Source organism: Microbulbifer maximicatervae (SeqCode), assembly GCF_052467815.1.
On sequence record NZ_CP174326.1, the window covers coordinates 2,667,917 to 2,898,602 of the forward strand.

The following is a 230,686-nucleotide window of genomic DNA, read 5'->3' on the forward strand; positions in this document are numbered from 1 at the left end:
GTTTATGAAATTTCCTCTGGATTAAAAATAAGACGAATTTTACTAATTCGGCCTACATTAAAATGAAAGGTTTGAACTATTAATGTACTTCTACAATTTTTAGTGAATTTATATATGTAACATATTGAATTCGGATTGCGAAACTCTTCTACCATTTCATACGATACATTAACTGGAGGCGAAGCTTTCAAAGATTCTATATATTCTTTGGCCGACTTACATTTAAACAATGGCCCGTCAAAATCCAGATTTTCATCTAGTATTAGATCTAATGAATCAAAGTCCTTCGTTTCAAAGAATATGTCCATATACTTTCGGGCAAGCTCTATTTCTTTCATATCGATTTCATATAACGTTTTACTTGGCCGTCACAGAAATGGAGTCGTTTATGCTATCTTAGAAGGCCGTTTCTTGACACTTTTAAGGGTAGAGCTTAAGGCGTCACAGCCATTGACACAATATGGAAATCACAATAATTAAACAGTTAAACCTATACTCCATAATCCAGCCTCACCGCTCACAGATCGCCTTCGGCGACTCCGTACTATCACTGAGTCTCCCGCTGTGTACGCATGGCGTTCCTTTGTGGAAGAGGGGAGGGATTATGAGCACCTGTGCCAGTGGATTGAGACTGGGATGAAAAAAGCTCGCTGTTATCTTTGCGCTGGATATCGCTGCCTAAACGAATCTATTCTATTGCCCGCCAAGCCAACACATAAGACCACTGTACTGGCCGCTTTTGGCAGGGCCGCTTCAAGTCTCAGGCCCTATTGGATGAAAGAGCTTTGGCAGCTAGCATGGCCTATATTGATCTCAATCCTATTCGTGCCGATACTGCAAAAAACCCGGAAGACCCCGATCACACGTTTATTCAGCAGCGTGTTCGCGCTACGATCTCAGGTGAGCAGCCCAAGGAGCTAATACAGTTTGTGGGCGGCGAGCGCCTTAATATGCCGAACGGGTTGCTCTTTCAGATGAATCACTATTTGGCGCTAGTAGATTGGAGTGGTCGGCATTTAGGTCCTTAAAAGCGCGTTGCCATTTCTCAAAAGATGCCCTCTATTCTTGAGCGGCTGGACATCTCAGCCAAACACTGGCTCTATCTCAATTAGCCGCTATCAAAGCCTGATGGGATCAGCAGAGGCTGTACAGTAAGCCTGTATTCAGCTCAATAAATGATGGGTATATGGCATAGGTGACTGCCAACGTTTCCTGTTGGTAACACATCACTAATTTACTCACGGCCTTTCGATGCTATTCCTTCCGATTTGGCCAAAATCGCGTGATTTTCAAACCGAAAGTATATTTTTTCAACACTTCACTTTGTCCGAACCATGCCCGGAGAAATGGCCGTTAAGGTGGAAAGCCTGTACCATTTCGGGTGTCATCTTTCAATCTGTGGGTGTCCTATTTTTCAACCTTCTGATTGGTGTTTCAATGATTACGGCTGACGTTAAGTAGTGTTTTTGGTTTCTAATAGGAGTATTTGTCTGCCTTGGTTCCGAAAGCTAATCGTATAGCCGTAAATTCTGGCTATAGTATCCAGTTTCGGGGAGTACTAATCTTTTGTCCAACCATCGACAATCATTAATAATCTCCCCGGCCTCGATTGATTTGTAAAGAGCATGTTATGTCCAGAAAAATATTATCCTTAAAGGTAAAGAGAAATACGGAGCCTAAGAAGGTTGATAAAAAGCAAGAGGATACTTCTGATCCAAAGAAACGGTTCTTAAATGGAGTAGCTATTAATCCATCTGAGCCTATTCGCCTTGAGTCAGGTTCTCAGGAACTTACGGTTAGGGCGATGGATTTGATCACACCAATTGGTAAGGGGCAGCGTGGCTTGATTGTGGCTCCACCGGGCTGTGGCAAAACCACTATCCTGAAACATATCTGCCAAGCAATGGGGGAGGCTTACCCCGAAATAAAGTTGTACGCTTTACTTATTGATGAAAGGCCAGAGGAGGTTACTGACTTTAAGCGAAGTGTACCGGCCGAAGTTTATGCGTCCTCTTCTGATCATAGCTATGAAGATCATGTGAGAGTAGCTAATGAACTCCTTGATCGGGCCTGCAAGGAAGCCGGTGAAGGTCAGGATGTAATGATCGTGGTTGACTCGTTGACAAGGCTTTCACGGGTACACAATGCGCAGCAGAGTGGTAGGGGACGTACGATGTCTGGCGGGATAGATGCCAGGGCTATGGAGGTACCCAGAAAGCTGTTTGGTGCTGCGAGGAAGATTGAAGGTGGTGGTTCACTTACGATTCTGGCAACGATACTTGTGGATACCGGAAGCCGAATGGACCAGGTGATATTTGAGGAGTTTAAGGGAACGGGAAATATGGAACTAGTATTGTCAAAGGAAGTTGCGAGACAGCGAATTTTCCCTGCCTTGGATATTGCTAAAAGCAGTACTCGCCGTGAGGAAATCCTGTTTAACTCGAAAGATATTGCAACGATAAGAGCTTTACGAAGAACGCTTACCAGTCTAAAGCCTGTAGATGGCACTAAAAAGCTTATTGAACTCCTTGAAAAGTACCCGACTAATGCGGAGTTACTTGACCATTAATTTTTAGTTAAGTTTAAGGGTAGTATTTAGCCGCTTAGCATTTTTGGAGTTAGTCACTTAGCGACCGAGTCCTTACTAGGACAGCCGTTATTTAGTCGAGGGCTTTATGCTTCGATTCTCTGGTGTGTTTTTACAGGATATTGCTCAATGAGGAGCTTAGTGGAAATGTGGCCTTAATATGCCGAAAGGGTTGCCCTTTCAGCTGGACCACTATTTGGCGTTAGTAGACTGGAGTGGTCGGCATTTAGCACCCCAAAAGCGCGGAGCCATTTCTCTAAAGACGCCCCTTATCCTTGAGCGGCTGGGCATCTCGGCAAAACACTGGCTCTATCTCGGTTGGCACTTTGAAAGCCGCTTTAAAGGTTTGGTGGGATCAGCGGAGATTGTAAAGCAAGCTTACATCCAATTCGATAAACGCTGGGTACACGAAATAGGGATTGCCGGCGTTCCCTCTCAGCCGCACCCTGCTAATCTACTTCTACCCCAAATACTCTATAACACGATTACCACTCTTTTATCCAAAATAGCATTTCCAAAAATCTGCATATCAATTCCCAGAACTTAATCTATCTTACCTATAAATCAAAGGGTAAGAACTCCTAGAAAGGGAGCTTGCTACAGAATCTTCCAGCCTTTTGGGGGCCTAATGTGTATGTGCACTAATTTGTGCAATAGGATAATAAACAACACCCGCAGCAACCTGTAAGGTTACTAAACCGGGTGCTTTCATCCAAATTTATGCATCTTCTGATGATTCACGTATGCGCTCTTTTCGTTCCAACTCTTCTTGCATCACCGCTTTGATTTCTTCCAGCACGGCGTCGACATCGGCGCTGTCATCGTCATCATCAAACTTGCCGCTGAGCGTTGAGCTAGTCGTTAAGTTACCCTCTTCAAACAGTGCCCACATTTCCTTGGCGTATTGAGTCTGTAATAAAGAGGGGGCAAATCTGCCATAGTAACGACGCATATTGTCGACGTCGCGAGTGAACATTTCTTGTGCACTGTTATTGGCAGCGGCATTAACAGCTTGGGGTAAATCGATAATCACAGGGCCGGAATCATCCACTAGGACGTTAAATTCGGACAAATCACCATGTACAATTCCCTCGTGAAGCATGAGCATGATGTAATGAATCATTAATGCATGATCTTGAATTGCTTGCTCTTCTGACATTGTCACATCGCCAAGCCGTGGTGCGACATTGCCTGCTTCGTCAGTGATTAACTCCATCAATAATACACCGTCAACACAACCAAAAGTCTTGGGAACACGTACATGAGCGCGTGCTAAACGGGACAAAGCATCAATTTCGGCATTCTGCCAAATCTCTTCCTGCTGTTGGCGGCCATAATTTGATCGTTTTTGCATGGCACGTGCTTGACGACCACTGCGAACTTTACGCCCTTCTTGGTATTGTGCAGCCTTTTTAAAACTGCGCTTAGTTGCATCTTTATAGACTTTGGCGCAACGAATTTCGTCACGACAACGGACAATAAATATATCGGCTTCTTTGCCGCTCATTAGGCGGCTGATAACTTCATCGATTAAGCCATCATCGATGAGAGGCTGTAGACGTTTGGGAGTTTTCACTAGATACCAGCTTCGAGTGTTCGGCAATTAATCATATATGCTATTGACATATTTCCATGTGTATTTGAGGCAAGAAATCTAATCCTGCTTATGGATAAAGAGCGATTATGGGGCCCTATAATGCCCGCGTAAAGGATGGGAGCAATAAGAATCGCACTTGACATGTTATGAACAATGCGGTGAAAGCCCCCAGTAGGAAGATCACCGTTTAATGACCTCTAACTACCAGCGAGTGACAATTGCAATACTATAAGGTTTTGTGGGGAGGAAGTCGCGAACAAAACTATGAGTTGGCGAACAGAAACATCCTATATGGCTTAGTCAGGAGGCCAAGGGTGCCGAAGCCACGTGATCTAATGGGTAGGGTTAATGATGTAGCTGATTTGTGAAATTTTATACTCTTACCTTGGGAAATCTGTGTAATTTGTTTCAGTTATTCTGTCGGCGTGGCTACTGGCTGTTAAGTAGGTCCAACCGGTTAGCATTCATGACCCGCATGATGGGTGGTGTGGTGGCCGGTAGTTAGAAACTACCGGCCACCCGATTTATATTTCTTCTTGTTGAGGAACAAAAGCCTCTTTACTGCCAACGAGAACCACAATAAGAAGTATTATATCGATGACAATGCTAGAGATTGAGCCAGGTATTTGAGCCATCAAGAACCCACTATTTGACTGCGAGCTAATTACTGCTTGAATAATGGCCCAAATAACAGACGCAGCGATAGCTATATAGAAAAGTTTTATCGCGAAATCTTTAGTCATCATTAGAAATATTCCAGATATAAGATACAGACCTGCTACGACCATAGATACTATACCAAAAACAATTGACCAAGATTCATACCACTCTGGGACCTTAAACTGTTCTTGCATAGACTCCATCATTTGAGAAAACTCGATTCGTTTGGGTTCACCTTCCTCTTCAATTTCTAGTGTCAATTGGGGCATATCCTTTCCATCAGGAGTCTTCCCTTTACTGAATTCAGCCATCATTTCTTTCTGCATTTCGAGGATCGAGGGCATGGCTATTTCCTGAGCGCCACCAAGAACCCCAAATATCCCGAAGATAATTGCCAACACTCCAATTATTGTCGCCCATGTAGGTCTTTTCATTTACTACTCCATAGTTCAGTAAAAATATAACGCCATTTGTAATGGGCAGCTTTGTGGCAAAGCCACGTTTAAAGCTGTCCAGCCCTAAGGGCGATCGTTGACAGACTTGGTACGCCCAGCATGGGCGTAAACTAATGGGGCGAATGTCCCCTGTAGGAGGATCACCATTTAATGGGTTCCATTAAATGCTAACTACTAGCGAATGGCAACTGCAACACCGTGAGGTCTTGTGGGGAGGAAGTCGCTAGCAAAACTAGGAGCTGACGAACAGAAACATCCTGTAAGGCTTAGCTTTGAGGCGAGGTGCCCAAGGACACCGAAGCCATGTGATCTGACGGGTAGAGTAAATGGTGCAGTTGTGTAGTGAAAGTTCATGTTCTTATCTGGGGAGATCGGTTTAGCTTCCTGCTGTGAGGCTGTCAGCGTGGCCGCTGACTCATAAGTAGGCCCAGCCCGCTAGCCACCATCGCGGGGGTAAAAAAAGTGGTGGAACACAGCAGCGCTCTGCTCAGTAATGAGTAGGGTGATTAAACAGAATTCAGCAGACGGCATAGTAGCCAAATGCCAAGATTAATACCTTGGACAGGGTGAAGGCCTGAGCCTAAATCCACGAGTTGAAAGACAGGGCTAGCCTACTGATATGTTTCCAGTCGGTTAAAGTTGATGTAGCGCACTGCCATGACACTCAACTCAAATGAAGATCTGCTCGACACTATCGTTGGGTTGAGATTTATTACGGATAGGAGCCGCCCATTGCGGACCCGCGCGATGGGTGGTGTGGGGTCCTGTAATTAGAAACTACCGACTACCCGATTTAAGCATTAGTTTTTAGGGCCTCTTTGGTTGTGTCCACAGCTTGCTGTAGATCCTTGGAGTAACTTTTTAGTTTCTTTAAATCACCTTTGATAAGAGCTTCTTTAACTTCCGTTACCAAGTTTTTTGTGTTTTCAGTAGTATCCACAATTATGCCTGAAATCCTTGAGGCATCATTTAATCCCCATTCTTTGGCTTTATCTCCAACCAGGGGAAGACCTTCAATAATAGGGCATGCAACCTCTAAAGTATTATGTATTTTACTCAGGTTTTTAAAGCTGTACGCTTGAATAACAGATGTCAATTCTGTGACCTGTAAAGAAACATCTTGTACGGCATCAATCAGAGGCTTATTTTCATTGATTTCAGCAAGTGCTTTTCGTGCTCCTTGGAAATGGGTATACACGAAAAATAAAAAGCACCCGATAGTCAATATCGCTCCAACAACAAATAACTCAGACGGTAAAGTTAGTCCAGGTATGTTAGCCAATACCATAGATAAAATGCCAGCAAACCCAAAGGCTAATGCGACCCCCCCAGTCTTATATAGTTTATCCATTCCCTTAGAAAGACTATCTGATATGCGAACTACATCCTGCGTTGCTATTTGGTTCATATAGACATACCTATTGTTTGGTGGAGAGATTGATGCATAACGCACCTCTGTCAAAACCATAGGGAAGTGAAGGTTTTGGCGTCGAGTGCCTTTACTTGATACGCCCAGCATGGACGTGAACTAATGGGGTGAAAGTCCCCTGTAGGAGGATCACCATTTAATGGATTCCATTAAATGCTAACTACTAGCGAATGGCAACTGCAATACCGCGAGGTCTTGTGGGGAGGAAGTCGCTAGCAAAACTACTAGCTGACGGACAGAAACATCCTATAAGGCTTAGCCTGAAAGTGAGGCGGCCAAGGACACCGAAGCCGGGTGATCTAACGGGTAAAGTAAATGATGCAGTTGTGTAGTGAAAGTTCACCTTCTTATCTGGGGGGACCTGTTTAGCTTGCTGCTATGAAGCTGTTAACGTGGCCGCTGACTCATAAGTAGGCCCAACCCACTAGCCTCCATCGAGGGGTAGACAAGAGTGGTGGAACACAGCGGTGCCTGGGCCAGTAATGGCCAAGGTGATTGAACAGAAGTCAGCCGACGGCATAGTAGCCTAATGCTAAGATTAATACCTTGGACAGGGTGAAGGCCTGAACCAAAAATCCGCGAGTTAAAAGATAGGGTTAGCCTACTGATATGCTTCCAGTCGGATAAGTTGAGGTAGCGCACTGCTATGACACTCAGCTCAAATGACGAGCTGCTCGACGCTATTGTTGGGTAGAGATTCATACGGATAGGGAACCGCCCATTGCGACCCGCACGATGGGTGGTGTTGGGGCCGGTAGCTAAAAACTACCGGCTACCCGATTTATGAGCCTCACTGCTCGTAGACCTGAATAGTAATCGCACGTCTGTCGCCACGTACTCTGAATATTGTCAAAAGACCATATTGTTTGAAGTACATGATTTTTTCCCATTCCGGAAAGTTACTACTGCCCGGAAGGCTAGATTTAGGCTGAAGCTTCCAGGAGCCACCCTCCTCAACGATCCTCATGAATGAAGCATGATCATGCTCTGACATCTCTATATAGAAAATTTCGTTATAGTCATCGAAATACTTTGCAATATCAGAAGCCTTCTCCCGCTCGACAACTATGAAATCCTCTTTAGGCTTGAAGCCGATAGCTTCATTGACTATTAGCGAAATATCATATTGCTTCGTACAGCTGACAACTAACAATAGAAAAAAAACAAATGTGGTCCGAGTCTTCATCGTTCATAACGTCCGCATTTACGGCTGGTTTGGAGCACAGCAGAAAACCAGTTCGACAAAATGTGCTAGCTAGGACTTGACAGCATGATAAAAGACTCCCAGCCCCTCGGGATCATAAAACTCCCAGCTAGCATTTTCATACCTAACGAATACATCATTAGTCTGTAGAGTATCCCACCAACTATTCAATGCTTCGAAAAAGATCGATGTAGTAAAATCACTGCAAAGATCGTTTGGAAAATACGATATTTCAACAGCTATTTTTTCACCTTCAGGCCAATCGAGAAACAGATGAACCTGGCTTACAAAGCTAACTCTAGATTTCAGCTGTCCATGAATACAACCTTCTTCACGTTGTGTGATGTAAGACACTACACTTTCCGAAGACATTTCAACTACTTCACCGTCTTGATCTAGGAGCTCGCCATCGCTGAATTCCTCGAGAAATAGTTCAATGAACTTTCCGACACAAGCCAAAGTGGTTGGAGTAAACGTAATATTCCTAGTACTACCATCACTGTCGGTTAAATATTCAAGTACTTCAGCTTCATTCATATGAGAGCCTAACACCTTTAGCAACGGCCGAAATGTAGCGGCAAAGCCGCGTAATGTAGGTCCAGCCACGCAGTGGAGATGTTGCCTAAATTTATTAGGTGACGCCTTACTGTCACTATCTATCCTTAATTGCACATTGGGTAAAGGGAGATAAGCTATTACACTCAATTTCGACTTTATGAACTGGCCCACTGTCTACAAGTGCATATGTCTTGTCCTGCGCGATAATAACCCATGAGTCGTTGCTAAGGGCGCAAACAGACCAGGGAAAGAAGCTGTGTGCCATAATGACTGACATAAAATTAAATTTCTCAATAGGCGCTAAGTGAAACGCACCAAGCTTGTCAGTTTTACCATCGGAGCTCCTACCTTCACATTGCTCGACTCCAATCCCGGCTACAACGCGTACGGGCAGGTTTTTCTTAGGTGATCCTGATTCACTAATAACACCTGATATTTCAGGAGTAAGATTACTGTAATGCGGGATTGGGACACACCCAGTCAAACCAAGAAGCATTAGTAATGTTAAAACTCGCACTCTAGTCACCTAACTTTTATTTAACTAAGTTGGTCATAGAACAATTCTTTGTCTTTCCAAGGATCCTGGTAGGCATCTAGAATATGCTCAATAACTGGAGTAGCTCTAAAGTCAGGGATACTCTGTGCCTCTCTTAACCGTTTTTCTAAATGAGCTTTGTACCTCTTTAGCCTAAGGTGATACATGCAAACCTGCGCCAGCTCCCAGGTACACTCTTTGAAAATATCGAAATCCTCGATAAATGTCTCTTCAAAATCCTCTTTGACAGTATCTTTGAGTTTATAGAGCTCCAGTATCTGTTCACAGAAAGGGACTAAATCTGGATTTCCCAAAGATTCTGGTGCAGCAAAAACGAATTCAGACTTTCTGAAGATTTCTCTTAGCTTTGACCTAATACCTGAATCCATATTCACAGTTAACGCCTTTAGCACCGGCAGCCTGCGCGAAGCGCGTTGTTAGGCAGTCCAGCCACGAAGTGGCGAGGGTGCCTAAATTTGGTACGCCCAGCATGGGCGTGAACTAATGGGGTAAACGAGGCCGTTTCTGGACACCGATCAAAGGTAGAGCTTAAGGCGTCACAACTATTGACACAATACTGAAAGCACAATAAAAATACTGGATATTAAAACAGTTAACCCCATGTCCGATGACCCAGTCTCGCCGCTCTCAGATCTCACTTGATGCGACTCCGTACTATCGCTGTGTCTCCCGCTGTGTACGCCGGGCGTTCCTTTGTGGAAGAGATGATCAATTGGGGAGGGATTATGAGCACCGGCGCCAGTGGGTTGAGGCTGGGATGCAAAAGCTAGCTGCTATCTTTGCGCTGGATATCGCTGCCTATGCGGTAATGAGTAATCACTACCATGTGGTACTCTATATCGATGCTAAAACGGCCAGAACTTGGTCTGATACTGAGGTCATTTTCCGCTGGCAGGAATTATTTAAAGCTTCTAATTTGGCTCAGCACTTCATTCAGGGCACTGCACTGGATTGCAGTGAAAAGAACAAGCTTAAGGAGCTGATCGAGCTGTGGCGAGAGCGATTAATGGATATCAGTTGGTTTATGCGCTGCATAAACGAATCTATTGTTCGCCAAGCCAATGCAGAAGATCGCTGTACTAGCCGCTTCTGGGAGGGCGGTTTCAAGTCTCAGGGGCTATTGGATGAAAGAGCCTTGGCTGCCTGCATGGCCTATGTTGATCTCAATCCTATCCGTGCCGATATTGCAAAAAAACCGGAGGACTCGGATCACACGTCCATTCAACAGCGTGTTCGCGCTGTGATCTCAGGTGAGCAGCCTAAAGAGCTGCTACCGTTTGTGGGCGGCGAGCGCCTTAATATGCCGAAAGGGTTGCCCTTTCAATTGGATCACTATTTGGCGTTAGTAAACTGGAGTGGCCGGCATTTAGGCCCCAAAAAGCGCGGTGCCATTTCTCAAAAGACGGCCCCTATCCTTGAGTGGCTGGGCATCTCGGCAAAACACTGGCTCTATCTTAATCGGAACTTTGAAAGCCGCTTTAAAGGATTGGTGGGATCAGCAGAGGTTGTACGGCAAGCCTGTATTCAGCTCAATAAACGCTGGGCATAGGGTATAGGCGACTGCCAACGTTTCCTATCTGCAATGCCCCACTAACTCCCTCCCAACCTTTCGATGCTATTCCTTTCGGGTTGGCTAAAATCACGAATCTTTAAACCTCAAGCATAATTTATAAAATTTCATCTTGCCCTACACCAGGCCAGGAGAAATGGCAGTCAAGGTGGAAGGCCTGTACTATTTCCGGTGTTATCTTTCAATCTGTAGGTGTCCTAGTGTTTAACACTACATTGCAGCGGCACGTTCCAGCTGGCGCCAACCCCCTTATCATATGGAATGCTTGATCATTTAGCTTATTCTTCTCTTTTTGTCACTAACTCACTTGTAAATAATTACTGCATTTATCATAAGTGAAATTAAAGTATAAAGCTTATTGAAAATGATATCGTAGTAGTCCATTCAATCATGGTATGTTCCCGTAGGTTTTAATTATCTCGTGAATAACTCCTCAATACCTGCACAGCTTTGCCGCATCCGATGACGTAGGCGCGAAATTAATTGATTTGTTATGGTCTAATCCATGCTATAAAACGAGAAATTAAACTTGGGGAGTTGTGATCTATCTCTGATTTTTTTTTAAATTCAGCGGGAGTAATTGTCACACCATGAACCAGTTGCTCTTGATTGTTTAGATGGAGAAATAGGCGACCAATAACAGTCCGATGATTCCCTGAGGAAATGTAATATTTATCATCAATTTGATAGAAAGACCAGTGTGTCTTTTCATTATCATCAAAATAGTAACTAGGATTTTTCTCTAATGCTTTAACATTTACAATAGCTCTCTTGAGTCCCTGTAATGCAACCTCTCTATTGTTCATGAAATCACCATCGGAAGTTCCTGGAATTGGCTTCAATTGACCCCACGTCTTGCCGCAGTAATCAGGGTGAGTTGTTCCAACAACTTTAGATAAATCTACACTTCCCCTTTTGGGCTCTCCTACATTGATTTTGCCTCTCTCCAGAAACAACAGAACATCGTTTGAAAATGGTATGTTTTCAAGACTTATCTCTTCAATAAAGGTATTCCATGCCACTTATACAATCTCCGTTTAGTACATAACATATTTAGCATCCACGTCGTAGGCGTCTGGTGCCTAAACTTGGTACGCCCAGCATGGGCGTGAACTAATAGGGTAAAAGTCCCCTGTAGGAAGATCACCATTAAATGCTAACTACTAACGAATGGCAACTGTAACACTGTAAGGTCTTGTGGTGAGGGGGCCGCTAGTAAAGTACGTGCTGAGGAACAGAACATCCTTGAAGCTGAGGTGGCCAAGAACTCCGAAGCCATGTGATCTATCGGATAGAGTAAATGATTCGGGGGTATAGTGAAAGTTCACGTTCTTATCTGGGGAAATCTGTTTAGCTTGCTGCTGTAAAGCTGACAGCGGGACTCATAAGTGAGCTCCACTGCGGAGAAAGAAAAAATAGATAGTAGAGCACAGCATTGTCTAGGTCACTAATGGCCAAGATGATTAAAGAGAAATTAGTCGATGGAATAGTGGTCTAATGCCATGACTATTGTCTTTTATATGATGTAGAGTTACACGAGACTATCGTTGGGTATAAACTCAATTTCTTAGGCGATGAATGGTACGGTAGCCGGTAGCAAGGAACTACCGACTACTCGATTTATGCTGAAGCCTTGGCCTCGAAAGAAACACCGTTGAAATTATTAGCTTGAATCAGGTCTTTTAGGTATGAATTACAGAATATTGTTGAAAAATTATCTTCTTTAATTTTGAAAGCTAGAATTTGCTCAGGCAAATCTTTTTTAAATACAGGGCGCGATACACTCCCATAACGATTAAAAGATGATTGGCCATGATCTAGAGCATCTAATGATTGTGTAACATTCCATAACCAAAAAGTTTTATTGTTATATGTTATGGTTAATAGCTGTCCAAACTTTTCCAGTTCTTCGCCTATTATAACTTTCACATTATTCGATATTACTAATGATCCAGATTGAATGAATGAAAAATCTTTTATCTCGCATTCATCCTCTAACGATACTTCAAGAGAATGAGGCCACTCTAACTCTTTCCCTTTAGATAGTAGAGAACCATGGGTTTCTATGGATCTAACTTCATCTTTTGGAGTGAACGTACAATTGTTGTCATCAGATAGTTCAATTGTATAAATTGTCATAAATGGCCGTTTCGGGACACCCATAAAGGGTAGAGCTTAAGGTGTCTCAGTCATTGACACAATACGGAAATCACAATAAAAATAATGGATACTAAAATAGTTAAACCAATTCCCCATGACCCAGCCTCGCCGCTCATAGATCTCTCTTGATACGACTCTGTACTATCACTGCGTCTCCCACTGTGTACACAGAGTATTCCTTTGTGGAAGAGGGGAGGGATTATGAGCACCGGCGCCAGTGGGTTGAGGCTGGGATGCAAAAGCTAGCTGCTATCTTTGCGCTGGATATCGCTGCTTATGCGGTAATGAGTAATCACTACCATGTGGTGCTCTATATCAATGCTAAAACGGCCAGAACTTGGTCTGATACTGAGGTCATTTTCCGCTGGCAGAAGCTATTTAAAGCTTCTAATTTGGCTCAGCGCTTCATTCAGGGCGCCGCACTGGATTGCAGTGAAAAGAACAATCTTAAAGATCTAATCGAGCTATGGCGAGAGCGATTAATGGATATCAGTTGGTTTATGCGCTGCCTAAACGAATCTATTGCTCGCCAAGCCAATGCAGAAGACCGCTGTACAGGCAGCTTCTGGGAGGGCCGTTTCTAATCTCAGGCGCTATTGGATGAAAGAGCCTTGGCTGCCTGTATGGCCTATGTCGATCTCAATCCTATCCGTGCCGATATTGGAAAAACCCCGGAGGACTCCGATTACACGTCCATTCAGCAGCGTGTTCGTGCTGTGATATCAGGTGAGCAGCCTAAAGAGCTGCTACCGTTTGTGGGCGGCGAGCGCCTTAATATGTTGAAAGGGTTCCCTTTCGGCTGGATGACTATTTGGCACTAGTAGACTGGAGTGGCCGACATTTAGACCCCAAAAAGCGCGGTGCCATTTTTCAAAACGCGCCCCCTATCCTTGAGCGGCTGGGCATCTCAGCAAAACACTGGCTCTATCTCAACCGGAACTTTGAAAGCCGCTTTAAAGGCCTGGTGGGATCAGCAGAGGCTGTACGGCAAGTCTGTATTCAGCTCAATAAACGCTGGGTACATGGCATAGGCGACTGCCAACGTTTTCTTTCGGCAAGCCCTTCCTAATTCCCACCCTGCCTTTCGATACTATTCCTTCCGATTTGGCCAAAATCACGCAATTTTCATACCTAAAGCATAATTTTTTAGTATTTAACTTTGCCCTATACCAGACCAGGAGAAATGCCCGTCAAGGTGGAAGGCCTGTACTTTTTCCTGTGTCATATTTCAATCTGTGGGTGTCTTAGTGTTTTTAGTGTTTCTTATACCGTGAGGTGTTGTGGGGAGGAAGCTGCTAGCAAAACTATGAGCTTACGAACAGAAATATCCTATAAGGTTTAGCATGAAGGTGAGGTAGCCAGGGACACTGAAGCCAAGTAATCTGTGGTGTGGTAGCCGGCAGTTAGAAACTACCGGCTACCCGATTTATGACATGCTAATTCAAATCCTGTTAATTCTTAGGTCTTCAGTTAGCTGACAATAATTGACATAAATTCTTTGTACAGAGTCTACCCTAAGCGCCGATTTATAACATCGAGTGAGCGCTAGTAGAGTTGGAGCTTATTGTTTGGTGAATTTACCACTACCCGCCGCAGTACCCGATGCAATATTTGGCCCACCACCAACGAAACTTCCTACTCCTCCGAATTCTAAAATAGTGCCTACTAAGGTGGTCTGAAATAGAAAATGCATATCCCCTTTAGTGATAAGTTGAGCAGGAGATAAACTGGATACGCCCCCACCATAACTAACACCACCTGCACCAATGATTAATCCACCTCCATTACCTTCGAATCTAAGTACTTCACCAGATTCAAATGTGAGAGTCATAACCACGTGTGTATACCCAATTCCACTTACTATAATTGCCAAATCTCCAGAGAAGGCATACTCTGCTGACGCAATCGAGAATTCTTTTTGCACATCTTCCGGTAGATTTTCAAGGTTTGTACGTAGATTTTTTCTTTGCTCTCTTGCTAGTTCAATAAAATTGGTTTCGGTAGTCATTTTAAGCCTCCAAGCTTATAAGTTAATATATGAAATTCAACTAAAATTACTGCCATCCGAACATAGATATTTATCGGTGAAATAAATATCACAGGATATTATAGTCATAACATTTATATGGTGATCATTTTTGCCGCTATTATTATGACTGATCTCGCAGAATTGATTTCTACGCCAAAGCGAAACCTTTTATTTGAAATCATAGGATTAAAGCATTCTGACACGTTCGTGCAGGCTGCAAGAATTATCACTTTGGCCACTATCCCGATTTTAACGTTAGCCCGCAATCCATTGATTTAACAATTTTTTGGTGTGTCTTCTTGCTCCCCTATTTAACAGTCAATATGATCATGAATCCCTAAGCTGGCACTCACCAAATTTCATAAGTCGGTAATAGTTTAGGGAGTTGTTGAGGTATCGGGGTAGGGTGGGGTACAGGTTCTAAGAGTGGATTAGTGTGGGTTGCTTAAGAGGTGTTTCTCATAATGGACGCTCTGGATCAGATTGGTCTCTTTACGCCTAAGTGTTCCCATCTCTTTACTTTCTAGGTCAGTGGCAAAATTTAGAAAGGTTGTATCCTGAGGGATAAGAACAACGGGCTGCGCTTTGATCCTTTCAAGAGTTGCCGATTTATGGCCACTCATAATAGAGTCAAAGTTGACTTTACCATTTTCGATAAAGCCATAAGCCGCAAACGTTTCTGCCCAAGTTTTGTTTGCGCAGGGAATACTGTTCTTTGGATCGGAACTTAAACTACTAAGAATATTGGACAAGTGTTTATTCAAGCGTGTATCACCCATATCTTGATTTTTTTCTTTGTCCATGACCCAGTCCCGCATAATAATCTGATCAAGTCTGAAACTCTTACCAGATTAAACTGTAACTTATTGATTTTCTTGGTGAAACTGGAAAAACTTGTGTATAAAACTCAGCGCCAAAACGGAGGTCCCAGCCGCGTAGCAACGCCATGATTTGTTTGGTACGCTCAGCATGGGCGTGAACTAATGGGGTGAAAGTCCCTTGTAGGAAGATCACCGTTTAATGGACTTCATTGAATGCTAACTACTAGCGAATGGCAACTACAATACCGCGAGGTCTTGTGGAGAGGAAGCCGCTACCAAAACTACGAGCTGACGAACATATCCTATAAGGCTTAGCCTGGAGGTGAGGTGGAAAAGGATACCGAGGCCATGTGATCTAACGGGTAGAGTAAATGGGGCCGTTTCTGGATACCCATCAAAAATAGAGCTTAAGGCGTTACAGTTATTGACACAATATGGAAAGCACACAAAAACATTGGATATTAAAATAATAAAACCCATGCCCCATGATCTAGCCCTGCAGCTTACAGATCTCTCTTGATACGACTGTACCCGAAGCATTCCTTTGTGGAAGAGGGGAGGGATTATACGCACCGGCGCCAGTGGATTGAGCCTGGATTGCAGTGAAAAGAACAAGCTTAAGGAGCTTATCGAGCTATGGCGAGAGCGATTAATGGATATCAGTTGGTTTATGCGCTGCCTAAACAAATCTATTGCTCGCCAAGCCTATGCAGAAGACCAGTTGTACTGGCCGCTTCTGGGAGGGCCGTTTTAAATCTCAGGCGCTGTTGGATGAAAGAGCTTTGGCTGCCTGCATGGCCTATGTCGATCTCAATCCTATCCGTGCCGATATTGCAAAAACCCCGGAGGACTCCGATCAGACGTCCATTCAGCAGCGTGTTCGTGCTGTGATCTCAGGTGAGCAGCCTAAAGAGCTACTACCGTTTGTCGGCGGCGAGCGCCTTAATATGCCGAAAGGGTTGCCCTTTCAATTGGATCACTATTTGCCGTTAGTAGACTGGAGTGGCCGGCATTTAGACCCCAAAAAGCGCAGTGCCATTTCTCAAAACACGCCCCCTATCCTTGAGCGGCTGGGCATCTCAGCAAAACACTGGCTCTATCTTAATCGGAACTTTGAAAGCCGCTTTAAAGGCCTGGTGGGAACGGCAGAGGCTGTACGGCAAGCCTGTATTCAGCTCAATAAACGTTGGGTACATGGCATAAGCGATTGCCAACGTTTCCTATCTGCAACGCCCCACTAATTTCCTCCCAACCTTTCGATACTATTCCTTCCGGTTTGGCCAAAATCACGCAATTTTCAAACCTAAAGCATAGTTTTTTAGCATTTCACCTCATCCTACATCAGATCAGGAGAAATGGTCGTTAAGGTGGAAGGCTCGCACTATTTCCGGTGGCATTTCTCAATCTGTGGGTGTCCTAGTGTTGCCCACGAGCGCCTTAACTTGCTATAAGGTTTTTAGAATTTTGCACAGTTAAAACCTTGAAGCATTTTATATGTATCTGGATTTAATTTTGTGCTTCTGACGCCTTTTTTGCGCACGAATGTAGGGTATTCCATGTCTACGCGATTTACTGGGCTACCAAAAACTACTCGTACATCACCACCTGTAGGTGAGGCAATCTTATCAGCAAACTCGGTTGATTCGTCTAACTTAATACCATCCACTATCTTAGTGACTTTATAGTGCAGCACAACATTGAGGTTTTTATTTATGACGTAGACTGAATCACCAATCTCTACTGAAGAAAATTCGTTCCAGCCATGTTGGGACGGGGAAAGATCAAAAATTGCTCCTTCACCCAAATCTTTGTAGATTACTTTGTGTTGCCTGTCGGCAATATTGGAAACTAAAAAACTATTCATTACTGATTCTCAGATACGTATAACGTTGCCACCAAGGGCAGCTCCGAAGGGGTTAAGCGATCTTGCCTGGCCTGGTTATAGCTGGCGCGTCCAGAACCGTCTACTAGCACTTTGCCAACCACAGCTTGGCTGGCTGCTGCCCAATACTTAAGAGGAAATAATACCGCACTTTCCCCAACCAATCCCTATCTCACTGGTATCCCGCGAAATTACAGCGGGCTGCCCATTCCTCCAGTACCTGAGCGAACACTCTAGGAGCGAAACTACCTAAATATCAACTAGCAAAAATGGCTCAATACAGGGTGCTATTTAGTGGCACTAAACCTTCAGTTAGTATGAAAAATCACTAAAACCGACCGTCACAATTACTCTCAGCTAACCGGCAGCCAGTGCGAAGTACGCTTTTGGCTGTCCGACAGAGGCCGCTTGGCCGGGGTGTAGTTGAGCGTTTTGGTACGCTCTGTATGGGCGTGAACTAATGGGGTGAAAGTCCCCTATAGGGATATCAACATTTAATGGATTCCATTAAATGTTAACTACTAGCGAATGACAACTACAACACCACGAAGTCTTGTGGGAGGAAGCCGCTAGTAAAACTGCGAGCTGACAAACAGAAACATCCTATAAGGCTTAGCCTGGAGGCGAGGTGGCCAAGCATGCCGTAGCTATGTGGCTAATGGGCCGAGCTAATGATGTAGTCGTGTATTGAAAGATCACGTTCTTATCTGGAGAGATCTGCTTAGCTTGCTGCTGTATGCGTGACCTTGAAATCATATAGGGCCCAACCCGCTAGCCTCGATTCAGGAGGCCTACTTCATAGCCTATGTAGGTCTCAAGCCGATCGGTGCCATTTCTCAAAATGCGCCCCGTATCCTTAAGCGGCTGGGAATCTCAACAAAACACTGGCTCTATCTTAATCGGGACTGTGAAAGCCGCTTTAAAGGCCTGGTGGGATCAGCAGAGGCTGTACGGCAAGTCTGTATTCAGCTCAATAAACGCTGGGTACATGGCATAGGCGATTGCCAACGTTTCCTTTCTGCAACGCCCCACTAATTCCCTCTCAACCTTTCGATACTATTTCTTCCGACTTGGCCAAAATCACGCAATTTTCAAACCTCAAGCATAATTTTCTACATTTCTCCTTGCTCTTCACCAGACCAAGAGAAATGGCCGTTAAAGTGGAAGGTCCGTACTACTTCCGGTGTCGTCTTTCAATCTGTGAGTGTCCTGGTGTTGCTTATGAACTCTTCCAAAAGATGGGGTTGATTTCGTTACGTGGTTGTTGGGTGAAAATTCATAACAGGTAAGGAACCACTCATTGTGGAGCCGCACGATGAGTGGTGTGAGGCCGGTAGTTAGAAACTACCGACTACCCGATGTATGGTTACACATCTGGGTTATCCGATATTTTTTCGAGGATAATGCTATATAATGCGAGGTCATTTGAGATTTCGACTGCATCATCACTTTCAGGGTCTAGGATACTCTTTCTTTTTTTCATATTTTCCATTGTTTGTTTTACAGAGTAGCGTATAAGCCTTAATTCTTGTATTCCAAACATTACATAGCTCCTCGATTTCGATATTCTTTAATATGGATGGCATTTTTCTCTGCCCAATTTAGCAATATTTTTTTCCATTCATCTAATTTAATGGGCTTTAATGAACGGATCGTATAGTGTCCTTTAAATACACCATTTGTTAAATCTTTTGAGACTGTAAACCCTGGAGGCAACTCAGTTTTGGGTGGGATGACCCACCAATCAGGACTGAAGTCCATTTTTGGCTTGTCGAAAAGGCTGACACCGCCAGATGTGTGATCAACTACCCCAGTTTCAGGGTTGATTTTTATATCGTATGTTTGATCCGCTGTTCTTGGGGGCATTGTGCGAATATAGTCAAATTTTGATTTAGTTGGTGTTCCTGCCCGATATAGTTCAACAGGAGTCTTTAGATAGAATTCTATAGGTGTATGCACTATTTTCTCCTTAGGTTAGTTAGTATTTTCCATAACGCTTTAATGACGTGCCCCATTGATTAATTTGGTACGCTTAGTATGGGCGTGAACTAATGGGGTGAAAGTCCCCTGTAGGAGGATCACCATTTAATGGGTTCCATTAAATGCTAACTACTAGCGAATGGCAACTGCAACACCGTGAGGTTTTGTGGGGAGGAAGCCGCTAGCAAAACTACGAGCTGACGGACAGAAACATCATATAAGGCTTAGCCTGGAGGCGAGGTGGCCAAGTGCGCCCAAACCGGGTGATCTAACGGGTAGAGTCAATGATGCAGTTGTGTAGTGAAAGTTTACGTTCTTATCTGGGGAGATCTGTTTAGCTTGCTGCTGTGAAGCTGTCAGCGTGGCCGCTGACTCATAAGTAGGCCCAACCCACTAGCCACCATCGTGGGGTAAACAAAAATGGTGGGAAACAGCAGCGCCTCGGTCAGTAATGGTCAAGGTGACTAAACAGAAGTCAGCCGACGGCATAGTAGCCAAATGCCAAGATTAATACCTTGGACAGGGTGAAGGCCTGAACCCAAACTCCACGAGTTAAAAGACAGGGCTAGCTTACCGATATGTTGCCATTCGGATAAGTTGAGGTAGCGCACTGCCATGATACTCAACTCAAATGAAGGGCTGCTCGATGCTATCGTTGGGTAGAGATTCATTACGGATAGGGAACCGCCCATTGCGGACCCGCACGATGGGTGGTGTGGGGGCCGGTAGTTAGAAACTACCGGCTACCCGATTTAGGCTTTTTCGGCAATGTGCTGTAGCCTGTTTAGCTCTGCTGTAGAAACTTGAGAAAGAACCCCCTTGGCCTCTAGAATTTGAATTACTCTGACCTCAATACGTGAGCTTAACTCGCTATCATCCTCAGAAATATCAGCCTCTATGCCTTCTAACATTTTATCAAATAATGGCTGAAACATTGATTCTGCGACCATCTCTATTTCTTTAGCTTGATATTCTTTCTTAAGTTCTTCGTAGTTGTCATCAGGAACTATCATTGCCGAATGAAGTAAAAGCTGAGGAGGTATAAATATTGTTTGAAGAGAATTCTTCAATGTAACTCCACCCTCATCAATATCCACAATCTTATAGAGATTGCTGCCTGCACTGCTGCCCGCGCCAGTGTAAACAATATAGGCATTTCTACCGGCCACAGTTTCAAGCTTCTCTTTAAGTTTTTTGTACTCGCTTTTCTTTTGCAAGAAATCTTTTAGATAGAAAGTTATTGCAACACTTACAACTGTTGTCACAACGGCGAAGAGTATTTTTGCGTAATCGAATTCCAATTTTTACTCCATATTTTGTTTAGCCTAACGCCTCAATAATGGGCCGGAACGCAGCGGCAAAGCCGCAGAGTGGAGGTCCAGCCCGTAGGGGCGCCATTGATTGATTTGCTATATGTTGCCACTGTGCTGCCTAAACTTGTGATTACAAGACCAGCATGACTCACTTGGCCAATGCCATTGTTTTATGCTGCTGCCTCTGATTATCTGTGGCTTTTTACATTTTGGGCAGTTGAAGCGAAAAACATATGTGACGACGAACAACCAGTATGCCATTGCTATCCACCAATGCCAGCCAAAAGGAGGGAAGCCTTTAGGCTCATTGGAGATAAAACTAGATGAGTCAACCACTCGATAGAGTAGGATCAATACCGAGCCAACTATTAATAGGGAAATCAGCTTCTTCTTATAGTGGTTCATGGTTCGATGACACATAACATCCACCTCAGTTGACCTTGGTGTGGTGCGACTTTTGGGTTAATTTATGCAGCAAACCCAAAAGGCACGTAGCATCAAGGGTCAACTGCAGATGCTTGTTATATGGATAGCTCATTTTTAGCATAGATTTTGCCGTAACGACCAATTAGCCCCTTGGGGCCTAACATTGTAAGTTTAACAATTGGTGATTTACTCCAATTGTTTTCATTAAGTGCTTTTTGATGTTGCGCTTCTGTAAGAACGCCAATTCGTTCAGGTTTGTACTGTTCACCCAACTCGATCAAAAGAAACTGATTCCACGGTTTTTTTAAGCGTACATTCCTGCCTTTTCGGTTTTCAGAGGTGATTACCTTTACTTGTGTTTGGGTTTCTCCTTCGAGCAAATCGAATCCTGGATTAGAGCTGTGTTCCACCATTTGAGGGTTTTGCCCAATACTTTCAAGGAACCTCAATGCAATAAATTCACCGATGCGCCCGATTATATTGTCATTGCCTCCAATTCGATCTGGGTATTTCCTACCCAAAGCCAAGACATTTTTTCTTGCCTTTAAGTACTCTTCAATTCCTTCTTGAATCTCGATATCAGACATCACTCATCCATATATCGCCGCAAACAGCGGCAGATTTGGAGCGGCGAAGCCGCAGAAACGCTGTCCAGCCCACGTAGTGGGCGGTGCTGCTTTGCTTTGGTACGCCCAGCATGGGCGTGAACTAATGGGGTGAAAGTCCCCTGTAGGAAGATCACCGTTTAATGGCCTCCATTAAATGCTAACTACTAGCGAATGGCAACTGCAATACCGCGAGGTCTTGTGGAGAGGAAGTCGCTAGCAAAACTACGAGCTAACGGACAGAAACATCATATAAGGCTTAGCCTGGAGGCGAGGTGGCCAAGCACACCGAAGCCATGTGATCTAACGGGTAGAGTAAATGATGCAGTTGTGTAGTGAAAGTTCACGTACTTATCTGGGGAGATCTGTTTAGCTTGCTGCTGTGAAGCTGTCAGCGTGGCCGCTGACTCATAAATAGGCCCAGCCCGCTAGCCATCATCGCGGGGATGGAAAAAGTGGTGGTACATATCCGCGCCTCGGCCAGTAATGGTCAAGGTGATTAAACAGAAGTCAGCAGGCGGCATAGTAGCCAAATGCCGGGATTAATACCTTGGACAGGGTGAAGGCCTGAACCTAAATCCACGAGTTAAAAGACAGAGCTAGCCTACCGATATGTTGCCAGTCGTATAAGTTGAGGTAGCGCACTGCCATGATCCCAAATTCAAATGAAGAGCTGCTCGACGCTATCGTTGGGTAGAGATTCATTACGGATAGGGAACCGTCCATTGCGGACCCGCATGATGGGTGGTGTGGTAGCCGGCAGTTAGAAACTACCGGCTACCCGATTTACATATACCGTCAATTATGACAAGTTCAAATCATAGTCCCGCTTTGCTGCAAATTTAATCGAATTTAGAATTCCCTCGATATCCTGGAGTTTCTCATCGAAGACTAACTCCTGGTCTTCATCGGTTGTCATTTCTGACATTTTTTCAAGGCGTTCCTCGTAGTGCTTAAGCGCTTCCCAAAGAATATTATATTCGCTGATAATTGGGTTTATCCCTCTATCCGACATTCTCAATCTCCTTTCCGTCTAATTTAACAACCTTAGATCGATCAAGCCCGAACTCCTCGAGAAGCCCTAAATATTTTTTGAGTGGCATGGTTGTTTCTGGTGCAATCATATAATGGCCTTCATGCCCGGGGCGCTTGTCTTCAACTAACTTAAGTTCATTAGGAATTCTAACACCTTTTTTAATCTTCCAGATTTTTTTACCTGGTTTTCTCATCATTTTTGTTAAGTGGTCAAATGCAGAAAAACCGTTTCCATTTGCAATAACTACTTCAACTCCATCACGTTTGGTTATCATTACATCAATTCTAGCTCGAGCTTCATCGAATTTAGGCCATTCTGCATTTCCCATCCTATAGAGATTAGTAGTGAATTCTCCAACATCCATGATGTATAAATCTTCTTTCGGTACCATTCTACTTTTCCTTAGTCTTGGTTAAATTGCATGTAAAGCTCGGTCTGTGTTTTATACACATCTTTTAAGCTTACTCAATGCCCCTGCACCGCAGCACTAGCTAAATGTAGCCCTAAAAGTTGAATAGATTATATCCAATAGTACCGTTCAGGCCTGAAGATCATAAAAACCTATAACAAATAGTGGATTCGCTCTGATCTAGCACGCTTACAGGACAAATAAGGCCCTCTATCTCACCCTGTTTTACATCAGAATTGACTCTGAATTGATTGAGGTAATATCTCCTCTACTAGTTCAGAGCATAACCAGAGGGCCGATATGAACAAAAATACTTGCGTATAAAACTGGTCCGCAGAGCCTTGTTAGATTTATCTGGGCGTGTGGTAGAGCATTACAGCCAGCTTGACCACTCTATTTCTGTCATCATCTAAATGAAACTCATAGTTAATCCATGTTTCATCTCTTTCATTAGAATATTTGATGAAATTTTCATGCTTTGATGCAGCTTCTTTAGCAGTATAAACAGCGCTACTAAAATCCTTGTTTGGTACAAACATGATTACTGCAGCCTTCGAATCTCTCCACGTGAGGTAGCCTAGGAGCTGACTTATGGTTGCGAGAAAACTCTTCTCCCCCTTCCAGAACTTGCACTCACCAATAAATACATTCGACCCATCATGTCTCAGCAATATATCCGTTTTTCCCGTTTTATTAAAGGTCTCTCCAGTAGCTGATCCTTCAAAATTTGGCTCTAACATCATTAAGAAATGATCCCTAAGATGCTCTTCTTCCTTATCAGCGTATAAGCTTGGTAAACGCTCAAATTCTTTTCCGACATCGTGGATTAACTTCAAAATTTCATCATATGTTGACTGATCAAGGCAAGGCTCTGGAGTGAATCCGACATCCTTCACTTTAGGCTTGCTTAGAATAGCTCTTTTACGTTTCTGGGGTACTGGGACAGAAAACGTTTCCGGTGGTGCATCTGCCTTTTTGATTGGAACACCTAGTGAAGCCAATACTCCAGAACTTTTCTGTATTCTCTGCTTTCGATAATTGAAGGCACTGCGAATATGCTGCTCCAAGCCGACATTGGCCCTTTCTACCTCAGCTCTAACATTCTGGTACTGTTGCATTATGCGACGGATATTCGAATCCTTCTCTCGAACAATGCCCTCAGCATCATCTCTGAAATTTATGATCTCAAAACAGAATTCATCACGATTAACCTCTATATCCATGCTCCATAGTATTCTACTACTAGGCATGAGGTAGAGTAACTGAATGTTGCCGCTAATAGGAATATGGAATTTAATCACATCCTTCTTGTAAGATTTTCCTGAATAAACGTGAAAGCCAGATGGGAAATACTCAGCAGGTATCATCTGCTCGCTTGAATATGCATAGATATCGTCGACGTGAATTTCTAGATTTTCAACTGTAGCCTCGGATACTTTATGGGCTATATAATCGTCTTCATTGACGTTTAGGATGTAGTCATCATTTTCGGATTCAATTGAACGAGCTACATTAGCCTTCGCGGCTTCAAGAAAGTCCCGTAGTTCTCTTTCCCCAAAAACTCTACTTCTTCTCATCTTTCCTTAGCCCCCCGTGAAGCTACCGCCGCGCTCAGTTGCTGACAAAAATGGTGCTTGTTTTACCAGTCGGTTGCAGCGCCTTGTTCAATTCTGGCTCTCCGGTGTAAACCACCCACCTCTTTGCGCAACCAAAACCAGGTGATTTACTGTTATAGGATGAGCCTTGATACTTTTTACTTTATCTTTGTTCATTGCGCTCCAGATAAAACCAGCGCACTCTGGATAGAAAAAATATGAGAAATCTGCTTCTTTCCAATCGATCTCAAACTCTTTATCTATGTCTTCTAACAATTCCCAGAGATCGTCGCCAGTAATACCAAGATCTTTCTCTAACTTAGCATCATCGTATATCCTTTCCGGCTTTATACCGCCGTGATAGGAAATTAATTCGATTATCTTGTTACGCACGATTTCTTTCGAGAAATTGAACGCCACCATCACTTGCGGAGGCACGAATGTGCCGGTGTTGGGTGTATGGCTTTGTTCTGTGCCCACCCATCCTCTAAATAGTGCTCAAGTACAAATATTCTCTTTTTGGATATCGCCATAGGTAAAGCCATAAATCCTTCTGGGTCTTCAGGCCACACAAGAGCGGCGAGCTTATCCGGAATAGATGGAAGTTCTCTCGCTGAAGCGGCACTTGCCTGAATGAACATAGCAGCCCCGTTAACCACCTCCATTAAAGCGATCCCGTTCTTTGCTGCGTATTCAATTGCACCTGATTGAAACGTACTAGTCGTAATGAGAATAGCTTTATGAGATCCAGTTGAATTCTTCTTGTCCTTTAAAATCTGAATAAGATCTCGGCCAACTGGATTCTTGTATTTTTTACACTCGACGATAACATCGATTTTAGCCCCTCCAAAGATTTCGAAGGAGATCGCCACATCAATCTCATAATCTCCATCATACCCAGATTTAATCTGCCTTTGGGTCGCATTGAATGAAGAAAGCTCACCTTTACAAGATTCAAACCATTCTTTAACCAACAACTCAAATTCTTCTGGTGATAAGTCTTCGGGATTGGGAAAAATCACTTTACTCGAACTCTCCTAAGCACAAAGTAAGATGTCGGTTGCATTGCTTTGTTAACCTGGATCTCGGAGATTGTATACTATTGTGATCCCTCAGTGCCCACCCTGCATACCACCGAAATGAGCATCCCCACAATAAATAGCTTTGGATATTGAAGCAGAGCTTCATCTTCCGCTCTATCAATATAAAGATGTAGTAGACCGTTTCTGGAGACCCATTAAAGGTAGAGCTTAAGGCGTCACAACTATTGACACAATACGGAAATCACAATAAAAGTACTGGATATTAAAACAGTTAAATCCATACCCGATGACCCAGCCTCGCCGCTCACAGATCTCACTTGATGCGACTCCGTACTATCACTGCGTCTCCCGCTGTGTACGCCGGGCGTTCCTTTGTGGAAGAGATGCTCTATTGGGGAGGGATTATGAACACCGGCGCCAGTGGATTGAGATTGGGATGAAAAAGCTAGCTGCTATCTTTGCGCTGGATATCGCTGCTTATGCGGTAATGAGTAATCACTACCATGTGGTGCTCTATATCGATGCTAAAACGGCCAGAACTTGGTCTGATACTGAAGTCATTCTCCGCTGGCAGGAACTATTTAAAGCTCCTAATTTGGCTCAGCGCTTTATTCAGGGTGCCTCTCTAGATTGCAGTGAAAAGAGCAAGCTTAAAGAGCTGATTGAGCTGTGGCGAGAGCGATTAATGGATATTAGTTGGTTTATGCGCTACCTAAACGAATCTATTGCTCGCCAAGCCAATGCAGAATATCGCTGTACAGGCCGCTTCTGGGAGGGCCGTTTCAAATCTCAGGCGCTATTGGATGAAAGAGCTTTGGCTGCCTGCATGGCCTATGTCGATCTCAACCCTATCCGTGCCGATATTGCAAAAACCCCGGAGGACTCCGATCACACGTCCATTCAGCAGCGTGTTCGCGCTGTGATCTCAGGTGAGCAACCGAAGGAGCTACTACCGTTTGTGGGCGGCGAGCACCTTAATATGCCGAAAGGGTTGCCCTTTCAATTGGATCACTATTTGGCGTTAGTAGACTGGAGTGGCCGGCATTTAGACCCCAAAAAGCGCGGTGCCATTTCTCAAAACGCGCCCCCTATCCTTGAGCGGCTGGGAATCTCAACAAAACACTGGCTTTATCTTAATCGGAACTTTGAAAGCCGCTTTAAAGGCCTGGTGGGATCAGCAGAGGCTGTACGGCAAGTCTGTATTCAGCTCAATAAACGCTGGGTACATGGCATAGGCGATTGCCAACGTTTCCTTTCTGCAACGCCCCACTAATTCCCTCTCAACCTTTCGATACTATTCCTTCTGGTTTTTGGCCAAAATCACAAAATTTTAAAGCTCAAACATAATTTTTCTGTATTTAACCTCTTCCAGCTCCAGGAAGGAGAAATGGCCGTTAAAGTGGAAGGCCCGTACTACTTCCGGTGTCATCTTTCAATCTGTGGGTGTCCTAGTGTTGCTGGGATCGTTGGGTAGTGATTCATTGTGAATAGAAAGCCGCCCATCACGGACTCACTTAATGGATTGTGTTGGGGCCGGTAGCTAGAAGCTACCGGCTACCTGATTTAACAGTTGCTACCTTGAATTGATTCCCAGCAACTACTATTTGACCACTTATTTTCTGCTTGCTCAAAAGAGTCCATGTGATCATTGCTAGATATTTGTTTTACCCGTATATATCCACGTGTTCCTGCTTGTGTCCAAAAATGACCTTCTAATAACTTATTTATCTCTGTTTCTACTAGGTCTAACTCTGCGGCTCCTTGTCTTGAGCCATGCTCCCCAGTTCTTGAGCGCTTTTCAGAAAATAGGTAAGCAAGAAGCTTTGTACCCTTATTGTCATCTAGCATCAGAGTTTCCACATACGATTCTGTTTTTTGTATGTTTGTGAAAGCTCTTACAGATATAGTAAACCAGTGCTGACGAATAACGAGAACAAACCTTTTTGGTGGATTTACTTGGCCCTGATCATTTCTCCAATCAGATTCAAACTCACCCAACCATGTTCCGTTTAGGTTTGGCCGATATAAAAGCTTTCTTATATAGTTCCATTTCCAGGCCCACTTAAAATATGAAAACCAAAATAGTCCAGCGACCGTAATCCCTAAGTTGATATATTTAAGACTTTCAAGAGAGAGAACCTCAAACCCATTGATCAAAAAAGGAATGATCCAAACGATAGCGCCAATTATAATTGATCCGGTCGCAAATATTTTTACTTCTGTTTGATTCATGTAACGATCAACTCCACAACTCCTTTTTTTGCAATAGAAACCTCGCCCTTTTGGCTAACAACGATGATTGAATTTACATTCCCATAAAGTGAGCCGTATTGAGCTGTTCGATATCTCGCACCCACATCAAATATCGTTCCATTAAAACCTTTAGGTATTAGGGGGCTAAAATACTGTGATATTTTTAAGAGCCCAGAGTCTCCACTGACAACATGAAACCCATCATGTCTTTTATCTTTAATGTTAGAAATAGAAAACAGAAAATTGACAACAGTCTGAGCATCTAAATCTTCTATATGGAAGCCATCTTCACTTAGAAGAGGTGAAATTGGTAGCGTTCCTATATCTTTGTTTATTAATATAATACCTAGGCCCGTGAAGCCAGTAGGCACTCCTTTTCTCGCGATCTCGCAAATAGCCTTTAAAAATATTTCGTGCTTCATCAATTCACTCTAATTTATGCGCGATCCAAGACTGTTAATGCCTTGCGAAGGGGCGAAGTGTGTAGTACTTTATCCCGCTTGCGCAACTTGGTACGCCCAGTATGGGCGTGAAAGTCCCCTGTAGGAAGATCACCATTTAATGGGTTTCATTAAATGCTAACTACTAGCGAATGGCAACTGCAACACCGCGAGGTCTTGTGGAGAGGAATCCGCCAGCAAAGACGAACAGAAACATCATATAAGGCTTAGCCTGGAGGAGAGGTGGCCAAGTATACCGAAGCTATGTGGCTAATGAGCCGAGCTAATGATGTAGTCGTGTATTGAAAGTTCATGTCCTTATCTGGAGAGATCTGTTTAGCTTGCTGCTGCCTGCATGACCGGTAAGTCAAAATAAGGCCCAGACCGCTACCCCCGATTAAGGAAGCCCACTTTTTAGCCTATGTAGATCTCAAGCCGATCGCTGCCATTTCTCAAAACACGCCCCCTATCCTTGAGCGGCTGGGCATCTCAGCAAAACACTGGCTCTATCTCAATCGGAACTTTGAAAGCCGCTTTATAGGGCTGGAGGGATCAGCAGAGGTTGTACGGCAAGCTTGTATTCAGCTCAATAAACGCTGGGTACATGGCATAGGCGATTGCCAACGTTTCCTTTCTGTAACGCCCCACTAATTCCCTCCCAACTTTTCAATACTATTCCTTCCGGTCTGGCCTAAATCAGGCAATTTTCAAACCTAAGGCATAATTTTTCAGTATTTCGCTTTGCCCTATACCTGATCAGGAGAAATGGCCGTCAAGGTGGAAGGCCTGTACTTTTTCCTGTGTCATCTTTCAATCTGTGGGTGTCCTAGTGTTGCCAATTCAAATGAAGAGCTGCTCGATACTATCGTTGAGTAGAGATTCATTACGGATAGGGAACCGCCCATTGCGGACCCACATGATGGATGGTGTGGGGGCCGGTAGCTAGATACTACCGGCTACTCGATTTGGAGCTAGAATACAGATTTACTGAGGATTACATTTGAATCATAGCCGACCTTATCGGGCTCGAGTTCATTGTAGATTGCTGTTGCCAAGTTTGTAATTTCACGTGTTAGGATATCTAAAGCTTCAGCTTTTTCATCTGTATTAAATATTTTCCGACTACCATCTGGAACATTTAGAGTGTCTCGATAGGATTTAAAAGAATTAAGTAAAGATAAATGCGCTCGCATTTTTTCAACTAGGGACAACCTCATATATTGAGGGACATTCAAGTCCGCATTCATATGAAATGCGATGGCAGCCAAATCATAACTGCTAAGTTTTTTAGCCGTCCTTTTTTTATAGTCAGGCATATCAGCAATCATGTTTTTCATGAGTCGTATTACGCACTTCAAATTTCCAGAAAACTGTGTATCTCGATCATTTATCATTTTAATATGCGTAAATGGATAATTTAGAAGCAATTCATGATCCGCCTTATGGTATATCTTAATACCGCGGTCATGTTCTTGGCCCGAACGTTGATATTTTGTACTGTCAAACCATATGGCAGGAACTATATCCACTTTCCTTTTTAAGCTGCCGCCCTTTAAGGCAATTGACTTGTTTCCTGTACTATCTACTTCGACTTTAGGGAAATTAGATGGTAGAATTTTTTCAGATTTAATTCTTACATCTCTGGCAATATTAATTAAGTCTCTTGAATCCGTTGCTGGTAAATAGCCGTTAGGATTTACTCGAGGAAGCTCGATATTAACTGGGTTTGTCACGATTATGAGTATATCCACATCGGAGTGTCCTTTAATATGGACATCTAAGGCTACCGAACCCTGAAGTCGTTTAGTAACCGACTCACCATTATTTAATAGGCTTTTGATTAGGCTGTCAGCTACACGGTTTCCTTCATCGATTGAAATCTGAGTGGATTGTTGTTCAACAGGAGCCATTGCACCTATTGTATATTTAACGCCAGCTACTTCGTTTAAATTTTCAAACGACTCCGATTTTCTTACATCTAGTCCACGTAATATTGCCCTATTGGCGGAAGTTGAGTCCATTGCTTCATAAATAGCCCGTTCTCGCGTTCCTTGACGGCGTTCCTTTAGTGATTTTAATCGTTTATCAAAATCAATCATTACTGAGTCCTTTTCAATTTCATTACGCCAAATGTTCTTCTTCCTGCACTATTGAAATATGAAGCCTTTCCAACTGTTAAATCTTTATCAAATTCAATTTCACAATAACCTTTATGTGAACTAAGCTCATGAGACTGTTCAAGTTCGGGTTCATTTCTATAGCTATAGCTGAGAAGCCAGCCTCCTGTTGGTCCAAATCGCCTCGATAATGTTGCAGTGTAACTTTCGCTTTGACTATTTTTAGTTCTTAGGTGTATTAAAATATCTTTCCAGCTCTGTTCAATGCCAATAGAACCTTTCCAGTCATATTTTGTAGTACCATCTTCATTCAATGTTTGACCAGTCAAATCCCATGTGCCATTTATATTTGGCACTTCAAAAAAAGGAATTTTCCATACCCACTTATTAAAAAGCCAATGTAATACAAAATATACAATGCCCGTAGTAATTGTTGCTTTAGCGAAAGCATCAACTCCACTTAGATTACTAGCGAGTGCTAAAAGTTGAGAGATTCCACCTGCCAAAGCAATAGAGATAAAGCCGAGCCACCTTCCAATAGCTGACCTATCATGTCCAAAAACTGCATAATCGTGCATAAAACCTCCTTATATTACTGAAGCCCTAACGCCTCAAGAAGGTGCGCCGATTTCCGGTGTTTCATTTGTTTGACTTGTTAGAAAATTTTCTGCGATGGATTCGATTGTATCTAGCTCGGTAGCTTTGATTACGTAGCCCAAGTTGTTAGGCATTGAAGTAAAACTCATTGGCTTATTTTGTGTAGGCACAGGTGTTAGAACTATTTCTCCACTTGCAGTGTGTTGAGGTCCAGCAAACAAAATACCTAATAGCTTAATACGTGATCCCACTACAAGGTTTCCATTTCGATCTGTGTAATTGCCGAAATTAGCCAAATATACGGGGCTACCACTTGAGCCAGGAAAGCAAGCCATATCAACAACAAACTGCTTTTTACCTAAATAATCGTCTTCTGGAATGGTTGCAATTATTCCTCGCCTTGCGATAGAGCCATTATTTGCAGAGTCCCAAATACCATTTGGATAGCCAATCATCGTTACTTCTTCAAGCGGAAGAAGTTCAGCGAACGTCGCATCGGTAGCTGAAACCTCCTTATTTAAGTGTACTAATGCGGGCTTTAGTTTCTTTTGTTGAAAGTACTGGTAAATTGGTGCGGCCAATATTGCACAAAGATCAACTTCAACATCAGGGTGATAAATTACATTATTGTTTATTGGATAAGTAATTACTTCGAAATTTCCGGTAGTTTCCCCACTACTATTCGCTACACTGATTGGCAGCGATACTGATACGGCTCCATCAATGACATGCTTATTCGTGACGATTGCAGGAACATGCAACCCCCCCTTTTTTTCAGCAAACCTATACGCAAAGCCTGAACCTGTTGCAATACTACCGTCATTAAGTGTCGCTTCAATACGGACAACGGACTTCATCAATTTATCTAGTGGATGCATGGTTTATTCCTGCTCGCAGTTATATAGTGTTCATTCCTGTCTCTATTGTCATGATTGTTATCTCAGAATCAATTTCTACGAAAAAGCTGAAATTTATATTTCAAATCATAGGCTTAAAGCATTCTAATACGTTTGTGGAGGCCACAAAAATGATTACTTTGCTACTATCCCATTTTTAAAGCAAGTCTATAATCCATTGATTTAACGATCTTTTTTGGTGTATCTTCGGGCTCATAGATATAACTGTCAATATGATCGTAAATCCCCAGGTAAGCGTCCACCAACTTAGCTGGCCCAGTAATAGTTTGGGGGAAAGTGGTTAAGATATCGGGGTAGGGGGGATGCAAGGTCAGAGAGTTGCTGACTATAGGCCGATCAAGCAGGTATTTCTCATCTTGGATATTCTAGGGCAGCTTATTTAAAAATAAGGGGTACCGTACCAGGTGACTTCTATCTTCAATGATAATTAAAAATAACACCCGAAATAGAATGTCGACCTAAATCTCACAGCAATACGTAAAAAACTACATGACGTTTAGGTTTTCGAGAGATTTCTTCTGTTGATATATGGAAGACATTTCAAGTAGCAGTATTAATGATTGTTGTTTTCTTAATGCTAATGTGACACACAGCAAAGAGTGCTAATTTAAGCTGCGATTTTTATGCTCATCTGAATTTCTTCAAAAAGGTGAGTAACAAAAAATATAGGCACAAAAATAATCTTATTAGATTTTATTAGGATTGTTTTAGTGTCAAAGCCACGTAAAATCGATAGATATTTATTGATATTTTGACGGCGGTTAAGAAGCCATCTAAAGGCAACAATCAAAGCAGCTCGGTTCGAAGAGCCTATAGAATAATGAACCCAAGAATCTTCTAAAAACCAACCCCTCAAAGGAGAACGGTAGCGTGAAGTAAGAATAAGTAAAAGGCGCTGACCCAAGGTGCTGGAACACCTGGGGCCAGCTAACCAAATTGATACGATACCTATCAAGATGGCTATATGCATAGTACGCTAGAAACCCGCTCGTCTTCAATAAAGTGGAGCACGATCAGCGGCTTGGAGAGATTCCCCAGGCCCTGGGGGCGTTGCGTCTGCCTTTTCTTTTTCTATGCCTACCGTTCTCGCGCACCACCTCGCAGTTACTCAAAATATTTCTATCCAAACTTTCCCTTTGTGGAAGGTCTATCCATGGTTTGAGTATCAGTAGGAAACAAATATGTTGATCTTAAAGCGCCGCACAGGCGAGAACTTACGGATTGGATCAAATGTCTCAATCACAGTATTAGAAGTTAAGGGCAATCAGGTAAAGGTAGGAATAATTGCTCCCAAATCCCTGCCCGTACACCGCGAGGAGATTTATAGGCGGATCAAAAGGGAAGGAAATCTGGTCAGTGGGAATCGTTGAGAAGTTGATCGAGATTGTGGCGGGGTGGTATTGCTATGAAAGCGCTAACTGTTGATAGTTAGCGCTTTCAGTCGAGCCTTTCGCTGCGGATAGAGCCACAGGTTAAGCTCGGAAGTGATCTGTATTAGTGATGTTTATGCTTAAATTCAGCAGCAAATTTGTCTGCTAATTTAAAGTAGTGATTCAGATCCTTGCGGGTTTTTTCTGGGCGGTTGTTTTCGGAGTTAATGTGGATGTTCTCCACAACAACGGCGATGTCTTTTGCCAGCTGCTTCCTTTCACCCTTCAGGTTCTCAGCGAAATACTCAACACTTTTTTCGAGTCTGTAGGTGATGACATGAATCTCGTGAAGTTCAGCAGGGTTAAGCTTTTTCTTGCCCTTAATTTCTTCTGTTGTTTCAACAAAAATCTTTCTCGCATCCTTCAAGGAAGTAACTTTCGCTACTTTAAAGTGCTGGATGGGCTTTTCGCCTGATGCGGGGCTAGCTTGAGCAGTGGTAGCAAAAGTAACAGCAAAAAGTAATGCAATTAAAGTTCTCATTTTTCCTCTCTAACGCCCAAACTTTAAGGGTTGGTAAGGCATTGATCGGGCGAGGTGAATGCCTAACATCTCTCAGTGGTCATTTTGACCGCTTTGATCGCTATCGTAAATGAGGATAACTATCATTAACATTTATGATACAGGAATTTTTAGGTGCTCAAAACACTTCTCGAAAAAATTGCGATCAAGTTGATCGAAATTTGCAAGGATTAAGAAAATGGAATCTGAGAGAGGCGCGTTCGGGAGGGGTAAACGGAGGCCTTTAGCCTGGAAGAGGCGACCCCCGTGTTAAGAAAAGTAATCAGCTAACCCACTACTTGCTGTAACAACGCCGCTGGTTTTTACAGAAGAGCTGATTTATCCGGAATTATTGAGACCGGCTTCACAAATTAATTGGTACTGACGCTATTGGATCTCTCCCAGAACATTGACCATTGCCGAAGTTAATTGGCTAAGGTCTTCTTTCGAAATCACATAGGGCGGCATGGCGTAGACCAGCTTGCCGAAGGGGCGCAGCCAAACTCCACGTTCGATTAAAGCCTCCTGCACCTTGGCCGTATTTACCGGCTCGCGCATTTCCACCACGCCAATCGCCCCAAGGGCTCGAACATCGGTGACACCCGGTGCGGATTTTAATGGGGCCAGCTGTTCAGCCAGCTGCTGTTCGATTGCGGTTACTCGTTCCTGCCAGGGGCTGTTGAGTAGCAGTTGAATACTGGCGTTAGCGACGGAACAAGCCAGGGGGTTACCCATAAAAGTGGGGCCGTGCATAAACACACCGGCTTCTCCGCTGCAAATACCTTCGGCTACTTTATCGGTACAGAGGGCGGCGGCGAGGGTCATGGTGCCGCCGGTGAGGGCTTTGCCCAGTGTGAGGATATCGGGGGTGATATCAGCGTGTTCACAGGCAAACATTTTGCCGCTGCGGCCAAAGCCGGTGGCGATTTCATCGGCGATAAGCAGTACATTGTTCTCGTCGCAGAGTTCGCGCACCCGGCGCAAATAATCGGCAGAATAAAAACGCATGCCGCCGGCACCCTGGACAATGGGCTCTAAAATAATCGCAGAGAGTTGATCCCGGTTCTCTTCCACTTGCTGGTGCAGTTCGGCGATATCGCTGTCACTACAGGTGCTGCCAAAGGGGGTTTGTGGTGAGGGGGCAAACTGGTGCTGGTTCAGATGCTCAGCAAACAAATGATGCATTCCGGTGACTGGATCACAGGTGGCCATGGCCCCGAAAGTATCACCGTGGTAACCGTTGCGCAGGGCCAGCAGGCGGTTCTTTTCGGGCTTGCCATGGGAGTGCCAGTATTGCACGGCCATCTTGATCGCCACTTCCACGGATACTGAGCCGGAGTCCGCAAGAAATACCCGATTGAGGCCGGCTGGAGTGATTTTTACCAGTTTCTTGCACAGCTCGATCGCCGGTTCGTGAGTCAATCCCCCGAACATGACATGGGACATTTTGTCCATCTGATCGCGCATGGCCTGGTTTAGCTCGGGCACATTGTAGCCGTGCAGGGCGCTCCACCAGGAGGACATACCGTCGATCAGGCCGCGCCCGTCTTCCAGGTAAATACGTACCCCTTCGGCCCGCGTCACCGGGTATACCGGAGGCGGGTCGATCAGGGAGGAGTAGGGGTGCCAAATATGTTTGCGATCGAAATCCAGGTCCATAAAAACTACATCTTTATTCTTAAGAGCCGACAATCATTCGTTAGGCCAGTTCGCGCAGTACTTTGAGCGGGGGCTGGCTGATCGAGCTGTAACAGGCTAGGGTACCGGCGGTGCCAACCAGTACTGCACCGGTGAGTGGTCCGGTTAGCCAAAGGACTGGGTGCAATATCACCGGCAGTTCAAAGACCCAATAAGACAGCACGGCCAAGGTGGCTTCCGCACCGATAGCCGCGAGCAAGCCGGCGGCAAATCCCAGTAGGCCAAATTCCAGTATCAGGCTTCTCAGCAACAAGCGCCTGCGGCCTCCCAGTGTGCGGATAATTGCCGCTTCCTGCAATCGCTCGGCGATACTGGCGCGCACCCCGGCAATTAATACCAGGACCCCGGCAACCAGCATCAGGGCCATTACCGATTCGATGGCAAAGGACACCTGGCTAATGGTGTCGCGGATACGCTGGATGATCTTATCCAGCTCTATCACGCTGACGCTGGGGAAGGCGCGAACCAGGTCGTTGACCAGTAACTTGTCCTCCGGTGGGAGGTAAAAACTGGTGATATAGGTAGCCGGGAAATCATCGATAGTGCCCGGCGCAAATATCATATAGAAGTTGGGGCGCATGCTGTTCCAGTCCAGCGAGCGGAAGCTGGCTACCGGGGCTTCTACTTCCAGTCCGCCGATGGAAAAGCGCAACTGATCTCCCAGTGACAGTTCCAGCTGGGCTGCCAGCTCCACTTCTACGGAAACACCTTCGCTGGCCTTGTCCCACCACTCGCCCTCCAAGATACGGTTATCCGGCGCCAGGGTGTCGGTGTAGCTCAGGTTCAATTCCCGGCGAACGCCACCGGGACGATCTTTCTTCTCTTTAATCGAGACGCCGTTAATCGCCACTAAACGGCCACGCACCATGGGGTAAAACTCGGTGCTGCTTACCTCGCCCTCTGCCAGCATGTTTTCCATGGTTGGAACATCGTGGGGGGCGATATTCAGGAGAAAGTGGTTGGGGGCTTTTTCCGGTAATTGCATCCGCCATTCGTCCACCAGGGCGGTGCGGGCAAAGACCATGGCCAGCATGGCCAATAATCCGGTGCCAAAAGCGGCAATCAATAGAGTGTTGAACGCGGCGCGGCGTTGCAGGCTGCCCAGGGCTATTCGCCAGGCGCCACCCAGGGAAGCCAGCTTGCCGCGCACCAGGAGTCGGTTAACCAGGGCGCTGCCCGCCACCAATAGGAGCATGCCGACAAATAGGGCGAGCGTCATGAGCAGGCTGCCGGACAGCCACCAGATCAGGAGCAGCATGGCGCTGGGGCCGAGAATCAGCCCGAGCCATTCGCGTCTGTCCGGATTACTCCAGTCGTGCCTCAGGGTTTGCATCGGGTCTGTGCGGGCGAGGCGGAAAAGCGGTGGCAGGGCGAAGCCCAGGGCGCAGGCGAGGCCGGTAGCGAGTCCAATCAGCAGTGGGCTCCAGCTAGTAGCCGGGGGCTGAACCGGGAAGAACCCTTCCATCAGGTTGACCGCCTGGCTCTGGATAAAGGTGCCCAACGCCAGCCCAATAGCGGTGGCTATCAGGGTGAGGGCGGCCAGCTGCCCCAGGTAGATACCGAGGATTTTGTTGCGCCCGGCGCCGAGACTTTTCATTACGGCTACGTAGGCGCCGTGGCGCAGTCCGTAGCGCCTTGCTGCCAGGCCAACGGCGACACTGGCGAGCAGTACAGCAAGGCTGGCGGCGAGAAACAGGAAGGACTCGGCTCTATCCAGGGCTGAGGCAACACGGGGCTGGCCTTCGCGCAGGTCCAGTATCCGCTGATGTTCAGTCAGTTGAGGTTTGAGCCAGTCAAAGTAATCCTTTAGGACTTGGTCATCACCGGCAAACAGGTAGCGGTAGCGCACTCGGCTGCCGGGCTGGATCACACCTGCGGCGGGCAGGTCGGCGGTATTGGCTAGCAGTCGCGCGCCCATATCAAACAGGCTGGTGCCCCGGTCGGGTTCCCGCTCCAGTATGGCTGTCACTTTCAATTGGGTGTCGCCGAGGGCGATAGGATCGCCGAGCTGGATTCCCATCAAAGGTAAAAGACGGGACTCCACCCAGGCTTCTCCTGGGGGAGGTCCTTGTGGTGCCACTTCACTAGGGCCGCTCTGGGACTTGCTGATTTCCAGTTGCCCCACCAATGGATAGCCTTTGTCGACGGCTTTGACCGAGACAAACTGGAACTGGTCGTTGGCGGAGATCATGGAGGAAAACTGGACTATCTGGGCCTGTTCCAATCCCTTTTTGTCGGCTTCCTCCAGCCATGCGCTATCCACAGGCTTACTGCTGCGCAGCACCCGCTCTGCGGCCAGGAAAGTGAGGGATTGCTGCTCCATGGCACGGGTAAGGCGGTCGGTAAAATGGGCGATCGCAGTGACACAGGTAACAGCCAAAACCAGGGCCGAGGCAATTAGCGCTAACTCGCCACCGCGCCAGTCCCTGAACAGCAGTCTGAGTGGCAGCATCAGGCGGACACCTCCGACAGGTTGTCCCCGTCGATAAGCGGAGCGTAGGTATCTACGGCGCCTGCCGACATATGCAGGTGGGAGGCACAGCGCTCTGCCAGTCGCTGTTCGTGAGTCACCAGCACCAGGGTGGTGTCAGATTCTTCGTTGAGCTTAAACAGCAGGTCGATAATTTTGGCGCCGTTACCGGCGTCGAGGCTGCCGGTGGGTTCGTCGGCAAAGAGGATGGCATCTGTGCTGCTAAAGCTGGCAAAGGCCCGGGCAATGGCCACCCGTTGTTGCTCACCGCCGGATAGCTGGCGCGGGTAATGGCGCAGTCGCTGTTCCAGGCCCACCCGGGCGAGGAACTCTTCCGCGCGCTTGGCGGCGCCCCGCTCACCGCGCAATTCGCTCGGCAGCATTACATTTTCCAGGGCGGTAAGGCCGGGCAGCAGTTGGAACGTCTGGAATACAAAGCCCACGCAGCGGGCGCGCACCGCGGCGCGCTGCTCTTCGTCCATGGCGGTGATCTCGTCGCCAGCCAGCCAGATTTTGCCCTCGGTAGGTTTGTCCAATCCCGCCAGCAGGCCGAGCAGGGTGGACTTGCCGGAACCTGAGGCCCCTGTCACAGCAAGGCTCTCGCCACGGGCGACTTTCAGGGAGATATTGTTTAATAGGGTCAGTGGCCCTTCGCTGGTGGAGACCCTGTGATAGAGGTTTTCTGCCGTGAGAATGGCGGACATACTGTATTCCCTTTGCGGATACGCGAGATTTTTGGAGAGTATGACATGACAACAGCCTTTTTTCGGCAGTTACTGACTCGGTTCGGCTTGGTGCTGATGCTGTCGGTCCCCAATCTGGCACTGAGTGCCAACAAGCCCGGCACTCTGCTCGTATTAGGGGATAGCATAAGTGCGGCCTACGGTATCGATGAGGAGCTGGGCTGGGTCAACCTGTTGCAAGAGCGCTTGCAGGAGAAGGGGCGCCCGGTGAAGGTGGTCAATGCCAGCATCAGTGGGGAGACCTCCGCAGGTGGCCTGACCCGGCTGCCGCGCCTGATGGAAGAGCACAATCCCCAGTGGCTGATTGTCGAGTTGGGCGGTAACGACGGTTTGCGCGGCTACCCACCCCAGAGCTTGCAGCGCAATTTGCAGCAGATGGTCAAGCTGGCTAAAGACTCCGGGGCAGAAGTGCTGCTGCTGGGGATGCGTATCCCACCGAACTACGGTCGCGCTTATACCGAGGCTTTTGCCGCTGTATTCCCCAAAGTGGCCAAGGCTGAAGAGGTCGCCCTGGTGCCTTTCCTGTTGGAAACCGTGGCCCTGGAGCAGGGCGCTATGCAATCCGACGGTATCCACCCCACCGCCAAGGCGCAGCCGGCCCTGCTGGATCATGTCTGGCCCTGCGTGAAGTCCCTGTTGGGGGAGAAGGCGGCTGGTGAGTCGTGTACTCCGTGATCGAAATGCGTACAATCGCGCCCCCAGGAACAGGAAAGCCTGGCTCTGGTCCCAAAGTTTAAGGTTTTGTGCCGGTACTCTGGGCCCGGTCACTGGTCGCGAATGAGTTAGAGAGACACCATGCCCGAATTGGAAAACCGCCGCGAGCGGCTCGAGTTTAATAAGCTGCAAAAGCGCCTGCGCCGCCATGTGGGCCGCGCCATCGCCGACTTCAACATGATTGAAGAGGGCGACAAGATTATGGTCTGTTTGTCCGGCGGTAAGGATTCCTACGCCATGCTGGACGTGCTGCTGAATTTGCAGAGGACAGCGCCGGTTAACTTTGAACTGGTGGCGGTCAATATGGACCAGAAGCAGCCGGGTTTCCCCGAGCATATCCTGCCGGAATACCTGCAATCCCTGGGTGTTCCCCACCATATTGTCGAGAAGGATACCTACTCGGTCGTGAAGGAAGTGGTGCCTGAGGGCAAGACCACTTGCGGGCTCTGCTCCCGTCTGCGCCGTGGCACTTTGTATGGTTTTGCTGAAGAAATTGGCGCCACCAAGGTGGCACTGGGCCATCACAAAGACGATATCGTCGAAACTCTGTTCCTGAATATGTTTTACGGTGGTCGCCTCAAGGCGATGCCCCCCAAACTGCGCGCCGATGATGGCCGCAATATCGTGATCCGTCCGCTCGCCTATTGCTGCGAAGAGGACATCGCCCAGTACGCCGAGTACAAGCAGTTCCCGATTATTCCCTGCAACCTGTGCGGCAGCCAGGAGAACCTTCAGCGCCAGGCGATCAAGCAGATGGTGCGGGAGTGGGATAAGAAATTCCCAGGCCGCAGCGAGAATATTTTCGCCGCGATTACCCGGGTGTCCCCGTCACAATTGGCGGACAGGGACCTCTACGATTTTGAGAGTCTGGAACTGGATCGCTCTACGCCGTCGGCTGTCGAGCGTCCTGACCATTCAATCCAGCGCCAGGTGAATTCTTGGGAGCCTGAGGATGCTCAGGAAGTGGAGCCCCAGTATATCGAGGCGCTGAATCTGTAGGATCTGCACCGCTGACCAGTTGCGCGTAACTGCATTCAAAGTCCCGGGGGCTGGCACTGGGTCCATGGTGAAAATGCTGATGCCAGAGGCGCGCCATATTGGCCACGTCTGAGGTTTCCTCCTCCTGGATCTTGTGGACTTCGGCCGACCGGTAAATCAGCCAGGCAATGGCTGTGGCATAGCGCAGGTTGGTGGTCAGTTCGCTGTGGGGGTGATCGAGAAAATCCCGCTGGCTCGCCAGCCCTCGCACCTTTGAGGCGAGGCTTGGGTGATCGATCAGGTATTGATCCCAGATTTCCCGGTGGGTGTGGGGCTGGATTTGGTAAATACCCAGCCCGTGGCGCCGTCCCTGTTTGAGATGGAAGCCCAATTGCGACTCCTGGGCGGCGGTTCCCAGAAGGAGATTCTCCATGCCCTGGCTCCAGGCTCTCAAGTGCTTGAGGGTTGGACGGATAACCTGGAGTCGGAGCTCGTCCAGACAAATGCCCATAGTGTTGTCTTTTTTTCTGTAGTTGTATCCAACATATATGTAGTTTGCTGATTGAGTCGGCGCCACCTTATGGGTAGATTTACGCGCAATAAACATAACAATTTTTATGTGGTGCTCCTTCCATAGCTCAATGCGCTGAAAAATTGAGCAGGAAAACGCAGGCTATTCCCGCGCCAAGTACCACCCCACTTTGATCAGAAGGAATCCCTTATGGCCGCCGAGTGGCTGATCGCCCTTACTTTTGTCGCCTATTTGGCGTTGATTGTTGTTATCGGTATTTACGCCTACATGCGTACGAAAAATGCCAGCGACTATTTCCTCGGTGGCCGCTCCCTGCCGCCGGCTGTGGCGGCCCTGTCTGCCGGGGCCTCGGATATGAGTGGCTGGCTGCTACTGGGACTGCCTGGCGCGGCCTATGCAGCGGGGCTCTCTGCCGGTTGGATCGCAATTGGCCTTTTCTCCGGCATCGTTCTGAGCTGGGTGACAATGGGCCGGCGCCTGCGCATCTACACCTATGAGCTGGACGACTCCCTAACGGTGCCAGCTTATCTGGATCGTCGGTTTAAGATGGGGCACCCCTATCTGCGCACCGTCTGCGCGATATTCATTCTGTTATTTTTCCTTTTCTATGTGGCTTCGGGCCTGATTGCCGGCGGCAAATTGTTTGAAACGGTGTTTGGCTGGGATTATCGCTGGGCGGTGATTATCGGTGCGGTTGCGGTTATTTCTTACACCCTGTTTGGCGGGTTTTTGGCGGTGTCCTGGACCGATGTGTTCCAGGGACTGCTGATGAGTGCGGCGCTGATTGCGGTGCCTCTCGTTGTTATTTCTGACCAGGGCGGTTTTTCCGCCAGCTGGAGTCGCCTGCAAACAGAGGTGCCACAGCTGACCCATTGGATGACAGATAACACCGGGCAAACATTAAGTCTGGTGGCGATACTCAGCTCTCTTGCCTGGGGATTGGGCTACTTCGGTCAGCCGCATATTTTGGCGCGATTTATGGCGGTGCGCAGTCCAAACGATATACCTGCTGCGGCGACAGTGGCAGCGGTTTGGTCCCTGGCCGGCTTCTTGGGCGCAATGGCGGTAGGTTTGTTTGCACACCTGGAAATCCAGCAGAGCCTGCCAGATGGCGAAACTGTATTTATGGAAATGGTGCAGGTGCTGTTCCATCCGCTAGTTGCCGGTGTTCTTTTGGCGGCGATTCTATCTGCCATTATGAGTACGGCAGATTCCCAGCTGTTGGTGTCCTCGGCTGCACTGGCGGAAGATATTTACCACGTTTGGTTTGGGCGTGAGACCACCCCGGAAGCCATGGTGAAAGTGGGGCGCTGGGCGGTGGTTGCTTTATCACTGGTCGCTGTGTGGATTGCGATGGACCCGGATTCCAAGGTTCTGGATGTAGTGAGTTACGCCTGGGCTGGCCTTGGCGCTGCCTTTGGCCCGGCGTTGTTGATCAGTCTCTACTGGTCCCGTATGACCGGTAGTGGCGCTATTGCCGGTGTTATCGTTGGCGGCCTCACCGTTGTGGTGTGGGAGCAACTCTCCGGTGGCATTTTTGATGTTTATGAGCTGTTGCCGGGTTTTGTTTTCTCTTCAGCTGCTATCGTGTTAGTGAGCGCGCTGACGAAGTGCCCGGAAGCCGTTGCCTCACAGCACCGCAAGTTGCTTGGTTGAGGGGGCAGGGCAGGACTTGAGCCCGAGCGACTCGCTCGGGCCGAGACAGACCAGCCGCGCTAGGGACGCATCTCTGGCAAAGGTGCGACTGTTGTGAAGTGAAATGGATTTCCATCCGCAGCAATTATTCAAATAGCGGTTGGAGATGCTGAGTGATCAAAGTTCATCTCGGTGATATCACTCGATTGCACGTCGATGTAATCGTCAATGCTGCCAACAGCCGTCTCTTGGGAGGCGGTGGTGTCGATGGGGCCATACACCGCGCAGCGGGGCCCAATCTACTGGAGGCCTGCCGCAGTCTGGGCGGTTGTCCTGTTGGTGAAGTGCGCGCCACTGGCGCTTATTCCATTCCCGTAAAACGTATCTACCACACAGTTGGGCCGGTTTGGCGCGGCGGCAGTTTGGGTGAGCCCGAGCTGCTCTCCAGCTGTTATCGACACTGCCTGGCATTGGCTCGGCGCGAAAACATGCGCTCGATTGCTTTTCCTGCGATCAGTTGCGGTATCTACGATTATCCCCCGGAGCTGGCCGTAGAGGTGGCTGTAGAGCAGGTACAGCAATTCCAGGAGAAGGAGGGGGCGCCGCAGCAGGTTGTATTCTGCTGTTTCGATAAATCGATGGCGGATCTCTATTTATCCCAGTTAGATGCTTACGTTAGGCGCTAAAAGCCACGCTTTGTAGGCCTCGTGGTATTTTCGGCCATTGATTGATATCCATGGGTTGGGGATTATTATTGCTCTGACAATAACAATATAAGAATGAGGAGATTGTCATGCGCAGTGCCCAGCAGTGGTTTTCCGAGTATGGTGAGAGTCATCAGAATCCGATCAACAAATCCATTCATTGGATTGCTGTTCCCGTAATTTATGCAACTGTGGCCGGACTTTTGTGGGCAGTTCCGCAGCCGGAATTTATGGCGACAATTCCCTGGCTGAACTGGGCTGTCGTGGTGACAATCCCGATTCTTCTGTTTTATTTCGCGATGTCGTTTCCTATTGCCCTGGGAATGACGGGGTTAACTGTTCTGTGTTTGTGGGCTTGGTCGGTATTGGAGCGGCTGGGGGTGCCTATCTGGCAGACGGCACTAGCCTTATTCGTGATCATGTGGGTGTTCCAATTTATCGGCCACCATATCGAAGGCAAGAAACCCTCTTTCTTTAAGGACTTACAATTCCTGTTGATTGGCCCTGCCTGGGTGATCGGGTTTATTTACCGGAAACTGGGCATTCAATACTGATTGCCGGTTTATGCAGATGAGTGGCTGCGGCCACTCATCGATCAATCCCGCTACCGGTTGTAGTGGACCGGTACTTCCAGTGTCTCTTTAACTTCTTCCATCACCACATAGCTGGTGCACTCCTGCACCTCCGGCAACGTTAAAAGCGTTTCGCCGTAGAACTTGCGGTAGGCGCTCATATCCGCCACCCGGGCCTTGATCAGGTAATCAAAATTCCCCGATACCAGGTAACACTCCTGCACTTCCGGCAGGGCGGCTACGGCGTTGCGAAATTCCTCAAAAGCGTCCTGTGCGGAGCGGTTCAGCCTGATCTGCACGAAAACCACCAGGGCAGCATCGAGGTATTCCGGATTAATCAAGGCGGTATAACCCTGAATAACATTGTCATTTTCCAGGCGCTTGACCCGTTCGACGCAGGGGGTCGCGGTCAATCCCACCTGTCGGGCCAGCTCGGCATAGCTGGTTCTCCCATTCTTTTGTAGAACACGCAATATGTTCCGGTCGATGGTACTTAGCTCTCCCGCACGTTTGCGCATAACTGCTGACTCCGAATTGGTCGACATGGTCAAAAAATAGACTTGGCGACAGGGTTATTAGTGGATTCCACTAGTTTTATCAAAAATCTACTAAATATCCACTTCTTATCTGTTCTTATACTGGGGAAAACATAGAAATTAGGTACTCCTATTTGATTAAGGCAGTACCGAGCGCACAGAGCGAGGAGAAGGAAAATGTTGATTGGCGTCCCTAAAGAGATTAAGAACCACGAGTATCGTATTGGCCTGACGCCGTCGAGTGTTCGCGAACTGGTTGGCCACGGCCACCAAGTGATCGTACAGAAGGATGGTGGTGCCGCTATTGGTTTCCCCGACGAGATGTACGTTCAAGCCGGCGCCAAGATTATCGATACTCCGGAAGAGATTTTTGCCACTGCCGATATGATCGTCAAGGTAAAAGAGCCCCAGCCCCACGAGTGCGAAATGCTGCGTCCTGGGCAGGTTCTGTACACCTATCTGCACCTGGCTCCAGACCCCAAACAAACTGAGCTGCTGGTGAAATCCGGCGCTACCTGCATCGCTTATGAAACTGTAACCGATCGCTTCGGAGGCCTGCCTCTGCTGGCGCCCATGTCTGAAGTTGCCGGTCGTATGTCTGTACAGTGCGGTGCCCACCACCTGGAAAAAGCCCAGGGTGGTCTCGGCGTACTGCTCGGCGGTGTTCCCGGTGTAGCTCCCGCTAAAGTCCTGATTATCGGTGGCGGTGTTGTTGGTACTAACGCAGCGAAGATGGCCCTGGGTATGGGTGCTGACGTTACTATCCTCGACCGCTCCCTGCCGCGTCTGCGTCAGCTGGATGATATTTTCGGTGGCGCGGTTCGCACTGAATACTCCACTAACGATGCTATTGAAAAGCACGCACTGGAAGCTGACCTGGTTGTTGGTGCGGTTCTGATTCCTGGCGCAGCAGCCCCCAAACTGCTGACCCGCGACATTATCAGCCGCATGAAGAAAGGCGCAGTTGTAGCTGACGTTGCTATTGACCAGGGCGGTTGTTTTGAGACCTCCAAGGCGACTACTCACCAAGAGCCTACTTACGTAGTTGATGGTGTGGTTCACTACTGTGTTGCCAACATGCCCGGCGGTGTAGCTCGCACCTCTACTATGGCCCTGAACAATGCCACCCTGCCTTACGCGGTAGCCCTGGCAAACAAAGGCGCCAAGCAGGCACTGTTGGACGATTCCAACTTGCTGGAAGGCCTGAATGTTCACGCTGGCATGGTGACCTACCAAGCCGTAGCCGATGTATTGGGTTACGAGTTTGTAGATCCCAAATTGGCTCTGCAAAAACAAGCAGTAGCGGAAGACGCTGTAGCTTAATTGTCCCGGTGGCCGCCTGCGGGCGGCCGCATTGTAAATAAGCGGTAACGCGCTTGTTGTTGGGAAGTTTCCCCCGGAGCGCTCTTTGCGTTCCTCTCTGTGAGACCTGGTGGCATAGCCACTAATTGATAGCCGCGTATTTACGCGGCTTTTTTATGCGCGTTATTTATGCTTTGGAGAAAGCTGGACTTGTTGTTTAGGGAAAAACTGGGGAAGGGGAGGAGGAAAAGAAAAAAGGATGCTGAGGGACTTCCTTGTCGCCTCACGGGGGAGAGGGGTTTAGGGCTAGGGTTAAATAACCCAGATTTCTACCCGGCGATTTTTTATCTTTGAACTGGAGCTGTTGGAGGCTACCGGCAGATAGGCACCAAAGCCCTGAACCGGTGCTGTATTAATCTGGTGATCCCTGAGTGCGGAGCGAACGGTAACTGCGCGTAGTTTTGATAAAACGATTGAACGCCCCTCACTGACTTTCTCATCGCCAAACCCGATCAATAGCAGTCGTTTGTGGCTGTTCTCAGGCTTTTGCATAAAGCGGACAAGGCGCTGTATATCCTGTTTTGCCTTGTTATCTAAAGAGGCACTGCCTTCAGAGAAACGGAAGTTAATACTCAGGCGCTCGGCATTTTCCGTTAATTTCAGGTATTCGCTGGGCCCATCCCGGTTGGCTTCAGGTTTTACACCGATCGGCGTCTGCGCGACAAACCCAGTGGCCTTTACCTGCTCCTGCCCCTGCTCACTCTGTACAAAGTGCAGGAACTCTTCGGTGACGGGTTTTAAACCGTAAGCAGCGGTATAGAGAAAAAGGCGGCGGGAAAGGGGGTAGTCTTCAGTTGCAATTGTCAGATGTTCTGGAGCTTGTGGTTGGGTGTTCTGATCGGATACTGACACTGCCTTGGCCCGTCGAATAGATGCCAAGCCCACAAATCCAATACTGTTGGGGTTTGCCGAAACACGGTCCGACAATTGATCATTCGACTCGAAGCGTTTTGCATTGGCAATAAGGGAGTGCTTTTTTCCAAGTACCAAGCTTTTAAACGTATCCCAGGTACCGGACTGATTATCTCTCGCCAGAACTTTGATGCGACCTTTCTGCCCGCCCACTTTAGACCAGTCGGTAATTTTTCCGGAAAATATTGCTGCTATTTGTTGCAGGGTTAATTGGCTGATGGGGTTTTGAGGGTGAATAATAATTGCCAGGCCATCGATGGCAATAACATGTTCTGCACTTTGGCCGCGCATATCTCCAAAGCGACTCAGGGCTGCGTGCTCAGTATCTTTTATTGGTCGCGAAGCCATGGCGATATTGGCCTGGGAACGTTCAAGGCCTTTAAATCCGGTGCTTGAACCGTGTGCCGCAATATCGACATATATTTTTTTGCCACCGAGATCCCCTTGCACTCGAACCTCATTTTCTTTCCCTAAAGGGATAATCTCCAGATTACTGCCACCACGGGCTTCGAGGTAATCGCTCACCAGGTTGGGCGCCAGCTTTGCGCCGACAGTATTAGAGCCGTGTAATGTAAAAAGCAGGCCCGATGTATCGGGAGGGAAGCGGGTTTGGGCTGTGGAAGTTGCAGCAGCCAAGGCCACCCCAAGAAGAAGGAGGGAAAGGGTTTGCTTTAGCCGGCTTAAGAATACGCTCATAGTAATTCGACCGTAAGGTGGTAAAACGAGGGCGCAAAATATGACTTAATTGTGACAAATTGATGAAATATTGATTGCTAAATTACGCAATTGTCTCATCGTGAGAGGTAGGTAACTTTAGCGGGGTTTATTTGAACAATTGAAGTATGGGTGGTTAAGCTTTCGTAAAAGCTTGCTCTATGTTTTAAAACACAATAGATCAAACAGGTGTTTAGAGGCCCCGTGAAAGTGAGTTAGAGCCTCAAAAATTTGAGTAATTTAAAAAGCGGGAAATAACCGGCTAATTAGTACTGGTAGTGCAGTTTCTACCCGCAAAATACGTGGACCCAGGTGAACGGATTGAAAGCCTGCTTCCTGGAGCTTCTCGACTTCATAACTGATAAAGCCGCCTTCAGGGCCAATGGCTAAAGTGGTCGGTTGCTTTATGTCCACAGGGCAAGCCGTTCCCCCTACTGGATGGGCCACCAGTTTACGAGAGTCACTGGAAAGGGAAGGGAGCTCGTCTTCGACAAACGGTTTAAAGCGTTTACGCAACAGAATTTCCGGCATTTGCGTATCGACAGCCTGCTCGAGTCCGAGCAGGCATTGCTCAAAGAGTTTGTCTTCCTGCAACCAAGGGGTTTGCCAGTAAGACTTTTCGACCCGGTAACTATTGATCAGAACCAGTTTTTTGACCCCGAGAGCAGTCAGGTGCTGGATAACCCGCTTGAGCATTTTGGGGCGAGGCAGGGCCAAAATAAGTGTGAGAGGTAATGGCTGGGGCGGATCGATTGCGAATGCCACTTCAAGCTCAACGCACTTCTCGTCGAGCGTAACAATCTCGCCACTACCTATTTGCCCGTCGAGCAGTCCGACACGAAGTTGTTGTCCCGGTGCTGCTCTGTGAACCTTGGTGATATGCTCCAGCTGGCGTCCACTCAGGCGGACGCGATTGGGACTAATAAAGTCGTGCTTTTGTAAAACAATCAGGTTCAAAGTCGGGCGCCTTGGTACTTCAATTTATAACGGTGTCGGTGCTATGGGCTGGATTAGCTGATTTGAGCTGAAGCAATCGCGCCTTTGCCAATACCTTCGTAGGCTCTTACGGTAATCGCTTTCCCCGGTTCTTTTGCCGCCAGGGTGTTGGCGATATATTGGGCCAACTGCTCCACCGTGGTATCACAGTCAAGAATTTCACAAACCTTGGCAGGGATGGAAAGGGTGAAGTTTCCCTGTTGTGCGCTGTAAGCAAAGTTATGCATTTCCTCACCGCGATCATCGACAGTGGTTGAAACCAGATCCTCGCGAGTGCCGAGGTAGATATCTTCCCAGCGCTCAGCCCAGTACTTTTCCAGCTCTGCATTGCGTTGGCCACCCGTCATGACCTGAATTCGTGAACGGTGTCCATGGGCGATACGCTGGCAGTTGCCAAGGTGTTTCTTCAGGCCATGGCTGTAGTGGTAGAAAGCATCTTCAATCACTTCACAGTGGAAGCTGAGTTTGAGCTTCTCCACGCTATCGGGGAAGTGGCTGGCCAGTTGCTGGACACACCAGACGGCGACGCTCTCAGGAGTAATTACCTCGGCGTCCACTAAGGCGAAAGCTTGTTCTGGACCTGACACTTTAATAGAGGCCCCGCTTTCCAGTAGCCAGGTCAGGTTAACCTGGTCTCCATTGTGCTCCAGGGTCAGTTGGGGTGAGCGGGTAGGTACCAGGAGGCGGTGGTCGACTTGATCATCCAGCCAATGCCTCAGGGTCTTTTTCACTATGCCAAAGTCGCAAACCATCCCCTGTTCATCCAAGGCGCCATCAAGGGCTGCGTTTGCCAGCCAGGTCTCGCCTACGATGCCTCGTTTTGAGTCGAGGTAGCTGAAGTCAACGTTGGTTAAATTATCGACAAACAAGTGCATGAGTAACTCTTTGCAGGGGGTGAGATAGTAGTCGTTTATTATAACCTGTTAATAGGGCTGGATCTTATTCGTTTATGCCTCTATAATCGCGCCCTCTTCGGATGCACTGGCACCGAAGATCGTTGTGGCGGCCCTCCCGGTCCCCTCGCAATGAGCAGCTGTGAACTCCGCCAGGCCCGGAAGGGAGCAACGGTAGCAGTGGTATCATGTGCCGAGGGTGTTGCTGGTTGGGCTGCCTCCAATCTCTCCCTTCTTTGTTTCAAAAATCATCCCCTGAAAAATCCCCGTTGAGAGTGTTTTGCTCGACCGTGTCCTGGGTTTTTACTCTTTTCCTCACCAAATTTTTTCCCGCAAAGACGATATAAAAGGGGATTTTGTGTCGATCTGGCTCGATCTTCGGCCTTGCCGTCGCTGATTGTGTGGGGCTTATGCTATAAACGGCGTCAACTATAAGCAGATCTAAAAATGATTCTTGAGGAGAAAATGAAAAAAGTTGCTCTCTCGATAGCGGTTGCCGTTGCACTGTCTGCCTGTGACAGTGGGCAGCAAGCGGTAAAACCGGTTGGTGTGGCTCAGGCGACTGCGGAAAGTCCAGCTGAGAATTCCCAGCTGACAGCCAAAGATGCGCAAGCTTTCCTAAATGATGCCCAGGCTCGCTTGGAAAAAATGGGGCAAGAGGCAAGTCATGCGGCTTGGCTTGCTTCTACCTATATCAATATTGATTCCCAATATGTAGAGGCTTTGGCTTCAGAGCGATACACCACCCTGGCAGTGGAGCTGGCTTCAGAGGCCGCCAAATTTAACGACCTGGACCTGGACCCGGATACCCGTCGTCAGTTGACCATGTTGAAGCAGGGTTTGGTTTTCCCCGCGCCGAAAGATCCGGCATTAACTTCTGAGCTGGCGCAAATTGGCTCAAAAATGCAGGGCATGTACGGTGCCGGTAAATACTGCCGCGAAGATGCCGGTGAAGAAAAGTGCTACACCCTGACCGAGATGGGGCAGGTGATGGCGACCAATCGCGATCCTGAATTGCTCAAGGATCTGTGGGTTGGTTGGCGTAAAGTTTCTCCTCCCATGAAGCCTCTGTATGAGCGCCAGGTGGAGATCGGTAATGCGGGTACCAAAGAGCTGGGTTATGACAACCTGAGTGTTTTCTGGCGCTCCAAATATGATATGGCCCCGGATGCCTTTGCTGAGGATATGGATACCCAGTGGGGTAAAGTGAAGCCGTTGTACGAAGCTTTGCACTGCCATGTTCGCGCCAAGTTGAATGAGCATTATGGCGATGACGTAGTGCCGGCTCAGGGTAAGATTCCTGCACACTTGCTGGGTAATATGTGGGCCCAGGAGTGGGGTAACGTCTACGACATCGTCAAAGACGACGACATGCAGGCCCCCTATGATCTGACTCAGCTGGTGGTTGATTCCGGCATGAGTGAAAAAGACATGGTTAAAGTCGGGGAGAAGTTCTTCACCTCCCTGGGCTTTAAGCCTCTACCGGAAACTTTCTGGGAGCGCTCCCAGTTCACCCAGCCACGCGATCGCGATGTAGTTTGTCATGCCAGTGCCTGGAATATGGATGGGCAGGACGATCTCCGCATCAAGATGTGTATCAATAAAACGGGCGAAGACCTGGTTACCATCCACCACGAGTTGGGCCACAACTTCTACCAGCGCATCTATAAGGATCAGCCTTTCCTTTATAAAGAGGGTGCTAATGACGGTTTCCACGAAGCTGTTGGCGACACCATTGCGCTTTCCATCACACCGAAGTACCTGAAGGAAATCGGTTTGATGAATGAGGTGCCGGATGAGAGTAAAGATATCGGTTACCTGATGCAGCAGGCGCTGGATAAGATTGCCTTCCTGCCATTTGGTCTGCTCGTTGATAAGTGGCGCTGGCAGGTATTCAACGGTGAGGTGAAGCCGGAAGACTACAACAAAGCCTGGTGGAAACTGCGTGAAGATTACCAGGGCATTGCCGCTCCGGTAGAGCGCTCCGAAGAGAACTTCGATCCGGGTGCCAAGTACCATATCCCCGGTAATACACCTTACGCTCGCTACTTCCTGGCGCGTATCCAGCAGTTCCAATTCCACCGCGCGCTGTGTGAAGCCGCTGGTGAAACCGGACCGCTGCACCGCTGCTCCATCTACCAGAATGATGAGGCTGGTAAGAAGCTGCGCGCTATGTTGGCAATGGGTGCAAGCAAGCCCTGGCCGGATGCTATGGAAGCGCTCACTGGTCAGCGCGACCTGGATGCTTCAGCCATTATCGATTACTTCCAGCCGCTGATGGCGTACCTGGAAGAGCAGAACCAAGGGCGTCAGTGCGGTTGGTAATCTGAGCTTTTAATTTGTCGGTATTAGAAAAAGGGGCTTAGCCCCTTTTTCTGTTTTATGCTCACGTGAATTATGAACACTTGAATATTATTAGTTGTGAGGCTCAGTTATTAGTGGACTGGGGGTTGCTCTTCCTCTGAATCCAGGAAGCTGGCAGCAGCATTTAAAAATGCTTCCAGTGGGGGGTGCAGAGACCCGGTGCCGACTTGGTAGCGGTTCATGCTTTTGTGGGCCAGGCCGGAGTTGATAGTTGGTGTCGTACCGGTTCTAATGATTTTTAGCAGGTCAAAACCAAATGGTGCGCCTCTACCCTCAATGCCTGGAGTAACGACAAAGTCGCTCTCAGAGTGACACACATCATACATTTTCAGTATGTTGTCGATGTTGTCTTGGTATGTTCCTGAGAATGTTTTGTGGATGCCGCCAAAACCCATAGTCTCTGTGATGGCGCTGTCTCCCATGTCCCGGTTGACATCTGCGGGAGTGATTCCTGGCATTAATAGTCCGTGGCCAACCCCGGCCAAACCGGTAAACCAGGCCTTGTCCAACCCTGAAACTTGAATACCAAATTCCGTCCCATTGCGAGCCATGGTTGTAATAATACTGCTGTGAGGAATACCGCTGCCGGCATCGGAAATAACCTTGCAGGTGGCCATGATTGGATTTAACGGAAATGTCTCATCCTTGTAGATTTGGTTGGTAATCCTTTCAATATCTTTTCGCTTTTTACTGGCCCGAATAACTCCTGGCATTAAAATTCTGGAGAAAATCAGTGTGGCGGCATTAGTCATTACATGGCAGTCGTCTCCCATAAGGAGACTCCGGCCAATTATAGGTACAAAATCAATCCCGCCTTCATCTTGGATTGCTTGATTTAGTACGGGGGCAATTTCGTCCTCTATCCAACGAAGGTAATCGATGGCCTCTTTGTCATACACGCCAAAGCGAATAGAGCTACCGCGGTAATCGGCGCGATCATCACTAAGGTTGGAATAAGCCCGATTGCCGGATAGCTTATCTTCGACAATATACACAGACATTGAATGGGTAATAATGCCAGCCATGGGCCCGACCGCATTGTGGTTATGGCAAGGCTCAAGATCAACCCGGCCTTCCTCCATAACCCGCTCCGCTTCAACTTTATTTTTAGCCAGGCCTTCATAAATCAGACCGGCAATGATTGCGCCTTTTAACGGTCCAGATGCCCGCTGCCAGGTTATTGGGGGACCGGCATGCAGGACTAAATTTTTTCGCATTCCAGGGATGTTGTCACTGGCTTTGCCTATCCCAATCAAAATCGGCACAGCCTGCTTCATGCGCTTAATGGATTCGTCATTCGCTTGCTGATTGAGAGCTTGGAACTCAGGGGTTGCCAGTTTATAGAGGATTTCTTCGGTGCTGGGCCTGAATTCAATGTCTGTTCTCATCCCTACTCCCCTGAATTTAATAACTCAGCATATTGTTCAGTAACGATGTTCATATTGCGTAGCATCAGATCAGTGGTGCCGGTGATTACCTGTATCTGGCGTTTTTCAGATATTTTCATGTCTCCCTCAAACCCTCGGCTGGCGTAACTCAGGTGGTCTTTTGCTTTGCGTAGATTGTCATTGATCTCTGGCGTATTGAGGGGGCTCTCCAATAGTTGGTTCAGTCGGTTGGAGTATTCGGAGAGATCTTCTTGCAATCCGGTTTCGGCATCATCCAAGGATACTTCCCAAAGTTTAGCAGCGTAGTTCTTGGCGATTCTCTGGGAGAGCATACGCTGGCGGCCGGCGATATTAATGAGTTCGGCGCTGTTGTGATTGGCGACTTGTTGGAGTTGGACCACATAGGTGTGGGCAGCAGAAAGAAGGGAGTTGCTGCGCTGAAATAATTCGCTGGCGCTTTGTTTATTGACCGGTTGTAAGGCGACAGACTCAAACGCTTTCCATTCTCTTTCAACTTTAACAAGTTGATCCCTGATCTTTTCTGCGCCATGAAAATTATTTAGTTTCTCGTGATTCTTTTTAAATTCGTGAATTGATCGGGCAAATACCTTTTCGTGGCGTTCTGCATCCGGTTGAATGCCGCGCAAGATGTAAGTCTGGGTGATGCGTTGGGATAGCATTCTTTGTCGACCAGCCGTATTGATGGCATCTCCCATAGAGAAGGCTGCGACATCCAGGCTTAAAATTAACAAGATAAATACTGCTGACAACTTCATGATTTTACTCTTGTAGTTTGACTTACTTCACAATTTAAGTGGGTTTGATGTTTGCAATGCATGCGTGATCCCTCTCAGTTAATGAGAGGTCGCAGAGGTATTACGGGGTTATTCAGAGATCCTTGAGTAATAGTGGTGTGAGCTTATGGGGCCTGCTTTCTGAATAAGGCGATTTTGAACAATATTGATAAGTTAAACAAATAAGCTCCAGATTCCATTAAATGAGCAAAAATAAATAATTTAAATGCGTTGTTAAGATATATGATTTTGCAAACTCATCTGGTTTTAGGATTTGACGTTCCTTATATCAAATTTAAGGATGGAGATATCTAACCCTTTTTTTCGGTGTTAGCGCATTGGTGGTATTTGGGTAAGGGGGTGGGGAGAGCTTTCTGAGGGGCGGATTGTTGTGAGGTTGGAAGTTTAGATGAGGGCTTGATAATAGCCCAAAATAAAAAAGGCCCTACCAGAGATAGAGCCTTCTTTCATCAGGTCTAAGGTGACTTAGAACTGGTAATTCAGAGCCAAGCTGAACAGGTAAGCTTCGGTCTTGGTGGTGCCACCATCGAAGTAGGTGATCAGGGTATCGCTAATGTTGTTAGCTTCCTGAATAACCTCGTCGTCACCCCAGATATAGGCGAAAGATCCGTCAACAGTGAGCTTTTCGCTCAGTGAGTAGGTACCGCCAACAGTCAGCCACTGGCGATCAGTGTCAGGAATAGACAGGGTACGCCAGGTAATCGGGAGATCTTCGTCTACCAGCTCAGAGAGCTCTTCAGTTTCTTCGCGGTTTAAGCCGTCACGGGCTGCGCCTTGGTCGTAGGCGTAACCAAAGCGGAAGGTCCATTCATCATTGCGGTAGTATTCACCGCCGATACTGAAGCGAGAACCGCTCTGGAAGTTTTCTTCTTTCAGCAGAAGCGGGTTGTAGTCTTCACCTGCGGAGGGGATAAAGGCTTCGAGGCGCTCGAAGCGGTCCCAGTTGGTCCACATGTAGCCTACTGCCACACCCCAGTTATTGTTGAAGCGGTGGTAGAAGCCCAGCTCCAAGGTGTCAGGCAGGTTCAGGGTCAGGTTACCGGAAGTATCGTCAAATGAATCCAGCGGGCTCGGAGCGATGTCGGAGCTTACTTCACCCTTGATTTTGGGGTCGTACTTAGCGTGGTAAGAAATACCTGCGCGAGTGTTGTCGCTGATGCGCCACAGGCCGCCGATGGTCCAGCTCAGGTCCCAGGCATCGCCTTTAACGTCAAGTACGGTGGCACCGGCAGGATTAAATCCTAAAACGGGTTCTACAACGTCACCGATCAGGAAATCGTCGGGGAAGGTAGTGTTCAGTTCTGCGTCGACGTAGAAAATATTTGCTGCCAGGCCAATGCTGAATTGATTGTTAAAGTCATAAGCAACAGATGGCTGGATGTTTACAGTCAGCAGAGAGGTTTTGTTGGCGATCGTAGTTGCAGGGAAGTTATCCGGGAAATCAGTTTCCAGGCCAAAATCGGTGTACATAGCCAGACCCCAGGACCACTCATCATTGATGGGGGCTGCCAGATAGCCATTGGGGATTACTGCGCTGGTGGCGTAGTCATCGGCGCTAGCTGGAGTTTCGAATCCCAGGTAGCCAGTTTCCGCACTGCCGACATAATAAGTAACGTCACCATCTACATCGATCTCGGGGTCAACGTAAGTGGCACCAAGAGAAATGGTGTAGGTATTAAACAGTGCTGAACCGGCTGGGTTACGTGCCAGAATCGCAGCGTTGTCGCCGATAGTGTTTTCGGCAGCAAATGCGCGGCCAAGGCCTGTAGCACTGGTTTCCTGCAAGTAGAAACCTGCAGCCATAGCGCCTTGGGAAACGGAGCTGATAGCTGCGGCCAGAACTGCGTGTCGCAGATATTTTTTATTCATGAGAACCCATCTCTAAGTCTGCTGATTACTGAAAGCCATAAACAGGTTGGAATAAACTCTGCCATGGCAGGAAGGCCTTTAGACTTATATAAGTACCTTCCACTTCCGTAGCAAATCCCTTACTAAAAAGTCTAGCAATACGTCATTGCCCTAGTGAGGGAGAGGAGTGACTTTATAAAGACAATGGGGACAAAAAGCTATCCAAGTCGACGGATTTTTTTTCATCAGTCGAAAATGTGGCCATTTATTGGCTGGCAGCGACTTTTTCGCCGTTGATGGATAAATTTGTCAGGTTGATTTGATACCTTTTGCCATTTTCTTCTCTTTGGATAAGTTTCACCAAAGCGTAGTTCCATTGCGGTGCGATCCAGACAGTTGTCTCTCTTCCTGAGTTTTTATCTCTCACTCGAGCGACTTTAATTGTTTCCACCGGACCCAGAGGTGTTTTTAGGATTTCAGTGCCAACTTGACTGAATTTGTATTCGCGAATTTTTTTGCCATCGGCAACCTGGTATTGAAGGTCTTTTTTTCCAGCGGCGACATCGAGTGCCAATTGGATTTGATAGCTCACCTTGTCAAGAATATTGGGTGGGGCGTCTTTGAGATCCCGCTCTGGATTATGGACGTTAAAGATCATACCTTTTGACGGTTCGAAATTAAGCACTGTGGCGCGATTTCGACCAAGGCCTTTGCGGTGATATTCGTAATGTTGGGGGGTGATATGGCCATCCTGGCTGGTAAAGCGAGAGTACTCTTTAATGCTGGCAAAAAGGGCGCTGCTATCGAAGTCCAGGCGCCAGTTACCGTCCTGTCCGGACAATTCCCGAGTGGCGGTAATGCTGATCCCATTAAATCGGGCGGCGTAGGTGGCTTTGAAAGGTTCCAGCTCAGCAGCAATTGCCTGGCCGGTAATTAAAAAAAGAAACAGAGAGGTAGCAAAAAGGCGCACTGTGATATCCCACAAAAAACTGAACCCTTTTGAATACTAGCTGGCGAGGCGCGCAAAGTACATTGAAGGACTTTTACCCCGCCAGCTATCAAGGGATGGTTTTATGCGGAAACCTGAACCCCGTGGTGAGGGAGTAATTCACCATCCAGCCGAACTCGATCATCCGCCATTTGCAGGCGCTGTTGAGCAAACCAGGTAACCGCCATAGGGTAAATGATGTGCTCTTGAACCTGCACCCGTTTTGCCAGCAGCTCTGGAGTGTCTCCCTCCTTAATAGGAACAATGGCTTGGACGATAGGTGGCCCGCCATCGAGTTCCTCGGTGACAAAATGCACGGTTACGCCGTGTTCTTTGTCCCCGGCTTCCAGTGCCCGCTTATGGGTATGCAGTCCCTGATACCTCGGCAGTAAGGAAGGGTGAATGTTGATCAGGCGGCCGTTGTAGTGGCGCACAAAGTCGGGCGTCAAAATACGCATAAACCCAGCCAGTACAACCAAATCTGGTTTGTACTTGTCGATCTCTTCGATCAAGGCGTGATCGAAGGTTTCTCTGCTGGAGTAATCCCGGTGATTCACCACAGAGGTGGGAACGCCTGCCTGTTCTGCGCGAGTCAGCCCATAGGCATCTGCCTTATTGCTGACAACTGCAGTCACGGAAAAAGGTGCGTCCTCTAGTGCGGCGGCATCCAGTAGAGCCTGCAGGTTGCTGCCGCTACCGGAGATTAATACGGCAACTCTACAAGACATTACAGCCCCGCCAGTTCTACTGCTTCCGCCCCGTCTTTGGCATCTTCGATAGTGCCAACGACAAAGGCGTCTTCGCCCATTTGCTTGAGAGCTGACAGTGCCGACTCGGATTGCTCAGCAGGCACACAAATAACCATGCCAACACCGCAGTTAAACGTGCGGTACATTTCGCGGCTATCGATATTGCCTGCATCACGCAGCCAATTAAATACAGGAGGCATTTCCCAACTGGTGACATCAATACGTGCGCTGCAGCCTTCGGGCAGAACGCGGGGCAAGTTTTCCAGTAAGCCGCCGCCAGTGATATGGCTTAGCGCATTCACCTGGAAGGTCTTCATTAATTGCAGCAGGTTCTTAACGTAAATACGGGTCGGGGCCATCAACGCTTTGGCCAGGGTTTCACCGCCGATGTCCTGTTGGAGATCGGCACCGCTGACTTCGAGAACCTTGCGGATCAGGGAGTAGCCATTGGAGTGGGGGCCACTGGAGGCCAAGCCGATCAATACGTCGCCAGCTTTAACTTTGCTGCCGTCGATGATTTCAGATTTTTCTACGACACCGGTGCAGAAGCCTGCCAGGTCATAATCGTCGCCTTCGTACATGCCGGGCATTTCGGCGGTCTCGCCGCCGACCAGTGCGCAGCCTGACAGCTCACAGCCTTTGCCAATGCCGGTAACTACTTCTGCAGCAATATCGACATTGAGTTTGCCGGTTGCGTAATAGTCGAGGAAGAAGAGGGGTTCAGCTCCTGCTACGATCAGGTCATTCACACACATGGCGACAAGATCGATACCAATGCTGTCGTGAATGCCCAAGTCCATAGCCAGGCGTAACTTGGTACCCACACCGTCGGTGCCGGAAACCAAAACTGGCTCTTTATAGCCGCTTGGAAGTTCACACAGGGCGCCGAATCCGCCCAGTCCGCCCATTACCTCGGGGCGGGATGTGCGTTTGGCGACATTTTTGATGCGCTCTACCAGTGCATTACCTGCGTCGATATCGACACCGGCATCTTTATAAGAAAGGGATGTTTGCGTAGATTGCGGCTTGGAATCGCTCATGATTCTTCCTGCGGTGGGTATTCGAAGGGCGCGTATTCTATCTGGGTCTTGCCTCGGGAGCCACGCCCAGACGGCATCTCGAAGGGGGATTTCGGCATTTTCTCACCATTTGAACTGTGAAATCACTCCGATAGTGAGAACTCGGGGCTGAGAGAAACGTCTGACGCTGATACAATAGCCGCAATTTTTAGTCCGCCCTAAAATCTGGCGTCTTGCACATCGATAATAATTTCTGCAAGCTCAGGGGCGGAAAATAAGAGGTTTGGAGAGAAGTCCTATGCACAAGCTGCTCCGGCAGGGATTGGTGTTGCAGTTGCTGGCTCTGATCATCAGTGTTCTAGCCCTACCGGTCCAAGCTCGAGTCATCTCGGATTTGTACGAAGTTGTCGAGGCTGTGTCGAGTCGCGGAGCCACGGATCGTGCAGCAGCCGGAAGTCGCGGCCTGGAACGGGTGTTCGTACGTGTTACGGGAGATGCCGCTGTCGGTAGTAACCCAAATGTGCAGCCGATATTAAAGAATGCACAGCAGTTTGTTCAGGGGTATCGCTATACCCGTGAGGACAATCAGCTCTACTTGCACCTTTCCTTTGACCCCCAAGCGATCTCCCGGCAAGTTAATCAAATGAACTTGCCCATGTGGCCAAATAATCGCCCCGGTACTTTGGTGTGGCTTGCAGTAGATACCCTGCAAGAGGGCCGCAGTGCTCTGAGTGAAGAGGCGACCCCGGAGCTCTTTTCTGTACTCGAGGCAATGGCTATCGAGCGCGGTGTCCCCCTGGATTTCCCGGTAATGGACCTGAATGATCAGCGCAATATGCCCTTAGGAGCTCTCTGGGCCCAAGATGAGCAGGCAGCCGAACAGGCGGGTTTTCGCTATAGCCCCGATGCCACTTTGATGGGCCGAGTGCTTCAAGCTTCGGGCCATCGCTGGCAGGCGGATTGGCTGCTAATTCACGGTGGTCGCAGCTATGCCTTCGATACTGCCGGAGGTTCGCTGGAAGAGGTCGCTCTGCGCGGCGTTAACCAACTGGCCAATATTCTCGCGCAGCGCTATGCAGTGTCCCCGAATGGGCAGGACAATCAGTTGGGTGCGGTGATTGTTGAATTGTCTGGTATCGACAGTTTTGCTGATTATGCCAAGGCATCTGGTTATCTACAGGGGTTGGCACAGGTCAGCAGTGCTAACTTGCTCTCTGTTGAGGGAGACCGAATGCGTTTGGCACTGGTCACTTCGGCAGGGTTGAACAATTTGCGTGATACCCTGGCTCTAAACCATAAATTGCGAGCACAAGCGGACGGAGACGCCATTAACCTGAATGGATACCGTTCACCCTTGGGCAGCGCTGAGAATCCGTTGCGCTATCACTGGGATTGAGATGAGTATTCCGCAACAATTGCCGCTGGGGGTATCCCTGCGGGATGACGCCAAATTTGACAACTTCTATCTGTCGGATTCAGATCCAAATCGACAGGTAGTTGCCCTGCTGCAGTCTTTTGCCAGTGGCGAGAACCCCGAGTCTGTAATTTACATTTGGGGTGAGGCGGGTAGTGGTATTAGCCACTTGCTTCAGTCTGCTTGTCAGTGCGCAGAGGCCAATGGTCGCTCTTTCCATTATCTCCCTCTCGCAGACCTGCTGACCATGGACCCGGCTGTTATTCTTGACGGACTCGAGCGCCTGGACCTTGTCTGTATAGATGACGTTCATTTGTTGGAGGGGCAGCCCGAGTGGCAGACCGCTATTTTCCATCTCTATAACCGAATTAAGGATGGCGGCAGGCAGTTATTAATGGGGGCTCGCAAGTCACCCCGCGGTATGGATATTGCCCTGGCTGATTTGCAGTCACGCCTGCACTGGTCCCTGGTATTCCAGCTCAAAACCCTGAATGACAGCGATAAAGTTGCCGCCCTGCGCCGTCGCAGCCGTCTGCGCGGTTTTGACCTGCCGGAAGATGTGGCCCAGTACATATTGCACCGCGCCCCGAGGGATACTCGAGCACTCTTTCTGTGTCTGGAGGAGTTGGACCGGGCTTCTCTTATGGCTAAGCGTAAAATCACCATTCCTTTTGTTAAGCAGGTTTTGGATATCTGACCCCAGAATCGGGCCCTGGCCGACCTGCTTTAGCCTCCTGGGCTCATTTGGGCTCCTCTGCCTTGTGTTTTGGCGACACTTGACGCTTTTTCCGTCTATTATGGTTGGTGTTTGCTCACTCCACCTTCCCCTGTCTACTCCTGCGCCATCTCCTTCACCTGTGTATTTCCGTGTGAAATCTGCTCTGCTCACGATACCAATTTGAGGCAGCGAGTGGGTTTATGGTGAGTCTTGCCCCTGTTTGCTCCCAAATGTCTCTGGTTGAGGGCAGCGTTATGCCAAACATTCATAAAATCCTGTATGTCAGCCATGCTGCTGAGGATGAAAGCAGTGGACTCATGCAGGCTTTTGCAGTGGCGCGCAATCATCAGGCGGAGATAAAGGTTTTACTGGTCTGTCCGAAGGTGCCGGAAGGGTTTGAGGAGTTTAGTCGGCTCTGTGTGAGGACAATGCTTGATAGGGTCAGGAGTGAAATTGAGTCGGCCCGCGTACATATGGAGTTATCAGCGGAAAGGACTAATTTGGAGATTGAGTCAGATTGTGGTGCCCGACCTGCCGAGAGGGTGATTCGCCGGGTATTGGCTGAGGGCTATGACCTGGTGATCAAGAATGTTGAGGGTCGCAGCCAGCTTAAGGGCTTCAAGGCAATGGATATGGATCTGCTGCGAAAGTGTCCCTGCCCGGTATGGATGTGCCGCCCAATCAAGGAACATCGCAACAAGATACAGGTGGCTGTTGCTCTCGACCCTGAATGCGAGGATGGCAGCAGTTATGACTTGGCGATCCGGTTGCTGCGCTGGTCGCGAGTACTCGCTGACAGTTGCAGTGGGGTGTTGAACGTTATTTCCTGTTGGGACTTCGATATCGATGAATACTTGCGGCGCCATTTTCCCTTGAGCGCTTCTGAGGAAGAGTTGGATGAGGCCACTGAATCAGCGCGAGCCCAACACCGCTCAAAGCTCGATGTATTGATACGCGCATCCGGAATTGAGGGGGAAATACGTATTCACCATGTGGTTGCCCATCCAGATAACTTTATTCCATTGCTGATTGATGAAGAAGGTCTCGACCTGCTGGTTATGGGCACTGTTGGACGGGCGGGTATTCCCGGTTTCATTATGGGGAATACTGCGGAGAATATATTGCAGAAGGTCAGTTGCTCCCTGCTGGCTCTGAAGCCCAGCGACTTTGTATCGCCGATAAAATAGTTGTGAATTATGGGTCTAATTCAGCTTGGCCCCTGCGCTGATCGCTCTATCGGAATTCTCTGCTGCGGGAGTTGAGGTGATCCTGATACCGGGACAAAATTACAGCTAAGAATTCGGGAGAAATATAATGATTAAGACTATTGCCAAATGGTTTGGCAGCTTATTTTTTGTGGGGGTTTTGGCAGTTTCTGCTTTTGCTATTAATGCAGTTTATTTCAAACCTTGGTCTATAGATGTATTTTTTGAACGTGTCTTTATAAAAATCGGCAGTAGCAGTCCGGAAATCCTTTCACAAATTAGAATTTTGGAGCAATTTGGAATTGATGGACACAATGCGCATCTCGATGATTTGTCTGAAGAAGAACAGCTGCGTGTTATTGAAATGATGAAGAGCGAGCTGGCGGTATTGCGCAGCTATGATCGTGAAAGTTTGGAAGGGCAGCAGGCCATTTCCTATGATGTGTTAGAGCATCTTCTCAGTATAAAGGCAGAAGTTGAACGCTGGAGATACCATGATTACCCGCTTAACCAAATGTCGGGTGAGCAGAATAGGTTGCCAGAGTTTCTCGCTGAAGTTCATCAGATCAACAATGTAAAAGAAGCTGATTATTACTTGTCTCGTTTGGGAGAGGTCGGACGTAAGTTTGACCAATTGCTGAATGGTCTTAAGGTAAGGGAAGAGAAAGATATCCTGCCCCCACGCTTCGTTGTCGATAGTGTTTTAGAGGAAATGCAGGGTTTTATCGCCGCGCCGGCAAAAGAAAATATACTTTATACCTCATTACTGGAGCGACTTAACAAAATTGAAAAGCTGGATAAACAGGAGCGGGAACGTATTCTCCGCCAAGCTGAGGTATTGATTGGTGCAGAAGTTTACGCCGCATATCAAGGGCTAATCGATTATTTCAGTACTCTCCGGCTAAAAGTTGGAGAGAACAATGGTGTTTGGGCATTGCCGGATGGGGATGCCTACTATGCCTATCAAGTACGCAACTTTACCAGTACAGATATTGCACCGGAGGAACTCCATCGTATTGGATTGGAAGAGGTTGCAAGAATTGAAACGGAAATGAATGAAATTTTTTCATCCGTTGGTAGAACCAGTGGCACTATTAGCGAACGTTTCTCTGCATTGAATAATGATCCCCAGTTTCTTTATGAGGATTCAGATTTAGGGCGGGAGAAAATTATTGCCGATTACCAGGTAATGATTGATGAAATTGATGCAGGCCTGGGTGACTATTTTGATTTAAAACCCAAAATGGGTGTTGAGGTGCGCCGAGTCCCAGAGTTTAAAGAGCAAGGTTCTGCGGGAGCCTACTACAACCCTCCAGCAATGGACGGGTCTCGCCCCGGCGTATTTTATGCAAACTTGCGGGATGTTCATGAAACCAAAAAGTTTGGAATGCGTACCTTGGCTTACCATGAAGCGGTACCTGGGCATCACTTCCAGTTGGCAATAGCGCAAGAGCTAAAAGGTGTGCCGACTTTCCGTAAAATGGGGTTGTTTAATGCTTACTCGGAAGGGTGGGCACTGTACTCCGAGAAGCTTGCTAAAGAAGCCGGTTTCCAGGAAAACCCCTATGATGATTTGGGTCGGTTGCAGGCGGAAATGTTCCGGGCTGTGCGGTTGGTCGTGGATACTGGAATGCACTATAAGCGCTGGAGTCGCGAGCAAGCGATTGAGTATATGCTGGAAAAGACCGGTATGACTGAGTCCGAAGTCACCACCGAAATCGAGCGATATATGGTTTGGCCCGGTCAGGCACTGGCCTACAAAACCGGTATGCTGAAGATTCTTGAGTTGCGTGAACGCGCTAAAGAAGCGCTTGGTAGCCAGTTTGATATCCGCCAGTTCCACAATGTAGTTCTCACCAATGGCGCTTTGCCATTGGCAGTGTTGGAGCAGCAGGTAGATCAGTGGATAGCAACCAACAAGAGTTAGGATTCACTTTTGCAGAGTATTCGGCTATAGGATCGTCAAAAGAGTAACTTAAAAGTTTGAGCATCTTTACCGCTAGAAAGGGTGAAGGTGCTCGGATTATGTGGTTTTAGTAACTAAAAAGGTAGAAGGGAAGAATACACCGCGCTTGGGACCCTATGAGGCATGGATGCCGATTAGGAGCTTACAGGGATGTACTCACAGCGTGTCTCGAGTGCGGTGTATTCTTTCCTTCCACCCCAGTAGTAAGAGTAGTACTTGTAAGGGGTTGGTAAGTGCCGAAGTCAAAAGCTATTACGATAGATGATGGGTTTTCTAGAGTTAAATTTCTAAAAGGAAGAACTCCCGAAACAACGGATGAGGAAGCTAAAGATGCATTTGCCTTATTGTCCGAGTATAGGGATGGTGGAATATACGTAGCCCACTATTCAGGGAATAGCGAGTGGGAAAGACACACCAATGGAGATGAGTTTGTTCAAGTTATAGGTGGGGAAACAGCTCTAATTCTTCTCGTTAACGGTGATGAGAAGCGGAACGAATTATCAGCCGGACAAATATTGGTTATACCAAAAGGTATCTGGCACCGATTTGAAACGCCTGGCGAAGTAAAAGTTATGACTATTACCCCGCAGCCAACTGAGCACAGTATCGCTAAGCCATGCGATACCTAAGAGATAAGATCATTCTACATACCGGCAGCGGTTTGCAGTATAAGAGTGAGCGCTATTAGCTTAAATTAAAAAAGGCCACAGATAGTGGCCTTTTTTAATTCTGTTTTAACCTTTTAGTTATACTTTTGGAGTTCTGGTGTTTGCTATCCACTCGTCAATAATTTCCTCCAGGGCATCCAGTGGTACTGGACCATTGGCCAGAACTGCATTGTGGAATTGACGAATATCAAACTTCTCTCCCAGTTCTTTTTTGGCTTTCTCACGAAGCTGTAAAATTTTGAGCATGCCAATTTTGTAGGCTGTTGCCTGGCCGGGTAATACGATATAGCGCTCGACTGCTTTAATCACATCCCCCTCAGGATTAGGGGTGTTTTCCATCAGGTATTGTATGGCTTGTTCTCGGGTCCACTTCTTGGTGTGAATTCCGGTATCGACTACAAGGCGTCCTGCTCGCCACAACTCCATGGCGAGGCGCCCAAAATCTGAGTAGGGGTCTTGGTAGAGCCCCATCTCTTTTGGCACCATTTCAGAGTAAAGGCCCCAACCCTCGGTATAGGCGGTATAGTGACCATATTTGCGGAATTTAGGGATATCCTGTAATTCCTGGGTGATAGAGAGCTGCATATGGTGGCCGGGGATGCCCTCGTGGTATGCCAGTGCTTCCATCTGATAGCTGGGCATATCGTCCATGTTGTAGAGGTTGGCATAGTAGATGCCTGGGCGTGATCCATCGGCAGCAGGTTGTAGGTAAAAAGCTTTACCGGCAGATTTCTCCCGGAATGGTTCTACCGCTCTCACATCGAGGTCCGCTCTAGGTTTGGTGATAAATAACTCGTCCAGCCTACCCTTCATGGTATCGATAATGGTAGTAGCCTTCTCAAGATATGCAGCTTTCCCCTGTTCAGTGGTTGGGTAATAAAATTGCTGGTCGGTGCGCATAAATTCGAAGAAGCTTTTCAACTTACCTTCGAATTTTACTTTACGCATAATTTCACGCATCTCATCATGGATGCGAGTCACTTCTTCAAGGCCAATCCTATGAACTTCTTCGGCTGTCATATCGGTAGATGTGTAAAAGCCGAGACGAAAATTATAAAAGTCACTGCCATCTGCCAGTTTCCAGGCTCCATCATCAGTAGTTGCGCGTATCTCAAGCTCTTGCAGGTAGTCGATTAGGGTTTTGTAGGCGGGGCCAGTGTTGTCTTTTAGTGCTGTTTTAGCTTTATCTATTAAGGACTTTTTCTGCTCTTTACTGATATCGAGATTTTCTACTTTTCCCTTAAAGTCAGCAAATAGAGGGCTGTCCTTTTTTCTATCAAAAGGAGCACCAGTAATTAGGTTTTGTGCATCTCCAATAACATAAGGAAAAACAAATTTTGGGATAGTGGTGCCAGCTTTGGCGTTTTCCTCCAGTTGGTCTTGCAATTGTGCGAAATACTGGGGAATTCTATTTAATCGGGAGATATAAGCTTCGGCATCCCTAATGTTGTCGATACGGTGCTGGCTGATAAGTGTCGAAGCGGCGCCGGTATGGGTGGCGAACATTTGGTTGACTGGGTAATTATGATTTCGCCACTTATAGGCTTCGATCTCTTGTTGCAAAGTGCGTTTTGCCAGTCGAAGATTAAGTTGGGTAGGTCGATCCAGTATAGCGGGATCAACTTTATTCAGCTCGGCTAATTGACGCTTATTAATTTCATGGGTTTCTTGCGCAAATTCAGGGGTTAGATCATTCCATTTGCCGTACTCCTCTTTCAGGCCCAAGAAGGTTTTGAATTCAGGGCTGCGGTCTAGATGCTCTTGGAAGAAATTATCAAACAGCAAATTGACCTTCTTGCTGGCCTCTCTCATTTCTTTGCTGACCTTAGGGGGAGGTGGCTGATTAAGTGCACTTTCCTCTAAGGGGGCAATCTTTTGTGCATCCGCATTGTTGGTACTGTCGTTGCAGCCTGTGAGAATGAGTGAGCTTACTGCCGCTGCAATCAGAGTTATTTTTAACTTCATGAGTACAATCCTTGCGTTCAAAGAGTAGCTCTTACTTTTTTATCATTATTTTTGCAGTTAATGGACCTTTTTATGTAAAAGCATCCCATTATTTGGTTTTGTGGATATAAATTCAGCAGAAACTAAGAGCGGTGCACTTTTTTAGTATGGGGAATACTGGGTATGTTTTATTTTGGTGCTTTTATACGACAGTGGCAGGTAAGGTGAGCTGAAAATAGGGGGGAGCTAAAATAAGACTTTAGTACCAGTCATGTTGGTAGCTGGCGTTTGCTTAATAAGAAGTCCGGAATGTCATTCCGGACTTCTCTGTAAAACAATAAATATCGCATTGTAAAAGCTATGCAGAATTTTTGCTTCTGCGATGCTCTACTGACGAAAAGAAAAAGACAGACAAGTAGTTATCAGGTACTTATCTGTCGCTTCTATTAATTATTGTTGGGTTTTTACTTTTGCAACCCACTCATTAACCAGTTCTTCCAGTACATCCAAGGGGACTGGGCCACTGGCCAGGATAGTGTCATGGAAGCCGCGAACATCAAACTGATCACCCAGTTCTGTTTTGGCTTTTTCACGCAGCTCGACAATTTTCAGCATACCGATTTTGTATGCGGTCGCTTGGCCAGGCATGACGATATAGCGTTCGATCGCTTTAACCACATCACCTTTCGGGTTCGGGGTGTTCTCTACGAGGTAGTCGATCGCCTGCTCGCGAGTCCATTTCTTGGAGTGAAGACCGGTGTCTACCACCAATCGGCCAGCGCGCCATAGTTCCATAGCCAGGCGTCCAAAGTCAGAGTAGGGATCTTCATAGAAGCCCAATTCCTTGGGTACCAGCTCGGAGTAGAGGCCCCAGCCTTCGGTATAAGCAGTGTAACCACCGTATTTACGGAACTTGGGAATATCCTGTAATTCCTGAGCGATAGAAAGCTGCATATGGTGGCCGGGGATACCTTCGTGGTAAGCCAATGCTTCCATCTGATAAGACGGCATATCTTCCATATTGTACAAGTTGGCATAGTAGATGCCGGGGCGCGAACCATCGGGAGCCGGGCGCTGATAGAAGGCCTTACCCGCAGATTTTTCGCGGAAGGCTTCTACGGCTCTTACATCGAGATCGGCTTTGGGCTTGGTGATAAACAATTCATCCAGGCGGCCCTTCATCGTGTCGATAATTGCGGTGGCCTTTTCCAGGTATTCCGCTTTACCTTTCTCAGTGGTGGGGTAGTAGAACTGCTTGTCGGTGCGCATGAATTCGAAGAATTCCTGCAAGTTACCTTCGAACTTCACCTTGCGCATAATCTCGCGCATTTCGTCGTGAATACGGGCAACTTCCTTGAGACCGGTTTGGTGGATCTCATCGGCAGTCATATCCGTAGTGGTGTAAACGCCGAGGCGGAATTTATAGAATTCTTCGCCGTCTGCGAGTTTCCAGGCGCCGTCGTCGGTAGTGGCTTTTTTCTCAAGCTCTTGCAGGTAGCTGATCAACTTTTCGTAAGCGGGGCCGGCGCTTTCAGTCAGGGCCCGGCTGGCATTCTCGATCAGTGATTTCTTTTGATCTTCGCTGATTTCCAGCTTTTCCACTTTGCCCTTAAAGTCGGCAAACAGGGGGCTGTCTTTCTCGCCGTTGAAAGGTGCACCGGTGATCAGATTGCGAGAGTCACTGATTACGTAGGGGAATACAAATTTAGGTACGATTGTGCCGACAGCAGTATTGGCTTTCAGTTGTTCTTCCAATTGGGAGAAATACTTGGGCATGCCATTCAAGCGGGCGATATAGGCTTCTGCATCGCCGACATTATCAATACGGTGCTGGCTGATCAGCAGTGTGGCGGCACTGGTATGGGTGGCATACATCTGGTTGACCGGGTAGCCGTGATTGCGCCACTTGTAGCCATCGATATCCTGTTGCCAGTTGCGTTTTGCCAGGCGCAGGCTCAAGCGGGTAGCGTCGTCCAAGTTGGAAGGATCAATTTTATTCAGTTCCGCCAGCTGGCGCTTGTCGATCTCCAGGGTTTCCTTGGCAAACTCTGGGGAGAGGTCATCCCACTTATCGTAATCTTCCTTTTTGCCCAGGAAAGTTTTGTATTCTGGGCTGCGGGCAAGGTGCTCCTGGAAGAAGTCCTCGAACATCTGGTTTACGCGCTTGACTGCGGCTGGGTCCACTTTTCCTGCGACTTCTTGAGTCGCCGTGCTTTCCGTGGCGGTTGCACTCTGCTCGGCTGTGTTCGGGGCGCCGCGGTCACAGCCGCTGATAACCAGCGCGCTTATGGCGGCTGCGATCAGGGTTGGTTTCAACTTCATGAGCATATTCCCAGTGTTCGGTTCTTCGTTGCTAATTTGTGCCACTCCAGTGGCATTCTTTAGGTTGCCTGCCTAAATCCCCCACGCTTTATGCGGGATGTGTAGTGCAGATCAGAAGGTATTGTGCTGACTGGAGCAGCATTTGGCCAGTAGTGGGGAGAATTTGATTGGGAGGAGGGTATTAAAGAAATAAAAAAGCGGGCACATGGCCCGCTTTTTCTGGTGACTTCGGGATTAAGCGAAGTTCTGGTTTACAAACTCCCAGTTCACCAGGGCCCAGAAAGCTTCCATGTACTTCGGACGCAGGTTGCGGTAGTCGATGTAGTAAGCGTGTTCCCAAACATCGCAGGTCAGCAGGGGAGTAACGCCTTCTTCAGTCAGCGGGGTTGCTGCGTTGGAAGTGTTTACAATAGCGACTGAGCCGTCAGCATTTTTTACCAGCCAGGTCCAGCCGGAGCCGAAGTTGTTCACAGCACTGGTGGTAAATGCTTCTTTGAACTGGTCGAAGCTACCGAAGGCTGCGTTGATAGCCTCGGCAATCGCGCCAGTGGCTTCGCCGCCACCGTTAGGGCTCAGGCAGTTCCAGTAGAAAGTGTGGTTCCAAACCTGGGCTGCGTTGTTGAACACACCACCGGAAGAGGACTTGATCACGTCTTCCAGGGACTTGTCAGCGTCTGCAGTGCCTTCCAGCAGGCCATTCAGCTTGTCTACGTAGGTTTTATGATGTTTGCCGTAGTGGTACTCCAAAGTCTCTTCGGAGATATGCGGTGCCAGGGCGTTCTTAGCGTAGGGGAGTTCAGGCAATTCGAAAGCCATGGTGTTTTCCTTCCTTTGTCTGAGGGTTATTGGTGAGGGCATTCTACACGTGCCGCATCTCAGAATTAAGCCGGCGCGGTGGATTAGGGGAGTTTGGGACGATTTCCTCAAACACAAGGGGGGAGAGCTTTTCTGTCAACTCTAATCGACTGTCGTCTATTATTACTGGCGACCGCTTACTTTTTCGTCAATTTTTGGTATAACTGCCGCAGAATTCGACGAATCTGAATGGATTCTATTGTCATATATTTCTGAAAATACGGTACCGGAAAGAGCAGCATAGAACTGGCGGGTACCGGACTCATCAGCACAGTTATCGGGTGTATCGAACCATGCAACGCAAAGAGCCCACACTGGGCGGCAGCGCCGCTCTTGAACCATCACTGGATCTCACTACCAGCGAAGAAAGGAGTGATTCACCGGAGCCCCAGGTGATCGTGGAGGAGCGCCGAGGTGGTTTCTCTTTCTTGGGGCTATGTGCCCTGATTATGGCGATGGGTGGCCTGGGCGCTTCGGGTTTTCTGTACCAGCAATGGCAGGACAGCCGGACCCTGTTGAGTGATGCAGAGACTCGTATTGCCGATGCGGAAAACCGTATTGCTGAACTGGAGAAGCGCTTTAGCCTCTCCGATGAGGAATCTACGGCATCGGTTGAAGTACTGAATGCAAAAGCCAAGGAAAACTCCTCGGAGATCCGCAAACTGTGGGGTGTTGCCTATGACACCAACCGCAAGAGTATCTCGGCAAATAAAACAGCAGTCGCGGCTAACAAAAAGCAAGTCGCCGCTCTCAGCACCAAGCTCAGCGGCCTCGAGTCCAGCGTGAAGAAAATCGCTGCTGTAGAGGCTTCTCTGGCAGAGTTGCGCAAGGGCAATACAGATTCCCAGCGTGAGATGACCGATAAGCTTGCTCGCCTGGAGCGCCAGCTGGCTTCAGTGCGCAGTGACCTGACTATGCGCGTCGGTGCGAATGAAGAGGCTGTAGAGTCTATCGATGCTTACCGCCGTTCGGTGAATAAGGATCTGGTGCAGCTTCGCGATGCGATTCGCTCCCTGCAGTCCAGCGGTGACTCCACAGCTTCATCCATGTAGTTTTCCGGTTGAGTTAAAAAAGGCGGACCTGGTGTCCGCCTTTTTTATTTTGTTTTCCCTTTCGGTGAATGGGATTTATGGGAATATCTGGGTCAATAACCCTACATTTCGTGTAGAATCGCCGGCCTCGAGACGTTAATCGGAGTTGGCAATGACCACTATCCGCCAGGATGATCTGATCGGCAGCGTGGCCGATGCGCTGCAATTTATTTCTTACTACCACCCACAGGACTTCATTCAGGCCCTGAACAAGGCTTATGAGAAAGAGGTCAACCCGGCGGCCAAGGACGCCATGGCCCAGATCCTGATCAATTCACGCATGTGCGCCGAGGGCCACCGCCCAATCTGTCAGGATACCGGCATTGTTACCGTGAAGTTGAAAGTGGGTATGAATGTGCGCTGGGAAGCGGACATGAGCGTTACCGATATGGTTAACGAAGGTGTGCGCCGGGCCTATCAAAATGCCAGCAACGTGCTGCGTGCCTCTATTCTGGAAGATCCAGACGGTGCTCGTAAGAATACCGGAGACAATACTCCGGCGGTGATTCACTATGAAATCGTTCCCGGTGATACCGTAGAAGTTTATGTGGCAGCTAAAGGCGGCGGCAGCGAAGCCAAAACCAAGTTTGCCATGCTGAATCCATCTGACTCGGTGGTTGACTGGGTGCTGAAGATGGTTCCGCAGATGGGCGCCGGCTGGTGTCCGCCCGGCATGCTGGGTATTGGTATTGGCGGTACCGCTGAGAAAGCGATGCTGTTGGCCAAAGAATCCCTGCTCGACCCCATCGACATTCAGGAGCTGCAAGAGCGCGGAGCCTCTAACCGCGCTGAAGAGCTGCGTCTGGAACTCTATGATTCCGTCAACAAACTGGGCATCGGCGCCCAGGGCCTGGGCGGACTGACCACTGTGTTGGATGTGAAGATCAAGGATTATCCTACCCACGCTGCCAACAAGGCTGTGGCGATCATCCCCAACTGCGCGGCTACCCGTCACACGCACTTTACCCTGGATGGCTCCGGGCCTGCGCGCCAGACTCCGCCTAAGCTGGAAGATTGGCCGGAAATTACCCGCGAAGCGGGCAGCAATACCCGTCGGGTAAACCTGGATACCATTACCGCAGAAGATATCCAAAACTGGCAGCCCGGTGAGACCCTGCTGCTGAACGGCAAGATGCTGACTGGTCGCGATGCGGCGCACAAGAAAATGGTAGATATCCTCGCCAAAGGCGAGAAGTTGCCTGTGGATCTCACCGGCCGCTTTATCTACTACGTAGGCCCGGTAGATCCGGTGCGCGATGAGGTTGTTGGTCCCGCTGGTCCAACCACCGCTACCCGTATGGATAAATTCACTCGCACTATGCTGGAAGAAACTGGCTTGGCGGGGATGATCGGTAAGGCGGAGCGCGGCCCCATGGCAATTGAGGCGATCCGCGATAATAAAGCGGTATACCTTATGGCCGTCGGTGGCGCTGCTTATCTGGTTGCCCAGGCGATTAAAGGCTCCGAAGTTATCGCCTTCCCCGAGCTGGGAATGGAAGCGATTTACGAGTTCGAAGTAGAAGATATGCCGGTAACTGTGGCTGTCGACAGTCAGGGTGAGTCAGTACACACTACTGGCCCGCTGATCTGGAAAGCCAAGATTGCCGAAGGTGAGGTGTAACGCTTCCGCCATTTAAAGAAAAGGCCCCAACAGGGGCCTTTTTTATTGGAATTTATTGCCTTGCTTGGCTAAGTCCGCCAGCATCAGTTCGCGAATAATTGGTATAGGTGCACTGCCATAGCTCAGGAACATCTCGTGGAATCCCTTGAGACTAAAGTTGTTGCCCATTTTCTTTTTGATTTCCTCGCGCAGGGCCAAAATATCTGTAAAGCCAGCAAAATAGCTGGTGAGCTGCACTTGGCTTAAGGTCGCCCTGCGCCATTTGCCCTCTGCTTCAGCCTGTTGTTGAAAGGCATCCCTGACCATTAACTTCATTGCCTCTGCTTGGCTGATACCCTTTACTTGTACCTCGTAATCCAAAATGGTATTAGTGATAGTGCGCAAGTTCCACTTGTAGTACATCAGCCACAGCTCGGGGGAAAAATTACCGTAACCCGCATCCAGCATCATGCGTTCCGCATAGACGGCCCAGCCTTCGATCATGGCAGTATTGCCGAGAATAGTTTTCAGGATACTGGGGGACTGGTTGGCGTAAACCAGTTGAGTGTAGTGCCCGGGGATCGCTTCGTGGATATTGAGTATCTGCAGGATATAGTCGTTGTATTCTCGCAGTAAGCTCTCCGCCCGTTGATCGGAGTAGGTCTCTATGGGCATCACGTTGTAATAGGTATTTGCATTTTTATGGTAGGGGCCAGGCGCATTAATGGAAGCTACAGCAAAGCCTTGCATGTAGGCAGGAGTTGTTCGAACTACCAGTGGCTTTTCCTTGTCCAGGCTTAACAGGTTTTTTTCGGTCACGAACTCTGCCAGCTCCGGGATCTGTTGCTCTACTTTTTTCTTGAAAGTTTCTTTGGTGGCATGATATTGGGAAAGCTTGTTCAGCAGCTTTTCAATTTTTACCAGTGGCTCGTTGGGTGGGGAATCAGAAGGAAAGTATTTTGGCCAGAGTTGGTCAGCTAGCTTGGTCATTTTATCGTGGGTTACCTGCTTCTCTATGATGGCGCGCTGGTATAGTTCAGCAGCGCTCATTCCAATATTGATATCAAACTGGAATTTTTCTTCGTAGAGTTTTTCACCGATACGAAAATCACGGAAATTTCCGGATTTAGTCAATTTCTTTTGCAGGTTTTGCAGGAAGTCAATATAGCCTTGTATTGCCAAGCGAGAATCGTGCATTCGCCGTAGGAAAATCTCCTTTGCATCTGCAGGCATCTGACTTTCTTTAACCGTTTTTTCCAGCTCTTCACCAAAGACTTCCAGCGAGCCTGTACTCTGTTGAATTGCTAATTCAAGCTGTGGTGCCGCTGGTTTATAAATAGCGGCCTTAGCCGCCTGGTAGTACTCGGGCACTTGCCGCATACGACTACTAACAGTATGTAGGCGCTTTAGAAGTGGCGCATAGTCGGTGTTTAGGATCAGGGCAAAAGAATGGGAGACATTGTAAATGGAAGGGTCCCATTGGTATGACTTAAAGCGGGTATATTGCCATTGCAGTCGCTGTAGAAAATTCTCAATAAGAGCGAGATTACTGCGTGAATTGATATTGAGCTGGCTTTTATCCAAGGCTGCAAATTTGCGTTCATAGATTTGAGCAAAATCCAATACGAATTTACGATAACTCTTATCGGGTACCTGAAGCTCTTTGGCAGCTTCATAGTAGCCTTCACTGAGTGCCCAGGATGGGAATAGACTCCATAGGCCGTGTATAAATTGATGACAAAGCTGCTCAAATGCCAGGTTTGTCTCGGAGCGCATTTCCTCCAGGATAACCTTCTCTGGAGGAGGAAGGCGCTCTCTATCCACTTGCTGGCGCTCACAAGCCCCTAGAACTACCAGAAGTAGTAATAGACTGAGGTGTGCTTTCATGACAATCCTCACGTTAATCTGCCGATGTCGACCCATGGCTGCGGTGCCCATAGATCGTCCAATATTTTTAGCATGCGGTTCCATTTTGTGATGGTAAAACCGGATAAAATGCGTTTTTGAGCCCTGTACTTGTTTCGTTAAGGGGGGGCGGGTAGAGTGAGGCCGGCCCAATTGAGCCGATAATAAACAAGGTTTTGAGGACCGATTCATGACCGAACTAGCTCAACAACAATGTGAAGCCTGTCGTGCCGATGCGCCGCTGGTGAGTGATGACGAACTACCAGGACTGCTGCGGCAGATCCCTGACTGGATGCCGATGACCCGTGACGGAATTATGCAGCTGGAACGCGTGTTTAAGTTTCGTAACTTCAAGCAGGCTCTGGCGTTTACCAACCGTGTCGGCGCGATTGCCGAAGAGGTGGGGCATCACCCCGCACTGCTGACTGAATGGGGTAAGGTTACGGTTACCTGGTGGAGTCACGAGGCTAAGGGCCTGCACAAAAATGACTTTATCATGGCTGCTCGCACCGATGAGCAGGTGGATGCCGCTTAACTAGTATTTCTTGTGGCGCCTATATCCGGCTTTGGGAGGCGATGGACCATTTGAAATAGCACTCACCGGTTCTTGGTAATCTTAGGGCTGGTGAGCATCCCAATTTAGCCCCTTTTCCCCCAAGACTAGGGGTGTCGTCTAAAGGGAGATAAGTCTTGTCAGAGTATACTTCAACGGTGACCTGGAAACGCGACGAGCAGATTTTCACCGATAATCAATACAGTCGAGCCCACACCTGGCAATTTGATGGTGGGGCATCTATCCCAGCCTCCTCTTCCCCCCATGTTGTACCCATTCCCTATTCAGTGGTTGAAAACGTTGATCCAGAAGAAGCTTTTGTAGCGGCTCTGTCCAGCTGCCACATGTTGTTTTTTCTATCGATTGCAGCCAAGCGAGGATTTGTGGTTGATGAATATTGCGATGAAGCTATAGGAATTATGGGGGCCGATAAGGATGGCCGAATTGCTATGACTAAAGTTACCCTGCGTCCTTCAGTGCGCTTCTCCGGTGAAAAACAACCCAGTCGCGAGCAGTTAGAAAAAATACATCACCTTTCCCACAAACAGTGTTTTATTGCGAACTCCGTGAAAGCTGAAGTGGTGACAGAGATCCAGGAAATTCCAGTTTAAGTACCTTCCTATAACGATTGGGTTGTCGCTGGGTACTAGGTAGGCTTAGCGGTACTATTAATTTGTTTATTTTATTCGGCAAGGTATGTACACAATTACTGAGAAAGTAGCTTCTACCGAGGATTTCCTCAAACTGCGAGAGATAACAGGCTTAACCCCCAGAAGCCGTGAAGCAGCGGAAAAAGGCCTTCCAAATAGCTTGTACGGTATCCATATAAAAAGACAATCTGAAACTGTCGCTATGGGCCGGGTAGTGGGGGATGGCGCACTTAATTTTGAGATAGTGGATGTTGCTGTCGATCCCAAATTCCAAGGTGTTGGCCTGGGGCGTCAGGTCATGGAGCACATTATGGCTTACCTGGATCGTGAAGCCCTTCCTTCAGCATATATTACGTTGATGGCAGATGTTCCCGAACTTTATAGAAAATTTGGATTTGAATTGAGCCGTCCAGACACTGAAGGGATGTATCTTATCAAATAATGGCACAGAGCTATTATTGTGGATTCGAAGTTGGCTTTACATCGATGAACGAATGATTGATTCAGTGTTGGCTATATCGTTTATGGTATTGAAATCATTTAGGTGTTGAATAAGTTACTTGTGTTTCATCATACAGTTGATTCCTTTAATTGCGTTACTTTGGATCTCGAGAATTTTTCTGGTACGGAAGATCAGTTCTTGGTTGAACTGGTAGCCATTATAGAAGTATCCAGAGTTAACAGCCGAAAGTTGATATGGATAGATCTTCGAGATGCACTTACCCGGTTTATCCCGATATGCCTAAATCATGGTTTTACATTTCATAGCTGTCGGGATTCTGCTACAAGGCTGGTTCTTAAGCTTCAGGAAGATGCATATGTTCCCTTCTACCCAACTCATACGGTGGGAGTTGGAGGATTCGTACTGCTTGATGGGCAACTACTCTGTGTCCAGGGCCACAGTGCAGCATCAAGCCCGAAGCTGCCTGGAGGAACCGTTGATCTGGGTGAAAAGATAGCCGATGCGGTGATTCGTGAGGTTTATGAGGAGACCGGTGTGTCCTGCGAGTTTTCCTCAGTACTCGGATTTGCCACCCGATTTCCTACGAATTTAGGCTATACGGATATCTACTTCGTATGTGAATTAAGTGCCTTAAATCGGGATATTTCAATAACAGATACGGAAGAAATTAAGCATGCTTCCTGGGTAGATATTGGCCACTACCTAAATGGAAGGCATATCTCAGCATTTAATAGACATATCGCTGAAATGTCCATGCAAAGGCTTGGTTTAACCCAGGTCAGCCAGGATTCTTACAAGGATCCCTTCGCAAAGCAGGAAATATTTTGGACTAATGCCTAAAAAGTGGCCCGAACGATTATTGGAGTATATATCGCTATTTGACCACTTACTCTTGGGGCAGAGGGAAAGGCTAGACTGCATTCGAAACACATTGTGAATTCTTCACTCCCATTGAGTCTAGAACGCGGCGTATGATTTTCTTCCTTCTCTGATTATTAAATTGTTAGTGGATTAAATGGTTAGCTGGCGGAAAGATGGAGTGTTCCTATGAAAAGAAAATTTATAGCTATTTTAATTGCCGTAGTTTGGAGTTTAACTGCTCAATCCAAAGAGTTAACTATTGGTGAGCGCAAGGTTATTGTCTCGCAAACTCTCGAAGAGAAAAGGGAGTATTGGATTTCTCTTCCCACATCCTTTAAAGAAGGAGGATATAAAGATTATCCGGTTCTTTATTTACTTGATGCAGATTTCAATAGCTTCTTTCATGCCTTCACAGGTATGGTTCGGCAGCTTAGTTCTGATGCCACTCCAGTAATTCCTGAAATGATTGTTGTAGGTATCGTAAGTCAAGAACGTGTAAGAGATAGTTCACCTACTAGATCGCTAACTGAATATGGTGGGCGTAAAAATCAGGCGCTATCCAATACAGGGGGCGCTGATCAATTTCTTGAGTTTTTAAGAGAAGAGCTTATCCCAGAGATAAACGCGGAATATCCGACATCTGGGTATCAAATTCTTGCAGGTTACTCATTTACAGGTTTACCTGTTATCCATAGCTTATATTCATCGCCTGAATATTTTAATGCGTATATCGCTATTGATCCAAGTGTGTGGTGGGATGAGCAGATTATGTTAAGGAGCCTCTGATTAACTCCGTAATGCCTCTGCGGGTCTTGAAGGCTGCAGATGTTAGGCGCAGCTCGCCGCGAATGGCCGTAGCCCTTTGCAAGAGCTGCAACGCAGCAGATGCGGCCTTCAAGGCCCGCCCTTCGGGGCTTGCAGAGCGATTCACACTCCGCGTTGCGACTTCTTGAAAGGTCTAGACATTCCTGCGAAGCCGCGCCTTGATTGTGAACCGCTCTGCATGCCAGAGGCATCATGGAGTTAATTAGAGGCTCCTTAAAGCGGTATTCTGAATTCCTACAAGGTAAATCAACTGAAAAGCGCAGGCTGTTTATCTCTACTTCAGAGAGAGTAGAAGGTGTATATCCTGATGAAAACTATGTTGCAGAATTTATCAGGCTGCTAAATGAGAATCCCAAGAAAGGGCTGTACGTTGATTCAGTAATATATGGGCCAGAGGAAAATCATCATACCATGCCCGTCATTAGCTTTTATAGAGGGCTTCGATCAATTTTTGATGGTTATATGATTGATGATCAGGCTAGATTTCGCCCAGCAGTGAATGTTAAAAATCACTTCGAACAGTTCTCAAGAAAGCTCGGGGGGACGTTTATGTTGAGGGAGGATGTTATTAGTTTCTTCGGTTACGATCGTCTCTATAATGATCAGTTTGGCATAGATATTGATAGAGCAATAGAGTTTTTTGAATTGAATACACAGTTCTATCCAGATTCATATAAGGCCTGGGAAAGCTTGGCTGAAGCTTATGTGGTTAAAGGGAAGAAAGAACTTGCTGTAAACTGCTATAGAAAATCATTGTTAATTAATCCTGACAATGAATCAGCAAAAAATAGAATAGCTAATTTAGAGGTTGATCAGGGAGTCTCTGGGTGATTCCATAATGCCCCTGACTTGCAGAATAGTTCACAATCAAGGAGCTGCTTTGCAAGAATACCTAGACTTTTTAAGAAGTCGTAATACGGACGTATTATAGAATTATTCTGGGTTCCCCTAATTATAAAGTATGAAATTTCCGTATTCTAATGAGAATTTATTTCATTTTCATACTCCTTGGGGGCATTATGATTTGTGCTGAACAGTATAATATTTAAGGATTTTTTTATGAGGGTGTTAAGGTTTAGTTTGTTTTTTTTGCTTTTTGTTATTAGTTTTCAGCTTAGGGCGCATGACCAAAATTTTGATTCTTTTGTGGAAAGTTCAAATGCGGAACTCCTTCAGCGAGATCCGAGTTTGGCTTTAATTTATCAAGTGCATGAAGATATAGGGCTCCCTTATCCTGGTGTTACTCCAATTTCTTTGTCTTATAAAGCCGAAACCCTTGCGTTATATGCTAAAACACTAGTTGAGTTGAGAGCATTTAATAGACGAGCTTTAAGTGACGAGCAAAAAATTGAATACGATTTTTATAAGTGGTTCCTGCGAAGTTACTTAGATGTTGAGAGTCAGCTGCATTTTGGTGTTAACGCGGTTACGGCTATTAATGTACAAAATGTTTTTTATTTTTTTACTCTTGAGGATGCTGGGGATATTGAGCATTATTTAAGTCAGGTTGCGTATTTGCCATCCTATTACTCTTCTATCAGGTTTTGGCTTTTAGCTAGAGGGAAGTTGGGCGTAGTTGATGATAAAGATACTATTTTAGCAGTTCGCGATGGGCTTAATTATTGGATGGAGAGCTCTGAACAAGACCCGCTTTATTTGATATTAGAGTCTGCGGTAGAAAAAATGGAGGTTTCAGCGGATCAGCGTGATGAATGGCTGCTGCGGTGTAAATATATACTGGAAGAGCAAGTTGCCCCTATCCGTGTAAAAGTGGCAGACCTACTTTTAACTCAATTAGATAGTGCACCTGAAAATCCAGGTCTTTCTCAATATCCAGGCGGTAAGGAATATTACAATAGCCTATTAAGTCGAGAGGTCAGTGTGCCACTTGATGCTCTAGAGGTTCATCAAATAGGTGTTGATTCTCTTAAGGCTCTTCACACAGAGGTTTACTCTGAATTTGAATCGCTGGGTTATGATGTGTCAAATGACTTGTCTACGCTGTATGCGATGGCGCGTGAGGATGCACCTAAGGTTGCTACAGAAAACATTCTCACCACTTTTGAAGAGCTTTTGAATGACGCTGGTGAAAAAAGTGTCAGTTTATTTCCTGAATTCAAGTATGACGAGCTGGAATTGGTAGAGTCTTTCGGTTATGCCTATGCCTCTGCTATAGGTGATGAAAGCGCTAAGATTTATGTAAATACTTCTGAGGATACTACATTATTGGATTTACCTAGGTTTGTTTACCATGAGGGAATACCGGGTCACCATGCTCAGTATTCATTCACTGGTGATCTTAACCTTCCTATTTTTCGGAGTATAACTAGGGTTTCAGGGTTTTCTGAGGGGTGGGGTTTGTATGCGGAGCGATTAGCTTATGAGCAGGGGTGGTATGCTGATAATCGCTATGGAAACCTGGGCCGATTACAGGCGGAGCTTCATCGAGCTGCCCGTTTAGTAGTGGATACTGGAATAAATGCAAAGGGGTGGACTTTGGCAGAGGCTAAAGTCTACTTTTCTGAAGCTACAGGCTTGTCAGATACAGAAGTTTTAAGAGATATTGATCGCTTTATTTATTATCCCGGTCAAGCCAGCTCATACCATATTGGTTTTACTTATATTATGAACCTGCGCCAGGCGGAGCAGGAGAAGGAAAACTTTGACCTCAAAGCATTTCACGGGAAGGTTTTACAAAATGGTGTAATCCCTCTCACTCTTCTCTCTGAGCAGTTCAGTGATTCGCAATAGTTTCTTGGATTTTTTCTCAGTTTGAGAGGCCTTTGTTAAGGGCCTCTCATCTGGCCATTTCTCTTAGTATTTACTGTTTAGTAACTCTTTTAGCGGGACTTGCCCAGAGTAAAAACTCCCGGTTGCCATCGCCGCCCTTTATTGGACTATCAATATACTCTTTCACCTCAAGTCCCAAATCTTCGCATAAGGCAGTGATGCGCTCGCGCACCTCCGGGTAGTATTTTGCATCACGCACCAGACCACCCTTGCCGATCCCCTCCGGGCCCACTTCAAATTGCGGTTTAACCAGACTTAGGAGTTGTCCCGAAGGTTTAAGCAAGGCGGGTAACTGCGGCAGAATGAGTGCTTGGGAAATAAAAGAGACATCCATAACGATGGCATCAAAGCCTGCGTCTCCGTGGGGGGCGATTTGGGAGGCTTCCAGATGGCGTGCATTTACCCCTTCAAATAGGTGCATACGGGGGTCGTCCAGTAACTTCTGCGCCAACTGATCTCGCCCAACATCAACACCGACAACTGATGCTGCTCCCCGTTGAAGTAGGCAGTCGCTAAAACCGCCAGTAGAGCAGCCAACATCCAGTGCGTGCCACCCAGAGGGGTTTAGTCCTGTCTGGTCGAGGATGGCGGCCAATTTCAGGCCCGCTCGGGAAACATACTGGTCTTCCGGTAGAGGGGTGACTTCAAGGGCGCAATCTTCCGGAATGCTCTGCCCGGCCTTGCGCGCGGGCTGGAGGGTACCGCCATCGGATACCATGACCCTTCCGGCATCAATCAGTTTCTTTGCATGGGTGCGGGAGTTTGCCAGCTCTCTCTGTACAAGCAGTTGATCCAATCGGGTCATGTTTCGCGGTGCAATCCTGTTTACATAATTGAGAATACAGGGCCCATGCTAACCTCTGGCTCCAGCAGGTAGAAGTGCGGCTCCGCAAATTGTGGGACTAATCTTTAGTAAGGAGGATGTTAGCTGATGGCAAAAAGCGTTCTGGATAAGTTCAAAATTCGCAAGGGAAAGGTCTTTGAGGCGCCACTTGAGGGCGCCTTTGGGCGCTTGGTTACTCCCTTTGAAGAATTTATCCATCGCCAAAGTAGCAGTGGTATTTTGTTGATGCTATCTGCTCTGGCGGCGTTGGTTATTGCCAACTCCCCTTTGCAGGAGGCATACAAGCACCTGTTGCATATGCCCATCAGCCTCAGCGCTGGAAACTGGGAATTCTCTCTCTCCTTACACCACTGGATTAACGATGGCTTGATGGCGATCTTTTTCTTTCTGGTGGGATTGGAATTAAAGCGCGAATTTATGGTGGGAGAGCTGTCCGACCTTCGCCAAGCTGTACTTCCGGTGATGGCGGCAATTGGCGGAATGGTGGTGCCGGCACTTATTTACGCTTCTTTTAATGCGGATAGTGGTGCAGAGCGTGGCTGGGGCATTCCCATGGCCACGGATATAGCATTTGCTGTCGGCTGTATTGCTCTTTTGGGGAATCGGGTGCCTCGTGCGGTGGTTACTTTCCTGGTTGCGCTAGCCATTGTGGATGATTTGGGCGCAATTTTAGTGATTGCAATCTGGTATACCGAACAGGTGAATATCACTGCGTTGATTGCGGCGGGTTGCCTGGTAGTGATTATGTGGCTGCTAAAAGCGGCAGGGGTTCGCAGTTCTCCGGCCTATGTATTTGTCGGTGTGCTGCTCTGGTATGAGTTCTACCTGGCGGGGGTACATGCGACTATTGCGGGGGTGATTACGGCAATGGCACTGCCGGCCAAACCCAAATATGACCCGGTGGCCTTTAGTACCTTTGTAAAGGATATTATTCGCAGCTTTGACCGCTGTTTCCGTCCAGGCGATAAGATTATTGCTAACGATGCGTTGCGCGCCCGAGTGATGGCGCTGGGAAATGGCGTCAACCTGGCGCAATCGCCGCTACAGCGCATGGAAACCCGCCTGCACACACCGGTGGGTTTCGTAATAATCCCTATTTTTGCATTGGCTAACGCCGGTATTCCCTTTAGTAGTTTTACCAGTTCTTCGGCAGTGATAAATCCTGTCACCCTAGGGGTCATTTCCGGCTTGGTTGTGGGCAAGCTGGTGGGTATCGTTGGCGCCACCTGGATTGGCTGGAAGCTTGGCTGGGGCAAGTTGCCTAAGTCCGCCAATTTCCAACATATTGTCGGTGTTGCACTCCTTGGCGGGATTGGCTTCACTATGTCGATCTTCATTGCCGAGCTGGCCTTCAGCTCTGAATATGAGCTGTTGATCCAAGCTAAAGCGGGTATCCTACTGGCATCAGTAATTGCTGGGGTGGCGGGGTTCCTGGTCTTGCGCAAAGCTCCGGTGGCCGATGAGTTTGAAGTTCATGGGGAGGGGGAGCCCCTGGATGAAGGTGGCAGCGATAGCCTTGGGGAAGGGGAAGACGCAGAACAGCAGCCCAACCGCCAGGGTTAAGTTGTTTTAGCGTTCCTGATGTTACTGCATCTCGGTCCTGGAGGGGCCTGATTCCATTAGTCTCCAGTTCCCATTGTTAATGTACGTGAGAGAAATAAGAATTATGTATTTGAGAACACTGGCACAGGTGCTACCAGTGCTGGCTATTTCCCTTCTGCTCGGGGCTTGTGATGGCCAAACTACAGCTAATAAGAAAGCCGATTCTGAAGTCGGGGTTGATGATCAATCGGCTACAACAAATCCCAAATCCAATAGTGGAGATAGTGCGATGGATAGTCTGGCCCAGGCTTATGTCCTTCTAGTACTTGAACTGGGAAATCATGACGACAGCTATGTCGATGCCTATTACGGTCCGGCTGAATTGCGTGAAACTGCCACCAAGAGTAAGGCGAGCGCTGCAGATATCGCCCGGCGCGGAGAGTCTTTACTGGCAGAGCTGCCAGCGGTAATCGACGGCGATGGGTCTATCGAAAACCTGCGTATGCATTACCTGAAGACACAGTTGCGGGCCCTGGTGTTCCATGCTCGTAGTCTGGCAGGAGAGAGCCCGAGAAGCTTCGCCAATGAAGCTCGAACCCTCTACGACACCGAGCCCCCGCAGCAGGATTTGGAAAGTTTTGAACCTATGCTGGAGGAGTTGGAAGCATTACTCCCTGGTGAGCAGCCCTTGAGTGAGAGGGTAGCCAGCTTCCGCAAAGCTTATGAAATTCCTGCCGATCGCCTTCAGGCCGTATTTGATGCCGCCATTAAAGAATGCCGCGCGCGCACTAAGCAGTATGTTTCACTTCCAGCGGATGAGAGTTTTGTTCTGGAGTATGTCAGCGACAAACCCTGGAGTGGCTACAACTGGTATAAGGGGCGATCGCACAGTCTTATACAGGTGAACAATGGCCTGCCAATTACGATAGATAGGGCTATTGACCTGGGCTGTCACGAAGGGTATCCGGGGCATCACACCTATAACGCGCTGTTGGAGCAAACTCTGGTCAAGGAACGGGGTTGGGCAGAGTACAGCGTTTACCCACTTTTCAGTCCACAGTCACTGATTGCCGAAGGAAGTGCAAACTACGGGATTGAGCTGACTTTCCCCGGTGAAGAGAAAACCCGTTTTGAAATGGAAGTTCTCTACCCCCTAGCTGGCCTGGATCCCAAAACGGCGGAAAAGTATGAGCAGGTAATGGCCCTGGTAGATAAGTTGGGTTTTGCCGGCAATGAGATTGCCCGCCAGTATATCGACGGGGAAATTGAGGGCGCGCAGGTACCTGCGTTGTTTGAGAAATATACCTTGATGAGCCCCGCCAAGGCGGCACAGCGGAAGGATTTTGTAGATGCCTACGGCGCCTACGTAATTAATTACAATTGGGGTAAGACACTGGTTGCTGATTATGTAGAGCAGGGCAGTCAAAATAATGAAGAGCGCTGGCAGCGCTTTACCCGTTTATTATCCTCACCGCGCCTGCCGTCATCCCTGGATTGGTAATCATGCAAAAAGGCACTTTGAGAGAGTATTTACTATCGCGACCGGAAGCTATCGAGGATTTTCCTTTTGGCCCGGATGTGGCGGTATTTAAGATTAAGGGGCGTATGTTTGCTACCTTAAGCTGTTACCGCGGGGTGGACGCCAGTAATCTCAAGTGCGATCCCGATGAAGCCCAGGCGTTAAGGGACATCTTTTCCGGTGTTATCCCGGGTTACCATATGAACAAGAAACACTGGAATACGGTGTTGTTGGATGGCACAGTGCCGGATTATGAGATTGAGCGAATGGTAGATCGCTCATATGGCCTGGTGGTTAAGGGGCTTCGCAAGCTTGAGCGGGAGTCCTTGGAACTGGCCTATGGAGCGGAGCTGCTCTACCGCTAAAGGCCCCTGTGAATAGAAATACCCAGATTTAGTCTAGGAGAGGATGTGAACGAATTTATTGTCGATGTAACGGCAGAGAACGCCCAGCAAATTCTGATTGAAGAGTCCATGAAGCGCCCGGTAGTGGTGGACTTTTGGGCCGATTGGTGTGAGCCGTGCAAGCAGTTGATGCCGGTGTTGGAAAAACTGGCCAATGAGTATAGCGGTCAGTTTTTATTGGCCAAGGTCAATGCAGATACCGAGCAAATGCTGGCGGGTCAGCTGGGTGTACGCAGTTTGCCCACGGTAATGGTTTTAAAAGATGGCCAGCCGGTAGATGGCTTTGCCGGTGTGCAGCCAGAGACACAGATTCGTGAGATGCTGGATAAGTATCTGCCAAAACCCTGGGACATAAAGTTGCAGCAGGCACAGGCGTTAATCGGTGAAGATAAAGTGGCGGAAGCCCTGCCTCTGTTGCGTCAGGCTTATACGGAATCGTCTGAACGCACTGATATCGCCAAACAACTGGCTGCTATCCTGCTCGACCAAAACCGTGCCCAGGAAGCGGAGACTGTGCTCGGTAAAATTCTGCTGGCAGACCAGGATGCGGAATACCAGCAGCTGATGGCTCAATTGGAGCTGAAGCAACAGGCAGCGGAAACTCCGGAAATTCAGGCTCTGCAAAAGGCGCTGGAAGAAAATCCTGCGGATAGCGATTCTGCTTATCAATTGGCAGTGCAGTACAGCCAAGCCAACCGCCATGAAGAAGCACTGCAATTATTACTGGATATTTTGCGTAAAGACATGGGTTTTGCCGATGGTGCTGCCAAGCAGACGTTCCTGGATATTGTAAAAAGTTTGGGTGCTGGCGACCCTGTTGCCACTCAGTACCAGCGCAAGTTAATGACTATGATGTTTTAAAAATACTCTGCCGGTAAACAAAGGGGCCCAAGAGGCCTCTTTGTTTTTTGGGGGAGAGAAGGACGATTATTTATGTATAAGCTCTGTGTTTATATTCCCGAGTCTCACTTGGAAGCGGTAAAGCAAGCGCTATTTTCCGTGGGGGCTGGGCGTATTGGCGACTACGATAGTTGTTGTTGGCAAGTCCTGGGAATGGGGCAGTTCAGGCCGCTGGATGGGAGCCAGCCATTTATTGGTCAGTTGGGCCAGGTAGAGACTGTGATGGAATACCGCGTGGAGATGGTCTGTGCTGATGAGCTGGTGGATGCTGCTCTCGATGTAATGCGAGCAGCCCACCCCTATGAAGAACCGGCGTTTGACCTCTGGCGATTGGATGATCGCTGCAGTAGTGCCGGCTTAAATAAAGCAGAGGTCTCTTAAAGGCTATCGAGTACCTTTTGTCGTTCGTGGCTTTTTTGCTCGATTGCTTTCGCATCTTCCAGTAATTTTGAAACGCTGGTGTGGTGGGTCGGCAGTTTATTTTCGGCGGGGCTACTGTCTTCAACGATCGAGTCAGAACTCAAGTCAATAGGGTCATTGGCGGTGACTGTATTTAGAGGCTTGACGCGGTGAATACGCACGTGTGAATCCAACCCCTCCGGTACGGTGTCTGAGAAGTGCCAGTTCCCATCTTTATCTTTCCAGGTAAAAACCTCAGATGTTTGCTTGGTAGAATCCCCTTGAGGCACAAGCCCACTGGAAGTTGCCAGCTCTTCAATTTTTGAAACCGATTCCTGGGTGGTTTCGCGCACACTTTGCATAGCTCGCTCACCGGTTTCGCGAATCGCTGAAATATCCGGTTTTTGTGGCAGCCAGTCGGAGGGTGACATGATGGGTTTGCCATCTGGGCCCGGTAAAATCATTGGCAGGACAATGCCTACCAGTAATAAAGCACCGAGCATTGAGAAGTATTTCATGCAAACATCCTTTTAATGCAGGGTCATTAACTAAAGTGGCTCACAGCTTGCGATTGATGACGCCACGATGCAGCTGGTACTGGCCGATACGCGTGTCATCGAAGTAATGCTCCAGAGTACGGTGCATGATAGGAAACGCGATTTCTTTCCAGGGAATTTCATCTTCGCGAAATAGCTCCACCTCAAGAGATTCTGGCCCGGGCCCGAAATTCATATCGGTCAATTCCCCCCGGTACATCATATAAACCTGATTGATGTGAGGAATATCATAAATGGAGTAGAGATCGTCCACACGAATACTGGCCCGGGCTTCTTCCCAAGATTCCCGTAAGGCGCCTTCTTCACTTGTCTCACCACTCTCCATAAATCCGGCAGGTAGGGTCCAAAGCCCCAAGCGCGGTTGTATAGCGCGCTTGCACAACATTACTTTATTGTCGACGTAGGGGAGGACCCCGACAATAACACGGGGGTTAATGTAATAAATGGCGCCGCAATCGCCACAGGTGTGGCGGGGGCGGTCATCGCCCTTGGGAATGGAAAGTGTTACGGCGTTACTGCCGCATTGGCTGCAAAATTTCATGGCGTCAGTATACCCATGCAAGATTTGAGCGCCAGCTTCCCGACCGGTTGACGCCTATAGTTGTTAGTGATGTTGAAGTATAAAGGCGGTATCTACCCTGCGATGGCGCGTTTTTTTTTGCTCGGACTAGCGCTCCTTGCCCTTTGCGCCTGTGGTGGTAAAGGCGAAGAGGAAAAGGCGCCACCTCCCCCGCCAGTAGAAGTACTGGTTGTTAGGGAGGAGCCTGTTATCCCCCGCTTTGAATTCGTCGGACGGGTAGAGGCAACTGATGAATATCAAGTCCGCCCACGAGTACAAGGGTATATCCAGAGCCGCAATTTTACCGAGGGGGAAACCGTCCAGAAAGGGCAGTTACTGTTTGAAATTGACCCGCGCCCTTTTATTGCCGAACTGGCGAATCAGCGCGCTACTCTGGAACAATCCCAAGCCTCCCTGAGAGTTGCTGAGCGGAACTTCCACCGTGGCCGCCGTTTGGTGGCCACTGGGGCTATCAGCCAGGTACAGATGGATGAGCTTGAAGGCAATTTTGAGGAAGCGGAATCCCAAGTCGATGCCAATCGCGCCAAAGTGCAAAGCGCTGAGCTGGATCTTTCTTATACCAAAGTTTACGCGCCACTCACTGGAAGAATCGGGCGTACAGAATTTCCAGTGGGTTCCCTGGTAGGGCCAAGCACCGATCCCCTGGCCACCATCGTAAAAATGGATCCCATTTATGTGCTCTTTGAAGTGCCAGAAGAGCAACTTTATGCGGTGCAGGTGGATTCCCAGAGGCGACAGCGAGAGGGTTTAAGTCCCACTCGCCTGGATGTCCGCATTGAGTTACCCGACGGCAATTACTACCCCCATAAGGGCAAAATCGTATTTATCGATAATCAGATCGATCCCAATACCGGATCGGTAGCGGTGCGCTCCCTGTTTCCCAATCCAGGCCAACTATTAGTACAGGGCCAGTTTGCCCGAGTTTCCATAAGCGTCTACACCGGCAATGACGCCCTGAGGCCGCTGGTACCCCAGTCAGCGGTCATGGAGGATATGCAGGGCCGTTACGTCTTTGTTTTGGGCAAAGATAATATTGCGGAGAAGCGCTACCTGACCTTGGGGCAGAGGGAAGGGGAGTTGTGGGCTGTAGATCGCGGGCTTGTCGCCGGTGAATCTGTAATCGTTAATGGTTTGCAGAGGGTTGTCGCAGGAAAGCCGGTGACGCCGCAAAACACCCCTAGAAACCCCTACGATGTTGAAGCACCACCAGCCCCTCCCGCCGAGCAAAGTAGTAGTTCTGCGGCGAAATCTGGCTCTACAGACAGTCAAGGGGAGAGAGAGCTACCGGTAACTGATGGGGAGGCGGCGCCAGCAAGCCCTGAATCTGAGGGGCATGACGATGACTACAAATAGCTGTCGCTGCCCATGATTAGCGCCTTTTGTATCCGGCGGCCACGATTCGCCTTTGTTATTTCCATATTGATCACCCTCGCAGGGATACTCTCCTTGCCACAATTACCGGTGTCGCAATTCCCTGAAATAACGCCACCGACCATCAATGTCGCCGCCACGTTTGCCGGTGCCAGCGCTGAAGTAGTGCGCGATAGTGTGGCTGTGCCGATTGAGTCGCAAGTTAATGGTGTGGAGGGCATGGATTATATGTCTTCCACCAGTGGCAATGATGGCTCCTACAGTCTCACAGTGACATTCAAGCCTGGCTACGACGATGACATCGCCCAGGTTAATGTTCAGAACCGGGTGGAGCAGGCCACTCCCCAGCTACCTGAGGATGTGAAAAGGGATGGGGTGGTAGTTTCCAAGCAGAGCACCACGCTGTTACTAGTAGTCAATTTGTTTTCCCCAGATGAAAAGTTTGATGAATTATTTCTGGCAAACTACGCCGAGATTTATTTAAAAGATGAATTGGCGCGGGTGCTGGGGGTGAGCAGTGTTGTTATTTTTGGCTCGCGCAATTACGCCATGCGCCTTTGGCTCGACCCCAACCGAATGGCCTCGTTAGATGTCACCGCCCAGGATGTTATCTCTGCGGTGCAGGCACAGAACGTAGAGGTAGCTGCCGGTCAGATCGGGGCGCCACCGATCCGCCAAGATCAGCAGTTCCAATACAATATTTTGGTGCAGGGGCGCTTGGTATCTCCCAGCGAATTTGAGGACATCACCATCCGCGCCAAGCCCGATGGCGCCATGGTAAAAGTCAAGGATGTGGCGAGGGTGGAGCTGGGAAGTGAATCTTACTCTTCCTATGGGCAATTGGATAACCAGGCTTCAGCAGTGATAGGGGTGTACCAGCTGCCCGAGGCAAATGCGATCGAAGTGGCCGATGGCATTAAGGCCAAGGTTGCTGAGTTGTCGAAGCGCTTCCCCGATGGGCTGGAAGCGGAGATTCTCTACGACACCACATTATTTGTAGAGGCCTCAATTAAAGAGGTTGTGGAAACACTGATTATTGCCCTGATACTGGTAATACTGGTGGTTTTTTTGTTTCTGCAGGATTGGCGCTCTACGCTGGTACCAGCCATTGCCATTCCCGTATCCCTGATAGGCACCTTTGCCCTAATGCTGGCATTTGGGATGACGATTAACACCATCACATTGTTTGCCTTAATCCTGGCGATAGGCATAGTGGTAGATGATGCGATTATCGTGGTGGAAAACACCCAGCGGTTAATGGCTGATGGCCTCCCGCCAAAGGAAGCCGCGCTGGAATCCATGCGTGAAGTTACCGGCCCCGTTATTGCTACTACCCTTGTTTTGTTTGCAGTTTTTGTCCCGGTAATGTTGATGCCGGGAATTACGGGAAAAATGTATCAGCAGTTTGCTGTCACCATTTCAATGGCGGTGGCCATTTCCTCCCTGAATGCACTTACACTAAGTCCGGCTCTCTGTGCCAGTTTGTTAAAGCCGAGCAAAGACGGGGAAGTAGCCGGTATTAAAGAGACCGGTATTTTTGGTTTCTTTAATAAATCTCTGCATATTTCTACAGGTTTTTATGTGGGAATGGTGAGGGCTTGTATAAAAATACCGCTTATCGGTATTGCCTCAATTATTCTGATTTTATTATTCTGTTATTTACTCTTTACCCGAATCCCCACCGGTTTTATTCCCGATGAAGATCAGGGCACGTTTATGTTACACGTGCAGTTGCCAGATGGATCTTCCCTGGAGCGAACCGGACCCATTGTCAATCAAGTGACCGATGTTCTAATGGAAGAGCCAGGTATGGCTCATGTGGTTGGAGTGCCCGGTTACAACCTACTTACCAGTAGTGTTTCTTCTAATACGGCAATGATGTTTGCTGTGCTAAAACCCTGGGATGAGCGCCCGAATAGAGAAGATAGCCAGTTTGCCATTATGGATCGGGTACAGAAAAAGTTAACTGCAATTCCCGATGCGCAAGTGCTGCCGTTTGTCATTCCACCACTTCCGGGTATTGGCACTGTTGGTGGATTTGAATTTGTACTCGAAGATCTACAGGGGCGTAGTATTACTGAATTGTCACAGGTCTTGTTTGACCTGTTGGGCAATGCCAATCAGCGCAGTGAAATCTCCCAGGCCTTTACCAGTTTTCAGGCCGCTACACCGCAGCTTGAATTAAAAGTAGATAAAGAAAAATCGCATGTGCTTGGGGTCCCCCTGCCGGATGTATATTTAACGTTGCAAACCTTTTTGGGGGGCTATTACATCAATGACTTTAACCTGTATGGAAAGGTCTTTCGTGTAATCGCTCAGGCCGATGCACAATTTCGCGATAAAGAGGAAAATCTGGCTGGCTTTTATGTTCGTGCCAATAGTGGCGGTTTGGTACCGCTGACTTCTATCTCAACTATTACTCCGGTGGTCGCGCCACAAACAATAACCCGTTACAACTTATATAACAGCGTCACTATCAATGGATCACCGGCACCGGGGTATTCCAGTGGCCAGGCAATGGATGCTATGGAAGACTTGGCATCAAAGTTGCCAGAAGGTTATGGATACGAGTGGACGGGCATCAGCTTACAGGAGGTGACTGCGGGTAATCTGGCCCCAATCCTGTTCTCTTTGGCCGTTATATTTGTCTACTTGTTTTTGGTCGCCCAATATGAGAGCTGGACTATCCCCTTTGCGGTGATGTTGTGCGTCCCCATTGCGATTGGTGGCGCTATGTTTACGGTATTTATTGCGGGGTCTATCAATAATCTCTACACGCAGATCGGCTTGGTATTACTGATTGGGATGGCAGCAAAGAGTGCGATTCTGATAGTAGAGTTTGCCTGCGTGGAACGCGATAAGGGCCGGTCTATTGCGGATGCGGCTCTGTCGGCCACGCGCCTGCGATTCCGTGCGGTATTAATGACGGCCATGTCCTTTATTTTAGGGGTAATTCCACTACTGGTCGCCACCGGTGCTGGCGCAGTAAGCCGGGTTTCCCTGGGGCTGGTGGTCTTTGGCGGCATGTTGGCTGCGAGTCTCTTCGCCACTTTGCTAGTGCCTGTGTATTACGCCTTGGTGCAAACGGTGCGGGAAAAGCTGAAAGGGGGCTATACCCCCAAAATTGATGAGGATAAGACCGCGAATGATGGGTCTGAATCCACCTGAGCCAAGCTGTTGATTGTGTGGTAGGGTGGTAAGTCACAAATGGATATTGTGGCATATCGCTCAGTGTTACTGCTGAAAACCGGTATGATGAATGTTAAGGAGCCTCGTAGCAGTCGGGGTAGGACACAGATTTATGCTAGAGATCATTGAACAGAAAATCGTAGGGCAAATTGAAGATTTGGAAGCGCGGGTTCCAGTAGGCCCGGATCTCCACGGGCATGCGGCAGTGTTGATTGCACTTACTGATGAACCCGATCCCCAGGTTATTCTTACTAAGCGCTCAGCAAATCTCTCTACACACTCCGGTGAAGTCTCACTGCCAGGAGGCCGCTGGGATGCTACCGACCCATCACTTCAATTTACCGCCTTGCGTGAAGCAGAAGAGGAAGTCAGTCTGCCTATGGATGATGTGCGTATACTCGGCCCCCTTTGGCCACGCACTACTCGTTGGCAGGTACATGTTACCCCTTGGTTGGGAATAATTTCTCCGGAAATTCACCTGTCCCCAAACCCTGGAGAATTGGATGCAGTATTTCGAGTTCCTTTGTCATTTTTTCTGGCGGACCCACGTATTCGCACTGATCGGATTATTATTGATAATCAGGCGATTTATCTGCCGGCCTACAGATATGAAGGTTATGAAATCTGGGGCTTTACAGCAGGTGTCATAACCGAATTTTTAGTGAAAATACTGGGGGCATCAATTGGCCGCCGTGATGATGTGCCGTTGCGTGCACTCAATTAGCTCGGCTTACTATATAAGATTTGGATTTTTATTTATTTGGGGGCTCAGGTATCGGCTCACCCAAGTCATCCCAAGCATCCAGTAGTTTTTGTATGATTTTTCCAGCATCAGGGTCGGCGTTGAGGATGGGAAATTCCGGGTCTTCAGGTAGTTTAACCTCTTCTCCTCGTCGACATTCGATTAACCAGTTGTTATCGATTTTTACGAACTTATCCCGGTATTCTCCTACGGCACCAATACGATAGCCGGATCGTGTTGCTATTACTTGTAGAGTCGCTGCTTTCCCTGAAGCGGACTGCCCATCTTTAGAAATGGAATATAGGGGGGAGCTTGTGATGTGCCAACTTCCCAACTTGCTGTGAATAGTTGCGTAGCGCTCTAGTTTCTCCCTTCCCCGAATCATAATATTGCCACGTTCAAATCGACCATCGGGTGTAAATAATGATGCCCAGCCTCGGGCATCATTATTGTCGATAGTTAGTGTGTAACGGGCGAGTAGATCACTAATCGCAAATCGGTCTTTGAATAATTGTAAATCATCCATTCCTCTGCCCCTTTTGTTGTCACAAGTGGATACTAATGAGAATAGTTTCTATAGCTGAAATTGTAAGTGCATTTTCCTGGCCTGTGATCAGTGCCAATGTAATTCAAAGCTAATCACAAATTGTTTGGTTGTTTTTGAGGGAAGAATAGAAATGTTTACTTGTGTAAAGCGAGGTGCACAAACCCGTTAAATCCTTTGTCGTTTGGTGACTATTTCAGGGTTTTAACCTGTGGCGGGATTTATTTGAGACATAAGTACTAGATATACTGTAAGTTTCTTATATTCTTATTTTTTCTTATTGTATACGTTATTGGGTTGTTTGAATGAGATCTCTCTCTTTTTTCTGTGTGTTGCTGGGAATCGGATTAATCCAGGCTTGTGCAATGTCTACGGTACCCCCTAAGTATCAAGGGCAATGGGCTGGAACCCAGGAATCCTGTAAGGCCTCTTCTGCAGATAATTTGATGACTCTGGCGGACAATCGAGTTCTGTTTACTGAATCATCAGGGCAATTGATGTCGGCTAGCCAGAATGATGGCAACCTTCACCTGGTATTTGATATGCAAGGCGAAGGGGAGCAGTGGAAATCAGAGGAAGTCTACTCTCTGACTTCAGGAGGAAACGTATTGGTGCGTTACACTCAAGATTCAACATTTAAGTATTTCCGCTGCAATTAATGATATTGAATGTTGCGATAATTAGCTTAAAAAAGGTAAGGGGAACTATTACTGGAGTTTCTTCTCCTCAAACTTAGGAGACTCTGAATAATTCCTTGGTGCCTCTGGTTTCCAGGACGGTTCACAATCAAGTCGCGGCTTCGCAGGAATGTCTAGACCTTTCAAGAAGTCGTAACTCAGAGAGTGGGCCGCTCTGAAAACCCCGTAAGGCGAGCCTTGAAAGCCGCAGGGCATTACAGCTGCGAAAAGCTCTCTCTCACTTCCATCTTTGTGCTCATGCAGATACTACTGGGGCGGAAGGAAAGAATACACTTCACTCGAGACACGCTGTGAATACATCCCTGTAAGCTCCTAATCGGCATCCATGCCTCATAGGGTCCCGAGCGCAGTGTATTATTTCCTTCTCCCTTTTTAGTAAGTTGTAGGCTATACCCGATAATAGAAGTGTCGCCTCCAAAAGCTATAAATATAGCTCTATTGAGCTGAATAACTCTGTGAATAAGCTCTTTTTTACTGTTAATTATTAGCTAAAAATTTTAATTGGGTCTTAATGGCTTTGATAAATTTTTGTACCTTTGCCGGCGGTCTTTTTGAAAATAGATGCATATAATGAATAGGCGCAGCGGCGACAGGTGCTATCGGACAAAGAGCTCCGTTATCAACTCTTTTTCGGGCGGCAATATCAGGTAGCTGGGCAACACCTAAACCGGCTTCAGTTAACTGCATGATGTCGTGCAGGGAGTTGCAGCGTACGTTGGGTCTGACTTTTACTTGAACGCCATTTTTAAATTCATATTTTAATGGTGTGCCCTGCCAATCATTGGCAATATGTGTCCAGTTTTGTAACTCGGTAAGGTCTTCAGGAGTGCCGGACTGCTTCTCGATTAGCTGAGGGCTGGCGTATAGACTTTCACCCAATAAGCCAATCTTTGCAACTTTGGCGGATTGAAGTTCAAGATTGCCTACACGAATGGCCAAATCCACCTGGGATTCAATCAAGTCCATGGGGGAATCATTGGCTAATAGTCTAATTTTCAATTGCGGGTATTGTTCGGCCAGTCTGATGATTGCTGGAACAATCACTGACTCACACAGTGCGTGGGGAGCTGTCACAGATAGTGAACCCGCCAATTTATCGCTATTATTCTTAAGGCCTGCTAATGCTGAGTTATATATATCCTTAATCTCTTGGCAGTGGGCGTAAAACTCTGATCCAGCTTCAGTAAGGGAGAGAGAGCGGGTGCTGCGATAAAGCAACCGTGTGCCAATATCTGACTCCAACCGGGTTACGGCTTGGCTTACTGCTGATTTGGTGCGCTCCAGCCGATCGGCTGCGAGGGTGAAGCTACGTGCCTCAACTACCGCTAGGAATACCTGCATATCTTCCAGGTTTGGCTTCATTGTTTAATTTTCCTAAACACTAATATCAATCAATAGGTATTTATCACAGCTGGTGCCATGAGGCAATCTATACGCATAAGGTCGTTACCTATAGCAGAAGAGGATTTTGAAATGAGCGACATTCTGATTGAGAAAACAAAAGCCGCCAGTGAACAGTGGAAGTCTTACTTTAATAGTGGCAATGCCGCAGGCTGTGCATCTATGTATGAAGAGCTGGCTCAGATGACCGCCAAACCCTTTGGTCTGTTTGAGGGACGGAAGGATATACAAACCTTCTGGCAAAACTTGATTGATCAAGGTTTCGCCGATGTGAGTTATATAGGCGCAAAGATTGAAGTAGTGGACGAAACCTCAACTGTACTTTCAAGTAATTGGAAAATGAACAATGCACAAGGGGTCATTACACGCGAACTTTGGGTTCTGCAGGAAGACGGTACTATGCTGCTACGTGATGATCAATTTGAAGCTATAAATCCTAGTGAAAAGTAAGGGTATTAGCCATGAGTGAATTTTGGTATAGCTTTACCCGCGAGAAAACCGACGAGCAATATAACCCTACACTGTGGACACGACGTCTCCCCACAGATCTTCTACTGCCGTCTCATGCTGAGTTTACCGGGAGCCGTAGCTCTACTTATCGCAGAGCGATTAAGGATGGTTTACAAACTGTCAGTTTTGGGGAAGGTGACTTTGAGGGCTCGATGGATGTTTTCAGGCCAGATGAAGTCTCAGAAAATGCTCCGGTTGTAATCTATATTCACGGTGGCTGGTGGCAGTGGTTTTCAAAAGAGCAGTTTTCTTTTCTGGCCGAGCCTTTTAATAAAGAAGGTTTTGCGGTTTATATGCCGGGTTATCGTATGGCTCCGGATTGGGAAAATGATGCTCCTATGGAGTCTATTGTCACGCAGATGCAGTGGGCAGTAGCAAGCGTGCTGAATGAGGCCGAGGCAAAAGGGGCTCCATCTGTTCATTTAGTGGGGCATTCTGCAGGGGGGCAGCTGGTAGCTTTGTTGCACCAAACGGACTGGAGCCAATTTGGTGTGTCAGTATCAGCCCAAAGTAAGTTTAAGGGCGCGTTTTCTCTTGCTGGGCTTTTTGATATCCGGCCACTGGTAGACAGCTTTGTGAACGATGCCATCCATATGTCGATGGAGTCTGCTGAAAAAGTTAGCCCCCAATTGTTAGAGTCTAGTGTCGACGCAACAGCATGCCCTTTACACTTAATAGTACCTGAATTTGATACTCCAGAATTTTTCCGGCAGACCAAGGAGTATCAAGAGAAAATGCTAAAAATGGGTAACCCCTGTCATTTCAAATTAGCGAATAATCGGGATCATCTTGATCTGATTGAAAAGTTGATCGATAACCGAGATGAAGTTCTAACTTATTTACTGGAGCATATGAAAGGTTAGCGACGATTTGCTATCTTTTGTTCCCGGTAGGGTTTCACTGATGTTTTTCTGTTTTATGACTGCCATAGTCGCATTGCTGAAAGCACTGGTGTGATGCCCTACTGGTGCCTCATTAGGTGAGGCCTCTCCCCCTACTTGCTCGAGTATCACTGTGCGCCTGTTTTGGTAGATCCCTACCGGATTGGCACCAAGATCGATGGTTTTCCCTCCAGATTCCCCTAACGAGTATTGTCGAAAATCCGGATAGTGCAGGGGGCTCGGCCCAGATGTGGCATTACCTTTGGCTTGCATTAGGCCTTTACATTTTTCCAGAACTCTGCTTTATGACACAGAACGACCCCGTGCAGAATCCTTTAGTGGAGAAGGAATATTCTCTTCATTTAGAGGTAGATCAATCTAGAATAAAGCCTAATTGGCGAGCTTTCAGGACTGTCTGTGTTCGATTGTTACAGCTAAACAGTGTTAGTAAATCTGAAACATATTCTCTGACGGTGGAGGGGGAGATGTTGAGCTGAGTCGCTATTTCTTTGTTTGACAGGCCGAGAGAAAGAAGCTCTAGCGTAGTAATCTGTCGAGGAGAAAGTGTTGGAGAGCTGGAATTACTTGGCCCCTCTATAATGACTACTTCACCTTCCATAAAACTATTCAACGCCTTAATTATCGTAGTTTTAGAGCTTGCTTTTGAAATAAAACCATCAGCACCCAATAGTAGCATCTGTTGAATACTAGCTTGTTGATCAATAGTAGAAATGACAACCAGAGGCAGAGCCGGGTATCGGCTTTTTATTTCTTTAAGGCCTTTGAGTCCACTGGTTCCAGGAATATGAATGTCCAACAGGATCAGGCTGATATCGTTGTGACTTGCTAAGGCGGTTATGGCCGCAGGGAAGTCATCCACCTTGATAACCTGGATATTGGGAAAGGCCTCGTGCAATATAAAGCACAATGCATCCCGGTAGAGTTCGTGATCTTCGACTATAAGTACTTTAAAAGTCATTCACCTAGCTCTTTCTACTTTTATCAACCTACCGCTTTTCATGGGATAGAATGATTCATGGTTATAGAATAAACTCTTGGGGCACCTCAAGGATACTAGAGTTTCCAGATGTTCTATCTTAGAGCTAGAGGACAGTCAATATTTTTGGCTTGGAATAGGATTTTCATGATTAACAACATTCTTAGTTTGGTTAATAAGTACGATTGGTACTTATGAGCTATTACCCACTGAACGAGAATGAACGATACCAGATCTACAGCCTGAGAAAAGCCGAACAATCTCAGAAAGTAATAACAGAACTGTTGAAAAGGTATTCCTCAGCGAATGGTCTAGTACAAGCACACCGGCTAGCTTATTTTTGGTATCAGAGAGTGTATAAGATGCGGAAAGCAATAGATGGTGTGCTGCAACGAATAGATACACTAACTCAGAAAGAGTTAAGCCCCCAGCAACTAGTAGGCGATTTAAAGAGATATAAGGACGTATTGTTACACTGCAACACAATCCATCCGCTGATTTATTCAGATTGGGAAAATAGCGAAGACTTTGTACAAATTTGAGAATTACATCAAAATCCTATCGCAATCGCTATGGTAAGTGCGACTGGGAAGATGGTACCGTGATAGGTAAGGGACGTAGTGGGATGTTGCTGACAATATTTGAGGAGAAGTTGTTATTTACTCTTTTGTTAAATTAAAAGGTAAATGGTTGGAATTGTTGGCTAAAGCAGCGATTACCCATATGGTGCGTTTTAAGTTCGGAATTTATAAAACGATAGCAAAAGGCTTAGAAGCCAATAACTTTCTCCCCCATTTATACTCATCTTGGGGAGGAGGGGGCCATGAGAACGCTAGTGATTGTATTCGACAGCATTCGTCAAGGAAAACGGATTTTAGTAGCGTGAAAAATGAGCAGTTCCGATTAGCCAAGTGGTCCCAAATATACTGCATATCTACTTTTCCATCCTCTTCTCTTAAGATGGTAGCTCACCTCTCATCAATTTAGTTTCGCATCAAATTATTTAGCAGTTTCTTTCGGAGGTAGTGTGACTCGCAAGGTATTGTGTCCACCTACAAATAAACTTAATCTATTCCTGACTATATTCTTGGTAGTATTGGTGATGGGGCTTAGCTCTTCCCAAGTAAAGAGGCAATATTCCGCGGAGCACACGGCTAAATTCTTCTCGCCTATCAAGTTAACTAAACCTGATACTCGCTACAGATTGGGTTCCCTCAATCATTCCTCCGATTTCATCGTCGCTTCAGAAGGTCTGTTATTGGAAAATGCTCCGGATCTTGTTCCCCAGGGGCAAGCATTTGGTCAGACCCCCGACTTTGAGCAACACGACCGATTCTGGCTGTACGCTAACATTGTCAATTATTCAGAAAATAGTGACTGGGTATTACACATCAGAAATTTCGATTTCCAGCAATTTAGGGTATTGATCAGGGGAAGAGATGGTCAGGTTGTTCACACTCTAAGAGACACTGACTTTCTTGACTCTACTGACATCAGCACTATCGGTCGGGCAGTAAATATTGAGCTACAGAAGGGTGAATCCTATTTATTGGTTATTGAGTTGAACGCTAAATTTACTACTGGCTATCCATACTTGGTGTTGATGGGGGAGCATCAATACAAGCTCTGGAACCTGCAGATGGATTATACATTTAAAATAATGATCGGCATTATTCTTGGATTCATCCTGCTTGGCTTTCTTTGCTGGCTACTAATGGCAGAAATGACCTTCTTTTGGGGGTCTCTCTCTTCTCTCTTAATGCTGATCTATTACATTGAATTTAGCTGTATGCCAGCTATTTTGTGGCAATCAACTTATGAAAAAGCAACACTGTTTTGGTTGTTGGTTTCTTCGTCACTGTTATCTCTATTGGCATTTTCTGCAAGCTTCTTGCAAATCAAACGTAGTTCTGGAATATGGAATTGTGCGTTTGTGGTGGCGGTCCTGACAACAGTGTCTGTTGCAGTAGCTAGTACCATGATTTCATTTAAAGAAAGTACAGTTCTATATATCTTCAATTCAATATTTGTTTGGCTGCTTATTCTAAGTTCTGGTATTTCCAAGGCCCGCAAGGATGGTCATTATTACACGATTTATATTTGTGGGTGGCCTTTGCTGATAATGTTTATTTTGGAAATAACATTAGTTGTTGATCGGCCTTCCAATTCTATTGAGGAAGTCAATGAACATTATGAAATGATTCAAGTTCTCTATGTTCAGATTTTGCATATGCTTATACAGGCGATTGCACTAATACTGCGTATAAAAGCTCTATATATGGAAAAGCTGAAAATGGAAAAGCTTAATCACGAAAAGTCCCGTTTCATTGCGCAGAGCAGTCACGACTTGAGCCAGCCACTCTATTCAATGGGTATTTTTCTGGAGCACCTGAACCCACACGTTCATGGTGTGGATGGAAAAATGATGTTTGAACAGCTGAAGAATACACACCACCAGTTGAGTGAATCTTTTCATTCCATTATTGATTTATGCAAACTAGAATACGGGGGTATAATACCTGAACTTAAGTCAATACAACTGACAAATCTGTTCTCCCAACTTCAGAATGAGATGCGGATTTTAGCGGAAGCGAAATCCATTCGATTGAAGTTTCAGCCATGCTCCCTGCAGGTCCTAAGCGATCCAATACTGCTAGAAAGGATGCTGCGTAATTTGATTACCAATGCGATCAAATATACGGACGAAGGTAAGGTCGTTATTGGCTGCCGGCGGCAAGGCAAAAATGTTGTTATTCATGTTACTGATACCGGATGTGGCATTGACAATGAAGATCTGAAGCGAATCTTTGAGATTTATCAACGGTCAGGTAGAAACTCATCGGATTCTAGTGGTTCTGGTATCGGCCTATCCATTGTCAAACTTATTTCTGAATTGTTGAATCACCCTGTGGAAATTAAATCTATCCCCGGAAGTGGAAGTGATTTTACGATTTGCGTGCCTAGACTTGAACATGTTTCGCTGAAGCATGAAAAGGAAACTGAGCCAAAAGAGGACCTACCTGTAGTTGCGTTGGTTTTTCAAGATGATGACCTTAAGGATACGCTTTCTCATTGTTTGCAAAAGTGGCGCTGTCCAGTATTGACATTTACTTCGGTAGAGGATGTTTGTCAATCCAACGCCCCCCTCTCCATATTGCTGTGTGAATATGCCACTCTCAAAAATTCGTCTCTATCTTCAGATGAGGCAAGTGCACTGGCTCAGGAAATCTTGGCAGCCTGCACCTGTGACTCTGATACTAATTTGCCGGACAATTGGATTACCCTGTCTCCGACTGCCCCACCAGCTCAGTTACGTGCTTTATTGAATGCGGCAATAAGGTGTCGCCAAGGATAACTTTTAATTTGTAATGGATTGATAGGCTAAAGGTAATCCGAGGGAAGATGTTATCAAGTGAATTGTTTATCATGCTGCAAGATGATTTACTTGCAGCATGATAGGGTAGGAGTTATTACTTGATGCTAGGTAGTAATATACAACCTCTTTAGGGGTTTTATATCTCTTCTTTTTCTGAGGGTTGTTGTGGTTTGCGAGCAATAAAATTTCGTACACTCTCTACAAAAACCTTTGATGCATCCTCCCGCCCCAGTAGCAGATGTCCGCTGCTATCCAGCCCTATGAATTCGGCATTGGGAATTGTAGCGGCAATATCGCGAGCGGTTTCGACGGGAATGCGCTGGTCTCCCAATGAGTGAATTACTAAGGTTGGTACTTTCACTTGCTTGAGTCGCTCACGCACGTCAATATTAGCGGATATAGATAAAAACCGAACAGCGTTTTCTGCGGATGTCGTTAAACGCTGGAATTCATTGAACCAAGAAAGTTCTTCAGGCGTGGCGCTGGGCATGAAGATAGATGAAAATATCTGTCGACATGCAGGGTTTTCTTTTCCCCAGCCTACCTCGGTCAAAGTCATCAATGCCTCGTGCTCTCTGCGAATATCGTCTGTCGAATCTATTCGCCAGCCTGCGGCATAGCCTCCAAACAGGATCAAATGTGATACTCGTTCCGGGTGTCTGACAGCGTACTCTATGGAAGCAGCTGCGCCTTGTGATATTCCGAGTAGGGCAAATTTGTCGATTTTGACAGCCGATACAACAGCTTCAAGATCACTCACAAATTTTTCAAAGGACATATTTTCCACATTCCAGTCGGAAAGACCATTTCCACGTTTGTCATAGCGGACAAAATGATGATCAGAAGCAAGATCGCGAAATAGGGGGCTCCAAATTGGGGCATCCCAGTCATGTTCAAGATGGCTGAGCCAATTAGCAGCCTTGATAATGGGGGGGCCTTCCCCCACGGAAGAATAAGCGATGCGTACACCATCATCTGAAGTGCAAAAATGGATCTTTTGCCGAGCAATAAGGTCACTTGCTTTAGAATCTTTGTCGACATCGGCGGTAGCCGGACTGTTTTCTTCGACCCCTTTTCTTGTAAGTTCGATCTCGGACCGTGTATTTGGAGACCAGGTAATTCCCGCGTTGTGAAACCGCCTTGCAAAATCATGAGTTAAAGCTGTGACTTCAAAAGTGTGACCAAGGCGATCCAGTAGAGTTAGAAGTTGAGTCGCAGCATTAGGGTTGAGTGGTTCTAAGGCTTCCCATTCACGGGCCTTATTTAGTCGTTCATGGAGGTTAATATCTGGATGTGATGACAAACGGGCTAGCACTTTGCCTTGCAAACGAACTATTTCTTGTCTTTCTGCTGTTAACCACTGTTGGAATAACTCCTGGTCTGGCAAGTCGATACCATCCAGAAATGGTTGCTGTAAGCTGTCCGCAAGCGAGGCCAACTCCACAGGTGTTAAATTCTTGGCCACGATCTTTTCTTTCAGGATGTTGATATCGATTTCGATATCAGGAGCCGCAATGCCTGCGCGTTCCCGGTCTGCTACTAGTCGTTCAGTGGATGTGTCATTCACCAGGGGGCGGAGCTTACTCAATGACCAGCGCAACGCCCCGCGCGGATCATCTGGGGTTTCCCAGAAGACTTCACATAAGCGTTCACGACGATGTGGTTTGGCGGTCTTCGCAAGGTAGGCAAGAAGAGCGCGTGTCCTTTTCGAAGCCGGTAAATCCACAGCTATACCATCGTGAAAAACACTTAATTCCCCAAGCATCTTCAGAAAAATTTTCATTATAATAGTAACCCCGGTGTTGGGTTGCCTGTTATAGGTAAGCTGCCATTCGTAATCCCGTTATTGGCGCTTGCAAAAGTCTTGACTGGATTTCTATCTGCCCCCCCACTATTTACAGTGGAATCCGTGACTTTTGTTGCTAAGCTGACTCCGTTAGTGTTTCGGGAAACTCTCCATGTACAATCTTTGACCCAGTATCAGACTTAGAAATAGTTATTTACCTGGGGTTGATGTCGTAATTAGTCAAAATAGCGGTACGGGTTTCTGGTATGAAAGTTCCGACCTCGACATATTTCCCACAGATTGTTTTTTCTTTTGGTGACTGGGCGGATATTAATTCTGGAGGGCGGGGCGGACAACCCGACAAATGTAGGGTAACGCTGACGGGAAGGATATAGCATGCTTTGTATGTTTTGACCTGCCCAGACTGCCTTTTCGTTATCCGCATACTGGATGTTGCTATGTTGCTATGTGGCTTAGTGATTTTTATGGGAGGATTTCTCTCTGTGGACACCTGCTTTCAGGTCATAATTTAGGTATTTGTCTAGGTTAAATATCAGAGAATAGGTCGGTAAATAAAGTACTTCGATTTCCCTTTCTGCCCTGCCAGCCGGAATTCCAGGTTGTCATTATTCAAACGATAGAGTACCGCCTTCTCAGTATCGTTCGACTTGCTTGTTTATTGATACCTTAAGCGCACCAACGGGTATCTGCGATCTTTTGAGGTAGAACTCTCTTCCTACACAGCCGAAATGGCAATTTTCAGCTTTATTCATATTGGTATTAGCGCAAATTCCAGTTGCCAGGTTAATAACAATCTATTTTGTTTAAGCTATTTTTCAATTATTTCGGTACTGCAGTTCATATCAAATTAAACCGTCAATCCGTCCGTCAAAAACAGATTGTTATTCGCGGTATTGGTTCGTGTTCGAATAGAAAGAATTTCCATACCCATGTTTTTTCCATGGAGAGTACCTCGCTCAATCACATGATTGCTCAGCATAAAAATGTGCTACGGCACCGCATATTTAATGCAAAAGCACTGAATACGCGGTTTGAACAGCAAACGATTGGGGAGACGTTTGATGAGTGTGTATAGCGGGCAGTTGGCTTTTCTGTGGGGGGGAGGATGCGTGGTTAGGTCTTGCTGCGGCAAGGCGGTGGCATCTTTGGGTAAAGGGGTTTTGCAGGTGCTCCGTGTTGTCTTGGCCATTGCCTATGGCTTGATGGGTTGGTCGGCGAGCACGCAGGCACAAGTGCAGCCAATGCCGGCATGTGATTCGAGCCTTTATCTGACGCAAACCGTGGTGCTAAACACGCCTCCAACGGAGTTGATTCGTTTCGATACGAGTTCGGACCCATTTGATTTCACTGTTTTGGGAAGAGCTGCCAATGAGGTCTATAACGGCACTGCGTTCAATCCTTCGGACAACTATCTGTATGCCATTAGGCGCGGGACTAATGTTCTGTTAAGAGTTGGTCGGGATGGCAGTGTAGAGGAGTTGGGAGCTATACAGAATCTTCCAGTCCCCGATCCCAATAATTTTCCTGAGGGTTACGTCTCAGGTGAAATCGATCCAGATGGTAATTACTACGTCAGACGCAATGGTCTCCGAAATATTCTCTATCGAATAAATATATCTAATCGCCGTGCTTTTTCGATCACAACAAGCCTCACGTTTTTGGCGGCGGATCTGGCATGGCACAACGATCGACTGTACGCTGTCGGCAGCCAGAGCACAACTGGTAACAGGGATCGACTGTTCGTAATCAATCCTGCAACGGGAGGGATGAGGCAGATTGGAAGCGGGACACCCGGGGCGAATTTTACGGAAAGTTTCGGTGCCTTGTTCGGCGCCACAAACGGAGTGTTTGGCGTCAACAATGATGGGGGGTTCTATCAGTTTGATACGGGTAGCGGCGTCAGTACCCTGATCTCTGGTATCAGGGGCACTGATACCAATGACGGTGCCAAGTGCGTTACAGAGCCCTTTTTGATTGACTCGGCGATCTCAGTTAACAAAAGCGCGAGTCCTGCCAGCGGTACGTCGGTCTCGGTGGGTGACACCCTGGCCTATACCCTTACGGTGGATGTAGATAATGCCACCACTAGCGGGGATGTGGTGCTGACTGACACTTTGGATGACGGCCTTGACCTGGGTCCTTTGCCAAGTGGCTGTTCGGCATCGGGGCAGCAGATCACTTGCACCCTGGCTGCGGGCGCGGTCGTTGGCTCATACACCTTCGCTTACTCCGCTACCGTGAACGAGGATGCCACCACTGCTGTAGATAACAGTGTCATCACTGACACTGGAGACTGTGGGACTTGCAGTACCAACCACCCGGTCGATCCGACGATCTCAGTCAACAAAAGTGCGAGCCCTGCCAGCGGCACGGGGGTCTCGGTGGGCGACACTCTGGCCTATACCCTGACGGTGGACGTTGCCAATGCTGTTACCGACGGCGATGTGGTGCTGACCGACACCCTGGACCAGGGCCTTGACCTTGGCCCTTTACCAACTGGTTGTTCGGCATCGGGCCAGGAAATCACCTGTACCCTGACTGCAGGCTCGGCCATTGGCTCGCATACTTTCGCTTACTCCGCCACCGTAAACGAGGATGCGACTACCCAAGTAGATAACAGTGTCGTTACTGACACTGGAGACTGTGGGACCTGCAGCACCAATCACCCGGTCGACCCGACGATCTCAGTTAGCAAGAGCGCGATTCCTGTCAGTGGTACGGTGGTCTCGGTGGGTGACACTCTGGCCTATACCCTGACAGTGGATGTCGGCAATGCTGTCACCGACGGCGATGTGGTGCTGACCGACACCCTGGACGAGGGCCTTGACCTTGGCCCTTTACCAACTGGTTGTTCGGCATCGGGGCAGGAAATCACCTGTACCCTGACTGCAGGCTCGGCCATTGGCTCGCATACCTTCGCTTACTCCGCCACAGTAAACGAGGATGCGACCACCGAAGTAGATAACAGTGTCATCACTGACACTGGAGACTGCGGGACTTGTATCACTAACCACCCGGTCGACCCGACGATCTCAGTCAACAAAAGTGCGAGCCCTGCCAGCGGCACGGCGGTCTCGGTGGGTGACATTGTGTCCTATACCCTGACAGTGGATGTCGGCAATGCTGTCACCGACGGAGATGTGGTGCTGATCGACACCCTGGGTGAAGGCCTTGATGTTGATATTACCAGCCTGCCAAGTGACTGTTCGGCGTCGGGGCAGGAGATTACCTGCACGCTGGCTGCGGGCGCGGGCATCGGCTCACACACTTTCGATTACTCCACCACCGTGAGCGAGGATGCGACCACCCAAGTAGATAACAGTGTCGTCACAGACACTGGAGACTGTGGGACTTGCATCACTAACCACCCGGTCGATCCCACGATCCGGGTCAGTAAGAGTTCGAGCCCTGCCAGCGGCATGGTGGTCTCGGTGGGTGACACTCTGGCCTATTCCCTGGCGGTGGATGTCGCCAATGCTGTCACCGACGGGGATGTGGTGCTGACCGACACCCTGGGTGAAGGCCTTGACGTTGATATTACCAGTCTGCCAAGTGACTGTTCGGCGTCGGGGCAGGAGATCACCTGCACCCTGACTGCAGGCGCGGCCATTGGCTCATACACCTTCGCTTACTCCGCTACCGTGAACGAGGATGCGACCACCGAAGTTGACAATAGCGTTGTCACTGACAATGGAGACTGCGGGACCTGCATCACCAACCACCCGGTCGATCCGACGATCTTGGTCAACAAAAGCGCGAGCCCTGCCAGTGGCACGGCGGTGCTGGTGGGTGACACTGTGTCCTATACCCTGACGGTAGATGTTGCCAATGCTGTCACCGACGGAGATGTGGTGCTGACCGACACCCTGGACGAGGGCCTTGACCTCGGCCCTCTACCAAGTGGCTGTTCAGCATCGGAGCAGGAGATCACCTGCACCCTGGCTGCGGGTGCGGCCATCGGCTCGCACACTTTCGATTACACCGCCACATTAAACGACAACGCAACCACTGAAGTTGATAACAGTGTTGTCCCCAACACCGGAGTTTGCGAGACCTGTAGCACATCGCACCCGGTACTTCCGAGAGTGCAAATAAGCAAAACCTCAGATCCGGAAGATGGTATTGAAGTCACGGTAGGTGACACAGTCACCTATACGCTTAACGTGACGGTGAGCAATGGTCCGACCACCGAAGTGCTGACCCTGTCCGATACCCTGAGCGATGGCCAGAGTTTATTGACGGACTCCATCATCTCCCCCCAAGGCGGAAACTGTCTTGTCGCGTCTGGTGGTCTCGAGTGCACCTTGGCAGTGGGCACTGCGCCAGGTGTCTACCTCTTTAGCTACCAGACTCTCGTGGACCCCGATGCAGGCGATACGATCAGCAACAACGTGGTCGCGTCGGGCGGGGGCGGAGATGATCCCGATTGCACCGTTTGTAACACCGGCCACCCGGTGGACAACCACTTGGAATTGCGGTTGGTCAAGACTGCAGGCGTGGGATCTGCACGGATCGGCGACCTGGTGCGTTACGTGCTGACCGTCGAGAACGTCGGCGTGGTGCCCGTGACGGATGCAGCTCTGGTCGATACGCCGCCGCCGGGATTCAACTATGTCGAAGGCTCGATAACCGTGGATGACGGTGATGATGCCTTCGAGCTGTCGCCCGGTCGCTACCCGCTTAGGATAGGTGGCCTCGACATTGATGTGGGTGAGCAGGCCACCATTGCCTATGTGCTGCGCGTCGGCGCTGGTGCTCGGCTTGGTACACAAATTAACTCGGCGGTGGTGCAAAGCGACACCGGTGATTCAATCTCGAATGTGGCCACCGCGCAGGTGACGGTCGAAACGGGCCCACTGCTCGATGACAGTTTGATTTTCGGCACGGTGTTTGACGACCGCGACGCCGATGGCTGGATGGACAGTGCCGCGCTGACGGGAGTGCGAGTGCAGGGTGGATTCGCATCCAGTGCCTATGCTCCCCCGGTGGCGGGTGCTACTGCGCCTTTGCTGCAGGGCATCACTCTGGGCCGTATCACAGCCCGCCAGTCCGAGGGTGATCCTGTAGAGCGGCACCAGATAGTAATTCGAAATAGTCTGGTCGAGCCCGCATTTACCGATGACTTCGTGCTTACCAGCGACCAAGGCGTGACCGTTCGAATGGACGCTGCCGGCAACACTTGGGTTGAGAAATCCGGTGAGGCAGCCCAGGGGCTTAACGCCGCCGAACCGACAGTGGAGCGTCGCCTGTTCCAGAGTGAGGAGGGGCTGGTCGTTGACTATGTGATCAGTAACGCCGGCATAGACGAGCGTGGCCTGCCGGGTGTCCGCCTCGCATCCGTGGAGGGTGTGCTGATTGAAACGGATCAGTACGGCCGTTACCACTTGGTTGATGTGCAAGGCGGCGAACGTGGCTATCGCAATTTTATCCTCAAGGTCGATCCATCCACGCTGCCTCCAGACACAGTTTTCACCACCGAAAATCCACTGGTACGGAAGATTACTCCGGGCGTGCCAGTGCGCTTCGACTTCGGTGTTCATTTGCCGGTAACCCTGTTACCCGGCCGTACCGAGGAGGTTGAGCTGGCGCTGGGGGAAGTCATCTTTGCGCCGGGCAGTGCGGAGGTGCGCGCCGAGTACCGGCCGGCGATTGCCCGCATGGCTGAGGAGGTGGATGCCTACGGTGGCGGCGAGGTTGTCATCACTGCCGATGGACGAAGTCAGGCACTTGCTTTTCAACGTGCGATCGCAGTGCGCGACCTGCTGCTCAAGCAGGTTGAAGCAGAGCACGCACAGATGTTGAGGGTCACCGTGCGCACCGAGGTTCATGAGTTGGTCGGTGGTATCAGCGCGGGTGAGCTACTGCTGGGCACGGTGCTGTTCGACACCGACCGCTCCGAGATCCGACCGGAGTTTGAGGAGCTGTTGGATAACGTGGCTGCCCACCTGGAGGAAATGGGTAGTGGCGTTGTGGCAGTGGTGGGCCATACCGATGTGCGCGCCAGTTACCAATACAACATTGCCCTGGGTTTGCGAAGGGCCAGGTCTGTGTACAACGCCCTGGCTATGAGGTTGAGCCCGGAAGTGCGTTCCCGGATACGGGTCGAGTCCAGTGATGACCCGACAGCGTCTGTCACTTTGCCTGTCACTTCTGAAGATAAATAAGGGGCCGATCATGCAGATGAAATTACTCTATGCCGTCGTGATCAGTAATCTGGCCAGTTGTACAGCACAGGTACTTGCACAGCAAACACCAGTAACCATGACGGGAAGCTCCGAGCCATTGCATACGGGCGCTACTATGGAACCTATCTCCATAGTGCCCCCCCATGCCAGCGGTTTGATGGATGGCGAATCCTATACCGTCGCCAGTGGCGACTATTTATCTAGTATTGCTGCCCGGGCCGGTGTGGGCTTAATTGAACTCGCTAGCTGGAATCTCATTGATTCCCCTTACACAATCTATCCCGGACAACAGTTGCGTTTGTCGCCGCCGCCGAGTGCATCGGTGTCACCTCAGAAGAGGCTGGCGAAGCAAGCGACAGCCTTGAAGGATGTCACTCCAAAAGGCGCCACCATCGAACATGCCCCTGCAGCGCCGCATGCCAAGGGTTTTATGAACGATGACTTTTATACCGTTGCGAGCGGCGACTATTTATATGCTATCGCTGCCCGTGCTGGTGTGAGTTTAAAGGAACTCGCGCGCTGGAATAGCATCGATCCCCCCTACAAAATCTACTCCGGTCAGCGCCTGCGTTTGTCTCCGTCACCGGCTGATGGATCGTCTATTACCGCTGTTAGTAGTGGTGTGTCGCCGGAACTGGTGTGCGCTGCCGACGGTTGTCGTACCGGTGATGGATTGCTATTCCAGCTGCGTACTCGCAGTTACGATGAGCCTCTTACGGTAGGCACAAGCAAGCAGTCCTCATCCGAGGAGCTGCAACCTGATCGCAGGGTCGCAATCGGATTGGAAAAGCCGGGACGAGCTGTAGCGCAGGGGCGGTTCTCTGTGTCATTGCCTGATAATGGCGTAATCTGGGCTACCGAAGATCCCACACTGGGCCGGCGCGACTTGTCGGTGTCGGCCCCCACCATGGTGCCATTCGAAAATGGCGCCATCACCCGGCCGGTGCGTTTTTTCGTGCGCAGTAATTACAGCAGCTTTGTCTCGCGCATGGAGTTGGCAGTGTTCCGCAGCACCGACGTCGACTTGATCAGCCCGCTGGCAAAAGTTGCGGTTGATGTAGCTCCAGTGGCGGAGGCTCAGTGGGATAGCGCATTGCCCCGGGATATTCCGTTTCGAGTCGGTGATGAATTGGTCTATGTACTGCGTGCGTTTGATGTTGAGGGGCATGTTGACGAGACCTATCCCCAGCGCTTGCAACTGGTACGCCCCGACGAAGCTGAGCGCAGCCAACAACTCCTGCGAAGTTCGACTGAACGCTCCTTCGGCAGTGCGCTGAGCGAGGAGGAAGCTGAGACCCAGCGCCTGATCGACGATGTGTTCGACGAGAGTAACCTGCGCTACCAGAATATCCCGATTTACGGATCGCGAGTGCGCATACAGGGCCGCAATATTCCGGCTGCTCACACCCTGTGGATCAACGGCGACAGCTACCCGGTCGACCTGGAGCGGAAGTTCGTTGCCGAGTACCTGATGCCGGTGGGCCAGTACCGCTTTGATGTCAGGCTTGAGGGTCCTGGGGGCTCCGTTGTCGAACGCGAGCTGCCGATAGAAGTGAGCGGGCGCTACTTCTTCGGTGTGGGCATCGCCGATGTAACTGTGCGAGAGAACAGGGCCAGTGGCCCCGGCCGCGACTTGGTGCTGGATGGCCGCGATGATGACCTTCTCAGTGACGGCCGGTTGGCGTTCTACGTAAAAGCCAAAACGAAGGGCAAATACCTGATCACCGCCCAGGCAGACACCCAGGATCGGCCCCTGGAAGATCTATTCGACGGATTTACCCAGGCCGACTCACAGGATGTCTTCCGGCGCCTGGACCCGGACCTGTACTACCCGACCTACGGGGACGATTCGACCACCTCCCGGGACGTCGACACCATGGGGCGGTTCTACCTGCGCGCCGAATGGGACAAGAACGAAGCGCTGTGGGGCAATTACTACACCGGAATCACTGGCACTGAATATGCGCAATACGGGCGCTCGCTGTATGGCGCAGGGCTGAACTGGCGCTCAAGTTCGGCCAACCCTTGGGGGGATGCGGATACCGAGTTGCGAGTATTCGGCTCCGAGGCGCAGACCGCGCCCGGCCACAGCGAATTCATCGGTACCGGCGGCAGCTTGTATTACCTGCGCCATACCGACGTGCTGCCCGGTTCAGATCACGTCGTATTGGAGGTGCGCGACCCGGGAACCGGGCTGGTGGAGCGGCGCATCGAGCTGCAGCGCGGTGCTGACTACGAGATTGATGAACTGCAAGGCCGTATCCTGCTGACTCGGGCGCTGTCGCAAATTACCCGGGAAAACATCCCTTTCATTACCCGCGACACGCCACTGGATGGGTTCGAGCAGAGGCTATTGGTGGACTACGAGTGGGTGCCATCGGGCTTCGATGCCGATGAGGTCACTGGGGGTGTGCGTGCCAAGCACTGGTTTGGTGACCATGTGGGAATAGGGCTTACCTATATCGACGAGAACCGCGCCGGTGAGGATTACACGCTGATGGGGGCCGACCTTACCCAGCAGTTTGGCAAAGGCACTTATCTGAAATTCGAACACAGTCGGACCGAGTCCACTATTGCGCCAGTGTTCTTCTCCGACAACGGCGGCTTGAGTTTCTCTCGACTTAACCCGGACGGCTTGCGCGAGGGCGTGGCCAGTTCTGTCGAATCGCGGGTGAATTTCCGCGAGCTGGGCTGGACCGAGCAGGAGTGGAGCGCCGCCACTTGGTGGCGGCAGGTCGACGGCGGCTACTCGATCTCGAGGCATGACACTGGTCTCGATATCGAGGAACACGGCGCAGAGCTGTTGGGCCATTTCAACCCGGGTCTCGGTATCAACGCCCGTTATAGCGAGGCTGAGCGCGATGGTGAAACACTGGCTCAAGCGCACCTCAACAGCGAGTTGCGTATTGGTGACAACAGTGCCCTGAGCGCTGAAGTGCGCGGTATTGAGGAGCAGCGAAGAGAAGGCGATGCCACCGGCCTCTTGGGTGCGCTGCGTTATTCTCATCGATTCGGTACATCGCTGGACGTGTCCGGCACTACCCAGATGACCCTGAGTAACGATGGTGGTGACTATGCCGACAACGATGCTTATTCGCTGGCGGCGCGCTACAACTTCGCCAACCTGTCGACCCTGGGAACTGAGATAACCACTGGCGATCGCGGTGACGCGGCGACGCTCAACGGCGAATACCGGCTTACTTCACAGCACAGCTTCTACGGCGGCTACACCTACTCGACCGACAGTACCGAATACGACTCGCTCTTCAACCCTAATCGCCAGAACGGCTGGACCTTCGGCCAGCGCTGGAGATTGTCGAACCAAGTAAATTTGTTCAACGAAAGTCAGCACATCAGAAGTCGTGATGAGTCAGGGCTGGCGCATACCTTCGGTATGGACTTTTACCCAGCAATTGGTTGGAACCTGGGTTTAATCCTGAGTGATGGCGAGCTGACCAACAGCATCGGCGAGGAGGTATCCCGGAATGCGGTTAGCCTGACCGGCGGGCGTACTTCGCCCGAAACTGACTGGCAGAGCAAGTTGGAATGGCGGCGCGATAGTGGGGCTGAGCGGCGCACACAATGGGTCAGTACCCATCGCCTATCCCATAAACTCAATGAGAGTTGGAGGATTGCTGCGCGCTTTAACTACGCTGACACCGAAGACGAGCTGAACTCGTCTGAGGGAGCAAAGTTCATTGAGGGTAATGTTGGTTTTGCCTACCGGCCTTGGAGCAACAGTCGTTGGGGGTTGTTCGGGCGTTACACCTATCTTTATGACTTGGCCTCGCCGGGGCAGTTGGGTGAGGTGGACTACGACCAAAAGACTCAAGTGCTGGCATTTGAAGGTGTATACCGCTTAGACCACCATTGGGAGCTGGCTGCCAAACTGGCGCGGCGCGAGGGCGAAGTTCGCTTTGGGCGTAATACCGGTGACTGGCTTGATTCGTCCACCACTTTTGCCGCAGGACAGGTCCGTTTTGAGTTTTACCAGAATTGGCACGCGCTGGCTGAGTATCGTTGGCTCAATGTAGATAATGGTGGCACTCGGCAGGGATTCCTAGCCGGTGTCGATCGAGATATTGGAAAAAACATTCGTATCGGTGCAGGTTACAACTTCACAGAGTTTAGTGATGACCTGACGAACTTTGATTACGACCATAAGGGTTGGTTCGTCAACTTTACTGCGCGCTATTGATGGTCGCATGTGCTCGCCCTGCTCAGGTCGGGCACATATACAGGTGCAGTGTGGTACAGCGAGAAAGCAGGAAGCGTTGGTAATTACGAAGTTATTCAGAGGCTCCTCAGAGAATGCTTTGTAATCCAGACGGTATCTGAACCGCTGATAAAAAATCTGGCGACCTTATTAGGGGGGCAATAAGCTCAATAAGGTCTTTCTCCCCCCCCTATATTGGGCGCATATCGCGAGGGGGCATTTAATGCCTGCTCTCAACACTTACATTACGCCTGGTCAACCAGTGATAATTCTCCGAAGATTTTCAACATAATACGGGGTGGGCATGTGAAGAGTTTATCCCTGAGGGGTACTTCTACATTCACCTTAACAACCAATGCTTTTTAGGCGTGTATATTTTTCCTCAAACATCAATTTAAGAGTTTTTCGTTCTGGATTAGACAAGTTTATTTTTCTTAGGTCAATAAGGTGAATGTGTAGGCAGGGCGTCATAGAGCTAAATTCGTGGAGGTCGTTTTTGGTGAATACAGGGAATAATTCGTTGTTATTGCTGAATTTCCTGAATAGATCGAAGCCTGCGCTGGGAGGTCCGATCATGGGATTTTTCGGGAATGTTAAATCTTTGGCTAAAAAAGCAGCCCTAAATTGATATTGGTGGAGGTCGAAAAAATCTCCTGGAAAAATATAAAGACCTGAGGGGCGCAGAGTGTTTTCGGGAATATTGATATAGCGGTCAAGGCCATATATCGAGGGTGTTGCCACCAAGCGTGATTTCTGGCCATGCAATAGCTCTATTGTGAAATCCCCATAGATATGTTTTAAGGCTGGGGAGTAGATGGAGAAAAATCCTTCAATGCTACGGGCAAAGTTATAGGTTAGTTGTTTGTTGTTGAAGGTATCTAAATTCCAGGTTGTTGTATCTTGCTGCATGGAAAACCTATTTTCTGGATTGCACAAGATAACTGCTAGCTCCTTGCATTTTGTATTAAATTTCAAGGATGTATCTAAGTGCTGGGTTGGCTGGATGAGCGGTTTGAGCAAGATGTTAAATTTCAATAATGTGAGTGATCGTTTAAATGATCGTGATATTTACTGCTGGATTACGTAGACAGAATCTTTCTGAATTCAGCTGGCTAGACTGTCACAATTCTAGTATGGATAGCTGTGTACTTGAGGGTTCATTTTTCTGTGATATGCATGGGTGTTTTGTAGGTCGCTAATACTTCCAGGTGCTACAGTGAGATTGTAAGTTCCGGTATTTTTATCTGGCAGTTTGACTCTATTATTTTTTGTGATTTAAACGTAATTCAAACACGATTAGAGTTTTTTTGCAGTGGTATACATGTTTAGTGCCACGTTTTATTGGTTCACTGGTTGTGAGTCTAGTTATGTGTTGTGGGTAAAAGGTACATTAGAGCGGTAGATTTTCCGGGGTGAGGGGAAAGTTTCCTGCCTGATCTTAATTGGTGATGAGCCCAATAGGGTAATACTTCTGGATAAAGGATAAGATTTCAATGAGGAAATAGGAATGAACTTGAGAGAACTGAACGTAAAATCAGACCTTACTCTTCTTTATATAGATTTGGAGGGCGTCCGTTTTGTAACGTCTCCAATCACCCTGCCGGGACATGCAGAAAGTTGGCTGCGCGTTGGTATAACCAAAGATTGTGTTCTGGTTGTTCAGACCCCAAAGCGAGCGAGGTCGATCTATGGAGACCGACATGTTTTGTTAGTCGCCATCGTTACAGCCAAGCATAGATTTAGTGTTGAGTTAAACAAATTGGCTGGTGTTGTTTTTATGGGGGACGAATTCAAGGTGGAGAATGAACCTAAAGGTAATAAAGGTTAAGTCAATCTAGAGTCTTACCTTTTTGTTTGATGTTTTGAGGGAGTGGTCAAAGCGGTAAAAGGCCTTGAAGGCTACCTACGCCTGCTGTGTTGCAGCTTTTGCAAAGGGCTGCAGCTATTTGAGGTGAGCTGCTCCTAATATCTGTAGTCTTTAAAGTCTGCAGGGATATTAAAGAATTGTTCAAAAGCTCCTTCCAGTTAAATCAGTTTGACTGCCGAATAGTAATCCAAACGATACTTAAACAAAAATATAACTTATTTACTTAGTCGGTTACACGATGAGTACCATGTTTGACTGTTTTACTGGTTGAAATTCAATAGTGCATTGGGTGTTAAGGTTTTCGCACTCTTACGCAACCTCCCCTGCTTGTGCTGGCCCCGCACAAGCCCCTTTGCCCGGTAGCTTGCCGGGCTTTTTTTTACTCCAGTGCTGGCTCCTCATTTCTGCAACTCCAATTTTTTTCAACGCTGAATCCCACGGTCGGTTGTTTCACTGCTGGTGAATCCAGTTATCTGCTAGAAGGTGGTGTCTTTGGGGCTTTGTTATGTCCCCTTGCAACCGGGGAATCCCTCTTTCCATGCCTAAGGGAAAAAGAAAAGGAAATATGGCTATGTATTACGTAGTGTCAAAACTTGAGCCTGCGGCGATGATATTAATACGCCTGTTGTTGGGGCTTGTACTGTCGGTTGTTTTTATTCTGTCCACAGTCTTTGGCGGTGACGATCAGGGGCATGCCCCGACCATTATGATCGAGAAGGTGGCCAGCCCAGCCGTAGGGTCGGCCTTTGCAACTCACACCTCTAAATACTTAGCCAAGGCAAATGGGGGGGTGGACGTCGGGGTGGGCAACAAGGTAGCCACCGATATAGGTGGTGACCAGAAGAGTAATGAATTTTTTAGCACTCGAATTGGTGACTTTTTCAACCGTTCCATAGCTTTAAGTGCGAATGGACTTACCCTTGCCGTGGCCGCCCCCGATGAGGCTAGCGCTGTTGTTGGTATTAATGATGACCATGCAAGTAGTGATTCAGCTGGTTCTGGAGCTGTCTATGTATTTTCCCGTGAGGACGGTACCTGGCATCAACAAGCGTACATCAAGGCGAGTAACTCTGATGTCTTTGACCGTTTTGGTATCTCAGTAGCCCTGAGTGCAGATGGCCATACCCTGATCATAGGTGCCTATGGAGAGGCTAGCGCCACAACCGGTATTGATAGAGGTCAGGTGAATAATGATTCAGTCGGTTCTGGAGCAGTTTATATGTTTGTCCGCGCGGATGATTCATGGCATCAGCAGGCGTATATTGAGACAAATCATATCGAGACAGGTGATAGTTTCGGCGGGTCCATCGCCTTGAGCCCGGATGGTCATACTTTAGTTTTCGGAACTCCCAATGAGGACAGGGCGGCCATCGGTATTATGAGCGATCAGGCCAATGACTCTGCGGAAGATTCAGGTGTCGTATATTTGTACTGAGAGGCTGATTATTCCATAAAAATGCAATCTTTCTTACTGCAGTAGTCCATGCAATCAAAAAATAGCCTTCCACAAAAAATCATTAAAATTGATAAGTTGAATTTACCAGTTGGCGGTTATCCGTGTATACCATCTATTATCTCTCTACTAGAGATTCGAGCATAAAGGAATTGCTGCTGAAATGTTTATAGGTATTTACGGAAAGGGGGGAACTTTATACAAAAAATATTTTCATTGATTGGTAAGTGTTATTCGCAACAAAATCTACTTGTTTCCTGCGCTATGCTACAGAAAATTTGGCCGCCCAAAACTGGCGCGGCCCCACCCTGTGAGGAGTGTTCATCATTCAGCCTATTGCCAAGTGTGGTTAGGTTGATCTGGTGGCCGGTTTAGAGTGCATTCATGGGGTAATAGCTGATTACTATTTGGTGTCATCATAAGTTTGTAATCTCGAATAGTTTATTTGTGAGCAAGTTCCCTATCTTGTACCTATTACTAACCAATAAATTTCTCAAAAATAGGCTTTTTCTATTGGTCTTTATGTTCTACGTTGGTGTGCTTGCATAGTGTATATGGCTCCGAATCTACGCCAAGATCTTAAAGTCAAATTGTTGTTTAGAGATTTATCGTATTGGTAGGTTAGTTTGCATTCGTTTGAATCAGAGTGGTATTTAGGGATGAAAGTATCTTGAATTGCTTGGATTGTTGATGTGGTCTCAGTCGGAGACTCACTTGATGAGGCGCCAGTACAGTTTGTTGGATTAACCAGAGGATCGATGCCCCCCTTAAATTGTAATGTTCTGCGTTTTAGGAGATAGAAAGGCCTACCATAAGCAGAAATCAAGCCGGCTAAAAAATCCCTCTGTTTTTATTTGAGGCATTAAGGTAAATACCTCGATAGTTTAAATGGTAGATAACACGATCCAGGGTTAATTTTTTAATAAAATCTTATATGGGGATACCTTCAAAGGATTATATGTTTTCCGGTAAGTTGGTTCTTGCTGGTGAGGTGGTCAGGAGCATATTCCGCTAACTTAGAAATTTAAAAAGGGTCATCGGTATGAGTAAACTCAGTTTCGTGGAGTACCTCTGGATTGATGAAGCGGGTCCGATGCAGCAGATTCGTTCGAAGGCCAGAGCTCTTAGTTTGCCAGATTGTCCGGTAGTGACGGATTTCCCGTTGTGGACTTTTGACCGCTCCAAGACGGAGCAGTTGGATGATAGTGATTCCGACTGTTTCCTCAATCCAATTCGAGTCTATCGGGACCCACTACGTGGGCTAAATGACTATATCGTACTTTGTGAGGTACTTGAGGAAGGTAAAAAAATTCACCTGTCAAATATACGTGCCAGAATAAGAAAAACGTTAGACTGTCTGGAGAGAATTATTGAGCCACAGCTGGGTTTTGAACAGGAATATAAACTTATTTCTGATTGCTATCCGTTTCGTTTTTCAGGGGTTGAGGCCTTTTTATTGCAAAGGGTTTATTACTGTGGTGTAGGCAGTGAATCGGTTTATGGGCGAAAGGTTGCTGAGGCACATGCGAAAGCCTGTATCGATGCTGGAATTCTTATCAGTGAGATCAAAACCATAACGCTGGGGCAATGGGTATTCCGAATCGGTTATCGTGGTATTGATGGTGAATGTTGCGATGCGCTAACGATAGCGGACGATGTTTGGGTTGCCCGATACCTTTTGAATCGTGTTTGCGAAAGATATATGGTGCGCGTATTTTTCAGCAGCAAATATCTTGATGACAGCTGGAAAGGACCTTGCATACGAACTAAGTTTTCGACCGCCATTACTCGAGACCCAGATAAGGGACAAAAGGCCCTTATGAATATTGTTAATGCGCTTAACGGGAAGTTCAATGTCGAACATGACGATGAACTTATTCGAGAAGCCCGGCCTGTCGTCAGGCAAGGTTGTGTCTATTTGGAAGGACTACACTCCGGGGTCAATACAGACCCTTATCACATCGGGTACAACCTTATTGCTTCTACCATCGATGACGTTGACGATGCTGATGCGTTGCGGTCACTGCGCGAAGCTGGCCTACTTTTGACGAAAAGCCATCGTGATACGGAAGGCAGTGCCAATACATTAAGAGACCGAAGTGATCACACTATCCCAGCGAAAAGTGAGGGTGTTACCCGTGAGTGAATTTTGGAATTGCTTTACTCGTGAGAAAACGGACGAACAATATAATCCCGTTTTGTGGACACATCGCCTCCCTACAGATCTTCTTTTGCCGTCTCATGCAGAGTTTACTGGAAGTCGCAGTTTAACTTATCGCAAAGCGATTAAGGACGGTTTACAAACTGTCAGTTTTGGGAAAGGGGACTACTCGGGCTCGATGGATGTATTCAGGCCGGATAAAGTCCCTGAAAATGCTCCGGTTGTAATTTATATTCACGGTGGTTGGTGGCAGTGGTTTTCAAAAGAACAGTTTTCTTTTCTGGCCAAGCCTTTTAATAAAGAAGGATTTGCAGTGTATATGCCGGGTTACCGTATGGCTACGGACTGGAAAAATGATACTCCAATGGAGTCTATTGTCGCGCAGATGCAGTGGGCAATGGCGAGCGTACTAAAAGAGGCCGAGGAAAAAGGATCTCCATCTGTATACTTAGTGGGGCACTCGGTTGGGGGGCAGCTGGTGGCATTATTACATCAGACAGATTGGAGTCAATTTGGCGTTCCGGTAACTACTCAACGTAAATTTAAAGGTGCATTCTCCCTCGCTGGCATATTTGATGTTCGCCCATTGGTTAATAGTTTTTTCAATGATCTCATTAAGATGTCGATGGAATCTGCTGAAAAGGTAAGTCCCCAGATGTTAGTGTCTGGTATTGATACAACAAGATGCCCGCTACACTTAATAGTGCCTGAATTTGATACTCTGGAATTTTTTCGGCAGACCAAAGAGTATCAAGAGAAAATGCTAGAAATGGATAATCCTTGTTATTTCAAATTAGCTAATAATCGGGACCATCTTGATCTGATAGAAAAATTAGTCGATGACCGAGATGAAGTCCTTGCCTATATGCTTGAGAATATGAAAGCCTAGCGACGATTTAGTCTTTTGAAGTCCTCTTAGGCGGCAAAAACATTTTGCCGTTTGATGACTACTGCTGTATCGGCGACAGTGTCAATTTTGTGTGGGAGTGAGGGGCGGCGCTTTAGAGACAAGCGTCTATATAAGTTCTATTGACGAATTATAATGGGCGCCTGTTTTCTCCTCCTGGATAGATTATGCCGAGACCCAAATCCACTGTCTCTTTGGATGAGGTGCACTGGGGTGCACTCAAAACCCTCTTCCCTTACCTATTGGAATTCCGCCGCGCCGTAGTCTTGGCGATCCTCTGCTTGATTGGTGCCAAGGTTGCGGGTGTTACCCTGCCATTTTTGCTCAAACATATTGTCGATGACCTGGATAGTGCTGGGGGCCTGGCCCAGGCAGTGGCATTACCTTTGGGGCTGCTGTTGGCCTATGGGGCTGTGCGCCTTTCCAGCACTCTGTTTGGCGAACTGCGAGACACGATTTTTGGCCGTGTCACTGAGCGGGCCCAGCGCCGGATCGGGTTGGAAGTGTTCCAGCATTTGCACAAACTGGACCTGGATTTTCACCTGAACCGCCGTACCGGCGGGCTCTCTCGGGATATTGAGCGGGGCAATAGCGGCATCGGATTCCTGATGCGGTTTATGGTCTTCAATATCGTACCCACGCTGGTAGAGATAGCTATGGTGGCGGGGTTGCTCTGGTGGAATTACAGCGGCTTATTTGCGCTATTAGTGCTGGCCGCAGTGATTATTTATATCGGCTTTTCAGTGGTAGCCACTGAATGGCGTACGCGCTTTGTCAGGGAGTTGAATGAGGCGGAGTCACAGGCCAGCAGCCGTGCAGTTGATAGTCTGCTCAACTATGAGACCGTTAAGTACTTTGCCAATGAGCGACATGAATCCGGTCACTATGACCGGGAGCTGGCCAGTTGGGAGAAGGCCCGGCGTAAGAACAGGCTGTCCCTGTTTGGCCTAAATAGTGGCCAGGCGCTGATTATTTCCAGCGCAATGTGTGCAGCGATGGTTCTTGCCGCAGTAGGAGTCACCAAAGGCACTATGACCATCGGTGACTTCGTATTGGTGAATGCCTTTATGATGCAGATCTTTATACCGCTAAATTTCCTCGGCTTTGTGTACCGGGAGATGAAAGGGGCACTGGCAAATATTGAGAAGATGTTCTCTTTACTGGCGGTAAAACCTGCTGTGGAAGATCTTCCCCAGGCGGCTCCCCTCACTGTGATGGAGGGCCGAATTGAGTTTGATAACGTCCAGTTTGGCTATAAAGATAATCGCCAGATCCTCAAAGGTATCAGCTTTGCTGTGGAACCACGGCAAAAAGTGGCAATTGTTGGCGCTAGCGGTGCAGGTAAGTCCACCCTCTTTAAGCTCCTGTTTCGTTTTTATGACGCTAACAGCGGTTCCATTTCCATTGATGGCCAGGATATTCGCAGTGTTTCCCAGGAGTCGCTGCGCAGGGCTATTGGTGTTGTGCCTCAGGATGCAGTGTTGTTCAACCAGTCGATCCGGGACAACGTGCGTTACGGACGTGTAGATGCCTCAGATACTGAGGTGGATGAGGCGATCCGTCACGCCCAGCTGGAAGGCTTTGTTCAGCAGCTGCCAGAGGGAGCCGATACCCTGGTGGGGGAGCGGGGTCTCAAGTTGTCCGGAGGGGAAAAGCAGCGGGTTGCTATCGCTCGGGCCCTGCTGAAAAAGCCTCCGATTATGATCTTTGACGAAGCGACCTCATCTCTCGACAGCCACTCAGAGCAGGGCATAGTGGCATCCCTGCAGGATATTGCCCGCGAGCAGACATCGTTAGTGATCGCTCACCGCCTCTCCACAATTGTGGATGCAGACTGCATTCTGGTAATGGATCAGGGCGGAATAGTCGAGCAGGGAGCCCACCGGGAATTGATGCAGGCTGATGGACACTACGCGGCCCTCTGGCGTATGCAGCAACAGGAGCGTGGAACTGAGACCCAAGCAGCCGAGGTGCCTACGCCATGACGGTTGATAAATCCCTACAGCCAGACTAATGTGGCGCCGATACAAAAAAATGATAGGCAGAGCGATATGACCATTCCTTTTCAGGCTACCAAGATAGCGGCAGCAGTGTTGGCACTGGCCCTTGTTGGCGCTTGTTCCAAAAAAGAGCAGCAGCCCGAAGAAGTTGCCAAAGCGGAAGCTGAGGCTCAGATTGTAGAGTCCAAGACGGTACCTGTGCCCTCAGGCCAAAAGGTAGAAGATGCGGATAAGCGTTTTGATATCTATGTACCGGTTGAGCTCACTGCAAATCTAAGCGGTCTCTCCGACAACCAGCGCAAAATGATTGGCCTGCTGATTGATGCCAGCCAGATTATGGATCGCTTGTTCTGGTTGCAATCCTACGGCCCAGCTGAGGAATTGCTGCCGGATATTGAAGACAACCGCGCTCGTAAGTTTGCCGATATCAACTATGGCCCCTGGGACCGTCTTAACGACAATAAGCCGTTTATTGTTGGTTATGGAGATAAGCCCCTGGGTGCTAACTTCTACCCAGCGGATATGACCCGCGAAGAGTTCGAGAAATGGGACCAGGCAGGAAAAGACGGCTTGTACTCGCTGGTACGCCGCAATGAGTCTGGCAGTCTCGAACTGGTGCCTTACAACGAAGCCTACAATGCGGACCTGAATAAGGCGGCCAGCATTCTGCGCCAGGCAGCTGAATTGGCTGAGAGCAAGGAATTTGCTAACTACCTCACCATGCGTGCCGATGCACTTCTCTCCGATAATTTCCGCCCCAGTGATATGGCCTGGATGGATATGAAGGAGAATGATATCGATGTGGTTATTGGTCCTATTGAAAACTATGAAGACCAGCTGTTTGCCTATCGTACCGCTTATGAGTCCTACGTCCTGCTGAAAGACAAAGAGTGGAGTAAAAAACTGGCCAAGTTTGCCGCTCTGCTGCCCGAGCTGCAGAAGGGTTTGCCGGTTGAGGAAAAATACAAATCTGAAGAGCCCGGTACTGATTCAGACTTGAATGCCTACGATGTACTCTTCTACGCCGGCCACAGTAATGCTGGCTCCAAGACTATCGCCATTAACCTTCCCAATGATGAGGAAGTACAGCTGGCCAAAGGCACTCGACGTTTGCAGCTGAAGAATGCAATGCAGGCCAAGTTTGACAAGATCCTGGTGCCGATCAGCGATGTATTGATCGCAGAAGATCAGCGCAAGAATATTACCTTCCCGGCTTTCTTTGCCAACACCATGTTCCACGAAGTGGCCCACGGTTTGGGAATTAAAAAGACCGTAGAAGGCGGCAATAATGTTCGCCAGGCTTTGAAGGAAACCTCCTCCGCCCTGGAAGAAGGTAAGGCTGATATCCTCGGTCTGTACATGGTTACCCGCTTGCATGAAAAAGGTGAGTTGGAAGAGGGCCAGTTGATGGATAACTATGTCACCTTCTTGGCGGGTATCTTCCGCAGCGTACGTTTTGGTGCGGCCAGTGCCCACGGTAAAGCCAACATGATGCGCTTTAACTACTTTAAGGAGCAGGGTGCCTTCACTCGCGATCCCAAGACTGGTCAATACAGTGTTGATTTTGAAAAGATGCAACAGGCGATGACCAACTTGTCTCGTTTAATCATTACTATTCAGGGTGATGGCGATTACGAGAAAGCCAAATCATTGCTGGAGACCAAAGGCGTAATTGGCCCTGAACTGCAGGCTGATTTGGATCGCTTGGCTGAGGCCAATATTCCGGTTGACGTTACCTTTATTCAGGGTAAAGAAGTACTTGGTTTGAAGTAATTTCCTTACCTTTTGTTTAAAAAAACCCGGCGCCTGCCGGGTTTTTTTGTGCCCCGAAAATTTACCCCCCCCCTTCGATTTGCTATTTCCCCGCTGATTGCAGCTTAGTACTTTAGGTACTTTTTCTTATGGCGGAATTAATAGTCACGTCCAAACTAAGGAGGCAGTCTGTATCCCAGGCTAGGAATTCCAACTCTTATACAATATTGACAGAGGTTTTACATGGATATTAAGCAGTCAGTTATTAAGTTATTAATATTAGGCGTAATGGGGCTATTTACAGCGTCATACTCTTTTGTAGTATCCGCTCAGGTATCCTGTGGTGATGTTATTACAACCGCCGAAGTGCTTACACAGGATTTACTCTGTGACCTTACTGCTGCTGAGCCTGATGCCCTTACGATAGTTGGTCCTGAAGGCAGTTTGAGTATGGGAGATTTTTCTGTGACCTGTGCTACAGGTGCGGGATTTGGCGGTGCTGGAATACGTATCCTGGGCCAAGGTGCGGTATTGACTGGCGGTGCCATTAATGATTGTTTTGACAATATTTTTATAGACGGTGTGGGTTATCACACGGTCGTCGGAACTGAGCTAGTTGGTAGTGTTGACGATGGTATTGATATTGACAGTATCTTTAACAATATTAGTGGATGCATAATCACTGATAGTGGTCGGGTAGGTGTTGATATGGATGATGATTTTAATACTCTCTCTTCTTGTGTTGTATCGCTCAGTGTCTCTGATGGAATTCAGGTAGATGATAGCTTTTCAAATGTGTTCAATAATATATCTACATTCAATGGTGGAGCAGGAATTCTAATCGAGGGCTCATCCAGTAATATAATCTCCCAAAATTTAGTATCAAGTAATGATGGTGGAGGTATCGTTTTGGAATTCACGAATTCAACTAATAATGTCATAACTGGAAATTTCTCTGAACTTAATCTTTCCTTTGATTTATATGATACGGTTGATCCCGATTGTAGTGGCACCAACATTTGGTACGCTAATGATGCCATTACTAAAAGTCCAAGCTGCCTGGATTGAATTTTTTCGCGATTTGCGAAACTTACTAAAAAGGGAGAAGGAAAGACTACACCGCGCTCGGGACCCTATGAGGCATGGATGCCGATTAGGAGCTTACAGGGATGTATTCACTGCGTGTCTCGAGTGCGGTGTATTCTTTCCTTCCACCCCAGTAGTAAGTTGTGTCTCTTAGGCGATTCAATTGAATAGTGAGAGCTAACCTAAACTTGAGTCGCCTTTTGGTTTCTTTAAGTTTGTGAGGCGATTCAAAAAAATAGCTGTTTGTGATGAGGCATTGATGGCTATGAATCGTAGTGCTGTTAATGCACAATAAATTTGATGCTATATTCTAATTGTTTGGCGGTTAAGCGGTATAAGTGAAGCTCCCAATTGATCAATATAATTCAACTATAACAATGGATTAATTATGTCTCGTGTTCTGTACTCGGGTACTAAAAATGCATCCACTTGGGCCTTTAGGGCTTGGTTGGCATTGCGTGAACAGGATGTTCAATTTGAGGAAGTGGTTGTAGATATTCGCCGGCCACAGCGATTCCAGAACTTACAGCGTATCGGTGAGCTATCCCCTGCGAGATCAGTACCGGTACTGGAAGAGGGGGATATGATTATTTTTGATTCCTTGGCCATTATGGAATATGCCAATGACATTGGCTCTGGTGAGCTGTTACCTCAAGATCCATTGATGCGGGCCCGAGCCCGGGCCATGCTTAGCTGGCAACATTCTGGGTTGTCCGGGTTGTGTCCACGTCTGTCCTTTGAAAGTGCATTTTATCCAGATAAACGTCTAATGACCCCTGAAGAAGAGATGGATGCGGAGCGCTTATTTGCCGCCTGGGAGGGAGAGCTTGAGCAAAATGGTGGCCCTTACTTGATGGGTGCTTTGTCCCTGGCAGATTTAGCCTTTGTGCCAACAGTGATAAGAATTTTCTCCCACGCCCCAGATTTGCAGCCCTGGCCGCTTACCAAACAGTGGATAGACCGGTTGCTGGGGCGTGACAGCGTAAAAGAGTGGATGTCAGAGGCTGCTGAACTGCCACCGGTAGTACTATCGGATTATCGGTAGGGACTAACTTCCGCAGAGATCAGGATTTTTTAGTGACTAAACCCGTTAGGTGAAGCTGAACCAGCTTCACCTTTTTTACTATTAGTGGCGTAAATTAATCGGAAAAAGAAGCAGGGTACGTATTTTTTATCGTAAGAAAGTTTCAAGCGCAATCACTGGCTAATAGTGATGCCAATGCGGTCTAAACTGTGCTGGGTTAACCAGTGCGCCAGTTGATGTTTGAGGCGATCAATTTATCAAATATTAAGGATAATATTTAGATCAATGAAAAGATTAGCCTTTAGTCTATGTTTCTTGTTGAGTAGTGGGGTACAGGCATCGTGCCACTTGGAAGAATATGAACGCTTTATCAATACTCAAAGTTTGGTGATGCTTGAGGCCTCCGTGAAACTATTTGAGGAGGATAAGGAGAAGTTTAAAATCATTAAGCCGTTTGTAAAATTGGAAGTGCGCAATAACAAGCTTAAAGTTTATGTGGCGAAGAAGTTGAGTGAGAAAGAATCCACCGTTCTTAACTTTGACGGCCCTATTGCGAATTACGTTCCCAGCGTATCAGTGCAAATTATGCCGGATGGCTCCATACGGGATAAAGTTGATTTGGCAATGTCTGATGATGTTTTTTATCGGACAGAGAAAGCTGCCATGGCGCCACTGCAAAGTTTATATATGTTTCACGAGGGAATGAATGAAGCGGAAAAGAGAAAATTTACACGAGCAAGAAATTCCCTGAGTAAGCATATGGAGACTATTGAGCAATTCTCATATATGAAAAGAGCCTTCACGATGCGTCTTGAAAATGTTTGCCCGGTAAATGGTTGAGTGCAAAATTATTTATGCTGCTATTTGAAATAAAAACTATAGCTTTGTTCCTGGCTACGGCGCTTGCAGAGATAATTGGATGCTATACAGTTTATTTATGGTTAAAGCAGGATAAAAGTATTTGGCTGCTAGTGCCAGGAGGTATTAGCCTGGCAATATTTGCTTGGCTGCTGACATTGCATCCGGCCCCTGCGGGTCGGGTGTATGCGGCTTATGGGGGGATTTATATTTTGAGCTCAATAATGTGGTTATGGTTGGTTAACGGTGTCAAGCCCACCGTTTGGGATGTGAGTGGTGCCGCTGTAGCAATGCTGGGTATGGCTATTATTATGTTTTCACCTAGACAAATGGTTAGTTAGCTTAATTACATACACCCTACTGTTATCCAATATGAATAACGGTTGATTACTATATTTCCTGTTGGCGCAAAACCTATGAGATGTAGATCTCCCTGAAGCTCAAAGAGCTTATGGGCTTGTGCAAACATCCCCTTTTTTATCAAGCCAATTAATAATTGCTCTATGCTCAATCTCTCCTATAGTAGCCATGCTTGGGTGATTTCTATTGGGGCTTTCTATTAGTTCAATGTTTGATTGATCTAAAGCCATATAATTACTATATGGAGCTATTCGATCTGTAGATGAGGAGATTAATAATACCGGAATCTTGGAGGCATTGAGTAGAGGGAGAATATTGGTTTCGCTGGGTTCTATATCGGATCTCTCTAAAGCTAGGTTTGCTCCCCGGCGAATATCTTTGTCAGGAATGATCCGGCTAAGTATAGGATGATTTAGTCTTGCGTAATTATAAAAAGCTTGATCAAAAGGTAGCATTGGGGCTAGCAATATTATACCGGTTATATCAGATCTTAGGGTGGAAATATATAGTGCAGTTAGCGCACCCATGGAGTTGCCCAGTAAATATAAGTTTTTATCTTCGATTTCTCCTTTTTTAATCAAGTTGTTGATTAGCTGGTTAATGATTTTGCTATCGCCGACACCATATTTTTTAATGTTGTTTGATTCGCCGTGGCCAAGAAGATCCGGAATTATAACTTTGAATCCAAGAAAGCGAAAATATAATGCTGAATGCAGCATAAATTCTTTAGAGGCACGAAATCCATGAAACAAAATTATCGTTCCTTTATATTTATTTTTTAGTTGCTCTCTACTGATGTTGAGGTTAACAGTGCTTTCCTGGTCATGTGCGTCGAATGTAACGGAATAGCTAAGTCTGTTTTTGGGTAGTGGTGATGCGTAATAATAGCTGACACAGTTTTCTCTATTTTTTGTGCAAAACTGATCCTTTTTAAAATCTAAATCGCTTACTTCCTCTGGCGTTATTGTTTCTGTAAATGGGAAGCTTTTAGATCTTTCTATAAGTGTGGCGATTCTCTTGGAGCAAGCTGGCATGGTTAAACAGGTGGCAATAATGATAATTGCTATATTAAATTTACTAGTATTTTTTGCAGGCAAATGATGTCCCATGGCTGTCTCATTCAGGGGCATATTGCCTCTACAAGATTAGATTTTAAGGGAATCGGTGTCAATAACTCCCAGCAATAAATTGTGCTTCGATATTTCCGGTGCCGCATATCTTGTGTTGTTTTTCATTGAATTAATAAGCTAGAGACAAGGATAATATATTGAGGGTTCAGGTTTTTCTCTGTGCAAAAGCGTTTGTTATTGGGGTATTTCGAGCGAAAGACCACAGAAGCGGTTGGGGGAGATGTATTAACCAGGTGGCGACGCTTACTCTATTATTTAGCCCTCTCATTCTTCCTCCTTTCTTTAGTGAAACCAATAAATCCGTAGCTGTACTGGCGCATATTAAAAGGAAAACCAAACTAAATTCCTATTTTATTAGGAACAATTTCTCATGGCTCTTTCTTGGCGCTGGATCAAAATCTCCTAGGCATACCCGGAACTATTAATAACGAATACAGCGCTAAGGATAAATTTGATGAAACTCCGTCGTTCAAATCTCTATAAAATCGCCATTGTCTCAATGATAGGGATATCCAACATCACCATTTCCAAGCCAGCGATTGCCGATGATGTTGAATGTGGGGATACGATAACCACATCTGTTACTCTGAACCAGGACCTCACTTGTGATGTCAGTCCCGCTTTAACAGTAATAGGCCCAGATGGACGCCTGGATATGACAGGATATGAGGTTAACTGTGATGGTGGCGAAGTTGGAGTGCTGTTAGAGGGGCGTGCTGCGCTACTTCGAGGAGGGCAGGTTGCAGATTGTGAGGTTGGTGTTTTAGCGAATGGAGATGGATTCCATAATATTCAAGCGGTATCGACCACGGCAAATGCCAGCGCTGGATTTCAGTTAGTGAGCAATAGCAACTATATGACAGCCTGTACCGCTCAGGAAAATACAGGGGTTGGACTGATTGTTAGTGGGGAGAGAAATAATGTCTTCCAGAATACTTTTGAGGAAAATACCCTGAGTGGTATCCAGATAGATGGTGATCGGTCATATATAACAGAGAATTTCTGTTTTGAGAATATGGGCTCAGGAATAGAGATTAATGATTCCAGTAATAGCTGGATCGTTGAAAATGCATCGGAAAATAATGGCACTTCAGGTGCGGGAACGGCAGGAATCTTAATGAATGATTTTGATCAGCAATATAATTTGATCATTTTAAATGTGGGGATTCTCAATGAAGATTTCGATGCGCAAGATTTAAACAGTGATCCCTGCAATGGTACAAATTTATGGCGAAATAATACTTTTGATACTGTAGATCCTAGCTGCCTGGATTGAAATATACGGATATAAAAAGATAGTGCCACTATGGTGGCTTCGGTAGTGGTGTTATCTTTTACAATTTATATTCCTGTAGCTTGTATATCAATATGCTCCATTCCCCGCTTAAACTATTTTACTAAATTTTGCGGACAAATTTCCCATGGCTGTTACCAGTTTTTGACTCAAAATCAGCATGACATATCTTTTCTGTATTTGAGCTTTATTTGGGAGGACTCTCGTGAGCTTTATATCTCGATCTGTGATAAGCAAGGCATTGATAACTTCTTTGGCGGCTTCTTTATTGTCTGCATCTTTGTGTTCACTAGCAAATGGTGCTGTTGAGTGCGGAGACACCATAACCAGTCCGGTAATACTGGATCAAGATTTGCTCTGCAATGTTACCCCGGCTTTGACTGTAACTGGGCCGACCGGATATCTGGATTTGAATGGTTATACGCTGAGTTGTGATGGAACTACAGTGGGAATTTTGGTCGATGGTTTTGCGGCCATAATATCGGGCGGGGTGTTACAGGATGGGTTTGTATCTAATTGCAATACAGGTATTTCTGTAGAAGGTTCCGGTATTCATAATTTGTTCGGCCTGAACACCTCTGGTAATACTTCTTCTGGTATTGAGTTTGTTAGTAGTAATAATACGCTAACCATATCAAATATATCGGATAATGCAGGTACAGGTATTATAATCGCGGGGGGAACAAATAATCTGTTTTCTAATGATATAAGTCGAAATGAAATAACGGGTATACAGGTAGATGGTAGCAGTTCAATAATATCGTCAAATACAGTATCGGATAATACTTTAACTGGAATACAAATTAATAACGCCAGTAGCTGTCTTATCAGTCAGAATACGGTGGAGAATAATGGCACTCAAGGGTCAAATACTGCAGGAATCTTAATGGAGCTATTTGGCCAGACTGGAAACAATATCGTAGGCAATACTGTCTCTGGCAATGTGGATTTTGACTTGCAAGATGACAACTCTGCACCCTGTGAGAATAACTGGATAGGAAATTCTCCTGATGCGACTACCTCTGGTGAATGTGTGACATCACAGTAACATTAATTTAGTTGAAAATTTGGATCTGAAGGCAGTTCATTATTTGCCTTCAGATCTCTAGAGTTAATGTCTTTACTCTACAAAAATTTCATGAGACGTGCCGCAAGTCTTTTTAAGGTGCCTTACGTCTATCTCTATTTCCCATAGGTTTTATTATTGTGTGTGATTTTTTGCTGGTGAGGTTAGCTAAGACTACAAGGGATATATTCTATAGTTATTTTGTCTGCGTGAGATAGCCCAGCCTTTTGGTTGGCTGAGGGATATGATTGTTAAGGTGATTCAAGGAGGATTGTATGGTGTATGAATTTAGGGGATCCGCTAGGCACTTTGTGGTACCTGGTATTTTATACTTTGCTTTAGGTAGTTCCGCCTTTGCGGTTGATTGTGGTGACACAATTACTAGTCCTGAAGTACTTGATCAGGATCTTGTGTGCTCAACAGAACCCGCACTAACGATAATGGGGCCTACGGGTAGCCTAGACATGGCAGAGTACACCCTTAGGTGCGATGGCTCTGCTGTTGGTATCCAGATTGACGGTGTTGCGGCTTTCCTATCAAATGGTGTGGTAACACTATGTGACATCGGAATATCGTTGGATGGAACTGGAGCCCACAATATACAGGCAATCAGAGTAGATGGAACAGATATATCAGGGATCGCTGTTAATAGTAGTTTTAACTCTGTTATTCAGTCAGGAATATTTAAAAACAGTGGCACCGGCATATTTATAGCTGGTGATAATAATAATGTGTCTTCTAGCTCGATCCTAGATAATTTAGAGAATGGTATTCAATTAGAGGGTAATAACAATCTTATTGTAAGCAATGAGATCAGTCGAAGCACATTAAATGGTATCTTAATTGGTAAAGCAGATGGTAATACGGTTGCCCAAAACACCGTCTCAATGAGTGGGGTTGGAGGGGCGAATACCGCTGGAATCTTACTGGAACTTTTGGGGCAGTCTGGCAATGTGATTGTCGGGAATACTGTTTCCAGCAATATAGATTTTGATCTGCAGGATAATAATAATTCACCCTGTTTAAATAGCTGGGTTGGGAACTCCCCTGGTGCAACTACCTCCGGAAATTGTGTAACGTCAAATTAATAACGTTTTACGATAAGTTGATAGGCTTGCAGACAATTTAATGGTGTCGCCACAGTATTGCGGATACTGCCGCTAGTGTAATTGCTGAAAGCCTGATTTCCCTTTAGATTTTCGTTTTCATATTTATTCCTGAGAGATATCCAGTCGGTCAATGTGAGTTGATGTGGTGAGAGGAGAATTTGGTTTGCTAGGCTGGTTCAGTTATGGGGGGATATTCTCAGAAGTAAGATATAGATAAGCGTTAATTGTTTTTATGCAGGATTCAAAGGCTAGAAATTTAATGCCTTGAATCCTGAAATCATTTTAAGCTAGTTTATGCAGGCGTCATTTGATGAGCTGAAAATATTACCGTACCATGTGGTTCCTACACAGGCAGGAGTATTATCATCAAATAGGTCATCTATATCATTAGATTCAGCAGTATTTCCTGTTATGAGATTCCCTACTTGCCCAAAATTACTTACTGAAATACCGTATTCATTATTACTTGATGTAGTGTTTAGTAAGATGCTTGTGTAGTTTGCATCTTGGATTGCTATTCCAGAAAAAGTGTTATTTCTGGCGGTGCTTTGGAAAACTTGATTGTTATCTCCTGAGATAATAATGCCACCTTCCCCATTGCTGGTGGCGCTTACTTCAAAAAAACTATTCCAGTCGCCGAGAACGATAATACCATTGCCAAAATTAAAATCATTGATTGAGCCGCTGACAATATTGCGACTGCTACTGACTGACATTCCCAAAGATCCATTTTCTTGCGTTGTAACGCCGATGACATTGTGGAGGCCGCTGCCCTCTACAGATATGCCTATATCACATGATGAAATGATGCCACTGGATATCTGACTGTTAGTAAGCACAGCTGCAGTTCCTTCAAGCATAACTCCTGTGCCAACCAAGCCATCACAGGATAATGAAAATCCATTGAGATCGAGACTACCGGTAGGGCCCATTATTGTGATGGCAGGAGAAATCGCACAATTAGATATATCCGCATCCAATACTTCGGCGGTAGAGATTATATCACCACAACTTACGGCTAAAGCAATACCCGATGCACTTATTAAGCCGCAGCCTGCTGCTGCGATTAATGATGTTTTAATATTTAAAATCGCCTTCATTGATATATTCCTATTGTGATTGTCTGATATTTGAAGTGGTTGATAGGGTGTAAATATCTCGAATTTTGGTCTTTGTTTGGTTGATGACAATAGGAAGTTGTTCTCATATTTATGGAGAATAATTCCTATTGATTAACTATGTTGATGGGATATGTGCTGGAGGAGTTGGGTTTTTATTATTTGGTATTTTATAGATGAGTTTAAAGGTTGGCTTTTCGGTTCAAATATGCGTAGTGTTTCCATAATTGTTCTTTGGTGGCGTGTCAATTAGTGAGGGCGTGATTTTCTAGAGTGGTTTGTGGCCTGGTTGATATTAAGAGAGGGTGTGTTTGAGCGGTTTCGTCGTGTGTGTGTAGTGATGGCGTTAAAAATAATGGATTTGCCTCCAGTATGGCTATTTTCCTAAATAGGGGAAAACTTTCTTCCTATATTTTCCGCACTATTCTCCTATTGCTGAAAGTGCCATCGAGGATAAGACTCAACACAGCATCAAGCATGAGTTCCTGAAGGAAACTGGGGATTGAGTTCTTGAGAAGCGAGAGTTTATAAGCATAAATACTGAAGTTCTGGTGTTTGTTTTAGCAAAATTAAGCGCAGCTGATCGTAAATTACTTTCTCTTAATGTTGTTGCGTAGGTGCTAATTAAATTTGTTTTGATGCGGTATAAGAATCTTAATTTAGCGACATTTCATATTCTAAGGAGATAAATATGAAAAGGTGTGCCCCGTTGGCGGCTGCGGTCCTACTTGCTATTGCAAGTCAGGGTGTTTTTGCCTCTGACAATGTTGCGGTCCAGAATCAAAGCGGAATAGGTAATACCGCGACAGCGGATCAAAGTGATCCAACTGTGACTTCTAACTTTATTAGCCAAACCCAAATTGGCGACAATAACACGGTATTTGCGGCCCAGGTAAACAGTAATACCACAAGCACGGTAAATCAGATACAAACCGGGACCTCAAATACTTCCACTGTTAGCCAGAATTCATCTGATACGGTGACTGCTGTTGTTACCCAGAATGGGATAACTAATACAGGCGTAATTAATCAGGTGTTGTCTACTACCAGCGTGGCAACTATTAACCAGTTTAACCTGACCAACTTTGGTACAGTTACACAGTCGAATAGCACTACTGATAATGCGGTTATCAATCAAGTGGGTGATTTAAATACGGGTACTGTTGTGCAAACCAATAGTATGACCAGTTCGGCGGTAACTGCTCAACAAGGGAACTCGAATGTGGCTACTGTGTCGCAATTTGTTTCTGACACAAATACTTCCACATTAAGTCAGCTGGGAAATAGCAATAACGCTACTGTGACGCAAACAGATAATAATAATACCAGTGCCATAAGTCAGCAGAGTGACTCCAATACGATTCTCCACTCTCAATCTGGTAGCTTTAATTTGGCAAGCACGACTCAAATTGGTTTGACCAATATGGGGTCAACTATCCAAAGCGGAATGTTTGGTGTTGCCACTTCATTGCAGCAGGGTAATTTGAACATGTTTACCGTTAGCCAAGCAAATGACTTTCAAAATGCCAATGTTACCCAGATTGGGAACAGTAATATGGTAATTATTGTGCAGTAGGGGGAGAGGAGAAGGGTATTTGAGTGCTGGTCGCTGGGCGAAGTAATCTCGCTCAGCGACCGGGCTTTTAGCTATCGATAAATAGCTTATTAGAAGCGGTAAGTAGCAGATACGCCGACGTTGCGAGGCTCAACAATTGCTACGTAGCCATCGGGGTAGCGATCCCCAACTGGCTCAAGAGTCAAGTAACCCTCTTCGTCAAATACGTTGTTGATATAAGCAGAGATGCTCCAGTCCTGGCCTTCATAGTTAGCATTCAGGCGTGTCAAAACGTAATCGCCAGCAACTCTCTCTTCGGTATTGGTAAAGTCACCGTAGTATTCACCCACATAATTTGCAGAGATACCGACGTTGAGCGCATCGGTAACCCAGAACTTTGTACCCAGATTTGCAGTAATGTTGGGCGCAGAGTTGAGCTCATTGCCATCGGCATCAGAGTAGTCAGCACCGGCATCAGTAATTTCAGTTTCCAGCAAACCAAGCCCGGCACGCAATTCCCATGATGGAGTCAGCATGGCGACTGCTTCAAGTTCCATACCGTAAGTCTCAACTTCGTCCATATTGACGATAACACGGGAAGAACTCAGGGCCTGGTAGCCGGAGTAGTCGTTAAAGAACAGGTTACCACTCAGGTTGATGGTGCCGTTAGCCAGGGAGCTACGTACTGCCAGCTCGTAGGTGTTAACGGTTTCTTCATCGTAGTAGTAATAGTCTTCTGCAGCGAAGTTAAGGGCGCCACCTCCGGCGTTGTAGCCTTTGCGGGCACTGGCAGAAACAACTGTGTCCTCAGTCAGATCGTATTGCAGGGCGAGTTTAGGCAGGGTGGTGGTTTTGTCGGTTTCGTCTGGGTCCAGCCCCGCGATCAAGTAGCCATTATTGAAATTGAAGTCACGACTTTGCTCTTCATTCTCCACACGCAGGCCACTGATCAGGTTCAATCGGTCAGTCAGTGCGTAGGTTACTTCACCATAAATAGCGGTAGAGGAGCTCTCGTCATCGCCGAAATAAATGGTGCTGCCGCTGCTGTCAAACTCCTGCTCTCTCTCGAAGTGCGCAAATCCGATAAAGCCGTGCAGGGTGTCACTGGTGAGGCCAAAATTCAGCTTTGCGTCGATAGTGGTATTTTGCTCGTCCATGCGAACATACTGTTGGCTGCTGGCATCTTCTTCGTAGGAATCAAAGCCCCACTGGTAATCCATATAGGCTGCCAGGACCTCGATAGAAATATCATCGCTGATTTGGTAGTCCACTTTTGCGCTGGTGGTTATGGATTCGGTGTCCATGTCGCGATAGAAATAAGTTTCGTAGTCATCAACACCGGTCAGGGTGTAGTACATACGGCCGGTATTTCCGTCTTCACTGTTAGTGGACACAGTAAACAGTGTTTTCAATTTTTCAGTAGGGGTCCACAACAACTTGCCTTTTAGGCGCTGGGTTTCCAGGGTGTTCAGGTCGAAGTCAGCGGGGTTGCCCTCGTACTCTTGAGCATTGCTGATAGTGTCGCCAGTGAGCTGTTGGGCAGTGAGGCGGAATGCTAGGGTGTCTTCAACGATCGGACCGGAAATCATACCGGAAGTATCGATGTAACCGTCCTGGTCGCGGTAGCCAACGCGAGCTGCACCTTCCCAGTCGAAGCTCGGGTCTTTGGTTTTGATATAGACGGAACCGGCAATGCTGTTACGGCCGTTGCTGGTGGACTGGGGGCCGCGAAAGACTTCAATTTGCTCCACATCCCAAATACCGGAGTCGCCAGTAAGGTCTGCGACAAAAGGCTCGGCAACACCATCAATAAGTGTAGAAACTCGGGTTTTTGCACCACCGGAGAAAGAGTTAAAGCCAGTGGCTGAACCGTTGCCGGACACACCGCGAATATCTGGGGTGGCACCAGAAAGTACTACTACGTTAGAGATATTGGATACCGCATCAGTGATGCTCAGGTGCTGCATGCTATTTAAGGTTTCTTCGGTAATTACGGATACAGAAGAAGTGGTTTCCTTGAGGGAACGCTCTGTTTTCTCACCAATAACAATGACGTTTTCCATTGCTTGCGGTGCATTGTCATCCTTTTTCTCATCTGCAGCTAATACGGCAGTACTTAGTGAGGCAACAATAGCAAGCGAAACGGCGTTGCTGAGAAGGTGGCGTTTAAACATGGCGTAATCCCTAGCAATATAAAGAAGTCAGAACGACAAAGAAGATCGGCACGGAATATAATGCTAATCATTCTTATTTGCAAATATAAGAATACCGAAATAAACTTCTAATATTCTTACTTTGAGCAGCGGCTTGTGTTTCAACGATTGGTCAATGCTTAGTAATCAGTCTGCTACCCCTTTGGTAGTAGTACTTCTAATTCTTAAGTGAAAACTAGAAATGTATTCCTCAGTTTTAACAGGATTCGGACTACTTGGTTGTATTCTTGCGTCCTCTGTCTTTTATTTGGGGTGTCCCAACCAACAGTGGCGTGAGCAGAGGCCGATCCAGTTTTACCCCGCTCTCCTCACCTGTCTTGCGCTTCTCGTTATCTCATGGGTGCTTTTCCATCAAAGTTTTTCGGCAATGTCCGCGTCCTTTACACTTCTTAGCACAACTATGTTAGCTCTGGGGTTGCTGCCTTTTAGTGGTGTGCTGGATAAGCCGGGCAAAGTTCTGGCAAAGAAAAAGAAGCGTATTCAAAAAGGATTAGAAGGCTATAAGCCCCAGTGGTGGGTAAAAAGCCTTTGTGCAGTTTTCTTCGGATTGTCGATCGCGATTGCCATTTCCGGATTGATTGCCTTATGGGGCCCTGGAGATGTAGCGGTCGACGATAGAAGCCAATTTGTGATGTGGATAATTACCCCTATCTGGCTAACTTTGGTGAGTTTGGTGTATCTATTCATCAATGTAAGACGCATGTTGTCCCTCTACCTGGGGCTAAATTTGGTGCTGTTTACCCTGTTGTGGATCGCGAGATCCGGAGGCTGAGGCTATGCGTGTTGAACTGATCAAAACTTATAAGAGCGTGCATACCTGGACCGGTATTCTTGCAGGCCTGTTTCTATATATCGCTTTTGTCGCTGGTGCCCTGACTATGTTTAAAGGGCCGCTCAATCAATGGGCCCTACAACCTGAGACTACCCTGCCAAGTATTTCTGTCGAAAAGTATGACAGCCTTATTACAGAGGTTTTACAGGCGCATCCTGAAGCCGCAAAGCGAATGACAGTTCACTTGCCGCTAGCTGGATTGCAGGTGGCGCCGGTGAGCTGGGAAATAGAAGATGAAGTAACCCATGATCACACTCTCTGGTATGCCAGTTTCGATGGAAATGGGAAGCTGATCACTCAGAGCTTTACCGTTTCTGCGATTGGTGAATTTGTCGACCATTTACATCGCACCGGCGGTATTCCCGGTGGCGAAGGCCATGATGCTTTCGGTACCTATGTATTGGGTGTTGTGGCGGCACTGTATTTTATTGCGCTGGTTTCTGGCTTGATTATTTTCCTGCCAACCTGGTTTAAGGATCTATTGGTACTCCGAAAGGGTAAGAACCGCAAGCGCTACTGGCTGGATTTCCACAATGTGCTGGGGATTACTTCCTTACCGTTCCACCTGGTCATCGCCTTTACCGCCTTTGTGTTTGCTTTCCATGACCCGCTTTATGATGCCCTGCGCGTGACGGCCTACGGCGACTCGCCCATGTTCACTCGACCCGCCCCCCAAGAAGTTAAGAGCTTTTCTGAGCTGGTGCCGATTGCCGAGTTAGAAACTGCGATCCAGGAGTGGGAATCCAAATTCCAGATGGCGGAAATCCTTTATATAAATTTGGATACCCGCTCACCGCGTATGCGTGTAGGTGGAATCATGCATGGCGAGGTGGTGCGCGGTGCGGAGTATGCCTATGTACTAGGCAACCCTTATTTGAGCGAGATTCCTTATAGCAGCTTTATGCCGAGCAACTTTAATGGCTACAGTGGCACAGTAATGAGCATTTTCTCCCTGCACTTTGGCAGTTTTGGTGGAAATGCAGTGCGTTGGGTGTATTTCGTGCTCGGGATTATGGGGGCACTGATCTTTTTTACTGGCAATCTATTGTGGATTGAAAGCCGCCGTAAAAAACGCAGGGCGCAGGGAGCTCTGCCGGTACAAACAACCTCATCAATGGTAATGGCAAGGCTCACAGTGGGCGTTGGTCTGGGCACTATTTTGGGTATCGCCGCCAGTATGCTGACGGTTAAGTGGTTGCCCCATGCGCAAGTGGATATTGAATTTTGGCAGAAAACCACTTATTACACAGGCTTTTTATTTGCGGTGGCTTGGGCATTTGTTCGTCGTCCCATGGCCGCTGCTCGGCAGCTCCTTGTTTTTTGTGCCGCTGCTATCTTCCTGATACCAATTAGCTCGCTTATCAAAGGCGAGTTGCTGGGAGCTGCCACTCAGGTCTGGGCAGTGGACTTTGTTGCGCTACTGATAGGTGTATCACTTGCTTTACTTTCAGTTCATCTTCGCAAGCGGCAGGCAAAAATCGAACCGGACAGTGTCTGGTCTGAGCTGGTGGAGAGCCCCGTAACAGAAAGCAGTATTCCAACTCCTCTGCCTAATACTCATCCACAGGCATCGAGTTAACAGGATTGGTTAAAGAAAGGGCTATATTCAGGGCCCTTTTTATTGCCCTCGCAAGTTTCATTTTAAGAGTTGGCAGAATGTACAAGTGCTGCCATAAATACAGGCATTTTTTCCTCCCTACATATACTCCAACCTGACAACTAAACTTTTTACCGCTATTTGATAAGGCGGAGGTTCCACCTGGAAAGGCACTTTCTTCCCAGTCGCTCACAACTAATCTCTCATAGAGAAAGTATCTTTTTTCATTAATACTGACTTCAGCATCGTTTTATTACTCAAGAAGTATCGCAATATTGTTGTTTGTATGCGAAGTAGTATGAGTTTGACTTATGAAGCCAGTCATTCAACTGTTACCGCCCGCCCCTAAGTGGCCCATGCTATGCGCCACAGCCTCAATATTTGTTCTACTCAATGATGCTGCGTTCTTGAAAAAATCGTCGTAAAAGCTTTCGAGCTGGACCTGTCATCTTTAAGGAGTATTAGATGAGCATGTACAGACCTGTTGCAGCAACTGTTTTATTTTCAATGATTGGAACTGCCGCTCTTGCCGCAGACCACACCTATGATGTCCTTCAGATAGGATCGGGTAATACCGCTAACTCAGATCAAAGTGACAATTCTGCTGTTGGTGATACGGTTATCCAAGTTCAGGTGGGTGATGATAATGAGGTGAATGCAACCCAGAACCTATTTACATCCTTCAGTTTGATTCAACAATCACAGGTGGGTGATAGTAATTATATTGAGGCAACCCAAGCCGGCTCAGTTTTTTCAAGCATTCTAGTAGAGCAAATTGGTGATAATAACTCAGCGACACCCGCGCAGGAGTTTGCCGAGTTAAGTACTATTTTGATAGTGCAGATTGGGGATAATCATGAAGCCTCATTTACTCAAACAAATACACTGAATGAGTTTATTGGTATTGTTCAGGTGGGAGATACTAACGTTCTGAATGTATCGCAGACTGGCTCAGCAGCAAACTCTATCTCTATGCATCAAGAAGGTAGTGCACAGAGTGCGGCAGTGACACAAACTGCAAGTGTAGGGAATAGTATTACCACTGAGCAATATGGAAGTTCCAATACGTTAAATATAAGTCATACTCTTGCCTTTGACTCTACTGCAATTGTTGCTCAGGATGGTACAGGTAATAGCGTAAATACTCTGCAGCAATCCATCGGGCACTACAGTGAAATTCGCCAGGAAGGCGAAGGCCTGGATGCCTGGCACTCTCAGACTGGCGTCTACAACGAGGCATACTCTCAGCAATTTGGCGAATCAAACAGTGTAGATATTACTCAAAGCGGAGAGTTTGGTGTTGTTTATACGGAGCAGCATGGCAGCACCAATAGTGCTGAAATCGATCAAGCAGGTACCTTTAATAGTGTAGATATTATGCAATTAGGGGGGTCAGGAAACTCTGTTATGGTCACTCAGCTGGCTAGCTTTAATGCCAGCTCCACTTCCCAGCTAGGAAACTCAAATCAGATCACTCTTACACAAGCCAACGCTAATAATAGTGTGTCTACTACTCAAGTAGGAGACGGTAATGTGGGTATGTTAACTCAGTAAATTATAGGTTCGAGTGCTGAAGTGATAAGGGGCATATCTGTCACATTCTTTGGCTCTGTAAAAAAATAGCGGCGGCAAGCCTAATTGCCTGCTGCTTTAAGGAGTTAGTGATGAATTCGTTCAAGCCTATTTCGGTGGGTATTTTAGCTGCGATGGTTAGCGCTTTTTCAGTGGCTGCTGATAACACTTATGAGCTTATCCAAATTGGTAATGGTAATACCGCGTCGGCGGATCAGAGTGAGATAACGGTAGTTGGCAGTACCGTCATTCAGGTACAAATTGGCAATTCTAATGATGCTCAGGTAACACAGGAAGGCTTGACTATATCTAGTACAGTTATCCAACGACAAGTTGGTATCGCCAACATGTCAAATGTACTGCAGGAAGGTGCGATATCTACGACCTCTACAGTTGCTCAATATGGAGAAAGTAATACTGGTAATTCCCAGCAGTTTGATACGGAGGGAGATATAAGTGATATTTTCCAGGTGGGTTCCAGTAATACCATGCTCGTTGAGCAAGACAGTAGTCTTAATAATTCCATAAGTATTGGCCAGTTAGGGGTAAATAACATGGGGTTTGGCTCTCAGAAGAATGCATCTGGTAATGTGGGAGTGATGGTTCAGGTGGGTGAGAATCTCAACTTTATTCTGAGTCAGAATGCTGGTGAGATGAATACTGCAATAGGCTTTCAGGCCGGTAACTTACACGGAATGTCTATTAACCAGAATTTGGCCTCGGCATCTAACTCTGTAGGGATTCAAGCAGGTGGGAATAATAATAGTGCGGAGTCGCGACAGGTAGGTTTAGGACATGATAGTTTTATCTTCCAAAATGGTACCAATCTTGGAGCCCTAACTGAACAAGAGGGGTTATTTAGTACCGCGTATACGGAACAGTTTGGTGGAATAAACACGGCCATAACGCTACAGACTGTTGGGTTTAACACTGCAGAAACACTCCAGTTTAGTGGTTTACTCAATGAATCTTTAATATTGCAATTTAGCGGATTTAATACAGCGGCTGCTGTCCAAACTGGAGCCAGCAATTCTACAAGACTTAGCCAAACAACAGGCGGAAATCTTGCAGGTTCTGCCCAGTATGGTGATAACAATACGGTATTGGGTCTTCAGTAGCGTATTGATTTTAAATTCATTAGGAGATCCAGCCTCCCTCATTATATGGGGAGGCTGTCTAAAACTCACAATATGAGACAATTTTTTCTCCCAAAGGGTTTAGTGATGACTAAATTTGAGCCTCTCTCGGTAGGTGTGTTACTTGTGCTAGCCAGTGTATCCTCTGTAGCTGCCGATAACACCTATAACCTCATTCAAGTGGGGTCAGGAAATACAGCAATGGGTGAGCAAAGCGATCCCAGTGTTACCAATAGCCTAATTAGCCAAACGCAAATAGGGAATAACAATGATACTACTGGAGAGCAGCAATCATTTACCGAATCTAGCGAAATAGTTGTAGTTCAGTTGGGTCAAGGTAATACCGCAGAAGTTGAGCAAAGCGCTTCTGTTTTAACCAGTATCACAGTTACACAGATTGGTTCGAATAATTTTTCAATTATTTCACAAGATGGGGTCTTACTATCTACCATTGATTCCGTACAGCTAGGAGACGGTAATGTCAACGGTCTTGTTCAAGATAGCACTTTAGGAAGTATTATAAATATCGTGAGCATTGGTGATGGTAATAATGCTAATGTGGCACAAAATTCCAGTGTGGATATTTCTGCCAGAGGAATAACTTTAGGTGATTCAAGTAGTATAACAATTACCCAGGAGTCTGGTCAGGTGAATTCGGCAAGTGGATTTCAGTTTGGGTCAATGAATACTCTATCACTTACTCAGAACGGTGGGGCTGGTAATGCTGAGGTTACAGTGCAAACGGGAAATGCACTAAATGCTCAGACATTTCAGATTTCTGCTAATGGTTCTCGTTCATTTATCTATCAAAATAATAATAATAATTCTTTTGAAAGTCGTCAGGAAAATGTGGGTAACGTTAGTATTGGATTCCAAAATGGAACCAGCTTAGAAGGAATTCAGAATCAGATTGGTAACTTTAGTAGGGGGTTTATCCAGCAATTTGGTGGGCTGAATTTTGCTGAGCTTGCTCAGGGTGGTGATTTTAGCACTTCAGAGATCTTGCAGTTTAGCGGGCTTCTCAATAATGCAGTTGTTGTGCAGCTGGATGCATTTAATACTGTCGGTGTGACACAGACCGGTGATACAAACTCTACCCGCCTCAGTCAGGCTACAGTGGGAAATTTTGCTACCTCTGCACAGTTTGGTGATAGTAATACTATTTTGGGACTTCAATAACTTTATTGATTTCAAGCAACTTAAGTAAATCTATCTCTTCCATTTCTTGCGGAAGTTGTCTGGATTCAGGGTTTTAAGCTGAGTTTGATCTTTTAAGGGAATTATGATGACTGTATTGAAACCTGTTTTAGTAGGAATTCTGGCTGTTGTGGCCAATACGGTTTCAGTGGCTGCTGAAAACACCTATAACCTGATACAGGTCGGATCGGGAAATATGGCAACGGGTGAGCAAGGTGATTTAACGGTTAGTAATAGCCAGATTAGCCAGATACAGATTGGTAATGACAATGAGGTGACAGGTGAGCAGCAGTTGTTTACCGAGTCTAGTGAGATTTATCAGTTACAGCTGGGTGCCAGTAACTCTACCGAATCTAACCAGAGCGCAGCTATATCGTCCACCATTACCATTATACAGATTGGGAACAACAATAGTGCCGAAAATATCGGTCAAACGGGTACTGCACAATCGAGTATTGCTATTACACAAGTTGGTACCAATAACGATGTTGGCTCGTCTCAAGCCGGCGTGGTAGCTGGAGATATTAGCGCAATTTTAATTGGTGACGGCAATAACTCAAGTTTAACACAGGATAGCAGTGTCAGTGACTCTATAAGAGTAACGATAATTGGCGATTTCAATAGAAGTGGAGTATCACAAAATATTGGTTTTGAGAATTCTGTAGTTAATTTTCAGTTTGGGTCTAGAAATGATTCGAATGTTGATCAGAATTTAGGGGTGGCCAATAGTGTTCTTGTTGTGCAGTCGGGTAATGAATTACGTTCTTTTGTAGCTCAGAGTGCAGCTGCGAGTTCGTCCTCACTTGTGAGTCAAAAAAATACCGCAAACTCTTATGCAGTTAGGCAAGAGAATATAGGTAATTTAAGTGTTGGAGTTCAGGACGGTATTGGTCTGGACGCCATGCAGGATCAAATAGGTAATTTTAGTGCTGGGTTAGTCCAGCAATTTGGAGCTTTAAATTTTGCTGAGTTGGCTCAAAGTGGAGATTTTAGTACATCAGAGATGCTGCAATTGAGTGGATTTCGTAACAATGCTTTTGTTTTGCAGCTGGAGGCATTCAATACCGCTATTGCAACACAGGCTGGGGATACGAACTCTACCCGTTTGAGTCAGGCTACAGTGGGGAATTTGGCTAATTCCTCCCAGTTTGGTGACAACAACACAGTTTTAGGACTTCAGTAATCAATATTGTCAGATGAAAGGGAGTAACCACTCATGAAGTACAGTTCTCTTGCGGCCTGTGTTCTGTTTTCGACTTACAGTGCAGCAGGGATAGCAGCTGATAATACCTATCAGCTCATACAGATTGGTGAAGGTAATACGGCAGAAGCTGATCAGAGTGATCCTGGCGTGAATGGAAGTACTATCATTCAACTACAAGTTGGTGCCAATAATGAGGCTACGGCAACTCAGATTTTTTTGACAGAATCTAGCACTATTGTACAGAGGCAGATTGGTAGCAATCTATCTGCCTCTGCACAGCAGGGGGGTGTCACAACTAACTCAACCTCTGTTCAGTATCAGTTTGGCACGATGAGCACGGTTAATTCATTTCAAGCTAATTCTGAAAATAACTCTGCTTTTGTCTTGCAGAGTGGAATAGGACTTGATGTATCCATCTTACAGACCAATGCCGCTGATAATTCGGCTGTTGTTCGGCAGTTTGGTAATAATAGTAGTTCTGGAATTTTTCAGGTTAATAATAGCTTTGGAAATGTAGCGGTTCTTTTTCAAGCGGGTGACAATGGAGGATTTAACATATCACAAACTACCGCGAGTGACAGCTATGCTGCTGGCGTCCAGGTGGGAAATGCTGTTAGAGTGGAAATTGAGCAAAAGTTTGTCGTCGGCTCCAGTTCTTTTGTAATTCAGCGTGGTAATAATAACTTCGTAACAGTTACTCAAGAAATTCTGGGAAATGATAGTTATATCCTGCAAAGTGGTACTAGCCTTGAGGCGACTCATGATCAGGTGGGTGAATTCAATACTGCAATTACCGAACAGCGCGGCGGTATCAATGTTGCTGCGACAGGGCAAACGAGTCAGTTTAATTTTTCTGAAACCTTCCAGTTAAATGGCTTGCTTAATCAGTCCTTAATTAACCAGATTCAGGGGTTTAATACTGCAACGGTTTTACAGGATGGTGATTCCAACCAAGTGGGGTTAACGCAGGGAACAGTGAGTAATATAGCTACTGCCACTCAATTTGGAAATAGTAATACTGTGCAAGGGTTTCAGTAAGTTGGCTTTTAGCGGCCACTTCTATATCAGGTTAGACAACGGACGTTCCGATAATTTCCCTAGAGTTATTTAGTGACGCATCACTTGATAGGATTGTTTGAATAACTCGGCTGGTTCGGGCTTTTCCATATGCACATTGAAAATAAAAAGGTTCTAGTAGGGTGGGAAGACTTTTAATGCGTCATTAAAAACGCATAAGTATAGATTTCGGAGCCATTTAAAGTATTTCTTATAGGCTGTTATTCTTGTTCGTATATCAAAGCTCTTTGACAAATATTTATTCTAGAGGAAAAGATGAACCTGAAGACATGTACATCATTGGTATTATTAATAACCTTAATATCAAAGCCAATTTTCTCTCTGGCGGATGTTCAATGTGGAGATACGATAACGACAGCAGAAGTTCTCAGTCAGGATATTTCCTGTGATCTTGAAACACAGGTCACAATAGAAGGGCCTTCCGGAAGCCTGGACATGAACGGTTATGTACTTACTTGTGAAGATAGTGATAGCGCAGGGATCTCTCTTGAAGGTTTAGGAGCTGTATTAGTAGGAGGTACCATAGACACTTGTGGAATTTCTGTCTTTTTAGAAGGCGATGGATTTCATTCAGTTCAAGGTTTGATTTCTGATAGTCCAGGGGTGGGTTTTATAGTGGAGAGTGACAACAATTCTATTAATGGCTCAATGTTTCTTTCAGGTGGCCCTGGTAGCATTGGTTTTCAACTCAATGGGGATTTCAGTCATATTTCAGGGAACTCACTAAGTGGTAATAGTAATGCCATAGCAGGGATTGTCATTGCGGGTAGTTTCAGTCAGGTTATTCAGAATACCATTGATGGATCTATTTTTGGAATTATTATAGAGCCTCCAACTGTTAATGGATTGGTGGTGCAGAATGTGATATCGAATTCTTCAGATATTGGCATCGTGATGGATTTTGATATAGTGGATCCGCCTTCAATGAACTACATTATTTCGGGAAATCAGGTGACTGGTAGTAATGGTGAAGCTGATTTGGTAGATGAGACTCCTGATGCTTGCCTCTCCAGTAATACTTGGTTTGGTAACATATTTGATACTGCTAGCCCAAGTTGCTTGGAATAATTGTATTCTTGTTATTGGTGGGAGAATAGCGTGTTGCTTGCTCAATAAGTATGCTATCCAAAGCTATATAGCTCTGATTAGAACCTCTTTTGTCTTAGCGCCATGGCTAATACCAGGAGAAGTAAAAATGAGACTGTCATTGATATGGGAACGAATTTCACTGATGGGATTTCCAGGTAGCCCTGGAAGAAGCTGTAAATTGCAGAAGTAAAGGCGAAAGAAAAGGTGAGCAGTGCAGATGCCATACCGTGGCCACCTTTAATTTCTGCCATGGCGAAACTGCTGGATAGTGGGTTGAGAAACCCTACAACAAAACAGCAGAGGTAAAGTGAGCCTAACAAGAAGGTTAGAGTGGAGTGGTACTCCAGATAGATAACAGCAGCTACTGGTATTAGTAGGGTTATCAAAATCCTCACTATTGGTAGTTTGTCATAGTTGACCAATGATCTGAATGTGAGTATGCCCAGTATATAGGTGGCGCTCAATCCAGTAACCGCGAAGTTTAACTGCATATAAGAAAGCGTCGCGCTGTACCTTAAGATTCCATGGATATTACCGATAATTGTCTGCATAACCAGTGCATAGCCAACCCCTGTTGATAACATATTTAATATACAGCTTTTTGTTGTTAGACAGCGCTTCCATATATTTAAAATGGTTTTAATCGTTGAAAGGGGCTGTCGATCTTTTCTGAGCGCAAGCTGTGAGTAAATCAGCATTGCTACCTCAATAGCTATCATTATGTAATAGGCGTATCGCCAATTAATGGGTATAAGAGTGTGGGCGAGTATTGTTGCTAGAATAGGGGCAACAATAATAGTCAGCGAAATAAATGAGGTTCGCTTCTTTACCGCTTCAGAAGAGCTGGCGTGTCGCAACATCACCGATCGCCCTATAGAGGAATAGCACCCAGTCCCGCCACCTATCAGGATGCACCCCAGGTAAAATGTAGAAAGGTTATGTGTATTTGCGACAGTGAAAAGTCCAGCAATCGACATAAGCTGAGCATATTTCAAAATGCGGGCAGCACTAAAAATATCCGAGAACATGCTCAGTACAATGGCAGAGGCAGAAAACATCAGGTACAGAGTACTTATCGCCAAATGAATCTGGCTCGTCTTAATTTCCAGGCTGGAGGCAATGGTGTCGCTTAAAGGCATAGATAACATCAGCGTCATGTAGCTGACAGTTGCCAGGCCATAGGAGAGATAGTGAAAGTTCGGTTCAGTGAGCTTATTCAAAGGATTGATAGAAGTTTTGAGTTGTTTTTTCTCGTGGCTACCGGAAACTAATGTAGCTTAAGGCTGGTAGCGGTAGGTGATTTATAAGTAGTTAGGATTGGGGTTGTCGAACTTTTCTATGTGCTCCTCTAGCAAATAAATCCCCATAAAAAAGCCCCGGCAAGCCGGGGCTTTTAACCTCATATTTTAGTTATGGTTGGCCGATTGGCGCTGCGCAGGCGAGATAGACATCCAATTGATTATTGGTGAAGCTCAACCCTTCCAGTGTCAATCTCACTTGATCAAAGTCACTATTGGTGGTGGCCAGCAGTAAGCGGTGGTTATGTGCACCGTTGACTTTGAATGGGGCCAGACGATATCCACTAGTGGACTCCCCTGTAGCTACTCCATCCAGGTAAGTGCTGATTGTGATGGTGTTCAGGTAGATGATATCCAGCAGTGGTGTGGTGTGCTCTACCAGGAAACCGACCACATGGCGTCCCTCTTTAACCGAGTGGTGGTTGATTTGAATATGGGTAGATCCACCTGCACCGCTGACAACTTCCATTCTGGCAGCATCAGACAGGACGCCGTTAAATACCCTTTCTACTGCAGTAATAGAGCATCCATCACAAGGCTGTTCAATTCCGTAAGTCAGGTCTGCATCTACACCGTTAACGATCTCCAGGTCTTCAAATGCTGCGCAGGACAGGCCTGATTCGAGGTCGCAGGCATCGCCGATACCATCGTTATCAGAATCCTCCTGTTCGGGATTGTGAGTCTGGGGACAGTTATCGAGATCGTTCTCTACTCCGTCGCCATCCATGTCTGTATCGCAAGCATCTCCTACCCCGTCACCATCCGTATCGGTTTGGGTTGGATTGGGAATGGCAGGGCAATTGTCGACGGTATCATCCAGCCCGTCATCGTCGCGGTCGTTATCGCAGAGATCTCCAGCACCGTCGTTATCGCCGTCTTCTTGCCCTGGATTCGGAATCATTGGGCAGTTGTCGACGTCATCATTAACGCCATCACCATCCAGGTCTTCGTCACAGGCATCCCCAAGACCGTCACCGTCAGTATCGGTTTGGTCGTTTGGCGTTAGTGGACAGTTGTCATCGGTGTTGTCTATGCCATCGCCATCAGCATCGCTATCACACTCATCGCCGACACCGTCGCCATCCGTGTCCGTTTGATTCGGATTGGGGATGGCTGGGCAATTGTCTTCACCATCGTCGTGGCCATCGTTGTCGGTATCACTGTCATCGTCGCAAACGTCACCGATGCCGTCACCGTCCTGATCGGCTTGATCATCATTTGGGATAGCCGGGCAGTTGTCGGAAGTGTCCGGGACTGTGTCACCATCCCGGTCGCTGTCACAGGCATCACCAACGCCATCCTGATCGATATCCGACTGATCGCTGTTGGCAGTATCCGGGCAGTTATCGTAGGCGTTATCTACGCCGTCGTTATCGTTGTCGCCATCGCAGGCATCGCCAATTCCGTCGTTGTCACTGTCTTCCTGTAGTGTATTGCTGACATAGGGGCAGTTATCGTCGTCATTGAAGATACCGTCGCCATCGAGGTCTGGATCGCAGGCGTCACCGACTGAATCCCCGTCGGTATCTGTTTGATCACTATTGGATGCCGTGGGGCAGTTATCGGCTGTGTCATCGACGCCGTCGTTGTCGTCGTCGCTATCACAGATATCGCCGCTGCCATCCCCGTCAGTATCGAGTTGGTCTGAGTTGGGTATTGATGGGCAATTGTCGGCATCGTTATCGGTGCCGTCTCCATCCAGGTCTTCGTCGCAGGCATCCCCGACACCATCTCCATCCTGATCTATTTGATCGGTGTTGGGGACGAGTACACAGTTGTCAACGCTGTCAGGTACCTGATCGCCGTCGACATCGGTGTTGTCATCGCAGGCATCTCCGTAACCGTCACCATCTGTATCTGTTTGATCTGCGTTGGGTACCAGCGGGCAGTTGTCATTTTCATTTTCAACGCCGTCATCATCGCGATCGCTGTCGCAGGCATCGCCAGTGCCGTCGCCGTCGGTATCGGTTTGATCATCGTTGGCAACGGCCGGACAGTTGTCATTACTATCGTCTATACCATCGCCGTCATCGTCGCTGTCACAGCTATCGCCTTGCCCATCACCATCGATATCGCTCTGGTCTGAATTGGCAGTAGCAGGGCAGTTGTCATCGTCGTTATCAATACCGTCACCATCCTGGTCGCTATCACAGGCATCACCGACACCGTCTTCGTCGATATCACTTTGGTCGGTATTGCTATGGCTGGGGCAGTTGTCATTCTCATCTTCGACAGAGTCATTGTCGTCGTCGCTGTCACAGGCGTCGCCAATGCCATCTCCGTCGTTATCGTCTTGGCTTGGGTTGTGGGTGGATGGGCAGTTGTCATCTTCGTTATCGATGCCGTCACTGTCCGCATCGTCATCACAGGCATCACCTATACCATCGCCATCCTGGTCGGTTTGTGAGGAGTTGGCTGCGGTTGGGCAGTTATCGTCTTGATCGTCTACGCCATCACCGTCGTCATCGCTGTCACAGGCATCGCCAATGCCGTCTCCGTCAAGGTCGGCTTGGTCTGGGTTGGATACGGTTGGGCAGTTATCCTGGCCATCGTCGTGGCCGTCGTTGTCAGTATCGCTATCTTCGTCACAGGCGTCGCCGATACCGTCATTGTCCTGATCTGATTGGTCTGGGTTGGCTACGTCCGGACAGTTATCCAAGCTGTCGGTGTAATTGTCCCCGTCGCGGTCGTTGTCGCACACATCCCCGACGCCGTCGCCATCGATATCACCCTGCTCACTATTTGAATCAGCAGGGCAGTTGTCAGAATCGTTGGGGACGTTGTCGCCATCCAGATCGCTGTCACAGGCATTGCCTATGCCGTCGCTATCACTGTCGGCTTGGTCTGAATTCGGGGTTTGTGGGCAGTTGTCTGAAGTGTCTGGGTGGGAGTCGCCATCGTCATCAGTATCACAGGCATCACCGCTGCCGTCGCCATCTAAATCATCCTGGTCTGAATTACTAACAGCCGGACAATTGTCATTATCATCATCGATACCGTCACCATCTGAGTCTGTGACGCCAGGGGGTGGGAGCAAGTCATCGGCGGCATCGCCCCGGCCTCCATCAGAACCGCAGGCACTTAAAAGCACCACTGAAAATAGTATCGCAATAAGCGAAGGTAGACGCATGGTCATAATCTCCCGAACAAAATCCATTTTTGTTATCTGTCGGACAAGCGCAGTAGACCTATAAAAAATACGCCTGCAATAAATCATTTATGCTGGCGCACTTGGACTCCGGCTTATTTTTAGATAGATGTCATTATTTTGGTTGTGCGTATTTCTAATACTAAAGTTATGGCGCACAACCGTTTATGAGTGTGGTAACTATGCGTTCTTTCTCACTAAAAGTGTGATGAATGGCGAAATTTTGGCGGGATAATTTATGGGTGATAAAGCATGTAATTAGTAAAGATAAATTCACGCCATTAAAAATATCGGAATAGATAATTTGACAGTTTGTTTTGCTATTGGTCTTGACTATTTACTGAGTGGAAGATGATTCTGAGCCTGATTTAACCGCTGTAAGGATCGGGAGTTATATCGACACTATTAATTGGGCAAGTGGTCAAATAGCTGAAGGCGATAAGGGAAGTTCATCTTGTGGTAAGTCTGATGCGGACTAGAGAACGCAGGAAGTTTTCCCCAGTATTCACGCAGTTTTTATAAAGGTAAGCGTTGAGTTAGTCTCAAGCATACTCGCCAGAAGCGTGGCAGGATGGTTTTTTGTGGAAGATAATTTTTCTGATTGATCATGAAATTTGCAGCTACGTATTTAAATCGAGATATATCGGTTAAGCTTTTCTTGAAGAGTATTCTTTGAAGTCATATGGTGTAAACCAGGTGAGTCAAAGACATCACCTGGGTTTATAGATTTTGATCTTTCTATTTAAGGTTTAACTTCATTTCCATCAGTGATGGTTTGAAGCCTACTTTTTCATAGGCTTTTATTGCTGAGCTATTTTGAGAGTAAACGTCAAGGTAGAAATCCTGAACCCCACTCTGTTTTCCCCATGCAATTAATTTCTCTATTAGCTTTGAGTTAATGCCCTTTCCTCGGTGTGCTGGTGATACATACATAAAACCCAGATAAGCATGCCGCTCATGATCAAGAGATATCTTTGAGTTTCGTATTTGGGCATATCCACTTCCAATGATCTCATCTTCGCTTTCAACTACCAGAAGATAGGAGTCATCAGATAGTATCAACTTCTCCATATCATAATAGAATGCTGATCCAGCTTTAATGGATGAATTGTATGGCCTTTCGGCTTCGATAAGGCATTGTTCAAATTTAAGTAAATCAGGAAGGTCTTCTATAAGTGCTTTTCTAAAATTCAACATCTTAATTTTCAGTGGTGTTAGGTTTGGTAGTGAAAACTGCTTTAGCTCTACAAGGGCCTGTATATGACATTGATGTGGGCTAAAAAGGCTCGATGAATTCCTATTGTTTGATGGTCAACTCATACATATATCTGCCCACTACTGTGAGCCATTATCTGTGTGATTGCGTGAGAATAACAGATTATACTAAAAAGGGAGAAGAAAATAATACACTACGCTCGGGACCCTATGAGGCATGGATGCCGATTAGGAGCTTACAGGGATATATTCTCAGCGTGTCTCGAGTGCGGTGTATTATTTCCTATTACCCCAGTAGTAAGTATTGAAGTTGCTTTTGTGATTCAAACTTTTCTTGTTTAGGAAATTAGCCCCAGAGTCCTGTCAATTGCCCAATACCCGCTGGCTATTCCAACTGGATAAATCGCGTATTTTGAATGTGTCAGAAGCTGGTTATATAAAGTTGTAATTTTCCACTTCGAGAATATCCGCTGAACTGTAGATGATAAGAAAGTCAAAACCAAGACAAATAATATTTGCCCCAATTCTACACCTATATTAAAGCTAAATAATGCGGTGATTTTATGGCTGTGAGGAAGGCCTAATTCCGCAAGCGCACTGGCAAACCCAAACCCGTGAAGTAATCCAAAGCCAGTGGCAACAATCGCAGGATAGCGTCGGGTTAAACTCGTTTTACGCTGTCTATTATGCGCATATACAATTTCTGCGGCTAATAGCATAATGCTCAATGGGATCAACACTTCAACAACATCTACTCTTATGGTGAATAAGTCTAAACTTGCGAGCCCTAGAGTGAGAGAGTGGCCTACTGTAAATCCGCTAATCGCTATTAAAATGCCTCTAAATTTTCTGGCGATAAAGACTAAACATAATACGAATAGTAAGTGATCATAGCCCTCTAATATATGTAAGAAACCTGCTTCAATATATTGTGTGACACTATCCCAAATAGTTAGGCGGGAAGGTAGATTTATCTCTAAGACCTTGGGGCTATTAAAGAGATTAATAGTGTCGCCGTCTGATTTTTCAAAATGAATTAAACTCGATAAGGCTGGATTGGCAATGGGGTATGTGATTCTTATTGTTAGGGGGTTATATAGCCTTGTGAAATTGTTTGGGTGGAGATTCCTGCATAGGTAACTCTTCACGTTGGGTCTGGTAGGCCCTGTTATCTCTGGTTGTATTTGGCAGAATTCGCCCATTAAGTGTATCTCAGGTTCAGTCCCTGGCTGCATGATAGGCGGGATTTTCCATCGAAGGATATATCTGCTTTCCGTGACTTCTTTTAACTCAATGTATATCGGTCTTCCGTCATGAGCGAAACTAACATTACTAATTGTTGTAAGTAACAATAAGAATAGAATGGCTTTGATGATCTTGTAGGGATTTTTAGTTGGCATAGGTGATATCCACAGGAACATATGGTATCGAGGCATCCCTCTCTATTCTGTAGCCTGCCAACAGCTCTTGTATCCTAAGTTGTTTATTTTCCTCCATTTTATTTCGTCGATAATCCTCAAGTACTAAGGGGGAGGCTTCTCTAAAGCTGGGTAGACGGCTTGTTTTGTTTTCACTAATCAAAATTAGATGTAGACCATACGGAGATTCAAATGGACCGGACCAGGTATTCAATGGTAGTTGAAAGATACTTTCTGCCAAATTATCTCCGAAGTGGCTGGCTACTAGACTGGGAGTGCGATCTACATAATTCCGATGAAAGATAAATCTATCTCCGTAGAGGGCGGAATCCTCGAATGGAACTGACTGCTTTATTAAGTGGTTCAAGTTCTTTTTGACAGTCTCCTCTAACTTTTCTGTAGAGTGCCGCCTAAAATCAAAGAAAACATGAGTAAAGGTAATAGATGCTTCAATTCGATATTTTTCGCGATGAAGCTGGAAGTAGTTTTCCAGACCTTCTTCACTAATATCAGTGTTACTGGAAAAGCCACCATTTACATAGTCCAGCTTTTGAATAAGGCGTCGTCGTATAATCTGATCATGCTTCTGCAGGCCTAGATTAAGGGCTTCACGGTAAAGTACTTCTTCTTTAATGTAATCATTAATCAGGTTGGACTTCTCTGGCTGAGTCAACCCCTCCCAATAACGTCGTGCAAAACTCTGGTTAAATGTTTTTTTCTGGAATTGTAGGTGCTCAATTAGAATGTCCTCGCTGATAAGCAAGGTATCTTCATAGTTGGTTCCATTTTCCTCTATTAATAACTCTGCGAAAACGAACAGCAATAAAGCGATAATAGAAAAGTGTACCAGAGGCTCCCTCTTCAGAATCTCTAATTTCTGCTGCATGAAGCTTCCTCCATTGAAACCTGCAGAGAGTATTGATATCAGTATGTAAGCGACTTTTTTAGATATGCTATTTGCTTGCTTTGGCGTCGAGGTTTCCTGCCAGTCTTAGGGGGTATACCAAATTGGGGATGTATAAGCGCGCTCCTGGATAACGGCGGGTCCTTCAGACGGTACCTGAATATTTCCATTATTGATTTCTTTTGTAGCTATTGCATCGTAGAGTGAATGGCGTGGGGTAGGGATTTGCAATACCCGAACATAGTAAAAGGCTCTTTCGTTTATATTAAACTTTGGATCTTGCCATAGGGTTGATAACTCAATGGAGCCAATGTTGTTAGTGTATTGCCCCGTTTCTCGATTTACCGTGTCCCCCACAGGCCTTAGCTGGCCTTGGTTATTAAGCGTGCGTTCGCCAGACCAGGCAACATTAAATATTTTTTCTTGGCTCTTTCCTGTTGAGTCCAGCCAAGATTTAACCACCTGAACTCGATCCAGATTTGCTCCTTTAGGATCTTTTGTCGCGCGTATAAGTAGCTGAATTGGTTGGTCAGTTTCTTGTGGTTTCACTAAATCACCCCCCATAGGTACTCCATGGGAATAACCTAGTTCAGCAATATTTTCAGCATCGATGGCGTGCTTAGGAAAATTCCAGCCTGCAAAGACGCGCACCTGAATTCTAGGGCCTGTAGTGGCATATACTTCACGGCGTTTAAATGCAGCAAAAAGGCTTTCTCTGGTATTTTCTTCAGCCCAAGCGGCGGCGAGTCCAGAAGCGGACATGTTCCAACCTGTAGCCTTGGTTCCGCCAATGACAGTGTTAGTTCGCTTGCTGCTTGGTACTGAGTCATGGGCAAACTTGCCCCAAAAGTTATCCTCCTCAGCAGTTGACATACCCGTATGTGAATCTGTGGACCCCACAAACCCCAGCTTATAAGGGTTTACACCAATTTTCTTCTGCATTTCCAGTCCTGTGCGTAAGGCGGATCGGACGAAATCACCTTTAGCGACATGGTACGACTCCGGGTCAGCTTGCAGATAGAATGGATAATTCTCAAAGTCTGCGAAAGGATCGTCCGGGGAAAGCGTTGAATGGGTTTCTGAGTCCCCCTTAATTTGTGTTATTTCAACCAGGGGCTCCCAGCGCATGCGTGTACGCGCATACTGTGTATCAATTGGCTCACCACGCAGAGTGGTTTCTGCAAACATATAACCTTTGGACACATTAGAATTGTGGGGGATCGCAATGAATTCACTGCCAGTTCGTTTAGATGTCGCATCTAACCACTGCCACAAATCTTCTGGGTACTGACTCTGATCAGCCCCAAAAGGAAGATACTGCTTAGCTTTTTCCGCCCCGTCAGGAGAGACAACCACCCGGTGTAAGTTGGCCCCGGTTGGTGTTGAGCTCCATTCCCAGCCAATAAAACTGGTAAAAGTGCCCGGGTTATTATGGCGCTCTGCGGCATCGACTATTGCGCTCCATGCGCTTGTCCGGGTCTTATCCAGATCTCCAAGTACGGGCTCAGGGGGCGTGTTGGCTGGGTCCTGGACAGGGTCAGCGGGAGCTACTGTGTCTAGCGCCTTTTTGGGCAGTAACTCATTGAAAATATCCATACCTTCATTTATCGAGACTTTATATCTAATATGCTGCTTGGCAAACCAGCGCATCATTGACTGGTATAAGGACATATCGCTGTCGAGCTCATCTGTTTCATTCACCACTGCCCTCATTACTCCCAGCCCCTCAGCGTGATCTGAAACCACGAGAAAATCCAACGGGGTATCTATACGTACTTTTGCATGAGTGTAGGGGTGAATAACCGGCTGCCCCTTGGCCCACCGATAAGCGGTGTCCGGAGTTGCCGAATAATTTTGGCTTAAGAAGGCATCGAATGAGTAGGAGGTATGAAGGTGCATATCTCCCCAGAAAACCTGAGTGGGCTCACTAGCAGTAACACTTAGGTGAGTGATGGATAATGTAACCCCTACCAGACGTGCTATTCTTTTTATGGGATTTTTCATATTTCCAATTACCAGCGTCGGCTGGCTATCTTTTAGGTGACTAGATCCTCTTAACATGTCAGGATCGTTAGGATAATCTTGGTAAATAAGGAAGTGATTGATTAGATGCTAATCATTTGGCTTTTAGGTTTCTTTGCAAATAAAGCCAATCTCTTGACCAATTAGGACACACTTGTAGATGGCTGAGTATGGACACACGACCATTGCAACTTGGGTATTACCTATTATTGAGGCCCTAAAACCATTCTGTTCTACCCAAGAAATTTTGCAGCGTGCAGAAATTGACCCCAAATGCATAGTGGACGCGAACCAGAGAATTCCTTTAGAGAATATGAAAAAACTATGGGGGCTCGCTGAATCTATATCAGGTGATGATTGTATCGGCCTGCAAGTCACTAAGTATGTGAATCATACAAACCTTCACGCTCTAAGCTATGCCCACTTGGCCAGTAGCTCCATCAGGGAGAGTTTACTAAGATCTGCTCGATTCTCAGAAGTGGTTACCACCGCTATGCGAATCAATGTTCATGATGAACAGCAGCAAGTAGTAGTATCCTGGGAAAAGGTTGACAACTTCCCATATGATCCAAGTATTCATGCTATAGATGCCTTTATGGCTTTGCTAATAAAGTCCATCAGAAAGATATGCCCTGATGTGCATCATCATTTGATTTCAATTAATCTGGAGAGGCACAGACCTGCCACCCTTGAGCGGCATCAATTGATGTATAAATGCCCAATTAACTTTTCGGCAGACATTTGTGAGATTAGATTTAAACAAGAGTTTGTTGATCGAAAGCTCTCTTCGGGAAACGATGAGCTGGTCAGGGTCAACGAGCAAGCCCTAATTGGTTACTTGGAGCGTTTGCAGAAGAATGACATAGTTAGCATAACCAGTAGAGTGCTTGTTGATCTGATGGCTACAGGTAATTTTTCACAAGAGGTCGTGGCCAAGGAGCTTGGTATTAGTTGCCGTGGTTTGCATAGAAAACTAAAAGAAAGAGGTTTCAGTTATCAGACTGTGCTAGATGAAATACGCCAGTATCAGGCTGTGCAGTACCTTAAGCAAAACGATACCCCGATCACGTCAATCGCCTACAAACTTGGATTCGGTGATACCAGTAGTTTTTCCAGAAGCTTTAAAAAATGGACTGGGCAATCTCCGCGAGAGTTTCGGACTAAGCATAGTAGAGATACCTCAACAGAAATCTGTATAGATTAAGAGCGACTTTATTTATCAATAAAGGATTCGATTTGTTTGCATTAATTACTCCTAGGGCTATTGGATATTACATACCACCCAGCTACATTTGGTTGGACTATTCTATAGTTATCGAGAGAAAAGAGGGGAAGTCTAGTCTTTAAAGGGGCTGATAAAGTACTTGAATTTCTCATTCGGTATCATCAAATGCCTCAAGCTCTTCCTTGCTTCGAACCCAAGACTTAACTCTGCCAACTGTAATCCCATTATCATCGTCAAACAGGATTTCAGTGCCTTCAGGATCAAGTTCATCATAGATGGGAATAAGACTGCTTAGTCCCTCAAAAATCCAGCGACCTCTACGCCCTTTATCATTTGTCCAGTCACTTTTGTCTTCGATGCCGGACTTCCCGTACTGAATGGCCTTCTGGTAAGCTTGCTCTCTATCATCAGCTCTTAGTATCACAACATTTGAGAATGCCCGGCAGCGCCGACGCATATTGTCGAGTTCCTCATCATCAAATTGAAACCTCTCTATAATTGTTGCGACCCACCAGCCGTAGGGGCTCTTATTTCTGTCAGGGATTCTCTGGTTACTCATTTTAACTGCCTTGTACTCGCCAGTGATGGGGAAGCTAATAATCTCTTATTATGCATTAATTCCCCCGCTTGCAGTCATGTAAAACAGGAATAAAGCAGCGGCGAGATATAGGGGTACACGAATAATACCTGCAACTCTGTTTGGGCCCCACTCATCTTTATCTATGGCTGCCTTGAACTCATTTAGAGTGAAGTAACAAAATGCGCAGCCAAGTAAAAAGGAGCCTGCCCGAGTATTGAAAATGGACAGATTTAGCATCTCAGGATTCAAAAACCGGATAGCCAGCAAGCCAAGCATTGCCAGTAGGGTGGTGAGGATAATAATTTCATTAATTCCAAGTGCCTTCTTGTTCATAAAATACGATGTTCCAATTAGTGCGGGCTAACAACTAAGGCAACTTGCCAGTGATGGGCTTTTCTTTGGGGACTTACCGGTTTGTTAAACTAGTGCATGTCCTCGCAAGCTTGTATGGTTGCTCTCATCCGAACTTGATCTTAACGCCTCCACCGCGAGGGGATAGGTAGGGCCCCACCTTTGGAGCCAATTTTAGACCAAACAAAGGATCAATTGCAGCCTAATTCCCACACTAACCAACACACTTGGAGGTAGTAATGGGAGCTAGCAGTGGACAGGCGTACCCTACACAGACAAGCCGGGGATTCCATAGGAATTTATATCGGCTCGCTGCATCTGGATGAGCGGCACCAGAGTTGGTGTACTCAAGTGATAAAAACGCTAGCCGCTAACTGTTGTGCTACACCTCAATTACTCCACAATCTAATCCCTAGCGAGTTCAATCGTGGTGTGGAGAGGGCTCTTCAGTAGGCGCTGTAGTGGTGATATTAATTTCTTGGCATCAAGCACGGAGGTGAAAGTACGGATTACCTTTCCCTGTTTTGTATGTTGGCTATGAAGGCACGATTAACGGGTTCGATACACGTATATTTCGATTGGACTTCACTTTCTGAGATACCCTAAGAACATTTAGAATTTACAGTTTCACCCTTTGAGTGAAGTAAATTTTTAGGGGGTGTCGCATCAAAAAGTCCAATCCCTAAAGGGTATAAAAATAACGCCATTACTATTCCTAATAGGATGGTTACCTAAAATCCTCAGCAACATATTAAAAAACCTAAGCAATTTTGCCTGTAAGCAGAAAGGCGCTTGTGGTAAGTGACAGCATTGATAATCTTTTCTTCTGAGTTCCTTGGTGTGAGCTTAATAAAAGCACCAGGCTAAATGATTTGTTTTGTAAATAACTCAGATTATTCAAAGCGTAAAGTTAAAAAATATAGGCACAAAAATAATCTTATTGGATTTTATTAAGTTTGTTTTAGTGTCAAAGCTGCGTAAAATCAATAGATGATTATTGGTATTTTGGTCGGCGTCGATCCGCCTCTTAAAACGCCAGCTACCAAAGAAATTTAACCGAGTCAATATTTTTCTAAAATCAGCCTGTCAAAGGGGAGCGGTATTGTGACGTAAAAGCAAGTAAAAGGCGCTGACCCGAGGTGCTCGAACACCAGGGGCCAGCTAACCAAATTGATAAGCAGACTATCAAAATGGCTATATGGATCATACGCTAGAAACCCGCTCGTCTTCAATAAATTGGAGAGTATTGAGCAGTTTGGAGAGGTTCTCCAAGCTCTGGGAGCGTAGTGCCCGCCTTTTCTTCTTCTATGCCTACCGTTCTCGTGCACCACCTCATATTTCCTCAAAAAGTTACTTACAAAGCCTTCCATTAAGGGTGGCCTACAAATGGTTTGAGTCTTAGAGGAAACAAATATGTTGATCTTAAAGCGCCGGACGGGTCAAAACTTAAGGATTGGAGCAAATGTCTCAATTACCGTACTGGAAGTTAAAGGTAATCAAGTGAAGATAGGCATACTTGCTCCCAAATCCCTACCTGTTCACCGTGAAGAAATATATATACGTGTACAAAAGGAACGGGCACTCCGAAGAGGAGATCGTTGATAGCCCCGCTGTGGCTACAGATTTCCCAAAGCATCCATGTCAAAACCATGGTGAGGTAGTGGTTTTGATATAGGGTGCCTTTGCTAGCGCCCCCTAATTGCTGGATGTAATCACTGGGTTAGTGTTGAACTCACCTACCAATATGCAATAGGTGTCCAATTCATGGGTACTCAAGATTGTTCCAATTTAAATGAAGAGCTGCTCAACACTATCGTTAGGTAGAGATTCAACGTATAGGGAATCGCCCGCTACGGACCCGCGCGATGGGTGGTGTGGGGGCCGGTAGCTAGAAACTACCGGTTACCTGATTTAAAAGCATCATTGAGCGAAAGAAACAATTCGCAAAAAAATCTTTTCCATAGGAGCGTAATTTACGTTGACTCCATCAATATTGGCTTGAATCCATTCCGCCTTGCTCACATCATTCCAATCAAGCTCAAAACCTGCATGCAATGCCAGATGCTCAAAAAATAACCTCTGGACCCGACCATTACCTTCTCTAAATGGATGGATCATATTAAACTCACAGTAGAATTCAGCTAGTTTTGCACAGAACTGTTCTCTTGAAAGCCCTCTCAACCAATTTTGATTTTCTAGTTGGTTGAACAACTTTTGAGATTCTGCTCTTATCCTGCCACAATTACAGAAACGCGTACCGCCTTTAGATATATCGACATTTCGAAGCTCACCAGCCCAATCGTATAGATCGATAAATAATAGGCGGTGAAGAAGCTTCATATAATCCAGATTGTAGGGAGGTGGTCGAAATCTAACTCTCTTGACAGTTAACGCTGATATTTCTCTTTCAGCTTGTTCAAGCTTATCCATTTTCTGAATATTGAGCTTATTCTTGAGTACAGAAGTCCCTTGATAGCAATAGTGATCGTTAGTTGCATCGTATTTATCCATAAATATTCTTCTTACTCCCTATATTTTGACAATATTGACTCTATGGTTATTGATTCGTCAGGCTCTTCTAATTCTATGCCTTCTAATCTTGAACTACTTTTAAAGTTTCTTATCTTAGTTTCCTCAAAGCGAGCGTAGGGGTCAAATTCACCTTGATAAAAGGCATCAATTAACTTCGAGATCTTTTTCTTGAAATCGTCCTTGCTTTTAGCTTTAATCTTTAAGTCAAGCAGTTCATTAACAGATGCTTTTGCATTTTCGAAATTACTAAATTCACAAATTTCCGTCAGTTTTTCTTTATTATTTGAAACCAAAGACTTGAGGGACCTAATTCTTTTATCTAATGCTACCCACCCATTAACTTTTAAATTAATATCTATCTTTGATTGTAGAGAATCTCTTATTTCTTTATAAGAACCTAAAGCCTTTAGTTCGTCCAGGTCTTTCGCTTCAAGTATGGAGCTGATATTTTTCATTAGTTCTCTACCGTCATTAATTCTTTTTCCTACATGTCAATCATACAGTTTTTTTGCTCTTTAGAATATCACATACCTTTTAAATACGAACGAAGCTTTTAACGCCCTACTCTATTGCCGCTGGAATGGAGTCGCTTCGGATAGTGTACCGAATCGCACAAAGCGAGCGGAGTGTAGGCTGTCGGATGCAGCAACTTGGTACGCCCAGCATGGGCGTGGACTAATGGGGTGAACGTCCCCCGTAGGAGGATCACCATTTAATGGGTTCCATTAAATGCTAACTACTAGCGAATGGCAACTGCAACACTTGAGGTTTTGTGGGGAGAAAGCCGCTAGCAAGATACGAGCTGAAGAGCAGGAGCATCCTATAAGGTTTAGCCAGGGGGCGGGGCTGCCAAAGACACTGAAATTATGAGATCTCATTGGAAGAGTAAATGATACAGTTGTGTAGTGGAATTTCCCGTTCTTATCTGGGGAGGTCTGTTTAACTTGCTACTGTGAAGCTGTCAGCGTGGCGGCTGATTCATAGATAGGGCCAACCCGCTAGCCGCCATCGCGGAGATAAAAGTGGTGCACATAATAGCGCCTCGGTCAGTAATGACCAAGCTAATTGAGCAGAAGTTGGACGATGGTATAGTAGCGATTAATGCTTTGGACCGAGTGAATGCCTGAACCCAAACTCTGCGAGTTAAAAGACAGGGCTGGCCTGCCGATATGTTTCCAGTCGGATAAGTTGAGGTAGCGTACTGCCATGACACTCAACTCAGGTGATGAGCTGCTCGACAGTATCGTTGGGTCGAGGTTTATTATGGATAGGGAGTCGCCTTTTGCGGACCCGCACGATGGGTGGTGTGGGGGCCGGTAGCTAAAAACTACCGGCTACCCGATTTAACTGCGTGCCACAAAATATTTAAATATTATTTGTATCGTTTACGGTTTCTTCAAGCATCTCTGAAAATTCTTTGGGCTTGGCCCGATAAATCACATGATCACCATTAAATGTACGAATTGTCCATTTCCGCTCTACTGCCCGATGCCAAGAGGGATCTTTAGCTCTATCGGCTTTCGACACCCCCTCAGGAATAAAAGCTACATAAGTGACATTGAGTTTTTTGGCCAGAGGATTCTTATACGATACAGGTTCCGTAAGTGTTTTTAATGGCTGCGTAACATCTCGTGGAAATTCGGAATTAACATCAATCCATGAGAAGTGAACTTGACCATTTACCACTTTATGTTCCTCTGGTATTGGCTGCCCCTCCATCATTGACATGCCATCCTCAGGTACTTTCGCGTCTAAAAATGTAACATGATGAATTCGTTCTGGAATACGATCGATAACTCCGGTGATTACCATGCCACCATAGCTATGACCTACAAGTACCACATTTTTCAACTTTTCAAAAATAATCAGGTTAACGATATCGTTGATATGTGTGGTTAAGTTAATATCAGGAGAGGAAAGATGGTGCCTTTCACCTAACCCCGTCAGTGTTGGCCTGTAGACGGTATGACCTTTAGCGCTAAGGTGTTTACCAACCTCTTTCCAGTCCCATCCACCGCCTGTAGCACCATGTACCAAAACAAAGGTGTGATAATCTTTTTTTGTATCAACTTCTTCAGCAACAGTTTCAAATGTCGTAAATATTAAGAATATTACTAATGAGAATATAGTTTTCAATGAAATTCCTCTTTTTGTATTCTTGATTTTCCACCTACAAGTAAAATTGCTAATAAAGCAGTTAATGCCTCAAACTGCAGCGCGAAGCGTCCGACACCTTAACCTGGTACGCCCGCCCAGCATGGGCGTGAACTAATGGGGTGAAAGCCCCTTATAGGAAGATCACCATTTAATGGGCTTCATTAAATGCTAACTACTAGCGAATGGCAACTGCAACACCGTGACTTTTGTGGGAAGGAAGCCGCTAGTAAGACTACGGACTGAAGAATATAAGTATCCTATAAGGCTTAGCCTGGAGGGGAGGTGGTCAAGGACACCGAAGCATTGTGATCTAATGTGTAGAGTAAATGATGCAGTTGTTTGGTGAAGTTCACGTTCTTATCTAGAGAGATCTGTTAAGCCTGCTGCTGTGAAGCTGTCAGTGTGGCCGCTAGTTCAAAAGTAGACCCAACCCGCTAGCCACCTTCGAGGGTATAGACAAAAAGCAGTGAAACACAGCAGCTCCTCAATCAGCATTGACCACGATGATTAAATAGAAGTTAGCTGACGGCATAGTAGCTAAGTGCCAAGATTAATACCTTGGACAGAGTTAAGGCCTGAACCTAAACTCTACGAGTTGAAAGAGTGGGCTAGCCTTCCAGTCGGATAAAGTTGAGGTAGGATACCGCCATTATGCTTAGCTCAAATGAAGAGCTGCTCGACACTATCGTTGGGTAGAGATTCATTACGGATAGGGAACCACTCATTGCGGACCCGCATGATGGGTGGTGTGGGAACCGGTAGCAAAAAGCTACCGGTTATCCGATTTAAGATTGGTCCGTAGCTCTTTCCCATTCATCTGCATAGCCACTTGAGCGTAGATATGAACGTAGGGAGTTCATTATGTATTCGTTCCAAGCCTCAAGATCTTTATGGCCACAAACTAATCTTTCTTCCTCTATATCCTCTACAGATAAGTCAACCATAGACCAGAAGAATTTTGCTAAATGAAACGCCTCGTCTCTATCAGAAACCATACCTTTAGAAATTATAAGGCTTGTTTTTTGATCGTCGAGGACGTTTGCGTAGTGAAGAATAATATCTTTTTCTTCTTCGAACCTATATTTGATCATAGAGCGTCTTGTGCCTCCCTAATAACCGACATTCTGTCAGCAAGCCAAATGAGCTTTTGATGTAATTGGGCTGTGGTCATTTTTCGAGTGACCGTCAAGAAATAATGCTGTTTATCCCTCTCGTCAGCGATAAATTCAAGTCCTTCTGGTAAATCACATTTTTCTATTACCCAAAATACATCGACTGGGCTACCTTTGGCATGTTTCTTTTTTAGTTTGTACTGATCCTTTAAGTGCTGCCAATGAGCCGAAAACGATAGCCCCATTTGAGAATGCGGTATATCCCATTGCTTACACTGTGAAAAAAGGTAATCTTTCTCTCGAATATTGTTGTATGTTTTACCTTGTTTATCATCCATATACAGAGTCGGATGCTCACCTCTTTGTGTTGGTCGTGCAAAAAAAGCATCATAACTTTTAATGTACTCTCGAATATCTTGAATTATCCGAAACTGTTCCATATTCACATTCCATGTCTAAAATCTTAACGTTGCCAGCACACGCAGTGTGCGATCGTGCCTGTGTTTGGTACGCTCAGCATAGGTGTGGACTAATCGGGTAATAGCCTCCCTGTATGAGGGTCACCATTATATGGGTTTCATTAAATGCTAACTACTAGCGAATGGCAACTGCAACACCATGAGGTCTTGTGGGGAGGGAGCCGCTAGCAAAACTACGAGCTGACGAACAGAAACATCATATAAGGCTTAGCCTGGAGGGGAGGCGGCCAAGGACACCGAAGCTGCGTGATCTAACGGGTAGGGTAAGTAATGCAGTTGTTTAGTGAAAGTTTACGTTCTTATCTGGGGAGATCTGTTTAACTTGCTGCCGTGAAGCTGTCAGCGTGGCCGCTGATTCATAAATAGGACCAGCTAGCCGCTATTGCGGATTGGCACGATGGGTAGCGTGGGAGCTGGTAGCTAAAACTACCGGCTACCCGATTTATGCGCCTGTCCCTGCCTTGTCACAGCGACATCTATGTAGTGACCAAATAGTGCTTATTTACGATTAGCCCACGGAGAGTTATTTTCAAAAGTTGAGATATACAGATCCTCGACTTTATCTCGTGCCCACTGGGTTTTGCGTAAAAACTTGAGCGAAGACTTAATTGATGGGTCGCTCTTAAAGCAATTGATATTGATCCTGTCTGCCAAACCATCCCAGCCATAATGTTCCTGCAAACGTGTAACAACTTTCTCAAGAGTAATACCGTGTAGCGGATTATTTGGTTGATCTTTACTCATTTTTCAATTAATACTCTATGTTTAATGACGTATAATGCCGTGAATATGGTCTGATGAAGTTGGCACGTAATCGCAAATGAAATTAGTTGACAGGCTTGCCGGTCCTTTCCCTAAACTTGCTATGTGTTTAAAGCCCTTTAATAATTATAATTGATATACTAATAAATGTGGATATAAGTAATATAGTGATACATTGTTTGAATCTTTGATTACTTCGTTTTGTTAACTTTTGAGTAAAGGTGGTATCTGTTTCGATAGCATTTTTTAATAGAATATTTGAGCTAGATTGCAATAGTTCACCTATCTTTTCAGCTTCCTCTGGGCTCATTTCAGTCTTCGATGATATTTCAGATATCCTCTGGTGAATCGATGAGAGCTCATTGTATTCAGCCTTGTTGATTTTACCTGACTGAAATAACTCTTCCTGCTTTTCTCTCAGTGTAGTTACATCCACAATTCTTCCTTACACATAACGCCTTGCACCGGCACCGCTTTGTGCTAGCGTAGCGTACAGCACAAAGCGAACGGAGTATAGGTGGTGGGATGCAGCAACTTGTTAAAAGCTTACTGGGACCAGTAACCCAATATATGGTATTTGCCAGACTCTTCAGGTTTTAAACGAATGCCGAGAGCTCTAAAGCCAGGGCAGATAATAAGAGCATGATTGCTAGCGCTACCAGCACCTATTGGTTGTTTGGCATCACCTTCGAGAATGTTGAGGGTGCATAACGAGCTAATGCTTCGCCGCTTGTTGAATTCTGACTGTGTGCTGTTTCCGACGTGAACGAAGCTATCTGTATTCCCTGATTCTAATAGAGATCTGACCGCTATTGAAACTGCCTGATATGATAAGGCACTAGAAGATAGGGCAGTCAAAATTAATGCTGCGATTATTTTCATAACTTTTAACGCCTTATACACAGGCGAGTGGAACGACGTGTAGCGAGTCCATCCCGCATCCTTTGTGGGCGATTGTGCCACAATTTGTAAGTACTACTTAACAGCATTGATCTGAACTACCGTGACATTAGCAATGCGACCACCGCGCCACCAAGTCCCTTTTGTACCAATCTTAAGCCTTTTATGGTGATACTCACGGCGCTCTTCACTTAATATCCACATACTGGCAAAGCCTTCATTAGGAATATTACCTGGAGTAGTATCTCTTATGACTCTGCTATTTTCATCAAGAATCTCTGGCCAGATCATGTGTATACCTTCAACTTGCGGATCATCCCCGTCATAAAGAAAATCCACTCTCATTCCTTGTCCCGGCTTGGCATTTTTATTCTCTTCAGATAAGTCTATCTTGTACTTGACTACAAAATCCGGATTTCTTCCAGATCTTTCTTCATAAGGTATATGTACTTTCATATACGGTGCTAACACGAAGTTGTGGGGCGCCGTAGGCGTCCCTGGCAGTTTGCTGCCGAACGCCGACGTCTTGTTATGCCCACTGGTTTTATTGCATGAATGTGATTCGCACAGCGTTCACTGTTAAGGCTAATAATGGAATGTTTGATAGAGCAAATATTAAAAACCTGATTTCAATTTTGTTAAAAGTTACTTGCACAATACTATGAATTACTCGAATACCGACATATGTCCATGCCAGAATAAAATTTATGCCATCTCCTGCGCCAAGGACTGCAAGTGATATTGCCAAAGCATAGAAAATAGTTGGTTGCTCCATGAGATGATTATAATTATCAGCTTTCCAACGAACATGGGGAGGCAGGGTTGACATTTGCTCTCCGCGAGGAGCATTCGGATCAAGCTTTAATTTAGCTTTCTTCACTGCAGGCAATCGTGTTGCGTACATCCACAACCACATAACCATTGACCAAGCTATCAAGGCAATTACAGGCTGAATTATTTGGGCACTTTCAATCATTCGTTGATTCCTTTTTATTATTTATTGATGTTAGAGAACTGAACAGAGCATAATGACCACAACAGGAGCAGCTGGAGTGTTAGTCGTCCCGCGTAAGGCTAGAGGCCTGGAACAAACTGATCGGCCTTGTTAGGCTTTGTTTTCATGGCTGTTTTTTCGGTGGAACTCTTGTCGATACAACTTGGATTTCATTCTCGAAATATACTCTCAGATCGGTATCATTCAAAAATATAAAAGATTCGGGTTTAATACCAGGCTCAATAGCAAGGGATTCTTCACGCGAGAGAATTAGAGACTTTTAGGGTCCACCCATATCTCCTTATAAGTTCCTTCACAGGTTTTAAGATACCACACATTTCTCCTTGGATCTCCTTTTTTAAAGGGATTGTCTTGAGGGAAATTCCCTGTTTCCTTAGAATATTTGATCCATTTTTTCTCTAAATCTAGTTCTAGAATGCAATCTCTCGTAGCAACATTTGCCTCTACAAGAATATACATCCAATAGGCCCAGCCAGCATTGATCGACTAATGTCCTTGGTATGTGTTTTACTCATTAATTACACAAAACCCATTACCAAAAGGATCTGAGCAATATGCAATTGTACCCCAGTCACCTCTTTCTCCGCCTTCATGCTTTCCGCCTAGTTTAACAATTCGCTTAACTATTTCATCTACGTTTTCAGTTAGAAAGTCAATATGAACGGGAGTCCAATGGCGAGAATAATTTCGCTCAACTGTCTCGGTGGGGACTGCTACTGATCTAGCCTCTTTCTCTTGTAGATAAATATCACAGTTCTCTACTGAAATTACTGACATTCCACCTTGATCCCTTAGTTTTTTACAGTCAAGAGCTTCAATATAAAATTTCTCAGCTTGTTTAATATTAGAAACATCAATACTTACAGAGAGTTTTATCAAAATATATCCTCTTTTATTGATTTATGATAAATGACGGCCACAACAGTGGCGACCAATGCTAAATACGTTTTGTAAAAAAATGGGAGCGCAGCAACCTGCACATAACTGCTTGTGCTTGCTAGACTGATGCACTCTAAACGGATCAGAAGAAGTTACGTCTCTACTTTAAATAAAACTGGAATTCTATGCAGCCCTTCACTTGGATTTGGCAGCCATGTAGATAGGTAATAATTTGAATGCTTTGCCAAGCATTTTGCATAAGCGCGTAATTCTTTAGGATTAATATCCTCTGGTTTAGCATCAATCAATCTTCCATTCTTCGCAATAGTGAGAACCATTACAAAGCTGCCTTCAATATTTCGCTCTCCTAAATACTCCACATGAGGCGTGCAAAAACCGATCGAAGTAGCTGTAGCAGTGGAGATCTCTGTTAAGAGGATAGCCAGAAACATTACTTTAAATATATTGTGAATCATCAAATAAGTCCAACGCTTTGCTAATGAGCAGCCGAAGTAACGCGCAGGCTATCCTGTGGAGGCCGCGCTTTTCGCGGTCGGAACGAAATTGAGAAACTTGTTATCATCTTTTACCACGTAACTTTGCCCTTAACGCTCGTACACCTACAGGCTTTAAAGCATAGTACTTTGCAAACAGTAACTCGCTCAGAAACGGGACTAAGATAAGTACTATACCGAACACAACCCAACTCTTACTGGCCAAACCCAATATAATAGCCAGCATTGGAATAATGGCGCCTATAAATGCGAGTACCCATTTTGACAACGAAGTGTACTCGTACTGAAAGAAGCACTTTTCACAGTGCATGCGGTTTGAAAAAGACAGCATTCTGACTTTTACCGCTTGCTTTCCACATTGTGGGCACTTTCTTATCATGGCTTACAACGCCAAGCTTTGTGACTGCTGTGAAGCGGATGCGTATCAGTGGCTCCAGCCACGGTAGTGCCGAACAAGAGTGCTTTGCTATGCATTTTCCGGTCAATCAGAAAAAAATCCCCATTCAATATCTGCTGCATTTAGGCAAAAACTCCAATTATCTCTCGGCAGTCTTTTGGAAGCAAAGCCAATAATAGGCAATGGATATTCAAGCAAGTCTTCTCCATTAGTTAAATCTTGCTCATATCGTTCTTGAATATTAGCAATTTTAAAGGATTTTCATTCTTTATGATTATATGCAGGAGAAATAGTGATAATCGAGGTTTTGCCGTTTTTTTATCACGATACAAGATTATGAGCTACATTACCTCCTAATGCAAATTCTTCGATTTTTGATAGCACTAACGCGTTGCTCAGTTGCGGCCTGAATGGAGCTTGTATTGTGCTAATGTTTTCTAGCACAATACAAACGGAGTGTAGGATGTCAATTGTAGCAATTCGTTTTGGCATTTTTGATGGACGGGGGGATTAGAGTTCTAACTTAGCTAAATGCATGTTTGTGCGAATTTTCTTAACATCTGTTCCCAAGTGGTTTCCAGGATTTTAAGGAATATAAATTCCCTTTGTGTTTGTGAAGAATATCAGATTGGCGGAATGTAGATGGCATTATGGCGCCATTGCAGATTTAATATACGCCTCAAGATACTTATCTCCGGCCGTATATCCCTATTTAACAAAAATTCAACTATTAAGTAAAAATATCTTTGAATTACTAGGTTAGAGAAAAAAACTGCAATCTATCTGTTTTGTGGAGGTGGTCTTGAGGCGCTTATTCCTGGTGGTTGTGGATCATTTCTTTTTTAAAACTCTTTGAAATTCAATAAATATTTTGTAGAGCGTTAGCGTCCAAGGATAAATGCCTTAAGGCATTTACCTTGTGGGAGGGGTAATACTTAAGTGTCAATCTTGGCTGAAAAATTCAAATCTAAGTGCTATAAGCTGTAATTAAATGGCTGCAGATTTTCTTTGCGTTTTCATGACTATCGACATTGAATTTAGAATAGTGTTTACTAGATTCTCCATAGGCGATTTCAGATAAATTTTAAAGTGAAGGGCCAGGCTCTCTCAGTTACCGCCTATGGTTTAAATGTTTTTTTGTAGTATTTTTAATTAATAGGTTTATTTAAACGTCAATTGCTTTTAATCTCCTGTCAGTATCTATAAGTAAAAACTGATCGGGAAAGCTGTAGTGTTTGGCGCTTAAATTACCTTTTATCTTAAAAAATTTTCCGCAGTATTAAGAAGGCTTTTTGTTAAAAAATGGGCAGGCCTGTGCCTGTATATATCACAAATATTAATGGGAACTAACATGGCTACAAACACTTACATCTATAAATCCTACGCAGATGGTGAGTCAGACAGCGATACTTTGTGGGGGCAGGTACAAAATAGCCTTAATAGCTTAAGCCAGAATGGTCGCGATTCGGTAAAAATCGCAAGTTCAAACGAACATGGCGGCAATTGCCGGAGTGTCATTATTTACACAGACGACGCGGCACCCGCTGGCTCAGTTGATACATTGTCACAGACTTGGAATTACGAAACCTTCAACGATTCAGACGGATATAGCACAATGTATCAAAATGCCGTCAATTTTCTGAATGAAACCCTTAATTCCGTACAGGCATACTACTCACGACTGTCTATGATCGACGCCAAGAGTCACTCAGCACACCTCGTTGTTTGGTACCGGGAAGGTGCATAAACAGTATTATTATATTTTCGGAATTCATTGATGGCTCATAGTCGTCATCTCTTTTTACACCAATGCAAACAATTAGCCAGCCTGTGCTCGCGCGCCATAAGAGCGTAGCTCTAAAGTCGAAGTGAGCAGCTGTCAGGTTGTAGGATAAGGCGTGTGGAGATAACAAGACACAGTTAATCTGTTTGCGTAGCTTTTATATTTATATAAGGTGAGCACGTGTCAAACTTCGACCAGATGGCAAACTTTTCTAGTTCTACCAATATCGCTAGCACCTCCACTGGCTCTAACTCATCCTCTGTCGCCAAAAATTATGCGAAGAATTTCCTTACCCAAGTCAATCCCCGTACTGGTTTACTCAGCGTTACGATTCCATCGCCACCTCTAAAAGGGATTCTCTCGATGGATGTGAATCTCGGGATCACATACGCGCAGGAGACCGTAGGTTCCTATGAACAATTGTTTGGTCTACCTGTAGGATGGTCCTATTCGTTAAGTTACATTAATGATGGGATCTTGACTCTCAACGGTAGCCAAACCTATGTTTTGAGTCCGGAAAGTCCTTCTGGCTTGCAGTATTACTACCAGAAAAATCTTGAAATGACGCAGTATAGTCCAGGGCAGTACCCTAATTTGCCCTATGCCCCAAGTACCCCTTACACATACCTGCTGACCTTTTTGGACGGCCATCATCAGTATTTCGATGTCCAGGGGAAATTGATCTGTTGGGATGACAAAAATGGAAACCATCTGCTTTTTACCTATGATTCAAGCGATGCTTCCATTACACAAGCGAAGCTTATCAGTGTTACTGATGCATACGGACAAAACCTATCGATTTCACTCAGTAGTGACTCCATCGACGTGATTTACCCAAGATCCGATGCCAACCCTAACCCGATCACCTATTCTTACCAGCTACTTGAGGGCGCACTGGTTTCCTACATTGACCCTATGGGCTTGACCACGCACTTTATTTACAACGGAGGTCTTATAAATAGCAAGCTCCTCTCGAACGTCAACTATCCCAATAAAGTCAGCTCGACGTTTGACTACAGTACAATCTACTACAAAGATAGTTCTGGACAACAAGAGCAACAAGATGTCGTGAGCAAGGTGATCAACACCTATGAAGAAGAAACCCGTAGCACAACCTATAATTATCACCCTGAGCAAAGTGGTCCAGATGGCCACAATTATCTTGGAAACCCTACGTATGAGGTCGCATCTACAACATCAGATGCTTTATTTCAAAGTAATGACAATAATTACAGGTATTACACCACGATCAACAATAACAAAACGTTGGTTGTTAATCAGTACAACAATCTGCACCTTCTTCTAAAGTCGACCACTTTCACAGCAAATGGAAGCGAACGCATCCAAGAAATAGCGTACACTTATGTTGGTGAAACGGACGGCGACTTCCCCCCCTACAACCAGCTCGATCCGAATTATCAACTGATTGCAGAAAAGCTAAGCACCTTCTACAACGAGCAAGAAGACACCAGACCCGCTAAAATTATTCGCAGCTACACAGACAATGGTCAAATTGCCTCTATCGAAGAGTACGAACAGGTAGAGGGTGAATTACAGCTCGTCAAAAAGGGAGAGGTTGAATACGATATCAGTTTTGGTATGCCCACTTCCGTTAAGGTATACGACTACAAACCTAGAGGAGTACTTAGTCAAACACCAGAGATTATAAGAACGGACAATAAGCTTTCAGATGATAAGAAGCACATCCTCACATCCACCCGCGGGACTGAATTGAGTGGCCTATTAAATCCACTACTCGTGACCTCTGTTGAGTATGACACTGCTGGCCGTCCCAGTTCCTCCACGCGTACCTGGGGTTCAGCAGCACCAGGTCATTCTGGAATTGCGAAAACCAACACGACCTTCGAAAATATTCTTGACTCTACCGCACACACATTGACGCATGCCACAACCGATTTCTTTGGCAATACCTCTAATGAGGTTTACGATTTATGTACTGGTTTCCCAATCTCAACCAGCAACGCCGTGGGTGCGATCACTACGTATAACTATGACCTCGCTGAAGCAACCGTAATACGCACTGACCCTATGGGAAACACCACAACATGGAGCTACGATCTTACCAATAACATAATGCGAAAGCTCGATGCCAACGGTTACGAACAGAAGTACTACTACAACGGGTTTGGGCAACTTATCCAGCAAAGTGATTATCCTGTGAAGGGTGGGGCAGAGCGAACCTTAACGACGAATACTTATGATCAGCTGGGGCGTCTCAGCGTACAATTGGGTATTCTAGGCGAAGCATCAAAAGTCACATTCGCCTATAACGCACGCAGCCAATTAGCCTCTAAGACTGATGCCCTGGGCAATATATCGGGATACGAATATGATTCGGTAGCTTGCACGAAAGCAAGCTCTTTTAATTCGTTGAAGTCAACTGAAGTCACTTACGGTCCTGAGAAGTCTGGCGGCCCACTTCTTAGTAAATTCAAAAAAAGAGCTAAAAAAGAATATAAACAAAGACTTGTCGCTTCGGCTAAAAAGTTCGATAGGCACAATGCTAATCAGTACGCCTGCGCTACCCGCTTGTGGAACGCTTTTCAACTCAATGTACAGACCAGTATTGGAGATCAGCAGACCCCTCAAGAGTTTTCCCTAGCGAGATCCTACAATATCCTCCAAAGCCCCACCCAGTATTGTCTCGGTGGTGCAAATCTGAAGCGCACACTAGTGGCCTCGCGAGATCTAAATGGGAATATGCTTCAGAGTACTTGTACACTTGAAGGTATGTCTCAGACAGAAGCGTCGTCAAATCGTAGTTACAATGAACTCGGGGAATTCACACAAGAAGCCACACTGACGGAACAAACTCGAAAATTTACTTATGATGCGGTAGGAAATAGGACTCAGATTACCCAGTTTAATGGATCACAGGTAAACAGCACCTATGATCTAAACAAGCGAGTCTCTTCTCATTCGTACACCGAGAATGGTTCGAGCATTGAAATTCATTATGAATACGATGGTGTCGGGCAGCGCACTTCCATCGAGCGCTTCGTGGATGGGGAAAGCGATGCACGGCTCAGCTACACCTACACGCTTGATGGCAATATTTCTTCAATAAGCTATCCAGACGGGAAAACAGTTTCGTGGAACTACGATGTCAATACGGGCCTTCTGACTTCATCCATTGATGCGCTCGGGCATCAGTGCAGCTATTCCTACGATAGTTATGGTCGGCTCGCTAAAATTGCTCGGGACGATGGCTCTGTTTCCGTGGGGATCACCTATATCACCCAGGATATCGATAAAGCTAATGTGGGAAAAATAGCCTCGGTGAGCTATTCAAATGGGGTCAAGCTCGCTTACACCTATAACGGTTATGGGCGCCCCCAACAAATCATCGCTACCAGTACGGGTGAAGGCGAGCCGATTACCCTCACCTACAGCTACGATGCAACGACCTCATTCGTAACCGACATTAGCTACCGACACCCTGGGGGCTCAAGTGCACTCAACCGCGATGTTTCATTCGTATATGATGATGTTGGACAAGTCATTGGGGAATCATCTGTAGACCCACAAGGCAACCCACTCGAAACCGTATCTTATAGCTATGATGCGCTAGCCAATATCAAAACTTGCGCCCGCTCACTGCCTTCTTCTGAAAGTGCGGAGACAAATTACACCTACGATGCCGATAACCGGCTAAATTCCATCAGCGTGGCTGGCGCCCAAGATCAGACTTTGAGCTACGACCAAAACAACAATCTTATTAAAGATGAAGATGGCAATAGCTACCAATACAATGCATTGAATCAACTCACACAATTCACCTCAAGTGACGGTGAGAACACGACCTACACCTATTACCCCAATGGGCTGCGTGCAACAAAGCAAACCGGTGATGAGGAAATCATTCGCTATTATTACGACAACGCCAGCAATGCCAATATCATCAATGAAGTTCAGGGGGATTCAGAGGCCAGCTACATAATATCAGCATCGTCGCGACTCGCTCGTTTGCTGGAGAAAGACTCGTCATCTGAACTCCAGTCTTATCTACTCGATAGACAAAATGTTCTTCTGACTTTCGGTAATTCAGGGTCTATCAGTAGCGAGTATGTCTATGACGCATATGGCAACTGTAGGTCATCCCAAAGCGGAAGCATTGCTGACAATCCATTTGCTTATTGTGGAGAATATGCCGACTCAGAATCGAGCTTGCTCTATCTGAGGGCCCGGTACTACGCGGCGCAACGGATGAGGTTTGTGAGTCGAGATAGCTTCCTGGTTATGAACCCTTACAGCTATGCCGATGGGAACCCTGTCATGAAGCAAGATCCTTCTGGGCATCTTTCAACCGCAGCAAAGATTGGTATCGGCGTGGGCTCAGCTGTCGGTGCAACCATCTTAGGATATGGCGCGTGGAGTGCCTGGTCACGCATGGCACGTGAGAATATTCCTCAAGGTGAGCAGCCGCCAGAAGTAGAGGGGTTGGATGGTATTGTTCCTGATCATGGCAATATCGGTGCTCCTCCAAATGATGGCAATATTGACGCTCCTCCAAATATTGAAGCTTTTGGGTACGCGAATTCACCAGACCAAATATTTGATTATTTGAAGCGGGAGGGGGAGGGGTTTGATTCAGACTCGGTTGTCTCTATTGAAAGAGATGAGGGCGGGCAATATTGGTACGAAGCTTGGAGGCCCAGACCCAATGACAATCAAGATATTCTGGATGGCGCTGAAGCACTTCCGGATGTGGATCAGTTGACATTTCGGACACTCCCTCGAGGTATAAATACAAAGCGAGCTAACCGCAATAAAGATGAGGAGATATTCGGAGATGAAGAAGAAATGGTGGAGCTAGGAGCATTGATGATGTAGGAGAAGTTGAACCTATAGAAATAACGGATAGGTTTAAATTGCATTCTCTGAGTGTAGAGCACGACTTTACCATTGTGTAATGGAAAAATCGTGCTCTACACTTATTCATATCCAGAAAATAGGTTATGTAAATTTTTTGTGTATCTGCCCGCCCATTTGCAAATTGATGAAGTCTATCATTGTCAATTGGTTGCCAAGCTCCGAAATGCTTTCGGGACGCAAATTTCGCCAATTACTACCTAGGCAGCAGCAAAGAATACAGTCGACTCTTGAAAAAATGATTTCACAAGTTTTCTATTTTTCTTGATGCTCTGCAAATCTGCATTTGCACGACTCAGTAGTGTCTCACCTTTTTTCAGCGGCCTCTTTGAGGTCCCTATATTTCTCATATGATTCCAGACCAACTCATCTGGATTTAGGTCTGGTGCATATGGCGGTAAGAACACCATTTCAAGCTTTCCATCCTGTGAATCGACATACTCCAATACCTTTTTCGATTTGTGTACTGGGTGCCCATCAACAATGAGAATCACTGGTCTTTTCTGACTTCTCTGGAAATTTTTGAAGCATTCTACGCACCTTTCTGCCGTGAACTTTCCACTATAAATATGATACCAGAAGCCACCTCTATTCGATAAAGCTGAGATCGCATTGATTGACTGTCTTTTACCACTGGAATTTTTCCTTTTTCTCCCCATGTCCTTTGGAGTGGATCGTCTGATCTGATACTAGCCTCGTCCAGCCAAAATATTTCTGCACCAGTTTTTTTCGCATAAGATTTAATCTTTGGGTAGACTTCCTTTACCCATTTATTCACCGCCTTCTCATCTCTCTCGTAAGCTCTTCGTAGAGGCTTTTGTGGCGTCAGGCCCAGTCGATGTAGAAGTGTGCCGACACTAGAAACGCTAAGTTCAATTTTGAATCTCTCAAAAATCAAATCCGATACGATCTGACGTGTCCACAATCCGAAATCAAAGCCATATTGCCTTGGATCGCCACCAATAATCCATCGCTTGACTTCCTCTTCTTCAATAGCTGACAGTTTTCTACCGCGTCCAGGTCTAATTTTTGGAGATAGCGCTTCAACACCTTTCTCCCGAGCAGTCCTTAACCATGGGAAAATAGTTCTGCTCCCCAGCCCTAAGCTACGACTAACCTCCGCCGCAGATTCTCCATCAAATACTCGCTGAACAGCAATTTTACGTATGAGGTGCTGCTCCTCAGTGCTAAGTTTTCTGGCATCGTATTTCATGCAGTTTATATTACCAGAGTGTACTGATTATTTCCGCCCCGCTAGTAACTTCAGAGCTCTCAAAATACATTAGTATTTCTATTTCGCGAATGCTTAAAGTAACTTGCAGAGGCAATTACCCGTTGGGAGAAGCTGCTTCTGGCTCCCTCTCTGGATCTGCACTATCTCAAAGGCGATACACTGGATCACTGTGAGCTGGAAAAACTAAGAGAAGTCACCGCTATATGGCGGGAGCGCTTAATAGATATCAGTTAGTTTATGCGCTGTTTAAACAAGTCTATCGCTCGGCAGGCCAATGCTGAAGACAAGTATACAGGCCGTTTTTGGGAGGGGCGATTTAAGTTGCAGGCTTTATTGGATGAAAAAGCCCTCGCCGCTTGTATGGCCTATGTAGACCTAAACCCTATCCGCGCTAATATTACCAAAACGCCTGAAGACTCTGATTACACCTCTATTCAACTGCGTATTCGCTCTGCAATTACCGCTGAGCAACCCAAAAGTTTACTACCGTTTGTGGGAGATGAGCGCTTAAATATGCCAAAAGGGTTACCTTTTCAGCTGGGCCACTATTTGGAGTTGGTGGATTGAAGTGGTCGGCATCTAGATCCCAGAAAGCGCGGCGCTATCGCTGAAAATACCCCTCCCATACTTGAGCGCCTGGGTATTTCACCTGAGCACTGGCTTTACCTCAACCGAAATTTTGAAAGACGATTTAAAGGTTTAGTAGGGTCGGTTGAAGCAGTACGGAAAGCGTGTGTTTTATTGAATAAACGCTGGGCCCAAGGTGTGCATGATTGCCAGAAGTTTCTCTCTTACCCTTCATCTCAACTCAATTGAATCATTTTTTATCCCGCCGATCGATCCCCGTTCGCCCTGTGTGCTGAAAGCCCTGGACACCAAAAATAGACAAAATACTCTGCACAATTGTGCCTCGATGCTCCTCTGGTGAGCATGGCTTTTTATTTTGCCGATTTCTTCCTCTCCCACATGATTCATGGGTGTCCTATTTGTGTTGTCACGAGGAAAGAATGCCGTACTTTCCTCAACCAATTCCTATCTTACTGGCACTCTGCGAAATTGCAGCGAACTACCCCTTTTTCAGTACCTAAGCGAACACTCTAGGAGCGAAATTGCCTGAATAACAATCAGTACAATTGCTCAATACCGAGTGCTATGTATTGGCACTAAAGCTTCAGTTACTACGAAAAACCAATAAAGCCGACCGCCACAATAACGACTATAACTGGGGAGCTTGGAGTGCAGCGCAGGCCATCCCATGAAGGGTTAAAAGCCCGTAGCAACCTGCTTGTATTCGTTATGCATGCCGTACCCCGCGAAGCTCAAATATACCGAACCAAAAGAGACCTACACTAATAGAAAACGACAAAATTAAATTCAAAATTATTTTCTCTTTTTCCTCAACACCAGAAATCAACTGCCTGTTATCGTAGTAAGCTCCAACTATGTACTGGTCTTTATCGATCTTTGACGTGTAGTATTCCAGTTCTAGCTCATCCCCAACTTGAAGGTCGTCAAACATATCTTTAGAGGAGTTTGAATACTTGAACTCTAGGTCTTCAATGATAATGGTGTGTAGATAATCACCTTTTCCAACATATCTAGTTTTAATTCTTTCAAGCAAGCCAACCTGGGTAAAAACTCTTTCCCTCTGAGGAAAATTGCTGTAAAGGAAGTATCCTGAGGCAAGTGCAAACACCGAAAGTACAAGTGCAGTATATCCAACCAATTTTGACTTACTATCTAATCGCTCAATCTTCATATACATAACGCTGAATGAATGGGCCGTGTTGCTGCGAAGCAGCGCTTTTAGCGGTCCAGCCCAAAGGGTGATTATTGCACGCTTTGTTAAGCATTTATTACGCCGTAACCGAGAATATTGCAACATAAACTAAAAGTAACTGACCTAGCCATGCAGGCCATTTTGAAAAATGAAGAAGCATGATGCCAGCGGCTGTTAATGACGACCCGAAGACAATGCCGTATAAAGCGTATAGTCCCTCGGCCACCCCGAATCCATCTGTAAATAGGAAGCAAGTATAACTATGGATATGCGCCAACACAGATACAAGAATTAGAATGAATCCTGCCACAATTTCAAATTTGGAAATAATTAATTTCATATTTGCCACAGCTTTATTGCCTAACCTTGTTAGCCATTTTCCATTTTTTCCTTCGAATGCTTATATATATGGTAAATGCTATATGCGATCATAAAAAACCATATAATGATGTTATCAAAGCGATCTTCGTAGAGCGCCCTTAATGCCATGGCAGAACAAATACCGACCATGACTGCATCAATGGTGAGCGATAAGGCTGCTATAGTTTTCTTCGCTTTGTCGCCGTGTGCAAATTGATATCTTTCTATCAGACGATTGATTAAAAGCGATGTTGTGTAAAAGCCTAAAAATATAATGGCGATATATCCAAGGAACACCCGCCCCTCTACAGAGATATTGGAAATCCCCTGCAAAAATAGAAAAGTAACGTAGGAAAAGATGGCCAGCATTATGAGCCTGCCACTTCCTCTTACAAATTCTTGTCTAGATATATTTTTCATGATCATCTGGCTAACGTTGCTAGCAAAGGCAGCCGAAGCGGAGCGTAGGCTGTCAAGCCCGGCCCAGAAGAGGTTGGGCGAGCTTGACTAGCCTGGTTATGGCTGGCGTGCTCAGAACTGACTACTAGCACTTTGCCAGCCATAGTTTGGCCGGCCGCTGCCCGATTAATACGAGGGAGGAATACATTACTTTCCCTACCCATTTCTTTCTTATTGGCACTCCACGAGTCGGCTACGGAGTTTCTTTACCTAATGATCTAAAGTAGAGAAACTGGAACAATAATGCAAGCTATCAGCGGTGCATAACTTTGATTCCGGAACTCCAGAGCAGAGAGCCAAATATTTCTTGGCATGCACCATCTAAAAATTTCCCGCCGACATAACATTTATATACTAAGTATCTTTATCCTCAATTGGCACATAAGCTTTAAGGCTCCCATTATATTTCAGTTCTTCACCATTTCTTATATCAATAAACTTAGGCTTGATATTTTTAAATTGCTTCTCTCCTTTAAGGCATCCTCTGAACTGATTATCTTTACGCCGGATCTCAAGAATATAATCTGGAGCTTGATTTGCATACTCCATAGCCATACTCTTATACTTAACAGGATCGTTGGAATTATTGGCCCGTGCCATTCGTCGAGCTTCGATTATCACCTCTTTCGTTAGAATGCGTTCTAATCTTTTTCTGTCTTTTATTAGTTTCCCATCTACGTTTACAGGTTCAGAGAAGAAGCGATCATTACAATCATTAACCGCATCAATATATCGCTGATCACTTTTTGTAATTTCTCCAAATTCAGGATGACTGACGTACTCTATGGTATGAATATATTTATACGGGACCACCGTGCCACACCCATTTACAACGATCAAAGCTGTCAATATTAGAAACCTCTTATTCATATTTATCTTCACTATCTCTAAGAACGAAAATGTAAAATTTATATCGCAGTATCAATGACTGATATTTGGCTGCCCCATATTTCATAACATGACTCACACCCGCAGGTTATGAAATTCATTGAAGTGTCAAGCCCGAGAATAAATTAGTGCAAATATACAATCAGGGAAAACGATCCACGAAATCTGTAACGCCAGCATAAAAGACGAGCGGTAGCGAGTCCAGCCCACGTTTTTTGTGGGCGATTTTTAATGTGATTGTTATGCATTTGTTTGCCCAACAATTACATATTGACCAGGTGAAACTTTTATAGGATCAGGAAAGCCTTTACCTAACACCCTTTTACCATCGCTATTTTTACCCAGCTGATTATCGAATCCAATATTTACTACTTTTTCGAAGTGATTGTATGAAGCCCAAACGACAGTATTGATATATTTAATTGAACCATCTTGCTCTCTATTAACCGATTTATAAAATGTAGAGCTGACAAAACCTTCTTGCTTGCTGAAATACGACACATACTCATCGCGAACTTGCTGAGCAGTAGCCTCCATACCATTTGGAACTACAATTGTATTTATAACGCTAACTTGTTGTTCCATGATCTATTTCCTGTACTGATGCATAACGCCGGAATAAAGGGCCGAAATGTAGCGGCGAAGCCGCAGAATGTAGGTCCAGCCACGAAGTGGCGCCTTTGATTGTTTTGGTACGCCCAGCATGGGCGTGAACTAATGGGGTGAAAGTCCCCTGTAGGAAGATCACCGTTTAATGGGTTCCATTAAATGCTAACTACTAGCGAATGGCAACTGCAATACCGTGAGGTCTTGTGGGGAGGAAGCCGCTAGCAAAGCTACGAGCTGACGGACAGAAACAGCATATAAGGCTTAGCCTGGAGGCGAGGTGGCCAAGGACACCGAAGCCATGTGATCTAACGGGTAGAGTAAATGATGCAGTTGTGTAGTGAAAGTTCACGTTCTTATCTGGGGAGATCTGTTCAACCTGCTGCTGTAAAGCTGTCAGCGTGGCCGCTGACTCATAAGTAGGCCCAGCCCGCTAGCCACCATCGCGGGGGTAACCAAAATTGGTGGAACACAGCAGCGCCTCGGCCAGTAATGGGCAAGGTGATTGAACAGAAGTCAGCCGACGGCATAGTAGCCTAATGCCAAGATTAATACCTTGGATACGGTGAAGACCTGAACCCAAACTCCACGAGTTAAAAGACAGGGCTAGCCTACCGATGTGTTGCCAGCCGGATATAAAATTGACGTAGCGCACTGCCATGACACTCAACTCAAATGAAAATCTGCTTGAAACCATCCTCAGCAAAGAAAATCTTAATGCTGTATGGAAACACGTGCGAAGCAACAAAGGTGCCGCAGGCATTGACGGGATTACTCCAAACAAAAAGCATAAGCCGCCAACCCTATTGGGCATGATTCATGGGTATCCTATTCGTGCTGCGCCGATCGATCCCCGTTCGCCCTGTGTGCTGAGAGCCCTGCACGCCAAAAATAGACGAAATACTCCGTACAATTGTGCTTTGATGCCTCTCTGGTGAGTATGGCTTTTTATTTTACCGATCTCTCCCTCTCCCACATGATTCATGGGTGTCCTATTTATTCTTTTTCTAGAGCTTAGCCCTAACTTTTTGTTGAGTAGATCTAGAAGCGCACCAAATAAAAAGCATAAGTCGCCAACCTTTTGGACATGATTCATGGGTGTCCTATTTGTGCTGTATTGTTATGTCTGTAGTTCAGGCGGAGATTCTTTTAGCGCTATAGTGATGAATTGAATATATTCAGCAATATCGTCGGTTAGACTGATGCCGTTTTTACTACGGTCTGCCAATTCTTGTAGCAAGACCGCATTTCTTTGAACCTCTAGCTTATTCAAATCCAGATGATTATAGTCAGGAAAGACACTACCGAAAATTACATGCTCCTCAATCATAGCTCGCCATTTTTCGGCATGCTCGTCTTGATTTTCCCTATCGCAAGCATATGCGAATGCACCTGCTATTGCATCAGCAAGCTGAATCCCATGAATGATCTTAGAGTCAACTAAATTAAGCGGCTCTTTTAAGTTGAATGTTATAGGTGAATCAATCCCTGCAATATGCGTGAATTTTTTATCCTCTCGATTAATCATGACATTGAACATTTCTTGATCTTCGCTTAATGGCTTAGATTGGTCACAGTAAGCAGTTAATTGATCATATTCCTGCCCCCATTCCGCCAAGAGACTGAATAAAGCAGTGTTAGTCAAATCTAGAACCCATTTCCCTGCACCTCCACCAACATAACCAGCTAACTCTTTCACCACGGACTCTTTATTATGTATGGCAAAGTCACAAATGTGCTCTAAAAGTGGAGAAATACTTTCATCTTTCGAGGTTGAAAAAAGTGCCTTTAACCCTTCAAAATCTCCCGTTCTCATCAGTTTTTCGAAATCTTCAAATATTTCTTCAGCCATTGCTCCTCTGATAGATAGTTCAGCATGAAGTATGTTGCTAATGAAGCGATGGAAGTTAATGTCATAAAATATTGAATTGACGTTAGCGATTGCAGGTTCAAATATATATTCAAAAAATTTACCTGCTAGCGCGTACTTTTTGTCGGAAACTGAAATTTTGAATCGGCCTTTAAAATTTTGAATTATTTCATCAACAGCTCGCTTTCCGCGAATCCCTTTTAATAATTTGCTGCCCTTAATTTCGCCGTTTTGAATTTTGTACTTGCAAATGATATGCTCAATGAAAGATTGAGCCTCGTTATGAGGGCATTCTAATGATGCATAGCAAAATATTTTCTGCTGCTTGTGTAATAGATTATTTCCGGTGAATCCAGACTCATCGAAATGTAATATCGCATGAGTTTTCAAGCTATTTCTACCCACACCTTTATTCCCTTCGCATCAGTCATCGTGCTTTTTCAGTGGTAGCCCGATACGTGACTATGTATGGATGCCGTCTTCGCAGAGATCGATAGTTGATCAATTACCCAGTCCTCGGATGACATAACCTTTATATAGTACTCATCCTCACTGCTATTATCCTGATTGAAATCCTGGAATCAATCTTAAGCCTCGCCTAAAAAATGCTATTCAAATCAAAAAATTACCTGCTCTTGTATCAATCGCAACAAATATAAAAATGATCACCTTGATTGCATGTCCAGATATGGACTCACTTTTAACCAATTACATTTCAATAAATTTTCACCTAATAAATCTATTCTGAAAAAATAACAGTCAAACTGATCAAAAATATCTCTGCACACCTTTTTATTACTCGCTGGGACTAACACACATAGAGCTGGTGTTGAGCAAGGCAGCGGCCTGGCTGTTTGCAGAGCTAAAGAGTCATTGGATGATTTCGTGGTGCCTCTGGCTTACAGAGCGATTCAACTCCGCGTTGCGACTTCCTTAAAGGCCTAGACATTTCTGCGTAGCTGCGCCTTGACTGTGAACTGTTTTGTAAGCCAGAGGCATCAAAGAGTTGTTCAGTAGGAGCAGATCTGGATACCCACCGAACAAAAAGCATAAGCCGCCAACCCTATTAGGTCTGATTCATGGGTGTCCTATTTGTGCTGCTCTGCACCCGGCTTAGTTGTGCAGGCTATTTCTGCACCTCGAGACAATCTGAAAAAACAGAGGGGAAATCAATAGCTCCATTTTTTGGAACCTTCATCTGCCTCCTAAACTTACTCACCTGGCGTAACAATGTTAGCGATATTTTCTTTGAAGCAGCTTCACAAGCAATTTTTGTCTGAAATCCAGAAATCGTCTCAAACTGGACATCGTTCAATGAGCCTGGCTCGTTCACTAGGCTCATCGTCATAATCAAAACCCATTCTTTCACAAAAAATCCTCGAAATAATTGATCTAGGTACCCACTAAGCAAAAAGCATAAGCCGCCAACCCTATTGGGAATGATTCATGGGTGTCCTATTCGTGATTTGTGAATTGTTCGATTCCGTTAGCCGTATTCTCCGTCAAGCCACTTTAAATTCATTTCGCTTTTTATTGACCGCTTGGATATGAGCCGACTCACAATACTAATTGGATGATTTACAAGTTCAGCTTTTATAACAATCCAGTCACATTTTAATTTCTGTAAATGATCAGGATTGTTATGGGTATATGATTCCTCAGCAGAGTCATAAATTAGCTTAACTTTTTCAGCTAACACTCTATATGAATCAATTTTCTCGAATTTCTTTTGATCTAATAGTGCTAAAAAGGTAAAAATTAGCGATGCAACTGCCAAGGCTTTCAGGTAAATGCCTGAAATATCCCCATCAAAACCTAATGAGATAATACTGAATATTATTGGGACTGATAAATAAAACCTGTATTTCAGCTCAAGCCAGCCAGACTCCTTATACAGTCCCTTAAACGTGTAAGCAGTGTCCTCACCAATTCGTTTATACATTTCTTGACTCATTTTATTCACTCTGGAAAATCAGATCCAAATAATGTATTTCTACAATATCGTGCAAATACATAATCATCCATGTCATCAACCCTAGAGCTGAAGAACCCTTGAGAATCTTTCCAGCCGAAAATCTTCAAAAGCTGCTGCACACCATCTCTGTAGTCTTTCATGTGTGAGATGTTGTTTATAGTCTTCTCTTCGATTTCAAAAGATTTTATATTTCTGATGTTGTTGTTTTTTTTCCAAACCTTCATCATCTTGATAAGCGGGGTAAGTTTTCCATCTAGGTTTCTATTTGCATTAGATAAGCGTTTTTCTAGCTTTCTTGGATCTTCAACTTCAGTCCAGCTATTACCACCATTTAATGGGATGAAAAAGTAATCATCCCAAAGGACTGTCTCTTTAACTACTGGCGTCAACTCAAATTGACAATGATTAAAATCAAGAACTATACATGGTCTATCTTGGCGAACATTAGTGCTTGGATATAGAGAAGATAAGTCTTTTTTTAGCTTGTTTAGTATGGTATTTGGAGTGGTGTCTGTTTTTTTCTGGTTTGTAATAAGGAAAACATCAACATCAGACGGTGGACGGATCATCGTGCTTTTCTTGTATGAACCCGTTAGAAATGTCTCTGATATATAGGGCAGCCTCTGAAGGTAGTTTTGTCTAAGATGGGTATGGCTTGATATTATTTTTTGTTTTTGATTTTCTGTTAATTCTATATTCTGCCTGAACTTTTCAAATTTGTTCGAAAGGCCAGTTCTTGAGTCTGTAAATAGACCATACATTTTTGTTGACTCCATTTTATGTTAATACGGCTAACATCTACCTCAAAGGCCGGAGGTATGATTGTTGGGCATGACTCATGGGCGTCCTATTTGAGCCACCCAGTGTGGATGTGCACGATGGGTGGTGTGGGGTCGATAGCTGGAAGCTACCGGCCACCTAATTTAGATTCCTCTAGTGAGCATGGCTTTTTATTTTTCCGATTTCTCTCTCTCCCATATGATTCATGGGTGTCCTATTTGTGCTTAAATTTTAACTTAAGCTCTTTTTCCAGCTCTTTTTTGGCCAACTCAAAACCTTTTTCTTTTGCAATATCTAAGACTGAATCGTAATCATTAAAATCTCCACACTCGGAGCATTTGATCATATCTCCAGATTGATATTCTTTGCCTTCTTCAACCTTTAATGTGGCATCACAAAACAAGCAAACCACTTCAATAGTCTGATTTTTATCCATTGGCGGAACCCATTTTAAGAATGCTAATGATTAGGCCTGTAATAGCAACAACAGAACCCAAGAGTAAAAAAAGGCCTTTATGATCTTCGATGTAGTCTGAAATTGTTTTCAGCAAAGGTCGGTTTTTACGTAGCTCTTCTGATTTTCTCTTGGAAGTGGCAACACCCATGCCCTTTGTTGTTAGCTTTAGTCCATTATATCGACCGCTTCCAAGATATGCATGCTCAAGCCATTCTCTAGAATAGCAACGGTCAACTATCTTTTTTAGCTCATCTATAGAAGGTCGCAACCTATATCTATTATGGAGTTCTTCGACCAATTCATGGCCTACATCGAAGCGAACACGATCATGCCTGTTTCCGCTTTCTTCGCAACACTCAAGAATATGTATTAGTAAATTATATTCATTCATAAATTGTCGGTTCTATCGAGTTTTAACGTTGCCAGCAGGGCAGCCGGAGCGTTTGCGTACGAAGCGTGTCGCGTAGGCTGCCCAGCCAAGCCCCTGTGGGGCTTGGCGAGTCTGCTTGGCCTAGTTATAGCTGACGCGCACTGAACGACCTAATTACTCTCTTCCAGCCACCTTTGGCTGGCCACTGCCCGATAAATTTACAAGCAAAATACCATACTTCACCCTCCGGTTAACTATCTGATTGACACTCTAAAATGGTGCAACTGACTTGCAGGGCTTGTTTACTTAAAGCGAAGGCACTTGAGCGGAACTATGGTGCCAGTTGGCAAAAAAGCTCTGTGAAAGAGAGTGTTCAGGTAAAGATTGTTACTTGCAGTAACTACTTACAATTTAAAAATTGACCGCCACAATAACGCCGCCAGCAGGGGAGGCCAATGCTGTGCATAGTGTTGGACGTCCTGCTGAGGGCTGAAGGCCCGGAGCATACTTCCTGGCTTGGTTGTGCAGGCTATTTCTGCACCTCGACACAATCTGAAAAAACAGAGGGAAAATCAATAGTTCCATTTTTTGGAACCTTCATCTGTCGCCTAAACTTACTCACCTGACGTAACAGTGGTTGCGATATTTTCTTTGAAGCAGCTTCACAAGCAATTTTTGTCTGAAATCCAGAAACCGTCTCAAACTGGACATCGTTCAATGAACCTGGCTCGTTCACTAGGCTCATCGTCATAATCAAAATCCATTCTTTCACAAAAAATTCTCGAAATAATAATTAATCTAGGCACCCACCAAGCAAAAAGGATAAGCCGCCAAACCTATTGGGCCATGATTCATGGGTGTCCTATTCATGCTCTTTTCATTTGGAGCCGTTGAATCACCCTGTGGTGCCCCTGGCTTACAGAGCGATTCAACTCCGCGTTGCGGCTTCCTGAAAGGTCTAGACATTACGGCATGATTTATGGGTATCCTATTTGTTTATAAAATATTACTTACTGTTGGTGAGTTTGAGTTTCCCATATCAATTGCAGCTGGGCTGTAAAAATAAACGAGAACGAAAACAGCTAATGCGCCACCTGCTCGTAGCCACTTACCAAATTTTACTTCGATAAAGCCGGGAAATGCTGCAACTGTTCCTCCTGCTGCTAAAGCAAGAACTATACGAAAGATTGTATACTGAAAGCCTGTTGGGTCGGGGGTTAAAAATGCAATAATAATTAACAATATAAGAAAAGAAACCCCAAACCCAAAGGCTAGATAAGTCTGTATTTGTTTGGTCATAAAAGGCAATTTATAGTTATCAAAGCCGTATGTTGGCAAGCCCGCATTCTTGAAGTTTAACTTAATGTTTTCAGCAACTTCTGGCGTAAGATATTTAACAACCATTCTCTGCATATTTGCATATGAAGTTGCTCCTGGCTTTGCCGACTCAAGTAACTCAGGTTGCAATGACTCAATTGCAGTGTAAATAAATTCAAAATGCTGCTTCAAACTATTCAGGATTTCTGCGCAATCCTCCGCAAAACCAATAACCCACTTTGGATTATCATGAGCACCTAGCAAGTCACTATTACCAACGAATTCTTCAACATAGTTGAAATATTTGTTTGCTGAAGCTAATACGTCTGTAAGTTTGGAAATCCTTTGATCTTTTGTTGGTGATTTTGCACCGATAAAACCATTTAAAGTCGACATGTAATCAGCTTTAAGGTGACTAATCTGTGATTTTGCTGATACAACTTCTTGTTCATGCGTTTTTGCCAATTATCTACCCTCTTTTGCAACTAGTTTAGCCATGGCAAGTAAATGATTTAGGTCTGAGTTGTCTGTACCTTCAAAAATGCTCAGAAGAACATCATCACACAGTTCACAAATAAATACTGTTGCATGGTTGATGTTGTTGGGATTTTGAACAATGAATTCCGCTATTTTTATCAATTGTTCTTGGGTTGGGTTCCATTGAAATATTTTAAATTGACTTTCTAGCTCAGACCTGAAGTTTGATAGCATCTTAGTTTGTTTCCTTTATTGTATTTATTGCAAACTGTAACAATATGTTCAAATCAGAGTTATCTAAACCTTTATAGAAATACTTTCCTGCAGACGGGCAATGTCGCTTTACAATTTCAAAGCAATCCTGCCTAGAATTAAGTTTCCCTTGCCTATATGCTGACAGAAAATCATTAGCAATTTTCTGTTGCTGATCGTGAGTTGGCTCATAATGACTTGTTCCAAAAGTCATTCTTATTTGATGTCCAAAATCCATGTGAACTCCTTTGTATGTTTAGGGCCTAACATTTATATGGTGTTCATTCTGAGCACAATTATCCTTATTGCCATCCCAGAATCAATCTTACGCCTTGCCTAAAAAATACTATTTAAGTCAAAAGCTTACTTGTTCTTATGTCAATCGTGACAAATGTAAAAATAATCAATTTGATTGCATATCCAAAATATGGACTCACGTCTTAATCAATTATATTTCAATAAATTTTCGCCTATTCAAGCCATTCTGAAAAAATAACAGTCAAACTGATCAAAAATATCTCGGTGCAGCCTTTTATAACTTGCCGGGGCTAACGCATATAGAGCTGGTGCTGAGCAAAGCAATGGCCTGGCTGCGTGCAAAACTAAAGAGCCACTGGATGATTTCATGGTGCCTCTGGCTTACAGAGCGATTCAACTCCGCATTGCGACTTCCTTAAAGATCTAGACATTTCTGCGTAGCTGCGCCTTGACTGTTGTAAGCCAGAGGCATCAAGGGGTTGTTCAGAGGTTCCTTAGGTGCGACTTCTCAACCAAGGCATTCTTAGAGAGATATCTAAAGTGAGCCCAATTGGCCCTTTCCCTCTGGGCCTCACTTTCTGACTTGCAAGTCTAAAGCCCAAAATGGTCAGTTCCGTTTATGACTAGTTCCGATACCGTCCAATCCATACACTGGTAGTCAGAAACGAGAGAGACTTATGAAGATTGATGCAGCAGTTTGCTCCAGTGCGCGATTGGCCCGAGACCGGCGCTTTGATGGGCGCTTCTATACCGCAGTGAAAACAACCGGCATTTTCTGCCGCCCGATCTGTCCCGCTCGGCCTCCGCTGGAGCGCAATGTTACTTATTTTGAGACTGCTGCCGAGGCGGCCAATGCGGGCTTTAGGCCCTGCCTGCGCTGTCGCCCCGATTCTGCGCCGGGCAGTCCAGCTTGGGGATTGGTTTCGACTACCGTACAGCGCGCTTTAAAACTGATGCGCAGTGAGCGCGAGCCACAATCTGTAGAGCGACTGGCAGAGCGTCTCGGGGTCAGCAGCCGCTATTTGCGGCGTTTGTTCTCTGAGCACCTGGGAGTAAGCCCCTTAGCGGTTTGGCAAACCGAGCGGGCACTGTTTGCTTTTCGTTTACTGCGAGATACAGACTTGCCTGTTGCTGAAATCGCCTATGAGTCCGGTTTTAACAGCTTGAGACGCTTTAACGGCGTGTTCAAACAGATCTACAAACGCACCCCATCCGAGGTGCGCAGGGAGGGACACGCAGCGCGCGCTGAGAAGGCGAGTGCCACACGGGTGCGGTTGTACCTGGATTACCGTCCGCCATTAGATTGGCAGCAACTCCTGGCTTTTTTGGGAACTCGCGCTTTGGCCGGGGTGGAGCAGGTGGAGGGGGAGGTCTATTCACGCAGTTTCGAACTGGATTCTTGTCGTGGCGTGATGGAGGTTTCCCACGATCCGCAACGCAATCGCCTGGTGGTGGAAGTTTTTGGTCAGGAAGGTGGGGCAGGGTTATATCTATTGAACCAGCGCCTGCGCCGGCTGTTTGATCTGGATGCGGATATTGAGGAGATTCAGACGGTATTAAATGAAGATCCACTGCTGGCGGATCAGTTGGCGAAGAATCCGGGCCTGCGCTTGCCCGGTGCCTGGGACCCATTCGAATATGCACTGCGGGCGATTCTCGGTCAGCAGATCAGTGTCGCGGCGGCGACCACTATTGCCGGACGTATCGTGGCCCGCTACGGGGAGTCGTTTGTGGACGATGCTGGCAGAGAGCGGTTTTTATTCCCAACGGCGGAGCGTCTCGCTGAGGCGGACTTTGCCGATCTGGGCTTGACCCGGGCTCGGGTGAAAACCCTACAGGAGTTTGTTGCTGCAACTTTGGATGGCCGTGTGAGTTTTGCCGATCAGTCCCTGGAGGATTGGTGCAGCCAAGCCACAGCACTGCCGGGTATTGGCGATTGGACAGCGCATTATATTGCTATGCGCGGCCTGTCGATGCCGGATGCTTTCCCCGCGTCGGATTTGGGTATTCTGCAAGCCCTGGGCAGTGATGGTGAAAAGGCAAAACCCAAGCAGGCCCTGGAGCGGGCAGAGCAGTGGCGGCCCTGGCGGGCATATGGAGCCATTTTGTTGTGGCAGTCCCTGAAATCTGGAGAGAAAAAATGATTGTCTATGAGAGTTACACCACGGAATTGGGTGATGTTGCCATCGCGGCCTGCGAACAGGAGGGAGAGGGGCTCTCCCGAGGCTCCAGAGGTATAGTTGCACTCCAGTTTTATGACGATGAACGGCCACTGCGTTTGGGGGCCGGTTGGCAGCGGGGCGCCTCGGAGCTGACGGATTTGGCCGCCCAGCAGTTGCGGGAATATATCACTGGCCAGCGCAAAAGCTTTGATTTGCCTCTGGCGCCAAAGGGCACTGAATTCCAGCGCCGGGTTTGGGATGCGCTGTTGCAAATTCCCTTTGGCGAAACCCGCAGTTACAGCCAGCAAGCCCAGTGGCTGGGCCAGCCACGGGCTATTCGCGCGGTGGCGCGGGCCAATGGTGCGAATCCGATTGCCATCGTTATTCCCTGCCACCGTGTAATCGGAGCTAATGGCAGCCTTACCGGCTACGCTGGCGGCCTGTCTTTGAAAGCGCGCTTGCTCACCCTTGAGGGTGCCAACTTTGTCCAGCAGGGCGAGCTGCTCTAGCGGGTCATATTGGGAAAAGCGCAATCATCTCTCCCTAGCCACGGCCTCTTTGGCGCGAGATAATAAGCGGTTCATAATCATATCGAGCCGGAGGCCAAATGCTGTACAGATTGGGGGATAAGCAGCCACAACTGGAAGGTGAGGGCCACTATATTGCGCCGGGTGCCCATGTGATTGGAGATGTGCGTATGCTTGCGCACAGTTCCGTATGGTTTAACGCGGTGGTGCGCGGTGACTGTGCGCCGATCACTATCGGTGAATACAGCAACGTACAAGATGGCTCGGTATTGCATGCCGATGTGGGTGTGCCATTAACCATCGGCACCGGTGTCACCGTAGGCCATAAAGTGATGCTGCACGGCTGTGACATTGGTGATTACAGCCTGATTGGTATCAATGCCGTGATCTTAAACCGGGCCAAAATCGGCAAGTGCTGTATCATTGGCGCCAATGCGCTGGTGACCGAGGGCACAGAAATCCCCGATTACTCTATGGTGCTGGGCTCTCCCGGCAAGGTAGTAAAATCTCTCGATCCCGCCACCTACGAGCTGCTTAAAGCCAGCAGCGATCACTATGCGGCCAACGGCAAACATTTCGCCAGTGAACTGGTCCCGCTTGAGGCTAAAGATGTCTGAACAACCGGTAAAAACCGTGCAGCCGAAAGAGCGCCCGGTTAAATCCCCCTGTATCTCCGTATGTGCCCTGAATGAGCAGGACCTGTGCGAGGGCTGTTTTCGCAGTGGAAACGAAATCAGCCGCTGGGGCTCCATGGATAACGATGAGCGCCGTGCAGTGTTAAAGCTCTGCACCGAGCGCGCGCGGCAAATGGGCCGAATCTGGTAAACAATCGATAGCGCTTTGTCGGGGCCGGGCCTCGCAGGGCCCGGAACTAAATGCGACTATGACCCAACCCTTTGTCCACCTAAGAATTCACTCAGAATTTTCCCTGATCGATGGCCTGGTAAGAATCAAGCCGGCCATCGCCCGCGCCCAGGAGCTGGAAATGCCAGCCCTGGCGATTACCGACCAGTGCAACCTCTACGGGCAGATTAAATTTTACCGGGCCTGTTTGGGTTCCGGTATCAAGCCGATTACCGCAGCGGATTTTTGGCTCAGCGAAGGCGGCGAGGGCAAGCCAACGCTGATCACGCTCTATGCGATGAACGCCGACGGCTACCGCAATATTACCGAGCTGATTTCCCGCGCCTGGATGGAGGGCCAGTACCACGGTAATGCCTATATCAAGCGCGAATGGGTTAAGGAGTACAGCGAAGGGGTGTTGATGCTGTCCGGTGCCAAGTACGGCGATGTGGGCCGTGCATTGGTAGCGGGGCGCCGCGCCCAGGCGGAGGAGCTGGCCCGGGAGTGGGCGGAGTTATTCCCCGGCCGCTACTACCTGGAGCTACAGCGCACCGGGCGCGCCGGCGATGAGGACTACCTGCACTCGGCGGTGAAGTTGGCCCAGAACCTAAACTTACCAGTGGTAGCCACTAACGACGTGCGCTTTATGGACGAGAGCGAGTTTGAGGCCCACGAGGTGCGCGTCTGTATCCATGAAGGCCGCGCTCTCGATGACCCCCGCCGCGAACGCCGCTACTCCGCGCAGCAGTATTTCCGCACACCGGAAGAAATGTGGGAGCTGTTTGGCGATATCCCCGAAGCCCTGGAAAACACCGTGGAGATTGCCAAGCGCTGCTCCGCACCGATCCAGCTGGGTAAGTACTTCCTGCCGGAATACCCGATTCCCGAGGGTATGACCGAAGACCAGTTTTTCGAAAAGGTCTCCTATGAAGGTATGGAGCGGCGTCTCGCCACCATCCTCGACAAATCCGCTGCGGACTATGCCGAGCGCCGCCAGATCTACGAAGACCGCCTGCGCTTTGAGCTGGATATCATTATCCAGATGGGATTCCCCGGTTACTTCCTGATCGTAATGGACTTTATCCAGTGGGCCAAAGACCACGATATCCCGGTGGGCCCGGGGCGGGGTTCCGGTGCCGGCTCCCTGGTGGCCTACTCGCTGGATATTACCGATCTGGACCCGCTGCAATACGATCTGCTGTTCGAACGATTCCTGAACCCGGAGCGGGTGTCGATGCCCGACTTCGATATCGACTTCTGTATGGAGAAGCGCGACCGGGTAATTGGCTACGTTGCGGATAACTATGGCCGCCAGGCGGTGAGCCAGATTATTACCTTCGGAACCATGGCCGCGAAGGCGGTGGTGCGGGACGTGGCGCGGGTACAGGGCAAGTCCTACGGCCTCGCCGACAAGCTGTCCAAAATGATTCCCCCCGATGTGGGCATGACCCTGCAAAAGGCCTTCGACCAGGAAGAGATCCTGCGGGAATTCCTCGACCACGACGATGAGGGCCAGGAAATCTGGGAGATGGCCCTGCAACTCGAAGGGGTCTCCCGTAACGTGGGCAAGCACGCCGGTGGCGTGGTTATCGCCCCCACCAAGCTCACCGACTTTGCGCCGCTCTACTGTGACGAGACCGGCGCGGGTCTGGTAACCCAGTTCGATAAAAACGATGTGGAAGATGCGGGTCTGGTGAAGTTCGACTTCCTCGGCCTGCGGACGCTGACCATCATCGACTGGGCCAAGCGCATGGTGGACGAGACCCGTGCGCGCGAGGGTGAGGAGCCCCTGGATATTGCCGCGCTGCCGCTGGACGATGAAGAAACCTTCAAAATGCTCAAAAGGGCAGAGACCACGGCGGTATTCCAGCTGGAATCCCGGGGTATGAAGGACCTGATCAAGCGCCTACAGCCGGACAACCTGGAAGATATGATCGCCCTGGTGGCCCTGTTCCGTCCGGGTCCGCTGCAATCGGGCATGGTTGATGACTTTATTAACCGTAAGCACGGTCGCGCCCAGGTGGCCTACCCGGATGCCAAATACCAGCACGAGAAACTGCAACCGATCCTGGAGCCCACTTACGGGGTTATTGTTTACCAGGAACAGGTTATGCAGATTGCCCAGGAGTTGGCGGGCTATACCCTCGGTGGCGCCGACCTGTTGCGCCGGGCGATGGGCAAAAAGAAACCGGAGGAAATGGCCAAACAGAGGGCCACTTTTGAAAATGGGGCAAAAGAGCAAGGAATTGACCCCGAACTTGCGATTAAGATCTTCGACCTGGTAGAGAAGTTCGCAGGCTATGGTTTTAACAAATCGCACTCTGCGGCTTACGCACTGGTGTCATACCAGACCGCTTGGCTGAAAGCGCACTATCCCGCCCAGTTTATGGCGGCGACCATGTCTTCGGATATGGATAAGACCGATAAGGTGGTGACCTTTATCGAAGAGTGCCGAGCCATGGAGCTGGTGCTGGTGCCGCCGGATGTGAATCTGGGCAGCTTCCAGTTCTCGGTGGATATCGACAATCGCATTATCTACGGTCTCGGTGCGATTAAGGGCCTGGGTGAAGGTCCGATTGAAAATATTATTGCGGCGCGGGAAGAGGGCGGTCCTTTTACCGATTTGTTCGACTTCTGTTCGCGGGTTGACCCACGCAAGGTGAACAAGCGCGCGCTGGAGGCGCTGGTGCGCTCAGGGGCACTGGACAGCATAGGCCCGGATACCAATGGTGCCGACGGATTGGATTACTCCCGTGCGGTGCTGTTTAACGCGCTGGATGAAGCGGTAAAAGCGGCGGAACAGCAAAAGGCCAATACCAATGCGGGCATGATGGACCTGTTTGGCGAAGTGGTGCCCCAGGCATCCGAAGGCGATGTGTACGAGGATTTCCGCCGCACACGCTGCTGGAGTATCCGCGAGCGCCTGGAAGGTGAAAAGAATACCCTGGGTCTGTATCTCACCGGGCACCCGATTGACGAGTATGCCGGTGAGTTACAACACCTGGTGAAGGCGCGAATCGCCGATTTGAAACCCGGCCGGGAATCGCAAAAAGTTGCGGGCCTGGTTGTGGCGATGCGGGTAATGAAAACAAAACGCGGTGATTCCATGGCTATTGTCACCCTGGATGACCGCAGTGGTCGTATTGAAGCGGCCATGTTCAGCGAAGCCTTTGGCGAACACAGGGATAAGTTGGCCAAAGATGCATTGCTGGTATTGGATGGACCGGTTGCCACTGACGATTACAGTGGCGGCCTGAAGATGACAGTAAACAGCGTTTCCACGCTCGATGAGTTGCGCCAGAGCCGGGTGACCGGGGTGCGCTTGCGAGTGGATAGCGGCAGTGTGGCACCGGGGCTGGCCAAGCGGCTGGCCGCTTGCCTGCAACCCTATACCGGTGGTCAGTGCGGGGTCAGCCTTGAGGTTTCCCGCCATGATGCCCGGGGTTTGTACCGATTGCCGCCGCAGTGGAACGTGGAACCAAACGACCAGATGGTCCAGTCCCTCAGGGAACTGTTGGGACGTGAGCAGGTGGCGCTTCAATACGCACAACGGCGTTAAAATCTACCGGGCTCGACTGGCTGGTTCTGTACAGTTAAGCTATGCCGCTGTGATAGCCCGGTGGTAACAAAAAGAGTTAAAGGCGCAGATTTCATGAATTTTAATTTTCTCGAGTTTGAGCAGCCAATTGCAGAGCTGGAAGGCAAGATAAAAGAGCTGCAGCTTGTGGGTGATGACAACGAGCTGAATATCGCCGATGAAGTTACCCGGTTGCGGGAGAAGAGTAGAACTTTGACCGAGTCCATCTACTCCGACCTGAGCCCGTGGCAGGTCGTACAGGTAGCCCGCCATCCGCAACGTCCCTATTCAAAAGACTATATCGAGCGTTTGTTTACCGATTGGGATGAGCTGCACGGCGACCGCCACTTTGGTGATGACAAGGCGATTATCGCCGGTATCGCGCGCTTAAATGGCAAGCCGGTAGCGGTGATTGGTGAAGAGAAAGGCCGCTCTGTAAACGAGAAGGTTGCGCGTAACTTTGGTATGCCGAAGCCGGAGGGTTACCGCAAAGCCCTGCGTGTTATGGAAATGGCCGAGCGCTTTAAAATGCCGGTGCTGACCCTGATCGACACCCCGGGAGCCTATCCGGGTATCGACAGTGAAGAGCGCGGTATCAGTGAAGCCATCGCCCAGAACCTGGCAGTGATGTCCCGCCTGCGCACGCCGATTATTTGTACCGTGATTGGTGAAGGTTCCTCCGGTGGTGCACTGGCGATCGGTGTGGGTGACCAGCTGAACATGCTGCAATACTCCACCTACTTTGTGATTTCCCCTGAGGGTTGCGCCAACATTATCTGGAAAACGGTCGAGAAAGCGCCTTTGGCCGCTGAGGCGATGGGGGTGACTTCCAGCGTGTTGGAAGAGTTGGGTATTGTGGATGAAACCATCCCCGAACCTCTCGGTGGTGCTCACCGCGATCCGGATGCAATGGCCAGTAGCCTCAAAGACCGTCTCAGCGAGCAGTTGGACCAGCTGAGCAGCATCCCCATTGATGAGCTGCTGGAGAAGCGCTATCAGCGCCTGATGAGCTACGGCAATATCGTTTCCTAAGCTGCTTTTTTGCTTTAGGGAGTTGTTCGGAGGCTCCCTAGATCCTTCCCCTGCCGCGCCAAGTGTATAAACTTATTGCCCTTGTGCGCGGTTGGTGCTTACTTCCTGGCCCCTTCTTTCCCTACTCATAGATACTTGCGGCTGTGTGTTATTTTTGTGTGGCCGGGCTCTCCCTTCGTCGCTTCTTTTCTGAAAAATCTATTCTTTACTGGGTTTCCTTAGGTAATAGCTGTCGACATAGATAGGTTATTAAACCCTCGGGAAGCCTGAAAAGAGAAATAAAGTACTACAAACTGTGTGATCTACTCTTGTGAGCGGAGCCGTTGAGGGAGAGGCTCTATTGGCTGGTAGCAGACAGTCTGGAGCTTGGCGGCCGCTGTATGTCCACGCTGCCCCCATTTTGAACCCCCTTATCGAAAAGGCCTCTGAGACGGCGCTGCCTCCATGATAGAAAGTACCAACAATAAAGATTGGTGCAAAAGGCACAGGTTTGCCCGGCTGAAAATATCGACCGGTGAAGCCTGTGAGCTGAAGTCTCAGGATTAATAATTATGGCAATAATGCAGAGTAATACAGCAACGGATGCTGCGCAGATACCGACGGGTGACCAGTCGGGGCACAGGTTTGCCCTGGTGGCGCTGACCTCACTATTTTTTATGTGGGGCTTTATCACCTGCCTGAATGATATTTTGATTCCCTACTTGAAAGGAATTTTCGAGCTGAACTATGCCCAGGCAATGCTGGTGCAGTTCTGCTTTTTTGGTGCTTATTTCCTCGTTTCCCTGCCTGCCGGTGCCCTGGTCAGTAAAATTGGCTATCAGAAAGGGATTGTGACCGGCTTAAGTATTTCGGTGGTTGGCTGTTTGCTGTTTATCCCCGCTGAAAGAATGGAAGTTTATGCACTGTTCCTCGGTGCTCTGTTTATTCTGGCTTCCGGTATTACTATTTTACAGGTTTCCGCCAACCCTTATGTGACAGCACTGGGCGATGAGCGCACGGCGCCCAGCCGCCTGACCCTGACCCAAGGTTTTAACTCCCTGGGTACCACTATCGCCCCTCAATTTGGTGCATTGCTGATTTTACCCGCTGCCGGCGTTGCAGCGGGTGCTGCCAGCGCTGCGGTTATTGAAGTTCCCTACCTGATCCTGGCGTCCGCGCTGGCGATCCTGGCTATCGTCTTCGCATTTTTGAATTTGCCAAAAATTGTCAGCAGCGCAACCTCCGCTGCAGCTTCCAATGCCGAAGCCGCTTCCGCCTGGAGCTACCGCCACTTGGTATTGGGTGCGATCGCTATTTTTGTCTACGTGGGTGCTGAAGTCTCTATCGGCAGCTTCCTGGTGAACTTTATCGCTGAGGATTCCATCGCCGGCTTGGAAGAGTCTGAAGCTGCCTTCTATATCTCCCTGTATTGGGGTGGCGCTATGGTCGGTCGCTTTGCCGGCGCTTTAATTATGCGCTTTATCTCTGCTGGCAAAGTGCTCGCAATCTGCTCTATCGGCTCCTGTGTACTGCTGTTGATTACTGTTACGGGTAGCGGCTATCTGGCGATGTGGGCGGTACTGGCTGTGGGTCTGTGCAACTCTATTATGTTCCCGACTATCTTTAGTTTGGCTCTGGCCAAGCTGGGCCCATCGACCAGTCAGGGCTCCGGAATCTTATGCCTGGCCATTGTAGGCGGTGCCATTGTGCCGTTGTTGCAGGGGCTTCTGGCTGACCAGATTGGTATCCAATTGGCGTTCGTTCTGCCGATCTTCTGTTACCTCTATATTCTCTACTACGGTCTCTCTGGACACCGTACAGATAAACGCGCTTAAGTTTCTTTTCTTCTCTTCTGAGCTCGTTTGCCGGCATTTTTATGCCGGCTTTTTTGTGTCCGGAATAAATGGTCAATTTGAAATGTTTTGAATGGTGGGGGAAGAGGGGGTACCGGCGATCCCTGCCAGTTTTAGAGAGGTTGGGGGTTAGGAAGCTTGGGGGGCAGTTAGATCAGACTGTTTGTTGGAATCGAGAAACTCTTTAATCGGTAAGCGATAGTTGCGGCTTACTTTCAGCTTTGCACCGCTGCTCAGGGTGAGAAAGTACTCGCCCTTGGTCAAAACCTTGATATGTACAATAAAGTTCAGGTTAACCAGTGTGGATCTGTGGATGCGTTTAAAAGTGTCCGGGCAGAGTTGTTTTTGCAGGTCTTTAATAGTGCTGCGCATTACATGGGTTTCCCCTTTGGCATGCACACACATATAGTCACCCGCCGCATCGATCCACTCGATATCCGGTTGGTTAACCATTGTGATACTGCCTCGGTCTTTAATGGCGAGACGCTGGGTTGCTGCTGCAGCGGTACTCTCTCCACTTGAGGCTTTGCTGGCACTGCTTTCAAAAGATCGCATCAGGCGATTTTTCTCTTCCTGATGACCATCCTCTCCTTTGGATAACATCTGTGCCTGGCGCTGTCGGGCGCGGTCGAGGGCGGTTTCCAGTCGGCGCGGGTCCAGTGGCTTGAGCACATAGTCAACCGCGTGGACTTCAAAAGCCTTAAGGGCGTATTGGTCGTAGGCTGTGGCAAAGATTACTAAGGGCATGGTGTCAGCCTGCAGGTTGCGCACCACATCAAAACCGTTCATTCCGGGCATCTGCACATCGAGAATGAGTAGGTCCGGGTTGTGCTCTGAAACTGCTTGGACAGCTTCCCGGCCATTGCGACAACAGGCGAGAATATCCAGGTCCTTGCGTTCTTCGAGCATACTTTTAAGTAGCCGTAAAGCCAGGGGCTCGTCGTCCACCAGTACGACGCTGAGCTTGCTCATTGAACTTCTCCCTGTGTCAGGTGGGTTGATGGGTTGGAAATTTCCAGTGGAATATTGATGAGTACTTGCATACCGCCATCAGAGTTTTTGTTTTGTTCTATTTTGAAATCTTGTGGGTAGAGCGTCGACAGGCGTTCGCGTACGTTTTTGAGGCCCACTCCCGTTGAGGAGGACTCCGGGTCACATTCGCTGGCAAAGTGATCTGGGCAGCCGGTGTCATAGACTTCCAGTACCAGGCGATCATCGGTGTTGTGAGCGTGGATGCCGATAGTGCCCCCCATTTCGTTGGGGGCTATGGCATATTTCACCGAGTTTTCTACCAGTGGTTGCAGCAACATGCTGGGCACTTGTGCGCGGCGTACGGTTTCATCGATCGACAGGTCTACGGACAACCTGTCGGCAAAGCGGGTTTTTTCAATCTCCAAATAAAGCAATACCGCCTCGATCTCTCGTTCAAGCTCAACTTTCTGCATGGGGTCTTCTTTTAGGGAGAGCCTTAAAAAATCACTGAGACGCACAACCATTTCCCTCGCTTCATCAGCTTGCTGGAATCGAATTAGGGCGTTAATGGAATTGAGCGTATTGAAGAGAAAGTGGGGGTTGAGCTGGTAGCGCAACATTTTTAGTTGCGCTTCATTGGCGATGGCCTCTGCTTGGAGTCTGCGGAGTTGCTCCCGTTCATGTACTGCTGCGACCTCCAGCATTTTTTTGTGCTCTTCATTGAGTAGGAAGTGATATTTTACCCCGCAGTAGAGGGCGCTCCAGAATAAAAATACAAATAAAGAAGCGTAATACCAGCCGCCGAACTCAGACCAGATAGAGTGTTCACCACTGAGGCGTATATAGGCCTCCATACGAACCAGGGTCCATATTCCGGAAATAACAGCGACAGCCAGAAGGTAGATCACGGTGCGGAAAGCGAGTTCTGATTCCCAGGCGACATCAAAAATCGGTTTTAGAAACAGGGATAATAAAAATGCAATAGCGCACTGGAATACTGTATTGACCGGCTCGAAGTGTGGCCACTCAGTAGGGGAGTGCCACAGGGTCAGTGAAAGAAAAGTGACCAGTAGTATGCCAACCCAGCTGACCAGCTGCAGTTTCCAAAACCAGCGGGTCGACTGAATATCAGTGTTTGGTCTCGTATCTAGACGGGTCGAGTACTGCATGATGTCCCGCGTATTTAGTATTGTGAAAAGGACGGGATAGACGCTCATCGTCGCGTTCATTATTATCTGCCGAATATTACCCTGCAGAAACGTGACCCGCCAGAGGTGATAGCGCCACACTTCCGGCTCACCCTTGAGAAAGTCCTTTTTATCTGATTTCGGGGTGAATAGTCGAGTAATTTTCGGCAATCTCGATTCAGAAGACAACACTCCTCTCTTTTTTAAAAGTGATTTAATCGGCCCGGACTCCTCCAGTTCCAACGATCAGTGGTACACCGGTTTATTCAGCTGGCTACTAATAGATTGTCTACCTGGTCAAAAATGGTAATTTGAAATTTGGTTGAGTGGATAGGTAGTTGTCGTTAAGTGTGGTAAAAATGTACAGGGCCTTTTACGGCTTGAATGAATCCACAGTCGCAGGAGCGATACTGACTTCTGCCAATAAATATGTGGTGGCGGAAAAAGTTCCGGGTGAATGGACCAGCCGCTGGTAAGAAATAGTTTAGATTTGGGGATCGGTTTCCGATGAGCCAGATGTTGCCCGAACCGGGGTTCTCCTCGAGCGAGATGGCTAAATATGATACTGATACCCGTGCCGGCGTAGCGGCCGGCGTCGCCCCGCGCTATATCAATTTAATTGCACTTACGTCCCTATTTCTGATTTGGGGATTTATTACCGGCCTGAACGATGTGCTGGTTCCGCACTTAAAAAATGTTTTTGAGCTGAGTTACACCAAAGCTGTCTTGGTGCAGTTTTACTTTTTTGCTGCTTACTTCCTGGTATCTGTGCCGGCAGGTATGCTGTTGAGGCGGGTTGGCTATCAGCTTGGGCTGGTGCTCGGGCTTTTGGTGGCCTGTGCAGGTTGCCTGGTCTTTATTCCCGCTGCCCGCCTGCAAATCTACGAAGTCTTCTTGCTGGGGCTGTTTGTCCTTGCCTCTGGTATTACTCTGCTGCAGGTTTCCGCAAATCCCTATGTTATTGCGCTGGGAAGTGCTCGCACGGCGCCCAGTCGATTGAATTTAACCCAGGCTTTTAACTCCCTGGGAACTACCTTGGCACCGGTGATTGGTGGCGCAGTTTTCTTTGCGGGACTCACTATTACCGCCGACCCGGATACAGCGGCAAGCATTATTGAGTTCAGGGCCCGGGAAGCGGCTTTAGTTGAGACCCCGTATTTCTGGTTAGCAGTGCTTCTACTGGTGATGGTCGCTTTCTTCTCCTGGATCAGGTTGCCGGCTATTCCCGAGCACCAACAGGGTGGTGGAGCGGATGGTCACGATGTGTTTTCTCTGTGGCGCTTCCCCCGCTTAACCCTGGGGGCTGTAGGTATTTTTGCCTATGTGGGTGCAGAGGTGGCTATTGGCAGTTTCCTGGTGAGTTTCTTTGGTGAACCATCAGTGGCAAAGATGGCTCCTTTTGAAGCGTCAAAGTATGTCTCTTATTACTGGGGCGGAGCGATGATCGGGCGCTTTGCCGGGGCTTTTTTGTTGCGCTTTGTTTCTGCGGGTAAAACACTGGCGGTTTGTGGCCTGGGTTCGGTGGTGCTTATTGCAATCGCGATGATGACGTCAGGCCCGATCGCGGTCTGGTCCATAGTTGCAGTGGGCCTGTGCAACTCGATTATGTTCCCGACTATATTCAGCCTGGCCTTGCGTGGGCTAGGCAAGCATACCAGTCAGGGTAGTGGCGTCCTGTGTATGGCAATTGTCGGCGGTGCAATTATTCCTCTATTCCAGGGGATGCTGGCTGATAGTGCCGGTATCCAGTATTCATTTTTGGTACCTCTGGTGTGTTACTGCTACATCGTTTATTACGGCGCTTTTTCACGAACCCTGCGCGGTAGCGCGGTGGAGTAGAACCTTCATTTATCCTTTCCGCCTTGTCTGTGATTTGGACCAGTCCATCGGATTTCTATTGGCCTATAGAGACAAGTACTGCAATTTGTTGCCATTGCGAACTGTGCCCACAGGGTGGCTATGACTTGGTTTTATGGCTGTTTGGTGAATGTGGCATCAGTAGAGCTTGATTCCGACGAGAGCTGGATTTGGAGGTAATCTCTACTATTTCGGTTCAGTGGAAGCAGACCGTGCAGATCTGTTTGTGCAGCTGATGCGCGGCATAATAAATAAGGCGATAGTTGAAGCGTGCTGGTCGCATAGCTTTGGGAGTATTTTCCAAAGGTTAGCCGTTCGCTACTTGTAGAGCCAGTTAACAAGCGTGGAATAATTTTGGGAGTTATTCGTGAATTTTAGTAAGCGATTTTCGCTGGGCTTTGTGCTCTGTGCCTCTGTGCTCGCCGGGTGTCACTCCGAGAGCCAACAAACTGAGCCAAAAGCCGATAAAGCGCAGGCTGACACCGGCACCAGTGCCGCCGAGGGCATCGACAACTGGCCTGAACTCAAGCCAGCCTTACCACGCGATGAAAAGCTGGAAGCCCAAATCACTGAAATCATGTCCCGCATGTCTCTGGAAGAGAAAGTGGGTCAGATGATCCAGGCGGAAATCCGCAGCGTTACTCCTGAAGATGTGAAGACCTATCACCTGGGTTCCGTATTGAATGGTGGTGGCGCCTTCCCGAACAACGATAAGTTTGCCACGCCGCAAGACTGGTTGGCCCTGTCTGACGCCTTCTTTAAGGCTTCTATGGATACTTCCGATGGCGGTGTTGCGATTCCCCTGATCTGGGGTTCCGATGCGGTTCACGGCCACAACAATGTGATCGGTGCGACCCTGTTTCCGCACAATATTGGTCTGGGTGCCGCCCAAGACCCGGAGCTGATTGAGCGTATTGGTAGCGCTACCGCCCGCGAAGTGGCAGTGACCGGTATCGACTGGACTTTCGCTCCCACCGTCGCGGTAGTCCGCGATGACCGCTGGGGCAGAACTTACGAGAGCTATTCCGAAGATCCCAAGATTGTTGCGGATTATGCCGAGGCAATGGTGAAGGGGCTCCAGGGCGAAAAATCCAGCGCTGAATTCCTGCGCGGCGAAAACCTGGTTGCCACTGCCAAGCACTTTGTCGGTGACGGTGGTACGAATCGAGGAATTGACCGAGGTGATAATGCGGTTCCGGAAAAAGAACTGGCAGAGGTCCATGCGGCGGGTTACCTGACATCTCTGCCGGCAGGCGTACAGACCGTTATGGCTTCATTCAATAGCTGGAACGGTGAAAAACTCCACGGCCACAAATATCTTCTGACCACTGTTTTGAAAGAGCGCCTCGGTTTTGATGGCTTTGTGGTGGGCGACTGGAATGGCCACGGTTTCGTGCCCGGTTGCACCGTAGAGAGCTGTGCAGCGGCGATTAATGCCGGCCTTGATATGTTTATGGTGCCGGCGGACTGGAAAGCCCTGTACAACAACACCCTGGCCCAGGCCAAGAGCGGTGAAATCGGTGCGGAGCGTATCGATGATGCCGTTCGCCGTATCCTGCGAGTGAAGATCCGTGCAGGTCTGTTTGACCGCAATATGCCGCTGGCAGGCAAAGACGGCATCTTGGGCAACCCGGAGCACCGCGCAATCGCGCGTGAAGCGGTACGTAAATCCCTGGTATTGCTGAAAAACAACGACAAGCTGCTGCCATTGGCTGCGGACCAGAATATTCTGGTTGCCGGCGATGGTGCGGATAACCTGTCCAAGCAGAGTGGTGGTTGGACGATTTCCTGGCAGGGTACTGGCAACACACGCGCAGATTTCCCTGGTGCGACTTCCATCTTTGAAGGTATTTCATCGGCGGTTAAAGCCGCTGGCGGTGAAGCGGTATTGAGTGCGGATGGCAGTTTCTCAGATGCGACTTTTGCCAATGGTAAGGCGCCCAAGGTTGCAATTGTTGTATTTGGTGAAGAGCCCTATGCAGAGTGGCACGGCGATATTACCAACCTGGAATACCAGCGCGGTAACAAGAAGGATTTGGCGCTGCTGAAAAAACTGCGCGAGCAGGGTGTTCAGGTAGTGAGCGTTTTCCTTTCAGGCCGTCCTCTCTGGATTAACAGTGAATTGAATGCATCCGATGCCTTTGTTGCTGCCTGGCTGCCTGGCTCTGAAGGTGCTGGTGTTGCAGATGTGCTGATTAAAGGCGCCGATGGGGAAGCCCGTTACGACTTTACTGGCAAGCTGCCATTCAGCTGGCCAATGCACAGCTATCAGAATGTCCTGAATCCTTACCACGACAATTACGAGCCATTGTTTGAGTTGGGCTATGGCCTGGCTGCTGAACAGGAATCCCTGGTGAGCAACGAATTGCCGGAGACCAGTGAATCCAGTGCCGGTGGCGGTTTGGAAGAAGCCTGGCTGTTGGTATCCCGCCCGCAGGCTCCCTGGGTGTTGAATATTGCTGAAGCTGGGGCAGAGGTTGTACCTGTACACGGTAACTTCGCGGTTAGCGGAGACGATAAGAACATCACTGTCAGCTCCATCGATATGTCTTCCCAGGAAGATGCGCGACTGATTACCTGGAAAGGTCTGCGTCCTGGCGCAGTTCAGTTGTCTGCTGAATATATGCAGGACCTGAATGTCTACCTGGAAGAGAAGTCTGCGCTGACACTGAATATCCGTGTCGATCAGCCAATTGAAAAGCCGGTGGTGGCCACCATGAACTGTGGTGATGGCTGTTCTGCCAAGGTACCGCTGGAGTCTGCGCTGAAATCCATGGAACAGAAAAGCTGGACCCGGGTTTCTGTAGATCTGCAGTGTTTTGTAAAAGCCGGTGCGGATTTCGGCAAGGTCTTTAGTGCCTTTGGTCTGGAGAGTGAAGCTCCGATGGCTATTGCGGTTGCCAACGTTAAGTTGACCCCGGAAGCTGGAGTATCTGCTGATATTCGTTGTGACGGTTAAGTTACAACACACTTAAAGGGCTAATTACCCTCAGTTCTAACCGGAGCCTGTTTTTTGGTTCCGGTTAGTGGCTGAAACAATTTGTTCTCACAGGAACGGTGCCAGTGTGATGTTCTATCCCGTTGGCACTTCTTTGCCCGCCAATCTCTTCTTTCCAGATATTACTATTTCTTTTATCTCATAAATTTTCTGCTGGGGTGGAAGGAAAGAATACACTTCACTCGAGACTCGCTGTGAATACAACTCTGTAAGCTCCTAATCGGCATCCATGCCTCATAGGGTCCTATTTCCTTCTCCATTTTTAGTATATTGGGTAGCGTTATCCCACGATAAATCTACCTCTCCTGATTTTTGTTATTTCACGCCTTCATAGTATTACTTGTCACAAAATTATTGCCGCTATTGGTGCTGTATTGAGTTGTCAGGCACTGCAAACGTGCAAACGAATAAATAATTCAATAAATTTTATTTTCTAATCTTATTTAAATTTTGGAGTGGGGTAGGCTTTGCGCAGATTCCATTTTCTCGGGAACAGAAAGGTAATTAATTTGAAATGAAGCTGCCATTCCTCACTGGTTAGTATGGCTTCGCTCTCAAAATTAGGGCTCTTGGATAGTTGGCATTCTTATTGCTGGTTATTTTTCGAGTGTTTACTTTTCAGACCTAGCCTTCCATTGAATTATGGCGGTTATGGTGGGTTGGTTCCCTATTTGATTTTTGTGCATTTTGAGGTCCTCGGTCATGGTAGTGCCGGGGGTGGTGCGGATAAATTAACTTGAAATGGAGTTGGAGGAACTAATGGCACCTTGTCATATCGTTTTTTTACCTGGACTTTTCGCGCGTGGGTGGATTTGGAATCAGGTTGCAGATGCTTGCCGGCAGCAGGGACATAAAATAACTGTTATCGAGCCATCTATCCCCGAGGTTTTTATGGGTAAGTTGGATTCGGCGCACGAAATGATTAGAGAGTGTCTCCAGTTAAATGGAGATATGGAGAATAATATTCTCGTCGGCAATTCGATGAGTGGGCTTATTACGTTAGATTTTGCCGCAAAATATCCTGAACTGGTGGCTGGGGTGGTTATTAGTGGAGCTCCGGGGCTTGAGGAATTGGAGGCAGGAGTTTCCCTTTCTGATTTACGCGGGGCGGTACCTGGAGCAGCAAATATACTTTGTGAGCGGGTCTTCCGAGATATTAACCGCCTGCCGAAACCGGACTACGAAAAGGGCGTCGCCGATATCAATACTATTTTCTCCACCAACGAAACGTTTAAGTCGGTAGTTAAATGGCTGAATATAAGTAGGAAGTATGATGTTCATAGCAGTCTGAAGAAAGTGAGATGCCCGATCAAGTTAATATGGGGAGACTTCGATCAAATAACACCGGCTGAATCCTGGCGGTTGCTGGCTTCCCAGAATGATAATTTGGATTATTGTGAAGTGTATGATTGCGGGCACAGTCCTATGCTGGAAAAGCCTGAAGAATTTTATCAGCTTCTCTCTGGGTATCTTCTTGGTATAAACAGGCCCTTGGCGCGGACTGCTTGATGACAAGCATTTCCCGGGTGGCTCGAGATACATAGCTATGACAGAAGTTGCGCTTGTCATAGCTATGTATCTCGAAGGCTGTTATTAATGTTCTCTCGAAGTTTTTTCTTCGAGACGATAGTCAGGTCGTTAGGTTCCCTGCATATAGTCTGTAATTGTTTTTTCCTCAAAGTTAATATCAGAAAACAAAGCTTGTACTTTGGGGCCTGTAGGTGATTGGGCGAGAAAACCAATCTTGGTGGGCTTGGAGGTCTGCAGGGAAAATGATCGAAGGTATGACCAGTGTCTGCTATCCTCTGAGTGATAAAAGAAGTATGTAGTTCCTTTCCTTGCAATTTTTAGATGGCTGTATTCCCTCTGGGTTTCTATATGGTAGGCATCGTCACCACCTTTATAAACGACGGTAGACGCTATGCCATTTTTGCCAGAGTTAAACCTCTCAAGTAGAAGTTTTGCCCAGTTTCCCTCGTCTGCATAAACAATTAAAGCGGCTCCATCAAAGTTTTTCTCAAGATCTACAGAGACTTTTGCGGAAAAAATAAAGTCAGTTTTCGGTGCGAAAAGTAACCTTGGGGCATTGTCTATTTGATAAGAGTTGTCGGCATTGGTGAATAAATCGCTGCCTTTTGTGGCGGTGATGGTGATTTTTGAAGGTGCGATACTTGGTTCTTGAATGGTGTGCTGTTTTTCCAGCGGATAAGGAATTCTTAAATAGTCGTAAGTTTCTGGGGCGGCTGTCATTGCTATGCAATTGCTGGCTTGAAGTATCAAAGTCAATAGGGCGGGGAATAGGTATTTCATGATTTTATATCCTTTCTAGTGGACATATACGATGAAAGGTATTGCTGAAGATTTGCTTTTGATTTTATAAGCGCCTCTATTGTTTCCATACCCTTTGGCGCAGTCTCCTGCTCAAGAATAATCCACTGGCTGCCGCCGACTTCGATACTGGCCTCAATAATTGAAGGCCAATCTATTAGATCCATGCCGATTATAGGGAGCCTCTGAATAACTCCGTAATGCCTCTGCGGGCCTTGAAGGCTGCAGATGTTAGGCGCAGCTCGCCGCGAATGGCCGTAGCCCTTTGCAAGAGCTGCAACGCAGCAGCTGTAGCCTTCAAGGCCCGCCCTTCGGGGCTCGCAGAGCGATTCACACTCCGCGTTGCAACTTCTTGAAAGGTCTAGACATTCCTGCGAAGCCGCGCCTTGATTGTGAACCGCTTTGCAAGCCAGAGGTATCACGGAGTTATTCAGAGGCTCCCTAGCTTTATTGTTAATATTCTCATCAGGAACCCAGGATTTAAAGTGAGTGGTATAGGTTCGCCCCGGATATCGTTTTAGATAGCTGATAGGATCTTTGCCTGCCGCAGAAATCCAGCCGATGTCTAACTGCAAAATGAAATTGTCATCAGTAGACTGGGATATATAGTCCCAGAAAGTTGTGTTTTGGTAAGTGGAAAATTCTTTATCGTGATTATGAAATCCCATTTTCAAACCGTACTTGGAAAGAACGGATTGCGCACTGCGAAGCTGCGATATTAACTTGTCTACCCCGTTAGGGTCCCAGCTTCTCGGGTCCCAGCCAACAATTAGGTATTCGGCACCCAGGGTCTGGTAATAAGTGGCCGTTGCATCAATTGATTCCGGGAGCAGCTGGGTAATAGAAACGTGTGCACCGCTCACTTTTAGCTTTAATTGCTCCAGTAGAGAGCGGAGTTCCTTTGGCTTTTCTTTGTACGGACCTAGTTCCGTAGCCAGTTCTATCGCATTAAAACCTGCTGCTTTTAGTCTTTTTAGGGTGCCTGAAAAGTCCCGGTTTAACTCATGGCGAACAGACCATAGTTGAACCCCGAGTTGGGGTTCAATTTTCTCAGTAGCCATATTCACTTCAATTGCGACTGATTTTAAGGTGGGTAAAGTTGTCAAGAGAAGAGCTGTAAACAGATTGCGATATAAACTTCGTAGGCTTATCACTTTTATAATCTCCCCGCAGAAAGTTCGCTGGCTGCATAGTTTGCGGCTCGAGCAGTTAATGCCATAAAAGTTAGAGAGGGGTTTTGAACTGCTGAAGAGGCGAAGCAGGAGCCATCGGTTACAAAAAGGTTGGGTATATCGTGCGATTGGTTGTGCCCATTTAAAACTGAGTTGGTTTTATCACTACCCATTCGTGCTGTGCCTACCTCATGGATGGCACTTCCAGGGGGGTATTTATCACTAGTGACTTGTCCACTAACTTCACTTAGCCCCAAATTCTTAAGCATAGCTTGCATGGTCTCAGAGGCATCCTTCATCATTAGACGCTCATTTTCAGACCATTGGCAATTGATATGTAGTTGCGGGATTCCCCACTTATCTTTTTTGGTGGAGTGGAGGCTGACCTGGTTTTCGTGCCTCGGTAACATCTCTCCCTGTGCACCGATCCAAAATCCCCAGCGCCCAGGTTGTTGCAGTTTTTCTTTGAAAGATTTTCCAATCCCCTCGGAAGCAGCCATTGTCCGCCAGTCCTGCCGATAGGCGCTTCCTGAAATCTGGTAGCCGCGCTTGTAGTGCTTTCGGTAAAGTTCGGGGCGATATTGGAAATTGGGAATCAGGATGCCGGTTGGTCTCCACCCGGAGAAGTACTCATCTTCATAACCATCAATAAAGCCGTGGGCTGAGGCATTGTAATTGTGATCCATAAGGTAGTGGCCCAGTACACCAGAGCTGTTGGCGAGCCCCTTGGGGAAATGCTTGTTGGCTGAGTTGAGGAGTATTTGGGTTGAGCCCAATGTGGATGCGCAGAGGAAAACGATTCGGCCAAAATACTCTCGTTGTTGCAGGGTTTCGCTGTCGATTACCCTTACGCCAGCTACTCGGTTCTTTTGCGAGTTGTAAATAAGGCTGTGTACCACGCTATTACTGGCAATTTGTAGTTTGCCGGTTCTCATTGCGGCTGGCATGGTGGCGCTTTGTGTCGAAAAGTAGCCGCCGAATGAGCAGCCTCGTTGGCACTGGTTACGAGCCTGGCAGTTGTATCGGCCTAGGGCTACCTGTTCCCGGTTTGGCTTGGTCAGGTGAGCAGCTCTTCCAATAATGAAATGTTTATCACTGTACTGCTTTTCAAACTTGGACTTGATGTCTTGTTCACACTGGTACATCTCAAATGGTGGTTGGTATTCGGAGTCTGGCAGCTGCTCAATATTGTCCGTATTGCCACTGATTCCGGCAAAGCGTTCGACTTTGCTGTACCAGGGTGCAATATCCTTGTAGCGAATGGGCCAATCAACTCCTACGCCATCACGTTTGTTTGCGAGAAAGTCGTGGTTACTCAATCGATATGACTGCCGGAACCAGAGAAGGCTTTTGCCCCCTACTTGATTGCCGCGAATCCAGGTAAAGTCTGAGCCGGGCTCTGTGGAGTAGGGTTGTTCGTTGTCATTACAGAAAAAATGCTTGGTGCTTTCATTGAGAAAAATACTACGACTTTGTATCGGATAGATTTCTTTTTTCTCTTTCAGGTTCATTTTAGTACGGAGTGGGAATTCCCAAGGTCCCTTGTTTTCTGTGGGGTAGTCCTGACCGTGTTTTACCATCCGGCCCCGATCTATCATCAGGGTATTTAATCCCCGTTCGGTTAGTTCTTTTGCTGCCCAGCCGCCGCTAATACCTGACCCTATAACGATTGCGTCAAATATCTGGCTTTCTTTTTGGATCAATAATTCATCATTTTGCATAGTGCTTTCCTTTAAATACGTGGCAGTGAACCCCAGGCCTTCCCGGTTTGATCCAATGGAACTGAACCTTTGAATCCACCGGGAATTGCTTGGTAAGCAAGCTCACGAGTGGCTCCGGTAAAGCTGGTGTAGTAGCCAAGGCACACCAGGAATTTAAGATTCCTGAAATCTTGCTGTAAGTCTGGGTTAAAGGGGGCTATTCCGGTGTCGAGTGATTCGAGTAGAGCAACCGATTGTTCTGGGGCAAGATGAATAAAGGGGTGTCCATACCGGGTGGTGGCACGCTCATCCAACTCATGTAAGAGCTTTTTGGTTTTTAGCTGGGTCTGCTCTTCTATGCAGTCAGTTAAATAGTGATCGACAAATAAATGGCACTCTGTTTCAGCTGCGCCGGGAGTATCCGTTGCGGGTATCAGGTAGGAGCAGATTTTGTGCAGGGTGGTGAGTTGTTCAATAGAGAAAAGCCGTGCCCGGTAGGCGTCAGTTCTTCGCGATTTGAAAAAATTATCTGCTGCCGCAAGAGCTTGCTGCTCTGTGCAGGTTAGGGCCAGAGAGGTCCCGCCCACAGTGGCCAGTCCTTGAATAAATTTCCGACGGTTTATCATCCCGGTCTCCTCTTGTTGCTTGAAGAGTTAGTTCTTTTCTAGTGAATCGATACTGGTAGGGAGATTTTGTCTTGGGGGCTTCAGCTCGTCGTCTTGATTTGTGGTGATACCCAAATCTGGACGTACAAATTCAGGTATTACCTAAAGCTTTACCCCTTATTTGGGCGGGCTGATGGTGGTTTAGTGGTAATATCTTTCTAGGGAGCCTCTGAATAACTCCGTGATACTTCTGGCATGCAGAGCGGTTCACAATCAAGGCGCGGCTTCGCAGGAATGTCTAGACCTTTCAAGAAGGTAGAAGGGCTATTTGAGTATCAATGGACGCTTTACTATTCAATTTCCACGATATTGTTCTGATAATGACCAGTTATCAGTGCGCTCTTTTTGCACTGTTGTTGTTAGTGATTCGTCGCGAGCGGCGTTTCAGCAACACCTTGTTGGCGCTATTTCTGTTCTCACAAGCCGCTATTCCCCTGGATATCCTGATTAATTTTGGTGAAGGTTTCCGCAGTTGGTCCATTGAGACTTCCCCGAACTTGTTCTTTGTATTTGGCGCAGCCTACTGGTTAGAAGGTCCCCTGTTACTTTGGTATACCCGCTCCTTAACTCGCGAGGGGTTTAGGATTTCCAGGCGAGACCTTTGGTACCTGCTGCCTTTTTTACTGGCAGTCGTGTTTGAATATTTCTCCTACTGGCAATTTGATAGCGAAACCAAGACAGCCATGCTGCGTGGGGAGAATTTAACTACTGGCTCAATGTTCGATCACTTGTTGGGATTGGCTCGTGAATCGCTTCGGGTACTTTTCGGTGTTTTGTGTCTTTTTGAGGTGCGTCGATGCCGCAGGCAGATTCGAGATAATCATTCCAGTATTGAGAAAATTGACCTGACTTGGCTGTTGGTGTTGATCTGGGGCTTCTTGCTGGTTCGTATTTGGGCTCTGATGATTAACCTGGCGGTAGGGTTGGCGCAGGAGTGGCAGCTCCAGTTGGATATTGGAGCGATGGGGCTGTTTAGTAACTACGCCGTATTTGTTTTGGTTAGTGCCATGATCTTCTTTAGTCTCAGTTACTCCTCAATGTTTGAGGGCGATGGGCATAAAGTGGAGAAGTCCGGGGAAGATGTAAGTTCTGACCAGGAACAGGATGCTAATGGGGAGCCTGAGATTGATCTGGAGTTGGCAGCCCAAATTGAAAATTATATGCGGGAAGAAAAGCCTTACTTGGTTCCAGCCCTTACCCTAGAGCAGTTGTCAGGGCAGTTACAGGTATCACGCAGGTTGCTTTCACAGACGATTAATCGTCATTTTCAGTGCAACTTCTTCGAATTTGTAAACCGTTACCGTATAGATGAGGCAAAACGGATGTTGCGGGAGCCGCAAAATGCGGGGCTCACCGTGATGGAGGTAATGTTGTCCTCGGGCTTTAATACCAAGGCTACATTTAACTCCTTTTTTAAGAAAATGGTGGGTATGACGCCGACCGAGTACCGCCGGCTTAATTGCGAAGCCAGGGCTGGCAGTGAGAAGGGTGCTATAGAGCCCAACTAAAGGGCTCTAGCCGCCTTTGCTGGGTTTGGCAGTATACTTTTGAAAATTTGATTCTGGCTCGACCCCTTGTGAAACCCGTAGACCGCCCTGAAAAACTCCCAACTCTGATAAAGGGGTTGCTAAAGTCCCACCCTGCCAGCGGCCAGCTGTGGGTGGGGTTTTCTGGTGGTCTGGACTCCACTGTTCTCCTGCACCTTCTGGTAACTTGCCAGGTTCCCGTGCGTGCGCTTCATATTCACCATGGCCTGAATGCAAATGCGGACATTTGGCTGGCTCACTGTAAAGAGTTTGCTGAAAATCTGGCGGTACCCTTTACAGCCATCCAGGTTACTGTTGATTACAAAGATGGCGGATTGGAGCAGGGGGCTCGCCGGGCGAGATATGCGGCCTTCAATCAGGTGATGTCCGAAGGTGATCAAATTCTGCTCGGTCACCACGCGGACGACCAAGCTGAGACTTTCCTGCTGCGCTTAATGCGGGGCGCGGGCGTGTTGGGATTGGCCAGCATGTCCGAGAGTCGAACGATCGGAGATAATAAGTACTTACTGCGCCCTCTACTCGGAGCGGGGCGAAAAGAGCTAGAACAGTGGGCTGAGGCTCACGGATTGAGCTGGATTGAAGATGACAGCAATGCGGATGAGGCCCTGGAGCGTAATTTTTTGCGGCATCGAGTTGTGCCACTGCTCAACCAGCGTTGGGGAGTGAGTCGCCAGATCGCTCGGGCAGCGGAGAACCTGAGGGAGTCTGCGGACTTGCTGTCTGAGTTGGCACTTGCTGACCTGGAGGAGGCTGATTTAAAGGCGGAGCGATTTGGCGAAAGTCTGGCCCTGCCTCGCTTCTTCAGCCTTAGCGAGGGGCGCCGTAAAAACCTTATGCGGCATTGGGTATTGGGCCAAGGGGGGCGGCCGCCAGAGTCGGCCCTATTAAATCAGGCGCTTTCCCAGGTGACTCATGCGGCAGAGGATGCACAGCTTGAAGTTAATTTGGGTGGGCAAGTGGTACGACGTTTTCGGAGTCGCCTTTACCTGACCCCTGAGCTGGCGCCAATTGCCAATAATCCCGATAAAAATTGGCACTGGGATGGCCGCTCTAATCTGGCTCTGCCAGCGGGTGGCATTCTTCGGCCCTCGCTGGATTGGCCAGTGGGCGATTATAGAGTGTGTTATCGCAGAGGAGGGGAGCGTGCGCACCCGGTAAATCGCTCCAGGTCACAAACGCTTAAGAAGCTCTTGCAGGAGTGGGCTCTAGAGCCCTGGCTCAGGGATCGTGTCCCATTGGTATTTTTGGGGGATGATCTGGTGGCTGTCGCGGGGCTCTTTTCATGCAAAGCAGGCTGCGCCATCCCGGATGAACCACCCGGCTGGCGGTTTTTCGATTGAGTGTTAAGGGGGTTTCTGCTACCCTGGCGCCCCGTCTAAAAGGCACCGGGAGAAGCTGGATTATCCGCCCGGGCCAGCCCTGTAAGCTCGACATTCATCGAGCGCTCAACTGACCAAGGTTTTGCATGACGCGCTATATTTTTGTAACTGGTGGCGTGGTTTCCTCGTTGGGGAAAGGTATCGCCTCCGCCTCTTTGGCCGCCATTCTCGAGGCCCGCGGCCTCAAGGTTACCATCCTCAAACTGGACCCCTACATCAACGTAGACCCGGGTACCATGAGTCCCTTCCAGCACGGCGAGGTGTATGTCACCGAGGATGGTGCCGAGACTGACCTGGACCTGGGTCACTACGAACGCTTTATCCGTACCCGGATGTCCAAGCGTAACAACTTCACCACCGGCCGCGTGTACGAGACCGTACTGCGCAAAGAGCGCCGTGGTGACTACTTGGGTGGCACCGTACAGGTGATCCCCCATATTACCGACGAGATCAAGCGCCGCGTTGTAGAAGGTGGCCGCGATGTCGACGTCGCTATTGTTGAAATCGGTGGCACCGTAGGTGATATCGAATCCCAACCGTTCTTGGAATCTGTGCGTCAGCTGCGTGTGGAAATGGGCACCAATCGCGCCCTGTTGATCCACCTGAGCTATGTGCCTTTCCTTGCCACTGCTGGTGAAACCAAGACCAAGCCGACCCAGCACTCTGTTAAAGAGTTGCGTTCTATCGGCTTGCAGCCGGATATTCTGCTGTGCCGTTCCGAGCGCGAGATCGATGAGGACTCCCGCCGCAAGATCGCACTGTTCACTAATGTGGAAGAGCGCGCTGTTGTACCTCTGCCCGATGCCAAGACCATCTACGGCGTACCGCGTCTTCTGCACAGTTACGGCCTCGACGATATCGTTGTGGAAAAACTGCAGCTGGAATGCCAGGCACCAGACCTTTCCGAGTGGGATGAAGTGGTCGATGGCAAGCTGAACCCGCAGCACGAAGTGAAAATTGCCATGGTTGGCAAATACATGGAGTTGCTGGATGCCTATAAGTCCTTGATCGAGTCCCTGACCCATGCGGGTATCAAGCATCGCTGCAAAGTGGATATCGACTTTATCAACGCTGAAGACGTTGAGGGTGAGAACGGCATTGACCTGATCAAGGATGCCGATGCAATCCTGGTTCCCGGTGGGTTTGGTGAGCGCGGTTTAGAGGGCAAGCTTGAATCTGTTCGCTACGCTCGTGAAAACAATATTCCTTACCTGGGCATCTGCCTCGGTTTACAGTCTGTGGTTATCGAGTTCGCGCGCAATGTGCTCGGCCTCGAAGGTGCCAACAGTACTGAATTCAATACTAAAACCCCGCACCCGGTTATCGGCCTGATCACAGAGTGGATCGATAGCGAAGGCAATATCGAGAAGCGCGACGAGCAGTCCGACCTGGGTGGCACCATGCGCTTGGGCGGTCAGGAGTGTCGCTTGGCTAAAGACACCAAGGCTCGCGATATCTACGGCGCAGACGTCATTGTAGAACGCCACCGCCACCGCTACGAAGTGAACAACAACTACGTTGATCGCCTGCAGCAAGCTGGTTTGAAAATTGGCGGCTGGTCTGCAGACGATACCCTGGTAGAAATGGTTGAATTGCCGAACCATCCCTGGTTCGTTGCTTGCCAGTTCCACCCGGAATTTACTTCAACCCCGCGCGACGGCCATCCGCTGTTCGAAAGCTTTGTTGCCGCCGCAATGAAGCAGCGTGAAAACCAGGGTTAATCAGTAATCCGCCCCCGGTCTCTGTGACTGGGGGTGAGATGACAGGGAGCTGACAGTGAAAACAATTGAAGTCGGAAATATTCAGGTCGCCAACGATAAGCCCTTTGCGCTGTTTGGCGGTATGAATGTACTGGAATCCCGCGACCTGGCGATGCAGGTGGCTGAGCACTATGTAAAAGTCACTGAAAAACTGGGTATTCCCTATGTTTTTAAAGCGTCTTTTGACAAGGCCAATCGCTCTTCCATCAATTCCTATCGCGGACCGGGAATGGAAGAAGGCCTGAAGATTTTTCAGGAAATCAAAGATACCTTTAAGGTTCCCTTGATTACCGATGTCCACGAAGTACACCAGGCTGCTCCGGTTGCCGAAGTCGTGGATATTATCCAGCTGCCGGCCTTCCTGGCCCGCCAGACTGATCTGGTCGCCGCTATGGCAGCGACTGGTGCAGTGATCAACGTCAAAAAGCCCCAGTTTATGAGCCCGCCGCAAGTTAAAAATGTGGTGGAGAAATTTGCTGAGTGTGGCAACGAAAATATTCTTTTGTGTGAGCGCGGTGCCTGCTTTGGCTACGACAACCTGGTTGTCGATATGCTGGGCTTTAGCACCATGATCAATGCCTCCGGCGGTGCGCCGCTGATTTTTGACGTCACCCACTCACTGCAAATGCGCGATCCTTCCGGTGCAGCCTCTGGTGGTCGCCGTGCACAGGTCACTGAGCTGGGCCGCGCAGGTTTGGCTATCGGGATTGCCGGCCTGTTCCTGGAAGCACACCCGAATCCAGACAAAGCATTGTGTGATGGCCCCAGTGCATTGCCACTGGAAAAGCTGGAGCCATTCCTGGCGCAGATGAAAGCGGTAGATGACCTGATCAAAGGTTTTGAGCCGCTGGATACGAAATAAAAAAGAAATATTTTTGCGCGCCCTGATGGGGCGCGCGGCACTTTCCCCTCTGCTATTTGGCCTGAGCGCTGTAGCAAAAAGTGCGTAAAGTCTGATTTACGAAAACCTATTTTCAGTAAGTACCAATACGGAGCCCATTGTAAATGAGCAAGATTGTCGCTGTTAAAGCCTTTGAAGTAATGGATTCTCGCGGTAACCCTACCGTTGAAGCCGATGTAATCCTGGAGGATGGTTCTATTGGCTCCGCCTGCGCCCCCTCCGGTGCCTCCACTGGCTCCCGTGAAGCGCTGGAACTTCGCGATGGCGATAAAAGCCGTTACTTGGGTAAGGGTGTCCTGAAAGCGGTTGAAAATATCAACACTACTATCGCTGACCTGCTCAAGGGTATGGATGCTGCCGATCAGCGCGCCCTGGACAAGGCGATGATCGATGCCGACGGCACTGAAAATAAGGCGAACTTCGGCGCTAACGCTATTTTGGCGGTTTCCCTGGCTGCCGCTAAAGCAGCTGCCGCTTCCAAAAAAATCCCTTTGTACCAGCACATTGCTGAGGTAAACGGCACTCCGGGCGAGTACTCCATGCCGGTGCCGATGATGAATATCCTCAATGGTGGTGAGCACGCTGATAACAATGTGGATATCCAGGAATTTATGGTTCAGCCCGTTAAGGCTGAATCTTTTGCTGAAGCTCTGCGCCAAGGTGCTGAGATCTTCCACTCCCTGAAAAAAGTACTGTCCAGCAACAGCCTGAACACTGCGGTTGGTGATGAAGGTGGCTTTGCTCCGAACCTGCCTTCCAACGAAGCGGCACTGAAAGTGATTGCTGAAGCGGTAGAAAAGGCCGGTTACACCCTGGGCGATGACATTACCCTGGCTCTGGACTGCGCTTCTTCCGAATTCTACAAAGATGGCAAGTACGACCTGGCTGGCGAAGGCAAGCAGTTCGATAGCGAAGGTTTTGCCAGCTACCTGGCCGATCTGTCCGCCAACTATCCGATCCTGTCTATCGAAGACGGTATGGATGAGAGTGATTGGGACGGTTGGAAAGTACTCACCGACAAAATTGGTGAAAAAGTACAGCTGGTAGGTGACGACCTGTTCGTAACCAACACCAAGATTCTGAAGGAAGGTATCGAGAAAGGTGTCGGTAACTCTATCTTGATCAAGTTCAACCAGATCGGTTCCCTGTCCGAGACTCTGGATGCGATCAAAATGGCTAAAGATGCGGGCTACACCGCTGTGATCTCTCACCGCTCCGGTGAGACCGAAGATACTACTATTGCAGATCTGGCGGTTGCGACTGCTGCTGGCCAAATCAAGACCGGTTCCCTTTGCCGTTCAGACCGCGTAGCCAAGTACAACCGTCTGCTGCGCATCGAAGCTGAGCTGAATGGCTCCGCTCCTTATCGCGGCCGCGCTGAATTCAAGTAATCCATTATTTGAATTAGCGTGCAAGTACTACAAAGAAGGGCCAGCCCCTCTTTGTAGTACTATAAATACGAACAAGCGAAATATCGTAATCTCGTATGAAATGGCTGCTGGCAATACTCACCATTATGCTCCTCGCCACCCAGTACCGACTTTGGGTTGGTGAAGGTAGTCTCGCCGAAGTTACCCGTCTCAAGCGTCAATTAGCCCAACAGCAAGAAAAAAATATCGCGCTGGTGCGGGAAAACCGTCAACTGTTTAGGGAAGTCCGCAGTTTGAAAGTTGGCACTGATGGTGTGGAAGCGAAAGCCCGTTATGACCTGGGACTGATCAAGGAAGGGGAAACACTGTTTATCTTCCTGGATAAGGAAGAGGCTGAAAATTGATTAAGGATTATTGGGTCATTGTACCCGCTGCCGGCGTTGGCAAACGTATGGGGGCTGATCGCCCGAAACAGTACCTGCCATTGCTCGGGCGACCACTGCTATCCCTGACTTTAAAAAATATTCTTGGGTGGCCAGGCTTGGCCGGCGTTGTAGTATCGCTATCGGAGCAGGATACCTACTTCCCTCACCTGAAAGAAGCAAACCACCCCTTGGTACACACCGTCATTGGTGGAGCTGAGAGAGCAGACTCTGTTCAGTCCGCTCTGGATTTCCTGGCGGAGCGAGAAAGCGGCGATACTCCGGTTTTAGTCCACGATGCTGCACGACCCTGTGTGTCTGAGCGCGATATTTGCGCTTTACTCAGTGACGAAGTCTCACCGATGGCACTTTTGGCGCGCCCCGCAAGCGACACATTAAAGCGCAGTCATGTGACTGGCGGTGTAGCCTGTGTGGAAGAAACGGTTGACCGCGAAAGTATTTGGCTGGCGCAAACCCCGCAACGGGCCCCTCTCAGTACTCTGCACTCATGCCTTGGTAAAGCCCTGGAACAGGGGGTTGCTGTAACCGATGAAGCCAGTGCACTGGAGTTTTTTGGCCATTCACCGCAATTGGTTGCGGGTGATAGTGACAATATTAAAGTGACGCACCCCGCCGATATCATAATTGCAGAAACTATTTTACGTCTGCGCTACTCCCCGACTGAGGATAAGCGATAGTGAGTTTTCGAATAGGCCAGGGCTTTGATGTACACGCATTTGGCCCCGGTGATCATGTAGTGCTCGGAGGAGTACAAATCCCCTATGGGTATGGTTTGGTAGCTCATTCCGATGGGGATGTTTTACTGCACGCCCTATCGGATGCCTTACTGGGTGCTCTGGCCCTGGGAGATATTGGTAAACACTTTCCCGATAACGATGAACAATTTGCCGGAGCGGATAGCAGAAACCTGCTTCGACATGTTGTTGGGTTAATCGATAGTAAAGGGTATCGCCTGGTTAATGCGGATATGACGTTGATAGCCCAGGCCCCCAAAATGGCTCCGCATATCGATGGAATGCGAGTCAATATTGCCGCTGACTGTGGTGTTGACTGCGATGCGATCAGTGTCAAAGCAACCACTACAGAAAAGCTTGGATTTACTGGTCGCGGTGAGGGTATCGCCGCGCAAGCTACTGTTTTATTAGAGCGCAAAGATGTCTGAAGTTTGGAACCTGGATTGGCCCCGAGCGCTTGGGGGTGCGGTAATTTCTGGTGATTTTCGCACAGAACCAGAAGATTTTATTGTCGATGAATTGGCTATGCCGCCGGCTGATAAAGATGGTGAGCATGTTTACTTACAGGTTAAAAAGCGTGGGGCAAATACCGCCTGGGTTGCCAAGGAGTTGGCGAAGTTAGCCGGGGTGCAAAGCCGGGATGTCAGCTTTTATGGATTGAAAGACCGACATGCTGTTACCACTCAATGGTTCAGTGTATGGCTCGGACAAAAGACAGAAGGAGACTGGTCGCAAATTAACAGCGATGAGATTTCATTGCTCCAGGCCTTCCGGGGACCACGCAAGTTGCGTCGCGGCGAACATATGGGGAATCGCTTCAAGATTCGGCTGCGCAATGTAGAAGGTGATCGGGACAAAGCAGAAGAAGTACTTCAGCTGATTCCCAAAGGGGTGCCCAATTACTTCGGTGAACAGCGCTTTGGGATTGATGGCAATAACCTTAGCTTGGCAAAAAACTTAGCTGAAGAAGACGGTCGCTGCCGCAAAAGCGAAAAGGCCTTCGCCATGTCTGCTGCCCGTAGCTGGCTGTTCAACCAGGTTTTGGCTGAGCGAGTCAACACCGGAACCTGGCAGAGCCCCCTCGTTGGAGAGCCTGAAGATTACCCAACCGGGCCTCTTTGGGGGCGTGGCAGAAACCTGTCAACGGATGCCCTGGGGCAGTTGGAAGAGCAAGTGTTGTCTCCGTGGCAGCCTTGGTGCAACTGGCTGGAGCACTGCGGTCTTAGCCAGGAGCGCCGGGCCATGATTTTATCCCCGGAGGCATTTCGCTATGAGTGGGAAGGTGATCATTTAATCGTCGAATTTGCCTTGCCACCGGGTACTTTTGCTACGGCTTTGCTACGGGAGATAGCTCAGCTGGTCAATGTTAAACAGTGCACATAAAATTTGTATTTTAGGAGCCTCCGAATAACTCCGTGATACCTCTGGCATGCAGAGCGGTTCACAATCAAGGCGCGGCTTCGCAGGAATGTCTAGACCTTTCAAGAAGTCGCAACGCGGAGTGTGAATCGCTCTGCAAGCCCCGAAGGGCGGGCCTTGAAGGCCACAGCTGCTGCGTAGCAGCTCTTGCAAAGGGCTACGGCCATTCGCGGCGAGCTGCGCCTAACATCTGCAGCCTTCAAGGCCCGCAGAGGCATTACGGAGTTATTCGGAGGCTCCTCAAGTGACTGGCGCTGTTGCACAAATCATGGACAAGAAAAGAATATGGATCGCTTGAGACAAGAAGGTCTGGGGATGACTTCCCAGCGAACCCGTAATCGCTTGATCCAGCGATTGCGGGAAGAGGGGATATCCAACGAGGAGGTGCTGGATGTAATGGCGTCCACTCCTCGACACCTCTTTCTGGATGAAGCCCTGGCTATTCGGGCTTATGAAGATACTGCTTTGCCCATAGGGTATGGCCAAACTATTTCCCAGCCATACATTGTCGCCCGTATGACTGAACTCCTACTGAGTAGAGCCAAGTCTCTACACCGAGTTCTGGAAGTGGGTACGGGCTCTGGCTACCAAACGGCCATTCTTGCTCGCTTGGTCGAACAACTTTATTCCGTCGAGCGTGTCGAACCTCTATTGGAAACCGCTCGCCATCGGTTGGGGGAGCTGGGTTATAGCAATGTAGAGTATAAGCTCAGCAGTGGGGGCTTTGGTTGGAAAGAAGAGGGTCCTTACGATGCTATCCTGGCTGCAGCAGCACCTGCAATGATTCCTGATGAGCTGCGAGAACAGCTGGCTCCCAATGGAGTTTTAGTAATTCCGGTGGGGGCTGAGCAGCAATACCTGACGATGGTGACTCGTCGTGAGGATAGTAATAAGTTTGATGTGGAAAAGTTGGAAGCGGTACGTTTCGTGCCTTTACTCGGTGGCGTGGTTCGATGAGATTTACTGAGGTTCTAAAAAGTCGCTACCCCGGAGTACTTCTGCGGGGAATGGCAATGGGGGCTGCCGATGTGGTGCCCGGTGTTTCCGGGGGAACTATTGCCTTTATTACCGGCATCTACCAGGAGCTTTTGGACTCCCTCAGTCGAATAGGCCCGCATTGTATTACAGTGTGGCGGAAGGAGGGGTTTCTATCCACTTGGCGCTATATTAATGGGAGCTTTCTTCTCTCTCTTTTCCTTGGGGTATTGTTGAGCGTTTTTAGCTTGGCCCACCTGATTAGTGGCTTACTGCAAAATTATCCAATTGTTGTGTGGTCTTTCTTTTTCGGTTTGGTTCTCGCCTCAATTGTTCCCATCGTGAGAAATATCCCCCGGTGGTCGCCATCTGTTTTGGTTTTTCTCGCACTGGGTATTGCGCTTGCAGTAACAGTGAGCGAGATGCGGCCTTCGGAGATACCGGCAACTCCACTTACACTGTTTTTATCAGGTGCTTTGGCGATATGTGCGATGGCACTGCCGGGAATTTCCGGCGCTTTCCTGCTGTTATTAATTGGGATATACCCCAAGGTTTTAGCTGCAGTTCATGAACTCCAAATTTTAAACCTATTGTGCTTTGCGGCAGGGGCGGCAATAGGGCTGATGCTCTTCAGCCGCTTGTTGTCTTGGCTGATGCACAAATATGTAGCCAGGACATTGGCATTTCTTGCCGGGGTTTTGTTGGGTAGTTTGAAGATTATTTGGCCCTGGAAACTGCCAATGTCCGGGGAAATCGAAGCATCAAGCAAATTGGCCCCTTTGCTATCCAACACTTCTCCGCTAACTTATGTCGAGCAAACCGGCGACAGTGCTCATTTGGGGGGCGCAATTGTTGCGGCTCTAGTGGCAGCGCTCTTAGTTCTCGCTGTAGACTTCTTTGGCAAGGTGCACAGAGAGAAGTCTTGCGCCACTCCGCAATAAGATCTGGAAAATCTCGGTATGGCAGCGTTTTATCAAACTTTTCCAGAGATTTTTGGAGCTTTTCTTTAGACACTTTTTCCATAAATGCCGTGGTCTGATGTAAAAAGAGAATAATGGAATGTCATCTTTTGCAACCTCTTGAGCGCCGATGTTGGCGGAACAAACTCCCTAAAATCGGTCATTGTTTGTGGGGGGTGTTTAAAATATTAGGCTTGCTGGTTCTACTGCAGGCCGTTTCCTCCTGTTCCAGCCATAAGGCTCCCTCAAGCTCCCTACGCCAGCCCCCGAGTATCAAAATTACCCACCACACGGTTGGTAAAGGGGATACCCTCTATTCGATAGCCTGGCGTTACGGCAAGGATTTTCGCCAATTGGCGGCGATAAATGGTATCCGCTCCCCTTATCAAATATATCCTGGGCAGAGAATAAGGCTGGCGGGCTCAGTGCCAACCAAGAGCACCGCTAGTACGCAAAAGAAGCAAAAAGCGCCAGTCGCAAAAGCTAAACCTAAAACAACACAAACGACCACTGCTAAAAAATCTTTAACATCAAGCCCAAAGCGCCAATCAACAGCATCTCGCCGGAGCGGATCGGTCAACTGGCGCTGGCCCGCCAAGGGGAAAGTGATTAGTCACTTCCGCTCTGGGGACCCATTGCGTAAGGGAGTTGATATCGCGGGTGAAAAGGGTGAGTCTGTACTGGCAGCGGCTGATGGCACCGTGATCTACGCAGGAAGCGCCTTGAGAGGTTATGGAAAGCTGCTGATCGTCAAGCACAACGAGGTTTACCTCAGTGCCTATGCACACAATCACCGGTTGCTCGTAAAGGAGGGCAGCAGGGTAAAGGCGGGGCAAAGGATAGCGGAACTGGGTTCGAGTGGTACCGACCGCAACAAGCTCCACTTTGAGATTCGCAAAAACGGTCAGCCAGTAGACCCTCTTGCCTACTTACCGTAAGTTCACGGCCGCAGTAAAGCTCTGCAAATAAAAATGGACTTTTAACTAGTACCACTTGAGGTAGTCACTGTAATCGTGGCCATCCCAGGGTCAGCCGATTCAGTGGCTGTCGCCACATACCTGCGGCATTGATAGTTGTGTTATCAATGTCCGAGTGTGTTGTGCGGCTGAAATTGGCAAAGTACAAGGAGCAGGGGAAATGGAAGCACAACGGCAAGACCAGTCTTTGGCTGGCCAGGCAGAAGACTTTCCTCCTGAGTTAGACGTTGAAAATGATGAGCAGAAATTAGGTTCAACTGAAGCAGGTGTTAGTCGCACGCGGAAATCTGCGGCTAAAAAGAGTTCCGCACCCTCCCAGGCAGAGAAAAGTAGAGTTTGTAGATTGGATGGCGATGGCCATTTGCAGAAAAATCTCGACGCTACTCAACTCTATCTCAATGAAATTGGATTCTCCCCCTTATTGACCGCAGAAGAAGAGGTGTATTACGCGCGCAAGGCTTTGCGTGGAGATGCTGCGGCAAGAAAACGAATGATCGAGAGCAATCTTCGCCTTGTTGTAAAGATTGCTCGCCGCTACGTTAGCCGAGGTTTGGCACTGCTGGACCTTATTGAGGAAGGCAATCTGGGCCTGATTCGAGCAGTTGAGAAGTTTGATCCAGAGAGAGGTTTTCGCTTTTCCACTTACGCCACCTGGTGGATACGTCAGACGATAGAACGGGCCATAATGAATCAGACCCGGACCATACGCCTGCCCATCCATGTCGTGAAAGAGTTAAACGTGTACTTGCGTGCATCTCGAGAGTTGGCGCAAAAGCTGGATCACGAGCCATCCGCAGAAGAAATTGCCACCCTCCTTGAGAAGCCAGTCGAAGATGTCGAGCGTATGCTGGGGCTCAATGAGCGGGTTACTTCTGTAGATACTCCCATTGGGCCCTCTTCTGAGAAGACCTTGGTAGATACCATCCCCGATCAGCAGGAATCTGACCCAGCAGAGCTTTTACAGGACAGGGACCTTTTTGACAGCATCAACCGCTGGTTGGGAGAGTTACCTGACAAGCAGTGTGAAGTGGTCTCTAGGCGGTTTGGTTTGCGCGGTTTTGAAGCGAGCACCCTGGAAGAAGTAGGGCGTGAAATCGGTCTCACCAGGGAGCGGGTCAGGCAGATACAGGTGGATGCACTGAAACGTTTAAGAGAGGTTATGGAGAAGCAGGGGCTCGACGGGCATTCATTATTTGGTAATTTGTAGCCTCTTCTCCTTTATAAAACCCCACCGCCGATTTCTGGCTGTGGGGTTTTTTATCGCGTCTACATGCTGAGCGGAAGTCTTCGGGCTACGAGTTACTTCCTGACCCAGCGTCCCAGGTTGTCCTGGTAGTATTCTCCAGGTGATAAGCGTGCTTCCAACTTTTCAGCGGCGCGTGTTGCCACCTGGGCTATATCAATTTTATTGCGTTCAGCGATTCGAGCGTAAGCAGCTTTTCGCTTGGCATTCACTTCTTTGACCAGTTTTTCCAGTTCTGGTGAGCTGGCATCTACTATAGCGATGTATCCGCTATTGGCTTCACCAACCAGGCCCTTACTTTTGGCTTCATTTAGGGAAATTGCCATTGCAGGCAGGGCGATTAATAAGCTCAGTGCCAAAAAGGCTTTCATTAATGTCTTCATATTTGCCTCCTTAGAAAATCCCTTCCTTGTCTTCAAACAGGTTGTCCAGGTCCTTGTCGACCTTGACCCGAATTTCATGCTCAATTTTCACATTCAGGTTTACTGTAATTGGCTCACTGGGAGCCTTTACCGCTACAGTAGGTGTACACCCTGTAGCAACCATAGCGTATAGCAGCCCCATAGGAATCAGTCGGCTGGCTTTCATCTGACACTCCTCACAGTACCTCTTTGGTACCCTTTTACTTTTTGTACCTAGCCCGTGTTACCTGCCTGGTTCAGCAGGTGAGTTGGATGCCGGCAGACCCAAGTATTTTATTGAGTCAACCTTAACCGGTAATGAACCAAGCAGGCTTGTACATACCAATAAAGGCTACTTCACTCCTGACCTATTGGTCCAGCTGCTTTTCCAGGGTTTCAGTCAAATCACGACTGGCTTGCAATGAGCGCAACATGTCTGGGATATTGTTTTCAAGGTTCAGGTTGATCACCAGGTCTCGATCAGAATCGATAGCCTCACTTCGACCAACCAGCTTTAGCTGTAGTTGGAGATCTCCGCTGGCTGGATAGTCTATGCTGCCTTCCAGTGTTTGAAACTCATAATCTTCCAGTGCATTGGCTATCAACTTAAGTTGTGGGTTGCTTGCCAGCATCTGCGGAGAAAAGGCTCCGTAGTAGCGCAAGCGTCCGCCTGGAGCTTCACCCTGAAGGTGGCCGGCTTCCACAGTGATACCCTCAGGCCCCGTTACAATGGGGATTTCCAAGTTAATTAGCCCGCTGGCCTCAAAGTTCTCTGAGTCCGTCTCCTGTGCTAAAGCCTCTAGAGAAATACCTTGTGCATGTACAATGCTTTTTCGAGTCTCTTCCGCGAGATTCCAAATAAGGGCTGATGAAGTAACCCTGCCTTGCAAAAAGTCAGCAGAAAAATTATGCAATGTAATATCTTTCTGTTTATCCAGTTGCAGTGATAACTGGACATTTTTCACTGGTAAGCCCGCGTTAATAGATTCTATCGATAGTGGGTATGATGTAGGTGTGATCCAGTGCCCATCTTCGTTTTCTACTTTTAGATCTCCACTGATTCCGGTGGCAAAACTATCTTTATAGGTTGCTGCAATATCGTCCAATGAAACATGGATACTGTCTTTGGACTGGGAGGGCAAAGACACAGAACCACCGGCAGAAAGTCTGCCGGAGACGATATTGAGGGGAAGCCCCTGGATCGTATCGTTTAGAGAGCGATCCGTACTAAAGGTAACTTCAGGAACGGAAAATTCAACTCCACCTGAGGATTTTGATAAGTCGTAAGAGCCGCTTAAATCAATTTTAATTGCACCTGCTTTAATTTGACTATGACTTGTTAGCTTATTGTGTTGCAGGGATAGCTTGCCTTTGGCTGAAGAGTTAACCTTGTACTTTTCCGATGTCTCAATCTCTAAATTGTTACTATTAAATTCACTGTCCAGCGCTGTAGCACCATTTTTGATGGTAACAATACTATCAAGAAAATTGAGGTCTCCAGAAAGGGAAAATTGCTCGGTGTTGAGAATTCCAAACTGACTACTTATTTCTGGGAGAGTACAGATTGTAGGTTCTGTTATTTCGCAGTGTACTGTTGGTATATCTAAGTTTACCCTGTCAGCCGCCAATGTTTTGGTTGCTATTTTTTCTCCAGATACTTTAATGCTCTCTAGCGTGAATTTTTGACCTTTAAGATTGCTTTCAATCTTTGCCTTGGCAGTTGAACTCAAATTGGTAACTGCTAATTCTCTGGATCGCTCATAAAGTTGGGGTACTTTTGTCTTTAGGTCAAAGTTACAGACACTGATGTCAGAGAAGTGACATAGTATGTCGCTAGCGGTTAACTGTGTTGTTGAGTCCCCATTGGAGCCTTGTATTGTTGCGGTTAGAGATCCTTGTTCGACCTTAATATCTCTTTTGTTGGGATTGGTCAGGTCACCTGTAATGGAGATAAGATCTTTAATGCTTGCCTGAATCTTGCTCTGATGTAATCCGGTAGTAATTAAAGGCGAGTTTTTTCCTGATGTGGGAGCTGAAATATCCAATTGAATAGTTTGGTTTGGCATCAATTCTAATTGAAAGCTATTTACTTCTGGAGAGCTAATATTGTTAAGCGAACTTAGTTGAAGTTTACCCTTAAATGCCACATCTCCATTAACACTATCTATAGGTAGTGCTGGCAAGTGTCTGAGATATAGCGGGGAATTAACTATAGTATTTGCACCTGTCAGATGAAAAGTGCCTTCGATATCTAATTCGGGAGATGTCGCCGATGTGCTCGAGCTAAAGTCCGCACTTAATAGCGGGGTATTGGTGTTTTTATCAGTACCTAAAGCTATATCAAACTCGCCACTCCCCTTGATATGTCGAGGTTTAAATGGAAATAGTGATTCAAGTGTTATTTTTATTGGATTGCTTATAGATAATTGGGCTTCTATATTGGAGTTTAGTTGAGCGTATGGAATTGTGGCCTTTAGATCAGTGCCATTAAGTTGAATGTCAATTTCTCGGTAGCTTGAAATGGATAGCAGATTGTCTGGCAAGCTAATCGCGGTGGTAGCTATAATTTTGCCTGATACTGTCGGCTTAGTTGTGGAGCTAGCTTTAGGTTCAAATATCTCTATCAGTGGGGCTGTAGATTCCAGATCTGATACAAGTTTACTGTTTAAAACCCATGTGTCAGTTTCTAGTTTAGTAATAGTTATATCAGCTTCAGATAGAATCTTTGAGTTGTTAGTTAGTATTCTGGGTTTTAGTTTGATTTCTGATAAACCTAAAAAAGCCTCAAAATATAAATTAAGCTCGCCAAACTGGGGGTGTTTAAGGGGAGTTTCGGCATGAATTTTTATGTTGTCGCGAGCTATATTTAGTGGACCGCCAATCAATAGGCCATCGAGTACTATTTGCTTAACAGATATCTTGCCTGGCAAAAAGCGGGTTAGACTTTGGCTTAGGGCACTTAACGATAATGTATTACTTGTCTTGACATTATTTTCCGGGAGCTGCTCGTCGATATGGGTTTTGGTAACGATATCTTCAGCTTCCATGCTCCTGGTTAGCTTTTCTATTGATAGTTCAATTTTTTGAGTGTTATCTCGGTCATAAATAATATGGAAAGGATAGACAATTTTTACTCCCTCAAGGAGGATAATGCTATTTACACTGGACTTTAGGCGAACTTCCTGGATCGAAACTTCTTTAAAACCCAGTCGCAGTCCTGTCAGCTCCTGAATAACTACCTCTCCTGAGAATATATTGATTAGCTGAGAAGCAACGATATCCTTTTTCCACCAGCTAGCTGCTATGAGCGCAGCTAAAAAACAAGATAGGGTTATGATGGAGACACGGAGTTTACGCACACTGAACCTCGGAATTCCCGCAAGAGATTAGCTCAAACTTAAGTCTATTATTCGTTACAAAAGGGCGGAGTAGGAATGCTATCATCCCTTACTTCTACCTTATGGCTATGGCGAGTTTACCAGATTGGATAATTATACTGGCTGCAATTTCTCGCCATGTTGATGAGTATCTACTGTGCTGTGGGGTGGGGCAGACAATAAGTGCTTTATATGGATAGATAATCGACCACCAATTAATAGTTTTTATCTATCTAAATGACCGCAATGATAGCTTTTAGTTTCTCCGCCACTATTACTGCCACGTCTGTGGAGGCAGACGTGCCAAGAGTGCCGGTGGGCAAGGCTGCAGGGGCAAGTATTAATCTAACTTATCTATGCGTGGCACCAATCGCGCTGGGAAGCTATAGTCCGGTTTTTAACTTGGGTGATAAATAGTATTAGCCCGGGTAACGATATTGTTGGTCCAATTAATCGAATTCATACTGCCCCGGAAGGGCATAGAATGACTGAAGGTGTTTCAATAATGAAAGATAGCCAGCCAAAGACCATTTACCTGAAAGACTATCAAGTACCAGATTACCTGGTGGATACTACTGATTTAAATTTTGAGCTGGAACCCAAGGCAACTTTGGTCAAATCTCGTTTGAATATTCGCAGAAATCCGCAAGCGGGCGCAGGGCTGCCGCCTTTAGTGCTGGATGGTGTCGAGCTGGAATTACTTTCGGTTTCTTTGGATGGAGTTTTGTTATCTACATCTGATTATCAGGTTCTACCTGAGGGCCTGTCTATCCCTGTAGAGAAACCAGAATTTCTGCTGGAAATCCGCAATCGGATAAATCCGGAGGAAAACACATCTTTAGAGGGATTATATCTCTCTAATGGTATGTATTGCACTCAATGTGAAGCTGAAGGATTTAGAAAAATTACTTTCTATCCTGACCGGCCGGATGTTATGTCCAAATTTACCACCACCATCGTCGCGCCGATGGACCACCCGGTACTACTTTCCAACGGTAATGAAATTGAGAAAGGTAGATATGAAGATGGTCGTCAGTTTGTAACTTGGGAAGATCCATTTGCCAAGCCGGCTTACTTATTTGCGTTGGTAGCCGGGGATTTGGAGCATGTGGAAGATAGCTTCACAACAGCCTCTGGTAGAAAGGTTAAGTTGCAGATCTTTACGGAAGCGAAAAATATTGGGAAGTGTGATCATGCTATGCGATCCCTTAAAAATGCGATGCGTTGGGATGAGGAAACTTACGGAAGGGAATATGACCTAGATATCTTTATGGTTGTTGCTGTTGATCATTTCAATATGGGGGCTATGGAAAACAAAGGATTGAATATTTTCAATTCGGCCTGCGTGCTCGCTAGCCCAGAAACAGCGACGGACTCAGCTTTTCAGCGGATCGAGTCTATTGTAGGGCATGAGTACTTTCACAATTGGTCCGGTAATCGGGTCACCTGCCGGGATTGGTTTCAGTTGAGTCTGAAAGAAGGTTTTACCGTATTCCGTGATGCAGAGTTCTCCGCTGACCTTAATTCTCGAGCGGTTAAGCGTATTGAAGATGTATCCCTTTTGCGTACTACCCAGTTTGCTGAAGATGCCGGCCCTATGGCCCATCCTATCAGGCCAGATTCTTATATAGAAATTTCAAATTTTTACACTCTGACAATTTATGAAAAGGGTGCGGAAGTTGTACGGATGATTCATACCCTCTTAGGTGCAGAAGGATTCCGCAAAGGAAGTGA

General features: G+C 47.1%; 202 protein-coding genes and 1 other RNA gene (1 of these 203 only partly in view). 99 read left to right on the forward strand and 104 right to left on the reverse strand.

What is annotated here, in order from left to right:
• Positions 1-2 precede the first annotated feature (2 nt).
• Positions 3-338, reverse strand: coding sequence for a hypothetical protein (locus ACJJIW_RS11600; protein WP_444935231.1), 336 nt, complete (start codon positions 336-338; stop codon positions 3-5).
• Positions 339-797: 459 nt separating this feature from the next.
• Here ACJJIW_RS11600 and ACJJIW_RS11605 point away from each other — a divergent pair, with 459 nt between their 5' ends.
• From ACJJIW_RS11605 to ACJJIW_RS11615, 3 genes are all read left to right on the forward strand, one after another.
• The gene (locus ACJJIW_RS11605; RefSeq protein ID WP_444894705.1) at positions 798-1,028 is read left to right on the forward strand and encodes a hypothetical protein; all 231 of its coding nucleotides are present in this window, start codon (positions 798-800) and stop codon (positions 1,026-1,028) included.
• A 602-nt stretch (positions 1,029-1,630) separates the two neighbouring features.
• Positions 1,631-2,569, forward strand: coding sequence for a transcription termination factor Rho (gene rho / locus ACJJIW_RS11610; protein ID WP_444894704.1), 939 nt, complete (start codon positions 1,631-1,633; stop codon positions 2,567-2,569).
• A 178-nt stretch (positions 2,570-2,747) separates the two neighbouring features.
• On the forward strand, positions 2,748-3,134 hold the full coding sequence (locus tag ACJJIW_RS11615) for a hypothetical protein (protein ID WP_444894703.1): 387 nt from the start codon (positions 2,748-2,750) through the stop codon (positions 3,132-3,134).
• Between the two features lie 171 nt (positions 3,135-3,305).
• On the opposite strand, the gene ACJJIW_RS11620 is transcribed toward ACJJIW_RS11615, so the two are convergent.
• The 6 genes from ACJJIW_RS11620 to ACJJIW_RS11645 form a co-directional block, all read right to left on the reverse strand.
• The gene (locus ACJJIW_RS11620) at positions 3,306-4,163 is read right to left on the reverse strand and encodes a PA4780 family RIO1-like protein kinase (RefSeq protein WP_444894702.1); all 858 of its coding nucleotides are present in this window, start codon (positions 4,161-4,163) and stop codon (positions 3,306-3,308) included.
• A gap of 545 nt (positions 4,164-4,708) precedes the next feature.
• Positions 4,709-5,278, reverse strand: a complete 570-nt coding sequence (locus ACJJIW_RS11625) for a hypothetical protein (protein WP_444894701.1) — start codon at positions 5,276-5,278, stop codon at positions 4,709-4,711.
• A gap of 814 nt (positions 5,279-6,092) precedes the next feature.
• Complete coding sequence (locus tag ACJJIW_RS11630) at positions 6,093-6,707, reverse strand: hypothetical protein (protein WP_444935232.1); 615 nt, start codon at positions 6,705-6,707, stop codon at positions 6,093-6,095.
• Between the two features lie 811 nt (positions 6,708-7,518).
• Positions 7,519-7,914 carry a hypothetical protein gene (locus ACJJIW_RS11635; RefSeq protein ID WP_444935233.1) on the reverse strand — a complete coding sequence of 132 codons (396 nt, stop codon included), beginning with the start codon at positions 7,912-7,914 and terminating at the stop codon, positions 7,519-7,521.
• Between the two features lie 69 nt (positions 7,915-7,983).
• Complete coding sequence (locus ACJJIW_RS11640) at positions 7,984-8,469, reverse strand: hypothetical protein (protein ID WP_444894699.1); 486 nt, start codon at positions 8,467-8,469, stop codon at positions 7,984-7,986.
• A gap of 558 nt (positions 8,470-9,027) precedes the next feature.
• Positions 9,028-9,420 carry a hypothetical protein gene (locus tag ACJJIW_RS11645; protein WP_444894698.1) on the reverse strand — a complete coding sequence of 131 codons (393 nt, stop codon included), beginning with the start codon at positions 9,418-9,420 and terminating at the stop codon, positions 9,028-9,030.
• 233 nt (positions 9,421-9,653) lie between these two features.
• On the opposite strand from ACJJIW_RS11645, the gene ACJJIW_RS11650 reads away from it, so the two are divergent.
• On the forward strand, positions 9,654-10,595 hold the full coding sequence (locus ACJJIW_RS11650; RefSeq protein WP_444935234.1) for a transposase: 942 nt from the start codon (positions 9,654-9,656) through the stop codon (positions 10,593-10,595).
• A gap of 512 nt (positions 10,596-11,107) precedes the next feature.
• Here ACJJIW_RS11650 and ACJJIW_RS11655 read toward each other — a convergent pair.
• The gene (locus tag ACJJIW_RS11655) at positions 11,108-11,638 is read right to left on the reverse strand and encodes a hypothetical protein (protein ID WP_282931631.1); all 531 of its coding nucleotides are present in this window, start codon (positions 11,636-11,638) and stop codon (positions 11,108-11,110) included.
• Positions 11,639-12,236: 598 nt separating this feature from the next.
• A complete protein-coding gene (locus tag ACJJIW_RS11660) occupies positions 12,237-12,755 on the reverse strand; it encodes an imm11 family protein (protein WP_282931632.1) in 519 nt (172 codons plus the stop codon).
• 254 nt (positions 12,756-13,009) lie between these two features.
• Here ACJJIW_RS11660 and ACJJIW_RS11665 point away from each other — a divergent pair, with 254 nt between their 5' ends.
• From ACJJIW_RS11665 to ACJJIW_RS11675, 3 genes are read left to right on the forward strand one after another with little or no spacing between them, the layout of a single operon-like run.
• A complete protein-coding gene (locus ACJJIW_RS11665; protein ID WP_444935235.1) occupies positions 13,010-13,360 on the forward strand; it encodes a hypothetical protein in 351 nt (116 codons plus the stop codon).
• 12 nt (positions 13,361-13,372) lie between these two features.
• Entirely contained in the window at positions 13,373-13,597 is a 225-nt protein-coding gene (locus ACJJIW_RS11670) for a hypothetical protein (protein WP_282931634.1), read from the forward strand.
• Positions 13,588-13,845 (forward strand): hypothetical protein, encoded by a 258-nt coding sequence (locus ACJJIW_RS11675; protein WP_282931635.1) that lies wholly within the window; start codon positions 13,588-13,590, stop codon positions 13,843-13,845. Before ACJJIW_RS11670 ends, ACJJIW_RS11675 begins: the two co-directional genes overlap by 10 nt.
• A 492-nt stretch (positions 13,846-14,337) precedes the next feature.
• Here ACJJIW_RS11675 and ACJJIW_RS11680 read toward each other — a convergent pair whose 3' ends face one another.
• Positions 14,338-14,784 (reverse strand): VapA/VapB family virulence-associated protein, encoded by a 447-nt coding sequence (locus ACJJIW_RS11680; RefSeq protein WP_282931636.1) that lies wholly within the window; start codon positions 14,782-14,784, stop codon positions 14,338-14,340.
• Between the two features lie 452 nt (positions 14,785-15,236).
• Positions 15,237-15,623, reverse strand: coding sequence for an IS4/Tn5 family transposase DNA-binding protein (locus tag ACJJIW_RS11685; RefSeq protein ID WP_507021868.1), 387 nt, complete (start codon positions 15,621-15,623; stop codon positions 15,237-15,239).
• A gap of 710 nt (positions 15,624-16,333) precedes the next feature.
• Between ACJJIW_RS11685 and ACJJIW_RS11690 the strand changes: the two genes are divergently transcribed.
• Entirely contained in the window at positions 16,334-16,867 is a 534-nt protein-coding gene (locus tag ACJJIW_RS11690) for a hypothetical protein (protein WP_444935237.1), read from the forward strand.
• Positions 16,868-17,082: 215 nt separating this feature from the next.
• On the opposite strand, the gene ACJJIW_RS11695 is transcribed toward ACJJIW_RS11690, so the two are convergent.
• The 10 genes from ACJJIW_RS11695 to ACJJIW_RS11740 all read right to left on the reverse strand — a co-directional run bounded on the left by ACJJIW_RS11695 (position 17,083) and on the right by ACJJIW_RS11740 (position 25,894).
• Positions 17,083-17,490, reverse strand: a complete 408-nt coding sequence (locus ACJJIW_RS11695) for a PDC sensor domain-containing protein (protein ID WP_444935238.1) — start codon at positions 17,488-17,490, stop codon at positions 17,083-17,085.
• Positions 17,491-18,874: 1,384 nt separating this feature from the next.
• Complete coding sequence (locus ACJJIW_RS11700; RefSeq protein ID WP_444894692.1) at positions 18,875-19,051, reverse strand: hypothetical protein; 177 nt, start codon at positions 19,049-19,051, stop codon at positions 18,875-18,877.
• Positions 19,051-19,467: a Tse2 family ADP-ribosyltransferase toxin gene (locus ACJJIW_RS11705; protein WP_444894691.1), complete on the reverse strand. Its 417-nt coding sequence runs from the start codon at positions 19,465-19,467 to the stop codon at positions 19,051-19,053. The genes ACJJIW_RS11700 and ACJJIW_RS11705 overlap by 1 nt, the downstream gene beginning before the upstream one ends.
• 773 nt (positions 19,468-20,240) lie before the next feature.
• Positions 20,241-20,789, reverse strand: coding sequence for a hypothetical protein (locus ACJJIW_RS11710; protein ID WP_444935239.1), 549 nt, complete (start codon positions 20,787-20,789; stop codon positions 20,241-20,243).
• A gap of 533 nt (positions 20,790-21,322) precedes the next feature.
• Positions 21,323-21,814: a hypothetical protein gene (locus tag ACJJIW_RS11715; protein ID WP_444935240.1), complete on the reverse strand. Its 492-nt coding sequence runs from the start codon at positions 21,812-21,814 to the stop codon at positions 21,323-21,325.
• 820 nt (positions 21,815-22,634) lie between these two features.
• Positions 22,635-22,847 carry a hypothetical protein gene (locus tag ACJJIW_RS11720; RefSeq protein ID WP_444935241.1) on the reverse strand — a complete coding sequence of 71 codons (213 nt, stop codon included), beginning with the start codon at positions 22,845-22,847 and terminating at the stop codon, positions 22,635-22,637.
• Entirely contained in the window at positions 22,837-23,259 is a 423-nt protein-coding gene (locus tag ACJJIW_RS11725) for a Tse2 family ADP-ribosyltransferase toxin (protein WP_444935242.1), read from the reverse strand. Before ACJJIW_RS11725 ends, ACJJIW_RS11720 begins: the two co-directional genes overlap by 11 nt.
• Positions 23,260-23,627: 368 nt before the next feature.
• On the reverse strand, positions 23,628-24,854 hold the full coding sequence (locus ACJJIW_RS11730; RefSeq protein WP_444935243.1) for a hypothetical protein: 1,227 nt from the start codon (positions 24,852-24,854) through the stop codon (positions 23,628-23,630).
• Positions 24,855-24,941: 87 nt separating this feature from the next.
• On the reverse strand, positions 24,942-25,265 hold the full coding sequence (locus tag ACJJIW_RS11735) for a DUF1493 family protein (RefSeq protein WP_444935244.1): 324 nt from the start codon (positions 25,263-25,265) through the stop codon (positions 24,942-24,944).
• 29 nt (positions 25,266-25,294) lie between these two features.
• Positions 25,295-25,894: a restriction endonuclease gene (locus ACJJIW_RS11740; protein WP_444935245.1), complete on the reverse strand. Its 600-nt coding sequence runs from the start codon at positions 25,892-25,894 to the stop codon at positions 25,295-25,297.
• Positions 25,895-26,351: 457 nt separating this feature from the next.
• Between ACJJIW_RS11740 and ACJJIW_RS11745 the strand changes: the two genes are divergently transcribed.
• Positions 26,352-27,188, forward strand: coding sequence for a transposase (locus ACJJIW_RS11745; RefSeq protein ID WP_444935246.1), 837 nt, complete (start codon positions 26,352-26,354; stop codon positions 27,186-27,188).
• 290 nt (positions 27,189-27,478) lie between these two features.
• On the opposite strand, the gene ACJJIW_RS11750 is transcribed toward ACJJIW_RS11745, so the two are convergent.
• From ACJJIW_RS11750 to ACJJIW_RS11775, 6 genes are all read right to left on the reverse strand, one after another.
• Positions 27,479-28,147 (reverse strand): Cap15 family cyclic dinucleotide receptor domain-containing protein, encoded by a 669-nt coding sequence (locus tag ACJJIW_RS11750; protein ID WP_444935247.1) that lies wholly within the window; start codon positions 28,145-28,147, stop codon positions 27,479-27,481.
• Entirely contained in the window at positions 28,144-28,590 is a 447-nt protein-coding gene (locus ACJJIW_RS11755) for a diadenylate cyclase (RefSeq protein WP_444935248.1), read from the reverse strand. Before ACJJIW_RS11755 ends, ACJJIW_RS11750 begins: the two co-directional genes overlap by 4 nt.
• Positions 28,591-29,579: 989 nt before the next feature.
• A complete protein-coding gene (locus ACJJIW_RS11760; protein WP_444935249.1) occupies positions 29,580-30,707 on the reverse strand; it encodes a nucleotidyltransferase-like protein in 1,128 nt (375 codons plus the stop codon).
• Positions 30,707-31,303 (reverse strand): Cap15 family cyclic dinucleotide receptor domain-containing protein, encoded by a 597-nt coding sequence (locus ACJJIW_RS11765; RefSeq protein ID WP_444935250.1) that lies wholly within the window; start codon positions 31,301-31,303, stop codon positions 30,707-30,709. The genes ACJJIW_RS11760 and ACJJIW_RS11765 overlap by 1 nt, the downstream gene beginning before the upstream one ends.
• A gap of 33 nt (positions 31,304-31,336) precedes the next feature.
• The gene (locus ACJJIW_RS11770; RefSeq protein ID WP_444935251.1) at positions 31,337-32,200 is read right to left on the reverse strand and encodes a S1 family peptidase; all 864 of its coding nucleotides are present in this window, start codon (positions 32,198-32,200) and stop codon (positions 31,337-31,339) included.
• Positions 32,201-32,846: 646 nt separating this feature from the next.
• Entirely contained in the window at positions 32,847-33,143 is a 297-nt protein-coding gene (locus ACJJIW_RS11775) for a hypothetical protein (RefSeq protein WP_444935252.1), read from the reverse strand.
• Positions 33,144-33,420: 277 nt separating this feature from the next.
• Here ACJJIW_RS11775 and csrA (ACJJIW_RS11780) point away from each other — a divergent pair, with 277 nt between their 5' ends.
• Positions 33,421-33,609, forward strand: coding sequence for a carbon storage regulator CsrA (gene csrA / locus ACJJIW_RS11780; protein WP_444935253.1), 189 nt, complete (start codon positions 33,421-33,423; stop codon positions 33,607-33,609).
• A 124-nt stretch (positions 33,610-33,733) separates the two neighbouring features.
• Here csrA (ACJJIW_RS11780) and ACJJIW_RS11785 read toward each other — a convergent pair whose 3' ends face one another.
• The 4 genes from ACJJIW_RS11785 to ACJJIW_RS11800 form a co-directional block, all read right to left on the reverse strand.
• Entirely contained in the window at positions 33,734-34,150 is a 417-nt protein-coding gene (locus ACJJIW_RS11785) for a DUF6746 family protein (protein WP_444935254.1), read from the reverse strand.
• Between the two features lie 405 nt (positions 34,151-34,555).
• Entirely contained in the window at positions 34,556-35,827 is a 1,272-nt protein-coding gene (gene bioA / locus ACJJIW_RS11790; protein ID WP_444935255.1) for an adenosylmethionine--8-amino-7-oxononanoate transaminase, read from the reverse strand.
• Positions 35,828-35,867: 40 nt separating this feature from the next.
• Positions 35,868-38,318 (reverse strand): ABC transporter permease, encoded by a 2,451-nt coding sequence (locus tag ACJJIW_RS11795; RefSeq protein WP_444935256.1) that lies wholly within the window; start codon positions 38,316-38,318, stop codon positions 35,868-35,870.
• On the reverse strand, positions 38,318-39,040 hold the full coding sequence (locus ACJJIW_RS11800; protein WP_444935257.1) for an ABC transporter ATP-binding protein: 723 nt from the start codon (positions 39,038-39,040) through the stop codon (positions 38,318-38,320). The genes ACJJIW_RS11795 and ACJJIW_RS11800 overlap by 1 nt, the downstream gene beginning before the upstream one ends.
• 45 nt (positions 39,041-39,085) lie before the next feature.
• On the opposite strand from ACJJIW_RS11800, the gene ACJJIW_RS11805 reads away from it, so the two are divergent.
• Together ACJJIW_RS11805 and ttcA are read left to right on the forward strand one after the other, a co-directional pair.
• Positions 39,086-39,754: an arylesterase gene (locus ACJJIW_RS11805; RefSeq protein ID WP_282931664.1), complete on the forward strand. Its 669-nt coding sequence runs from the start codon at positions 39,086-39,088 to the stop codon at positions 39,752-39,754.
• Positions 39,755-39,874: 120 nt separating this feature from the next.
• A complete protein-coding gene (gene ttcA, locus ACJJIW_RS11810) occupies positions 39,875-40,792 on the forward strand; it encodes a tRNA 2-thiocytidine(32) synthetase TtcA (RefSeq protein WP_444935258.1) in 918 nt (305 codons plus the stop codon).
• Here the strand turns inward: ttcA and ACJJIW_RS11815 are convergent.
• Positions 40,677-41,378 (reverse strand): hypothetical protein, encoded by a 702-nt coding sequence (locus tag ACJJIW_RS11815; protein ID WP_444935259.1) that lies wholly within the window; start codon positions 41,376-41,378, stop codon positions 40,677-40,679. The two genes, ttcA and ACJJIW_RS11815, sit on opposite strands and share 116 nt — an antisense overlap.
• A gap of 114 nt (positions 41,379-41,492) precedes the next feature.
• Between ACJJIW_RS11815 and putP the strand changes: the two genes are divergently transcribed.
• The 3 genes from putP to ACJJIW_RS11830 all read left to right on the forward strand — a co-directional run bounded on the left by putP (position 41,493) and on the right by ACJJIW_RS11830 (position 44,196).
• Positions 41,493-42,959, forward strand: a complete 1,467-nt coding sequence (gene putP / locus ACJJIW_RS11820) for a sodium/proline symporter PutP (RefSeq protein WP_444935260.1) — start codon at positions 41,493-41,495, stop codon at positions 42,957-42,959.
• Between the two features lie 152 nt (positions 42,960-43,111).
• Entirely contained in the window at positions 43,112-43,624 is a 513-nt protein-coding gene (locus ACJJIW_RS11825; protein ID WP_444906091.1) for an O-acetyl-ADP-ribose deacetylase, read from the forward strand.
• Positions 43,625-43,731: 107 nt separating this feature from the next.
• Positions 43,732-44,196: an Mpo1 family 2-hydroxy fatty acid dioxygenase gene (locus ACJJIW_RS11830; RefSeq protein ID WP_108732210.1), complete on the forward strand. Its 465-nt coding sequence runs from the start codon at positions 43,732-43,734 to the stop codon at positions 44,194-44,196.
• 50 nt (positions 44,197-44,246) lie between these two features.
• Here ACJJIW_RS11830 and ACJJIW_RS11835 read toward each other — a convergent pair whose 3' ends face one another.
• The gene (locus ACJJIW_RS11835; protein ID WP_108732211.1) at positions 44,247-44,732 is read right to left on the reverse strand and encodes an Lrp/AsnC ligand binding domain-containing protein; all 486 of its coding nucleotides are present in this window, start codon (positions 44,730-44,732) and stop codon (positions 44,247-44,249) included.
• A gap of 195 nt (positions 44,733-44,927) precedes the next feature.
• Between ACJJIW_RS11835 and ald the strand changes: the two genes are divergently transcribed.
• The gene (ald, locus tag ACJJIW_RS11840) at positions 44,928-46,073 is read left to right on the forward strand and encodes an alanine dehydrogenase (RefSeq protein ID WP_444935261.1); all 1,146 of its coding nucleotides are present in this window, start codon (positions 44,928-44,930) and stop codon (positions 46,071-46,073) included.
• Between the two features lie 291 nt (positions 46,074-46,364).
• On the opposite strand, the gene ACJJIW_RS11845 is transcribed toward ald, so the two are convergent.
• The 3 genes from ACJJIW_RS11845 to ACJJIW_RS11855 all read right to left on the reverse strand — a co-directional run bounded on the left by ACJJIW_RS11845 (position 46,365) and on the right by ACJJIW_RS11855 (position 49,609).
• Entirely contained in the window at positions 46,365-47,720 is a 1,356-nt protein-coding gene (locus ACJJIW_RS11845; RefSeq protein WP_444935262.1) for a substrate-binding domain-containing protein, read from the reverse strand.
• Positions 47,721-47,978: 258 nt separating this feature from the next.
• The gene (locus ACJJIW_RS11850; RefSeq protein WP_413664784.1) at positions 47,979-48,695 is read right to left on the reverse strand and encodes a 16S rRNA (uracil(1498)-N(3))-methyltransferase; all 717 of its coding nucleotides are present in this window, start codon (positions 48,693-48,695) and stop codon (positions 47,979-47,981) included.
• Positions 48,696-48,748: 53 nt separating this feature from the next.
• Positions 48,749-49,609 (reverse strand): 6-carboxytetrahydropterin synthase, encoded by an 861-nt coding sequence (locus tag ACJJIW_RS11855; protein ID WP_444935263.1) that lies wholly within the window; start codon positions 49,607-49,609, stop codon positions 48,749-48,751.
• Between the two features lie 134 nt (positions 49,610-49,743).
• On the opposite strand from ACJJIW_RS11855, the gene ffs reads away from it, so the two are divergent.
• Together ffs and ACJJIW_RS11865 are read left to right on the forward strand one after the other, a co-directional pair.
• Positions 49,744-49,841, forward strand: an RNA gene (ffs, locus tag ACJJIW_RS11860) — signal recognition particle sRNA small type.
• A 251-nt stretch (positions 49,842-50,092) separates the two neighbouring features.
• Positions 50,093-51,952 (forward strand): M2 family metallopeptidase, encoded by a 1,860-nt coding sequence (locus ACJJIW_RS11865; protein WP_444935264.1) that lies wholly within the window; start codon positions 50,093-50,095, stop codon positions 51,950-51,952.
• A gap of 110 nt (positions 51,953-52,062) precedes the next feature.
• Here the strand turns inward: ACJJIW_RS11865 and ACJJIW_RS11870 are convergent, their stop codons facing one another.
• The 6 genes from ACJJIW_RS11870 to purM form a co-directional block, all read right to left on the reverse strand.
• Complete coding sequence (locus ACJJIW_RS11870) at positions 52,063-53,379, reverse strand: YlbE family protein (RefSeq protein ID WP_444894664.1); 1,317 nt, start codon at positions 53,377-53,379, stop codon at positions 52,063-52,065.
• A gap of 2 nt (positions 53,380-53,381) precedes the next feature.
• Positions 53,382-54,155 carry a type IV pili methyl-accepting chemotaxis transducer N-terminal domain-containing protein gene (locus ACJJIW_RS11875; RefSeq protein ID WP_282931677.1) on the reverse strand — a complete coding sequence of 258 codons (774 nt, stop codon included), beginning with the start codon at positions 54,153-54,155 and terminating at the stop codon, positions 53,382-53,384.
• A 504-nt stretch (positions 54,156-54,659) separates the two neighbouring features.
• Positions 54,660-56,063 carry an OmpP1/FadL family transporter gene (locus ACJJIW_RS11880; RefSeq protein ID WP_444894663.1) on the reverse strand — a complete coding sequence of 468 codons (1,404 nt, stop codon included), beginning with the start codon at positions 56,061-56,063 and terminating at the stop codon, positions 54,660-54,662.
• A 244-nt stretch (positions 56,064-56,307) separates the two neighbouring features.
• Positions 56,308-57,012: a DUF3108 domain-containing protein gene (locus tag ACJJIW_RS11885; protein WP_444894662.1), complete on the reverse strand. Its 705-nt coding sequence runs from the start codon at positions 57,010-57,012 to the stop codon at positions 56,308-56,310.
• Positions 57,013-57,113: 101 nt separating this feature from the next.
• Complete coding sequence (gene purN, locus ACJJIW_RS11890; RefSeq protein WP_444935265.1) at positions 57,114-57,758, reverse strand: phosphoribosylglycinamide formyltransferase; 645 nt, start codon at positions 57,756-57,758, stop codon at positions 57,114-57,116.
• Complete coding sequence (gene purM / locus ACJJIW_RS11895) at positions 57,758-58,819, reverse strand: phosphoribosylformylglycinamidine cyclo-ligase (RefSeq protein ID WP_444935266.1); 1,062 nt, start codon at positions 58,817-58,819, stop codon at positions 57,758-57,760. The genes purN and purM overlap by 1 nt, the downstream gene beginning before the upstream one ends.
• Before the next feature lie 277 nt (positions 58,820-59,096).
• Between purM and ACJJIW_RS11900 the strand changes: the two genes are divergently transcribed.
• The 5 genes from ACJJIW_RS11900 (at position 59,097) to ACJJIW_RS11920 (ending at position 64,730) form a co-directional block, all read left to right on the forward strand.
• A complete protein-coding gene (locus tag ACJJIW_RS11900; protein WP_444894660.1) occupies positions 59,097-60,194 on the forward strand; it encodes a DUF2066 domain-containing protein in 1,098 nt (365 codons plus the stop codon).
• Position 60,195: 1 nt separating this feature from the next.
• Positions 60,196-60,909 (forward strand): DnaA regulatory inactivator Hda, encoded by a 714-nt coding sequence (hda, locus tag ACJJIW_RS11905; protein WP_444894659.1) that lies wholly within the window; start codon positions 60,196-60,198, stop codon positions 60,907-60,909.
• Positions 60,910-61,184: 275 nt separating this feature from the next.
• Positions 61,185-62,117 carry a universal stress protein gene (locus ACJJIW_RS11910; RefSeq protein WP_444894658.1) on the forward strand — a complete coding sequence of 311 codons (933 nt, stop codon included), beginning with the start codon at positions 61,185-61,187 and terminating at the stop codon, positions 62,115-62,117.
• Between the two features lie 127 nt (positions 62,118-62,244).
• Complete coding sequence (locus ACJJIW_RS11915) at positions 62,245-64,062, forward strand: DUF885 domain-containing protein (RefSeq protein WP_444935267.1); 1,818 nt, start codon at positions 62,245-62,247, stop codon at positions 64,060-64,062.
• A gap of 272 nt (positions 64,063-64,334) precedes the next feature.
• Positions 64,335-64,730 (forward strand): cupin domain-containing protein, encoded by a 396-nt coding sequence (locus ACJJIW_RS11920; RefSeq protein ID WP_444935268.1) that lies wholly within the window; start codon positions 64,335-64,337, stop codon positions 64,728-64,730.
• A 117-nt stretch (positions 64,731-64,847) separates the two neighbouring features.
• Here the strand turns inward: ACJJIW_RS11920 and ACJJIW_RS11925 are convergent, their stop codons facing one another.
• From ACJJIW_RS11925 to sodB, 3 genes are all read right to left on the reverse strand, one after another.
• Positions 64,848-66,734 carry a DUF885 domain-containing protein gene (locus ACJJIW_RS11925; RefSeq protein WP_444935269.1) on the reverse strand — a complete coding sequence of 629 codons (1,887 nt, stop codon included), beginning with the start codon at positions 66,732-66,734 and terminating at the stop codon, positions 64,848-64,850.
• A 429-nt stretch (positions 66,735-67,163) separates the two neighbouring features.
• Positions 67,164-69,035 carry a DUF885 domain-containing protein gene (locus ACJJIW_RS11930; protein WP_444935270.1) on the reverse strand — a complete coding sequence of 624 codons (1,872 nt, stop codon included), beginning with the start codon at positions 69,033-69,035 and terminating at the stop codon, positions 67,164-67,166.
• Between the two features lie 234 nt (positions 69,036-69,269).
• A complete protein-coding gene (gene sodB, locus ACJJIW_RS11935) occupies positions 69,270-69,851 on the reverse strand; it encodes a superoxide dismutase [Fe] (protein WP_108732228.1) in 582 nt (193 codons plus the stop codon).
• A 332-nt stretch (positions 69,852-70,183) separates the two neighbouring features.
• On the opposite strand from sodB, the gene ACJJIW_RS11940 reads away from it, so the two are divergent.
• Together ACJJIW_RS11940 and ACJJIW_RS11945 are read left to right on the forward strand one after the other, a co-directional pair.
• On the forward strand, positions 70,184-70,942 hold the full coding sequence (locus ACJJIW_RS11940) for a coiled-coil domain-containing protein (protein WP_282931689.1): 759 nt from the start codon (positions 70,184-70,186) through the stop codon (positions 70,940-70,942).
• Positions 70,943-71,093: 151 nt separating this feature from the next.
• Positions 71,094-72,602: a fumarate hydratase gene (locus ACJJIW_RS11945; protein WP_282931690.1), complete on the forward strand. Its 1,509-nt coding sequence runs from the start codon at positions 71,094-71,096 to the stop codon at positions 72,600-72,602.
• A 42-nt stretch (positions 72,603-72,644) separates the two neighbouring features.
• Here the strand turns inward: ACJJIW_RS11945 and ACJJIW_RS11950 are convergent, their stop codons facing one another.
• On the reverse strand, positions 72,645-74,468 hold the full coding sequence (locus ACJJIW_RS11950) for a DUF885 domain-containing protein (RefSeq protein ID WP_444935271.1): 1,824 nt from the start codon (positions 74,466-74,468) through the stop codon (positions 72,645-72,647).
• A 208-nt stretch (positions 74,469-74,676) separates the two neighbouring features.
• Between ACJJIW_RS11950 and ACJJIW_RS11955 the strand changes: the two genes are divergently transcribed.
• The 7 genes from ACJJIW_RS11955 (at position 74,677) to ACJJIW_RS11985 (ending at position 80,589) form a co-directional block, all read left to right on the forward strand.
• A complete protein-coding gene (locus ACJJIW_RS11955) occupies positions 74,677-75,021 on the forward strand; it encodes a 4a-hydroxytetrahydrobiopterin dehydratase (protein WP_444894652.1) in 345 nt (114 codons plus the stop codon).
• A gap of 155 nt (positions 75,022-75,176) precedes the next feature.
• Complete coding sequence (locus ACJJIW_RS11960) at positions 75,177-75,650, forward strand: OsmC family protein (protein WP_444927026.1); 474 nt, start codon at positions 75,177-75,179, stop codon at positions 75,648-75,650.
• 85 nt (positions 75,651-75,735) lie between these two features.
• Complete coding sequence (locus ACJJIW_RS11965; protein ID WP_444935272.1) at positions 75,736-76,131, forward strand: GNAT family N-acetyltransferase; 396 nt, start codon at positions 75,736-75,738, stop codon at positions 76,129-76,131.
• Between the two features lie 120 nt (positions 76,132-76,251).
• The gene (locus ACJJIW_RS11970) at positions 76,252-76,992 is read left to right on the forward strand and encodes an NUDIX domain-containing protein (RefSeq protein WP_444935273.1); all 741 of its coding nucleotides are present in this window, start codon (positions 76,252-76,254) and stop codon (positions 76,990-76,992) included.
• A 207-nt stretch (positions 76,993-77,199) separates the two neighbouring features.
• Positions 77,200-77,799 carry an alpha/beta hydrolase gene (locus tag ACJJIW_RS11975; protein WP_444935274.1) on the forward strand — a complete coding sequence of 200 codons (600 nt, stop codon included), beginning with the start codon at positions 77,200-77,202 and terminating at the stop codon, positions 77,797-77,799.
• Between the two features lie 231 nt (positions 77,800-78,030).
• Positions 78,031-78,669, forward strand: coding sequence for a tetratricopeptide repeat protein (locus tag ACJJIW_RS11980; RefSeq protein WP_444935275.1), 639 nt, complete (start codon positions 78,031-78,033; stop codon positions 78,667-78,669).
• A 195-nt stretch (positions 78,670-78,864) separates the two neighbouring features.
• A complete protein-coding gene (locus tag ACJJIW_RS11985; protein WP_444935276.1) occupies positions 78,865-80,589 on the forward strand; it encodes a DUF885 domain-containing protein in 1,725 nt (574 codons plus the stop codon).
• A 70-nt stretch (positions 80,590-80,659) separates the two neighbouring features.
• On the opposite strand, the gene ACJJIW_RS11990 is transcribed toward ACJJIW_RS11985, so the two are convergent.
• Entirely contained in the window at positions 80,660-81,433 is a 774-nt protein-coding gene (locus ACJJIW_RS11990) for a TlyA family RNA methyltransferase (RefSeq protein WP_444935277.1), read from the reverse strand.
• Positions 81,434-81,559: 126 nt separating this feature from the next.
• On the opposite strand from ACJJIW_RS11990, the gene nhaA reads away from it, so the two are divergent.
• From nhaA to ACJJIW_RS12015, 5 genes are all read left to right on the forward strand, one after another.
• Positions 81,560-83,035, forward strand: a complete 1,476-nt coding sequence (nhaA, locus tag ACJJIW_RS11995; protein ID WP_444935278.1) for a Na+/H+ antiporter NhaA — start codon at positions 81,560-81,562, stop codon at positions 83,033-83,035.
• A gap of 103 nt (positions 83,036-83,138) precedes the next feature.
• Complete coding sequence (locus tag ACJJIW_RS12000; RefSeq protein ID WP_444935279.1) at positions 83,139-84,515, forward strand: hypothetical protein; 1,377 nt, start codon at positions 83,139-83,141, stop codon at positions 84,513-84,515.
• Positions 84,516-84,517: 2 nt separating this feature from the next.
• Positions 84,518-84,898 carry an MmcQ/YjbR family DNA-binding protein gene (locus tag ACJJIW_RS12005; RefSeq protein WP_282931699.1) on the forward strand — a complete coding sequence of 127 codons (381 nt, stop codon included), beginning with the start codon at positions 84,518-84,520 and terminating at the stop codon, positions 84,896-84,898.
• Positions 84,899-84,943: 45 nt separating this feature from the next.
• Positions 84,944-85,798 (forward strand): thioredoxin, encoded by an 855-nt coding sequence (trxA, locus tag ACJJIW_RS12010; protein ID WP_444935280.1) that lies wholly within the window; start codon positions 84,944-84,946, stop codon positions 85,796-85,798.
• Between the two features lie 72 nt (positions 85,799-85,870).
• Positions 85,871-86,218 (forward strand): YqfO family protein, encoded by a 348-nt coding sequence (locus ACJJIW_RS12015; RefSeq protein ID WP_444935281.1) that lies wholly within the window; start codon positions 85,871-85,873, stop codon positions 86,216-86,218.
• Here ACJJIW_RS12015 and ACJJIW_RS12020 read toward each other — a convergent pair.
• Both ACJJIW_RS12020 and ACJJIW_RS12025 read right to left on the reverse strand, forming a co-directional pair.
• Positions 86,215-86,754: a DUF4124 domain-containing protein gene (locus ACJJIW_RS12020; protein ID WP_282931702.1), complete on the reverse strand. Its 540-nt coding sequence runs from the start codon at positions 86,752-86,754 to the stop codon at positions 86,215-86,217. The two genes, ACJJIW_RS12015 and ACJJIW_RS12020, sit on opposite strands and share 4 nt — an antisense overlap.
• Before the next feature lie 40 nt (positions 86,755-86,794).
• A complete protein-coding gene (locus tag ACJJIW_RS12025; protein WP_282931703.1) occupies positions 86,795-87,334 on the reverse strand; it encodes an NUDIX hydrolase in 540 nt (179 codons plus the stop codon).
• A gap of 69 nt (positions 87,335-87,403) precedes the next feature.
• On the opposite strand from ACJJIW_RS12025, the gene ACJJIW_RS12030 reads away from it, so the two are divergent.
• From ACJJIW_RS12030 to ACJJIW_RS12040, 3 genes are all read left to right on the forward strand, one after another.
• On the forward strand, positions 87,404-88,726 hold the full coding sequence (locus ACJJIW_RS12030; RefSeq protein ID WP_444935282.1) for an efflux RND transporter periplasmic adaptor subunit: 1,323 nt from the start codon (positions 87,404-87,406) through the stop codon (positions 88,724-88,726).
• A gap of 12 nt (positions 88,727-88,738) precedes the next feature.
• Positions 88,739-91,912 carry an efflux RND transporter permease subunit gene (locus ACJJIW_RS12035; RefSeq protein ID WP_444894640.1) on the forward strand — a complete coding sequence of 1,058 codons (3,174 nt, stop codon included), beginning with the start codon at positions 88,739-88,741 and terminating at the stop codon, positions 91,910-91,912.
• A 133-nt stretch (positions 91,913-92,045) separates the two neighbouring features.
• Positions 92,046-92,657, forward strand: coding sequence for an NUDIX hydrolase (locus ACJJIW_RS12040; RefSeq protein ID WP_282931706.1), 612 nt, complete (start codon positions 92,046-92,048; stop codon positions 92,655-92,657).
• A gap of 28 nt (positions 92,658-92,685) precedes the next feature.
• On the opposite strand, the gene ACJJIW_RS12045 is transcribed toward ACJJIW_RS12040, so the two are convergent.
• Positions 92,686-93,201, reverse strand: coding sequence for a nuclear transport factor 2 family protein (locus ACJJIW_RS12045; protein ID WP_444935283.1), 516 nt, complete (start codon positions 93,199-93,201; stop codon positions 92,686-92,688).
• A 383-nt stretch (positions 93,202-93,584) separates the two neighbouring features.
• Here ACJJIW_RS12045 and ACJJIW_RS12050 point away from each other — a divergent pair, with 383 nt between their 5' ends.
• Positions 93,585-93,878: a hypothetical protein gene (locus ACJJIW_RS12050; RefSeq protein WP_282931709.1), complete on the forward strand. Its 294-nt coding sequence runs from the start codon at positions 93,585-93,587 to the stop codon at positions 93,876-93,878.
• A gap of 516 nt (positions 93,879-94,394) precedes the next feature.
• Here ACJJIW_RS12050 and ACJJIW_RS12055 read toward each other — a convergent pair.
• Positions 94,395-95,279: a LysR family transcriptional regulator gene (locus tag ACJJIW_RS12055; RefSeq protein WP_444935284.1), complete on the reverse strand. Its 885-nt coding sequence runs from the start codon at positions 95,277-95,279 to the stop codon at positions 94,395-94,397.
• A 111-nt stretch (positions 95,280-95,390) separates the two neighbouring features.
• Between ACJJIW_RS12055 and ACJJIW_RS12060 the strand changes: the two genes are divergently transcribed.
• On the forward strand, positions 95,391-95,768 hold the full coding sequence (locus tag ACJJIW_RS12060) for a Cif family virulence factor (RefSeq protein WP_444935285.1): 378 nt from the start codon (positions 95,391-95,393) through the stop codon (positions 95,766-95,768).
• 11 nt (positions 95,769-95,779) lie between these two features.
• On the forward strand, positions 95,780-96,691 hold the full coding sequence (locus ACJJIW_RS12065; protein ID WP_444935286.1) for an alpha/beta hydrolase: 912 nt from the start codon (positions 95,780-95,782) through the stop codon (positions 96,689-96,691).
• Here ACJJIW_RS12065 and ACJJIW_RS12070 read toward each other — a convergent pair.
• Both ACJJIW_RS12070 and ACJJIW_RS12075 read right to left on the reverse strand, forming a co-directional pair.
• Positions 96,668-96,982, reverse strand: a complete 315-nt coding sequence (locus ACJJIW_RS12070) for a hypothetical protein (protein ID WP_282931714.1) — start codon at positions 96,980-96,982, stop codon at positions 96,668-96,670. The two genes, ACJJIW_RS12065 and ACJJIW_RS12070, sit on opposite strands and share 24 nt — an antisense overlap.
• Positions 96,983-97,082: 100 nt before the next feature.
• Positions 97,083-97,688: a response regulator transcription factor gene (locus ACJJIW_RS12075; RefSeq protein ID WP_282931715.1), complete on the reverse strand. Its 606-nt coding sequence runs from the start codon at positions 97,686-97,688 to the stop codon at positions 97,083-97,085.
• Positions 97,689-98,733: 1,045 nt separating this feature from the next.
• On the opposite strand from ACJJIW_RS12075, the gene ACJJIW_RS12080 reads away from it, so the two are divergent.
• Positions 98,734-101,061, forward strand: coding sequence for a sensor histidine kinase (locus ACJJIW_RS12080; protein WP_444935287.1), 2,328 nt, complete (start codon positions 98,734-98,736; stop codon positions 101,059-101,061).
• Between the two features lie 157 nt (positions 101,062-101,218).
• Here ACJJIW_RS12080 and ACJJIW_RS12085 read toward each other — a convergent pair whose 3' ends face one another.
• The gene (locus ACJJIW_RS12085) at positions 101,219-102,865 is read right to left on the reverse strand and encodes a bifunctional AfsR/SARP family transcriptional regulator/alpha/beta hydrolase (RefSeq protein WP_444935288.1); all 1,647 of its coding nucleotides are present in this window, start codon (positions 102,863-102,865) and stop codon (positions 101,219-101,221) included.
• A gap of 1,085 nt (positions 102,866-103,950) precedes the next feature.
• Here ACJJIW_RS12085 and ACJJIW_RS12090 point away from each other — a divergent pair.
• Positions 103,951-109,053 carry a DUF6923 family protein gene (locus tag ACJJIW_RS12090; RefSeq protein ID WP_444935289.1) on the forward strand — a complete coding sequence of 1,701 codons (5,103 nt, stop codon included), beginning with the start codon at positions 103,951-103,953 and terminating at the stop codon, positions 109,051-109,053.
• Positions 109,054-109,063: 10 nt separating this feature from the next.
• A complete protein-coding gene (locus tag ACJJIW_RS12095; protein ID WP_444935290.1) occupies positions 109,064-113,272 on the forward strand; it encodes a LysM peptidoglycan-binding domain-containing protein in 4,209 nt (1,402 codons plus the stop codon).
• A gap of 363 nt (positions 113,273-113,635) precedes the next feature.
• On the opposite strand, the gene ACJJIW_RS12100 is transcribed toward ACJJIW_RS12095, so the two are convergent.
• Positions 113,636-114,199, reverse strand: coding sequence for a hypothetical protein (locus tag ACJJIW_RS12100; RefSeq protein ID WP_444894629.1), 564 nt, complete (start codon positions 114,197-114,199; stop codon positions 113,636-113,638).
• A gap of 598 nt (positions 114,200-114,797) precedes the next feature.
• Between ACJJIW_RS12100 and ACJJIW_RS12105 the strand changes: the two genes are divergently transcribed.
• The 10 genes from ACJJIW_RS12105 to ACJJIW_RS12150 all read left to right on the forward strand — a co-directional run bounded on the left by ACJJIW_RS12105 (position 114,798) and on the right by ACJJIW_RS12150 (position 126,739).
• Positions 114,798-115,118, forward strand: coding sequence for a hypothetical protein (locus tag ACJJIW_RS12105; protein ID WP_282931722.1), 321 nt, complete (start codon positions 114,798-114,800; stop codon positions 115,116-115,118).
• A 610-nt stretch (positions 115,119-115,728) separates the two neighbouring features.
• Entirely contained in the window at positions 115,729-116,592 is an 864-nt protein-coding gene (locus ACJJIW_RS12110; protein WP_444935291.1) for an FG-GAP repeat protein, read from the forward strand.
• A 1,060-nt stretch (positions 116,593-117,652) separates the two neighbouring features.
• Positions 117,653-118,756 carry a glutamine synthetase gene (locus ACJJIW_RS12115; protein ID WP_444935292.1) on the forward strand — a complete coding sequence of 368 codons (1,104 nt, stop codon included), beginning with the start codon at positions 117,653-117,655 and terminating at the stop codon, positions 118,754-118,756.
• Positions 118,749-119,660, forward strand: a complete 912-nt coding sequence (locus ACJJIW_RS12120; RefSeq protein WP_444935293.1) for an alpha/beta hydrolase — start codon at positions 118,749-118,751, stop codon at positions 119,658-119,660. The genes ACJJIW_RS12115 and ACJJIW_RS12120 overlap by 8 nt, the downstream gene beginning before the upstream one ends.
• Positions 119,661-119,845: 185 nt before the next feature.
• Positions 119,846-121,663, forward strand: coding sequence for an ABCB family ABC transporter ATP-binding protein/permease (locus tag ACJJIW_RS12125; protein WP_444935294.1), 1,818 nt, complete (start codon positions 119,846-119,848; stop codon positions 121,661-121,663).
• A gap of 66 nt (positions 121,664-121,729) precedes the next feature.
• Positions 121,730-123,451: a DUF8614 domain-containing protein gene (locus ACJJIW_RS12130; protein ID WP_282931726.1), complete on the forward strand. Its 1,722-nt coding sequence runs from the start codon at positions 121,730-121,732 to the stop codon at positions 123,449-123,451.
• A gap of 222 nt (positions 123,452-123,673) precedes the next feature.
• Positions 123,674-124,498 (forward strand): right-handed parallel beta-helix repeat-containing protein, encoded by an 825-nt coding sequence (locus ACJJIW_RS12135; protein ID WP_444894624.1) that lies wholly within the window; start codon positions 123,674-123,676, stop codon positions 124,496-124,498.
• A gap of 406 nt (positions 124,499-124,904) precedes the next feature.
• Complete coding sequence (locus ACJJIW_RS12140) at positions 124,905-125,561, forward strand: glutathione S-transferase family protein (RefSeq protein ID WP_444894623.1); 657 nt, start codon at positions 124,905-124,907, stop codon at positions 125,559-125,561.
• A 327-nt stretch (positions 125,562-125,888) separates the two neighbouring features.
• Entirely contained in the window at positions 125,889-126,380 is a 492-nt protein-coding gene (locus tag ACJJIW_RS12145) for a hypothetical protein (protein WP_444894622.1), read from the forward strand.
• A gap of 14 nt (positions 126,381-126,394) precedes the next feature.
• On the forward strand, positions 126,395-126,739 hold the full coding sequence (locus ACJJIW_RS12150) for a YnfA family protein (protein WP_444894762.1): 345 nt from the start codon (positions 126,395-126,397) through the stop codon (positions 126,737-126,739).
• Positions 126,740-126,847: 108 nt separating this feature from the next.
• Here ACJJIW_RS12150 and ACJJIW_RS12155 read toward each other — a convergent pair whose 3' ends face one another.
• Entirely contained in the window at positions 126,848-127,888 is a 1,041-nt protein-coding gene (locus ACJJIW_RS12155; RefSeq protein ID WP_444894621.1) for an alpha/beta hydrolase, read from the reverse strand.
• A 454-nt stretch (positions 127,889-128,342) separates the two neighbouring features.
• On the opposite strand from ACJJIW_RS12155, the gene ACJJIW_RS12160 reads away from it, so the two are divergent.
• From ACJJIW_RS12160 to ACJJIW_RS12170, 3 genes are all read left to right on the forward strand, one after another.
• Entirely contained in the window at positions 128,343-129,164 is an 822-nt protein-coding gene (locus ACJJIW_RS12160) for a right-handed parallel beta-helix repeat-containing protein (RefSeq protein ID WP_444935295.1), read from the forward strand.
• Positions 129,165-129,387: 223 nt separating this feature from the next.
• Entirely contained in the window at positions 129,388-130,230 is an 843-nt protein-coding gene (locus ACJJIW_RS12165) for a right-handed parallel beta-helix repeat-containing protein (protein ID WP_444912399.1), read from the forward strand.
• 293 nt (positions 130,231-130,523) lie between these two features.
• Positions 130,524-131,336 carry a NosD domain-containing protein gene (locus tag ACJJIW_RS12170; protein WP_444935296.1) on the forward strand — a complete coding sequence of 271 codons (813 nt, stop codon included), beginning with the start codon at positions 130,524-130,526 and terminating at the stop codon, positions 131,334-131,336.
• Positions 131,337-131,644: 308 nt separating this feature from the next.
• Here ACJJIW_RS12170 and ACJJIW_RS12175 read toward each other — a convergent pair whose 3' ends face one another.
• The gene (locus tag ACJJIW_RS12175) at positions 131,645-132,457 is read right to left on the reverse strand and encodes a NosD domain-containing protein (RefSeq protein WP_444935297.1); all 813 of its coding nucleotides are present in this window, start codon (positions 132,455-132,457) and stop codon (positions 131,645-131,647) included.
• Between the two features lie 709 nt (positions 132,458-133,166).
• Here ACJJIW_RS12175 and ACJJIW_RS12180 point away from each other — a divergent pair.
• Positions 133,167-134,051, forward strand: a complete 885-nt coding sequence (locus tag ACJJIW_RS12180; protein ID WP_444894616.1) for a hypothetical protein — start codon at positions 133,167-133,169, stop codon at positions 134,049-134,051.
• Between the two features lie 89 nt (positions 134,052-134,140).
• On the opposite strand, the gene ACJJIW_RS12185 is transcribed toward ACJJIW_RS12180, so the two are convergent.
• A complete protein-coding gene (locus ACJJIW_RS12185; RefSeq protein ID WP_444935298.1) occupies positions 134,141-136,204 on the reverse strand; it encodes a TonB-dependent receptor in 2,064 nt (687 codons plus the stop codon).
• A gap of 406 nt (positions 136,205-136,610) precedes the next feature.
• Between ACJJIW_RS12185 and ACJJIW_RS12190 the strand changes: the two genes are divergently transcribed.
• The 8 genes from ACJJIW_RS12190 (at position 136,611) to ACJJIW_RS12225 (ending at position 145,926) form a co-directional block, all read left to right on the forward strand.
• Positions 136,611-137,015, forward strand: coding sequence for a hypothetical protein (locus ACJJIW_RS12190; RefSeq protein ID WP_282931735.1), 405 nt, complete (start codon positions 136,611-136,613; stop codon positions 137,013-137,015).
• A 4-nt stretch (positions 137,016-137,019) separates the two neighbouring features.
• A complete protein-coding gene (locus ACJJIW_RS12195) occupies positions 137,020-138,654 on the forward strand; it encodes a PepSY-associated TM helix domain-containing protein (protein WP_444935299.1) in 1,635 nt (544 codons plus the stop codon).
• Positions 138,655-139,137: 483 nt separating this feature from the next.
• Entirely contained in the window at positions 139,138-140,226 is a 1,089-nt protein-coding gene (locus tag ACJJIW_RS12200) for a hypothetical protein (RefSeq protein ID WP_444935300.1), read from the forward strand.
• 110 nt (positions 140,227-140,336) lie between these two features.
• Positions 140,337-141,362: a hypothetical protein gene (locus tag ACJJIW_RS12205; RefSeq protein WP_282931738.1), complete on the forward strand. Its 1,026-nt coding sequence runs from the start codon at positions 140,337-140,339 to the stop codon at positions 141,360-141,362.
• 105 nt (positions 141,363-141,467) lie between these two features.
• Entirely contained in the window at positions 141,468-142,559 is a 1,092-nt protein-coding gene (locus tag ACJJIW_RS12210; RefSeq protein ID WP_444935301.1) for a hypothetical protein, read from the forward strand.
• Between the two features lie 106 nt (positions 142,560-142,665).
• Entirely contained in the window at positions 142,666-143,760 is a 1,095-nt protein-coding gene (locus ACJJIW_RS12215; protein ID WP_444935302.1) for a hypothetical protein, read from the forward strand.
• A 33-nt stretch (positions 143,761-143,793) separates the two neighbouring features.
• Complete coding sequence (locus tag ACJJIW_RS12220) at positions 143,794-144,819, forward strand: hypothetical protein (protein ID WP_444935303.1); 1,026 nt, start codon at positions 143,794-143,796, stop codon at positions 144,817-144,819.
• A 294-nt stretch (positions 144,820-145,113) separates the two neighbouring features.
• On the forward strand, positions 145,114-145,926 hold the full coding sequence (locus ACJJIW_RS12225) for a hypothetical protein (RefSeq protein WP_444935304.1): 813 nt from the start codon (positions 145,114-145,116) through the stop codon (positions 145,924-145,926).
• A gap of 77 nt (positions 145,927-146,003) precedes the next feature.
• Here ACJJIW_RS12225 and ACJJIW_RS12230 read toward each other — a convergent pair whose 3' ends face one another.
• The 6 genes from ACJJIW_RS12230 to ACJJIW_RS12255 all read right to left on the reverse strand — a co-directional run bounded on the left by ACJJIW_RS12230 (position 146,004) and on the right by ACJJIW_RS12255 (position 155,934).
• On the reverse strand, positions 146,004-147,167 hold the full coding sequence (locus ACJJIW_RS12230) for an MFS transporter (protein WP_444935305.1): 1,164 nt from the start codon (positions 147,165-147,167) through the stop codon (positions 146,004-146,006).
• A gap of 190 nt (positions 147,168-147,357) precedes the next feature.
• Positions 147,358-150,402, reverse strand: a complete 3,045-nt coding sequence (locus tag ACJJIW_RS12235) for a thrombospondin type 3 repeat-containing protein (RefSeq protein WP_444935306.1) — start codon at positions 150,400-150,402, stop codon at positions 147,358-147,360.
• Between the two features lie 729 nt (positions 150,403-151,131).
• Positions 151,132-151,590: a GNAT family N-acetyltransferase gene (locus ACJJIW_RS12240; protein ID WP_444935307.1), complete on the reverse strand. Its 459-nt coding sequence runs from the start codon at positions 151,588-151,590 to the stop codon at positions 151,132-151,134.
• 356 nt (positions 151,591-151,946) lie between these two features.
• Positions 151,947-153,008: a HupE/UreJ family protein gene (locus ACJJIW_RS12245; protein WP_444935308.1), complete on the reverse strand. Its 1,062-nt coding sequence runs from the start codon at positions 153,006-153,008 to the stop codon at positions 151,947-151,949.
• Positions 152,998-153,912 carry a peptidylprolyl isomerase gene (locus tag ACJJIW_RS12250; RefSeq protein ID WP_444935309.1) on the reverse strand — a complete coding sequence of 305 codons (915 nt, stop codon included), beginning with the start codon at positions 153,910-153,912 and terminating at the stop codon, positions 152,998-153,000. Before ACJJIW_RS12250 ends, ACJJIW_RS12245 begins: the two co-directional genes overlap by 11 nt.
• A gap of 105 nt (positions 153,913-154,017) precedes the next feature.
• Entirely contained in the window at positions 154,018-155,934 is a 1,917-nt protein-coding gene (locus tag ACJJIW_RS12255) for a DUF3604 domain-containing protein (protein WP_444935310.1), read from the reverse strand.
• 178 nt (positions 155,935-156,112) lie between these two features.
• Between ACJJIW_RS12255 and ACJJIW_RS12260 the strand changes: the two genes are divergently transcribed.
• Positions 156,113-157,156 carry an AraC family transcriptional regulator gene (locus ACJJIW_RS12260; protein ID WP_444935311.1) on the forward strand — a complete coding sequence of 348 codons (1,044 nt, stop codon included), beginning with the start codon at positions 156,113-156,115 and terminating at the stop codon, positions 157,154-157,156.
• A 169-nt stretch (positions 157,157-157,325) separates the two neighbouring features.
• Here the strand turns inward: ACJJIW_RS12260 and ACJJIW_RS12265 are convergent, their stop codons facing one another.
• A complete protein-coding gene (locus tag ACJJIW_RS12265; protein ID WP_282931751.1) occupies positions 157,326-157,736 on the reverse strand; it encodes a DUF4288 domain-containing protein in 411 nt (136 codons plus the stop codon).
• Between the two features lie 48 nt (positions 157,737-157,784).
• On the reverse strand, positions 157,785-158,090 hold the full coding sequence (locus tag ACJJIW_RS12270; RefSeq protein ID WP_282931752.1) for a hypothetical protein: 306 nt from the start codon (positions 158,088-158,090) through the stop codon (positions 157,785-157,787).
• A gap of 1,431 nt (positions 158,091-159,521) precedes the next feature.
• On the opposite strand from ACJJIW_RS12270, the gene csrA (ACJJIW_RS12275) reads away from it, so the two are divergent.
• Entirely contained in the window at positions 159,522-159,710 is a 189-nt protein-coding gene (csrA, locus tag ACJJIW_RS12275) for a carbon storage regulator CsrA (protein WP_444912421.1), read from the forward strand.
• A 318-nt stretch (positions 159,711-160,028) separates the two neighbouring features.
• Here csrA (ACJJIW_RS12275) and ACJJIW_RS12280 read toward each other — a convergent pair whose 3' ends face one another.
• The 12 genes from ACJJIW_RS12280 to ACJJIW_RS12335 all read right to left on the reverse strand — a co-directional run bounded on the left by ACJJIW_RS12280 (position 160,029) and on the right by ACJJIW_RS12335 (position 168,420).
• The gene (locus ACJJIW_RS12280; RefSeq protein ID WP_444935312.1) at positions 160,029-160,619 is read right to left on the reverse strand and encodes a putative adenosine monophosphate-protein transferase Fic; all 591 of its coding nucleotides are present in this window, start codon (positions 160,617-160,619) and stop codon (positions 160,029-160,031) included.
• A gap of 11 nt (positions 160,620-160,630) precedes the next feature.
• Entirely contained in the window at positions 160,631-161,095 is a 465-nt protein-coding gene (locus tag ACJJIW_RS12285; protein ID WP_444935313.1) for a YhfG family protein, read from the reverse strand.
• 910 nt (positions 161,096-162,005) lie between these two features.
• A complete protein-coding gene (locus tag ACJJIW_RS12290) occupies positions 162,006-162,776 on the reverse strand; it encodes an alpha/beta hydrolase (protein WP_444935314.1) in 771 nt (256 codons plus the stop codon).
• An 806-nt stretch (positions 162,777-163,582) separates the two neighbouring features.
• Complete coding sequence (locus ACJJIW_RS12295; protein ID WP_282931756.1) at positions 163,583-163,888, reverse strand: hypothetical protein; 306 nt, start codon at positions 163,886-163,888, stop codon at positions 163,583-163,585.
• Positions 163,885-164,349 carry a hypothetical protein gene (locus ACJJIW_RS12300; protein ID WP_444935315.1) on the reverse strand — a complete coding sequence of 155 codons (465 nt, stop codon included), beginning with the start codon at positions 164,347-164,349 and terminating at the stop codon, positions 163,885-163,887. Before ACJJIW_RS12300 ends, ACJJIW_RS12295 begins: the two co-directional genes overlap by 4 nt.
• Positions 164,350-164,886: 537 nt before the next feature.
• Positions 164,887-165,132, reverse strand: a complete 246-nt coding sequence (locus tag ACJJIW_RS12305; RefSeq protein ID WP_282931758.1) for a VF530 family protein — start codon at positions 165,130-165,132, stop codon at positions 164,887-164,889.
• Positions 165,133-165,259: 127 nt separating this feature from the next.
• Positions 165,260-165,586 carry a hypothetical protein gene (locus ACJJIW_RS12310; RefSeq protein WP_282931759.1) on the reverse strand — a complete coding sequence of 109 codons (327 nt, stop codon included), beginning with the start codon at positions 165,584-165,586 and terminating at the stop codon, positions 165,260-165,262.
• Between the two features lie 110 nt (positions 165,587-165,696).
• Positions 165,697-166,032, reverse strand: a complete 336-nt coding sequence (locus tag ACJJIW_RS12315) for a hypothetical protein (RefSeq protein WP_282931760.1) — start codon at positions 166,030-166,032, stop codon at positions 165,697-165,699.
• A 93-nt stretch (positions 166,033-166,125) separates the two neighbouring features.
• Entirely contained in the window at positions 166,126-166,506 is a 381-nt protein-coding gene (locus tag ACJJIW_RS12320; protein WP_444894596.1) for a hypothetical protein, read from the reverse strand.
• An 88-nt stretch (positions 166,507-166,594) separates the two neighbouring features.
• On the reverse strand, positions 166,595-167,026 hold the full coding sequence (locus ACJJIW_RS12325; RefSeq protein ID WP_444935316.1) for an MAPEG family protein: 432 nt from the start codon (positions 167,024-167,026) through the stop codon (positions 166,595-166,597).
• 546 nt (positions 167,027-167,572) lie between these two features.
• Positions 167,573-167,944, reverse strand: a complete 372-nt coding sequence (locus ACJJIW_RS12330; RefSeq protein WP_444935317.1) for a VOC family protein — start codon at positions 167,942-167,944, stop codon at positions 167,573-167,575.
• Positions 167,945-168,096: 152 nt separating this feature from the next.
• Positions 168,097-168,420 carry a hypothetical protein gene (locus ACJJIW_RS12335; protein WP_444935318.1) on the reverse strand — a complete coding sequence of 108 codons (324 nt, stop codon included), beginning with the start codon at positions 168,418-168,420 and terminating at the stop codon, positions 168,097-168,099.
• 447 nt (positions 168,421-168,867) lie between these two features.
• On the opposite strand from ACJJIW_RS12335, the gene ACJJIW_RS12340 reads away from it, so the two are divergent.
• The 3 genes from ACJJIW_RS12340 (at position 168,868) to ACJJIW_RS12350 (ending at position 175,493) form a co-directional block, all read left to right on the forward strand.
• On the forward strand, positions 168,868-169,032 hold the full coding sequence (locus ACJJIW_RS12340; RefSeq protein WP_444935319.1) for a hypothetical protein: 165 nt from the start codon (positions 168,868-168,870) through the stop codon (positions 169,030-169,032).
• 1,175 nt (positions 169,033-170,207) lie between these two features.
• Positions 170,208-170,603 (forward strand): hypothetical protein, encoded by a 396-nt coding sequence (locus ACJJIW_RS12345; protein WP_282931766.1) that lies wholly within the window; start codon positions 170,208-170,210, stop codon positions 170,601-170,603.
• 216 nt (positions 170,604-170,819) lie between these two features.
• The gene (locus ACJJIW_RS12350) at positions 170,820-175,493 is read left to right on the forward strand and encodes an RHS repeat domain-containing protein (protein WP_444935320.1); all 4,674 of its coding nucleotides are present in this window, start codon (positions 170,820-170,822) and stop codon (positions 175,491-175,493) included.
• 239 nt (positions 175,494-175,732) lie between these two features.
• Here ACJJIW_RS12350 and ACJJIW_RS12355 read toward each other — a convergent pair whose 3' ends face one another.
• Both ACJJIW_RS12355 and ACJJIW_RS12360 read right to left on the reverse strand, forming a co-directional pair.
• The gene (locus ACJJIW_RS12355; protein WP_444937363.1) at positions 175,733-176,149 is read right to left on the reverse strand and encodes a transposase; all 417 of its coding nucleotides are present in this window, start codon (positions 176,147-176,149) and stop codon (positions 175,733-175,735) included.
• Positions 176,065-176,745, reverse strand: a complete 681-nt coding sequence (locus ACJJIW_RS12360; RefSeq protein ID WP_444935321.1) for an IS630 family transposase — start codon at positions 176,743-176,745, stop codon at positions 176,065-176,067. The genes ACJJIW_RS12355 and ACJJIW_RS12360 overlap by 85 nt, the downstream gene beginning before the upstream one ends.
• A gap of 258 nt (positions 176,746-177,003) precedes the next feature.
• On the opposite strand from ACJJIW_RS12360, the gene ACJJIW_RS12365 reads away from it, so the two are divergent.
• Entirely contained in the window at positions 177,004-177,333 is a 330-nt protein-coding gene (locus ACJJIW_RS12365) for a hypothetical protein (protein WP_444935322.1), read from the forward strand.
• A gap of 727 nt (positions 177,334-178,060) precedes the next feature.
• Here ACJJIW_RS12365 and ACJJIW_RS12370 read toward each other — a convergent pair.
• The 5 genes from ACJJIW_RS12370 to ACJJIW_RS12390 all read right to left on the reverse strand — a co-directional run bounded on the left by ACJJIW_RS12370 (position 178,061) and on the right by ACJJIW_RS12390 (position 180,838).
• A complete protein-coding gene (locus ACJJIW_RS12370) occupies positions 178,061-178,525 on the reverse strand; it encodes a hypothetical protein (protein WP_444935323.1) in 465 nt (154 codons plus the stop codon).
• 97 nt (positions 178,526-178,622) lie between these two features.
• Entirely contained in the window at positions 178,623-178,886 is a 264-nt protein-coding gene (locus tag ACJJIW_RS12375) for a hypothetical protein (RefSeq protein ID WP_444935324.1), read from the reverse strand.
• Positions 178,887-178,915: 29 nt separating this feature from the next.
• On the reverse strand, positions 178,916-179,326 hold the full coding sequence (locus tag ACJJIW_RS12380) for a hypothetical protein (protein WP_444935325.1): 411 nt from the start codon (positions 179,324-179,326) through the stop codon (positions 178,916-178,918).
• Between the two features lie 393 nt (positions 179,327-179,719).
• Complete coding sequence (locus ACJJIW_RS12385) at positions 179,720-180,214, reverse strand: hypothetical protein (RefSeq protein WP_444935326.1); 495 nt, start codon at positions 180,212-180,214, stop codon at positions 179,720-179,722.
• 279 nt (positions 180,215-180,493) lie between these two features.
• Complete coding sequence (locus tag ACJJIW_RS12390; protein WP_444894585.1) at positions 180,494-180,838, reverse strand: antibiotic biosynthesis monooxygenase family protein; 345 nt, start codon at positions 180,836-180,838, stop codon at positions 180,494-180,496.
• A 680-nt stretch (positions 180,839-181,518) separates the two neighbouring features.
• Here ACJJIW_RS12390 and ACJJIW_RS12395 point away from each other — a divergent pair.
• Positions 181,519-181,797: a hypothetical protein gene (locus tag ACJJIW_RS12395; RefSeq protein ID WP_444935327.1), complete on the forward strand. Its 279-nt coding sequence runs from the start codon at positions 181,519-181,521 to the stop codon at positions 181,795-181,797.
• Positions 181,798-181,979: 182 nt separating this feature from the next.
• Here the strand turns inward: ACJJIW_RS12395 and ACJJIW_RS12400 are convergent, their stop codons facing one another.
• The 10 genes from ACJJIW_RS12400 to ACJJIW_RS12445 all read right to left on the reverse strand — a co-directional run bounded on the left by ACJJIW_RS12400 (position 181,980) and on the right by ACJJIW_RS12445 (position 188,595).
• Positions 181,980-183,134 (reverse strand): DUF3800 domain-containing protein, encoded by a 1,155-nt coding sequence (locus ACJJIW_RS12400; RefSeq protein WP_444935328.1) that lies wholly within the window; start codon positions 183,132-183,134, stop codon positions 181,980-181,982.
• A gap of 721 nt (positions 183,135-183,855) precedes the next feature.
• On the reverse strand, positions 183,856-184,098 hold the full coding sequence (locus tag ACJJIW_RS12405; protein WP_444935329.1) for a hypothetical protein: 243 nt from the start codon (positions 184,096-184,098) through the stop codon (positions 183,856-183,858).
• Between the two features lie 117 nt (positions 184,099-184,215).
• Positions 184,216-184,683, reverse strand: coding sequence for a hypothetical protein (locus ACJJIW_RS12410; RefSeq protein WP_444935330.1), 468 nt, complete (start codon positions 184,681-184,683; stop codon positions 184,216-184,218).
• 5 nt (positions 184,684-184,688) lie between these two features.
• Positions 184,689-185,465, reverse strand: a complete 777-nt coding sequence (locus ACJJIW_RS12415) for an SMODS domain-containing nucleotidyltransferase (protein WP_444935331.1) — start codon at positions 185,463-185,465, stop codon at positions 184,689-184,691.
• Positions 185,466-185,698: 233 nt separating this feature from the next.
• Positions 185,699-185,920, reverse strand: a complete 222-nt coding sequence (locus ACJJIW_RS12420) for a hypothetical protein (protein ID WP_444935332.1) — start codon at positions 185,918-185,920, stop codon at positions 185,699-185,701.
• A complete protein-coding gene (locus ACJJIW_RS12425; protein ID WP_444935333.1) occupies positions 185,913-186,332 on the reverse strand; it encodes a hypothetical protein in 420 nt (139 codons plus the stop codon). The genes ACJJIW_RS12420 and ACJJIW_RS12425 overlap by 8 nt, the downstream gene beginning before the upstream one ends.
• Before the next feature lie 508 nt (positions 186,333-186,840).
• Entirely contained in the window at positions 186,841-187,083 is a 243-nt protein-coding gene (locus ACJJIW_RS12430; RefSeq protein WP_444935334.1) for a hypothetical protein, read from the reverse strand.
• A gap of 224 nt (positions 187,084-187,307) precedes the next feature.
• The gene (locus ACJJIW_RS12435) at positions 187,308-188,093 is read right to left on the reverse strand and encodes a hypothetical protein (RefSeq protein WP_444935335.1); all 786 of its coding nucleotides are present in this window, start codon (positions 188,091-188,093) and stop codon (positions 187,308-187,310) included.
• A complete protein-coding gene (locus ACJJIW_RS12440; protein WP_444935336.1) occupies positions 188,094-188,339 on the reverse strand; it encodes a hypothetical protein in 246 nt (81 codons plus the stop codon).
• Between the two features lies 1 nt (position 188,340).
• The gene (locus tag ACJJIW_RS12445) at positions 188,341-188,595 is read right to left on the reverse strand and encodes a hypothetical protein (protein ID WP_444935337.1); all 255 of its coding nucleotides are present in this window, start codon (positions 188,593-188,595) and stop codon (positions 188,341-188,343) included.
• A 697-nt stretch (positions 188,596-189,292) separates the two neighbouring features.
• Here ACJJIW_RS12445 and ACJJIW_RS12450 point away from each other — a divergent pair.
• From ACJJIW_RS12450 to ACJJIW_RS12480, 7 genes are all read left to right on the forward strand, one after another.
• The gene (locus ACJJIW_RS12450) at positions 189,293-190,759 is read left to right on the forward strand and encodes an AlkA N-terminal domain-containing protein (RefSeq protein ID WP_444935338.1); all 1,467 of its coding nucleotides are present in this window, start codon (positions 189,293-189,295) and stop codon (positions 190,757-190,759) included.
• Complete coding sequence (locus ACJJIW_RS12455) at positions 190,756-191,286, forward strand: methylated-DNA--[protein]-cysteine S-methyltransferase (RefSeq protein ID WP_444935339.1); 531 nt, start codon at positions 190,756-190,758, stop codon at positions 191,284-191,286. Before ACJJIW_RS12450 ends, ACJJIW_RS12455 begins: the two co-directional genes overlap by 4 nt.
• Positions 191,287-191,384: 98 nt before the next feature.
• Complete coding sequence (locus ACJJIW_RS12460; protein ID WP_252085074.1) at positions 191,385-191,921, forward strand: gamma carbonic anhydrase family protein; 537 nt, start codon at positions 191,385-191,387, stop codon at positions 191,919-191,921.
• Positions 191,914-192,129, forward strand: a complete 216-nt coding sequence (locus tag ACJJIW_RS12465) for a DUF1289 domain-containing protein (protein WP_282931790.1) — start codon at positions 191,914-191,916, stop codon at positions 192,127-192,129. Before ACJJIW_RS12460 ends, ACJJIW_RS12465 begins: the two co-directional genes overlap by 8 nt.
• Positions 192,130-192,187: 58 nt before the next feature.
• A complete protein-coding gene (dnaE, locus tag ACJJIW_RS12470; RefSeq protein WP_444935340.1) occupies positions 192,188-195,706 on the forward strand; it encodes a DNA polymerase III subunit alpha in 3,519 nt (1,172 codons plus the stop codon).
• Positions 195,707-195,799: 93 nt separating this feature from the next.
• Complete coding sequence (locus tag ACJJIW_RS12475; protein WP_444935341.1) at positions 195,800-196,756, forward strand: acetyl-CoA carboxylase carboxyltransferase subunit alpha; 957 nt, start codon at positions 195,800-195,802, stop codon at positions 196,754-196,756.
• A 551-nt stretch (positions 196,757-197,307) separates the two neighbouring features.
• A complete protein-coding gene (locus tag ACJJIW_RS12480; protein WP_282931793.1) occupies positions 197,308-198,570 on the forward strand; it encodes a sugar MFS transporter in 1,263 nt (420 codons plus the stop codon).
• Between the two features lie 147 nt (positions 198,571-198,717).
• Here the strand turns inward: ACJJIW_RS12480 and ACJJIW_RS12485 are convergent, their stop codons facing one another.
• Positions 198,718-199,560 carry a LytR/AlgR family response regulator transcription factor gene (locus tag ACJJIW_RS12485; protein ID WP_282931794.1) on the reverse strand — a complete coding sequence of 281 codons (843 nt, stop codon included), beginning with the start codon at positions 199,558-199,560 and terminating at the stop codon, positions 198,718-198,720.
• Complete coding sequence (locus ACJJIW_RS12490; RefSeq protein ID WP_282931795.1) at positions 199,557-200,729, reverse strand: sensor histidine kinase; 1,173 nt, start codon at positions 200,727-200,729, stop codon at positions 199,557-199,559. Before ACJJIW_RS12490 ends, ACJJIW_RS12485 begins: the two co-directional genes overlap by 4 nt.
• A 525-nt stretch (positions 200,730-201,254) precedes the next feature.
• Here ACJJIW_RS12490 and ACJJIW_RS12495 point away from each other — a divergent pair.
• The 3 genes from ACJJIW_RS12495 (at position 201,255) to ACJJIW_RS12505 (ending at position 207,111) form a co-directional block, all read left to right on the forward strand.
• Positions 201,255-202,586 (forward strand): sugar MFS transporter, encoded by a 1,332-nt coding sequence (locus ACJJIW_RS12495; protein WP_444935342.1) that lies wholly within the window; start codon positions 201,255-201,257, stop codon positions 202,584-202,586.
• Positions 202,587-202,971: 385 nt separating this feature from the next.
• Positions 202,972-205,563 (forward strand): glycoside hydrolase family 3 protein, encoded by a 2,592-nt coding sequence (locus tag ACJJIW_RS12500; protein ID WP_444935343.1) that lies wholly within the window; start codon positions 202,972-202,974, stop codon positions 205,561-205,563.
• Positions 205,564-206,361: 798 nt separating this feature from the next.
• Entirely contained in the window at positions 206,362-207,111 is a 750-nt protein-coding gene (locus ACJJIW_RS12505) for an alpha/beta fold hydrolase (protein WP_282931798.1), read from the forward strand.
• Positions 207,112-207,240: 129 nt separating this feature from the next.
• Here the strand turns inward: ACJJIW_RS12505 and ACJJIW_RS12510 are convergent, their stop codons facing one another.
• The 4 genes from ACJJIW_RS12510 to ACJJIW_RS12525 form a co-directional block, all read right to left on the reverse strand.
• On the reverse strand, positions 207,241-207,912 hold the full coding sequence (locus ACJJIW_RS12510; protein ID WP_444935344.1) for a DUF1349 domain-containing protein: 672 nt from the start codon (positions 207,910-207,912) through the stop codon (positions 207,241-207,243).
• Entirely contained in the window at positions 207,909-208,991 is a 1,083-nt protein-coding gene (locus ACJJIW_RS12515) for a sugar phosphate isomerase/epimerase family protein (protein ID WP_444935345.1), read from the reverse strand. The genes ACJJIW_RS12510 and ACJJIW_RS12515 overlap by 4 nt, the downstream gene beginning before the upstream one ends.
• Before the next feature lie 95 nt (positions 208,992-209,086).
• A complete protein-coding gene (locus tag ACJJIW_RS12520; protein ID WP_444935346.1) occupies positions 209,087-210,823 on the reverse strand; it encodes a GMC oxidoreductase in 1,737 nt (578 codons plus the stop codon).
• Between the two features lie 11 nt (positions 210,824-210,834).
• Positions 210,835-211,428, reverse strand: coding sequence for a gluconate 2-dehydrogenase subunit 3 family protein (locus tag ACJJIW_RS12525; RefSeq protein WP_444894562.1), 594 nt, complete (start codon positions 211,426-211,428; stop codon positions 210,835-210,837).
• A 317-nt stretch (positions 211,429-211,745) separates the two neighbouring features.
• Here ACJJIW_RS12525 and ACJJIW_RS12530 point away from each other — a divergent pair, with 317 nt between their 5' ends.
• The 13 genes from ACJJIW_RS12530 (at position 211,746) to rpoS (ending at position 225,138) form a co-directional block, all read left to right on the forward strand.
• Positions 211,746-212,975 (forward strand): AraC family transcriptional regulator, encoded by a 1,230-nt coding sequence (locus ACJJIW_RS12530; RefSeq protein WP_282931803.1) that lies wholly within the window; start codon positions 211,746-211,748, stop codon positions 212,973-212,975.
• Between the two features lie 68 nt (positions 212,976-213,043).
• On the forward strand, positions 213,044-214,354 hold the full coding sequence (gene tilS / locus ACJJIW_RS12535; RefSeq protein WP_444935347.1) for a tRNA lysidine(34) synthetase TilS: 1,311 nt from the start codon (positions 213,044-213,046) through the stop codon (positions 214,352-214,354).
• 125 nt (positions 214,355-214,479) lie between these two features.
• Positions 214,480-216,114, forward strand: a complete 1,635-nt coding sequence (pyrG, locus tag ACJJIW_RS12540) for a CTP synthase (protein WP_252085084.1) — start codon at positions 214,480-214,482, stop codon at positions 216,112-216,114.
• 55 nt (positions 216,115-216,169) lie between these two features.
• Positions 216,170-217,015: a 3-deoxy-8-phosphooctulonate synthase gene (kdsA, locus tag ACJJIW_RS12545; RefSeq protein ID WP_413664888.1), complete on the forward strand. Its 846-nt coding sequence runs from the start codon at positions 216,170-216,172 to the stop codon at positions 217,013-217,015.
• A gap of 143 nt (positions 217,016-217,158) precedes the next feature.
• Entirely contained in the window at positions 217,159-218,445 is a 1,287-nt protein-coding gene (eno, locus tag ACJJIW_RS12550; RefSeq protein WP_444894560.1) for a phosphopyruvate hydratase, read from the forward strand.
• 95 nt (positions 218,446-218,540) lie between these two features.
• A complete protein-coding gene (locus ACJJIW_RS12555) occupies positions 218,541-218,828 on the forward strand; it encodes a septum formation initiator family protein (protein ID WP_282931806.1) in 288 nt (95 codons plus the stop codon).
• Positions 218,825-219,544 (forward strand): 2-C-methyl-D-erythritol 4-phosphate cytidylyltransferase, encoded by a 720-nt coding sequence (gene ispD / locus ACJJIW_RS12560; RefSeq protein ID WP_282931807.1) that lies wholly within the window; start codon positions 218,825-218,827, stop codon positions 219,542-219,544. The genes ACJJIW_RS12555 and ispD overlap by 4 nt, the downstream gene beginning before the upstream one ends.
• On the forward strand, positions 219,544-220,029 hold the full coding sequence (gene ispF / locus ACJJIW_RS12565; protein WP_202862866.1) for a 2-C-methyl-D-erythritol 2,4-cyclodiphosphate synthase: 486 nt from the start codon (positions 219,544-219,546) through the stop codon (positions 220,027-220,029). The genes ispD and ispF overlap by 1 nt, the downstream gene beginning before the upstream one ends.
• The gene (gene truD / locus ACJJIW_RS12570) at positions 220,022-220,984 is read left to right on the forward strand and encodes a tRNA pseudouridine(13) synthase TruD (protein WP_444935348.1); all 963 of its coding nucleotides are present in this window, start codon (positions 220,022-220,024) and stop codon (positions 220,982-220,984) included. Before ispF ends, truD begins: the two co-directional genes overlap by 8 nt.
• Positions 220,985-221,305: 321 nt before the next feature.
• Positions 221,306-221,977, forward strand: a complete 672-nt coding sequence (locus tag ACJJIW_RS12575) for a protein-L-isoaspartate(D-aspartate) O-methyltransferase (protein WP_282931810.1) — start codon at positions 221,306-221,308, stop codon at positions 221,975-221,977.
• A complete protein-coding gene (locus ACJJIW_RS12580; protein ID WP_282931811.1) occupies positions 221,974-222,936 on the forward strand; it encodes a DUF368 domain-containing protein in 963 nt (320 codons plus the stop codon). Before ACJJIW_RS12575 ends, ACJJIW_RS12580 begins: the two co-directional genes overlap by 4 nt.
• A gap of 194 nt (positions 222,937-223,130) precedes the next feature.
• A complete protein-coding gene (locus ACJJIW_RS12585) occupies positions 223,131-223,892 on the forward strand; it encodes a peptidoglycan DD-metalloendopeptidase family protein (protein ID WP_444935349.1) in 762 nt (253 codons plus the stop codon).
• A 199-nt stretch (positions 223,893-224,091) separates the two neighbouring features.
• Positions 224,092-225,138, forward strand: a complete 1,047-nt coding sequence (rpoS, locus tag ACJJIW_RS12590; protein ID WP_282931813.1) for an RNA polymerase sigma factor RpoS — start codon at positions 224,092-224,094, stop codon at positions 225,136-225,138.
• A gap of 92 nt (positions 225,139-225,230) precedes the next feature.
• Here the strand turns inward: rpoS and ACJJIW_RS12595 are convergent, their stop codons facing one another.
• The 3 genes from ACJJIW_RS12595 to ACJJIW_RS12605 form a co-directional block, all read right to left on the reverse strand.
• Positions 225,231-225,557, reverse strand: a complete 327-nt coding sequence (locus ACJJIW_RS12595; protein WP_282931814.1) for a YdbL family probable chaperone protein — start codon at positions 225,555-225,557, stop codon at positions 225,231-225,233.
• A gap of 10 nt (positions 225,558-225,567) precedes the next feature.
• A complete protein-coding gene (locus ACJJIW_RS12600; RefSeq protein ID WP_282931815.1) occupies positions 225,568-225,762 on the reverse strand; it encodes a YnbE family lipoprotein in 195 nt (64 codons plus the stop codon).
• Between the two features lie 181 nt (positions 225,763-225,943).
• Positions 225,944-228,934, reverse strand: a complete 2,991-nt coding sequence (locus tag ACJJIW_RS12605; protein WP_444935350.1) for an intermembrane phospholipid transport protein YdbH family protein — start codon at positions 228,932-228,934, stop codon at positions 225,944-225,946.
• 523 nt (positions 228,935-229,457) lie between these two features.
• On the opposite strand from ACJJIW_RS12605, the gene pepN reads away from it, so the two are divergent.
• Positions 229,458-230,686, forward strand: the 5' end (the start) of a protein-coding gene (gene pepN / locus ACJJIW_RS12610) for an aminopeptidase N (RefSeq protein ID WP_444937364.1). It continues 1,402 nt past the right edge of the window; the window shows 1,229 of its 2,631 coding nt (coding positions 1-1,229); it begins with the start codon at positions 229,458-229,460; its stop codon lies off the right edge, out of view.

Coding starts and splice junctions, on each gene's coding strand:
- ACJJIW_RS11600 (WP_444935231.1), bottom strand. CDS start 338: ATGAAAGAAATAGAGCTTGCCCGAAAGTATATGGACATATTCTTTGAA.
- ACJJIW_RS11605 (WP_444894705.1), top strand. CDS start 798: ATGGCCTATATTGATCTCAATCCTATTCGTGCCGATACTGCAAAAAAC.
- rho (WP_444894704.1), top strand. CDS start 1,631: ATGTCCAGAAAAATATTATCCTTAAAGGTAAAGAGAAATACGGAGCCT.
- ACJJIW_RS11615 (WP_444894703.1), top strand. CDS start 2,748: ATGCCGAAAGGGTTGCCCTTTCAGCTGGACCACTATTTGGCGTTAGTA.
- ACJJIW_RS11625 (WP_444894701.1), bottom strand. CDS start 5,278: ATGAAAAGACCTACATGGGCGACAATAATTGGAGTGTTGGCAATTATC.
- ACJJIW_RS11630 (WP_444935232.1), bottom strand. CDS start 6,707: ATGAACCAAATAGCAACGCAGGATGTAGTTCGCATATCAGATAGTCTT.
- ACJJIW_RS11635 (WP_444935233.1), bottom strand. CDS start 7,914: ATGAAGACTCGGACCACATTTGTTTTTTTTCTATTGTTAGTTGTCAGC.
- ACJJIW_RS11640 (WP_444894699.1), bottom strand. CDS start 8,469: ATGAATGAAGCTGAAGTACTTGAATATTTAACCGACAGTGATGGTAGT.
- ACJJIW_RS11650 (WP_444935234.1), top strand. CDS start 9,654: ATGACCCAGTCTCGCCGCTCTCAGATCTCACTTGATGCGACTCCGTAC.
- ACJJIW_RS11660 (WP_282931632.1), bottom strand. CDS start 12,755: ATGACAATTTATACAATTGAACTATCTGATGACAACAATTGTACGTTC.
- ACJJIW_RS11665 (WP_444935235.1), top strand. CDS start 13,010: ATGCAAAAGCTAGCTGCTATCTTTGCGCTGGATATCGCTGCTTATGCG.
- ACJJIW_RS11680 (WP_282931636.1), bottom strand. CDS start 14,784: ATGACTACCGAAACCAATTTTATTGAACTAGCAAGAGAGCAAAGAAAA.
- ACJJIW_RS11685 (WP_507021868.1), bottom strand. CDS start 15,623: ATGCGGGACTGGGTCATGGACAAAGAAAAAAATCAAGATATGGGTGAT.
- ACJJIW_RS11690 (WP_444935237.1), top strand. CDS start 16,334: ATGCAGAAGACCAGTTGTACTGGCCGCTTCTGGGAGGGCCGTTTTAAA.
- ACJJIW_RS11695 (WP_444935238.1), bottom strand. CDS start 17,490: ATGAATAGTTTTTTAGTTTCCAATATTGCCGACAGGCAACACAAAGTA.
- ACJJIW_RS11700 (WP_444894692.1), bottom strand. CDS start 19,051: ATGTTTGGAATACAAGAATTAAGGCTTATACGCTACTCTGTAAAACAA.
- ACJJIW_RS11715 (WP_444935240.1), bottom strand. CDS start 21,814: ATGTCTGATATCGAGATTCAAGAAGGAATTGAAGAGTACTTAAAGGCA.
- ACJJIW_RS11720 (WP_444935241.1), bottom strand. CDS start 22,847: ATGTCGGATAGAGGGATAAACCCAATTATCAGCGAATATAATATTCTT.
- ACJJIW_RS11725 (WP_444935242.1), bottom strand. CDS start 23,259: ATGGTACCGAAAGAAGATTTATACATCATGGATGTTGGAGAATTCACT.
- ACJJIW_RS11730 (WP_444935243.1), bottom strand. CDS start 24,854: ATGAGAAGAAGTAGAGTTTTTGGGGAAAGAGAACTACGGGACTTTCTT.
- ACJJIW_RS11745 (WP_444935246.1), top strand. CDS start 26,352: ATGAAAAAGCTAGCTGCTATCTTTGCGCTGGATATCGCTGCTTATGCG.
- ACJJIW_RS11750 (WP_444935247.1), bottom strand. CDS start 28,147: ATGAATCAAACAGAAGTAAAAATATTTGCGACCGGATCAATTATAATT.
- ACJJIW_RS11755 (WP_444935248.1), bottom strand. CDS start 28,590: ATGAAGCACGAAATATTTTTAAAGGCTATTTGCGAGATCGCGAGAAAA.
- ACJJIW_RS11760 (WP_444935249.1), bottom strand. CDS start 30,707: ATGATTGATTTTGATAAACGATTAAAATCACTAAAGGAACGCCGTCAA.
- ACJJIW_RS11765 (WP_444935250.1), bottom strand. CDS start 31,303: ATGCACGATTATGCAGTTTTTGGACATGATAGGTCAGCTATTGGAAGG.
- ACJJIW_RS11770 (WP_444935251.1), bottom strand. CDS start 32,200: ATGCATCCACTAGATAAATTGATGAAGTCCGTTGTCCGTATTGAAGCG.
- csrA (WP_444935253.1), top strand. CDS start 33,421: ATGTTGATCTTAAAGCGCCGCACAGGCGAGAACTTACGGATTGGATCA.
- ACJJIW_RS11785 (WP_444935254.1), bottom strand. CDS start 34,150: ATGAGAACTTTAATTGCATTACTTTTTGCTGTTACTTTTGCTACCACT.
- bioA (WP_444935255.1), bottom strand. CDS start 35,827: ATGGACCTGGATTTCGATCGCAAACATATTTGGCACCCCTACTCCTCC.
- ACJJIW_RS11795 (WP_444935256.1), bottom strand. CDS start 38,318: ATGCTGCCACTCAGACTGCTGTTCAGGGACTGGCGCGGTGGCGAGTTA.
- ACJJIW_RS11800 (WP_444935257.1), bottom strand. CDS start 39,040: ATGTCCGCCATTCTCACGGCAGAAAACCTCTATCACAGGGTCTCCACC.
- ACJJIW_RS11805 (WP_282931664.1), top strand. CDS start 39,086: ATGACAACAGCCTTTTTTCGGCAGTTACTGACTCGGTTCGGCTTGGTG.
- ttcA (WP_444935258.1), top strand. CDS start 39,875: ATGCCCGAATTGGAAAACCGCCGCGAGCGGCTCGAGTTTAATAAGCTG.
- ACJJIW_RS11815 (WP_444935259.1), bottom strand. CDS start 41,378: ATGTTTATTGCGCGTAAATCTACCCATAAGGTGGCGCCGACTCAATCA.
- putP (WP_444935260.1), top strand. CDS start 41,493: ATGGCCGCCGAGTGGCTGATCGCCCTTACTTTTGTCGCCTATTTGGCG.
- ACJJIW_RS11830 (WP_108732210.1), top strand. CDS start 43,732: ATGCGCAGTGCCCAGCAGTGGTTTTCCGAGTATGGTGAGAGTCATCAG.
- ACJJIW_RS11835 (WP_108732211.1), bottom strand. CDS start 44,732: ATGCGCAAACGTGCGGGAGAGCTAAGTACCATCGACCGGAACATATTG.
- ald (WP_444935261.1), top strand. CDS start 44,928: ATGTTGATTGGCGTCCCTAAAGAGATTAAGAACCACGAGTATCGTATT.
- ACJJIW_RS11845 (WP_444935262.1), bottom strand. CDS start 47,720: ATGAGCGTATTCTTAAGCCGGCTAAAGCAAACCCTTTCCCTCCTTCTT.
- ACJJIW_RS11855 (WP_444935263.1), bottom strand. CDS start 49,609: ATGCACTTGTTTGTCGATAATTTAACCAACGTTGACTTCAGCTACCTC.
- ACJJIW_RS11865 (WP_444935264.1), top strand. CDS start 50,093: ATGAAAAAAGTTGCTCTCTCGATAGCGGTTGCCGTTGCACTGTCTGCC.
- ACJJIW_RS11870 (WP_444894664.1), bottom strand. CDS start 53,379: ATGAGAACAGACATTGAATTCAGGCCCAGCACCGAAGAAATCCTCTAT.
- ACJJIW_RS11875 (WP_282931677.1), bottom strand. CDS start 54,155: ATGAAGTTGTCAGCAGTATTTATCTTGTTAATTTTAAGCCTGGATGTC.
- ACJJIW_RS11880 (WP_444894663.1), bottom strand. CDS start 56,063: ATGAATAAAAAATATCTGCGACACGCAGTTCTGGCCGCAGCTATCAGC.
- purN (WP_444935265.1), bottom strand. CDS start 57,758: ATGTCTTGTAGAGTTGCCGTATTAATCTCCGGTAGCGGCAGCAACCTG.
- purM (WP_444935266.1), bottom strand. CDS start 58,819: ATGAGCGATTCCAAGCCGCAATCTACGCAAACATCCCTTTCTTATAAA.
- ACJJIW_RS11900 (WP_444894660.1), top strand. CDS start 59,097: ATGCACAAGCTGCTCCGGCAGGGATTGGTGTTGCAGTTGCTGGCTCTG.
- hda (WP_444894659.1), top strand. CDS start 60,196: ATGAGTATTCCGCAACAATTGCCGCTGGGGGTATCCCTGCGGGATGAC.
- ACJJIW_RS11910 (WP_444894658.1), top strand. CDS start 61,185: ATGCCAAACATTCATAAAATCCTGTATGTCAGCCATGCTGCTGAGGAT.
- ACJJIW_RS11915 (WP_444935267.1), top strand. CDS start 62,245: ATGATTAAGACTATTGCCAAATGGTTTGGCAGCTTATTTTTTGTGGGG.
- ACJJIW_RS11925 (WP_444935269.1), bottom strand. CDS start 66,734: ATGAAGTTAAAAATAACTCTGATTGCAGCGGCAGTAAGCTCACTCATT.
- ACJJIW_RS11930 (WP_444935270.1), bottom strand. CDS start 69,035: ATGAAGTTGAAACCAACCCTGATCGCAGCCGCCATAAGCGCGCTGGTT.
- sodB (WP_108732228.1), bottom strand. CDS start 69,851: ATGGCTTTCGAATTGCCTGAACTCCCCTACGCTAAGAACGCCCTGGCA.
- ACJJIW_RS11940 (WP_282931689.1), top strand. CDS start 70,184: ATGCAACGCAAAGAGCCCACACTGGGCGGCAGCGCCGCTCTTGAACCA.
- ACJJIW_RS11945 (WP_282931690.1), top strand. CDS start 71,094: ATGACCACTATCCGCCAGGATGATCTGATCGGCAGCGTGGCCGATGCG.
- ACJJIW_RS11950 (WP_444935271.1), bottom strand. CDS start 74,468: ATGAAAGCACACCTCAGTCTATTACTACTTCTGGTAGTTCTAGGGGCT.
- ACJJIW_RS11955 (WP_444894652.1), top strand. CDS start 74,677: ATGACCGAACTAGCTCAACAACAATGTGAAGCCTGTCGTGCCGATGCG.
- ACJJIW_RS11965 (WP_444935272.1), top strand. CDS start 75,736: ATGTACACAATTACTGAGAAAGTAGCTTCTACCGAGGATTTCCTCAAA.
- ACJJIW_RS11975 (WP_444935274.1), top strand. CDS start 77,200: ATGAAAAGAAAATTTATAGCTATTTTAATTGCCGTAGTTTGGAGTTTA.
- ACJJIW_RS11980 (WP_444935275.1), top strand. CDS start 78,031: ATGGAGTTAATTAGAGGCTCCTTAAAGCGGTATTCTGAATTCCTACAA.
- ACJJIW_RS11990 (WP_444935277.1), bottom strand. CDS start 81,433: ATGACCCGATTGGATCAACTGCTTGTACAGAGAGAGCTGGCAAACTCC.
- nhaA (WP_444935278.1), top strand. CDS start 81,560: ATGGCAAAAAGCGTTCTGGATAAGTTCAAAATTCGCAAGGGAAAGGTC.
- ACJJIW_RS12000 (WP_444935279.1), top strand. CDS start 83,139: ATGTATTTGAGAACACTGGCACAGGTGCTACCAGTGCTGGCTATTTCC.
- ACJJIW_RS12005 (WP_282931699.1), top strand. CDS start 84,518: ATGCAAAAAGGCACTTTGAGAGAGTATTTACTATCGCGACCGGAAGCT.
- ACJJIW_RS12015 (WP_444935281.1), top strand. CDS start 85,871: ATGTATAAGCTCTGTGTTTATATTCCCGAGTCTCACTTGGAAGCGGTA.
- ACJJIW_RS12020 (WP_282931702.1), bottom strand. CDS start 86,754: ATGAAATACTTCTCAATGCTCGGTGCTTTATTACTGGTAGGCATTGTC.
- ACJJIW_RS12025 (WP_282931703.1), bottom strand. CDS start 87,334: ATGAAATTTTGCAGCCAATGCGGCAGTAACGCCGTAACACTTTCCATT.
- ACJJIW_RS12030 (WP_444935282.1), top strand. CDS start 87,404: ATGTTGAAGTATAAAGGCGGTATCTACCCTGCGATGGCGCGTTTTTTT.
- ACJJIW_RS12035 (WP_444894640.1), top strand. CDS start 88,739: ATGATTAGCGCCTTTTGTATCCGGCGGCCACGATTCGCCTTTGTTATT.
- ACJJIW_RS12040 (WP_282931706.1), top strand. CDS start 92,046: ATGCTAGAGATCATTGAACAGAAAATCGTAGGGCAAATTGAAGATTTG.
- ACJJIW_RS12045 (WP_444935283.1), bottom strand. CDS start 93,201: ATGGATGATTTACAATTATTCAAAGACCGATTTGCGATTAGTGATCTA.
- ACJJIW_RS12050 (WP_282931709.1), top strand. CDS start 93,585: ATGTCTACGGTACCCCCTAAGTATCAAGGGCAATGGGCTGGAACCCAG.
- ACJJIW_RS12055 (WP_444935284.1), bottom strand. CDS start 95,279: ATGAAGCCAAACCTGGAAGATATGCAGGTATTCCTAGCGGTAGTTGAG.
- ACJJIW_RS12060 (WP_444935285.1), top strand. CDS start 95,391: ATGAGCGACATTCTGATTGAGAAAACAAAAGCCGCCAGTGAACAGTGG.
- ACJJIW_RS12065 (WP_444935286.1), top strand. CDS start 95,780: ATGAGTGAATTTTGGTATAGCTTTACCCGCGAGAAAACCGACGAGCAA.
- ACJJIW_RS12070 (WP_282931714.1), bottom strand. CDS start 96,982: ATGCAAGCCAAAGGTAATGCCACATCTGGGCCGAGCCCCCTGCACTAT.
- ACJJIW_RS12075 (WP_282931715.1), bottom strand. CDS start 97,688: ATGACTTTTAAAGTACTTATAGTCGAAGATCACGAACTCTACCGGGAT.
- ACJJIW_RS12085 (WP_444935288.1), bottom strand. CDS start 102,865: ATGAAAATTTTTCTGAAGATGCTTGGGGAATTAAGTGTTTTTCACGAT.
- ACJJIW_RS12090 (WP_444935289.1), top strand. CDS start 103,951: ATGAGTGTGTATAGCGGGCAGTTGGCTTTTCTGTGGGGGGGAGGATGC.
- ACJJIW_RS12095 (WP_444935290.1), top strand. CDS start 109,064: ATGCAGATGAAATTACTCTATGCCGTCGTGATCAGTAATCTGGCCAGT.
- ACJJIW_RS12100 (WP_444894629.1), bottom strand. CDS start 114,199: ATGCAGCAAGATACAACAACCTGGAATTTAGATACCTTCAACAACAAA.
- ACJJIW_RS12105 (WP_282931722.1), top strand. CDS start 114,798: ATGAACTTGAGAGAACTGAACGTAAAATCAGACCTTACTCTTCTTTAT.
- ACJJIW_RS12110 (WP_444935291.1), top strand. CDS start 115,729: ATGTATTACGTAGTGTCAAAACTTGAGCCTGCGGCGATGATATTAATA.
- ACJJIW_RS12115 (WP_444935292.1), top strand. CDS start 117,653: ATGAGTAAACTCAGTTTCGTGGAGTACCTCTGGATTGATGAAGCGGGT.
- ACJJIW_RS12125 (WP_444935294.1), top strand. CDS start 119,846: ATGCCGAGACCCAAATCCACTGTCTCTTTGGATGAGGTGCACTGGGGT.
- ACJJIW_RS12130 (WP_282931726.1), top strand. CDS start 121,730: ATGACCATTCCTTTTCAGGCTACCAAGATAGCGGCAGCAGTGTTGGCA.
- ACJJIW_RS12135 (WP_444894624.1), top strand. CDS start 123,674: ATGGATATTAAGCAGTCAGTTATTAAGTTATTAATATTAGGCGTAATG.
- ACJJIW_RS12140 (WP_444894623.1), top strand. CDS start 124,905: ATGTCTCGTGTTCTGTACTCGGGTACTAAAAATGCATCCACTTGGGCC.
- ACJJIW_RS12150 (WP_444894762.1), top strand. CDS start 126,395: ATGCTGCTATTTGAAATAAAAACTATAGCTTTGTTCCTGGCTACGGCG.
- ACJJIW_RS12155 (WP_444894621.1), bottom strand. CDS start 127,888: ATGCCCCTGAATGAGACAGCCATGGGACATCATTTGCCTGCAAAAAAT.
- ACJJIW_RS12160 (WP_444935295.1), top strand. CDS start 128,343: ATGAAACTCCGTCGTTCAAATCTCTATAAAATCGCCATTGTCTCAATG.
- ACJJIW_RS12170 (WP_444935296.1), top strand. CDS start 130,524: ATGGTGTATGAATTTAGGGGATCCGCTAGGCACTTTGTGGTACCTGGT.
- ACJJIW_RS12175 (WP_444935297.1), bottom strand. CDS start 132,457: ATGAAGGCGATTTTAAATATTAAAACATCATTAATCGCAGCAGCAGGC.
- ACJJIW_RS12180 (WP_444894616.1), top strand. CDS start 133,167: ATGAAAAGGTGTGCCCCGTTGGCGGCTGCGGTCCTACTTGCTATTGCA.
- ACJJIW_RS12185 (WP_444935298.1), bottom strand. CDS start 136,204: ATGTTTAAACGCCACCTTCTCAGCAACGCCGTTTCGCTTGCTATTGTT.
- ACJJIW_RS12190 (WP_282931735.1), top strand. CDS start 136,611: ATGTCCGCGTCCTTTACACTTCTTAGCACAACTATGTTAGCTCTGGGG.
- ACJJIW_RS12195 (WP_444935299.1), top strand. CDS start 137,020: ATGCGTGTTGAACTGATCAAAACTTATAAGAGCGTGCATACCTGGACC.
- ACJJIW_RS12200 (WP_444935300.1), top strand. CDS start 139,138: ATGAGCATGTACAGACCTGTTGCAGCAACTGTTTTATTTTCAATGATT.
- ACJJIW_RS12205 (WP_282931738.1), top strand. CDS start 140,337: ATGAATTCGTTCAAGCCTATTTCGGTGGGTATTTTAGCTGCGATGGTT.
- ACJJIW_RS12210 (WP_444935301.1), top strand. CDS start 141,468: ATGACTAAATTTGAGCCTCTCTCGGTAGGTGTGTTACTTGTGCTAGCC.
- ACJJIW_RS12215 (WP_444935302.1), top strand. CDS start 142,666: ATGACTGTATTGAAACCTGTTTTAGTAGGAATTCTGGCTGTTGTGGCC.
- ACJJIW_RS12220 (WP_444935303.1), top strand. CDS start 143,794: ATGAAGTACAGTTCTCTTGCGGCCTGTGTTCTGTTTTCGACTTACAGT.
- ACJJIW_RS12225 (WP_444935304.1), top strand. CDS start 145,114: ATGAACCTGAAGACATGTACATCATTGGTATTATTAATAACCTTAATA.
- ACJJIW_RS12235 (WP_444935306.1), bottom strand. CDS start 150,402: ATGGATTTTGTTCGGGAGATTATGACCATGCGTCTACCTTCGCTTATT.
- ACJJIW_RS12240 (WP_444935307.1), bottom strand. CDS start 151,590: ATGTTGAATTTTAGAAAAGCACTTATAGAAGACCTTCCTGATTTACTT.
- ACJJIW_RS12245 (WP_444935308.1), bottom strand. CDS start 153,008: ATGCCAACTAAAAATCCCTACAAGATCATCAAAGCCATTCTATTCTTA.
- ACJJIW_RS12250 (WP_444935309.1), bottom strand. CDS start 153,912: ATGCAGCAGAAATTAGAGATTCTGAAGAGGGAGCCTCTGGTACACTTT.
- ACJJIW_RS12255 (WP_444935310.1), bottom strand. CDS start 155,934: ATGAAAAATCCCATAAAAAGAATAGCACGTCTGGTAGGGGTTACATTA.
- ACJJIW_RS12260 (WP_444935311.1), top strand. CDS start 156,113: ATGGCTGAGTATGGACACACGACCATTGCAACTTGGGTATTACCTATT.
- ACJJIW_RS12265 (WP_282931751.1), bottom strand. CDS start 157,736: ATGAGTAACCAGAGAATCCCTGACAGAAATAAGAGCCCCTACGGCTGG.
- ACJJIW_RS12270 (WP_282931752.1), bottom strand. CDS start 158,090: ATGAACAAGAAGGCACTTGGAATTAATGAAATTATTATCCTCACCACC.
- csrA (WP_444912421.1), top strand. CDS start 159,522: ATGTTGATCTTAAAGCGCCGGACGGGTCAAAACTTAAGGATTGGAGCA.
- ACJJIW_RS12280 (WP_444935312.1), bottom strand. CDS start 160,619: ATGGATAAATACGATGCAACTAACGATCACTATTGCTATCAAGGGACT.
- ACJJIW_RS12285 (WP_444935313.1), bottom strand. CDS start 161,095: ATGAAAAATATCAGCTCCATACTTGAAGCGAAAGACCTGGACGAACTA.
- ACJJIW_RS12295 (WP_282931756.1), bottom strand. CDS start 163,888: ATGATCAAATATAGGTTCGAAGAAGAAAAAGATATTATTCTTCACTAC.
- ACJJIW_RS12300 (WP_444935315.1), bottom strand. CDS start 164,349: ATGGAACAGTTTCGGATAATTCAAGATATTCGAGAGTACATTAAAAGT.
- ACJJIW_RS12305 (WP_282931758.1), bottom strand. CDS start 165,132: ATGAGTAAAGATCAACCAAATAATCCGCTACACGGTATTACTCTTGAG.
- ACJJIW_RS12315 (WP_282931760.1), bottom strand. CDS start 166,032: ATGAAAATAATCGCAGCATTAATTTTGACTGCCCTATCTTCTAGTGCC.
- ACJJIW_RS12320 (WP_444894596.1), bottom strand. CDS start 166,506: ATGAAAGTACATATACCTTATGAAGAAAGATCTGGAAGAAATCCGGAT.
- ACJJIW_RS12325 (WP_444935316.1), bottom strand. CDS start 167,026: ATGATTGAAAGTGCCCAAATAATTCAGCCTGTAATTGCCTTGATAGCT.
- ACJJIW_RS12335 (WP_444935318.1), bottom strand. CDS start 168,420: ATGATTCACAATATATTTAAAGTAATGTTTCTGGCTATCCTCTTAACA.
- ACJJIW_RS12345 (WP_282931766.1), top strand. CDS start 170,208: ATGGCTACAAACACTTACATCTATAAATCCTACGCAGATGGTGAGTCA.
- ACJJIW_RS12360 (WP_444935321.1), bottom strand. CDS start 176,745: ATGAAATACGATGCCAGAAAACTTAGCACTGAGGAGCAGCACCTCATA.
- ACJJIW_RS12365 (WP_444935322.1), top strand. CDS start 177,004: ATGCGCTGTTTAAACAAGTCTATCGCTCGGCAGGCCAATGCTGAAGAC.
- ACJJIW_RS12370 (WP_444935323.1), bottom strand. CDS start 178,525: ATGAAGATTGAGCGATTAGATAGTAAGTCAAAATTGGTTGGATATACT.
- ACJJIW_RS12375 (WP_444935324.1), bottom strand. CDS start 178,886: ATGAAATTAATTATTTCCAAATTTGAAATTGTGGCAGGATTCATTCTA.
- ACJJIW_RS12380 (WP_444935325.1), bottom strand. CDS start 179,326: ATGAAAAATATATCTAGACAAGAATTTGTAAGAGGAAGTGGCAGGCTC.
- ACJJIW_RS12390 (WP_444894585.1), bottom strand. CDS start 180,838: ATGGAACAACAAGTTAGCGTTATAAATACAATTGTAGTTCCAAATGGT.
- ACJJIW_RS12395 (WP_444935327.1), top strand. CDS start 181,519: ATGACACTCAACTCAAATGAAAATCTGCTTGAAACCATCCTCAGCAAA.
- ACJJIW_RS12410 (WP_444935330.1), bottom strand. CDS start 184,683: ATGAGTCAAGAAATGTATAAACGAATTGGTGAGGACACTGCTTACACG.
- ACJJIW_RS12415 (WP_444935331.1), bottom strand. CDS start 185,465: ATGTATGGTCTATTTACAGACTCAAGAACTGGCCTTTCGAACAAATTT.
- ACJJIW_RS12420 (WP_444935332.1), bottom strand. CDS start 185,920: ATGGATAAAAATCAGACTATTGAAGTGGTTTGCTTGTTTTGTGATGCC.
- ACJJIW_RS12425 (WP_444935333.1), bottom strand. CDS start 186,332: ATGAATGAATATAATTTACTAATACATATTCTTGAGTGTTGCGAAGAA.
- ACJJIW_RS12440 (WP_444935336.1), bottom strand. CDS start 188,339: ATGCTATCAAACTTCAGGTCTGAGCTAGAAAGTCAATTTAAAATATTT.
- ACJJIW_RS12445 (WP_444935337.1), bottom strand. CDS start 188,595: ATGGATTTTGGACATCAAATAAGAATGACTTTTGGAACAAGTCATTAT.
- ACJJIW_RS12450 (WP_444935338.1), top strand. CDS start 189,293: ATGAAGATTGATGCAGCAGTTTGCTCCAGTGCGCGATTGGCCCGAGAC.
- ACJJIW_RS12455 (WP_444935339.1), top strand. CDS start 190,756: ATGATTGTCTATGAGAGTTACACCACGGAATTGGGTGATGTTGCCATC.
- ACJJIW_RS12460 (WP_252085074.1), top strand. CDS start 191,385: ATGCTGTACAGATTGGGGGATAAGCAGCCACAACTGGAAGGTGAGGGC.
- ACJJIW_RS12465 (WP_282931790.1), top strand. CDS start 191,914: ATGTCTGAACAACCGGTAAAAACCGTGCAGCCGAAAGAGCGCCCGGTT.
- dnaE (WP_444935340.1), top strand. CDS start 192,188: ATGACCCAACCCTTTGTCCACCTAAGAATTCACTCAGAATTTTCCCTG.
- ACJJIW_RS12475 (WP_444935341.1), top strand. CDS start 195,800: ATGAATTTTAATTTTCTCGAGTTTGAGCAGCCAATTGCAGAGCTGGAA.
- ACJJIW_RS12480 (WP_282931793.1), top strand. CDS start 197,308: ATGGCAATAATGCAGAGTAATACAGCAACGGATGCTGCGCAGATACCG.
- ACJJIW_RS12485 (WP_282931794.1), bottom strand. CDS start 199,560: ATGAGCAAGCTCAGCGTCGTACTGGTGGACGACGAGCCCCTGGCTTTA.
- ACJJIW_RS12490 (WP_282931795.1), bottom strand. CDS start 200,729: ATGCAGTACTCGACCCGTCTAGATACGAGACCAAACACTGATATTCAG.
- ACJJIW_RS12495 (WP_444935342.1), top strand. CDS start 201,255: ATGAGCCAGATGTTGCCCGAACCGGGGTTCTCCTCGAGCGAGATGGCT.
- ACJJIW_RS12505 (WP_282931798.1), top strand. CDS start 206,362: ATGGCACCTTGTCATATCGTTTTTTTACCTGGACTTTTCGCGCGTGGG.
- ACJJIW_RS12510 (WP_444935344.1), bottom strand. CDS start 207,912: ATGAAATACCTATTCCCCGCCCTATTGACTTTGATACTTCAAGCCAGC.
- ACJJIW_RS12515 (WP_444935345.1), bottom strand. CDS start 208,991: ATGGCTACTGAGAAAATTGAACCCCAACTCGGGGTTCAACTATGGTCT.
- ACJJIW_RS12520 (WP_444935346.1), bottom strand. CDS start 210,823: ATGCAAAATGATGAATTATTGATCCAAAAAGAAAGCCAGATATTTGAC.
- ACJJIW_RS12525 (WP_444894562.1), bottom strand. CDS start 211,428: ATGATAAACCGTCGGAAATTTATTCAAGGACTGGCCACTGTGGGCGGG.
- ACJJIW_RS12530 (WP_282931803.1), top strand. CDS start 211,746: ATGGACGCTTTACTATTCAATTTCCACGATATTGTTCTGATAATGACC.
- pyrG (WP_252085084.1), top strand. CDS start 214,480: ATGACGCGCTATATTTTTGTAACTGGTGGCGTGGTTTCCTCGTTGGGG.
- eno (WP_444894560.1), top strand. CDS start 217,159: ATGAGCAAGATTGTCGCTGTTAAAGCCTTTGAAGTAATGGATTCTCGC.
- ACJJIW_RS12555 (WP_282931806.1), top strand. CDS start 218,541: ATGAAATGGCTGCTGGCAATACTCACCATTATGCTCCTCGCCACCCAG.
- truD (WP_444935348.1), top strand. CDS start 220,022: ATGTCTGAAGTTTGGAACCTGGATTGGCCCCGAGCGCTTGGGGGTGCG.
- ACJJIW_RS12575 (WP_282931810.1), top strand. CDS start 221,306: ATGGATCGCTTGAGACAAGAAGGTCTGGGGATGACTTCCCAGCGAACC.
- ACJJIW_RS12580 (WP_282931811.1), top strand. CDS start 221,974: ATGAGATTTACTGAGGTTCTAAAAAGTCGCTACCCCGGAGTACTTCTG.
- rpoS (WP_282931813.1), top strand. CDS start 224,092: ATGGAAGCACAACGGCAAGACCAGTCTTTGGCTGGCCAGGCAGAAGAC.
- ACJJIW_RS12595 (WP_282931814.1), bottom strand. CDS start 225,557: ATGAAGACATTAATGAAAGCCTTTTTGGCACTGAGCTTATTAATCGCC.
- ACJJIW_RS12600 (WP_282931815.1), bottom strand. CDS start 225,762: ATGAAAGCCAGCCGACTGATTCCTATGGGGCTGCTATACGCTATGGTT.